Origin of the sequence: Okeania sp. SIO2B3 (assembly GCF_010672525.1) — a bacterium.
Taxonomy (GTDB): domain Bacteria; phylum Cyanobacteriota; class Cyanobacteriia; order Cyanobacteriales; family Microcoleaceae; genus Okeania.
The window spans coordinates 248,672-479,357 of the sequence record NZ_JAAHGH010000005.1; the positions used below are offsets into that span (position 1 = coordinate 248,672).

The window sequence follows — 230,686 nt, forward strand, 5'->3', positions numbered from 1 at the left end:
TGGGGCAATGAATTAAAATAGTAATCTATTTACTTAGGATAAAATGAGTGTATCTTGTATATTTCATATCAGTTATTAGTACCTATGCAATCAGGAGACTTGACCTGGGCGAATATTCTCTTTTTTTGATCCCCTTAACAGGGGAGCCGCATACCCACAATTTCTCGGTAAAAATACTTTTTTCCTATTCCCTGTTCCCTATTCCCTCCATACCTAAAGCGGAAATTAATTGGCGTACTGCTACATCTTATGATGCGACTAAAACTATTATTAAAGCTGTAGATGAAATGATGGGGAATTATTCTCGTAAACAGTTACAAAGAATCTTATCTAATCCCAATTTTTCCCTAGAAGGAGTAACTGGAAAAATTAGATTTAGGGAGTCAGGCGATTGGCAGTTTTTCGAGAAGGATAAACCACTGTTAGTTCAAGTAAAATCTAATGCTAAATCTGGAAAATATGAATTTGTAATTCTGGGGCAATGAATTAAAATAGTAATTTATTTGCTTAGGATAAAATAGGTGTATCTTGTATCTGTAAAAAAACTTTATTCTCTACTCCCTATTCCCTATTCCTTAAAACCGATAATTTTTTTGGCTTTATTTAAAATAGATATTTACCCGATAAAATGACTCAACAAAATATTTGGCATAAATTTATTCACCGAGCCAAGCTACCCTTAGAATTGGCAGGATTATTCATTGCAGCTATTCTCCTATTCCAGGATGTAGGAGACTTAATAATTCCCTTTCTAACTCAAGATGTTCCAAAAATTAATAATAGTATTGGAGAAAAAACCATGTTTCCTTCTGGGGAAATATCCGCAGAAAAAGAATTAGGAATGAGAGAGATAAAAGAGAAAAGATTTAACAGTGCTATTTCCTATTTCCGCAAATCTCTTAATTTCAAAAAAAATGACCCAGAGACAGTAATTTTTTTGAATAATTCCATCGCTCAAGCAAAAAAAGTCAATCAAAACAGAAAAATATTAGAAATAGCAGTTAGTATTCCTGCTCATGGAGAAGCTAATGTTGCAGCAGAAATTTTACGGGGAGTTGCTCAAGCTCAAAGTGAATTTAATTGTGGTTTAGCTGAAATTTCCCTAGCTATCAAAGATACTCAACATCAATTAAATTGCCAAGGTAGTCTCAATGGTAAATTTTTACAAGTCACAATTGTTGACGATAAAAATGAGCCAGAAACTGCTAAAAAAGTTGCTAAATATTTAGTCAAACAAAAAGATATTATCGCCATTATTGGTCACTACTCTAGTCCAATGACTCTCAGTGCGGGAGAAATTTATAACAAAAATAAATTAGTCGCAATTTCTCCTACTAGCACCTCAACTATCTTATCGAATTTTAGTAAGTTTGTATTTAAGATTTCTCCTAGCGATAAACTAGCCGCTCAAGCTTTATTTGAGTATTTCGAGGAACTTGGAAAATCTCAAAAAGTAGCAGTAGCTTATGTAAAAAATAATGAATATAGTGAATCTCTGAAGCAAGAATTTGAGACATTCCTACTACCGAAAAAATTTGTGCATCAATGTTACTTGAATGATGGAAATTTTAGCACTCAAGATTGTATTGAACAGGCAAAAAATCAAGGCGCTGAAGTAATGTTATTAGTTCCGACAACTAAAACTCTGACTAATGCCATTGGAGTAATTGATAATGCTAAAGGATTAAAATTACTAGGGGGAGATTCTGTTTATAATTATCGAGTTGTAAATGATGCTGGAGAAGAAGCAAATCAGAATAATTTGACAGTTGCTATTCCTTGGCATCGTCACCCTAACTCTCAATTTAATCAAACAGCTCAAAAGTTTTGGAATGCTGAAATTAATTGGCGTACTGCTACTTCTTATGATGCAGCAAAAACTATTATTAAAGCTCTCGATAAAAGTAATGGTAATTATTCCCGTAAAAAATTACAAAGAATTTTATCTAGTGGTGATTTTGATGTAGAAGGAGTAACAGGAAAAATTAGATTTGGGGAGTTAGGCGATCGCCAGTTTCTCGATATAGGTAAATCAGTATTAGTTCAAGTAAAACCTAATGCTAAATCTGGGAAATATGAATTTATTATCTTGGAGGAGGAGAGTAGAGGGATGGGGAGATGGGGAGATGGGGAGATGGGGAGATTCGTAAGTAGCACAATTTTTGTCTTTCATATTACTTCTTTCTTCTCAATTCTTACTTTTAACTTTTGACTCTTAACTTATAACTTCCTTCCTTCTCAATTCTTACTTTTAACTTTTGACTCTTGACTTATAACTTCCTTCCTTCTCAATTCTTACTTTTAACTTTTGACTCTTGACTTATAACTTCCTTCCTTCTCAATTCTTACTTTTAACTTTTGACTTTTGACTTATAACTCTTGACTTATAACTTCCTTCCCTCTTCCTTCTTCCTTCTTCCCTCTTACTTCTTACTTATAAATTAATTAAAATAGGATGCAACTATGAGTATTATAAAGATTAAACTTCTTGAAACTGAAGCCCCTGGATTTCATGTAACTCTCACTGCCAACGATGGTAAATTTGATTCTATTGATGGTTTTTTACCAGCTTTACCACCAGAATTAGAATCATCATTGAGTAATTGGCAGTTAGCTTATCACCAATTAGAAAAAGTTCGTAAAATTTCTACTAGAATTAGTCCCAAAAAAACTATTTCTTTCTCCAGTTCAGAACAAAGAAAACTGGTAAAAACTCAGATTAATAAATGGCTAGATTCTGACGATAGTCGATGGCGACCAATCCGAGAAGAATTAATTTCTGTATTTAGTTCATTGCAAAATTCTGAGTCAGAAATTCGTGTATTTCTAGATGCAAAAAATCCTAAACTACGACGACTACCTTGGCAAGAATGGGGTTTATTAGCATCTCGGTTTCCTCAAGCAGAAATTGCTATGAGAGTCAGAGGAAAAGGTGCATTAAAACCTGCTCCTAATCATGGCAAACTCAGAGTGCTTTTAGTCGTAGGAAAAAGTGCCGGGATTAATACTGATTTAGATGTAGAAATAGTGCAAAAACTACAAGAAAAAGGAGCAGAAATTATCTGCTTAAAACAGCCCAGTAGAGAAAAATTTGCCAATACTCTCAGAGAAGAATCAGGTTATCATATCTTTATTTTTTCTGGTCATAGTCGCAGTGAAGAAGATGGTACAATTGGCTGGATTTCTCTCAACGACAGTGACGAATTAAGTATTGACGAATTCAAGAATTCTCTCAGATATGTAATAGATAAAGGATTACAATTAGCAATATTTAATTCCTGTGATGGTTTAGGATTAGCTAGTCAATTAGCTCAGTTAAGTTTGCCTCGTAGTATTGTCATGCGAGAACCCATATCTGATGAAGTAGCAGTCAAATTTTTAGAATATTTCTTTGAGGAATTTACTAAAAATAAATCCTTATTTAGTTCTGTTCATACTGCTAGAGAACGTCTCGAATATTTTGAATCTGATTATCCAGGGGCAATGTGGTTACCAACAATATGTATTCGAGAGTCAGCATTAGATAAACCTTTAACTTGGCAACAAATTACTGGCAACTTAATCGAGACTCCCCAAACTTCATTACGGAATAAAAGAATTTTCTTATTATTAGGAACTATAAGTTTATTGATTATTGGTGGGGTAATTTTCTCGCTGATTAGTGGAGAAAAAACACCTGAACAAGATTTCGTAAATTCTCCCTGTCCGCAACAACCCATCCAAAATAAACCCCCCACAGAAAATCAAATCAAATCTGTCAGATGTTTTGCTTATATTCCTGATGTTCCTGATGGTAAATGGCTACATGGATCTAGTACAACTTGGGCGCCAATTCGCAGTAAAATTAATCCAAAAATTCAAGCAATCTTTCCAGAATTTCAGTTAAATTACAGACAACATCCGAGTTTACCTCCTGGTTCAGGAACTGGAATTAAAATGCTATTAGAAGGTCAAATTTCTTTTGCTGAATCTTCACGACCTTTGACAGATACTGAATTGCAAATCGCCAGAAATAGAGGTTTTCAACTAAAGCAAATTCCTGTTGCTATGGATGGCATTGCTATAGTAGTTCATCCCGAACTTGATATTGAAGGTTTAACCTTAAAACAACTCCAAGAAATCTATACTGGTAAGATTAAAAACTGGAGCGAAGTAGGAGGACCTAATATTGAAATTATTCTCTATACTCGTCCTTTGAATAGTGGTACAACTCCTTTCTTTCAAGAAAACATTTTAGGTAACAAAGAATTTAGTGAAAATGTAGCTTTGGTTCCCACTACTACTCAAGCTTTACGAGAGGTAACTGCAAATAAAGGAGGAATTTATTTTGCCACAGCTTCAGAAATTATTCCTCAGTGTGGCGTGAAACCTTTATCAATTGCCTATCGATCGGGAGGTACTTTTGTTCCTCCTTATAAAGGTGAATTTGTGCCACCAGAAAATTGTCCTGAACAGCGTAACCAACCAAATTTAGAAACATTTGAAAATGGAACATATCCGATTTCGAGACGGTTATTTGTGATTGTGAAAAAAGATGGTTCTTTTGATGAAAAAGCTGGAGAAGCTTATGGAAATTTACTGTTGACAGATGAAGGGCAAAAATTAATTGAAGAAGCTGGATATAGTCCAATTCGTTAATGTTTTAAAGAAGGAAGAAGGAAGAAGGAAAAAGCAGATAGTCCAGTAGGGTGCGTTAATGAAATGTAACGCACCATCTATGGACAAAAAGAAACCAAACCATTCTTAACCCATCAGGTGCGGTGCGTTACGCTAGCGCTAACACACCCTACCAATAGCTCAACGGACATGGTAATAAATTTAATTCCTAGAATTTTGCATAAATTTTTCGGTTGTGCCTGATAAATTAGTAAATCTTCATTTGGGAACCTTCTCTATCTATAGATATATGGTTGCCCAATTCAGGTATCGCAGGAGAAATTAGATGGAAATAGTTAAGCAGACTGAAAAAGAACTGGTTTTTCAAAATCGATTATCTTATGGTTGTGCCTTTTTATTCGCTTTTCCCTGGGTAGGAATATCGTTGCTTTTCAGTTTAGTAAAATTATCAGATATGGAAGTAATTAAAGTTTCGTGTCAACGAGTCGAACCAACTCAAGTTAATTGTCAGGTCAATAACTCAGAGTATTTAGGTTTAATCCCATATTCTTCTACTTCCTTGACTCGGGTAACAGAAGCCAAATTGAATTCGCGGAAGAGTCAGGCTAGTGATGGTTACACTTCTTTTAATCATTTTGTGACCTTAGTAACTAAAACAGGAAAAGAAGTTGTCAGTTGGCAGAGTATTTCATCTGTCAATGATGTTAGGGGTTACCCTCAAGAAATGATTGATATGGCGACAAAAATTAACACATTTATCAATAATTCAACTGAGCCATCTCTGCTTATTCAGTACGATCTACGTTGGAAAAAGGAAAACCTGATACCTTTAGCTATCGGCATTACTTTTCTTGGAATAGGAGTTTTACTTCTGTATACACTTTTGTATCTAAAAGTCATTACACTTAACAAAAGTGAACGACTATTAACCTACAAAATCTATTCTTTATTGGGTATCAAAACCAAACATTATTCCTTTGCCCAAATCAAAGAGTTAATTCTAGACAGTTATACAGATAGCGATGGAGATAAATCCTGTAGCTTAGAGTTAGTATTACCAGCAGAAAATCAAAATCATCAGTTTAAAATTCCTTTAATATTATATGATTCTGACATTGAAAAAGTTAAAAAATTAGCTAATGTTGTTGCTAATTTTATCGATAAGCCCTATCAATATTTGTCAAATAAGTAATCATTTTTTTTGAATGCTTTGGGTTAGTTTAGTAGAATGGAAATGTCTATACATTTAAAATTTTAAGTTTTGTAAACCATACTGGTAATATCTGTAAAATTGCCATGTTTTGTTGATGAATAATACAGTAAGGCGCTTTGATTTCTGACAATTTATTCCTAGCTAGATCGAATTTTGCATAAATTTCTCCTATGTGCCTGATAAATTAGTAAATCTTCATTTGGAGACCTTCTCTATCTGTAGATATATGGTTGCCCAATTCAGGTATCACAGGAGAAATTATATGGAAGTAGTTCAGGAGACTGAAAAAGAAATTATTTTTCAAGATAGATCATCTTTTGGTTGTGTCTTTTTGTTCTTAGTTTTTCCCTTTGTACTAAGATCGTTGGGTTTGAGTTTATTAATTTTATCGGAGATGGGAGTAATTAAGGTTTCGTGTCAACGGGTCGAACCAACTCAAGTTAATTGTCAGGTCAATAGCTCAAAGTATTTAGGTTTAATCCAAGGTTCTTCTAATTCCTTGACTCGGGTAACAGAAGCCAAATTTAATTCCCAAAATGATAGTTATGGCAGTAATTATTTTGTGACATTGGTAACTCAAACAGGAAAAGAAGTTGTCAGTTGGCAGGGTAATTCATATACCAATGGTGTTAAGGGTTACCCTCAAGAAATGAATGAAATGGTGGAAAAAATTAACACATTTATCAAGAATTCAACTGAACCATCTCTGCTTATTCAGTACGATATACGTTGGAAATGGAAAAACCTGATGTCTTTAGCTCTCAACATTACCTTTATTGGAATAGCAGTTTTACTTCTAGGTAAACCTTATTATCTAAAAATCATTACACTTAACAAAAGTGAAGGACAATTAACCTACAAAATCTCTTCTTTATTGGGATTGTATACTAAAACCAAACACTATTCTTTTGCCCAAATCAAAGAATTAATTCTAGACAGTGACACAAATAGCGATGGAGATAAATTCTATAGCTTAGAGTTAGTATTACCTGCAGAAAATCAAAATAATCAGTTAAAAGTCCCTTTAAGAAAATATTATGACATTGAAAGAAGTAAAAAAGCAGCCACAATATTATCTGATTTTATCGAGATACCCTATCAAGACTTGTCAAATGAATAATCATTTTTTTTGAATGCTTTGGGTGAGTTGAGTAGAATAGAAATGTCTATACATTTAAAATATTAAGTTTTGTAAACAATGTCGATAATATCTGTAAAATTGCCATGTTTTGTTGATGAATAATAGAGTAAGACGCTTTGAGTTCTTACTATTTATTCCTAGCTAGATCGAATTTTGCATAATTTTCCAGAAACTAGCTGATTAATAAGTATAAAGAAAAATAGACACTTAATATATGACGTCAATTATTAGAGTGCCTATCGAAAATTATATCAATCTCAAATAGGTGAAATATGATGATGAAAATAGGCGAAATTCTAATCCGCAGACAATTAATTTCTGAAGTTCAATTAAATCAAGTAATAGATATTCAGACTTCATGTCATCAAAAAATTGGTGAGCTTTTATTATTTCAAGGTTGGATTAGAGAAGATGATTTAGAAGCAGCTTTAAGAGAACAATATTGGCGAGAAAATGGTTATTGGATAATTGATTAAGGAAGAAGGAAGAAGGAAGAAGGAAGAAGGAACTTATAAGTCAAAAGTTAAAAGTCAAAAGTCAAAAGTAAGAAGGAAGTTATCAGTCAAAAGTAAGAAGGAAGGAGGAAGAAGGAAGAAAGCATTTACAGGACTTACGCAAATTGACCTGTAGGGGCGAATGGCATTCGCCCTTGCTATATGTAGAGTCCCTTTTTTTATAGAGGCAAAAACAGATTATTCATAAAGGCATTCTACAGGATGCCTATTTTTTTTGCATAAAAAGGGAGAAAAAGACTGATTAATAAATATAGTTCAATTACTATCACAGAAAAATGAAAATCAACTGGCAAAAAATCAGTCTAATTCCCAGCTTAGGACTTCTGTTTTTGGGAGCTTGTACTCCAGCTAATAATTCCTCAAATACTTCAGGGTTGGAAGTCAAATTTTTAGTTGGCAGTGCTTTAGAAAAATTCTGTAACCAAGCTGCAACTGAACTAAACCAACAACAACCAAAACTCGATAATGGTAAATCTTTTTACCTAAAATGCGAAGCGAAAGGTAGTGGAGATGTAGTCAAAGATATTGTTTCTTTATCCCAAAAACTCAAAAATGGAACCATCCAACCAGACTCCCCAAAATTTCCCACCCTAATTTCCGTAGATGGAGAAATTTATCATTCCCAACTCTTGTACCAAATTAATCAAATTTATCCCGGACAAAATTATATTCCTCAAATCACTGACGCACCTTTGTTGGCAAATAGTCCCATGGTATTCATGGCATCACAAGAAATAGCAGCAGGACTACGAAAACAACCAGATATATATCGCTCCCTGGTCAGTGCTAAAACTCACCAAGACCTAGACCCTAATAGTCCCCAACTGCCAATACATTATGTTCACACTGCTCCCACTCGTTCCAATTCTGGTCTGCAAACCTTGGTAGCTCAGTTTGCCTCTGTTGCCAATAAACGCCCCGAACAACTCACTGCTGCTGACGTACAACAATATCAACCCCAAGTCCAAAAAATTCAGAGCAAAGTCACTCGCTACGGGGTTTCCACCAGTTCTCTAGCTGAAGATATGGTGAAAAATGGTCCGTTTTGGGCATCCATCGCTTCTGTTTATGAGTCTTCCGTAATTGAGGCAAATACTGCTAATACTCAAACTCGCTATGAGGCAATTTATCCCAGTTCTACTTTTACTTCTAATATGAGGGCAATTTTACCAACTGCACCCTGGGTGAGCGAGGATGAACAAGAGGCAGCAGAAAAAGTCATTGAATATTTGCGATCGCCAGTCGCCCAACAAATTCTTACAGAGTTAGGTCTCAGACCAGGGATACCGGGAGTGTCTTTGGGAGCAAAATTTTCTTCCCAATACGGAGTAGACCCCAATGCTAAATATGATTCTCTGCGGACTCCCCAACCAGAAGTAGTGAATGCCATGATTAAATCTTGGCAAGAATTTGCGAAGAAACCATCTCAGGTGGTTTTGGTAGTTGACTCTTCTGGGTCTATGAGCGGTGAAAAGTTACCTGCTGTTCAGAATACTTTGCGCTACTATCTTGAGGGTTTAGGACCAAAAGAAAAAATTGCTCTGATTGATTTTGACACTGAAATTAAAGCTCCGGTTTGGGTTGATGGTACTACTGAAGGTCGCGCTCGCGGTATGCAGTTTATTAGTAGTTTGAAAGCGGATGGTGGTACAAAACTTTATGATGCTGCTTTGAATGCCAGAAATTTATTACAAAAAAATCTCAGTTCTGATGCTATTAATGCTGTAGTTCTTTTAACTGATGGGGAAGACTCTGGTTCTCAAACTTCTCTCAAACAACTGAGCAATAATCTGAAAAACAGTGGATTTGATTCTGACAAAAGGATTGCTTTTTTTACTATTGGTTATGGGAAAAAGGGAGAATTTGATGCTGGAGTCTTGAAACAAATTGCTAGTTTAAATGGTGGTTATTATCGTCAGGGAGACCCAGAAAGTATTGTTAATTTAATGTCCGATCTACAAACAGAATTTTAACTCACATTCGGCACCACAAAATGTAGAAACCGAAGAAGGAGTCAGGAGACAGGAGACAGGAGACAGAATTTTAGAAGAAAATCATAGCTACCTTCAACAATTAATAATTAATAATTAATAATTAATTATGACCTCTTCTTTTCAAGAATAGGATTGATTCAAAGGAAAATTTTTCTTTATTATTTCCTTCAAAGGGGAGCCTTTCCACCAAAATTTTTCGGTAATTGAGTAAGCGTTCGAGCAAGTATTTATGCTTCATTCTTTACTCGGAATTTGATGAGCGAAAAAAGTAATGCAGATGATTTTCATAGTACAAATGCCTGCCAAGCTACGATTTTTTTATACTAATTTTAATCATAAAAATTGAAGTGCGGAATGTGGGTTTTAATTTTTATCTAGAGGTAAATATGAAATTAGTGAATCCGTTTGATTATCCTATATCTATATTAATAGGTGGATTTTTGTTAATAACTGGTGTCCGGTTTGTGAAGTTGCCAAATTTTGTAATTTTACCTGCTACGGCAGTTGTTTCTGTGGCAAGTGCTACAGTGTTGAAATCTCAAGAACCCGATGCTGAAAAGTTGGCAAAAAAACAGTTAGAACAAGAATTAGAAGTTATTTCTGGACTGGCAAAAAATTTGGCAGAAAAAGCTGAAGTTTTGCGACAAGAAGCTAATCAATTGTTAGGTGGTGAAGCCTTTCAAATGGAATTATTAGTAACAGTTCAATCAGTTTGCGATCGCGCTATTGAACTACCACATAAAATTACAGAAATGTCTCAAAATTTACCGAAGAATGAGGCATTATTATCTGTGGAGGATTTGGAAAGACAATTATTAGAAGTTAAGAGTAAGCAAAGGTCTAATTCTGATATTACTCAACAGCATTTAAAACAATTAGCTGCGAGTTTAGAGCGAAATATTCAGTTAGCAAAAGCTGGAAAAGATACTCGACAAGCAAAAATTCTTAGTCTACATACCATGGTTCAAGATTCGGCAGGATTATTGCAAGAACTAGAGAATAAATTGCGGAATGCTAACTTAAATGATTTGGCAGAAATTCAAGAATTACGCAGTTTAAGTGATGAGTTAAATAGCTATCAAAATAATATGAAAATATTCCTTTGATAAGAAGGAAGAAGGAAGAAAGAAGAAGGAAGAAGGAAGAAGGAAGAAGGAAGAAGACCTTTATTGATCTAGGATAGAAGATTATACCATGTCCGGATAATTAGCGATCAAAAAACTTATTCTCTTGCTTAAACAGTAAATCTTTCTATTTTCCCTACTCCCCTACTCCCCCGCTCCTTAAAAAAGACTTTTTCAGCAAACCCTAAGTACATTGATTTGATTGTGTCCCTAAAAAGAATTAAGTTTGCATAAATAGTTAAATTCTTTCTGATATTTTTATAAGTACCAGAAAGAAAATTATGAAAAATAAACTTGATTCTCTTTTGTTGGTAGTACTTTTCACAACAACTATGACTTTTTTACGAGAGGAGAAAATACTAATAAATAAGTTAAACGATAGTTTTTCTCAAGCTGAAATAGCTATTATTCAACAACAAAAAAATCATCAAGAGGATGAACAACCACCTGTTCCAGATAAAGATGCTGGCAGTCGTTAAAGTTAATCAGCAGAAGTAAGAAGTAAGAAGGAAGAAAGAAGAAGGAGAAAGAAAGAAAAAGGAGAAATAAGTCTTTAGTTATCTAGGATAAAAGGTTGATGATTGATATTCCGTTGTTTTAGATATTTCATAAGTCAAGAATTGCCATATATAGATGACAACTAGGAGTTAACGATGCCATAAGTAGCAAATAAAATATGATGAATTTTCTAACAATATGTACTTGACCCACCAATAAAATCCCAGAGAATAAAATTTGCTAAAAACAATAGTATTTTGACAGTAAAAAAACAGCAATATTAGAGAGCGGGTTTTGTTAACGAAGTCAGAAGTCAGAAGTTAACCCACCCCTCGCCCCTCCCCCTCCCAGGAGGGGAAGTAAAGGATTTGGGTGCATCTCATAGCAAAAATACTTTTTTCCTATATATTCCCTGTTGCCTGTTGCCTGTTGCCTGTTGCCTAAAAGCAATAAATTTTTGGCTTTATTCAAAATTGAGATGCACCCAAGGATTTGAGCTTCTCTCCAAAAATATTGTGCCTTAAAAGGCAGGGTTTTAGACCCATGTTATTTTGATAAATCATCGCCCTGACTTCAAAGCTTTTGGTTAAACCCGCACCTACAAAATTTTAACGTTTAATTAGACTTAACTATTAACTGAATTGACACTAGGAGAAGATTCAACCATGACAATTACAAATCAAAAATCTATCAAAAATAATCGCATTTTATCTGGAATACTTACTTGCATAGCTGTAGCTTTAGCTTATGCACCAATTCCAGGATTAAATCAAAAAATCATAGTAGTTAGTGGCACAGAATTTGCCGAACCACTCCAACAAATAGAAACTCAATTTGAGCAAAAATATCCCCACATAAACTTAGAATTAAAATTTCAAGGTTCCCAGGATATTATCAACAATTACATAGACCAAAAAAACGACTTTAATCCTACAGTTTTAATCCCAACAAATGCAGCACTATTAGATGAATTAAACCAACGCTGGCAAAGTCAAAATAATACCCAAGCATTCTATCAACAACCAACAGCGATCGCCAAAACTTTCCTAGTAGGAATTGCTTGGCCTGAACGTGGAAAAATCTTATTTCCCAATGGCAAATTTTCCTGGCAACAATTAGAAAAAGCAATGGCAGCAGGTAGCTGGCAAAAAATAGGCGGTCAACAACAATGGGGTAGTTTTGATTTCGTCACCACCGACCCCACTCGTTCCAATAGTGGGCAAATAACCATGAATTTGTGGGCAAAGTCAAAAGGCAACAACAACTTGAATACACCCGCCGTTGAATCATTATTTAGTACAGTCAAACGGTCAGTTTATTTGCCTCCCCGTTCCACCGATATCTTGTTACAAGAATTTATTGCTCGCGGACCTAATGATGCGGATGTAGCAACAGTTTACGAAAGCATCGCCCTCTATCGTTGGCAACAGTCAGGTGCAGCTCAAAATAAACCTTATCAAGTTTATTATCTCAACCCCACCGTAGAAACTGTAGCGACAGCAGCGGTCGTGCGTCGGGATGTAAATGGGGCAACTGCTAATGCTGCTGGTAAATTTATAGATTTCTTGACGCAACCAGAACAACAAAAAGTATTTGTGCAGTATGGTTTCCGTCCCACCCACGGCAATATCGATCTGCTATCTGTTGCCAATAGTCCTTGGAATCAGAATATTCCTGGTGCTCAAGTTAACCCGCAAATTTCCACTTTACCAGCACCACAACCATCAGTTTTGGGAGAAATTCAAAAGTTGTGGCAAAGGGTGCAGTAAATAATGAATAATTAATAATGAATAATAGACTTGTCGCTTTATAACTATAAAAAACTGGTAAACCCTTATCATGTAAGGATTTTAGCCAGTCTCATATAAAAACGTCTGGAATTATTACTGTGTCTTAATTTGAGCGATTTTTTTCTATCTATTTAGCGACAACTCTAATAGATAATTACCTCTGATCAAAATCGAGAAAATTTTGACAGTGGTGCTTGTGATGGAACATTTTTTTAGACCCAGTTAATTTGATATAACTTTACGACCGCTAATCAAGTGGACCTAATATTGGTGATTTATTCTCATCTGCATATCTTAAATATCACTGAGAAATACATTATATTAACACCGCTAAAAGATGTTAATTTCAGGGGGATTTAATATAACTTTACGACCGCTAATCAAGTGGACCTGATATTGGTGATTTATTCTCATCTGCATATCTTAAATATCACTGAGAAATACATTATATTAACACCGCTAAAAAATGTTAATTTCAGGTCTTGTTGAACTGAATATTATCAATTTAATTAATAGCAAAAACGAGTTGTTATTTGACATAGAGTGATGATAAATCAAATACGAGGAAATGTTTTTCCCACTATTTATTCACAAGAGTACCCATTCTCTTACGTCTGTTGCCGACGAGGGGTTGCACCGCTATTTCCTGCTATGTATTTAAACAACTTAGTCCATTTCGTAAATTTCAGTATATTTAACTAGCTATCAGCTTTTTGAGCTTGGATTAAAATCCCCTTTTAAACTTTAGAAAAATAATCTTGCTGACTGCTGAGTGCTAACTGCTGAGTGCTAACCACTTTTTTAATCTAGAATATTTTTTTTCTATAGCCTAAAATAGAATTACAGACAAAAAAATAAATCTCATATAAATATACATTGCGTAAGGATACTTAAGGAAAATGTTTTTTCTAGGAATTGGATTCTTAATTCTAGGTCTAATATTAGCAATAGTAAGTGGAATATGGGGCTTAGTTCAAGCTTTTAGTGAAGGCACATTATGGGGTGTTTCTTATTTATTTATTCCTTTTGCTTTTGTCATTTTTTATCTAACAAATTGGAGTCAGAGAAAAATCAGAAAAAATTTTATCTTGATGATAATTGGTTTGATTTTTTCTCTTGTAGGGACTGGAACATTAGGAAATCATATAACTAATAATTTTGTGGTTAATTCTGCCAATATTCCCGAAAATCCAACTATTACTACTAACTCCGAAAATACTTCAACAAAGATAGAAACAACCGAAGTTATTTCTGACCCATTTAGAGAAGGAATAAATGCAGCAACAAAAGCAGCCGAACTTGCCCAAACAGCTAATACTCAAACACAGTGGAATGAAGTAGCAATGACTTGGCATAACGCTTTAGTTTTAATGAAAGAAGTTCCTGAATCTCATACTCAATATGAGGTTGCCCAAAACAGAATTGATTTATATCGAAATAATCGAGAAATTGCTAAGAAAAAGGCTAACTATTAACGAAGTCAGAAGTCAGAATTCAGAAGTTAGAAGTTATTTTTGGAGAGTTGTTAAAAATCCCCGTTATCAAAATATTTCACCCTAAAAGGAAGAATTTCAGACTCAATTACTTTGTTGAAGAAGGAAGAAGAAAGAAGGAAGAAAAAATGGATGGGGATAGTCTTCGACAAGCCACTTCGTGTCTACAAACCCTAACCAATTGTCAACATCGTGTAGACGGTGAGGTATTAAACCCAAAATAAAAAGATAAATTAGGAAAAATCAGGAAATGCGTAAATCTAAATTAATCTTAGCAACAATTGTCTCATTATTTTTGGTTAATGAAGTTAGTATTAATCCTCATAGTAATGACATCAGCACATTAATTAATACAGAGACCTCCATTGCTTACGCAGGAAGAAGAGGAGGAGGAGGACGAAGAAGTAGAAGTAGAAGTAGCTCTGGAAGTTCGAGTAGAAGCAGAAGTAGTTCCCCCAGTCGCAGTAAACCAGTCCGTTCTCAGTCTCAACCTCGTAACTCAAAACCCAAACCTACCATAAATAATATAGTCTCACCGACCAATAACACTCGCCCCACGACAAAACCAGTCCCCACTTCCGGTAGTAACTCTCAGCGCAGTGGTTCATTTTCTCAACCTAGCAACAATACCAAACCAAACAATAATACTCGCCCCACTACCAATAACATCAACACTGGTGGACGGACTCGCAGTGGTTCATTTGCTCCAACTACAAAAAAACGTTACTCTGTGGAACCTGCTACCGGACGACGTTATTATACCCGTCCAGGAACTCAAGAACGTTATTATCAGGAAGCAGGTACAGGGAGATTTTATTATGTAGAACCAGCAACCCAACAACGTTACTACATGAATGTTGATAATGGGGAACGTTATTTTATTGATAGTAGCACTAGACGATATTATTACGAGCAACCTGGTACAAATCGATTTTATTATGTGCATCCAACTACGAGGGTGCGCTACTACTACCAACCTACTGTCCGCGAACGAGTTGTTTACAGCTACTACGATGGACCCGGAACAGTTTTAACAATGTATCTCACTATACTTTTAATTGGAATTTTACTGGTATGTATTTTTTATGCTTTAATTATGGCGATCGCTCCTGCTTTTGGCGGTCGTCGAGAAGTATTGGTAGCTGAGGAAGATGAATATATAGAAGTTATTGAGGAGTCACCAGGATATGTGGAAGTTATTGAAGAAATAGTGCCAGTGGCAACTGTACCAGAAGATTTGGTTAATGATATCGTCACTGTGAGTAAGTTACAAGTGGCAATGGTTGCACCAGCAAATAATATTCAATCTGACTTAGCGAGAATGAGTGAGGAGATTGATCTTGATACTCCAGAAGGTCGAGTAGAGTTATTATTGATGTCGGCGATCGTCCTGCTGCAAACGGAGGAATATTGGACTGATGTTGTTGCTAATTCGGAAACCGTGGAGAGTAGACAGGAAGCTGAAAGAATTTTTGAGCAGTTTTCTTTTGCTGAGAGGTGTAAGTTTGAAGTTAATACTGTTGATGATAATGTGGAAGTCGATAGTCATATTCTTGTGACTTTATTGTTGGGAACGGAGGATGATTATCCTTTATTTAGTGAAGTTAATGATAGAGAAAGTTTCAAGCAAACTTTGAAAGAGTTAGGCAAAGTTACCCCTGATTATTTATTAGTATTTGAGTTACTTTGGACTCCAACAGCTTAACGAAGTCAGAAGTCAGAAGTCAGAAATCAGAAATCAGAAGTGATTTTTTTAAACGGGGATTTGATATTATTCTGGTTTTTTGACAAACTCTAGACAGATTGCTATGTTAGAGAAAATACTATTGAATTCAAGGTGTATTTTTATATTCTTTCTGGTAAGGAAATACAACAGATGCTTATTGCTTTTCGGAGGTTGACTCATCCCCTCAGATTTTTATTACTGTTGCTGATATTATTAATTACAAGTTGTCAGCAAAAACCTACGGAAGTTAAAGTTTTACAAAATATTGTTTATGGAAATTATAATTATCAAAATCAGGAAAAAGCACTACTTTTAGATTTATATTTACCGGAAACAAAACCAGAGAAACCTTTACCTCTGTTAATCTACATTCATGGTGGTGGTTGGTTACAAGGAACTAAAGAATATTGCCCCGGAAAAATTGTGGTACAGAGAAATTATGCCATGGCTTGTATTAGCTATAGATTTAGTAATGAAGCACTATTTCCTGCCCAAATTCATGATGTCAAAAAAGCAGTTCGTTGGCTACGAAAAAATGCAGATAAGTACGATATAAACCCTGATAATGTTGGTGCTTGGGGACCTTCTGCTGGGGGACATTTAAGTGCTTTATTAGGAACATCAGCAGGAGTAAAAGAATTGGAAGGAACAAATAATCCAGAAATATCTAGTGCCGTACAAGCAGTTTGTGCATGGTATCCACTTACAGATTTTACGAAAGTACCTCCCGCTTTTGAAGAACCTATTACTCCTGCTGTTGAAGAAAAGTATAAAGATAAAGAATGGTATGGTTATACTTTAGTAACTAATAAGTTATTGGGAGGACCTGTCTCGCAAAAATTAGAATTAGCAGCACTTACTAACCCCATTAATTATATTGATGCTCAAGATCCACCTTTTCTAATTATGCACGGAGAAAAAGATAATGTTGTACCAATGAGTCAAAGTGTTTTATTAGCAGATGCTCTATCAGAAAAAGGTGTAGAAGTTCAGTTAGAAAAAAAACCTGATTGGGGACATTATCATGGTAGAGGTGAAGCTTTTGACCCTGCTTTAATAGATATGGCAATGGTTTTTTTTGATAAACATTTGAAATAATGGTGTTGGTGAAGCGCGTGTATGATATTAATTTTAATTACCGAAAAATTGTGGTTTAAAGCCTCCCCCTTTTAAGGGGATAATAAATAAAAATTTTCATAATTAGTCAATCCTATCCGTTTTCAAGGAGAGGTAATAATTAATAATTAATAATTAATTATTAATTGTTGAATTAGGAGTCAGGAGTCAGGAGGGAATAAAGAAGAATAAAGAGGAATAGAAGGAGAAAGTTTTTCGGGGAGTGTAAAGGTCATAGAGTTCTATCGCGCTCTGATCAGGACATGATATCATACCTCAAATTACCAACGCCGAAATAATAAATAGCGTAAGCATTTCCTGCGGAATGCTGCCCAAATAGCTATGAGATGTCAGATCGGGCACAACAAGACTCTCTCCTTAAGGACAGTGTTTAAATTTAAATAGACTTTAAGGGCAAGGGAGCCAACTTTTCTAGTAAGATAATTAATAAAGCTTTTATTGTAAACTATAAAGTAATAGCTGTTAACGCAGTTCCTCCGGAGGAGGCTAGCTGAAGGGCGCAGTTCCTCCAATAGGAGGCTAGCTGACGGCTGTTTGCGCAGCAGTCCGTAGGAAATGCTTACTAAATAACTGATGAACTTAAATTCTCAAACTCAAACCCGCAAAGCAGACCATCTCAGAATTTGTCTGGAATCAGATGTCCAATTTAACAACATTACTAATGGTTTAGACCGTTACTATTTTACCCATTGTTGTTTACCAGAACTAAATCGCAACGAAATAACTACAAACACTACATTTCTGGGAAAACAATTAGGTGCGCCATTGTTGATATCTTCGATGACAGGTGGCACTGAACAAGCAAAAATGATTAATTATCGGTTAGCCAAAGTTGCTCAAAAATATAAAATAGCAATGGGAGTAGGTTCACAACGAGTGGCGGTAGAAAATTCCCAAGTGGCGGATACTTTTGCTGTGCGCTCGCTCGCTCCGGATATTCTCCTATTTGCTAATTTAGGGGCAGTTCAACTAAATTATGACTATGGCATAGAGCAGTGCCAACAAGCGATCGACATCTTACAAGCAGATGCTCTGATTCTTCATCTTAATCCTTTGCAAGAGTGTATTCAAACTGAAGGCGATACAAATTTTCGCGGATTATTTGACAAAATCTCAAAATTATGCTACTCATTACCAGTGCCAGTAATTGCCAAAGAGGTAGGTAATGGCATTTCCGGAACAATGGCTCAAAAATTAATAGATGGTGGAGTAGCAGCAATTGACGTAGCTGGAGCTGGGGGGACTTCTTGGGCAAAAATTGAAGGGGAACGAGCAACAGATATACGTCAGCGTAGGTTAGGAGAAACTTTTGGCAACTGGGGTATACCAACAGCAAAATGTATTACTGACATCCGGGCCTTCAACTCAGACATTCCGCTAATTGCTTCTGGAGGTTTGCGGAATGGTGTAGATGTGGCAAAAGCGATCGCTCTGGGTGCAGACCTCAGTGGGCTAGCTTGGCCATTCCTTCAAGCTGCGGCTGAATCAGAAGAATCTCTAAATACATTAGTAGATATTTTAATAGCGGAAATTACAACAGTCCTCTTTTGCACGGGTAATGCTAATTTATCTGAACTGAAAAAATCTGGCAGTCTAGAAAAGAGGGAGTAGGGAGTAGGGAGTAGGGAGTAGGCGGAAAAAATTAATGATTTATGTATGATAATTAGTTTTACCAAAAAATGAAGTCCAAAGCCTTCCCTTTTAAGGGGATGAAAAAATATTCAATTCAGTATTTTCAAGCCTCCCACTTTAGTGGTCGGTACTGATAACTGAAGGGCGCAGTTCCTCCGGAGGAGGCTAACTGAAGGGCGCAGTTCCGACCATAGGAGGCTAACTGATAGCGTAGCTCCGACCACAGGAGGCTAACTGAAATGACAGGACTTACGCAAAGGCACTACATATAGTAGATAAAAACTATAGCACTATGGTATATATGGCGTTTTTGTCGGAAAAATGCGTAAGTTCTGTTTGATTTTTTATTAGATGAAAACGCTATAATTACCAAAAAAGAATTTAGTCCTCATTCTGAGGAATTGAGAATAGAATTTAGTACTATTGGTTTATGAATAAAAGGGTTTAAAGCTCTCATAAAATCTGATTTTTGGTGGTTTTTGATTAGTGGCGGTTCAGCAATGCTCTACTAATTATTCTGCCTCCTGACTCCTGAGTCCTGACTCCTTCTCCAAAAATTTATTTCCTCTATAAACTACTCCCACTGGAAACATGAAAGACTTCTTCAAATATACTTTTGCCAGCCTGATTGGCAGTTTACTGGGAATTGCTCTAATTGTCGGCTTAGGATTTGGCGGACTAATATTTCTTGTTGGCTCCATCGCGAGTAAGGCCAAAGACATCGGCCCACAAGTTAAAGATAAATCGATCCTAGTTTTCGACCTCGCTACGAATATTACAGACACCAGACCCATCTCCACTACCGGGGAAGCACTCCAAGAAGCTCTATCTGGGGACCAACCTGCAACTATTACTCTCCGAAAAGCAATTAATGCTCTTGATACTGCTGCCCAAGATGAAAAAATTATCGGTCTTTACATTAAAGGAAGCAATACACCAGGAAGAACAGGACTGGCAAACCTACAAGAAATACGTCAGGCACTTCAACGGTTCGGAGAAACAGGCAAAAAAATCATTGCCTACGATGTTAACTGGACAGAGCGAGAATATTATCTAGGTTCCGTAGCAGATGAAATTGTGATTAACCCTCTTGGTGTCATAGAATTCAATGGCTTAAGTTTACAGACTATGTTCTTAAGTGGAGCGTTTGATAAATTTGGTATTGGAGTCCAAGTAACGAGAGTTGGTAAATATAAGTCCGCAGTTGAACCTTTTATCCGAGAAACAATGAGTCCGGAAAACAGGGAGCAAAATCTCCAATTGTTAGGGGACATTTGGGGTAAATACCTGCAAACAATTGCTCCGAGTCGGGGGTTAACAATACAGCAGTTACAGGCGATCGCTAATGAGCAGGGTATTTTGATGGCGGATGCTGCGGTAGATAGTAAATTAGTAGACCGAGTTGATTATTATGATGAAGTGCTAAGTGAACTCAAAGAGTTAACGGGCAAAGAAGAAGATGACAAAACTTTCACACAAATTAGTCTCAATAACTATACAAGAGTGCCAGAAGTTGCAGAAGTTGCCAGTGGAGATGTTAATAGTAAAAATAAAATTGCTGTAGTTTACGCTGAGGGAGAAATAGTTAATGGTACGGGTACTCCCAGACAAATAGGAGGCGATCGCCTAGCTAAAGAATTGCGACGACTACGATTTGATGACAAAGTTAAGGCTGTAGTTTTGCGAGTTAATAGTCCTGGTGGAAGTGCTTCAGCATCGGAAGTTATTGGGCGAGAAGTGAAGCTGATAGGCGAGCAAAAACCTATAATTGTGTCTATGGGCAATATAGCTGCTTCTGGTGGATATTGGATTTCCATGAATGCGGACAAAATATTTGCTGAACCTACTACTATTACAGGTTCCATTGGAGTTTTTGGTGTTTTGTTCAATATTCAAGAGCTGGGCAATGAAAATGGCATTACTTGGGATACAGTGAAAATTGGTCAATTTGCCGATCTCAATAATAATTCTCGTCCTAAAACTGAGGAGGAGTTAGCCTTAATTCAAAATATGGTGGATTCAATTTATGAGCGTTTTATTACAGATGTAGCAACTGCTCGTAATTTACCAAAGGAGAAAGTAGCTGAAATTGCTCAAGGTAGAGTTTGGTCTGGTGTTAATGCTCAAAAATTAGGTTTGGTAGATGAGATTACTGGAATAGAGGGTGCGATTAAGTTTGCTGCAGAAACAGCGGAATTGGGAGATAGTTGGAAAGTTGAAGAATATCCTCAGTCTCGTAGTTTGGAGCAAAGAATTTTCCGCAGTCTTTCTGGTGTGGAAGCTGAAATATCTACTTCTCCGATAGACCCACTGACAGCAGAATTTCAAAAGTTGCAGCAGGAGTTAGCTAGTTTGAGAGCGATGAACGATCCTTATGGAATTTATACTCGTTTGCCTTTTAATCTCAGAATTGATTGAAGAAGGAAGAAGGAAGAAGGAAGAAGGAAGAAGGAAGAAGAGAAAATTGTTTGGGGTGAGAATCCCAAAATTATTTGATAAGTAGCACAATTTTCATATTACTTCCTACTTTTGACTTTTGAATTATAACTTTCTTTGACTTTTGATTTATAACTTCCTTAATTTCAATGCCAGAAAATCTTAATATCAGAACAGCAAACCTATCAGAATATCATATAATTGCCGAGCATCTGTACAAAATGTGGCAAGCTCTTGGCGTACCTATTGATTCTATTGAATCTAACTGGTTAGAAATTACAAAAGAATATATTGATAATGCTAGAGAAAAACTATTTTATCAAGGTTTTATTGCTGAAGTAGATAATAAAATAGTTGGTTCAGTTAGCTGTCAAATATTTTCTGGTTTATATCCAAATATTCTCAAGGCAGAATATCGAAAATATGGTTATATTTGGGGTGTTTATGTTGAAGCAAATTATCGCCGTCAAGGAATTGCTAAAAAGTTGATGGAAGAAGCGATCGCTTACCTTAAATCTCTTAGTTGTACTAAGGCTATTCTTCATGCTTCGCCTCAAGGCAAACCTCTATATTCTCATCTTGGCTTTGATAAAAGTAATGAAATGCGGTTAGACTTGTCTTAGAATAATTTTTTCTTCTTCCCGATCTTTTATTTTGTGGCTTTAAGAGGTTGTCTGATAAGTCCCATTTACTACATCTAAGCCCCCGTTGGTCCCCCAATTTTGGGGGACTTTTAGAAGCAAATTGGCTCTTATTCCCCCCAAAGTTGGGGGGCTCGGGGGGCAAAATTCAGTATCAAAAAACTTTTCAGATATCCTCTAATACCATGTTCGGATAATTAACCATAAAAAACCTTCTCCCTTTAAACCTTTCTTTTCCTTCTTCCTTCTTCCCTCTTCCTTCTTCCTTCTTTAAAATGTCAAAAAAACAAAAGTTTCCTCATCTTGTTGGTTCAAAATGGACGGCCAATCAAAAAACTTGGGGATGGCGACATTTCCAAGTAGTAAATCGTAAAAATCAAGGTCAATGGGTATTTGCTGAAATGGTAGCTTCCTGTGACTCTAGTGTGAGATTTTGGTTAAATGCTAAACAACTAAAAGACCGTTCTCTTTGGAAACCTGGATGGCAATCCACACAAGAATTAGAAGCCATTGAATAATTAATAATTACCTCTCCTTGAAATTCGTATTACTTCTTACTTTTGACTTTTGACTTTTGAATTATAAAGGAGAGGGTTTCAACCTTAATTATTTGGTAAGTAGCACAATTTTTGTATTTCATATTACTTCTTACTTCTTACTTCTTACTTTTGACTTTTGACTTTTGACTTATAAAAGAGAGGCTTTCAAACTTAATTATTCGATAAAAATGGATTATGAACATCTCAAAAAAGCAATTCAATTATTAACAAATGCCACCCAAAAATTAGAAGATATTGTCAGTGAAAAATCGACAAATCAAGCTAATCATCAAACAGTTGAATTTGCTCAAGAAACTATCAAAAAAGCTATGGCAGAAATCTCTGCTGCGATTAATCCTCCGATAATAAATCATATTCCAGATGAATTTTTAGCCAAAGCAAAAAGTTTAGGTATTCCCTTAGATGATGTTGAGGTTATAGTCGCTATTTCTGAACATCATCCTAGTCAGTTATTAGGTGTATTAGCAGAAATTGAAAATCGAGCTGAAAATATCAGACGTAGGCGAGAATATTTTCTCCTACGATTACCAGAAATGCCAATAGAAAAATTAGGTTCTCGACTACCAATTATCAAAGCTAGCGATATGAATTGGCCGGAAGAACCGATTTCTCAAGAATATCGAGAGGCAATTAAAGCTAAATACAAAATTGATCGACTGATGAAAAAACGACCTTATTCTAGAGCTACAATTTTTGAAAAAATTAAACAAGCAGAGGCAATTTTTGCTGAATCTCAAGAACAGGAAAATGAGTCTGATTTAGATGAAGAAATCCCGTTTTAATTTTTATATTATCCCATAAAAAAGAGAATTTAAATGAATTTAAATAGTTAAAATACTTCATTGAAAGAGTTAACTAAAAGTTCTTAATCATTACAGATTATTAGGCGATCGCTAAAAATTGACAGTGATAATAAGCTCTGGGGAGAATATCTTCAAAAGCATCAAGCATAGTCATATAAATCAGTACAAATCACAAGTTAATTACACATTTTATAAGAATGGAAGAGAATTCAAAAAAACTCTGTGTGGTAATTGATACTAATACATGGATACAAGATTCTAATATTTTACTAAAAACGCCTTTAGGAGGAGCATTACTTTATTGTATAAAACAAAATAATGGCTATCTTGGATTACCAGAAGTTATAGAAAATGAAGTCTTAAAACATACAATTAAATATGGATGTGAAGCTGTTGAAAAAATTAACTCTAACTTTAAAAAAATTGAAATTATCATGGGAAAACGCTCTAATTACCAAGTACCAGACGAAAATCAAATTAAAGATGCTATAGAAAGCAGAATGAAAGAAATTGAGCCGTGGATTAAAAGAGTACCGTTTACTTTTGAACACGCTAAGTCAGCACTTCAGCGCGTAGATGAAGGAACACCACTTAATGGAGAAAAAAATCAACAATTTAAAGATTCTGCTATTTGGGAAGCAATTCTTTCTCTACTAAAATAAAATTACGAAGTTCATTTTGTAACTCAAGATCAAGGTTTTTTTGAGGACAAAAATTGTAATCGCCTGGCTAAAAATCTCTGCCAAGAATGCAAAAATTTAGGTCAAGAGTTGTTTACATATAAAGATTTAAAATCATGCTTAGAGATGCTTAAGTCTGACGTGCCAGAATTGGATAAAACAAGTATTATCCTGGGAATAGATGCAGAAATTATTTCTCGTTTGGATCGAGATTTCGTTTCTGAGATAGGTTTTGAAATAGTAGAATTATCTCAATATTTATCTTCATTTTCAGCATTTATTACAGAGGCTAGAAATAAACTAGCTATAGAGTTTGAGTTAAAGTATCATTTCTCAGATTTTCAAAGTATAAAAGAAAATGAAAGACAGAATTCTATATTGATAGTTGAAGGAGAATGTATGTATGACTATACCGAGCAAAATTTTAGCGATATTAGTCTCAGAAGAGAAACAGCAAATTGGTTAGAAGCAGATGGTTCACTAGGTAGAAGGGGTGATGTTTATCTTAGTGTATCTGCTTGCCTTTTAGGAAATGAGGAAGTTCAATATAAATTCCGGGAACCACTTTAAGCAATAAATTAAACTGAGAATAAAGGTTGAAAACACAAATTTTTCGACAATAAAAGTTAACTAAAGTAGTAATATCATGTCCGGATAATTAGTGATAAAAAAACTTTCTCCTTTTCCTCCTCTTTATTCTTTCTTCCCTCCTAACTCCTGACTTCCCCTCCTGGGAGGGGTTAGGGGTGGGTTGACTCCTGACTCCTCCATCATTTATTTATAACTGTTTAACCAGACATGATATTAAACCTGAATATCCCACAAGCTTTCCTGATACTTCTTAACATCCTCAATAAAACGCTGAGGATAGACATTGCGAAATTTATGATGGTCTTGAGGAATAGTCTCGATCATAAAGTCAATCATTCCTTGAGGGTCGAGTTGCAAATCTTCTCCTGCAAATAGTTGCTGTGTATCGCGAACTGGCTTCTCTGGAGTGAAGTTTCGGTCGGGGTCGTACCACTGGTCGAGGGTGTCGTACATACGATCGTTAAAGCCTGTACGGAATGGGCCCGGGTTAATAGTTGCAATCTGTACTCCAGTACCTTCCATTTCCTCACGCATCAACTGCACAATGGCTTCGAGGGCGTGTTTGGACGCGCAATAGGGTGCGAGAAACGGGAAGGTGGAAAACCCCGCAATTGAAGAAGTAAAGATAATCTTTCCCTTGCCTTTTTTGACAAAATGACGGGCGAACGGCTGGATAAATTCTAGGGTGCAGAAGACATTCACCTCAAATACACGACGTACTCGATCGACAGGAATTTCAGCGATGGGACCCGTTTCACCAGTAGCTGCGTTGGGAGCTAAAATGTCAATCTCGTCGCCATATTTCTCAAACACAAATTCGCGTTCCTCTTTATTCAGCAGATCCATCTTAGCGACTTCAATTTCCACACCTTCTTGCTCTGCTGCTGCCTTGAGTTCAGTAACTTGAGGCCAATTTTCACAGGTAGCAATTACCTTATGACCTTTTTTTGCTAACCCCAGCACCGTACCTTTACCGAATCCCGAACCTGCACCTGTCATTAAAATTGTCTTACTCATAAAAAATCTCCTTTTTTGGAAAAAATACTTTGATTTATGAAACAAACTTAGATGATTTGATGGCTTTTATAGACGATCGGTTCGCCATCCAAAATGTCCTTGAATTTTTCAACCGCTGAAGTAAGATGGGATGTTTTCCAATGTGCAGATTCAACATCCGTATCTTGCCATTCTTCAAAAGATAGTATGGTGTTAGGGTCTTTTTGGTCGCGATAAAATCCATATTGCAACGCTCCTGCTTCCTGACGAGTCTCTCTTGCTAGTTCTTCTAGAACCGCAACTAGCTCGTCAAACTTTCCCTTTTGAGCTTTCAATACGGCAACAGTGTATAGTTTTTCGCTCATGGTCTTTATTTTTTGTCTCTAATTTTCTATTGGTCACTATCATTGAAGTTGATGTATCAGTTATCTTTAACAGGACTTACGCAAAGGAACTATTTATAGATTATAATAACTATTGGACAATAGTTGTGAGCGCTATATATAGCGTATCTGCGTAAGTCCTATTTAAATCTGGCTGCATTGGCAGCTTGAGCAGTGTCAACATCACCCCGACCAAAAAACGCAGGTACGGGTTTGGGTTTTTCCAAAGCTCTTTGGGTAGCAGGTCGTTCGTCAATACGGTCAAACCAAGCTTGAAGATTGTTCAGTCCGTCTACAGAAACCTTTGCCCAGTAGTAGGATCTCGCCCAAGGATAGGTCGCAATATCGGCGATCGTAAATTCATCTCCCACCAAGAAGGTTTTACCCTCAAGCTGTTTATCCAATACTTCCAGTAACCTGCGCGACTCCTTTACATATCGCTCGATCGCAAACTCATCTCGATGTCCCTGAGGTTCGGCAATTCTTTGAAAGTACATCGCCTGTCCCATCATTGGTCCGATACCACCCATTTGAAACATTAACCATTGGAGTGTTTGAGAGCGAGCTTTTTCATTCTGAGGGAGAAACTTTTGATATTTTTCCGCCAAATACCAGAGAATTGCACCCGACTCAAAAACAGCAAAATCGTCATTACTCCGGTCTACGATCGTTGGAATACGTCCGTTTGGGTTGAGCTTCATGTACCAATCTGACTTTTGTTCCTTTTTAGAAAAGTCAATATAGGTCATGTCATACTCAACTTCGGCTTCTTCAAGAAAAATTACTGGCTTCCATCCGTTCATAGTAGAAGCTGTATAAAGATGAATATCTGGTTGTTTGGTCACAATATTTTCTCGGTTATTCTAAATTAATAGTGCTGCTACGTGGAAGTCAAAATTCAAAATTCAAAAGTATTGATTTGTAATTGTTTTAGGATTTTGTAACTGGTCAGTTATCAAAATAATATGGGTAGGACGTACGCAGATACGCCATATATAGCGCTCAAAACTGTTGTCCAATAGTTACTAGACTCTATAAATAGTGCCTTTGCGTAAGTCCTGATGGGTATAAAACCACGCCTTTTAAGGCAAAATATTTTTGGAGCAGAGCTCAAACCCCCGTTACAAAAATAACTAGGACTTACGCAGATACGCTATATATAGTACTCATAACTATTGTCCAATAGTTACTGGACTCTATACACAGTGTCTTTGTGTAAGTCCTGATAACTTCTGACTTCTGACTTCTGACTTCTAACTTCGTTATTTCCGCCATCCTGCAATAGTGTTTTTCGAGGATAAATCAAACATTAGCCAGCATTACTGACTATAGATGCTACTTGTTGAGCGTCTGCGTTTCTAAAAGGATTAAAATCGAGAAAAACTTTAGTTAAATGAAGAATGTACCGCTCTTTATCGGACTCAAATTGAGGATTTTTAACAATGTTGTGGCAAGAAAAATGTGGTAACTCCTCTAAACCACAATATTCCTGAGATTTACGCATTGGTAGCAATATTTCTTCTGCCGATCGCCCTTCAAAAAAACTATTTGGATTCTTATTATTGAAGACTTCAACAGGTGCATTCCAGGTAGTAGAGAGCATAAACTTTTTACCTTTCATAAGTCCACCCGAACCATATTCACCACCACTAAAGGCAAAAAACTCACCATAAGCATAAACATTATCTAGGTATCGTTTTAAGGTTGATGGCATCATGAACCAGTAAACTGGGTATTGAAAGATTACTGCGTCAGCTTGTTTGAATTTAGCGATTTCTTCTGGAATTTTGTAGCCATCTTCAACAATAGTAGTCAAAATTTTATAACCATTGCTTAAAGTTTCTACTGCAGTCTCAAAAAGACTTTGATTGTAGCTACCTTTAGCAAATTCGTTAGTTTCTTTGCCTAAAATTAAAAGCAGAGTGTTCATTAGTTGTCTTGATTGATTTGATCTTTGTCACTGCCATAATTGAAAGATACAAAATTAAGTTACTATAGTCAACCAGTATACTTTTAGTAACCAGGTGGGAAATGAGTTCTAAAATTGAAATTGAAACCGACGATCTAGGTCGCAAGCGGGCAATTGAACCTTGTCTTGAACCTTGTCCAATTGAACGCGGAATGAGGCTTATAGGTGGAAAATGGAAAGGATCTATTCTTTGGCATCTCAAGGATAAACCAGTGCGTTTTGGAGATTTAGCTCGTCAACTGGGCGGAGCAAGCAAAAAGATGGTAACTCAAAGGCTAAGAGAGATGGAGAATGATGGTTTGGTTAAGCGTGAGGTAATTAGTACAAGACCTTTTGCTGTAACCTACGAAATTACTGATTTTGGGAAAACAACACTTTCTTTTTTAGAAGAGTTGAAACAATGGGCAGAGAAACAAAATATCTAGGGTTTGTGCTCAAAAGTCTTTTAGTAGGGGTAGGAGACAGGAGGCAGGAGACAACCCACCCCTCGCCCCTCCCTGGAGGGAAAGACAGGAGAAATGGCTTGGGAGCGAGGAGGTAGGAGTAAGAATTGTAAGAATGATTTTTCTACCCAACTATGCGCCTAAAATATTAACTTTTTGAGCATGAAGAGCTGAAAACCATGTACTGCAATTAGACCACAAAAAGGCTAAAACCTTTATCTGTAAAGACTTTTAGATTTAATTAGCAAGCCCTAGTTAATCAGCAAGTCTTAACTATTTATGGGTATATTCTCTATTATTATTTATATAGAATCCGGTTATATAGTATATATTTATAACTATACTTCAAGTCTTCAATCTCCCCTACTCCCCTACTCCCCCCAACTATATAATAAGTGTTCAACCAGATTTGATATTAGAGGTGTAAGGAGTTGATTTTTCATACTCGACATTTCTCTGCCCAACTATTATTTATGGGCAAGTTGGTTAAAAATGCCTCGTACTTGTAGTGGCCAGTTATACTTGAAATGCTTGTTTAATACTGTTAGCTAAATTTAATTTATTTTGTTGTTCATAAAGTTCAATAGCTTGACCATAAGCTGACTCCATTGCCTGTAAGTTTTGAATCTCTCCATGATGATTTTTAATATTTAACAACACCCACCCTAAATTATGATAAGCTTCTGCATAATTTGGATTTATTTTAATTGCTTTTTCTAGGAAGGATTGAGCGAGTAACCATTGTTGTTGACGACCAAGGAAAGTGCCTAAACGATATAGAGCAATTTCATTTTGATGATTATGACTGAAATTTTTATATATTTGAATGGCAGCTTGATAGTTTCCCTGATGTTCATAAGCGATGCCTAAATTTAAAAATATCCAAGATTTAACATCAGTTAAATTGGTAGCTTTTTCTAGAGAAATAATAGCCTCTTGCCATTGATTTTTGCAGCCTAATTTCCAACCTTTGCATCCCCAGACAAAACTACTGTTAGGCAATTTAGTAATAAATTCTTCAATACATTCTTCAATACATTTATCTATATCTGGAGTAGTTTCACCTAGTAATTCTTGGTCTATAGCAAAAATCAAAGAAGGGTATAACCAAGAAAGCAATTTTTGGCGATCTCTACTATTATATTTTTGGGAATTTTTTATTGCTGGACGAATAGTACCGATTGCTTCTATCCACTGTTTTTGATTGACTAAAATCCAACCTTTTAATCCTAATGCAAAAGCAGAATTACTATCTATTTTCAAGGCACAATTGCATACTATTAATGCTTCTTTCCATCTAGATAATTTTGCTAAACTCCAAGCATAGTTAGCCTGTATCCAAGATTCTTCCGGAGATAAATTTACAGCTTTTTCTAACTGTTGAAGTGCCTGCAGCCAATTTTCTTGACGACAACTAATTAATCCCAAAACTCCATAACCTCTACCATCATTGGGATTAATTTTAATAGCTTGATTAGCAGCCAAAATAGCTTGGCGGTCGTCAATATAAACTAATAGCATTGCCAGTTCTACAGCAGCAATACCATTATCGGGTTCTTGTAACAAACATTGTTGATAAGCTGTGACTGCTTCTGGCAAATTTCCTTGTTTTAAAATCTGTCTAGCTTGTCTTAATTGTTGAGAAATAAACTTACCTTTAAGTGCATCAATTAATTCCTCAGCACTTTGAAAACGTTCCTCTATTTCCATCTTCATTCCTGTTAAGATAATTTGTTCTATTTGAGGAGGAATTGATGGTTCTGTTTGGCGTGGATAAATCAAAGTTTCTGAACTTAATCTACCAGGTGATGCTACTGGAACTTTCCCTGTTAAAGCATGATAAATTGAAGCACAAACAGCATATAAATCTGTACTAGGATTGGGTTTACTGAAGTTAGTATATTGTTCTATTGGTGCATATCCAGGCGTCAGCATGGAGGTCATTTTATTAGTGAGACCTGCCAAAAATTCTCTGGCGGAACCAAAATCAATGAGGATAGCTTTATCTAGGGAGTTAATAATAATATTATCTGGTTTAATATCGCGATGTAGGAAGTTATTGGCATGAACCAATTGTAAAGCTTCGGTTATTTGAATAAAATATTTTTTGACAATATTTTCTGGCAGTTTACCTTTTTCTTGCAAAATTTTAGACAGGGGTTTACCTCTGACAAACTCCATTACTAAATAAGCTGTATTGTGAGCTTCAAACCAATTAATGACTCTGACAATATTGGGATGGATACATTTTTGTAAATATTCTGCTTCTATCTTAAATTTTTGGATTTGTTCCTGCTTAATTTTGGCAGTAATAGAGGGAGGCCAAATAATATTTATGCCATGTCTCAGAAATTTATCTGGGCAGAGTTCTTTAATAGCAACATCGGTAAGATTTTCTAAATCAGTTGCTTTGTAAGTAATGCCAAAACCACCCTCACCTAATGTTTTTTCTATTCTATATTTACCTTGCTGGAGTAAAGTGCCACTAGGAAGTTGATATCCTACGGAATTTATATTCGTTAAAGGGGAACCACAAGCGCGACAGGTAATGGCAGTATCAGAATTTTCTGCGCCACAAACTGGGCAGTTTATAGACATTTTTTTATCTTTGATTTTACTGAAGTAAGGAAGGTTTTAACAATTAATAATTAATTATTAATTATTGTTGAAAGTTGATAGGATTGACGCAAAAGGGAAAAGTTTTTTGATACTGAATTTTGCCCCCCGAGCAAGCCAAATTTGGGGGGAACAAGAGTCAATTTGCTTGCTCTAGTCCGCCTTTATTAATCCCCCTCCCGTCCCCCTTTCTAAGGGGGAAGCCAGATGTTGCTTCGCTTTTTGTTAAATGGGGGATGCGCGGGGGCTTGGATATGGCCATTCGCCCCTACTGATTCCTGATTTCTAAATTAAATTAAATAATCAGAAATAATAACCGAATTTTACCTATAGCAATTTCATCTCCTGAGTTTAAAATTTCTGGTTTATTCATCCTGTATCCAAACCTAGTTTTACCTGTAGGTTTAATATAAATACCATGAGTAGAACCCATGTCTTTAATCTGCCATTGATTATTTTCAAAATAGATTTCTGCATGGGTAGAAGAAACTGTTTCATCTCCATAAAATCCATCTAAATCAATTTCTACAGGACCAATATTAGTGTCAAATTTACCAATCAGAGCATTGTTACTATCGATAATAAATTCTGGTACGGGCGAACCTACTTGTTTCGGAATAAGTTTAGCAATTGTTCCAGTAATCAGAGTAGGATTAGCAGAATTTGTAGGTAAAATATTTGCTTTTTCACCAGTTTCTAGAGTTGGAGGTGAGCTAGTTTGAATATTTGTATGAACTGGTGCAGTTACAGGATTATTGTTAATATTTTGATTAATATTTTGATTAATACTTTGATGAAAATTTACTGGTTGTTCATCTGTTTGTAAAACAGTTTGTGTTTCTCCCTCTTGAATACCTTTTTCTGCAGCCTCAAACAAAGTAATTGATGGTTGTATTTCTGAGCCACAAACTTCACAAAATTGATTTTTGTCTGAATTTCTATCGTAGAAACATACATTACAATTAATAGTCATAATCCTCTGTTTTAACTTTTTTTCTGCAACATAATTTTTAACTTGATGTTTTTTTAGAGTAACAATCTTGAACTAACTACCTTCTTCCTTTTTGCTTCTTCATTATTTCTTATATCATGTCTCTTTGAATAACCACTTCGGAAAAATTTAGGGAGTAGGGAGTAGGGAAGCAGGGGAAATTCGTTTGCTCCGCATTCCGCACCGAAAAAATATTCTCTCTCAAAAGAAGAACATTTTTATTATGGCTAATTAATGAGACTTGATATTACTTTAGAGAGTGCTTGTCAAATAAATATTAGCTCGTGTAACACCATCCCACAGCAAGCGGTGCGTGACAGTAAAATCGAGGATTACTCCAGAAGTGGTAAGGGTATTGTCACCTCATAATTAATAATTAATAGTTAATAATTAATAATTAGAAAATTCTGGTTTGAAGCCTCCCCTTTTAAGGGGATAAAATCAAAAATTTTCCTTTTAGTCAATCACCTTCTTTCAAGAAGGGGTAATTATTAATTATTCATTGTTCATTGTTCATTGCTGAAACACCCTACTTAATCTACCTTCTTCCTTCTTCCTTCTTGATCCTTCCTTCTTTCTTACTTTAAGAAAAATCTAGGGGAGGTAAGGCACCTATTTGTGGTTCTACATCAGATAAATCTGGATAAATAAGTTGGGGAATTTCTTGATTTCCTGATTCTTTGAGACTGTTAATATTCCGATGATTAATTTGAGGTAAATCTAGAACAACATTACTATCTCTATATCCTTCTTTGATATCTTGAATCCATGTTTTGATAATTATTTGTAAGTACATATCATTAATATGACAGCTACCTTGACTTTGTAGTTCATTTCTAATTTTATTGCAGACTATTGGGGTAAAAAAACTGGCAGGCTGATTTTCATAATATTCTTCTAAGTCTAGAATATATCTAGATATTTGATTAGTATTTTTGTTTGTGAGAGTCAAAGAATATTCTACCATAATAATTCTAACTAATTCGTAAGCATTTCCTACGGAATGCTTATAGCTGAATGCTTACACTAATTTAGACTAACTGTATCTATATTCCATTTTTTATCTGTAGAATTCCAAACTAAAAATAACTCCAGAGATTGAGCAATACTTTCTCCCGATTTTTTTGTATATTTTACCAGAGCATTTACTGTAGCAGTGTCTGTACTTGTGCTGACCTGCTTAATATCTTGAATAGCAATATTACTAATTCCTGTCCACCAATCATAATAGGAATTATAACCATCTGGATGTAGTTGTTGATTATCTTGAAAACTTGTTGATAGTTGATTCCAAGCTTGCTCATATTTACCTTGATTAAGATTAGAATAATAATTTTTTACTGCTGCTTCACTAGAGGTTTTAGAAGTAGATTCTTGAGGTGTCGTTTCTGATTTTGGCGTTGATGAAGTTTCGTCTATATTAACTGTAGAAGGTTCTGGTGTCGCTAAATCTCCTAAACTCATTTCTAGCTTGAATTCTGTAGATTTACTAGGACTTGAAACTTGCACAATATATTCTCCTGTTAGAGGTAGATCGATAGACATTTGTTCTCCAGAAATTGGTGAATCCCTCTGTTCAGCGATGATTAATTCTCGACGCTGTAATAGTTTAGTATCTGGGGCAAATATCCAAATACAAACATTACTGGTAATTCTATAGTTAAAATCTTTACCTGTTCGGGCATAAAATTTATAGCCAAGCTGTTTTTCAGAGTTAACAGTATCGGATATAGCGATAATATTTTCAGTTAAAGATAAAGATTTAGTGTCTGTTTTATCCAGACGAATTATTGGTTTTTGTGGGCATTCTACAAAGGTAGGAGTGGGTGATGTGGTAGGCAAGTTTAATTGATTTTCAGTAGTAGATAAGTCACTGCATCCACAGACGATTATAACCGTCAAATATAGTATTGATTTTTTCATATAATTTTTTGGGCATAGATTGGTAAAAAATTCAGATTTGCTGTTTTGATTTAATAGGCTTAATTAGCAGTACATGATTAATTTTGATTGGCTTACTTTATCTCAGTTAAAACATAAATTATCTAACTATTTTAGCTTTAGTTCTGCTAGATTAATTGAAACATAAATCTGGTAGATTGTAATAATTTTTGTTACCAGACACGGTAGTGGGAGCATCTTGCTCCCATGGAGCGCCGTTGTTAATCTACATATCCGGACTTACGCACGAAGCACGAAAAAGTAGCGTTTGAGATTGCTTCCCTATGGGTCGCAATGACGGAAATACCTTGTACTGCGTAATATCATGTCCGGTAGCATCGGTATTGTAAGCGTGAAGGTAAGGAAGACCGAAGTTGGAAGAAGGAAGAAGCTTTAAGAGAAGGAAAAACCTTATATGTATGGCGCTAGATATTTCCCCAACTTTATACACGCTCCAATACCAACGGACATGATATAAGTCCTATAAAATTGGTTGGCATTTGTAGACACGGGTAGTCCTGCTCGCGTAATGCTAAATGCTAGTGCCACTACGCGGAAGTCAAAATTCAAAATTCAAAAGTATTGACTGGTAAGGCTTTTAGGATTTTGTAACTGGTTAGTTATTTCTGCCATCCTGCACTAGATGGGGATGAACAACGCCACTTTATAGGAGCAAAATACGAGTAAGGAAGCAAGATGCTCCCACTGTTTTTGTCCTTGACCAAAATAATTACAATAGACCACCATGACAATGCACCAGCATCTAGACAAGTCACTTGTCGAAGACTATCTCCATCCACTTTTCCCTTTTTCTTTCTTCCTTCTGCTATAAGATATAGCAGTAGCCATTACTATATTTGATTTATGGAATAGCTCAAACAACGGAATCATAACTTACGCAGAGACTCTACATATAGTGCGAATGCCATTCGCCCCTACAGGTCAACTTGTGTAAGTCCTGGGAATATTAATAATGAATCTTCTATCCTAGATAATTAAAACCTTCTTCCTCCTTCTTGCTTCTTCCTTATTTGACTTATGGAATATCTAAAACAACGGAATGTCAATAATCAACCTTCTTCCTTCTTCCCTCTTCCTTCTTCCTTCAACTATGTATCAAAACTTCAGAAATATGGGTTTAGATTAATTCTGGCACTGTGCATCTGTTTACTATCAATATTTCTATTTTCTCCCGTCCTAGCAGAAGATGCAACAAACGTAAAAGCTCCGGTAGTATTAGATGGTCGAGAGCTTATAGAAGTTGGCCCTTTGGAAAAAGTGACTGCCCAAGAGAGAGCCGCATTAATCACATCAACTCTAAAATCAGCCTTAGCTGAGAGTATTCAACGAGGAACACCACCACAGATAAAAGTAGTTCGCTCTAATCAAGAAGTGGTATTAAACATCGATAGTCGCCCCTTAGTGCAGGTGACAGAAGCGGATGTCCTCAACTTCATGTACTCAGAAATTCAAGTGCAAATGTGGCAGGAAAAACTCCAGCAGGGTTTAAATCAAAGTTGGCAGGAACGCACCCCTGCTTATACCCGTTGGGCAGTCAAAAAGCTGATAATTGCCTTTCTGATTACTCTATTACTTCAGGGGGGACTCGTATTACTATTTCGTTACATTCAACGCCAGAAACTACAAAATCCTCACAGACGCTGGCACTCCTTACAACTATTAGGTTTAAGATTATTACAAGTGGGAGTATGGGCAACATTTATCAAGTATGGTATTCAACTATTTCCCATAACTAGAGCTTGGTTTTATGAAGCTGTCAAACTTCTAGACACTACATTTAATTCTAGAATGTTTAAACTGGGAGAAGAAAGCATTTCCCTTAGCCAAATATTAGCGATCGCTCTAACCATAGTCGCACTTTGGGTAGTGGTAAGTTGGTTTGTGAGTATCCTCAAATCTCGCTTCCTACCCCTCACAGAAGCTGAACGCAGTCACCAAGACACAATTGCATTTTTTGTCCAATACGGACTGCTTTCTATCGGAGCGGTCTTAATTCTCAATGCTGGAGGGGTAGACTTTCAGTCTCTAGCTATTTTGCTTGGAGCGCTCGGAGTAGGAATTGGTTTTGGATTACAAAATATTGTCAAAGACTTTATCTGTGGGTTAATTTTAATTGTTGCTCGTCCGGTCAAAGTTGGAGAATTAGTTCAAGTAGGAGAATTTCAAGGCTTAGTCCAACGCATCGGTGCCAGAACTACTGACATTTCTAATATCGAACGCTACATTATTACCATTCCCAACTCTCGGTTTATTGAAGGGGAAGTCCTCAACTGGAACCGTAGTGGTATAACTAGGGTGAAAGCTTATGTGAAAGTTCCTTATGGAACAGATATTGATTTTGTCTACAAAGTTTTGCTTGCTTCAGCTCAAGTAGAACATCCAGATATTCTCCGTCATCCACCTCCCAAAGTGAAATTTCGGGAATATGCAGAGGATGGGTTACAGTTTCGGGTAGTGGCTTTTATCCGCGATCCTCTCAAGCAACCGAAGGTGAGAACCCACCTCTATAACCAGATAGAAAGATATTTGCGAAAGTATGGGGTAGAAGTACCTCGCCCTCAACAAGACTTACATCTGACAGACCTCGATCCAGAAATTTACGCTTGGGTGCGGTCACAAACTCCTGTAGAATATCGACTTCAAACTCAAGAAACTCCACTCATCGAACCACCTGCTATCAAAGAAGAGTACGACTGGGAGGCGATCGCCACTGCCATGCGTGGAGCTAACGGAGTTTCTATCAAAGACCGCAAATTTCAATTTAAGAAATTTCAAAATGTCTTTTTTGGGTCGGATGCGGTAGAGTGGTTAATGATTCACGAACGAGCTACTCGGGAAGAAGCTATTTTAATGGGTCAATTAATGTTAGAAAAGGGCATAATTCATCATGTTTTAGACGAACATAATTTTAAAGATGAGCCTTTGTTTTATCGCTTTTATGACGATGAAATTGAAAGTAATCTTAGCACTAATTCTCAGATGAAAGAGAATAGTCAACGGGAAACCGATCCAGATGCTAGAGCAATTGATTTAGCACAAAATAATTCTGATGAATAGCACAATTGTAGGCACGGGTTTAGCCGAAAACCTTGATATTTCCTATGTAGGGTTTGGGTATGGAAAGTCTTTTTGCTCTTTCTAGGAGACAGGATACAGAATAAATGGGAATGAGCGAGGAGGTAAAATTCAACAATGAATAATGAATAATGAATAATGAATAATTACCTCTCCTTGAAAAGAAGAGGATTGACTAATAATGAAAAATTTTCTTCTCTTGGTCGATTGGATATGGCTCCGAGACCTCGCCATCCCATCCTAACGGACTGCTCCGCAAACGACCGCTTATTATCCCCTTAAAAGGGGAGGCTTTAAACCACAATTTTTCGGTAAGAATTGTAAGAATGATTTTTCTGCCCAACTATGCGCCTAAAATACTAACTTTTTGAGCGTTTTAGACGTGATACCATGCACTTTTTAAAGGCCCCAAAAAGGCACTTGTCTTTATAGATCAATGCTTTTAGATTTAATCAGCAAGCCCTATGTAGTCCTAAAAACCTGCCCTCTAAATAGGGTTTGCTGAAAAAGTCTTTTTAAGGAGTAGGGGAGTAGGGGAGTAGGGGAGAAGTAAAGATCAGAATAATTAACAATAACTAGCGTGCTAATTATCAAAAAAGTTATTCAGTCTCTGTTAATTATAGCAATTTGAAAAAAGAATTTTATATCATGTCCGCTGGTATCGTTTGTGTAAACCCAAAGGTGAATATCTACAGGAAATTTAAGTTTTTTTCTTGCTCTTAAGTATTCCTGACTGTTCCCTGTTCCCAGCTCCGATGTTCTCTATCCTTGCTATACAATACCGATGCTACCGGACATGATATTACGAATAGTTTAGTCAACTAAAGTAGTTTAAGTCAGATACAAATTTACGCTTAATAGATTTTTTCATGGCAAAAAATGATAATAAAAGCTACTTATACTGACTACTGACTATTGATTATTGACTACTATAAATAGTCTAAATTTTTGTAGCAAAAATTTATAAAATTGGTATTACTTAATAATTTAATTACAACTGAAGTATAGCATTCTTTTTTCAAATTGGCATTAGGAGAAACGAGGAATTAATTAGGAGATAGTCGGAACAATTTTCAGAGGAATTGTTATGCTATAATTCTGCCTTTTATGCTGATTTTTTGAACGTTTTCAACGTGAGACCAGGCATTTTTCTACTCTTTAAAGGCACTTGCCTTTATCTGTAAATGCTTTGAGATTTGATCTGTAAACCCTAAATAATTTCTTTAAGTTTTTGTACTATATTTTTAACTACTTGTTTCTTTCGATTCATTTGTTTGACTTTTTCATAAGTTTTATTGAATGTTTGAATACAGAGATTCAACCGTTGATTAAATTCATCTATACTCATTTTTTCTACATATTCAAATAATTCATTGCTATCTCTAAACTCGGTATAGTCTAAAAAACTATTTTTTTCAAAATCTTCATAAATCGTGCTATTTTTTCCCCCATAATAAATAGGAAGACAGCCACTGATGATAGCATCCCAGATTTTTTCTGTACAGTAGTAGTCAGCAATAGTATTTTCAAAACAGAGATTAAAATGATATTTTTGCAATATCTCTATTTTTCTTTCTTGCCATCTTCCTGAACGAGAATTTTCTATAACAATATTTTCTTGCCATCCTTTGCCATAAATATCAATTTTATCTAACTGATAACCCTGTAAAGCAATTTTTTTTCTTAACTCATATAAATCTAATTCCCGTCCATTACAAATCAAGGATGTATTCCAATTACAATTTTTGATTAAAGCTGCAATCTTTTTATGTTTTTCCCTACCAAACTTTTCAACTTGATAATCTGGTATTTTACATATATTTTCTCGCCAAAAAAAGTAATAATTATTCAAATAAATATCCCCCGTGTAAATGTTCATTATATGTACATCTACTCCTTTCCAGGATACTTTGTGATTAAAATGAGTATCAAACCTTGGTTCGTGAGTCCAAACTAGGTATTTTTTAGACGAACCATACTGAAGAATCAAAGGTTTTAATTTTTGAAAAAATCTAGCTACAAATACATCACAATCTTCTGCTTGATCGCTAAACACAATTTCATCGCCAGCAAATTTTTCAACTTGCCGAATAAAAGGAGTATACTCCATATTATCTACTTTAAAAATTTCGATCATTTCTCTTTTTTTTACCTGCAATTTTAATCTGGACGCGCTAGTATGGTGAGCAAATATTGAGTTATATAGAATCCGGTTGAATAGCGTGCAAAAAAACTATCCTGTCTATACAGGGCAAATCTTTCCCTACTCCCTATTACCGAAAAATTGTGGTTTAAAGCCTCCCCTTTTAAGGGGATAATACAGCAGTTTTCATTTGGGTAAACCACAGTAGGGGCGAATGGCATTTGCTAACGCAAAGCTCCGAATGGCGCCCTTACAGGGTTTTGGTTGTAGCGATGTGGTTTATCAATCTGAAAAGCGCTGTAAATAAAAATTTTCATGATTAGTCAATCCTCTTCTTTTCAAGAAGAGGTAATTATTAATTATTAATTATTCATTATTCATTATTCATTATTGAACTACTCTCTCTTTCTCATAAAAATCCTTTTATATTCTGAACTCCTGACTCCTGAGGACTCCGTCGCTATTTATATGCTAAAGTAAGCTATGTCTATCAACCGTATAGCTTGCAGGATTAATCAAACAACCAATGGCAACTGAAACTATCGTTTTATTATCAAAAAGAGAAATAGAAAAAATGCGTCGGGCAGGACGCTTGGCAGCAGAACTACTACATCATCTTGAACCTTTTGTCAAGCCTGGGGTAAGCACTCTGGAATTAGATGAAGAAGCAGAACGTTGGACGCAAGCTCATGGCGCTCGTAGCGCTCCCCTTGGTTATCATGGTTTTCCTAAGTCTATCTGTACAAGTATTAATGAGGTAGTTTGTCACGGTATTCCTAACAAAAAACAAATTTTAAAAGAGGGAGATATTATTAACATTGATGTGACTCCAATTCTTGATGGTTATCATGGGGATACTTCTAAAACTTTTTTCGTAGGTGAACCTTCTCCATTGGCTAAAAAATTAGTTGAAGTTACAGAAAAATCTATGTATTTAGGCATTGCTGAAGTTAAACCTGGAAATAAAATTGGGGATATTGGAGCTGCTATTCAAGAATATGCTGAAGCAGAAGGTTTTTCTGTAGTTAGAGATTTTGTTGGTCATGGTGTGAGTAATATTTTCCACACTGCACCACAAATTCCTCATTATGGTACTAGAGGAAAAGGGACAAAGTTGCGGACTGGAATGGTATTTACTATTGAACCTATGATTAATGAAGGTACCTGGGAAGCAAAGGTACTTAAGGATGGTTGGACTGCTATTACTAAGGATGGTAAATTATCTGCACAATTTGAGCATACTGTTGCTGTTACTGAAACAGGGGTAGAAATATTAACTCAATATGAAGGCTAAGTTCAACAATTAATAATTAATAATTAATAATTAATAATTAATAATTAATTATTACCTCTCCTTGAAAATGAAGAGGATTGACTAATTATGAAAATTTTTTCTTGTTTCTCCACAGCGAGTGAGAGGCTTTAAACCTTAATTATTCGGTAAATAAGAATTATTATACCATTTTGAAAAAAAAATGTTACGCATAATAAGTATGAGAAAAAGACAAATGTAGGAGGTCTCCCTTTGACAAAAAATAGAATTTATTAGCTCAAAATTGGTATTGAAACTATTCCCATACGACTTCTGAGGACTGAGGACTGACTCCTAAGAAATAGCCTAACTATTTGTAGCAAACATTTATCAAATTGGTATTAGACCTCTGGTTAAAAAGACATAGACTTTTTGCACACATTAGGGAACAGGGAAAAGGGAACAAGGAATAGATTTTCACGGCCAAAGATTACGAAAAATAATTTTTCAGTGACTTTTACAACTCTAGCTTATCTTAAATAAAGAGCAAGTTTATTTTCTGGAGATGTCTATGAGATAAAAATTTTTCTGAACGGTTAATAACAGTTGAAGAATATTTTAGGCGTTTCCTGCGGACTGCTGCGCAAACAGCTATTAGCGGTCAATTTTGCTAATTTTTTTAATGAATGTGCTTATTTCTTAAACTTCTATACCCAGTCAAGTAAATTAGTAATCCTAAAATTTTAAAAGCGCTTAAATGTGAGTAAGTAAAAGATAATATTCAAGCATCTTACTTGACCAAGAGAAAAGAAAATTAAGTATTTCAAGCCTCCTGCTTTCCTAGGTCATGCTGCGCAAACAGTCGGAGGTACTGTTAACTATTAACTGATAACTGAAATGACCATAAACTAATGGCTGAATGCTTAAAATAATAGTTTTCATCGCCCTCATACTGTAGGTGGAAAATCTGATAATTGGTTTATTTCAGAAAGAATAATTTCTGGTTTATCTCTATACATATGTAGTTGCCCAGTAATATAAACATATCCTCTACCTAAACCAAAGTAACGATTTTTTAATAGTTGTAATAAAGGCTTCATTTCTTCAGTATTAGTATTTGGAATCCATAATTTTAAACGGTGGTCTTTAGTTCCATCATAAATTAAAGCACCATTATCTAACCACTTAGAAACTCCTCCTTGTAAATCATAGAAAACTGTTACATATTCTTCCGCTCTTGCTGCTGCTAAAATCTTGGGAAAATCTAATCTCACTTCTAGAACTCCAGAAGCTATTCCATAGGTACGATAATTATCTACAATAGAAGCTCTTAATGACCACCAAGGTACTAGCAAATTATAATTTCTTTTACGTTTACCTCGATTTACTTGAGGGTTCCAAACACCAAGATTATTAGCTTGAGCTTCTATTTCTGCAGCTATCATTTCTTGATGATAAAGTCTAGAATTTCCATATTTAATAAAATAAGGACTCCAGCCTTCTCTAATTAGTTTAATATTAAAATTTTCTCCATTTTTTTTTACATAAGCTATTAAGCGACCTTGATGGTCGCGATATTTTTCTAAACAATTTTCTACAGGGTCGTCTGTATCAAATTCAAGATCGACTTGGGCAAGTTCACCGTCAGGTAATATGAAATATTTTATTGCCATTTCTGATGCAGCTTTACCCATGTCTGTAACTGGTTTGGAATATTCAGAATAGCTTTCTTCAGCATCAACATAATCCATTCTGATAAATTCTCGTTTATCATTTAATAAAACTTTGATTGTGTCACCATCAACTACTTTTGTAACTTGAAGATTTTGAATTGTTGTGCCTTTTTTTTTATTAGTTAAAATTTGAGATTTCATCATCAGCGATCGATATTATTTTTTTGATTAACTAAAATAACATAAAATTGTACATTGAATCTGTAAAAAAGTAAATGTATAAGTTGATATTGATAGAAATAAGGAAGAAGGAAGAAGGAAGAAGGAAGAGGGAGGAGGGAGGAAGGAAGAGGGAAGAAGGAAAAAATATTGAAAAAGAAATACAAATGATCAATATAGCTGTCTAAAATGAATTTGATCAACTCTTTTTCAGGATATATTTCGAGACGCTTAACTTATGCTATAATTTTTCAGCAGTTACCAATAATAAATATCTAGAATAAATTTATTAAGTAAAAGTAAGATAAAAGATAAAAATGAGGAAGGCAGGAATGATTTTAAGCTTGTTATACAATCACATAAATCTCTGCCTTAGTCTACCAAAATTAAATAACTAATTGCTGTCCTCAAATACATTTTAGAGCTATTTTATAGACTCAAAGCTCTCCTGCACCAATACGATTTCGTAAATTAATTAATTGTTCAATAGTTGTTTGAATAGAATGAAGAGCTGTGGCATCTTCTGATGCTTGCTTTGCTATATCTAATAAATAAATTGCTTCTGACAGCTGACAATAAACTTCTTTGTTTCTAGTATTGATTTGGCTGAAGTTGAGATGATGCATAATTCAATACCCCTAATGGTCTACAATTTCATCATCTCCTAACTCCTGAAAAACCACATCCTTCAGCTGGTTCATCCTATTGGGTGATTATTATTTTGGATTAATATTCAATATCGATCTACAGATAGCTATACTAAAATATTTGATATTTTCTTAACCTTGCCAATAGTCGTTAGGATCGAGAATGTTAACAGAAATACATCATTGGAGAAAAATAAATGGATCTAGTCAAACTCCAAAATTCATTGGACAATATCTCGTTTGCCATCTTGTTTGCCACAATGCTAATTTATTGGGTTGGTGCCACTTTTCCTAGTATCCCCTATCTCTCGGTCTTGGGTTCTACCGGAATGGCGGTCTCTAATCTTTGCATTGCAACGCTATTGGGGGCACGTTGGCTAGAAGCTGGCTATTTCCCCATTAGCAACTTGTATGAATCTCTATTTTTCCTGGCTTGGGGACTTACTACTATTCACCTCATAGCTGAAAATATGAGTGGAAGTCGCCTGGTGGGAGTTTTTACATCTCCCTTGGCAATGGGTATTACTGCTTTTGCTGCCTTAACTTTGCCCTCGGGTATGCAGTTATCAGAACCTCTTGTGCCTGCTCTAAAATCTAATTGGTTGATGATGCACGTCAGTGTCATGATGTTAAGTTATGCAACTTTGATGGTGGGGTCTTTACTGGCGATCGCTTTTCTTATTGTTACCAGTGGCCAAAAAGTAGAACTTAGTGGCAGTTCCTTTGGCACTCGTTCTGGAAGAAATAATTATTCTGTGAAGCTCTCAAAAAATTTGCAACTTCAAACAGAGGGAGCTAGTCTGAACGAAATTGAGGAAAACTATCAATCTTCTCCTCTATCTATAACAAATGGCCACAGTCAAACTGCCGTCTTAGAAATGGCCAGACCTACTCAAGCAGTGGAGACAGAAGTAACTCTTTCTCCTCAACGTTTGAGTATTGCTCAAACTTTAGATAACATTAGTTATCGTATTATTGGCTTAGGATTTCCTTTGCTGACTATTGGGATTATTGCTGGAGCAGTTTGGGCTAATGAAGCTTGGGGTTCCTATTGGAGTTGGGACCCGAAGGAAACTTGGGCCTTAATTACTTGGTTGGTATTTGCTGCCTATCTCCACGCCCGTATTACTAAAGGATGGCAAGGACGACGACCTGCTATTTTGGCTGCTACTGGATTTTTTGTAGTCTGGGTATGTTATTTAGGGGTCAATCTTTTGGGTAAAGGTTTACACTCCTATGGATGGTTTTTTTAGTTAAGTTTTAATGGCGTACAACATGAATTTTAAAAAAGCGGTCAGCAGTCAGCAGTAAACGTTTAGAAGGGGACTTTTACCCCTCCGCGCACCTTCCGGTTTATATAAACCGGGGGTTTAAACCAGAGCTACTAAAAGCTGTTAACGCATTTCCTCCGAAGGAGACTAGCTGTTTGCGGAGCATTCCGTCAGGAAATGCTAAAAGCTAAAAGCTAGTTAAGCATAGAAATTAATTCTTGTTGTGGGTTAATTATATTAATTATCAAGGTAAGATTAGCAAACAAAAAATCTGAGTGGTAATGGGGATAAATCTAGGTTCAACAATTAATAATTAATAATTCATAATTCATAATTACCTCTCCTTGAAAAGAAGAGGTAAGACTCAAAGGAAAATTTTTTCTTCTCTTGGTCGATTGGATCTGGCGAGGTTTCTTCGCCATCCCATCCTACGGAATGCTCCGCAAACGACCGCTATTTCTCCTTTAAAGGAGAGGCTTTAAACCTTAATTATTCGGTAATTAAATATGGAAACTGAAGTGACTTTACTAAATAATGATGATGTTTTGTCTACAAGTGCTAGTCTTTTAATGTTTCAATGTACATTTCAAGTCAGTGAATATATAACGATGATTTTAGCTAGGTTGGAGTCGGAAAATTTATTTGAAGAAGGGCTAGAATGTCAATTATTAAGACCTGGTGATTATTGGAGAAAAGGAAAAGTAAAATTTCGTTTAGAATTTTTCACAGAAACTGAAAAAGAGTTATCTGAAGCTGTCGTTCCTACTTCTCAACCCTCAGCTTACCCCATATTAACTTCTGATGAACAGCCACAGAATGTAGGAATGTGGAGTTAATATTAAAGTAATTTTTTCAACAATTAATAATAGACATAGGCTGGAAAAAGGTATAAATTTTTTTCTGGGGTAGGGAACAGGGAATAGGCAAGATACTTTGAGAAATAAAGATACGAAAAATGATTTATTTTGTGAGTTTTAAAACTCTATTTATTTACTATCAATTGGTTAAATAAAATTCTTGTTTATTTTCTACCAGATATCTAATTAATTATTAATTAGACAAAGGCAAAAGGTAACAGGGAGCAGAAAACAAATATTTTGTAGTTTAATACCAAATTCATCAGAAGTTGCATAGAAAAATATATCGAGGTTGACTGTAGATCGAGATAGATAAGTTATTGAAGAAGGAAGAAGGAAAAAATAATTCTGTGCCACCTCACATAAAATTGGTATAACACCTAGCACCTAAAACTTAACACTTATGACATTAGAGGTAAGCATTTCCTGCGGAATGCTGCGCAAACAGCTATGAACTCTGAGTTCTCAGCTCTTATGAGAGGGTTTTAATGAATATAGACTGTTTCAGTCAGCTTTTATAGCAAGTATAAATTCTGACTAAATTAGTAAAGCTTTGATCTAAAATTAAAAGCAATAGCTGAAGTTCGCAGTTCCGACCTAGGAGGCTGGCTTATAGCTGACGGCTGAATGCTTACCATTAGAGATATTTTAGCAATGGAAAATGAACAAAATTTTCAAGAAAAACGTTGCTCAGAACTTTTACTATATCTGGCTTTAAATATAGAAGACTTCCAAATATTACCCAAAATCAAATTAGAAACAGACCTGCCTCAGACAATTATAGATGGGATAAGAAAGTATTTTTTTACTTATCAATCTGCCTGTGAATATGCTAACCAGATATTCCTAGAAATTTACCAATCTGGTGCAATAAAAAAATACTGTAAACAAAGCAAAATAGGCAAAAAATTACCAACCGCTTTTTATATTCATATCTCTGCTTTAGCACAACTTCATCCTTTACTACAACTCTACGAAAATTTAGCTCATCGTTTATATTTCAAAGCAACTTCTCAGCAGAAAGCTGATGCAAAAACGACCACATTAATTAAGTTTAACTTTGATAAACCCACAATTTCTTATCTCCACTATCCAGACTTCGACACCGACCCTCATCCAGCTTTAAAAACTAGCATTTCCATCAACATGAATAGTGGAAAAGTTGAGTATAGAAACTACCAAAATAGTAAAAACCCCCCTGTGCTGCATCGCAAAGAAACCTTTGTGAATACTGACTATCCCCACTACAAAAAATTTGCTAAACTGACCAGTGCTGAAGTGAAATTAGGACTGTTAGATAATACTCGTTTAATTGGCACTCGCCAAGGATGGTTCACACACCTAAAAAATCATGGAATTGAAATTAAAGACCATCATGTAATTCAACATACTATTGAAATACCAATTCCCAAAATAGAACGCCACAAAGCAGCGATGGTTCGTAAAAAAATTTCTAAACCAGTACGTTTGGGTTTAGAAGCAAATCTCTTTACAGAAGGTACAACCTTTTTTGATTATGGTTGTGGTCACGGTGGGGATATTCAACATATTGCTCAAAAAGGTTATCAAAGTGCAGGATGGGACCCCTATTATTCGCCCAATAATAGTTGTATTGCTGCTGATGTTGTCAATCTTGGTTATGTAATTAATGTAATTGAATCTTTAGCAGAACGTAGGGAAGCTTTGATTAAAGCTTGGGGATTGACTAAACAGGTTTTAATTGTTTCCGCTATGGTATTAATTAATGACCAGAAAACCAAGAATAAACTTGCTTATGGAGATGGCATAATTACATCTCGTAATACTTTTCAGAAATATTATGAACAAGAAGAATTAAAATCTTATATTGACCAAGTTTTAAATGTAGATTCTATCCCTATAGATTTGGGTATTTTCTTGGTATTTAAAGATGAAAAACAGGGGCAAAACTTCCGAGCATCTCGATTAAAAACTCGTTTATCTACACCTAGAATTAACTGCAAAAATCAGAAATTTGTAGATTATGAAGAACAACTTATTCCTTTGATGAACTTTATGAGCGATCGCGGTCGTCTTCCGGTCAGAGGAGAAATTGCTGAAGAGGCAGATTTAATTGCAGAATTTGGTAGTTTTCGTCGTGCATTTCGAGTAATTTTGCAAGCTACAGATTCTGTAGAATGGGACCAGATAACTGATAAACGTCGCCAAGATTTGTTAGTATATTTAGCTTTAACTAAATTTGGAAATCGTCCTAAGTTTTCCCAATTAGCAGAAGTAGTCAGAAATGATATTAAAGCTTTATTTGGTAGTTACACTCAAGGCTGTACATTAGCGGATTTAATGTTATTTAGTTTGGGCAATTCTGAACTTATTAGTAAATGTTGTAAAAATAGTTCTATTGGTTATAAATTTTCTAACTCTCTGTTAGTTCATGTTTCTGCTGTAGCAAAACTCGATCCGTTATTACGGCTTTATGAAGGTTGTGCTAACCGTACAATTGGTAGATTAAATGAGGCAACTATCATTAAATTTCATACAAAATTACCGATAATATCCTATTTGTTTTATCCCGACTTTGATACAGAAGCTCACCCAATGTTGCATAAAAGTATGCACATTGATTTACGAGATTTAAGTGTCAGTTATCAGAGCTATACAAATGAATATAATCCGCCAATTTTACACAGAAAAGATGCTTTAGTAACACCAGATTATCCAGACTATGAAAAATTTGCCAAACTAACACAGCAAGAAGAAGATAGAGGACTATTAAATAATTTTAAAAATATTCAAAACCGAATTGGTTGGCTCAAATGTTTAGAAGAAAATTGTACAGAAATAAAAGGTCATCGTGTTTATTGGCAAACTAATGTTGACCCTTATCGCTTAAAAATATTAAAATCTGCTTATGCTACTAGGAAACGAGAAAGAAAAAAACAACTAAATCAGGAATAAATCAGCTATTGATTGAAGATGTTCTAGGTGTTGTTGAATTTAATCTTAATTCTTTAGGAGTCAACCCACCCCTAACCGCTCCCAGGAGTGGAGTCAGGAGGGCAGAAATAAGAAGAAAGAGTAGTAAAAGAGAAAGTTTTTTGTTCATACTCTTTCCGGAGATGATATCATAACAATTTTATAAATGTTTGCTACAATATAGGTAGGGTACTTCTTAGGAGTCAGGAGTCAGAATGAATAGATTTAATAACAGTTTTTAGGTCGTAAATTCTCTTTTTTGTCAAAGGGACATTTCCTGCAAAATCTTTTTATTGCACTTATTATATCATGTCCGTTGGTATCGGAGCGTGTATAAAGTTGGGGAAATATCTAGCGCCATTAATGGTTTTTCCTTCTCTTAAAGCTTCTTCCTTCTTCCAACTTCGGTCTTCCTTACCTTCACGCTTACAATACCGATGCTACCGGACATGATATTATTCGTAAAATTCTTTTTTCAAATTGGTATCATACCTCAAGTCACCAACGCGAGATGTTCTATAGTGTTTCTCAAGTTCTTGAGGTACAGTTTTTTTCTTCTTTTCTATTTGCTGTTTCCCGAATTACTACTTCTTACTCCCTCTTCCCTATTCTCTATTCCCTAAAACAAACGAATGCGCGTACCTCACGCTTCTTGGGAATTGCTATATAGTTTACATCACTTTTGAGGAAGCGTGAGGTCCAGTTATCAGACTATTTATTCTTATGTTCCCTGTTCCCAGATCCGGTGTTCCCTAGAGCAATAAAACTTTGTACCTCATCAACTTAATAACTGCTGTAAAATAGTCAAGAATAAGTCAACTATCATCATAAATCAATGAATAAATTATTTGAAAAAATAAATACCCAAGTAACGATTTTAGGAAGTCTTATTGCTATCCTTTGGATTGTACAAATTATTAATTATGAACTTTTAGCAGGAACATTGAACTATTATGGTGGAATTCATCCTCAAAGTTCTACAGGACTTACGAGTATTTTTTTTGCTCCATTTTTGCATGGCAGTTATGGTCACTTAGCAGCTAATATTCCCCCATTAATTATTCTCGGTTGGTTAATCATGTTACGGGGAGTTCGTGATTTTTTCTTTGTGAGTATCGTTACTATAATAGTTAGTGGTTTAGGTATTTGGTATTTCGGTGCCCCTAATTCTATTCATATTGGTGCAAGTGGATTAATTTTTGGTTATTTTGGGTTTTTGCTACTCCGAAGTTTATTTGACTTCAGTGTTTTATCAGTAATATTCGCCTTAACTGCTGGTTTTCTTTACAGTGGTTTAATCTGGGGTATTTTGCCTTCCGATCCTAATGTCTCTTGGGAAGCACACTTATTTGGTTTTCTGGGTGGGATATTAGCAGCTCAACTTTTGGGTAAACGTAAAAAAAATAGTTAAAGTAGAATTGAGCTGATAGCTGACAGCTAATAGCTGTTTGCGCAGCAGTCCGCAGGAAATGCTTACAAAAATATTAGCGATGCAACTGACAGTTCTGGTTTTTTTTCATCACTAATTATCCAGACATGACAGTTTTTTCCACTCCCCTACTCCCCTACTCCCTTACCGAATAATTAAGATAACAATCCTCTCCTTTAAAGGAGAAACAAGCGGTCGATCTTCGCAGCTTCCCGAAGGGTGGGATGCTGAGGAAACCTAACTATATCCAATCGACCAAGAGAAGAAAAAATTTTCCCTACCACGTTAATCCTATCCGTTTTCAAGGAGAGGTAATTGTTAATTATTAATTATTAATTATTAATTATTAATTGTTGAATCCCCTACTTTTACTCCACAGACCTAATCCTAACACAAAAAATAACCCGCTAATTACAGCAGGTTCTGGTGTTCCTGCATAATCTTTAACTTTATCTATGAGGTTACAGTCGATAGTAGAATTTTGAGAATCTTCAGATGTTTGAGTTAAAAATTGCGATAAACTAGAACTCCCAGAAGAATTACTATTGGTAGCTAAATTACGATTATTATCGTCATAATTTATGACAAAAGCTTCTACAGGAAGCTTGGAAGAAAATCCTAAACTCATAATTAAGCTAACCACAACTACTTGTAAAAATTGATTAATTTTCATTTATTGATACTCCAAAGAAAGTCAAAAATCGTAGGGGCGAATGCCATTTGCCCTCAAAGTCAAAAGTAAGAAAAAGATGAAATTGCTGGTAAAAATTCCCAAATCCAATTGCTAACTAACCACAACATATAACCCAAAACCAACACAGTATAAATAATACTAAGAGGAGCATAAATAGCTAAAATGGCTTGGTCAGATGTTTTTTCAGGCGAAGGTTGACGGCGCAATAAATCGAAATAAAATTCAAGCGATCGCCTCCTCAAATTATTAATTCCTGTCATGGCTACCAACAAGTAATAACCATCAAAAGCATTTAATGGATTGAGATTTAATACCACTGTTACCAGAGCAGCACTCATCAATAAATAACTATTTTGCTGCATCAAACTCTGGGGAGGAGAAGCTAATAATAACCACAAAGCTAACGCCCAAATAACTATTTGAACTATTACCCCCGCAGCTACAACTAAAACTCTTTGTTTCCGTTTAACCAAAGAATATTGGTCGGAAGTATTGGTGTACATTCCCGGCATAAAACACATAAATAATAAACCAATTTCCGGTACAACACCCCCGAAATGTTTCAGAGTAAAAGCATGACCTAATTCATGGAGAAAAATTACTAACATAGTGGCAAAGCCTAACTTTAATAAATTAGTAGGAGCTGTAGTAAAATCTCCCCAAACTTGTTGATGAGCAGAAACAATATCTGTGGCATAAGCTAACCACAAAAAAACTGTTTGACCGAGGAAAAAACAGAGGAAAAAACCAAAAGCTCTAGTCCAAATCCAACGAAGTTTTTCTATATTTTCTGTTAACCATTCATCAGGCTTGAACAGAGGTATTTTGAAAAATAATATTTGCGCCAAAGAGAAATTTTTCGGCGGTGGTTCCGTACCTGACAACATACCTGTTGCTGCCAATTTTTGCAATAGTTGTTGAATATCTTGGATAGTTAAATCGTATTTATTAGCAATGGCAGGTATTGGTCTTTTTCCTAAAAGATAAATGACATTTTTATCAATATTATCTACTTGGAGAAAAGTCGGATATTCAGGATTGCGTAATATCCAATAACCATCTGGATGTTGAATCCAATGCACCTCTGATTTTAGTTGCATAAATAAATTTATTAAATCGAGAAAATACTTGCTCTTCAGCAGTTTTGTACAGTAAAAAACCGTGAAGATACTGATGTATTTGTGAACAATTAATTAGTGAACAAGCGTAGGTTTGGTTGAGGAAAGTAACCCAACAACAATCAATTCCAGTAGGGTGCTTTATACAGCTTAGATTTTAGCTGTAAAAGATATTTAAAAATCCGTCCTAACACCCCATTTTAATTGTGTCAATCTATTAGAGTTTAGAGGTTGTTCATAGATAGATATAAAATTTTTTGTCTATTATGGCATAGTTTTTTGTGCTTGTTGTCGATTTTCGACAAAACCTCAAAAATTTATCTGTCGAATTTAATCTGGTCTAACTGAAATAGTTTGCAATATATGACTTTCAGCAGTAATTTTTTTTTTAATTCAATCAATATTGTCGATTTTCGACAACTTTTTTTCTGACCTATGTTATGTTTAGTTATTAAGTAATTAGTAATTTTAGTTATTAGCTGTTTTTCTAGTTAAGAGCTTTTCTGTGGAATGTTTTGCTAGCCCCAAAGGTTTACAAAATCTGCAATCTCAACTAGCAGGAATTGAGCAAAACATCGGCAACATTGAGTCTGATATTACTGCCAATGAGCAAAAAGTAGAACAGCTAGATGCCCAACTACTGAAAGAAAACTCAGATAAAATATATCTCCAAGAGACTTTAGCAGAAATAGACCAACGTATTGTGGATAAAGAGTTAGAAATCTCAGACAAATATGAAGAAATTCAACTGACGGAAAAATACGCCCGCCATGTTAACGCCGAAGTCGATCGCCTAGAAAACCGCCTCGACTTAATTAACCGAGCAGATGCTCTCGAAACTGAATATCAAAACCAACAAGATAACTGGCAAAATGCCTTAGATAACCAAATAGCATCTACCGAAGAATTGTTGGCAACTCGCACAGCAGGAGAAAACCAACGGGAACAATTACTATCGTTGCAATCTCAGCTAGCAGATACTCAAACTCAACTTGCCACAGCTCAACAGCAACAAGCGCAACTCACAACCGAGGTAGAAACCGCCCAAGAAGACTTACAGTTTACTCAACTGCAACTAGGCAACCAGCAAATACAGTTACAAAGCTTACAAAGTCAAGACCAACCATTGCGCAGCGCCGAAGCTTATTACTACAACCAAGCTCAACAACATCGGCAGCAGATTTGGTATTCCAATGGTAGCCAGTTTGTGTATAATGCCGAACAAGCAGCAGCATATCGCGCTAACATGGAGCAAGCAGCGCGGATGGCACAGCAGCGCAACGACCTCTGGCCACAGATAGAGGAAACGGAGAATAGAATTGAGGAGCTGAACGAGGCGATCGCTACTCAAACAGCAAATATTGCTAGTAAGCAACAGGAGTTGGCAGAAGTCACTCCAGAGGTGGCTAACTTAACTGCCAAGGCAGCAGAAATCGAAATTCAAATCCCCCCTCTAGTTGCTGCTCTAGAACCTCTGCAACAGGCAGAAAACGCCAAATTAGCAGACTTCCAAAATGCTGTTGAGCAAACAGAAACCGCATCCGTAGAATTAGCTCAAACCACCAAAGAGCAGGCAACCGCCTTGAATCATCTGATTAGCTTTGGCGTTTTAGGTACCGAATCTGATGTCGATTTCTTCCCTACTCAAGTGGAGGCAAAAGTTAATGAATTTATTCAACAGTTGCAAAACCGCAGTAATGACTTAGGCTCCCAAGCTGATACTCTAGGAAATTTGATAGCAGACTGGCAAAGCGAGTTAGATAATACCACAGATACAGTCAGTCGTCAAGCGTTAACCGATTTGATTACCAAAACTATTGGCCAACAGAATCATCTATTGCAACGTCAACAGGAAAATCAGGAAATAGTAACGGCATTGAGCGATCGCCTGACGGCAGCTACAGCATCTCTAGAAAATCTCCGACAACAGCAGGAGTTGGAAATTCGGGAACAACTCAATAGTAATGATGAACGGTTAGAGGCGCTTAACCGTCAATTGGAAACTGAGACGGCAGCAGAAAAAGCGGTTAATGAGGATACGGTGTTAGCTTATGCTCAACTCAATGACCAAGTGCGGGCAGATTTGACGGCAAGTGCGACTCAGTGGGTGAGTCAATTGCAAGAAGGGCATCAGCAAACTAAGGAAATTGGGGAAGGTCAGCAAAATTTGTCTCAGTCTGTTGATGAGTTGATTGAGTATATAGAGGATAATTTGGCTGATGTTGATGGGGAGCGCGACCGGAATTTGGCAGATTTGCGAGATGCCATTACGACCTTGGGTGTTGTTGCGCCCCGTCGGGATGAGTTTGCAGTAGGGGAAACTCACCTGAAGCAAGAGATTGAGAAGCTGAAACAGTTGATAGAAAACGATGCCAAGTTGTGGGAGGAAATTGCTCCCATTGCCCAACGTTTTGGGGTTGAGTCTCAAGAATTGGCAGAATATCAGCAGCAGTATGAAGCTAAAAAACAACAGGATGAGGCAACAGCGCAACAGTACGAACAACAGCGACAGCAACATCAGAATAATGCCAACCATTGGCAATCTCAGATTCAGACCTGGGGTGTGGTAGGGCATCGGCGTCAGAACCGGAAGACTGTACCAGTTTACGGGTGGATTCATAATCCTACTGCTGAGGCCAACTATAATAATGAACTAGGCGCCGCCGAAGAAGCAGCTCAAAACCGTGATGCTGCTTTGAAATTACCCACAGCTCTAGCATACCGCGAGGAATTTGTCAATAATGCTACCAACAATGGTACAGCTATCGAACTATTGCAAGCTGAAACCGAAGAGAAAAGTAACGAATACAGCTCCCTACTAGCACAAGTGAAGGCAGAAGAAGCACAAAACAACGCTCAAGCTTCTGCTGCTATAGCTCAAGCTGACTGGTACGAACAACGAGCAGCAGAACACTGGGAACGCAGTCGTAAAAATGGTCCGACTTGGACTGAGACTCGCGTAACTTGGAAACGTAAGTGGTATGGTAAGAAGAAAAAGCATTGGGTAACTATCACCCACGTCGATCATCACTGGATAGTCTGGGATACCTACACCAAATATGCTGAACAACTGCGACAACAAGCGGTAAGTCAGTTAATAGAGACCGACAACCAATCCCAACAACAGGAGCGCTTACAACCTCTAGCAGAACAGTGGGCAAATGCTCGTAACGCTGCTAGTGCTGCGGAAACTCCTATCGATAGCAGCCGTAATTTAGCGGACTCACTCGCAGCTACCAGGGAACAAATTCCGGTGGCAGAAGAACAATTGCAAGAACTAGAGGAACTGTTGCCAGATATAAAAGAAATGTTGGCAGAAGCTCAGAAAGAAGCTGACGAATACAATGCCAAAGTATTAGCTGAGTGGCAAGAACATGACGAAAACGCGACGGAATATATCAATACCATTGAAGATATATTAGAACGTCGTGGCGACCTCAATAAACAATCCCAGGAATTGCAAAATAAACTTGCCGATACGGAAAAATGGGTGGAACAACAAACCGTCGCCTTGGATACCGAAACCGAGCAAGTCGATAATTTGCGTCAACAGTTGATAGCTGATGGGGAGGCGTTGGCAGAAAAAATTGCCGTGGCAACGGGTAGCGAATTAACGGAGTTGCAGACAAAACAAGCACAACTCCAGGAAGCTTTGGGACTCATTGAAAATAAAGCAGTGGTATTGCGACAACAGCAAACAGCTTTCAGCCAAAAACGCACCTTGCTGACCGCAGAAAACGAAGTAATTCTGGCAGAACAACGACTATTAGATGCCTACCTGACAACTCCGGAGAGCAACTTTGAGGCATTGCAGCAACAGCTAGCAGATGCTCGTGCTGCCTTAGCGGAAGCCCAACGTTTAGCAGAACAAGCGGAAGCCAGCAGTCAGGCATTAACCGCTCCGTTACAGGAACTCCAAGCAGACCTCCTGGCACAAAACGACGAACATTTGCAAGCTGCTAAGGCACGACAGCAGATACTCAAGGATTTGTTGGAGGCAACAGAACTGAATGCCAACTACACTTTGGAAGCTGCCCAGAAACAGCAAGAAGTGAACGATTTAGAATTCCAAATATTGCAACGGTTGCAGTCAGCCACTATTGCGGGTAACGAAGAAGCCCAACATTTATTAGATGTAGCCACTCAAAACGATATGGCAACGGCGGCAGAAATCTATTACCGGGATTACACCGACTTAGCTGGTGATAAGCGCAGTAGTTCTGCCGGAGGGGTGGGAACAGCTGAAGACCGGATATTAGCGGATAAGTATTATCAGGAGATGCAAAACCATCGCCAGTTGCAGCGACTAGCTCAAGAGCAAGCAGACCATTTCGGAGAGATTCGCCAAACTGCTGAAGCACAATTAGAGGTATTGCAACAGCAACAGGAAGCTGCTGCCCAGACGTTGCAAGAGGTTAACGACCAGATTAATGAAACCCAGGAACAACAGGAAGCCAAGGAGCAGGAGTTGGCTGTTGCTCAGGCTCGTTTAGATGGTATTTCTCGGATACGGGAGCAAACAGAACAAACTTTTGTGCAGTTGGTGAGTTTGGAACGGTTGAATCTGGCTCAAGCACAGTTGGAGCAGGAGATTGCGTTGCAGCGGCAGTCAGATATTGATGAGGAAGTGGCGCAGCGCTTGGAACGAGAGGAGATTGAGTTGGAGCGTCAGCGTTTAGAGGCGCGGGCGAAGTTGGAGCAGTTGGAGCAGTTGCAAGCTGAGGAAGAGTTGCGGCAAGCGGTGAATGAGGTGCGGGCCGATGTTGGTTTGGATGCTGTGGCGGGTGGTAGTAATTCGGCTCAGTTGCAGTCGGATATGGCGGCGTTGTTGGGGCAGTTGCAGAATTTGGAGCAGCAACAGCCGGATTTACCTGATGATGTGAAGGCTTTGTTGGCTGATGCGAGGGGCGATATTAATCTGGCGTTGCAAGGGGAAGAAGCTGAGAATATTCAGGAGAATTTGCTGAAGACTGCGGCTGGGTTAGTGGGGCAGATTCAGAATTATCAGACTGAAATTGCTAAGTTAGACTCAGAGGAACTTTGGGATAATCAGTTGTTGGCAAAAGCGGAAAATGATTTGCAAACTGCGTCTCGCGAAATGGTTGAGGAGTTGCAGCGATCGCAAGCTTTATCTGGGGAACGGGAGATTATTAATCCTCTGTACATTGAGACCTTGACCAAAGTTGCCTATGCAGAGCAGGCGGTGGATATTTCCCAAGATTTAGCCAAGCAGTCCAAAGATTTGCTCGGTCAAATCCTCGAACAACGAAAAGAAGAACGAAAAGCTCGTAAGAAGGCGTTCTGGAATGAGTTGTTAAGTACAGTAACATTGGTGGTTAGTATTGTTGCTGCGGCCCTTACACTTGGAGCAAGCCTCGCCGTTAGCGCGGCCACAATAACTTCCATGAAGTCGATCGCAGCTACCTTACGAACCATCGTTACTGTGCTGAATGTAGTACAATCTGCCTATAACGGAGATTGGTCAGGAGCTATATTTAACTCCCTAATAACAGCAGTTGGTTTCAGTAGCATACCAGGAAAGGATACGCTTATCAAAGTTACTCAGGGAGCTTATGGTGCATACCAGGCTTCTGAATCAGGTGATGATATTTTGGCATTCCTGAAAGTGGTAGGTACTATTGCAAGCGTGGCACTTCAAAACCTTGAAAACCTTGAGATTATAGGAAAAAGGGATTGGCAGTATCAGTTGCTTAACTCTTTGCAAAATGTTCCCATAATGGTTCACACTGGAATTCAAGCAATAGAGAATGATGATTGGTTATCAGCAACAAGCAACTTGTTCAACGCTTTAACTACTTTGGGTCAGAATATCGGATACACTCTAGCAGACAAATTAACAGAAAGCGTTGTTGGGTTCTTTCATGATGCAGAGCTAGTTGGCAATCTGGGTATTGCTTTAGTTGGTGTCATTGAAGAAGATAGTTTAATTGGTATCCTCTCTGGAATAAACAGTGGTTTGAATGCTGTAAACATCTATAAGCAAAAGAATGAATCTTTAGCAAAAGAGCTTGGACTAGATAGTGAACCGTTTTGGTATGAACAACTACCAAATTGTCCTAACACTCATGGGGAAGCTCAGGCACTCGCTGAGCAGAATTCCGGTTGGAAACCAGATGGAGCTACTGGACAAGTACTCCAATTTTTCCATCCAGGAGCTGCAAGTAGTTTTCGCCATGAAGCAGGCCAGCAGTGTACCTATACAACAAGTGGAAAACTTATTAAAAGTGGGCCGGGAGCAGGAACGCCAGATTACATTGCACCCAATGGTTTGTTGGGCAAAATAGGACACTTTACAGTTGATGTTTTACCATGGTTTTTCCTAAGTACGGAGATTTATAATAGTTTGCGGCCTCCTAATCAGGGAACACCGCCGATTGAAACTGAATAAAAAACAAAGCGGTCGCCTTTTTCCTCCAAAAAGAGCGATCACCTACCTAACATACCTGGTAGGGGCGAATGGCATTCGCCCGCACAGATACCAATTATTCCCTCAAAATATGGAATAAGCGATCGCTCCTTTGCCCCAAAAACTACCCCAAAACCGCGACCAACATAACAATCATTGCTTACCCAATATACCTGGTCTGGGCGAATGCCATTCGCCCCTACGGATACCAATCATTGCACAGAAATATACAATAGCGATCGCCCCTAAACCATTCCTCAAAACCAACCAACCACAAAAAAACATGACAAACACAACAACCATCGCCTAAACCTACACCCAAAGACAAGGAACCCTAGAGGACGTAGCAGCGATCGCCTGAAATGTGTAGGGGCGAATGGCATTCGCCCGCACAGATACCAATTATCCCCTCAAAATATACAAACAGCCATGGCCCCAGACCAAAAGTCAACCAACCACAAAAAAAACCATGACAAACACAACAATCATTGCCCCAATCTACACCCAAAGACAAGGAACCCTAGAGGACGTAGCAGCGATCGCCTGAAATGTGTAGGGGCGAATGGCATTCGCCCGCACAGATACCAATTATCCCCTCAAAATATACAAACAGCCATGGCCTCAGACCAAAAATCAACCAACCACAAAAAAACATGACAAACACAACAATTATTGGCCCTACCTATACCCAAAGACAAGGAACCCTAGAGGACGTAACAGCGATCGCCTGAAATGTGTAGGGGCGAATGGCATTCGCCCGCACAGATACCAATCATTCCCTCAAAATATGAAATAGGCGATCGCGACTTTCTCCCAAACCAACCCTAAAACTATGACCAACATCACAATCATTGTTTACCCAATACATCTGGTCTGGGCGAATGCCATTCGCCCCTACGGATATTATTTCCTCAAAATATGGAATCGGCGATGGCGACTGGTCCCCCAAGCCCACCCTAATACTATGAACAACATCACAATTATTTTTTACCCAATACATCTGGTCTGGGCGAATGCCATTCGCCCCTACGGATATTATTCCCTCAAAATATGGAATCGGCGATGGCGACTGGTCCCCCAAGCCCACCCTAATACTATGAACAACATCACAATTATTTTTTACCCAATACATCTGGTCTGGGCGAATGCCATTCGCCCCTACGGATATTATTTCCTCAAAATATACAAAGAGCGATCTCTCCTTTCTCCCAAACCCACTCTAAAACTATGACCAACATCACAATTATTTTTTACCCAATACATCTGGTCTGGGCGAATGCCATTCGCCCCTACGGATACCAATCGTTCCAGTCAAACAAAAATCTGATAAAATGGGAAAAAACAAGAAATATCAACCTTATGTCTTACGATCATAACAAACATCATCGGCGATCGCTTCGCCTCAGAGGTTATGACTATTCACAAGCTGGAGCCTATTTTCTCACTATTTGCACTTACAACCGTCAGACTCTATTTGGAGAAATTATTGACGGTAAAATGCAGTTAAATCAACTAGGTGAGGTAGTTGCTGAAGAATGGGAGCGATCGGCACAAATACGCCAAGAAATAGAATTAGACTATTCGGTAATTATGCCAAATCATTTACATGGCATCGCTATCATTCATAATGTAGAGTCAAATGACCGTGTAGGGGCAAACGGCCGTTCGCCCCTACGGATGAAACCTCGCTCAATATCGTCATTAATGACAGGATTCAAATCTGTTGTCACTAGACGTATTAATCGCATTCGCTATCATGGCGAACAATTAACTACATCTGCTCCGGTGTGGCAACGCAATTATTACGAGCATATTATTAGAAGTGAAACATCATTAAATCAACTCAGACAATACATAATAGAAAATCCTTTAAAATGGAAAATCGATCAATTACATCCTAATAATCCTTCAAAATGGTGATCACAATAACTACAAATATCGTCTACCAAATAACCATGTAGGGGCGAATGGCATTCGCCCCCATAGATACCAATCATTCCACAGAAATATGCAACAAGCGATCGCTCCCTCCCCCAAAACCAACCAACCACAAAAAAACCATGACAAACACAACAACCATCGCCCCAACCTACACCCAAAGACAATCAACCCTAGAGGACGTAACAGCGATCGCATGAACCATGTAGGGACGAATGGCATTCGCCCCCATAGATACCAATCATCCCACAGAAAGATGCGACAAGCGATCGCTCCTCCCCCTCCCCCCAAAACTAACCAACCCTAGACGACGTAGTAGCGTTCGCCCCCTTTCAGTTATCAGTCATCAGTTATCAGTTATCGGTATCTTTAGGTTCTGGAGGCTGGAAATACTGAAGTTTATTTTTCCATATTCCTAGAATAATTAGTTATTAACTGTTCTACCCAAACGATCGCTCTTTTATATAGCAACCTGTTGCAATCTCAATCAATTTTCTGCTATAATTCCATGAACAGTCTCAAATATTAACAGGAGATGCCGCCTTATGTCTCTAACAGTTGAAGACCTAGAAAAAATCCAAACACAACTAACAGAAGCACATTTAGACTACCGCACCGAATTAGTTGACGGTCAAATTATCATCATGGGATTATCAGACTATGTTTCCGAAGAAATTATCGCTCGAATAATCACCTTTCTCAATATGTGGGTACTCCCACGCAAATTAGGACGAGTCACAGGTTCTTCCGCAGGTTTTCGTCTCCCAGACGGCAACTTACGCGGTCCCGATGTATCCTTTGTTCCCGCTGCCAAGATGCGTCAAGCTCCCCGTGCTTTTGCTGAAATTGTTCCCGACTTAACTATCGAAGTCAGGTCAGCATTGGATAACATTAAACCTCTAGCCGAAAAACTGCAAAGATTTATCGAGTTAGGCTCTCAGGTGAGTATTTTAGTAGACCCCAAAAACTTGACTGTAACCGTATATCGCGCTACTGGGGAAGCAATAGTTTTAACCAATGAAGACACATTGACTATTCCCGAATTATTACCCGGTTGGGAACTGCCCATATCAGAAATTTGGCCGCCAGTCTTTGAGTAAAAAGGAGCGATTCCCTTCTCAAAAACCATGTAGGGGCGGATACCATTCGCCCCCATAGATACCAAGGGTTCCAAAGAAATATGGAATAGGCGACAGCTCTTTTGTGATCACTGATAACTGAAATGGAAAAGAGCGATCGCCCCACCAACAACCTTGATAAAATGCTAAAATATGTTGTAAAATATTGACAATTTGTCAACTAGAGTCAGCTAATGGAAAGCATAATCATTACTCTACCAGACTCTCAGCGAGTCTATATTGAAGAGCAAATACAACTCGGCGGTTATAGCAACGCCAGCGAGTATTTTAATAACTTAGTCCTGCAAGAGCAAAAACGCCAAGCCAAAGAACGACTGGAAACCATGTTAATAGAGGGTATAGAGTCAGGCTCCGCCGAACCAATGACCGCAAAAGACTGGGAGGAAATTCGTCGAACAGTGGGAAAACTAGAGCGCCACCCTCAACTCAAAGAAATAATTGCTAAAACTCGTTTGGGATTAGAAAATATTTACGGCGAACGATTAGAAAAGTTAGTTCTGTTTGGCTCCCAAGCAAGAGGTGATGCCAGACAAGACTCAGATATAGACCTTCTCATCGTTCTCAAAAATCCTTTTGACTACTCCCAAGAAAGCGATCGTATTAGTTATTTGATTGCTGATATCTGCTTAGAACATACCGTCGTTATTAACAGTGTATTTGCGACACTTCAAAAGTATCAAGAATATGATGGCGGTTTATTTCGCAATATTCGGCAAGAGGGAATTCCGGTATGACCCCCAAGCAGCAAAAACTACTAGAAAAAGCTGACCAAACGTTGCAAGCAGCACGAGTTTTAAAAGACCAAGGATTTTTTGATTCTGCTACTTCTCGTGGTTACTATGGGATGTTTTACATTGCAACCGCATTTTTAGAAGGAGAAAAGTTATCTTATTCTCGCCACTCTGCAATTATTGCTAGTTTTGGTCAAAATTTTGCCAGACCGAAGCGGGTGCCAATAGAATTTCATCGTTATCTAATTGACGCTCAAAACATTCGATTAAAAGCAGATTATGATGTAAATGCACAAATCACACAAACAGAAGCATCCCAGACAATAGATCGTGCTGAAGAAATGCTTAACTTTGCCTTAGCAAATATTGATTCTCTTCCTCCTTCTTCTCCATAAGCGATCGCTCCCAAAAACTCAAAACCCAAATAGAAATTTGCACAATGGATTTTTCTGCAACGTCCGTGCAGAGGGCATAACCGTATGACTCCAGAACAACAAATACTATTGTTAAAATTTACATTCCCCAATTAAACTCAAACCAACCACAAACAAAAAACCATGACAAACCCAACAACCATTGCCCAAAACTACACCCAAAGACTAGCCACCCTAGAGGACGTACCCACCATCGCCCCCCTGTGGAAAGCCCTTGTCCACAGTCGCGAACACCTAGACCCCGCCATGCAAGTCAAACCAGACTTTGACTTCACCGAATACGTCACCTTCCAAATAACCAAACCCCACTCCTACTGCTTCCTCCTGGAATACCATCAAGACAACCAAACCACCATTGTCGGTTGCCTATTCGTCTACTTCTACGACGAAAACCCACCATCATACCTGGACGAACAATACCGACCCCAACACGAACTAGAAAACCCCTTTATCCCCCGCAGAGTCGGTTCCATATTAGGAATGTACCTAGACCCAGAACACCGAGACCCCAAAGCCATTCAAATGTTAGCAAAGGCAGGGATAGACAAAGCGGAGGAAATGAAAGTAACGGACATCGACCTATTAGTATGTGCTGAACAGACCGGAATGCAGGCCCTGTTGAAAAAATGGGGATTCAAACAACAAGCGTTTCAGTTTTGCAAACATTATAACATTGATGCTCAAGAGGAATTACCAGACTTGCACCAACCTTTGCCAGAATTGGAACCTTTGGAATCTCCTCTAACCCCTCTTGGGAAGGGGGGACTGATGGATGCGGTATGAGTTAGCTGGGTACGCTTAATGGTAAATTTTCTCTCAAGTACAACTATAATCGAAGCGTTCGTTTTCTCCTCCTTAAACGGTAACAAAGACTAAGCGATCGCCAATGAAAGAGTTACCTAAAAAGTAGAGTTTTTACTAATTTATTAATGTCTTACAGCCAATTTACAATCGAACAAATCAAATCATATTTTGGCATTTCACTCTCAGAAAAAAACGGTATATTTGCCAAAATTTCAGAATCACAATACAGCCTATTTTTATCGGAAACTCTGGACTATAATATTCCATTAGCTCTGGCGATTAATTCAGAAAAGTCTCGTTCTGAATAGTAAAAGTAATATTGTTTTATCACCAGAAGGTCTACCTATTTTTCAACAAAATTCCCTCAATTAAATACATATTATAATTCAGGAGTCAGGAGTCAGAAGTTAGGAGTCAACCCACCCCTCGCCCCTCCCCCTCCCAGGAGGGGAAGTCAGGAGCCATATGAGGTAGCAAGATGCTCCCACTGCCATTTTCCTTGACCAAAATAACTACAATAGACTACCATTACAATGCACCACTACCAGAAATTTATTTGAGAAATTGAAAAAATGCAGATATCATCTCCTATCGATCAACTCACTGAAAAAGCAAAACAGGTACTCAATGAAATTACCTATCTGACCTTAGCAACAGTAGATAAATCAGGACACCCTTGGAACTCACCTGTCTATTGCGGCTTTGATGAAGATTACACATTTTATTGGTCATCATGGATAGAAAATCAGCACTCTCAAAATATTATTAATAATGGGCAGGTTTTTGCAGTTGTTTATGATTCAACAGCATTGAGTGGAGAGGGATTTGGTGTTTATTTCAAAGGTATAGCTGAAGTTATTGAAGCAGAAAACAAAATATTCAATAAAGCTATTGATAGTATCTACACGAAAAATGGTAAACCAAAAAGAGACAAAAAATATTTTCTTAACTCAGGACCACGACGTTTATTTCGGCTTATGCCAACAACTATTTGGGTTAATGTGAAAGAACCTTATGAGGATTATTTTCTTGATAAAAGAGTAGATATTACTCAAGAAATAAAACAATAAAAAAAAGCCCATGTTGCGGGTTTATTGTAAATCTTAAAAAAAGGCATTAATATGAAACTTAACTAACTATGCCAATATCTATAATTTTTTTCACCATTATGTCAGCAATTCTTAGTAGTGAAATTTACAGGAAATAATCACAATTTCTTCATCAGAAACACTATAAACTAAGCGATGTTCTTGTGTAATGCGTCTTGACCATAATCCAGATAGATCGTATTTTAATGCTTCTGGTTTTCCTAACCCAGAGAACGGATCTCGTTGAATATCTTTAATGAGATTGACGATTTTAATATAAATTTTTTTATCTTCAATACGCCCATTGATTAAAGTCATCAAAACTCCGAGTTAAAAATGCGACTTTCCTCATAATTTGCCTGGATCTACATAAATATAATTGTCAGAATTTTTTAGTAATTCTACAGCTTCTTTGAGATGCTGACGGTTTGCTTCTGTTGAAAGAAGATAGTCTGTTTCATCAGTTTCAGCAGATTCTTTAATTAATAAAATTGCTTCGACAACGGTTCCTTCTGGTAAGTCGAGGGGAGGTAAATCAAGTTGACCGTTTTTGATAGTTGTTTGATATTTTAGTGTATTCATAGAATTATGCCATTCTTGAGACTTTTTACAGCCGTTTTCATTTCAGTAGACCACAGTAGGGGCGTTTTGCTCCGCAACATATAAAGCGGAGCTTGGCGTTAGTAAATGGCCATTCGCCCCTACTTGCTATTCCAATATCTCGAAAGATTGAACTTCCAATACTGGACCAATCATTGCGATCGTCATTACATCATCTCGCACCACACCTGTAACGCTCGCCTTGAGGTCAGACTGACAAAGCTGAGTCGGAGCATCCTTCAACTCATAAGTCTCGCCAGTCTCAGTTACTAACGCCCAAGTGCCAGTACCAAAACCTTTCTTTTCCACAGTACCAGTTACCGTAATACTACTCATGCTAACCTTTCCTCCGTTCTAATTGCTAAACGTGCTAAACCTAAGCATAAAAAGGCATTCACAACTAGGAAAATTTGAGCAGCAAAACCAGAACCTAATCCCCAAACTGCGGGATCTACAACTGCACTTACAGCCAAACAACTAGCAACACCAATAGTAGTACCGATCGCTAACCACTTCCATTGCTGATTTCCTAATAACAACACAATTAATAATGCTGGAATCAAAACACTAGCAAAAATGGGATTCAAAATGCCACTACCTTGAATAGCTCCACCGACTTCAGGTAGAGAACTACCCATCACACGCATCGGCCATTGTGGTAAGTCGAAGATATAGAAACCACGGAGGAAAAATAACCCACTACTACCAGCAACTAATCCTGTATGGAGAGGGAAACTCCAACTGAAAGGGAAATAATTCCGCAAAAACCAAGCTAATATATAAGACCCCAAGACCATTGCCAACTTCGGTAACAATGCTACAGCGCCACCATCAAGCCAAAAACCAGGACTGAGATACCCATTATTATGCAACCATCGGAAGAAGTCGCGGAAAGTGATTTGACCTTTGACTGCCAACTTGACTGCTGCTGCTGCATCTAACTGACCTGCACCAAAATGATTCAGTGGGTCTTCTTTGATAACTCTGGCAGATTTTTTGAGAATGTTGGCAATCTCTTCTGGGTCTTCAATACCACTAGCTTTGATTAATGCTGCCACACCCGCAACATGGGGAGAGGCCATGCTGGTACCTTGGAAGGAAGCAAACACACTCTCGCCATTTTCTGGGTTAATGGTTTCTTGCAAAATACCACCAGCTTCATTTTTGCCAGAAGTTGAGCCACCAGGAGCAGAAATATCAATTCCTGCACCAAAGTTGGAATAGGAAGCTTTTTCTCCAGTTGGGTCAGTGGCGGAGACACCGATCACATGGGGATAACGAGCGGGATAACTTGCTGAATTTTGCCCAGCGTTGCCCGCAGCAGCAATAATGACTACGCCTTTACTATGAGCATAGTTGATAGCTTCTTTCATTATTTGGCTTTCACCACCGCCACCGAGACTCATATTGATGATGTCTGCACCGTTGTCAGCAGCAAATTTTATAGATTCGGCAATATCGGAAACTGTACCGCCACCACTAGCAGATAATACTTTTAAGGGCATGATGCTAGCTTCGTAGGCAATACCTGCTACGCCATATTCATTATTTGTGGATTGGGCAATAGTCCCTGCAACGTGACTGCCGTGACCATTATCGTCGGTGGCTAAAGTCTGGTCGTTCACAAAATCATAGCCAGGCACAAATTTCGTTTTTTGCAGGTCGGGAACTCTGGTGACTCCTGTATCAATCACCGCTACTGTTACGCCGTCGCCTTTGGTTTCATTCCATGCTTCCTCTACGTTGATGCTGCGGAGGTTCCATTGTTTACCATACATGGGGTCATTGGGACCACCGTTAGTGCCCTCAAAAATGATAGCATTAGCGCTATAAACATAGTTGGGTTCTATGTATTCAGTATATTTGTTGAGAGAGCTTTTCAGTTCTTTAAGAAGTTGGCGATCGCCCTTGACAATATACACATTATCTGATATAGAAAATTCACTATTTAGACGAGGAGTGACTTGGTATTCATCGGAGATTGTCTGAATTTCATCGACAATTTTAGTAACTCCGATATCTTCACGGAAGTCTAACACAATTGAGTCATAGACTCCTTTATTGGCCAAACCTGTAAAGTTAGATAAGGCCCAACCAAGCCCAATTAAAAATAAGCAGACAAACAGAAATTTTTTCATTTGTTGAGATATCCACTAAATTGAAGGCTTTTTTACTACTTTAGCTTAACTTGATAGGTATTAAGTGGTAGGTGGTAGGTAGTAGGTTGTAGGTCTTAGATGGTAGAAAAGTATTAGGTTTGGCTTTATAATTTGGGCTAATACCAAATTCAAAAAAGGAAATGGAAAGAGGTTTATTGTGGCTGCCCCTATTGGGTGTGTTTATCTGGTTAGCTTGGGCAGGTTGGAATGAGTATCAAAAGTTGGAAGCTTACCGCGCTTGGGCTGAGTCTTTTGAGAAAGCTAAATATGATATTTATGCGGTATTGGGTCAGAATGGTGAAAATATAACTTGGGGAAAACCAACGCGTAATGGCCCGATAAATTTGCAGACTTTTTCTTTACAGGATGTGCGATCGCTACAATTATTAGTTAATAATAAACCTATAGATATAGAGAACCCACTAAGTAAGGGTAAAGTAGTTTTGGAGTTTATTCTTTCAGAGTCTAAAAATATTCAAGTTCCTTTTACAGATATTGATTTAGCAATTAATTGGTATAAATATTTAGATTCTATTAAAAATGCAACAGGAGGAAATTAGAAAAACTGTTATATAGCAGAAGGAAGGAGAAAGAAGAAAGGAGAAAGAAGGAAGAAGGAAGAAGGAAGAAGGGAAAAGCTTGTGTTGTCTTAGTTTTAAGATTTTGATATGTCTGCGCCCTTTGCTTAGACTTCTATACCCCTAATAATTGCTTATAAAATATGACTATAATAAGGCTATTTATTCTTGGTTAGATTGAAGCAGTAGGGTTGATTTGTTTGTTATAAAATATTGATGTATTTTTTTACTTTCTATTTCCTACTTCCTAAATAAGTACTTTTTTACCAAGAGAAAGAGAGTTCTGTATTTCAAGCCTCCTTATTGCAGAGGTACTGTTAGCGTAGCTCCTCCGGAGGAGGCTAACTGATAACTGATAACTGAAATGACATTCCCTATTCCCTGAAAAAAAATGGTATTAAAATTTTTAACAACAGTTAGTAAGGCAGTGGCAGCAGCAGCTAAATTTGTCACTCCCCATACCAAAAAAGATGTCATATCTACAACTATAGTAACTACCGAAAATTCAACAGTAGCAAAGCTAGAAAAAAATATTGAACTGGAACAACTCAAACTGCAATATATCCAAAATATAGATAACTTTGATTTGCCAGAAATTAGTCAAGCAAATACCCAAGAATTACAAGCATTTATCCAACTTGCCGAAACTGCCAAACTCCAAACCAATATAGATTTTCAAAGATGGCTATTAGAACAAGAAAAAATAATTCAAATAGAAATACTCAAACAAAACTATGAACTTCAACGAGAATTAGTTACCTATCAAAGAGAAACTTCTCTACAAATTATAGAAGAACAAAAAAGATTAGAAAATTCTCCCATTTGGTTAGTTGCGACTGACATTCTCAACTCTCATCCAGGGGAAAAAATTATGCCCCTAAGAGTTTTTTTTGCTCCACCAAAACTGACATTTGATAAATTTGAAGCAGCTAATAATTCTTCTGATTTTTTTCCTGACCTAGAATTAACCTTAGCCGAAGGTTTGCGACAATTTTTCAGAAATTATACAACTCGTGGCAGAGAAATAGACTTTTTAGCAGGAGCTTGGGTAAGTAAATCTTTTCATAGTGAAGCTAGTATTAAAGCTTTATTTGCTGTATTAAAATCTCAGCCAACTTTAGTTTTAGAATCAGAAGTTAATGGCAATTATCTAAACTTTAGAATTGCTTATTGGAGTTTAGGTTGGTCGAAATATCGTTACGATCCAGTTATTTCTAAATTGCCATATCAAGATATTTTATATGAATCTGCAAAACTCCGAGCGCGTCGATGGCTGGCTATTAGAGCTAAGTTAATTGCTACTGGAGAAAAAACTAAAAAAATTGATGAACTTTATGGTGGTAATAATTTAATCAACATCAAAAAATTACAGCGGGAGCAAAAATTTAGAAAGGCAGGAATTGACATTAGTGAGTTGGATATGAACTACATTGTCAATCAAAAAGATTTTGAGGAACTAGGGAAATTTTTAAGTATTTATCATTGTATATTTGCTGGTTTAGTAGCAGATGAATATTTTTTAGTTGAATATAATATTCCTCCGATTTTGCCAGAATTATTACCCGATTTAATTAAAAATTTACCAGAATCTCCAGAAGTTGATGAGATGATGGAATCGGTAATTTTATATTATCAAAAAATTTATCAAGCTTTGGAAATTCAGCGTTCTGCTTGGATACCAGAATTGACTTTAGATTTAGCTCAAAGTTTGGCAAATTTACAAAATAAAGTTTGGGCAATTACACAAATTATAAATTCCTTAAAATATTGGTTAAAATCACGGGGTTTGTTGTCAGTTCCAGAAGAATTAATTTTGCTATTGGAAGCAATAGAATCAGTAGTCAAAGCAGAAGATTTGGAATATGTAAATAAATTAAATCAATGTTTGGCAGCTATTGGCGAAGTTAGACAACTAAATGTCATGGAAATTTGCTACAAACGAGCAGTAAATAATTTTAAACAGGAAAATTATCTAGGAGCTATTAGTGATTTTGACCAAGCAATAAAACTGAATAAAAATTGGGTTGAAGCCTATTATAATCGTGGTTTTGTTTATGCAGAAATCGGTCAAGAACAAGCAGCAATTAATGATTTTACCCAGGCTTTACAGATAAATGAAAATTGGGTAGATGCCTATAATAAACGAGGTGATGCCTTTAATCAATTAGGACAATACGAACAGGCGATCGCTGACTATCAACAAGCATTAAAACTACGGCCAGACTGTGAAGATGCTCGACGAAATTTAGGCATTGTCCAGGGAGTTGTGGCAGAAATAAAACGCCAACAACAGGAAGAAACAAAACCAGGATCACCACCTGTTCAACAAACACCAAAACAACGGAAACATAAATTAGAAAATTTTGTTGTAACTAATGAATTTCAGGCACATTCAGAAGGAGTCAGTTGTCTTGCCATCAGTCCAGACGGGCAAATATTAGCTAGTGGTAGTTATGACGATACTGTTAAGTTATGGCAGTTGAGTACCGGAGCAGAAATTTCTACTTTTACAGAACATTCTGACGATGTTGAGTCAGTGGCGTTTCACCCCGATGGCGAGATATTAGCTAGTGGCAGTTACGACTGCACTATCAAACTATGGCAGTTGAGTACAGGCAAAAAAATTCGTACTTTGCGCGGACATTCTAATGATATTGAGTCTTTAGCTTTCAGTCCCAATGGGCAGATATTAGCTACTGGTGGCGACGATAACCAAATTAAGTTGTGGCAGGTGAGTACGGGTAACGAACTTCATACTCTCACAGGGCATTCTCAGAGGGTTTGGTCTGTGGCGTTTAGTAATGATGGGCAGATGTTAGCGAGTGGGAGTGGTGACAATACTATTAAGATTTGGCATTTAGCTACAGGGCAAGAAGTTAAAACTCTCAGGGGGCATTCTGGTTATGTGAGTGCGGTTGCCTTTAGTACTGATGGTGAAATATTGGTGAGTGGCAGCGATGACAAGACTATTAAATTATGGCAGTTGAGTACGGGTTTGGAAATAGCGACCTTGACTGGGCATGACAAAAGTATTTGGTGTTTGGCAGTTACGTCAGATGATACTTTAGTCAGTGGGGGTGCAGATAATATGATTAAAATATGGCAGTTGAGTACGGGTTTGGAAATGGGTACTTTGACTGGTCATGGTTTGGGTGTTTTGGCTTTGGCAATTTCTCCTGAAGGAGATTTTTTGGTGAGTGGGGATGGTGATGGTTGTATTAGGTTTTGGGGATAAAGAGATGGGGGGATGGGGGGATGGGGAGATGGGGAGATTTCATATTGAGATGTGGATAGAATTATAAACATATTAAGTTTCCACTTCTGCATTGTAAGTATGGCGCTGAACCAAATTTCTGTTTCAATCCCTAATAGGGATTTGGATAAGTTTCCATAGCAGGGTTCTAGAACCCAGGCCATATTTAATTTTCAAGGTACATTTGCAAGGTACATTTGCGAGGTACACCTATAAATATAGCATTTCCAGCCACAGTTGCACAATAGATAACAGAACAAAAACAGCCAAAACCCTTGCCAAATAAGCATTTGCAAAATTGCGACGACCACTTCAACTACTCCACAAAGCTCAAATCCTTGCCCAAAGTTAACTTCAGCCATTTTTGTTCACCGAAAAATTTGGTTCTGAAGCCTCCTCTTTTTAAAGGATAAAAAAAAAGAAGAGTCCGTATTTTCTTGTCTCCTTATTGCAGAGGTACTGATAACTGATAACTGAAATGGCCATTCCGGAAACAATTAAGAAAAACAGGATATATTAAAAGGAGTAACAAATTAAACAAAACTCTTGACAAATCACAGTTAGTTTGATACCAAAATAACCCAGAGGATAAAATTAAATGGAATTAGGCATAAAGAACACCACACAAACATTAGAAATTGCAGACTCAAGAATCACTGAATATTTTCAACGCTCCGAAGGTCAATGGCATTCAGAAAGACGCTACTATACTTTACCGGAAGGAAATACCCAAGAAATTGTTAGTCATTTAACAATTAAATATTTAGAGCTAGGAAGTCCAGAACTTATAGAATTAGCCAAACTCCATAAATTACATAATCCTGAAACAGCCATGATTTGTGGTTCGTTAGTCAGTTGGCTTAGTCAAGATTCTGTATCAGGTAAGAAACAGTCTGAAGGCTCAACAATATTCGGAGTTCAAGGCTCTATATTGTATCGCGATCGCGGTTTTGCCACGAGTAACCCCATCATAGCTAAGTATCATCTATCTGACCCTAACACATTATGTCTCAGAACAGAGTACAATGGGTCTGTATTTGAGGAAGAAATTAAACAAATCGGCCATAAATACCGGACACGGCAAACTATTATTTCCCGTGCAGGTGAACAAAAAATGATTGGTCAATATCTAGAAAAACGTATATTAAGTAATCAGAAAAAGTGAAGCGACGGAATTTTTTAATCGGAGCTACAACGATAACTTTAGCTGAATTTTTAGCAGGATGTGAAGCTCAGGGAGATTTGAATATTCAACTGTTAAAAAGCACTATTCCTGCTCAAATGGTGTCAAAGTTTAAGAGGGAATTAACATCTGAGTCTAAATTAAACTTTAATCCTCAAGAAAATTTAACAGAATTATTTTCTCTGCTGCAAAGTTGGCAGAGGAAACTTTTATTAGAAAAGCAAAAATCATCTACAGAACAAAGAAAAAAGATAAACATTGCTAATCTTGTTACTTTAGGAGATTATTGGTTAGCAAATGCTATTAAACAAGAACTAATTCAACCTCTTAATTCTGAAGCTTTACAAAATTGGAATAAATTGCCGGAAAAATGGCAAAAGTTAGTTAAGCGTAATAATCAAGGTTATGCAGACCCCGAAGGGAAAATTTGGGCAGCACCTTATCAGTCGGGTACAACATTAATTGCTTATCGAGTTGATAAATTTAAAACTTTGGGATGGCAACCTACAGACTGGAGCGATCTATGGAGAGAGGAGTTACGCCATCGATTTTCTTTGTTAGATCAACCTAGAGAAGTTATTGGTTTAACTCTGAAAAAATTGGGTAAATCTTATAATGCTAAAAATCTGAGTAAAGTTGAAAACTTAAAATCGGAACTGGTTAAACTCAATCAACAAGTAAAATATTACGCTTCCAATAATTATTTACAATCTCTAATTATTGGAGATACTTGGTTAGCTGTTGGTTGGTCTAACGATATTTTACCGCTGATTAAAAACCGCAAAGATATTGCTGCAATAATACCTAAATCTGGAACAGCTTTATGGTCAAATGTATGGGTTAAACCTGCTGCTACTGCAGAGACTTCCTTAACAGAAAAATGGATTGATTTTTGTTGGAAACCTGAAATAGCAGAACAAATGTCTTTAATAACTCAGACTACTTCTCCAATTATACCAGGAATAAATCCAACTGAATTGACTTCAGAAATTAAAGATAATTCTTTATTATTACCTCCAGAAGATATTCTGGAAAAAAGTGATTTTCTCTATCCACTTGCAGATAGTACCATTGAACAATATAGGCAATTATGGCGAGAAATTCGTCAACCAGTAAGTAGTTCTACATAGGATTTGCTGAAAAAGTATTTTTCAGGAGTAAGAGACCCACCCCTAAACGCTCCCAGGAGTGGAAGAGAGCAGTTAAGACGAACGGAGAATAAAATTTAATTAAGAGGTAGTCGGAACAATTGTCAGAGTGATTTTTCGGCAATTATTCTGCTTTTTCTGCTAACTTTTTGAGGGTTTTGGACGTGATACCAGGCACTTTTTTTAAAAGATTTATCCATTCATGAGTTTCAATGCTGCATTAGAAGGATATCTATTTACTTCTATCAATAATTGTCTCTCTAATTCGTTCCTCACTATTAAATTGAAAGATTCGGGTAGTTACTTCCCCAATATCTGTTAATGGTTGAATAGTTGCTCCTTCTAGACGAAAATGCTCTGACTATTGCTCTCGACGCAGGTTAAAAAATCTAATTAATTCTCCTGTTCGCCAGATAATTGAACCTAAATCAGAACCTTTATTTAGGTGACAAAAAGCACAAGCATAGGCTAAATTTTCAGCTATTGTTTGTCCACCATGTTTTATACTAATAATATGCTCAATCTGACATCAAGAAGCGCGGTATTGTTATGAAATTAGACAGTATTCACAGAGGCTTAATGCCCTTTCAATTACTAAGTTTCGTAATTCAACATTAATATAAGGACGAGACATTGATATGATTATTTTTACTGTAATGTAAAGTCTTTAGGTAGATTAAATAAATTTCTACCAAATCTATAATCAATTTCTACATTACAATTTAATGGCGCATTTTCAAAGTCACAAAAATAGGCAGCAATTGGTTTTTTATTACGAGGTTCACATACTTGTAAGTTATAGCCATATTGTCTAGCTACATTGCCAAAATGGTTAATAAATTTATAACGCTCTAGGTAGCCTTTTTTATCCCAAATTAATTTTCTGACTACCAAAATTACCGAAGTATCATCGGGGTCAACAAACCAAGTATAAATAAGTTCTTCACCAAAAAAATCTTGAGTTAACCACAGACTAGGAATACTTGGTTGAGTTTGAGATAAAGGAGGTTTAGGTAGTTGAGAAATTTCATTTCTAGGACAGGTGGGAAAAATAATTTTCGGTGTGGCAGTGGCAGGAAGAAGGAAGAAGGAAGAAGGAAGAAGGAAGAAACAAGAAATAAGAAGGAAAAATTTAGTCATTATTTCAGAAGGAAGAAGGAAGAAGGAAGAAACAAGAAATAAGAAATAAGAAATAAGAAGGAAGAAGGAAAAATTTAGTCATTATTCAGAAATAAGAAGGAAGAAGGAAGAAATAAGAAGGAAGAAATAAGAAGGAAGAAGGAAGAAGGAAAAATTTAGTCATTATTCAGAAATAAGAAGGAAGAAGGAATAAGGAAGAAACAAGAAACAAGAAGGAAGAAATAAGAAGGAAGAAATAAGAAGGAAGAAGGAAGAAGGAAGAAGGAAAAATTTAGTCATTATTCAGAAATAAGAAGGAAGAAGGAAGAAGGAAGAAGGAAAAATTTAGTCATTATTCAGAAGGAAGAAGGAAGAGGGAGGAAATAAGAAGGAAGAAGGAAGAAGGAAGAAGGAAGAAGGAAAAATTTAGTCATTATTCAGAAGGAAGAAGGAAGAAGGAGGAAGTAAAAGTGTAGTTATTATTCACGAGGAAGAAGAAAGAAGGAAAAATTTAGTCATTATTAGTCATTATTTGATTTCAACATCAAGCTGAATTAAAAAAAGCAGAAGTTCCACAGATACCTGCCATATTAATTTTTTTGATACAGCACTTTCCGATGTAATAAGGTACACCTTATTTTAAGGCAGAAGTCAGAAGTAAAAAACTAAGAAGATTGAACTATACCTCATAGCAAAGGAAACCACTGTAATATCATGTCCGGATAATTAGTGATAAAAAAACTTTCTCCTTTTCCTCCTCTTTATTCTTTCTTCTTCTTTCTTCCCTCCTGACTCCTGACTTCCCCTCCTGGGAGTGGTTAGGGGTGGGTTGACTCCTGAGGACTCCGTCATTTATTGATAAGTATTCAACCGGAGATGATATAACGCATTCCTGGTAACTGAGTAACTAACCCTAATAACTCCAATTGTAATAAAGAACTAGAAACATCTGCTGGTGATAAACCTGTTGCTTGTACAACTAAATCTAAATGAGTAGCTTCAGTAGAAATATGTTGAAAAACCTTGGCTAAAATAGGTTCTAAATCTGGAATATAATCCCGATTTTTCTCCTCAAATAAAGATAATTGTTCGGGAGGTTCTACTACATCAATATCTAATGGTGGAATTGCTCCTAACATTTCTAATAACTTATCCATAGTAATCGGAATTACTTCTGCACCATGATTAATTAACTGCAAACAACCATGAGATTTTTCATCATCTAAACGAGCAGGTAAAACATAAACATCTCGACAAAATTCATTTGCCATATCTGCAGTAATTAAAGCACCCGATCTTTGGGGAGCTTCCATCACTAAAACTGCTCGACTTAATCCTGCAATAATTCTATTGCGTTGGGGAAAATGTTTAGAATTTGGTTTCGTACCTGCTGGATATTCACTCACAACTAACCCCTGTTTAATAACTTTTTCCGCCAGAGTTTTATTTTCCTTCGGGTAAACTGTATCAACCCCATTACCAAAAACAGCAATTGTTCGCCCCCCTGCTTCTAAACAAGCACTATGCGCCTCAGTATCAATTCCCATAGCTAGTCCAGAAACAATAGTGAACCCACTTTTTGCCAAAGTCGAACTTATTTTCCTAGTCCAACGACGACCATATTCAGTGGGATAGCGAGTGCCGACTATTCCTACCGTAGGAGTAATACCTAGAATTTCTTGGGAGTCAACTATGCCTCGATAATACAGCAGAGCAGGCGGTGTGGGAATTTCTTGCAAAAGGCGTGGATAGTCTGGATCTGCCGGAGTCCAGAAATCAGGATTTTTGGCCGTGTGTTCTTCTATCAGTTGTTTTGGGTCCAGACGCGATCGCTCTTCCACTACTTTCTCTATCTTCTGACGGCCAAATCCTGGCACTTGGCCTAATTCTTTGGGGCTGGCCGTCCAAGCTATTGCTAAAGTCTCGAATTGTTGTTTGAGTCGTTGTAGAGCAATTGGACCTATACCACTGATTTTGGCCCATGCCAGCCAGTAGGCACGTTCTTCTATCAATTATTTCTCCTCTTGAGAGTGGTTCATTTTAAACTTATTTTATGGGTTCCGGTTCTTCCGGCATTTATAGCAAAAGGCAGAGGGCAGAAGGCAGAAGGCAGAAGGCAGAGAGCAGAAGGCAGAAGGAAAAATCTGGCTTTGTCTAGAATCTAAAAAATATTTGATTGATTTTTTCTTCAATTCATTATTGACGTTTTGTTCAACATTGATTAAAATATAAATATACAGCAAGGAACAAGTTGCTTAGGACATAGACTGATGATGAACTTCAGATAGGGAAATGTTTTTCCCCTATTCCCTATTCCCTATTCCCTGTTCCCTCCTATAAGACACAAAAGAAAGCTTTTAAACCTAACTAATTTATCTAATTGGTGGCAGCTAATTTATAGGCTGAAACCGAGGGATTTTCTGTGGAAATTTTGTCAAATATTGGAGAAAAAAAATGACTAATAATATAGAAGTAGTATTCAGCTTTGACACAACTGGCAGTATGTATCCTTGCCTAACTCAAGTACGCCGAAAAATCCAAAATACAGTAACTCGATTAATGTCAGAAATTCCTGGTATTAGAATTGGAATTATTGCTCATGGAGATTATTGCGATCGCCACTCTACTTATGTAACAAAACGATTAGAATTATCCCAAAATATTGATGCTATTTGTAACTTTGTAGAAAGGGTAGGAAAGACAGGTGGTGGAGATGCGCCAGAATGTTATGAGTTAGTATTGCATCAAGCTCAATCTTTTGCTTGGACTCGGAAAGCTACCAAATCTTTAGTATTAATTGGAGACGATATTCCTCATCCACCTGGTCAAAATCCTCAGAAGTTAAATTGGCGAGAAGAAGTTAATAAATTATCAGATATGGGAATTACAATTTATGGGGTACAAGCCTTAAATCGTCGCCATGCCACGATGTTTTATCAAGAATTGGCAGAAAAATCGGGTGGTTTTCATATCAAGTTAGACCAATTTGCTTATATTAATGATTTATTTTTAGCAGTTTGTTATCAACAATCTTCAGATGAAGAGCTGCAAAGTTATGAACAAGAAATTTTAGATATGGGGCGAATGAATCGTGGTTTAAATCAAATTTTTAATACCATGTTAAATCGAGAAGAAACCAGTATTTATGAGTCAGCAGATTTGCGAGTTGTTACACCGGGAAGATTCCAAGTATTAGAAGTGGATGAAAATAAACCGATTAAAAATTTTGTTCTAGAAAATGGTTTAACTTTTAACAAAGGGCGTGGTTTTTATGAATTTACAAAGACCGAAACTATTCAAGGCAAAAAAGAAATTATTTTAATGGATCGAGCAACGGGAGATTTATTTGAGGGAGAAGCTGCACGGGAAATTTTAGATTTGCCTCATGGTATAACGGTGCGAATTAAACCTAATAATTTAGAGAAATATGTAGTGTTTGTTCAGAGTACATCGGTGAATCGGAAATTAATTAGTGGAACTCGTTTTTTGTATGAAGTTGAAGATTGGAGTAGGTAAGAAGGAAGAAGTAAGAGGGAAGAAGGAAGAGGGAAGAAAGAAGAAGCTATTGGTAGTGGAGTGACACGCCTAAGAGGTTGTCTGAGAAGTCCCATTTGCTACATTAAAGCCCCCTAAATACCCCAATTTTGGGTTACTTTTAGAAGGAAATTGACTCTTGTTCCCCCCAAACTTGGCTTGCTCGGGGGGCAAAATTCAGTATCAAAAAACTTTTCAGATATCCTCTTACAAATTTTCTATTGCATCAGTGAAAGCTTAATAATTAGTGATAAAAAACCTTCTCCCTTTGAGCCTTTCTTTCTATTCTGCCTTCTGCCCTCTGCCTTCCTTTTTTCAAAGTATGAGTATTCAACCAAACATGATGTTACTTCTGCTATAAAATTGGTATCTCAATAATAAACCAAAATAATCTTAACTAAAGCAGGAGTCAAAAATGCCAAAAGATTCTACAAATAAAACATTTAACAGTAAACATAATACTAACAACGACTTTGAATTTCTTTTCACTCGTTCTATAGAGTTTCGTCAAGAAACAATATATTTCATTATTGTAGACCGCTTTTTTGATGGAGACCCCAGGAATAATGAAGGTCCAAACCCTAAATTATATGACCCTAATAAAGAAAAATGGGGTTTATATTGGGGTGGAGATTTACAGGGAATAATTGATAAACTTGGCTATCTCAAAAATATGGGAATTACAGCTATTTGGATGACTCCTTTATTTGAACAAATAGAAGAAGAATTATTTGAAATGGCTCCTATTCATGGCTACTGGGCGAAAGATTTTAAACGACTAAATCCTCGTTTAGTAGACAAAGATGATGAGATTTCTTTAGTAAAAAATCAGGAAACAGTTTTCGACAAATTAGTAGCAGCAGCTCATGATTTAGGAATAAAAATAATCTTGGATATTGTGTGTAATCATAGTAGCCCAGATGCAGGTGGTAAAAAAGGTCAATTATTTGATGATGGAGTTTTAATTGCTGATTTTCATAACGATATTAACGACTGGTATCATCATTATGGCGAAGTAGAAAATTGGGATGAAAAATGGCAAGTTGAAAATAGAGAATTGGGAGGATTAGCAGATTTTAATGAAAATAATCCTGACTATAGAGATTATATTAAATCAGCAATTAAATTATGGTTAGACCGTGGAGTAGATGCTCTACGAATAGATACAATTAAACATATGCCATTATGGTTTTGGCAAGAATTTTATGCTGATATTAAAAGTCATAAACCTTCAGTATTTGTGTTTGGGGAATGGATTTTTAGCGGACCTTATGATCCTGCATCTCTGGAATTTGCCAATAAGTCTGGAATGTCAATGTTAGACTTTGGTTTTTGTGTGGCAATTCGACGCGCTTTAGGAAAATGTGAACCGGGAGGATTTCATATTATTCAAGAAGTATTAGACAAAGATAATGTTTATAATAGCGCTAGTGAGCTGGTAACTTTTGTTGATAATCACGATATTCCCAGGTTTCAAAATTTGAATCCAGACCCAGGAATTTTGAGATTAGCTATTAATTTAATTATGACTTCTCGTGGTATTCCATGTATTTATTATGGTAGTGAACAATATCTTTATAATGATACAGATGGTGGGAAAGAACCTTATAATCGCCCAATGATGGAAAAATGGAATACAGATACACCAATTTATCGGGATGTTAAATTATTATCAAAGGTACGTCGAATTAATCCTGCTGTTTCTCTGGGAAGTCAGTGGCAAAAATATCTTAGTGAGGATGTTTATTGTTATGTGCGATGTTACCGAGATTATCGTTGTTTTGTAGCAATTAATCGAGGTAATCCAGTAACAATAGAACGAGTAGAAACTGATTTGGAGGATGGAGAATATATTTGTATTTTAACGAAGCGCTTTTTTGAGGTAAAAAATGGCGAATTGCATAATTTAGAACTGGGCGTACAAGAGATGATAGTGATTAATTATTTAGGCGACCGCGTCAAGGGAAAAGTAATCGTCAGAGCGCAATTAAATGGAGTTTCAACTAATCCTGGAGAAGCAATAGTAGTAACAGGAGATTGTCCTGAATTGGGAAATTGGAATATTAGTAAAGCTTACCAATTAGAGTATATTAATTCTAATACTTGGTTTAATGAAATTCCCTTTAATGAAAGTGCAGGAAAAGTAATTGCTTATAAATATGCAATTGTTTACCGGGATGAAAATGGAAATGAAACAGAAATTCCACAGCGAGAAAATTTAGTTTCTCGACAATGGTTATTAGCGGAAGAAGGTACAGTTAAGTGGCAAGATAATTGGGCTTATTGAAGAAGGAAGAAGGAAGAGGGAAGAAGGAAGAAGTTTAATTTTTAGCTGGTGATTATTGAAGAAGGAAGAAGGAAGAGGGAAGAAGTTAAATTTAATGAAGAAATTGAAAATATGAGTGTTTTTGAATCTTAATTAAGAGGATATCTAAAAAGTTGTTTAATACTGAATTTTGCCCCCCGAGCAAGCCAATTCTGGGGGGAACAAAAATCCATTAGCTGGTAAAATCCTCCAATTTTAGGGGATGCGCGGGGGCAAAGTTGTTTAATACTGAATTTTGCCCCCCGAGCAAGCCAATTCTGGGGGGAACAAAAATCCATTAGCTGGTAAAATCCTCCAATTTTAGGGGATGCGCGGGGGCTTTGATGTAGCAAATGAGACTTCTCAGACAACCTCTAATTCAATTTTGTGGAAGTATGTTAGACAAAGTACAAGTGAGAATAAAATTTATATGATTGATAACTGATAACTGAAATGACTATCACAAATACCAAATCATTATTACCTTTACCACCAGGAAACTTTGGTCTACCTTTTGTTGGTGAAACTATCAGTTTCTTAACAGATAATACATTTGCCGAAACAAGAGAAAAAAAGTACGGAAAAATCTACAAAAGTCATATTTTTGGCAGCCCCACAGTATTTTTAGCCGGAGCAGAAGCGAATAAATTTCTGTTTTCCAATGAAAATAAATATTTTACTGCCACTTGGCCAAAAAGCACCAGGATTTTATTAGGCCCTAACTCCTTATCTGTACAACAAGGTAGCCTTCATCAACAACGGCGTAGACTATTGGCCCAAGCTTTTCAACCTAGAGCTTTGGCAAATTATGCTCCCACAATGGAAACTATAACTGCTAGCTATCTAGAGAAATGGGCAAAAATGAATACCTTAACTTGGTATCCTCAAATTCGTGACTATACCTTTGATATTGCTAGTCGTTTATTTATTGGTAGTAATGGGGGTTCCCAAACAAAATTAGCCAGTTTATTTGAAGAGTGGGTCAAAGGCTTATTTTCCATTCCTCTATCACTTCCTTGGACAAGATTTGGAAAATCACTCCGTTGCCGGCAAAAATTACTGCAACATATCGAAGAAATTGTTTTGCAACGACAGCAACAGCAAAATTTGGGCGAGGATGCCTTGGGAATACTTTTGCAAGCGCGGGATGAAGATGGAAATGCTTTACCTTTAGATGAATTGAAAGACCAAATATTATTATTGCTGTTTGCTGGTCACGAGACATTAACTTCAGCGATCGCCTCTTTCTGTCTATTAATAACTCAAAACCCCAATGTACTTACCCGCGCTCGTGAAGAACAAAAACAATTTTCTCCCACGGAACCGCTAACTACAGAAAATCTCAAACAAATGACTTATCTAGAACAAGTTCTCAAAGAAGTATTGAGATTAATTCCACCCGTGGGGGGTGGGTTCCGACAAGTAATTCAAGATTGTGAATTTGGTGGATATTCCATTCCAAAAGGTTGGTTAATTCGGTATCAAATTGGTAAGACTCAACAGGATGAAACTCTCTACCCAGAACATAACAATTTTGACCCCGACCGTTTTGCTCCAGAAAATGCTGTAGATAAACAGAAAATATTTGGTTATATTCCCTTTGGTGGTGGGATGCGAGAATGTTTGGGTAAAGAATTTGCTCGCTTAGAAATGAAGATTTTTGCCGCCAAGTTGTTACGGGGTTATGAATGGGAGCTTCTACCAGAACAAGATTTAAGTCTAGTTGCAGTACCAACACCTAACCCCCGTGACGGTTTAAAAATAAAATTCTGGCATTTAGTATAGACCAGAAAAAGATTGAAACTATAGCGCTACACATTAAGGTGTTTGACATAAATAGAAGCTGAAAACCTTTTGTATTTGCCTGTTGCCTGTTGCCTGTTGCCTTGCGTTATAGGATTTAATCTTTATGTAGTAGGGAACAGGGAACATTGGTGTCACCCTGCATCGGTGACAGACGCACCTGGTAGCGCACTCAGTGTTAGGGAACAGCGGGAAAAACTTCGGGTCATCATCAGCACAAGTCCTAACCTATCTGTCTATTACTATTAATATTAGTTTTAATCAAAAATATAAGAGCCTAAACTTCCATAGGGAAGTTTAGGCTTTTTTTGAATTCTTCCAAATACATCTATAGCACTACAAGAATTGGTTAGGACATTTTTCAATCCTGTTCGCGGAGCATTTGCGCACCGAAAACCCTTTTACAGTTCACTATTCCCTGTTCCCTATTCCCTAGCGCGTAGCGCTATACCAAAAATTGGACAAGAAGTAGATTATTTAGCTAAGACATAAGCGATCGCCTCTTCCAAATCTTCTTGAGTTAAGCTAGTTAACATAAACACTTCTTGAACAGTTTTTCCTTGTCTAGCAATAAGTTTAAAACCACCTCGAATAGGTACTGAAACCTTTAACTTCATGTGGGGAATATGACTTCTGGACCTGCTGATAACTCCAGGAGTAACAGTTTCAATACCCTGACGTTGGGTTAGTTTCTCTAAAATAGGAATTAACCCTTCAATATGGGTAGAATGATTCCAAACCAAACGACCTTGAGATTTAGATGATTTCTTCATGGCACTTTCTCCATCTTTACATCTTCAGTCTACTTAAAGGGGGAGACTAGAGGCAAAAAAAAATGGCCCGATGCTTAACGAAGTCAGAAGTCCCCAAGTCAGAAGTCAGAAGTTATTTTTGTAACGGGGATTTGAATTCCGCATGAAGATGAAGAGAGAGAAAGGAGCGATCGCAACTTGACTTAAGCAAAAAGTCAAACTCCCTGGTTAATTTCCTAATATCATGTCCGGATAATTAGTTATAAAAAAAACTTTCTCCTTCAACTCCAGTTCTTCCTCTTCCTTCTTCCCTCCTGAGGAGGTCCTTCCCCTCCACCGGAGGGGGAGGGGCGAGGGGTGGGTTTACTCCTGAGGACTCCGTAGTCACTGTTCAACCGGACATGATATAACTCATATCTACTTTGGTTTTTTGTGCTATCCCGCAATATCTTTAGCCTATTTTTTGATTTTGAACAGGTAATGAACATTTTGAATAGGTAATGAACATTTTGAACAGGTAAGTGAACGGATAAGTGAACAAAAAAGTGAGCGATCGGGCTGGAATTTTTGTGGGATTATAATGAGGAAGCCAAACTAATTTATACAAGACTTACACATTAGGTAGGAAAAACTAGGATTTTAGATTGCTTTCCGTTCCGGACTGCTCCGCAAACCCTATCGGTCGCTTCGGAGCAAAATACCTTCTACTGTGTAAGTCCTATGTATATATCAAGTTTATTTAGGCTTCACAAAATTATAAAATTACATTATCAGGATATTTACTTATGATTCAACAAATCATGTATCATAATGAAGTATTAGCAATGATTATTCCGGCTGATTTTAGAGAGCCTGGAATTCATTTTTTCACCCCAGATAGCTATTCTCAACAGCTAGCTTATATGAGACACCCTAAAGGCAAAGAAATTCAACCTCATCGTCATAATATGGTAAGGAGGGAAGTTTTTTATACTCAAGAAGTTTTACTAATCAAAGAAGGAAAATTGCTAGTAGATTTTTACAATGACCAACAAGAATATCTTGAAAGCTACATTTTGAATAGAGGAGATGTTTTGTTATTAATCAAAGGTGGACACGGTTTCAAGATGTTAGAAGAAGTAGAAATGATTGAAGTCAAACAAGGTCCTTATGTAGGAAATATTGATAAAACCCGCTTTGAACGATTTGATAGTAGTCGAGAAAAAGTTCTAGTATAATACCAAAATCAGTTCAAGAATTAAGAATTAAGAATTAAGGATTTAGAATTACCGAATAATTAATAATTAAATAATTAAACAATTCGGGTTAAAAGCGTCCCCTGGAAAGGGGAAAAAATTTATTTTTTCCTGATTTTTCAAGCCTATCCCTAAAAGGGAGAGGTAATTATTAATTATCCATTAATGAACTCTCCTTGAAAAGAAGAGGATTGGGTTAAAAGGAATTTTTTTCTTCTCTTGGTCGATTGGATATGGTTAGGAAACCCATCCATCCCACCCTTCGGGAAGCTGCGCTAACGGCCGCTTTTTTCTCCATGAATGGAGAGGCTTTATACCTTAATTTTTCGGTAATTATAGACTGATTTCCTAAATTACTTAATCCGCTTTATACAAATATTTTAAATATTTTTAATATAGTTATATTAAAGCGGATTTCGTATGAATTAAAATTGTCAGGGTAAAGAAAAATGACAGAATTTATTCCTGTGAATGAACCTCTGCTAAATGGCAAGGAAAAACAATATTTGAATGAATGTATTGATACTGGTTGGATTTCTTCTGAAGGGTCTTTTGTTAAACAATTTGAACAAGCTTTTGCTAATCGTGTGGGGAGAAAATATGGTATTGCTGTTTGTAATGGTTCAATGGCAATTGATGCAGCAATTAGCGCTTTAGATATTGGTGAAGGAGATGAGGTTATTCTACCTACTTTTACTATTATTTCTTGTGCTGCGGCAATTGTTAGAGCAGGTGCAATTCCTGTTGTAGTAGATTGTGATTCTACTACTTGGAATATTGATATTAAGCAATTGGAAGCTAAAATTACTCCGCAAACTAAAGCTATTATGGTGGTTCATATTTATGGATTACCAGTAGATATGAATCCAGTATTAGAAATAGCTGTAAAATATGGTTTAAAAATTCTTGAAGATGCAGCAGAAATGCACGGACAAACTTATTTTGGTAAACCTTGTGGTAGTTTTGGAGAATTGAGTACTTTTAGTTTTTATCCTAATAAACACGTTACGACTGGTGAAGGAGGAATGATTGTTACTGATGATGAAATACTAGCTGAAAAATGTCGGTCTTTGAGAAATCTTTGTTTTCAACCACAACAACGTTTTATCCATGAAGAATTAGGTTGGAATTTACGCATGACTAATCTACAAGCAGCATTAGGTTTGGCACAATTAGAAAGGTTAGATGAATTTATCCAGCGTAAACGAAATATGGGTAAACTTTATACTGAACTTTTAGCAGATGTTTCTGAATTAGAATTACCTCTGACAAAAACGGAATATGCTGATAATATTTACTGGGTTTATGGGGTTGTACTCAAAGATTTTGTTCCTTTTGATGCCAAAGAAGCAATGAAAAAGTTGCGCGAACAAAAAATAGGTACTCGTCCTTTTTTCTGGTGTATGCACGAACAACCAGTATTTCAAAAAATGGGATTATTTAAGCAAGAATCTTGCCCCGTAGCTGAAAATATAGCAAGACGTGGATTTTATCTTCCTAGTGGTTTGGCTTTAAATAACCAACAAATACAAACAGTTGTAAAATCATTAAAAACAATTTTTGCTTAATTATATTAATAGGTGGTAGGTGATAGGTTTTATACCAATTTCAAAAAAGAATTATACAAAATGGAAAGGCGGAGATTTATGCTTAAATTTTAACCATTCAGTCGCTAGTTATCAGCCATAAACTTTCATCATTTATTGTATTTAGACGAGGAATTAAAATTAAGATTTAGCGAAAATTAAAAGCCTGGTGCCGCTACGCGAAACTTAAAAGTCAAAAGTATTGATTTGTAATTGTTTTAGGATTTTGTAACCAGTTATTTCCACCATCCTGCACTAGGAAAAAGATTTATCATTAGCTAACTTTAGCTATTTATGTTGATTTTAATTGCTGATAACCCAGTTCCTCTCTAGGAGGCAATCTGACCACTATATAGATGTTTGCGCAGCATTCCGCAGGAAATGCTTACTTAAAATTAGCTCTCTCCAATGGTAGAAGCTACCTCTTTATATAATTTCCCCTCCCTTTTTTTCTTCTCCCTTCTCCCTTCTCCCTTCTCCCTTCTACCTTCTACCTTCTACCTTCTACCTTCTACCTTCTACCTTCTACCTTCTCCCTTCTCCCTTCTTCCTTTCTCCCTTCTCCCTTCTACCTTCTACCTTCTACCTTCTTCCTTCTTTTATAAATGGATGACAAATTTATGATAATTATCAAAGAACAATTATCTTGGCTAATAATATTAGCAGGAATTATTTATTCCTTATATTTATTTTCTCAAGTCGCTTATGGTGCATTTTTTAATGGTGATTCTGGACTTAAAGCTTTATTAGCAAAACAATTAAGTAGTGGAAAATTACGTTTTGACTTAATTCCATCTGAAGAAAAATGGGTGAAAGAACTTTGGAATCAAGGGCTTTATCCCTATGAAAAACCGTTTGTTTTTTGTTTAAATAATCGCTACTATATTTCTTTCCCTTTTACTTTTTCTTTAATTACTGCGCCTTTGTATAAACTTTTTGGTTATAGAGGTTTATATCTAATTCCTTTAGTTTCTACCTGGACTGTTTGGATAACTTTTAATTTAATTTGTCAATCTTTGAACTTTAACATTATCAATACAAATCTAGGATTAATTGGCTTAATTTTTGCTTCAAATCTAACTTTATATAGTGCGATGTATTGGGAACATACATTAGCTATTGCACTTTGTTTTGCGGGAATGAGTTTTTTCTTTCTCCCTCAAATGTCTATATTTAATGTCATCATCACTGGATGTTTAGTTGGATTATCAGTTTGGGTTAGGTCTGAGTTTTTCGCTATGGTTGGCGCTTTGACAATAGTAGTTATTTTACAAGCATTTTATCAAAATAATTTGCTAGCAGTTTTAACAAATTCCAATAATTTCAACTGGAACAATATTTATCTGAATTTGCAACTCCCAATTGTTTACTTAATCAGTATGTTTTTGGTTGTCGGTGCTTTTTTAGTAACTAACAAAATTATTTATGGATATTTTTTAGGTCTTCATTCTCTGTTAGTGCTGGAAGAATTTTCCCTATCAAGAAGAATCGAAGAATTTAAAATAATTATTCAATTTTTAACTAAGTATTTAATAGAATATTTCTCTCTAAGCATTTTTCCTATCTTTTACATTCTGTTATTTGGCATAGAAAAATCTCCGGATTTATTGAATATTAATTTAATGATTGCTGCCCTTGTGTCAATAGGCATAATAATCACAGGATTTCAATTCATCAAAGGAGGTATAAGAGAACTAAAAAATCAAATAAAACGATGGTTTATTCCTTTGATAGCAACAATTTTATGGTTTTATTTCATGGGTAAAACAAGTGTAGAAGTGAATAATCAGATAACAATTATTTATTTGATATGTTTATTTTTTGTGGTAGGAGTATCTCTTTTAGTTGATATTGCACCTGATGAATTTACAGTTGGAGGAAAACAATGGGGACCAAGATATTTATTAATCCTTCTCCCCCTTATTTCTTTGATGATGATTGAACAATTACAATATTTTCAAAATTTATCATCAACCATATTCTATTATGTTGCTTTATTTACTGTTGTGACTTTTGTGGCTTTAGGTATATATAAAAACCTATATTTAGGAACAAAATACATAAATAAAAACAGTAAAGATATTGAGCCTACAATTCAATTTTTAGCTAAAAATACTGACCCTGTGGTTGCTGTTTCTCATCAACACGCAGCCCAAGCATTAGAATTTTCTTTACCATCAAAAACTTTATTATTTCGTGCTGAAGAAAGCAAGGATTTATTAAATTTAGCTCAAGCATTGTTACAGAAAAGCTTAGATAAATTCACTTACATTTGTTATCCCCATCGTGTCTGTCGTCCATTAACAGAAGCCACTGAAAAACTTCAATTTAGTCAAAATAATCAATTATTTCAGGTGAAGTTAAATAATTTAGGAACCCATGGTAAATATCCTATTTATCAAGGAGAAATTGTTGAAATAAGTTAATATAGCAATTCTCATATTGGTGAGGTACAAAATTCGTTTGTTTTAGGAAGTATTCAATAATGGATAATGGATCATGGATAATTGATAATTGATAATTGATAATTACCTTTCCCTAAAAGGAAAAGGATTGAATAAAAGGAAAATTAATTCATTTAAAGGAGAGGCTTGAAACCTTAATCATTCGGTAATTCGATAAACATTTGAGAAACTATATATACATTTTTTGGGAAATAGTAAATATGAAGTTTAAAGGGAACATAAAATAGGGGAAATATGGAAAGATATCTGTAGGGGCGAATGGCATTCGCCCTCCCTATATGTAGAGCCTCCCCTTCATTAATTGATAATTGATAATTGATAATTACCTTTCCCTAAAAGGAAAAGGATTGAATAAAAGGAAAATTAATTCATTGTTTCTCCTTTAAAAGAGAGGCTTGAAACCTTAATTATTCGGTAATTCTATAAATATTTGAGAAACTCTATATACATTTTTTGGGAAATAGTAAATATGAAGTTTAAAGAGAACATAAAACAGGAGAAATAGGGAAATAAATCTGTAGGGGCGAATGGCATTCGCCCTCCCTATATGTAGAGCCTCCCCTTCATTAATTGATAATGGATAATTACCTCTGGTTAAAACCCTTCTTGATTGAATATAAGGAAATATTATTTCTTCTCTTGGTCGATTGGATATGGTTAGGGAACCCATCCATCCCACCCTTCGGGAAGCTCCGCTTTTCATGTTGTGTAGCAAAACGACCGCTTTTTTTCCCTTAAAAGGGTCGGCTTTAAATCAGAATTATTTAATTATTAATTATTAATTATTAATTATTCGGTAAGTCCTGTCTATATTCGCAATTAAAATGCGCAACAACTCAAAGCAATTAAGTTTGTCAAAATAGTAAAAAAATCAAAAAAAATTATGTCTAATCAATTAGTTTGCACTGTTTTACCTACTTTCAATGAAAAAGATAATATTCGTCCTTTAATTGAAGGTTTAATAGCCAGCGTACCTCATCCTTATTTAATTTTAGTTGTAGATGATAATTCTCCAGATGGTACTTGGAAAATAGTAGAAGAAATTGCCGATAATTACTCTCTTTCTCCTCAAGACGACAGTTTTAAATCTGGTGTAGAATTAATTAAACGTATTGATGAAAAAGGTTTAACTTCAGCAATTCAAAGAGGAATAAATGAGGCGATCGCTACTTATGATGCTAAGATTATTACTTGGATGGATTGTGATTTATCTATGCCACCAGAAGATGTACCTAAATTAGTCAAAGTAATTAGAGAAGGGGATGCAGATGTGGCAGTAGGTTCTCGTTGGGTAAAGGATGGAAAAGATATTGCTCATGGTATGATGGCTCGTATCTTAAGCTGGATTATTAATAATTATGCAATGTTATTTCTGGGTAATCAAGTACATGATTATACCAGTGGTTTTATTGCAGCACGAAGTGAGGTATTAAAAAAAATTCCTTTAAAAGGTGATTATGGAGAATATTGTATTGATTTATTATGTCGTGCTTTCCGTTTAGGTTATCATTTAGTAGAAGTACCTTATGTTTGTGTACCTCGCACTACAGGAGAAAGTAAAACAGGGATTAATTTGTTAGATTATTTAGATAAAGGACGTGATTATGTAACAACAGTTTGGCGACTTTGGCGACAAAAAAATTGATGGGGAGATGGGGAGATGGGGAGATGGGGAGATGGAGGGATTTTTATATTAGACATCTCCAAAAATCAAAAAGACAATCAATACTTATCCAGAAATTATCAATTATTCCCCTCCTGGAAGGGGGAGGGGCGAGGGGTGGGTTCCCTGTTCCCTGTTCCCTGTTCCCTGTTCCCTCTTTTCTGGAGATGTCTATTTGCACAATTAAATATATTTCATATTAATATTTTCTAACGACAAAGAATTAGCCCTGCTCTTTCATATAGAATCAGGTTATAGTATATGTTGATAATTCTATAATTACTTCAATATTTAATCTCCCCCACTCCCAACTATACAATAACTATTAACTGATAACTGAAATGACCAAACCCAAATTTTTTTCTCTTTTAAAATTAGATGAAATTATCGGTTTAGATTTACGCTCCCTTGCCATATTTCGGATTGGTTTAGCGTTAATGACTCTTACGGATATAATTATTCGTGCTCAAGCTTTAAATGCTCATTATACTGATAGTGGAATTTTACCACGTTCTGTTCTAATTGATATGCTCAATCCTTGGTATTGGTCAATTAATTTAATTAGTGGTCATCCCTTCATACAAGGATTAATATTTGCCGTAGCTATATTCTTTGCTTTAGCTATGTTATTGGGTTATCGTACCAGACTAGCAACTATTGCTACTTGGGCATTAATAATCTCTCTAAATAATCGTAATCCCGCATTAATTTTTGCGGCAGATCATGTGTTGCGGGCAATGCTTTTTTGGTCAATGTTTTTACCATTAGGTGCTTGTTATTCAATAGATAGTGCCCTTAATTCTTCCAGTAATTCTTTACCTAAAAAAGTATGTAGTGGAGCAACTTTAGCTTTTTTAATTCAACTTTGTTATATCTATATTTGGTCAGCAGCTTTTAAAACCAAAAGTGACATTTGGTGGCCTGATGGAGACGCTGTTTATTACTCATTAAGTTTTGACCAATATTCCACAGCATTTGGTCAATTTTTATTGAGTTTTCCTCAAGAAATTTTAAAATTACTGACTATTTCTGCACTTATTTTTGAGTGGATTGGTCCGTTAATCATATTTATCCCTGTTCGGAATGCTTTATTTCGTTGTATAGCAATTGTTTCTTTTGTCTTATTACATATTGGTTTTGAACTATGTTTTCACATCGGCATTTTAAGTTATCTATGTATCTGTATGTGGTTAGCATTAATACCTAGTGTAATTTGGGATAAAGCCGAACAAAAAATAGAAAATCAACAACGTCAAGGATTAACTATCTATTACGATGCTGATTGTGGTTTTTGTAAAAAGGTAGTTTATTTATTGCGTACCTTCTTAATTTTGCCGAAAACCCCTGTATTAAAGGCACAAGATTATCCATCTATTTATGAAGATATGTTAGCCGAAAATTCTTGGGTAGTAGAAGATTGGCAAAAAAATCGTTACTTCAAATGGGAAGGAATAATTTATGTAGTGAGTTTATCTCCTTTATTTAGTTTTCTTGTACCTATCTTAAAATGGCAACCTTTAAAATCTTTAGGTACTAAAATTTATGAAACAATTGCTTCTAATCGTAAATTTGCAGGCAAGTTTACTGCACCTTTAAAATTTCGACCAATTGAAGTTTGCCCTTCCTTAATTTTCAACTTTATTACTGTTACTTTACTTCTACTTACTACGATGTGGAATTTTAGAAGTTTTGTCAAACAAACCTATGCTTGGCGTCAAGAACAGAAAAATGATTGGATTACAGCTAGTCATAAACTACTAAATAGACGAACTCTTCAATATATTCATCCTATTGGTTACATGACTCGTTTAGATCAAACATGGAGTATTTTTGCTCCGGCACCCCCCAGAGATGATGGTTGGCACGTTATTGAAGGTAAATTAAAAGATGGAAGTACAGTTAATGTTTTAGCAGAAGAACAACCAATTAGTTGGGATAAACCAAATATTAAACAGCGTCAAGAATTTTATGAAACAATTCAATGGCGAGTTTATTTGATAACTCTTAATCGTGCAATTGGCAAAAAATTATATCCTCATTATGCAGCTTATCTTTGTCGTCAATGGAATTCTACTCATCAAGGTAAAAAACAATTAGATGGTTTAATTATTTACTATATGGATGAAAGAACTGTACCTCCTAATGAAATACAAACAGTTGAAAAAACAGTTCATTATGAAAAATCTTGTTCAGATAAGAGCGAATAGTTAATACCAGTAGCAGATGTTCAAATAGATTTGAATTATCCTCGTAGTCAAGATTTCCGAATGTGGCAATTATGTAATGAATATTGTCGCTAAATTTCTAATTATTTGGAAATGGCAGTATTAGATTATTAAGGTCATTTCAGTTATCAGTTATCAGTAACTCCAGCTGAAGTTATACCAAGGAGCGATCGCAACTTTACTTGACCAAAAAGTCAAACTCCCTGTTTACTTTCTTGCGGAATGCTGGGCAAACAAGGAAGCATTATTAGGACTTACGCAGATACGCTATATATAGTACTTGTAACTATTGTCCAATAGTTACTGGACTCTATAGATAGTGTCTTTGCGTAAGTCCTGATTATATTTGGACAAGTTGTTTACTCTTGACTAGAATTTAGATTTACACTTGGACCTTGACTGGGACTAACTCATATCTACTTGATGCAGGTTTTCCGTGTTATCCCCTAATGTTTTTGGCCTATTTTTTGATTTTGAACAGGTAATGAACATTTTGAACAGGTAAGTGAACACTTTTAATCAGTAAATGAACGGATAGGTGAACAAAAAGGTGAACGATCGAGCTGGGATTTTTGTGTGATTATAATTAGTAAGCCAAACAAATTTATACAAGACTTACCCATGAGGTAGGAAAAACTAGGATTTTAGATTACTTTCCGTTCCGGACTGCTCCGCAAACCCTGTCGGTAGCTTCGGACGAAAATACGTTGTACTGACTAAGTTCTATGTATATATAAAGTTTATTGAGGCTTCACAAAATTCTGAAATTACATTCTAAGGAATAAAATGAAAAATTCTGCCTTAAAAACACTAACAAGCGCTTCAATATTATCAATAGCTGTTGCTGGAATTAGTCTTCCTGCTTGGAGTTTTCAACTTAAAATTCAACCTCCAGAGGAGTTAGAGCTTGATGGAATGGATATTTTGGAAGGTCAGTTCAATTTAACAGGTGCTACTGGGTATTCATTTGATAATCCCGATGGTATGGAATTTCCCGACCTACCTGTAGTACATGACGCAACTATTGGGGATAATTCTGCTCATCTTCTCTTGGATGATGTACCAGATGACATTGAGGTACTTAAGCTAAGTGGTTTTTTCAATGCCACTAACCCCGATAAACCAAACGCTCACTTCAATATAATTGTTGCTGGTATCGAACCAGGTGGTCCTGGGGAGTTCACCTTTTTCTTGCCAACCAGCACTGACATAGCAGCTAACGTGATTATTGATGTTGCAGATACTAAAGCTTTAGCAGATAACAAAAATTACTTTGTTGATGGTGGTGGTTTTGACTGGATGCCTGAAGTTATCACTAATGACCTCCCTCAAGCTGGTGAAGGAGTTACAATAGGTGATTGGTTTATAGGTATAGGGTCAAACCAAACTCTCCTTGACCCCACGATGGGTTTCAATGTACCCAATGCTATGTTTCAACCTCATGGTACTCAAACAACTATACCTGAACCCAGTTCCACTATTGGTTTATTAGCTTTGACTACTTTAGGTTTGGGTTCAGCATTGAAACGCAAAATCAAAAAGTAGAAACCAACTAACAATACAACTATTAATGTCTAGTTTCTTTTGAATCTAAATTTCAATAGCAAATCTAACCAATTAAATTACAAAACATTCCATCCTAAAAATCAGATAAACCCCTTAGTCAATTGACTAGAGGGGCTTTTTTCATCATGGTTGTGCATTGTCATTATTTTTGTTACCAGAACAGTGGGAGCATCTTGCTCCCGTACCAGACATTCCTTGCTGTTGTATACCATTACTATGCAATACTACTTAAATTAAAATTATCATCTAAGTCAAATTAATCACTAAGTCATCAAACACTTCAGAAAATTTACTGAAAAATTTCCTGTGATAAAATTGATCTTATATCTTTATTTTCCGGATAAGTCTATTGAAACAACGGACTAATAGAAATAAAAAATCAACAGAACAGTTTGCAATGAACAGAGCTAAACTTTTAACAACTCTAGTAGCAACTACTACTATCTTATTTGCCGCAACAGGAAACGCTCAAGCTATTACTTTCTCTGGAAAATCATCTGGATCTTGGGGTTTACCCGTTGTATCTACTGGTACAGAATATCTCTCAGATGAAAACGGTGGGACAAATAACAGATTAACTTGGGGAATTCCTGCCACTACATCGTTCACAAATTATGTTCAGTATGATGGCTTAAGTTTCAGCACGGATGTAAATACTTTATTTGCTGTTGGTGATTTAACCTATCGTAATGGCGCTACTTACTATGGTTTTAATGGAGACTTTCCTCTAGAGGTTGAACTGTCTTTTACTAATCCTTTCAACAACGCAGAAAACTTCAACTACACCTTCAATATTTTCAATACTCCTAACATTTACAACGACCCAGTTTTAGATGGAGATATACTTCTTTTTACTGCTAATGGTCTAACAAATGATTCTTTTAACTTTGCTGGAGTAGATTACACCTTGAAATTAGCTGGTTTTTCTAGTGACGGTGGTAATACTTTTCTCAGTGAGTTTAACTCTCCAGAACATTCAGTAGCAAATGCAATATTATATGCTGAGATTATTAAGGTTGATGTTCCCGAACCCACAGCAATAATTGCTCTGGGTTTATTTGGTATTTACTTAACAGGTTCATTAAATATCTCTAGAAAAGGGAGGAGGGTTCAATAATTAATAATTAATAATTAATAATTAATAATTACCTCTCCTTTAAAACGGATAGGATTGACTCAAAGGAAAATTTTTCTTTATTATCTCCTAAAAAGGGGAGACTTTAAACCACAATTATTCGGTAAGTATTATTGCAATGGAGTAGCACACCTAAAACTGTGTAATAGATTGTTGCTTCTAGGTGTCTCGATCTCTCCCACTCCCCCACTCCCCCGCTCCCCCGCTCCCCTACTTCCCCTCCTGGGAGGGGCGAGGGGTGGGTTAACTTCTGACTTCTGACTTCTGACTTCTGACTTCGTTAACGCTTCACCAACTTCTTACTTACCTTCCGCAACCGCACCGACTCAGGAGTAATTTCCACCAACTCATCTGGTCCGATATATTCCAAAGCTCGCTCCAAACTCATATCCACAGGCGTTTGTAACTGCACCAATTCATCCCCAGTTGCAGAACGATGGTTAGTCAACTGCTTAGTTTTACACACATTCAAATCCAAATCTTGAGGACGGTTATGCTCTCCTACAACCATACCCTTATAAACCTTCGTACCAGGAGTAATAAAAAATACTCCACGGTCTTCAGCATTTTTCAACGCATAAAAAGTCGCCACACCTTCCTCAAATACTATAATCACTCCATTACGTCGCGCCTCAATTTCACCAATAAACGGACGATAATCTAAGAAACTGTGGTTCATAATACCTTCCCCACGAGTCAGACGCATAAACTCACCCCGGAAACCAATCAAACCACGAGCAGGAACAGAAAAATCTAACTGAGTCCGACCATTTGTACCCACCTGCATATTCTGCATTTCACCTTTGCGCTGACCTATTCTTTCAATGCAACCACCAACAGCATCTTCAGGAACATCCATTACTAAAAGTTCAAATGGTTCGCATGGTTGACCATTGACTTCCCGGTAAATAACTTGAGGTTGGGAAACTTGAAACTCATAACCTTCTCGACGCATAGTTTCAATCAAAATACCTAAGTGCAGTTCCCCACGACCAGAAACAGAAAATTTCTCTGGAGAGTCAGTTTCCTCTACTCGCAATGCAACATTAGTTTCTAACTCTCGCATCAAGCGATCGCGTACTTGCCGAGAAGTTACAAATTTTCCTTCTTTACCAGCAAATGGAGAGTCATTTACAGAGAAAGTCATTTGGAGAGTAGGTTCATCTACTTTAATTAAAGGTAGTGCTTGAGGTTCGTTAGGACAAGTAATAGTTTCACCAATATTAGCATCACTAAATCCAGCAACTGCCACAAGATTACCAGCAGCAGCTTCTGCAATGTCAATGCGTGCCAGACCTTCAAACCCCATTAGTTTAGAAATTTTTGATTTGACAACAGTCCCATCTTCCTTAACAATTGCTGCTTGTTGCCCAGACCTAATCACACCATTGTGAATCCTACCTACAACTATTCTGCCCAAATATTCTGAATAGTCGAGAGTTGTCACCTGTAACTGTAGAGGTTTTTCAGGGTCTCCCACTGGTGGTGGAACGTGATCTAAAATAGCATCGAAGAGACACTGCATATCTGTTGACTCTACATCAAGTTCTTTTTTGGCGTAACCTGCCAAACCAGAGGCAAACAGATAGGGAAAATCACATTGGTCATCATCTGCTCCCAGTTCTATAAATAGGTCTAGAACTTTATCCACGGCAGCGTGGGGGTCAGCTCGGGGACGGTCAATTTTGTTAACAATAACTATTGGCCGTAATCCTTTTTCCAGAGCTTTTTTAAGGACGAAGCGAGTTTGAGGCATGGGGCCTTCATTAGCATCAACAATTAGTAAACAACCGTCCACCATACCCAGTACTCGTTCTACTTCTCCTCCAAAGTCAGCGTGACCGGGGGTATCGACAATATTGATGAGAGTATCCTTGTATCTTACGGCAGTATTTTTGGAAAGAATTGTAATCCCACGTTCCCTTTCCAAGTCGTTGGAGTCCATTACACAATCAGGAACCTCTTCCCCTTCGCGGAAGATACCGGATTGTTTGAGGAGTGAGTCAACTAGGGTTGTTTTGCCATGGTCAACGTGGGCGATGATGGCTACGTTGCGAATAGGAAGAGACATAAGAAGTTTTTATTACAACTATTAGTGTTAAGTTTATTTAACTATTGTACCTGACATCAGACAAAGATGGGTGTGGGAGGTTTTTTCCTCGTTTCAGATTCTCAGTGGTTAGGTCTTATATTTAAGTGTAATGTTGAAATTATTTTCAAGCCTCACTATTATTATATTTGGTAATCATTTCATCCACGTTGATACTCACTTATTTTCATTGGTTAGTATTTTCAGATTAAGCATAAACTTTAGTTCACAAATAAAAAGTGATCTAATTTACTTTTGATAGCTTCTCTGAGTTTATGAGTTATTTTTCTACCTGTTATAGATAAAAATCTACATTCAATTTAAATAACAATTTAGTTGATTTATTCATTTCTTAAGCTCGTATTTTTTGCCAAAAAATCAGATTTTTAATTAAAGATTTATTTAAGGTTTTCTATGATTTACTCCACACAAAAAATATGTTATAATTAACTTACTACACAATTACTTTTATTTGTTTGAGTGCTATCTATGGCTTTACCACCATCATTAGAACGTATTGTTAACAAATTCAAACGGGCATCTTCTAATAAGTTGCGCTATGAACAACTGCTTTGGTACGCCAAAAAATTACCTGATTTTCCAGAAGCTGAAAAGATACCAGAAAACAAGGTTTATGGTTGTCAATCTCAGGTATATATTACTGCCAACTTAAATGATGGTAAGGTTTGGTATCAAGGAGATTCTGATGCTCAGTTAGTAAAGGGATTAGTGGCTTTATTAATTGAGGGAATTAATGGATTAACTCCTCAAGAAATAAATCAAATAACTCCAGATTTTATTCAAGAAACAGGTTTAAAAGCAAGCTTGACTCCTTCTCGTGCTAATGGTTTTTACAATATTTTTCAACTGATGAAAAGTCAAGCTAATGCTTATGCAAAATAACCTAGTGCGGCTACACGGAAGTTAAAAGTCATGCATTTAAAAGTCAAAAGTATTGATGGGTAAGGCTTTGAGGATTTTGTAACTGGTTAGTTATTTCTGCCATCCTGCACTGGTTAAAGATCGTTTAATCTATATGATTGAAACAAAAAAATAATTGACTTTTTTTAAAAAATATGGTAAATAAAAATCCACATTCCGCACCACAAAATGTAGTATAATAGAAGAAGGAGTTAGAACTCAGAACTCAGGAGTCAGAATTTAGGAGAAAATCATAGCTGCCGTGATTGAGTAAACAATCAAGCAAGTATTTATGCTTAATTGTTTACTCGGAATTTGATGAACGAAAAAAGTAATTGAGATGATTTACATAGTATAAATACTTATACTGTAATTATTGCTCTGCTGATTAAATCTCAAAGCACTGCTAAATAAAGGTAAGTACCTTTTTGGGGCCTTGAAAAAGTGCCTGGTTTCCAGTCTAAAACGCTCAAAAAGGAGCCTATTTTAGGCGCATAGTTGAGTAGAAAAATCCCAAATTGACAATTGTTACTCCTACCTCCTCGCTCCCGACCCTTTTCTCCTGTTTTCCCCTCCTGGGAGGGGTTAGGGGTGGGTTGTCTCTTGTCTCCTGTCTCCTACCCCTACTAAAAGACTTTTTCAGCAAACCCTAATTAGTTGATGTATGATGAGGACTCCCGATTATAATCGCGCTTATTTAACGACTAGATGAACGGCCATTTGCTGGTGCAGAAGCTCTCTGCTAATGCCCCTACTACCTAAGTACTTCTTCAATGATGTCCACAAGTTCAAAATAAGCATTTTGACTCAGACACTATAAAATTAGTCTTTTTTTAAAAAAACCTAGACAATTCTATTTTAACAAGTTTAGAATAAAGTAGTTTGATGAATTGTCTAAATTGGTTTTCAAAAAAAGTTATACTGTAGATAATTGTTGGAGGAAACATAAAAAATATGGATATGGAAGCCCTGAGAGAACGTGCGAGGCTTACCCGTGCAGAAGTAGCAGATCGGCTAGGCATCAGCGAAACCAGTGTTCGTAACTGGGAAACGGGGCGTACTGAACCAACAATGACTCCCCAAAAGTACCTAGAAATTCTGGATATATTAAAATGTACTCCAGAAGAATTAGCAGTAGCTAGTGACAAGTCTATTAGTCAACGCCACAAGCGCAAACCAGGTAGACCGAGAAAAACAATCGAAAATAATGACAATAATAATGGAGTAAGTGAGATAAAAAGTACAGAATCAGCAACTGGCCATTAAACAGATGTTGACATCCTCTCCGGCCTAAAGGCGCGGAGATTCCCTACTGAGCCGTAGGGACTTAAATATGATGAAGCAGAAATTTGAAGATGAGTAAATGTCACATTGTGATAATTTAGATCAATTTTATGGAGTAGTCATAAAAATAGTAAGCCTGGTGCAGCACTATCAAAGATGACAAAAACTCAATCAACAAAGCTCTAATTATTGATGATTTCAGTGTAAGTGCAGGAGTGAAAATTTTGAATAAGCTCGGTCTATTTAAGAAAAAATCTCCAGATGAACCAAAATTGCTAGTCGATGACATTCCCGAAGCTGTAAGAGATGAAGACAAAAGTCCAAAACAGCAACCTATTCAGTCTCAGAAAAAATGGCAGATTTGGAAATTATTAGGTGTAGGAGCGATCGCTCTGATAATTAGTATTGGCCTGCACTTCCAACTTAATCAAACTCAAGACAAAGCTTTTGTTAGCCAAATCAAACAAAATTTAGGTATAAAATTAGTTGAACCATCTCCAACTCCTACAGTAGTAACCCCCTCACCATCTCCGACTCCTTCTATTGAGCAGAAAGAAAATATTCTTGGACATTTGCCATATCAGGAAGCAACTTGGCAGGAATTAACACCAGTTTTTGGCAATCAAAATATCAGACTCCGCTCAAATGCAGCAGAAAGATTTAATGCCATGACAGATGCAGCTTGGGCCGCAAATATTAATTTGGTTCCTATTTCCGGGTTCAGAACTTTGGCAGATCAAGAGTATTTGTTTTTTGAGCTAAAGGCAAAGCGAGGACAAGCAACATATCAACGAGCTGAAGTTAGTGCGCCTCCCGGTTATAGCGAACATCATACAGGCTATGCCATTGATATTGGAGATGCTAGAGTACCAGATAGTTATCTCAAAGTTAGTTTTGAAAATACAAAAGCTTTCCAATGGTTGCAAGAAAATGCAGGTAACTATGGTTTTGAGTTATCGTTTCCGAGAGATAATCCTCAAGGTATTAGTTATGAACCCTGGCATTGGCGCTTTGTAGGCGATGGTCATAGTTCACAAACTTTTGAACAAGCTAGGTCACTTGAAGAAGAGCAACAAACTGAAAATTAGATATCTACTATTATACACTATATTTTCCTTGCTATATGAGACAAACTTCCCTGAATATTATTGCGATTAGTATTTTTATACTGACAATGTCTGCTTTACTCGGACCAATTTTTAATATATCCCCAGTAATACCCGCGGTCGCTACTTTTTCTGTGATGGTACTAGCTGCTATAGATACATTGGGATGGCAAGGTCAGGGAAGTATGATTATTGTAGACTTAGTGGAAGGTACATCCTCAGAAAGACGCGAACGGGTTATTCGTCACGAAGCTGGACATTTTTTGGTGGCTTATTTATTAGAAATTCCTGTTAGTGGGTATGCTCTCAGTGCATGGGAAGCATTTCGGCAAGGTCAGTCTGCTCAGGGTGGGGTTAGGTTTGATGACCAAAAGTTGGCTGCTCAGTTACAGAAAGGAATGATTTCTGAACAAACTATTGACCAATATTGTACTGTCTGGATGGCAGGTATTGCTGCAGAAGATTTAGTTTATGGTAATACTGAGGGTGGAGCAGAAGACCGGGCAAAAATTACAGTAATCTTAACACAATTAAAGCGCTCTACAGAATCTAAACTCAAACAAAGTTGGGCCTCCTTACAAGCACGTACTTTAATAGAAAATCATCAATCTGCTTATCAAGCATTAGTGACTGCGATGACACAGAGAGCTTCTGTATCTGAATGTTATCAAACAATTGAGGAAAATATTTCTGGCGATCGGGGATGATAATACCTTGAATTAATCCATCGGCATTTTCTCTAAGTTTTCTATCTAATTTTTCAATTCTTAATATCGCAGAAGCAGAGGGCTTAATTTTATTTGATAATGCTTTATTAAGAGCATCTCTAGTTAATAAAATTTCCATAACTTCCTGCTTTGACAGGGAAATATTAGAAGCTTTTAATTTTTCTAACGACTGTTCTAAAGTGTTTTGATAATGTTTTAAAAGAGTAACTTTCATCGCCTAACATTTCCCCCGAATATTAGCAAAGGTAAGGCAGAAGGCAGAAGTCAGAAGTAAACCCACCCCTAACCCCTCCCCTCCTGGGAGGGGAAGTAGGGGATTTGAGCAAACCTCCAAAAAGATTTCGCCTTAAAAAGCGGGGTGGCGCGACCCAATTATTTTGATAATTGATTTGATTTTTTGGCTTTGGTGATTTGAGATATGATATCCTGCTCGGATAAGAGCGCAAACAAAAAACTTTCTCTCTCTACTACTCTTTCTTCCCTCCTGAATTCCCCTCCTGGGAGGGGTTAGGGGTGGGTTAACTCCTGACTCCTGACTCCTATCTATTAAGTTTCCACCATAAACTCTTCTGGATCTACTCCCCAATTTACCCAAGTAATACCCCCCCTCGCTGTACTAATATCTGGTGGCACTCTTGTGGCATGAATATAATTTGTACTAGGGCAAGTCATTTTTAATAGATAAATGGGTTCAACATCAATATCATTATCTATTCTTAACAGAGTATATTCTCGCCAACTATCTAATTCTACTGCTTGCAGTTCCTGACAAATTCTACTGTAACCTATTCCTTGAATTAATACTCGTCGTAGTTCGGCATTTTTTTCTTCCAGTAACCACCGTACTTGCCATCGTTCGGGATATAATAATCCATATTTTTCTGGCAGCTTTACCCCATGATAAGCATAGATCCGATAACCATCAATAAACCTAATTGCCGACCCACCTTCAGCATGAAAACGATTTTGTTCGTCCAGAGATAACTTGATCGGGCGATCGCATACTAAACAAGTATTCTCTAGTGGCAACACAAACCCACATTCTTTGAACAACCCTTGAAGTGCCTGCCATTTTTTTTCGTTGTAACTACACTCAAGTACAGAGATACAGAAGTCGAGCATTTCAATAGAACTTGCCATCAAATTTTGGCTAATATTTGAGACTAACCCTATTGCATCCCCTATTTGTTGCAGGGGTTGCTTAATCTGTTCTTCCCACTCTCGTACTAGGGGTTGACTAGATAGATGTTGCCATATATTAACTTCTATCTGTTGTGATAGGGGTTGTCCAACTTGTTGCCAAATTAAATCTCCGAATCGAATTAAAGGATCTCCTCCAGGAAACTCTATTAGTTGTTGTCGCAACTGTTTTTGCTGCTGTTCCCAAATTTGCCTGATAATGCCACCTTGCCAGTGTACCCACAACTCACCTAATAATTCTGCGTGTTCAGCTAAAGCATCTTGCCAGATAAACATTAGCTGTAGTAATTCTTCATTGGGCAAATCATTTTCCAGTTTCAGCCATAGTTGCTGATCAATTTGACTTTCTATTTCTTCTGAGAGTTGAACTTGTAAGGAAGTTAGTAAGGGAGTGCCCAACATTTGCACTAAACGTTGAGGCGATCGCGATCCTATTATCTCTTTCATCGCATCTGGACTACTGATAAATAGAATCTCTGGGTCTGGTTTTCCCATCGCAGAATAAGCTGCGTTTACTGCATTTGTTGCCCTTTGCCTATCTATTGGGTAAGTTGACACCATATTCTTGTGCCACTTTTCCCGATACATTGGTATTAATGATTTTTGTTCTGTTGTTAGGTTTTCAATTTTAGTCTGCCACATAGTGCCATCCAAGAGGTTCATATTCTCGCTGAATGCGTACCATCCAATTTCCTTGAGGAATTTCGATTGACTTATGTTCCTCGTGGGTTAAAGTTACCTTTTCTGAAACAACTTTCAGGTACAGAGTGCCATCTTTTTCGCATAGCTCTGCATTTCCACGAGTAATACGATGAGAGTGTCCAGTAACTTCTCCCTCTGCTAAAGTCAGGTGAGATAGTTTTTTACCTGAAGTTAGCTTAACTGGTTGTAATATTACATCACCTTGTCGAATTGGCCGCATCGTTATTTTTCCCTAGCTTTAATAGTAACTACACAAAAAATATTTATTACACCCTGTAAATTCCATGATACATCATGCCACATTTGTCAATCAACTTTAATATTAAGTAGGTAGTTGTTAAAATTTATCCTTAGAGAAGGGGGGTTGGCACAGAGCAGAAAGCAGAAAGAAAGAGGCTTATGAGCTACTTTGATTTTTGTTAAATACTTTGTTTTTTTGTACTTATTTACTTTATCTATATAATTTATATGTTGATATATTTTCTAAAAGTAATGATATACATTGATTTAGTTATCTTTATATTTAATAAAGAATTTCCGTAATTTGATTTGTTGCTTTACTAAAGCAAAATTTTGATAAATTAAGTCTATATAGCTTCTTTATATTATTTTTATATTTTTTACAATTGTTTAATTTTTTTGACTTATAGCAAAGGAAGAATTTCTTATATCATGTCTCTTTAAATACCCACAAATAACATTGATGAGGAAGACCTTGCATCCTTGCTCGCCCTGTATCTTTTGTAAGATAGCTAATTAGACTGTAATTGTGCATTCAAAGTTTTCACAACTCGATCACGTGTTTCCTCCAGATGTGCTATAGTATAACGATCCATTTTTTTACCTCGCTTTTTAATTATCTTCTCCAAATCTTCATCAAGTTGTCGCAATTGATACCAAGCTAAACTTCGAGCATCTTCAGGCACAGTACGATTACGCAATACCATTGAAATTAGCAGATTTAAATGTTCCCGTTGCAGGGAGCGACGCATACTAGAAATCTTAACTTCTCCACCACTAGACTCTAAAACTTCCGTCCAGATACTATTTTGCAGAGTCTCGAAAAGTTCTGGTAGTTTCAAAGCATTATCTGGGGTTGTCTTCAACTCCAAATCTCGTAGACGAATCAAACGAATATTAGAAAGGAGCGATCGTAAAACTATCCTTTGCAGAAACAAAATATTATCTTGAATGGGATAATCTAAAGGAAACACTAAAACAGAACTTCCCCAATGTCGCCAACGTGATGGTGCTAACTTATTAAGTAAATTTGGTGCAAACTGAAACGCATCTCCAGCAAAAACATATTTATCTAGTATTTCTAATGCTTGGCGTTGTTGCTCTACAGGTATAGGTTCAAATGGTAATCGTCCATTAGTATTTTTCGTACTCTCCCGATTAAATGACTGACCGCCTACATATAAAGTAGCATCCATTATTTGCCGCATATAATAGAAGTATACCGTATCAAACATTACCCTGATTTCGCTGTAACTTTCATCACTTTGAGGAACGCGTTTTTCTAAACTTTCCCAAATATTCCGGGCGTTATCCAGTTGCCACTGAGAATAAATCAATATATCGTTACTAAGGTCAAACCTATTTGCTGCTGGATCGAGAATATCATAAGAATCTTCATCTGTAGCATAAGATAATTCTGGTTGAGACGCTCTTCTAGCAATCTCTTGTAAGAATCCTTTTTCACTTATATAGCTAGTCGTGCCACTGGGTTTATAACCGTATTCAATTGCCCAATCATCATAAGGACCAACTACAGTGGGAAAATAGTCTCCTTGTATTTTTCCTTGTGGAGCTATATTAACTGGTACATAATCCATTACAGATGCTACTAACCCTTTTGTTTGAGTAATAGTTGTATCGTTTAACTGTTCTGGTTCGAGCATTGTACTACCGTGGAAATTATGTCTCAGGCCAAGAGTATGTCCAACTTCGTGAGCAGTGAGATGTTTCAAGAACTGATTTACATATTTCTCCATTTCTCTGCTTTGGGGTCTAATGTTTTGCAAAGCATCCATTGCTACTGCTCCTATTGCCAACTGTTGAGATGACTCCCAACCAAAACAAATATGTTCTGATGAGTGAGAGTTTGATAATGACGACTTCCGAGAAGATTGATATTTTGCTTGTAGAGATTGAGGAATAATAGATTCTATACTGTTGTTTGAAGTATTAGTTTCTGTCTCACTTTCTAAATTTCCTAAATAGCGAGAATACATATTTAATACACAGGGATTGTAACTTTTTCCATCCTTGGTTTGAAAAGCTTGAGCAAGAGATTGATTTTGTAAAATTATGCTGCCTATTTCGCCATATTTAATATCCCTAATAATACCTGCATTGAGAATAATATCTGCATCTAAAATTTGCCCTGTTAAAGGATTTACACGGGAAGGACCTATCCCTCGAAACCAAGATTCAAAAGTAGTAGACCAACGAATTGTATTGTAACGAATATCAGCCGGGTCCCAAGTAGCATCATCAGGCATTTGTTTGGCTTGAATAGCATTAATAAATCCTGCTTTTTCAAAAGCTTTATTCCACATTAAAATTCCTTCTCGAATGGCATCGCGATATTCGATTGGTACTGTATTTTCTATCCAGAAAGTTATCGGTTCTAGGGGTGGAGATAAAGGAGCACTAGGAATTTGTTTTTCTAAATGCCATCTATTAATGTAACGAACATAAGGTTCTCTACGATTATTGTCAGAAACATCTTTATAAGCACTAATAAAATAACCTACTCTTTCATCTGCTAATCGAGGAATATAACCATTATTTCTTGGCAATTCAGAAAAACTGTAGCGAACTTTGAGGTTAAAAGCACGGCTATCTGGCACAGATTCTAAATATTCTGTATTATCTTCGTTTAAGATACCATAAACTGACTCTAGTTCTATGTTTAAAGGAAATGTTTTAGCATCACTAATATAAGACTTTGTTCGATCTATTGAGTAATCATCAGGCAAAGCTCCTTCTAATGATGGTAAATTCATTTCTCCTATTAATAAATTATCTAAGTCAATCAACAATGTTTTTCTTTGAGGATGAGTTGCTTCAATGGTCAGAGAATATAAAACTGAGTCACTAAAAGAACGTTTAATAGAACGAGCTTGAGGGTCTAATTCATTAGTCCTGAAATTGAGATTTGGCACCACAAATTGAATCCGTTCTTGATGTTGGCGCAATTGAAAGATAAAGTCACCCATTGGTAAGCCACTAATTAAACCTGCCTCGCCAATACCTGATTCTAAAGTTATGACAGAAAGGAAGTTTTTATTAAGTTGTTCTGGTTGAACTTCCATTAATGTTTTACCTGTTTCTTCATCCCTATAAATGGTAAACATCCCTTCTCGTTTCTCCAACCCATCAATTAATTTTTCATAAGAATCATCTATTTCTGTGGCACTAATAATTTGTTGTGGGTTTGCTGAAATATTGGTTGTTGAAGCTCTAGTTGTAGGAATGATAAATATAACCAGTAGAAATGATAAACAAAATAATAGTAATATGCTCGTAATTTGAATGATTTTTTGCGAAATTATTTTGCCTATATAGTTTTTCTGTTTATGGGTTTTATTTTGATCTATAATCCGCATAATTAATTAAAGAATAAGGAAGAAGTATAGTACGATGAGCAAATATTCAATTATAGCAATCTTATTCGAGTTGTGAGATATTGCAGATTTTAGGGAATAGACAATGAGAAACATCGAATCAATAACAATAACCGCGAATGATTTAGGATTGCTATATTTATAACTAATAGTACTAATAGTAAATTTTGTAATTTTTGTCCACCTTACCTAGTATGATGAATTTAAGCTCCTTTTTTCTCTATGATAATCGGAAAATTTATAGACTGCCATATAGTATAGTGGGGCTTACACAACTTTTAGAGCTTTAATATAGCCCAAACTCTCTTTATGATATAGTATCTGGATAATTATTTATCGTACGATCGGCGGAGTCAGAAGTCAGTAGGAAGAAAGTGGGAATTATCTGGGGATATTCCAGCATTTTATGTCTGCATTAATCTGCATTAAGATGATAAATAAAAGTGGATTACTTCTCCAAATACTAGGATGAACTCGTTCAACAATTAATAATTAATAATTAATAATTACCTCTCCTTTAAAACGGATAGGATTGACTAATAATGAAAATTTTTCTTTCTCCTACCTTCTGCCTTTAAGCCAAAAATTTCTGTATTCTATGTTAATGAAAACCACTGTAAGTTTGACACCCCACTACAACCAACCACCCCAAGGACTAACCTCAAGTACACCTGCTGGAGTCATTACCACCCGGAATAGTGCAAAAGATTGTTTCTGTGTTACAATTTTAGAATTAGCATTACTTAAGAGCTTGGGTAAAGGCGTTTGCTCTGTATAATCTTGAGCAAATTGATTTATAGATTCAAAACTAACTATTGCTCCATCCTCATTTACTCTCACCCGAAATACTAAATCTTCATACCAAGTAGGAGTATGTTGCCAACTTTGGTCAATTTTGTCATACAGCTTTTGGTTTAACTTCTCTAACTGAGCTATATCAGTAATCTCTGAAACAACAACTATCTCTGCTTCTTTCTTCACAACAGATGCTTGAGTTGCATTCTCTAACTCGTGATGACTCAAACCAGATACAGACCACAATTTAATAGTCCCATCAGCACTACCACTAGCTAAAGTTTGACTATCAGGATTAAACTGTAAAGACCAAACCGCTTGAGAATGACCAGTTAAGGTTTCCAGTAATTCTTCTGTATTCACCTGCCACAGATGAATATCTCTATCGTAACTACCACTTGCAAGAGTTTGGCTATCAGAGCTAAAAGCAACAGACAAAACTGCTTGAGAATGCCCCTCAAAAATGCTTTGTAGCTGACCAGTATCTACTTGCCATAACTTAACAGTTCGGTCTTGACTGCCACTTGCCAAAAATTTACCATCAGGACTAAAAGCGATCGCCCAAACTGTATTTTGATGTGCTGCTAATGAATGGAGTTGCTTACCTGTATTCAACTGCCAAGTCTTGATTTGACCATTCTGAAAACCACTGGCAAGTATCTCTCCATCAGAACTAAAAGTTAGAGAAGTTATAGGAGCTGAATGTTGAAAGCTACCCTCAATAGAACCAGTTTTGAGATTCCATAGCTTAATCATGCCATTATAACTACCACTGGCAAGTATTTTTCCATCAGCACTAATAGCTATAGCTTTCACATCATCGATATGACCTGCAATAGTTCGGATAAGAGTGCCATTTGTAAGGTCCCAAAGTTTAATGCGGTTATCCCAACTACCACTAGCAAGAATTTTGCCATCTGGACTAATAGCAATAGATTCAATAGCGTCAGCATGAGCATTGATGGTATGAAGTAACTGATTATTGTTTAAATCCCAAATTTTGATGACACCACCATAACCACCACTAGCTAAAGTTTGACCATCAGGAGTAATAGCAACTGTATAAACCCATCCCAGATTTTGGGCAATAGTTTTCTCAGAACGGTTTTTTGTTTGTGTTTGTTGAAGCAAATTGTTAGTTGAAATTAGTCGGGAATGCCATAACCCTAAACCACTAATTCCTGTGACAATAGTTAATGCTATTACTGTAGAATATTTCCGCAAAAAAGGTCTGTGAAGTATATATTTTAATCCTATCATTGTTCAGTTTTCCTCTCAAAAATATGAAAATAAGTTAATTCTTAAAAAGCTTTTTTTGACAGAATGCTCCGCAAACATATACCATTATTCATGCACTACCTTTTTAGGCTGAAGTGCTAATAGCTGATAGCTGAATGCTTACTTAATTTTTGACAGTTTATTTTGATGTTCTCTCATTTTTCTCACAAGAAACAAAACTGTTATAGTTGTAATTCCCACAATTCCCAATGGAGTAAGATAACTCCAATGACCCCACATTTTGTCGATGACGTGCCAGACTAAGAGAAACATTGCTAAATAAGTTAGTTCATGTAGTTTCTTCCAATTTCTCTTCAACTTTTTCACGCTCCAATCATTAGAAGTAATTGTTAGTAGGGTGAAAATAATAAAAGTTACAACTCCTTGTACATATATCCAATAAGTTTGAAGAGCGAAAAAATCAAAGTTTCTCTTACGAACTAATAAAACTCCGTGACCAAGAGCAAATAAAAAGGCAACTATACCAATTTGACGGCGATACTTCAGCAACAATTTGGGAATTTCAGTTTTTTTGGTTCTGGGGAAAACAATTCTCAAAGTTGTTGGTAGTAAAGTGATGATGTAGGAAATTAATGCGAAGAAACCTAAGTAATTAGCAAGTGGTGATGTATCTAGCATAATTAATAATTGATAATTGATAATGAGAATTTATGGCCTCTTCTTTGAAACAGGAATAAACCAAAATTTTTATTATTGTTAATTCTCTAAATTTTCAGAAGAGGCAAAAGAAAGTCAGAAGTTAGAAGTCAGAAATTAGAACTGATGACTGAGTTCAACCAAGCTCAATAAAATCATTAGCACCAATGGAACTTTCGGCAACTCCCTGTAAAGTAATTGAAAGTTGGTCAACACTAATACGAGTGTCATTACCGATCTGAGAAATACTCAATTGCTCAAAACTCAGACCATCCTCTAAACCTATGGCATCTATTCCATCTTCAAAATCAACAATAATATCGTTTCCATGACCCAACGCAAAATCAAAGCGATCGCCACCAGGTCCCCCAATTAAAACGTCATCACCCCGATGGCCGCCAATAATATCGATACCTGCACCACCATCAACTATATCGTTACCCTTACCCCCATAAAGCAAGTCGTTACCATCCCCACCAGGAATGAGATCGTCTTGACGATGACCAGATATGAAATTATTGTCAGGAGTGCCTATTAATTCATCGCTCTCATCTGTACCGAAAGTCTCACTAGGAGAAATAAGAGACCGAGTAGCTGACCACACACTCTCCCCTACTTCTCTTCCTAAGGAGCGACCATTGATATCTCCATCATCAAAATGAATACCTCCAAAAATACGAGAAATACCAGCTTCGTCAGCAGCGTCGCTAAAAGTTGCCCACTCTAGAGTTATAGGTTCTTGTGGAGTCACACCAGGTTCAAAACGAGACTCACCTTCTGCAAAACTGACTGAAGCACCAAAATCATCACTACCAGAAAACCGTTGCAAAATTTCCGCACCCGCAGCACTAAAAGTACTGTGTCCAGATACATATTCTGCAAAAGGAGGAGAGGGGTCGCCACCAGGGGTTTGAAAGGTGAGAAAATCAGTTGCCAAAATAGTTTGAGTCCCTTCTCCCGGACCTGCCCAAGCATCTATGGCAAAACCACCAAGTTCTGGATTAAATTCTCCTATTAAACCTAGTTCTCCTAACTCCCGTATTGTGCGCACAGGTCGAGCATAATCATAAAAAGTTTTAGCGTCCCAAGCAGCAACACCAGCATCAAATACTGCGTTACCCATGTTAAAGAACAGTTTGGCATCTTGGTCTAAAGTATGATTATCCCTGGCAGAAACAAATTGTCCGAAAGTCATCCAAGTTCCGGGTGGAAAGGATGTACCACCTCCATCTTCCCAAAATTCGGCGACTAATTTTTGTTCGTCTGTGAGGTTAGCACTGAGATCGACAACTCTTTGTGCTTGTTGAATAAACCCAGGGTTGATAATTGTACCAACAATATCGGGAGTAATATTCACCACAGACTGGTCTGCTAGAGTAATTGTACGTGCTTCTAAGTCTACTTCACCATCTACTAACAAAAATGGTTCTGGTGCTTCTGGTCTTATTTCTTCCAGGGATGTGAGACTAAAGGGTTTAACGTTTCCCCACTGAGGTGTTAAGAATCTTTGTATTCTTTGTTCTTCCCCGGGTAAAGCATCAATAGGCACTCGTTCGGGAGTCCAAAGCTCAATGTTAGTAGTTTCTCCAGGGAGATTAGTGGGTTGATAACCGCTAATGTCAGAATAGGGAGTACCGTCACCATTGGGGTCATTTCCTAGTTGGTTGGAGCCATCATTACGACGGAATGTTAATAGTGCTTCGGCGGAGACATTACCAATACCAGCAGCAGTAGTAGTATCTGTGGTGGTATTGTTGGGGTCGAAACCCAATTGCGCCATTACGTCATTGAAAATTTCTACTTGAGTGGGAAAGAGTTCAGTTAGTACCCGATACGCAGAAAAACTCATAGCTTCAGTTTTGTTAGCATCGGTGTTTTCTGACTGGGGACGTTGGAGGTTGTCTCCTAGCTGAGTTGATGTAGCTAATGAGTCGTAAGCACTCCAAGCATCATAAGTAGCTGTGTGTAGGATACTGTAAGCACGGGAGGCAACAGTCGGACCGGGGGCGGTATTGATGACTGCTTTTTGTACTGCTCTATCCCAGAGTACGGAAATGCTTGGTGAAGCATCTTCTACTGTGACAAGTTGAGTTTCAGGATCTACGGTCAGGTTGATGTTGTCAGCATTGTTGGAAATTTGCTGAATTTGTCTGTTAGAGTTATCCATATTTTTTTCCTTGGTGTAAAGAATTAATTTTGATGATTCGGTGAAGTGATACCGTTTCACGGAAGTCAGAATTCATATATAATCGGGTTGAACAGTTGTCATTGCGACAGTATTCTGCAGGAAGGTAATCTCCTAAACCTCTGAGATTACTTCCTTCCACTCTGTTCCAGTCGCAATGACTTGGGTTTCTTTACAAACGCTCTATACTGTTAATTAGCCAGCAACTTGTATGTTTATCCCAAATCAAGTTAAACCTGAGAATTTGCTCTATCTCTCTATTGGATGACATCAAGTACCTTAATCTGACGTCTACGGTAGAATAATAAGAATTTGCAGATATCCTATAGGTATTCAGCACGTCTACTCTTTTTACTTGTTTGTCCCACCAGTGCTTATAGGAGCTATATCCTGTGCTATTTTCCTGAAAATGGGAAGATAAAGATCTCCAACTTGTTTGGTAATTGCTGCTGTTGATATTGCTATAGTAATCTGAAACTGCTTGTTCCGCAGGAGGTCTGTAAATGATGTGAGGTTTAGGTTCAACATTTCTTGGTTGCGGACATTCGTCAAATAATACGCAATCAAGAATTTTTTCCAAAGGATACTCTAAAAGAAATGCTGCTTCACATGAAGATAGGCTAGAACCTAAGATACAGAGACTGAGGAATAAAGTGATTCTCGAAGCTATTGTCATAATGTTTATCCTCTGTAAACATAGCTTTTATCTATTTTGTGGTTAGAGCTTTGTGCATTTAGGAAGGTACTGTTGCTATCAGTTTAATTTTGTCCTCCGATAATATAAGGAAGATGTTAATCATTCGTCCTAACGCGGCCGTATGTATCAACTTAGTCATCCTTAATTTAACTTTGCTGTTTATACTATATATAATATATGCAAGAAATGTCAAGACCCTGTATATTTTTTTTTAAAAGGCTAAAACCTTTATTTAACAAGCTTTATAGCTTTAGTTCAGTTTTATATATGATTAGTATCTGCAGCTAAAACCACAAAAATATATATACAGTATAGTTGTTTTTGATATATATAACATCATATATATAGTTAGCCTTATGAGTTATTTCCTCAACTGAGCCGACTCAGTCATATTTCACGAAACGGGTTACTACTGCCCTAAAATGTCCACAGCTAAAACTATAAAATTATATATATGGATATGGTTGGCCTATGGCATTTGATATCCCGTGTATAGATTGTAGAAATCCATAGCTCAAATTAAGTTCATGTTCCAGTACAATATATATACTTAAAAGAAGCTAAGTATATCGGAAGGAAAATATATTGATGTCTCAATTACCCCAAGAATTTCTCAAGCAATTAACGACTGAAGCTACTAAGGTTAAGCTGTCTGAGGAAGAACACAGAACATTGATCGTCGCTCTTGAGGGTCTGTCAATTAAAGAAATAGCTGAGAGAGAAGATATTTCTGAGGTCGCTATCCAAAAAAGACTAGGAAAAATTTACAAAAAATTTGGCATTACTAGCACTGGCCCGGGAAAGTTGATGGAGCTGAAATATTTACTTGAGTCAAAATATCAATCTCAAACCGGAGTCAAGCAGGAGTTTAAAACTGAAGATAAGTATTATTCTTTGGAAGAAGCACCACGACCAACTAATTTTTATGGGCGAGAAGAACAACTTAAGAAACTTGAAAAATGGATAATTAAGGATAAGTGTCAACTTTTGGCAATTTTAGGAAAAGGTGGTATTGGTAAAACAGCCTTATCAGTTCAACTAATTGAAAGAATTAAAAATAATTTTGATTATGTTATCTGGCGATCGCTCCGTAATGCACCAGATTTTATTAAGATTGTAGGGGATTTAATTGATATTTTGTCTGGGAAATCTACTACTTATTCAAAAGGAGAAAATGAATCTACTACTCAGTTAGAACCAGAAAAACGAGAAAAAATAGAAAATGAGATGATTTCGACATTAATGAAGTATTTGAGAGAGCGTCGTTGTTTGATTATTTTCGATAATCTAGAGACAATTTTAAAGGTTAATGAGTTTGTCGGACATTATCAAGATAAATATAAAGGATATGGCAGACTTTTAATAGGTTTAGGAGAGCAAAAACATCAAAGCTGCATATTAATTACAAGTCGAGAAAAACCGAGAGAAATTGCTCTTTTAGCACAAGAAGAAATAGAAGATGAAGAAATAGAAGATGAAGAAATACAACCTGTTCGTTCCTTACAATTAGGAGGACTCAGGGAGCCAGCAAAAAAAATTCTCGAAGCTAAGAAATTATCTGGAGAAGATATGTGGAAACCTTTGATTAAACTTTATGAAGGTAATCCTCTCGGTTTGAAATTAATTTCAACTACTATTCAACAGCTTTACGGAGGAGATGTGAGTGAATTTTTAAATCAAACATTAACTTATGTGGTTAGGGGATTTGGAGATATGATCAAAGAACAGTTTAAACGCATGACACCTTTAGAAAAAGAAATTGTCTATTGGCTAGCTCTTGAATCTCGTTTATCTATAGAAAATTTGAAAAAAAAATTTATCTCACCTCCTCGACAAATAGGTGATATTTTGAATGCTTTACAATCATTAAATGACCGATATATGATTGAGAAAGAAGGAGCTGATTGGAACTTACAGGATACTATTCGGGAATGCGTACTTCATCAATTTGTCAAGCAAATTTGTCAGGAAATTATAGACTACGAGACAATGGAAAATATTAAGCTTATTAGAAGTCACAAGTTTACATATAGCAATAATACTAAGAAGAATGAGATTAACTCTCCTTTAAAATTAATTGAAAATAAGTTATACAGTCTGGAATATTTTAGAAGTCCCAAAGAGGTAATTGAAAGACTACAAGAAATTCAGAAAATTCTAGAAGGAAAATCCCAACTAGAAATAGGATATGCGGATGAAAATGTTCGGGAACTTTTAGAGGAATTTCAGCGGAAATAACGAAGATATCTGTTTGGCTTAACTAGCAATATTTTTATTCCTCTGAAGCATTCCAAATTTTAAGAAATTCAGATTGAACTTCTGAAGGTAATTCGTTAATTCCTCTTTGTAAAATTCCGAGTGCCTCCTTATGCTTGGGGAATTTTTCAGGATTATAGTAGTGACAAACATTAGTCAGAAATAAATCTCGTTTCTGAATTTCGAAGATATCCCATTTTGTTTGAAAATCAGCCCAAAGAGGACGATTTTTTGATATTTTTTCTTCTAAAAAATTCAGAGCTTTTGTTTGATTTTCCTGATTTTTTGAAAAGGGGTTCTGATATAAATTGCAGACAAAAACAATATCAATATCTGATAGTTCTAGTTCTGATATATGGGAGGTTTGTTGTCCACAGTTCGCTCCTGTTCCTGGATTATATGTTGGAGGTTGTATATCATTTTTGGTTTTAACTGAATCAGTTGTAAAACAAACAATATTAATTATTTCTGGATCGTTAGGGTCAGCCTTTGTTGATATAAAAGTTGCTCCAACAAAAGCTTTGAGATTAGAATTTTCTTTAGGAGTAGCAAAATGAATAGCATAAAAATATTTTTTATCAGGGCTTATGCCAATATCAAAATTATCAAAATTATAATTTTTGGAGTTAATTTGAAATTCTTTAGGATCTATTTTACTTGTGGAGTCAAGAAAAACTTCATCGCAGTCCGGCGGATAGTGATGTAGACAGGAATTTTTTTCATGTCCATGATGTGTATCATCCTCTACTGCTTTTTTTTGAGCTTTAGACATAGAATACATATCATATATTACTTCTTTTTCTTGAGGTTTAAGGGATGAAGATTGAATCGGTATTGGATCTGGAGAAGGGGATCTTTGAGGTGAGGGGGTTGGTGTTGGAGTTGGAGGAATTGAATTGTTATTTGCCTGATATGAATTTTTATTTGCCTTTGCCAGCCTAATCATTGTTTTGATATTGCTGAGATTAGGCTTAATTGCAATACCAACACTCAATCCTGTATATTTATTTCTATCAATTACAATACCTTCGCTGTTTAGTTCTCGGCGACTGCCAATATGAATTCCAACCAGACAGCCTTCTTTATTTAAAATGGGACCACCACTTATTCCTTTTAAGGAGGTGTTAATCGTATCTTTATAAGTGTAAGTGAAAGTAGAATCGGCGTTTGAAGTAGTAGAAATAATGCGCCCGGGAATCCCATAAAAACTAGGAATATTATCACCTTGAATATTTTGAATATAAGGATATCCAGAAACATAAATATCAGAACCTCCCTTAACATCATCACAATCTACTTTAGCAGTGTCATAATCCTCTTTAGTCGTAAATTTTAAGACAGCTAAATCACGATTATCATGTTCTTTCAACACTTCAAGATGTTCTTTCAACACTTCAACTGGATACTGTTGATTAGAAAATTTTACTCCTAGTTTATCTGAATCTAGATCGCTGCGGATAACGTGAAATGCCGTTAAAACATAATAAGTATTTCCTTCTTTTTTATAGATTACTCCTGAACCTAAAGGTTCATAAGTAACTAAGCTTTCAATCAAAACAGTAATTTTTTCAGCTTCTTGATACATTTCTTCATAAGTTTCCAGAACAGTTAATTCCGAAACAATTTCAGGCTGAATTGTTCCTATATTTGCTGTAAGAATAACAGTAGTTAATAAACTGTATAAAAATTTCATTTTCTCTATCTCCAAGATTTGACTAAATAGTTTTTTCCTAGTGGGACTTAGACAACACAGAAGTAGAAAATAGGCTCAAACATAGACAGGTAAAAGTTTTTACATCAAAAAGGCATAATATCATGTCCAGTTGAATAGTTATAAATAAAGACGGAGAAGTCAGGAGTCAGGAGTCAGAAGCGAAGAGAAGAGAGTTTGAATGTATCAGGAGGAGAAAGTTTTTTCGATCGCTAATTATCCGGACATAATATAAATCCTTAATTACCAAGGCTTTTAGACATTTTTAGGCCATCGATGTAATTCTGTTGTCTAGACTAACTTTTAGGTATTTTTTCTCCCAGAAAATGTCTAAGTACCATAGTTCTCTCAATTCTCCCCTTAACTTCAAAAGTTAAAGGCTCTTTAAATTTGGAATAAAACCACTCAACTTAATACTATTGTGATAAAATCTATAACTAACTTTTCTCCAAAATCCTGTGTAGCAACAACCTGTGTGCCACAAGCAAAATTGTATCTTGTAAATCATACTTTTGTATATATACTATAGTGTCGTATATAAGATATACTAGAGAAAACTTTCATTGTTTCTTTTTTCTATTTTGCAAATCTACTATCAGGATCTCCATAGCTAAAGCTAGGAGTTTCCAAACTACTGGAGGTTTTAGATGAAGTATAAATTCTTAAAAAGCATAATTGTAGGGATTTTTGGTGCGTTAAACTTGGCAATATTCCCTCTAATTGTTCGGGCTGAGAAAACGCAAATAAAGGTTAGCTGTAACAAAAACTTATCAACAGAAATTTCTGTTTCTACTGACAAGTATTATCTAAGGTTTGGTGAAATTTTTGCCAATGACCCATACAGAGCAAAGCAACTGTGTGAAGATGTTGCTCAGAAATTACAGAGTTATGGTGATGGGCTTATCAAGCTAAAAATAGATCGAGGAAAACAAAATGATCAGGTTATAGTTTGTTTAACACCAGAAGAAAATTCTTGTACCACTAACAGTGAAGTATTATTCGTACTTGAACCAGGAGAAAGTGAAGAAATTTTAAATGGTTTATTAGCTGAGAAGATTGACCCTATTGATCGACATCGTAATGGCTTATCAACTTTTCCCACTGTTGATCTAAACTTTTTGCAAAGAACAATACAAAGACTTCCATTTTAATTTTATTGGCCTATTTTAGTAATTTTGTCAATAAATCTCAATTTTAATAAGGATTGCTTGTTTGAATCTTTAGGGACGTTGTGTGCAGCGTCCCTAAATTGTTATTAATATTACCTAAATATAAATCTTGACTAAAAATCAAGTATATCTTGCTCTACATTTCTTTGCAATTTTTTTAACTCTTCACAAGTTTTATCGCTTGTATTTTTTAATTTACAATCATCAACTGCTTCTGTCAGAGTTCCAATAGCGAAATCTTTATAAGTTTTATAAGTTTCAAAGTTATCTTTTTGTTCTGGGTCACTTCTTGCTATTTTTGCCAGACAAATCCAAGCTCTACCCTTAATTTCTAAATTTACTGCTAAATATTGTATATCTTCGCAATCTTCTGATGCTCCTTTAAAATTTTTATTTTCTAATTCAAGATAAACTCTAGCTCTGCCTAGTAAAGTTACTGCTTTTAAAGGATCGTAGTTTTCATTTATTAGCTTCAAGGCATCGCTGTAAAATTTTTGTGAGTTATCAAAACTAAGATTTGCTTGTTGTTTGTCACTCATTTTTTTGTGAACTGTACCTTCTCTAAAATAAACTTCTCCTAAGCTTTTATTATAATCTGTTTCTAAATAACTGTTATAATCTGAAAGCTGTTTGTTCTCCTGAATCTTTTGCAAACTTTTACTAAAAAATTCCAATGCTAGTTTATATTTATTAAGAGCTGTTTGATTATTGCCCTCAGTTTCTTCCTGATATCCCCATTTTTTGAATGTTTGACCCCTATTATTTAAAGCTTCTGCGTAGCTCTGACGAATTTCTCCTTTGTATTTTTCATTATTAGAATTTTCCTTCTCAACTTTTTCGTATTCTTTTATAGCAATTTTGTGATAATCATTGGCTGTGTCATATTTCCCTTGTTCCTGATGATAAACTGCTATACAGTTATAAGTTTCTGCATACAATAATAAAAAAATTTTTTTTTCTTTTGCTAGCTCTTTTGCTAGCGCTTTTGCATTATTGCATGATTCTAGATATTCTTGATCGAGCTTACCTAACTTACTAAGTGTATAAGCCTTATCTATCAAATACTTAGGATTTTTTGGATTACTGTCTATGAGCTGCTGATACAACTTATAAGCTTCTTCGAGCTTTTCTGTTGCTTTTTCTGGTTGACCAATACTGATCAATTCATCTGCTTCTTTTCTTAGTTTGAATGCTATATTGCGCTTTTTATTTGAGCTGTCATCAATAAAGATAGCCCAACTAAGAAGCATAATACAAACTATCGCCCCAAATGTAATTGCTACCATCCAAACATTCCACTTAATTGATGGTTGAATTTTAAAAATTTTTTTTCTCTCTAACTTTCCTAAATCGTTGAGAACTTCTTGTGCAGATTTATAGCGCCTTTGTACAGGATCAAAAGCTACCATCTTATCCAAAATTCTGACTAATCTATTATCAACTTGAATATTATTACTCCAGTTATATTTCCCAGTTTTTTTATCCCGCAGACCTAACTGATATGGTTCTTTTCCTATTAATGCTTGAATGGCAGTTATTCCCAGAGAATAAATATCACTATTATATTCAATTTGTTCATTTCCCTGAGATTGTTCAGGTGACATATAATATCTAGTTTTTAATGATTGTGTAGAGGTACTTGACTGATTGAAATTTTCGGAAAAACTCACCGCTTTTTTTACTGAACCAAAGTCAATCAAGACAAACTTTCCATCAGAAAAACGTTGCATAATATTAGAAGGTTTAATATCGCAGTGAATGACATGGTTTTTATGAATAAAAATTAATATTTCTAGCAATTGCTTTAAAAATTCAATAACTTGATTTTGGTTCCAACTTTTTTCCCTCAACAACTCTTGACGAATATCTTCACCTTCTATATATTCTTGAACTAAATAAAAAGCTGACTGGTCGGAAATATTGTGTTCTCCTGATTCTTCAAAAGAATCCACCAATTTAGGAATCCTGTTGTGTGAACCTAAAAGCGTTAAAGCTGCTACTTCGTATTTAAATTTTTCTCTTGCTTTGCTTCTATTTAAATTATTATTGTTTTCAAGTTTCAGTTGTTTAATTACACAATGATAGGTTTTACCTTCTTCTATACATTCTGCTAGATAAGTATTACCAAATTTCCCGCTACCTAAATAACTCTTAATTTTGTAAGTGTAGGTATTATTGTTAAGAGTTAAAGCTGGTAAATCGTTCAGAACATCCCTCGCAAATTTGTAGCGCTCCTTTGGGTCAAAAGATACCATTTTCATTAGAATTTGAGATACCTTTTCATCAACTTCGGATAGTAAATCTTGCCATTTTACTTTTGCAATCTCATCAGTATCATAACAATGAGATAGAGGATATTTTCCGATTAAACCTTCAATTGCTACTAAACCAACAGAATATATATCACTACAAGGACTTGGTTGTCCTTTCTGTTGTTCGGGAGCCATATAAGAAGGAGTACCACGATATGTAGCAGTCTGATGTTTCTGAAGGTCATTAGAACTTATTAATTTTACTAAGCCAAAATCTATCAGATATACTCTTCTATCCTGCCTACGTCTAATTAAATTTCCCGGCTTAATATCACGATGAATTAAAATTTTTCCAGATATACTTTGGGTTTGCAAATGGAATAATATTTCCAAAACATCTATCAGAAACAAAATAACTTGGATTTTATCCCATTTTATTTCATTTTTCTTATTATTTTCAAATTCTTTTTTCAGATTATTACCCTCAATATATTCCTGAACTAAGAACCTACTTTCTTCTTGATGATATGGTAAATTAAAAGTAAAAAAATCAATCATTTTTGGCACTCGCTCGTGATCGATTTTTTTCAAAGTCTTAGATTCCTTGTCAAAGTCCTGTATTGCTCTATTCCCACGAGTAGATTTTTCGCTAAAATTTTCTAATTTCTTAACTGCACATTTAGAGTTATTATGAGATAAATCTTTTGCTAAGTAAGTACTACCAAAACCACCTTTACCGAGAAGTTTCACAATACGGTATTTACCCTTTTCACCAGTTATTATTTGACCTATGAGAGGATCTTTTGGAAATTGTTCGTTACCCTGATTCATATTAGTATAGGAAAATATATTTGCTAAGTCTAAGTAGAGGACAAAAGCTTAAATTCTATAATAGGAAAAGGTTTCATAGAACTTAAATCATAATATCCATGAAACCTGATATGAATGAAGTTAGTTGACTACAAAAAACTTTAAAAAACCACGGGTGTTGAATTTTTGGTTTTATAGCATAAGAGAAGAAGCAAAGACTGAAAAATATGACGTTTTCTGAATTTTAAGTTTTTGATATGTCTGCGCCTTTTCCTTCGACTGCTATAGTAAGCATATTTTTCAACAACACTATTAGGGAGAACCCCCCCACATTCATGTAAAGTCTCTACAAAATTATTATAAATTTAATTCTTATAAAATTCCAGCTAAAACCTAAAACCTAAATTTTAAGCTTCTGATATGAAATACAAAAAATTATGCTACTTACGAATCTTTTCATCTCCCCACACTTCCCCCACTCCCCTACTTCCCCACTCCCCCACTCTCAACCCAAGGAATAATATTATCCTCAGCTAACTTTTGAGAAACAGCGATCGCTCCATAAAGATTCAAATGACTAGGGTCAGAAAATTTATCATAAGCATCTGGCCATGCAGTACCTAAATCTCGGAATAAAAAGTTTGAATATTCTAGAGGTAACTGCTGCATATATTCTTGAAATTTTTGTTCATAGTTAGTTCGCGCCTCATCTAAATATGCTGTAGTTAAAGGCATATTTACAAATACAAAATTAATTCCTATTGCCTGAGTATATTGTAGTAAGTTTTTAAGTGCGGTTATCTGTTTTCCTGGCAACTGGAAGTTAGCATAATCTGCATCATATTTACCTGAAACTTTAGCATAGTTCTGATAGTAATTTTCTGGCTCAAACTTAATCGAAATTGGTAGGAAACCGTTAGATTGAAATTCGTCTAATTTATCAATATTTTCCTCTTCTACTGTTACGTTTTCTCCCTCTTTTTGCTGCCAAAAATTCCAGTTTTCTTGGGGATTATTTATGATTGAACTTATTAAACTTTTGAGGCGATCGCGCTGTTGATAAGTAAGCGATATTTCCTCAATTTTTTCCTGTAATTCTTTGAATATTTGTTTGTATTTTTTAATGCCAAAATTCACAGAAGTTTCTGATGTATTTGTCTCAATAGTAAATGTGCCAGCATCTACTTCCTGATAGCCTTCAGAACTCGCAATAATATCAAAAGTTCGATCCTCTCTGCCACTATTAAGAGCACGGACTCCATCAGCAAATATAATTAATGGTGGCAGTTGTTCTGCTGGTAAAACCTGACGCACAATTAAATCTACTACCTGAGCTGTTGCCCCATTTATGCCAAAATTATAAACTCTTAAATCTGGATATCCTGCTGTTGCCAAACTTTCCTCAAGTACTGTAGGATTAACTCCTCTTAATGCTCTAGAACTACCAACTATTAAAATATCTGGTGGTTTTTTTTCTACTTGTAAATATTGTTGATAACGAACTAACTGTTCATCTAATTGCGGACTATTAAAACTAGGATAAGTAGAAAATTCAGGAGCTTCCACAGAATCTTCATTCACTTCTGTAGGAGTTTGACAATTCGGACCCTGACAAGTATTTCCAGATAGGGAAATATCTGGAAGTTGCTCTAAGACTTCACCTAATTTTATATCTGTTTGAACTGTCAACAAAATACCCATAAAAGCACAGGCAAAAGCAGTCACCCATTTACCAGAATTAAAAGTATTATATGTTAATGAATTACCCATTTGTGTAGAGTATTCTTCATTAGGAATGAACAAACGAGAAGTAATAAGTAACTGTTGAAGAGCTGTAATAACTGTGTAATTATTATGAGGAATTAACAGCTTTGAGTCAAATTTTTCAGTTTTCTGCGGCGTTAACTTGAGAAAAACACGATCCGCTCTTTTTCCTAATAACAAATCCATATCTGCAGAAGCAGCAAACTCCGGAGGTTGTTCCGAATACTGACGACTTCTGGTAGTAAAATTAATACCATAGCGCCACAAAGGCAATTTTTGACCAGCACGACGTCCATACACCCTCACCCCACTAATTCCTGGAACTTGAAGTTGACGCAAAAACTGAGCGATAGGTGGTCCTACTTGAGATTGAGAAGGACAAGTAGGAGCTTCACTCATAACGTGCAATAATTCATGCTTAGGTAATATAAGTACCCGGATACCACCTGTTTGTAATTTTTGATCGAGGTCTGGATTAAGGAATTTGTTTAACAGAAAACTAATAGCATCATAGTTTCCCTGACTTGCCAAAACTTTAGCACTTGCTGCCATCTCTGGATTTTCCGATGCTGGTAAATTCAACCAGTCGATCCAAAGAGGTGACTCTGACTTTTGTTTCGGTTCATTAATAATACAACCATAGATAGTAGCAGCTTGGATACCTCTAGGTAGAATAGTAGATAATGTAGAGGCGATCGCTTCTTTTGTCTTCTTTTTATCTGGAGCTTCTTGGTTTGAATTATTAGTATTAGTACAGAATAAATGTAATGTAGATTCTTTGAGAGTAGCTCGAATCTTGATTCCAAGAGTAGCAAATTGTTGTTGTAGCAAACGTTCAATTGCTGCCACATCTCCCCAACTTGCCCATTCTTGTAGCATCAGATCGGGTGGAGTTAGGTCCACCCGCAACATCCAGTCCGGTGCCGTTTCACCCTGAACAAGTAGAGAAATTAAAGCTTCATGGAAATCTTTGAGTTTTAACTCTCGGAGCTTTTGGGCGATCGGTTCTGCCAATAGAGATGGAGCTGGACTATAAGCTGCTTCACAGGATACCCATAAAATTTTCTGGGTTTTCAATTCAGGACTTTTGGCAGAATCTTCTAATTGTTGGGTAGTTTCTGTTAATTTTTCCTTAAGTTGTCTTTCTCGAATACTGACATTTACAGAAACCCCTAACTCACCTAAAACTTCACTAAGATAACTAGCAATTGCATCTGGATGGCCATATTTTGCTAATCTTTGATAGGAAACCGTAAGGGGAGAATCAATTAAATACCGATCTAATTCTTCTGTTGTATTCTCTGACTCTGCTTCTAATTCATTAGGCTGTTTTGATTCTGTAACAGAAGAGTTTTCTGAGTGGAATTTTGGTGATGAAACCAGTTCTGAATTGTCTAATGTGTCATTTGTCAATACAGATGCCTTGTGGGGAGTTGAAATTAATTCAGAGGCATTGTGATTAATATCTAGTTTCGGAGATTGTCCAACAGTGACTTTTGTCAGATGTTCTTCCGGTAAAGTTTGACTATCATTTTGATTTTGTGGGTGTTTTGCAGGAACAACATAATTAGACCTCAAAAGAGCATTAACTTCTGAACCAGAGGAAGGAGAAGGAGTATTTACCTGTTGGGTCTTAGTTGCTACCTTATTACCATCAAGTTTGACTGTCCAGTCAGGTCTCCTGCGACCTAAAGTTCGGCCACATAGAAACATCTGGTAAATTCGAGGTTGATTAGGAGGCAGTAAAGATTCTAGATCGACCTGACCCAGTGCCTGGGAAAACTGGGCTAGTGCAAAGTTCATTTCTGGACATTTTTCAGCTTCACAGAGAATATGTAAATGATTGCCACGCAATCTTACCTGTACTTGCACTTCTGGAAGTCCCAAAGCTTCCTGTGCCCAATCTCCTAAAGGAGATCGATTTTCCGTCAATATAGTTTTATTCCCTTTCATCTTCTCCTTTTTGTGGGAGACTCCCTTGCTCGGCTTAACTATTCGTTAGTGACATTTTGGACTGTAGCGTATAAACATATATAAAGGAAAGCCTATTGCTAAAATTACCACAATATAGTTGAAAATTATGGGTATATTCGTATATTATTATACTATATGATTATCTTACCAGAAAGTTAGAGATTATTTGTCAAATAAATATTAGACCGCGTAGGGTGCCAAGCGTGTTAAGTAGCGCACGCCTCCCATTAAGCTATATTAAATTCTACCGTACACACTTACTGAGGTAACATCAATGCAATCCTTTCGAGAAAATTCCTCTGAAAATCCTACACTAAAAACCCCCAGTTGGAAAATTTCCTCAGATATTTTACTTAGCTTGGCCACTGGTCCTGTTTTATTAGGCTTATTGGGTAATAAAGCCATTAATGAACTATTACCAGAAATTGGCCTATATAGCGAGGAAATATTCCGGGGCGATCGCCTACCAATGCTTAATTTTCCCCAAAATTCATCAGATTCCTAATTTTATTTGACTCTTTATAGTTTCCAAAGATTCCTAAGATTTTTTAAACTTAAGATTAAGGGTGCAACAACTGCCATCCTTTTCAATAGGTTAGCTCAAAGCCTCTACTACTATGTGATTAATTAACAAAAAACATTGCTGAAAGCCTAGCTCTCAAAGGGCTACTTTACTCCCAGGCGTATGATACAGTAATGTTAGTTGAAATATGCGACCCCCTGTTACATTAGGCAAAGTGTTCCGAAAAGGTCAAAATATGCGAACCTACGGTAACGTAAAGATTTTCATTTTAAAACAGCCAATGAATTGTTATCAAAATCCGAAGTTATCGCCCATGTAGACGCGGAGCGGCGCGCCGGAGGCAAACTTAAATATTAAAGGGCAAGCATTGACCAGTTTGAGTAAATCAATTAACAATGCTGGATGGGGACAATTCCTAACTATTTTAACTGTCAAAGCCGAAAATGCTGGAGGTGAAGACTATAGCAGTAAACCCCAAAAATACCAGCCAAGATTGCTCAAACTGTGGGAAAAAAGTCGATAAAGAATTAAACATACGAACTCATTGTTACCCACATTGCTGTGTTGTAATAGACCGCGACTTGTTTGCGTTTGCGCAGCATCCCGTAGGGAAGCATGACAAACGGAAATGCAGCGATAAATATAAAAAATAGGGCGGGCCCATACGTCCTTAAAGCACGCGCTTGCCCGATGCAATGGCAGGGCTACGAAACGAGAGAGCTTACACAATGCGCGCCAGCGAGCGTGTGGGAGTATGTCACAAGTATTTTAACACTAGACCTATGACTAAATGTAAGCTACTCAATAGCCTACAAAAATTGTGGCAGATAAGAGCTAGGCAGTTTAACCTGTGGATGAAAAATGACTCACGAAATTTATAGAGAAAGATTAATCACTCTCGCTTCCTTGTGATAGAGAGAAGCAAAAAGTTATTTATTGTTAAAAGAAAGGGTGGAAAAAGAGGTACTTAATGAGGAATATATATATTAAAAATAGTTTAAAAATCCCCTATTAGCGACAGCTATTTTGAGGAGTTGATACTACTAAATCCCATTGAAAGAGTGTAAAAGTATCAAAAAATACATTTATTTTGATATCAGCAGCTACTAAGGAATAGGTAATATGAGTTCACTACTACAGTCAGAACAGACAACACTAAAACAAGGGGTTAAAAATGCCCCGACTAAAACTTCAGGTCTGTTTCTGAGTAATCGAATTAAAATAATTGAAAATTTGTGGGAATTAGTTCTAGAGCAAGAGTGTGGCCAAGAATTGGTAAGTATACTCCAGAAAATGCGCTCGGTTAATTCTCCAGAAGGACAAGCTTTTAACTTTCTAGATTCAGAAATTGTACAACTTATTGAACAGTTAGAACTCAAAGATGCAATTAGGGCAGCTCGAGCTTTTGCTATATATTTTCAGCTAATCAATATTGTTGAACAACATTATGAACAAAAAATTCAACAGTTAGCCTATTCTAATAACAAAGGTCTGGGACAACTAATCTTTAAAGACGATGAAGCTAAGGATGGTGAAGCTTGTTCATTGCGAGTTGGAAGTATTCCAGTATGGAGCGATAACAGAAGTAAACCTGAAGGAGAGGGGACATTTCATTATCTATTTCCCCTATTGCGGACTCTGAACGTACCATCTCAATTAATTCAACGATTAATTGATAACTTAGATATCCGTCTAGTGTTTACAGCACATCCTACAGAAATTGTACGTCATACAATTAGAACAAAACAGCGACGCATTGCCAAAATTTTCCAACAGCTCGATCTAGTAGAAGAAAGTTTGTCAGAATTTTCTGTAGATGGAGCACAGGAAAATTCTGTGGTTTCATCCTGGGAAACAGAATCTCTCAAGGAACAGTTAACAGAAGAAATTCGTTTGTGGTGGCGTACAGACGAACTACACCAATTTAAACCTACTGTACTTGATGAAGTAGAAACGACTCTTCATTACTTTGAAGAAGTGTTGTTTGAAGCTACTCCCAAACTATACCAAAGGTTTAAGCAAGCTCTGCATAATTCTTTCCCTTACTTAAAACCACCTACTTTCAATTTCTGTAAGTTTGGGTCTTGGGTGGGAGCTGACCGCGATGGTAATCCTTTTTGTACACCAGAGGTGACTTGGCAAACAGCTTGCTATCAACGTAAGATAGCGTTAGATAAGTATATTGATATTGTCGATTCCCTGATCGAACTTTTAAGTTTGTCGTTGCATTGGAGTGATGTTTTACCAGAACTGCTGGACTCCTTAGACCGCGACCAATTGCAAATGCCCGAAGTATATGACCAGTGGGCAATTCGCTATCGGCGAGAACCCTATCGGTTGAAGTTGTCTTATGTGAGAAAGCGTTTGGAAAATACTCGCGATCGCAACTGGCGCTTGTATAATGGTGATTCCCTCCAAAGACAAATGGAAGTTCTCTCCCAACGTCGAGAAACAGCAGCAGTTTATCGTTCTGGTGCGGAATTTCTAGAAGAGTTACAACTAATTCAACGTAACTTGATCGAAACTGGTTTAAGCTGTAGTGACTTGGAAAATCTCATTTGTCAGGTTGAAATTTTTGGCTTCAATTTAGCACGACTAGATATCCGCCAGGAATCTTCCGTCCATGAGGCTGTGATTAATGAAGTTACTGAATACTTACAAATTCTGCCTAAACCCTATATTGAAATGTCAGAAGCAGAGCGTACTGAGTGGCTATCAACAGAATTGCCTACTCGTCGCCCACTAATTCCTGCAGAACTACCTTTTTCTGAGAGAACTTGCGAAATCATTAACACTTTCCGAATGTTGCGACAGCTACAGGTAGAATTTGGCCCAGAAATTTGCCAAACTTACATTATTAGTATGAGTCGTGATGTCAGCGATATGTTGGAAGTATTGTTGCTAGCACAAGAAGCAGGACTTTATGACCCGGCAACTGGTGCAAGTGAGATTCAGGTGGTGCCTCTATTTGAGACGGTGGAAGACTTGAGAAACGCTCCCAGGGTAATGCACGATTTATTTGAATTGCCTTTGTATCGGGCAGCACTTGCTGGTGGATATAATCAATTACAAGAACCAGCAGACTCTCAAATGCAATCTGAGTTAAAGACTCTTTATTTGCAAGAAGTGATGCTTGGTTACTCAGATAGTAATAAAGATTCTGGGTTCCTCAGTAGTAACTGGGAAATTCATAAAGCTCAAAAAGCTTTACATAAAATTGGTGAGGAATATGGTATCGCATTGCGGATATTTCATGGACGCGGTGGTTCGGTAGGACGTGGTGGTGGTCCTGCTTATAAAGCGATTTTGGCTCAACCTGGTAAGAGCATTAGTGGGCGGATTAAGATTACTGAACAAGGTGAGGTGCTGGCGTCTAAATATTCTCTACCTCAGTTGGCAATGTATAACTTAGAAAATGTTACTACTGCAGTTATTCAAGCTAGTTTACTACATACAGGGTTTGATGAAATTGAAACCTGGAATGACATTATGGAAGAGTTGGCAGTGCGATCGCGTACTCATTACCGACATCTGATTTATGAACAAGAGGACTTGGTAGAATTTTTCTATCAAGTTACCCCGATCCAAGAAATTAGTCAGCTACAAATTAGTTCTCGTCCAGCTCGGAGGAAAAATGATAAAAAGAAGACAATTTCTGGTTTACGGGCAATTCCTTGGGTGTTTAGCTGGACTCAAAGTCGCTTCTTACTGCCTGCTTGGTATGGAGTAGGAACTGCTTTACAAGAATTTGTGCAAAAGCAACCAGAAGAACACCTGAAACTTTTCCAGTACTTTTATCTGAAATGGCCATTTTTTACTACAGCAATCTCAAAAGTAGAGATGACTCTAGCGAAGGTAGATTTACAAATGGCTCATTATTATGTCCGAGAATTATCTAATCCAGAAGACCGGGAAAGATTTGAGGCGTTGTTTGAGCAAATTTCTACTGAATATAAGCTAACGCGGGATTTAGTTTTACAAATTTCTGGCCATCAACGACCTTTAGATGGAGAGCCAGATTTGCAGCGTTCTGTGCAGTTGCGGAATGCTAATATTGTTCCTCTAGGTATGTTGCAGGTAGCTTTGTTGAAACGCTTGCGTCAGCATGATACAGGTACGCCAGGAGTAATTCACTCTCGCTATAGTAAGGGTGAGTTGTTACAAGGTGCTTTGTTGACTCTTAATGGTATTGCTGCGGGAATGCGGAATACAGGTTGAGAAAGAGTGTGGGGAATAGGAGAGTAGGAGAGTAGGGGAGTAGGGGAGTGGGGGAGTAGGGAACAAAAGCAGTCGAAGGAAAGAGCGCGGACATATCAAAAGCTTAATTTTCCTTCTTTCTTCTTCCTTCTTCCTTCTGCTATAGCTTAGTTAAATTAGACTTTCTGAGCAATCTGAAGTGCAGATAAGTAGGAAAGGTTAATGATATTGCCATAATATTTTTTTAAAGTTGTACTCAAATTTTCAAATAAAGTATTACGTTGCTTTGCATCCATTGCTATATAAGGTGATAAGGTGCTTAAAAGTGCTAGATAATCATCAATATCATAAGTTACTTCACATATTAATTCTTCGGAAACTAAGTTTTGAAACTTACCAGAGTCAATAACCGCATTCCCTATACTACTAATATTTTTTCGATGAGTTGCGATCGCTTCATACCCTTTTAAATCAGATGTACAGCTCTGATAAACTGAATCTAATAATTCCTGATAAATATCTTGACTTGGTTGGGGTGGAGTATTCCAAAGTAAAACTAAAAAGCCATTGGTTTTTAAAACGTCAGCAGTTTTAGCATAACGAAATTCAGACGATACCCAGTGAAAAGAAGTAGCAGCAAGCACTACATCAAACTGATTCTTTTCTAATTCCCACTCTTCAAAAGTAGTATTGATGGTTTTCACTCTTTGATAGTGAGCACAATTTTTCACAGCTATTTTATAAGATTCTGAATTTGGTTCTACGCATACCATAGAAAAACCAAGATCGGCAAAGCTAGTTGTTGCTGTTCCTGTAGCACATCCTATTTCTAAAATCTTAGTATTAGAAGAAAGTTGGGCTATTTCTACGACACGGTTGACTAATGATTGGGGATAACGAGGTCTAGTTCTATCGTAAGCATCTGCTATTTGGCCATACCAATTGGATTTCTGTTCCAGGTTAAAGTCTTGATACCAGTTATTTTTTGGTGAGGAATCAGACATAATTGTTTTAAATATTAATATTTTTATTTTAGATTAGCCTTATAATAATCGGTAAAATGTCAAGATTGTGTAAAAGTTTGGCTAATATATATTAGTGAAACATCTTGCTTTATAAAAACTTTATCTACACCCCAAATCCCTTTAGTCAAATATTAACAATGATAAAAACTTTGTTGTCTTAGTTGTCCTAATTCCATACAAAAAAACCCAGCCAGTTTTGGCCAGGAATTATTAATCAGGGTGTATCTTATGAAATTATATTTTTACATACATTGCGACAAAATCAAGAAAATTTGTTAAATAAAAAAACCTCCACCAATTACGGTGGAGGCTATCTATCAGGGTGCATCTACCATTTCTTTTTCCCATATTCTTATCCTTAATCCGGGAATTATCAATTTGATTTTCTGTTGTTTTTGTGCAAAAAAAACCTCCACCAATTACAGCGGAGGTTATCCATCAGGGTGCATCTACCATTTCTTTTTCCATATTCCTCATACTTAATCCGGGAATTCTCAATTTAATTTGAGAGTGTTTTACTGTCAAAAAAAAACCTCCACCAATTATGGCGGAGGTTGTCTATCAGGGTGCATCTACCATTTCTTTTTCCATATTCCTCATACTTAATCCGGGAATTCTCAATTTAATTTTCTACTGTTTTTGTGCAAAAAAAACCTCCACCAATTACAGCGGAGGTTATCTATCAGGGTGCATCTACCATTTCTTTTTCCCATATTCCTATACTTAATCCGGGAATTCTCAATTTAATTTTCTGTTGTTTTTGTTCCAAAAAAAACCTCCACCAATTACAGCGGAGGTTATCTTATCAGGGTGCATCTACCATTTCTTTTTCCCATCTTCCGATACTTAATCCGGGAATTATTAATTTGATTTTCTACTGTTTTTGTGCAAAAAAAAACCTCCACCAATTATGGCGGAGGTTATCTATCAGGGTGCATCTACCATTTCTTTTTCCATATTCCTCATACTTAATCCGGGAATTATCAATTTAATTTTCTGTTGTTTTTGTGCCAAAAAAAAACCTCCACCAATTAAGGCGGAGGCTATCCATCAGGGTGCATCTACCATTTCTTTTTCCCATCTTCTTATCCTTAATCCGGGAATTATAAATTTAATTTGAGAGTGTTTTAGTGCCAAAAAAAAACCTCCACCAATTAAGGCGGAGGCTATCCATCAGGGTGCATCTACCATTTCTTTTTCCCATCTTCCTATACTTAATCCGGGAATTATAAATTTGATTTTCTGTGGTTTTACTGTCAAAAAAAAACCTCCACCAATTACGGCGGAGGCTATCCATCAGGGTGCATCTACCATTTCTTTTTCCCATCTTCCGATACTTAATCCGGGAATTATAAATTTGATTTTCTGTGGTTTTACTGTCAAAAAAAAACCTCCACCAATTAAGGCGGAGGCTATCCATCAGGGTGCATCTACCATTTCTTTCTCAAGGTCATTGAAGCATTCTGGAAAATTCTGAAAAATTTTTTATATAGCACTACGCAAATAGTCAGCGGACATTTATAAATGCTCAAAGTTAGTTAGGAATTACTTCTGACTTCTGGCTTATGACTTTTGACTTGCGCGTAGCGCTATATTTCTCGATAGTTCTATTGATGTCGATGGACCATGGTTGCATTGGCCTGGTCTGTGGGTACTACCAATAGTTCGCTGATATTGACATGGGGCGATCGCGTAACGCAGAAAAATACCAAATCTGCTATATCATCTCCCGTTAATGGTGTCAAGTCTTTGTAAACATTTTTAGCTTTTTCTGTGTCCCCATGGAATCGGACATCGCTAAATTCTGTCTCTACTAAACCTGGTTGAATTTCGGTTACTCGCACGGGAGTTCCTAGTAAATCCTGTTTTAACCCCTCAGAAATTGCTCTAACAGCAGCTTTAGATGCACAATAAACATTACCTCCGGGATAAGCAGCACGACCAGCAATAGAACCAATATTAACCACATGACCTTGACTACGATTAACCATTCCTGGCACTACATAGCGAGTCATGTATAGTAATCCTTTAACATTAGTATCAATCATTTCTTCCCAATCGTTGAAGTCCCCAACATGGAGTTTATCTAAACCACGACTTAAACCAGCATTATTAATTAAAATATCAATATTTTTCCAAGGGTCAGGCAAAGAATTTATTGCTGATTCTACTGCTAGGCGATCGCGTACATCTAGCTTTAATAAATAAGTTTTACACTGGAATTTTTTAGTTAATTCATCAGCAAGTTTTTCTAGTTTTTCTTGGCGACGAGCAGCCAAAATTAGATTTGCACCTGCTTGAGCAAATACATTGGCACAAGACTCTCCAATACCACTACTAGCACCTGTAATTAAGACTATTTTATCCTCAACAGAAATCATATTTACTATTCTATAAATTTATCAATTTGATTTAATTATTTACACTATTAGGCTAATAGCTGATAGCTGAATGCTTACATTAGACATCTCCTCCAAAAGAGGGGATAGGGGATAGGGGATAGGGAATAGAGGGAAATAATTGATAATTTCTGTACGATAATTGATTTTATTTTTGATTTAACGAAGCTCAAATCCCCTACTTCCCCTCCCCTCCACCGGAGGGGTTAGGGGTGGGTTAACTTCTGACTTCGTTAATATTTCTTCCCTCCTGAGGACTGAGGACTGACTCCTTAGAACTTATCCAAAACTCTTAAACGATGGGTACTAATAGTAATACCTCCTTTTCGCATCAAAACTGCTGATAACCATCGATCTTGATAATTTTCTGTAGCCTCACCAATTTTAAAAATCCCCCCAGAAGGCAATAGTTCTAATTTAAAATTAGCAGACTCAAGATTATAAGAATTTTCATTAATTGGTTCTTCCCAAGCAGCTCCTAACATAATTTGTTCGCCCAAAGGTTCTGCAACAATCACATCAAAATTATACTTTTCACCTACTTCTACTTCTTCTGGTAAATTGATATTAATAGTAGGTGGATTTTTGCCTGATGTAAGTTGATTACGCTCGGCTAAAATTTCTTGTTCAACAATTTTTTTATCTTCATAACGCTGTTTAGAAGTAATAGTAGACTTTAATTTTATATTTCTATTGTTCATTTGCTGAATACCAGTAATGTAGGTAACAGTTTCAGCCACAATTGCATCGCCATCTGTTTCCCAGGATTTTACTTCCGTACGATATTTAACTGATTGATAAAGTTGCCAGAATTTAGATAAAGCTTCTGACAAATTTTCCCGATTTAAACCATCAGAGTTCGTAAAGTCATTACTATAGAAATCCATTACATCATCTAAGTCTTGACGACTGGCAGCTCGATCGATTTTTTTCAAAAGTTCGGTCAGTTCATCAGGGGTTTTATCTCGGTCTTCAGCTAAAGTCAAATTAGGAGATAAAACTATTCCAGAAGAAACAGTTAAACCCAGTAAGAAAGAACTCAATAATGTTGTTAATAATTTCTGAAATTTAATCAAAAATTTGCTTTGGGAGCGACATAAGATTTGAGAAATAATCATTTTTAACTTATAAAAGTTGTTAGTTAAAGATTTGTTGGTTGCCAGAACCGAATTCTATGGCCATAAGTTTTATTTTTGCCGAATGTTACCACTTTAAGGACTGATTATGAAATATTAGACCTTCTGCAAAACTGAAAGTTAGATAAATTACAATACACAAATTATCAATTTTTATTACTGTGGCCTTTTGATTTAAGATTTTTGACTTATTTCATTGTTATACCAGGGAGAAAGAAACCTTGACCAATACACCAATTAAATTGTTAATCGCGGCAAGTGGCACTGGCGGACATTTATTTCCAGCGATCGCCACTGCTAACCAATTAAAGGATTATCAGATCGAATGGTTAGGAGTACCTAATCGTCTAGAAACTAAGTTGGTCCCATCCCAGTATCCTCTCCATACTATATCAGTTGAAGGTTTTCAGCAGAAATTGGGCCTGGGGACTATAAAAATTTTGAGTGGACTTATTGGCTCTATTCTACAGGTAAGACATATACTTAAACAGGGAAACTTTCAAGGATTGTTTACTACTGGCGGTTATATTGCTGCTCCGGCCATTCTTGCTGCTCGTTCCCTGGGTTTACCAGTTATTCTCCATGAGTCTAATGTTTTACCTGGGAAGGTGACACGCTGGTTTAGTCGTTTATGTAATGTAGTGGCAGTGGGTTTTGAGGAAGGGGCAAAATATCTTCCTAATGGCAAGACAGTTTATGTAGGTACTCCTGTCAGAGAGCAATTTTTGTCCCCACAAGTGTTAGATATACCTATTCCAGATAATGTCCCTGTGATTGCAGTTGTTGGGGGTTCTCAAGGAGCAGTTTCTGTTAACCAATTAGTGAGAGAATGTGTTCCTACATGGGTTGATGCTGGTGCTTGGATTATTCACCAAACTGGGGAAAATGACCGAGATGCTTTTAGTGTAGAATATCCCCAATATTTTCCCATGACATTTTATAATAATATGGCTGGTTTATTTCAGCGGGCAAATTTAGTGATTAGTAGAGCAGGAGCAGGTACTTTAACAGAGTTAGCAGTTACTCATACACCATCTATTTTAATTCCTTATCCTTATGCTGCTGATAATCATCAAGTTTATAATGCTAATGTATTTGTAAATCAGGAAGCAGCAATAGTTTTTACTCAATCAGAATTAACTTCAGATAAACTTCAAACAGTAGTTTTGGAGTTATTAAATTCACCAGAAAAACTGGAAAAAATGAATCATGGTTCGGAAAAATTAGCAGTAAATGATAGTGCTAAAAGATTAGCAAATTTAGTCGATCAATTATTAAGATGTTAAAGTTATCAAAAAAATTCAGATAAAATTGCTGTAGGAATAGAGAATTTAGCAGGAATAGAAAGTACCAATAAGTTAACAAATTTAGTGCTTCAAGAATTTAGAATTACCTCTTCTTAATAAATAAGAGGATTGGTTAAAAGGATTTCTTTTCTTCTCTTGGTCGATGGTCGGCCTGCGAGGAGAACTCGTCATCCCTCGACCGCTTTTTTCTCCATGAATGGAGAGGCTTTATACCTGAATTTTTCGGTAAAATCTTCCACAGTAAATTAGTCTATAATTAAAGGTTCATTGAGGTTTTCAAGGATAGCTATGTGGTATGAATATTTATGGCTAAAGTTGAGAAAAGTAGCAAGAAGTGAACGAAAATATCGCTCTCTAGCAACAAAGAATCGTTTGATTTTTCCACTAAGGAGAAAAACAGCTCAAAGACAAATTATTCAAATATTAATAATTGCTTTTTTGCTACCTTTATTATTTTTTATAGTACCAGCTTGGGGGCAATCTACTTCTACTAACAAGAATTTCAAAACAGCTCCAGTAGAGCTTAATGGTCAAGCCTTATTTCAAGTAGCAGGTAATGATCAGACAAATTTGACGGCTGCTAAACGGGCTGAAATCATCAGTTCAAAATTAGAAGATATCTTAAACTCAGGTGAATCTATAGAAGTAGACATAGACAAGCAAAATAAAGAAACAATTCTGCGTGTTAATAGTAACTATCTTCTTACAGTAACTGCAATAGATGTCAAAGGAAGAATGAAGATAGAAGAGCAAGCAGTAATCTGGAAATATAAAATTGAAGAAGCTTTGGAATTAGCTCAAATAGAAAGTCAGCCACGTTATATTTTCAAAGTATTAATCATCAGTATTATTCTAATTTTAACTGCTTTTGCTCTAGAGTTTTCTTATCGTTTTTTTGAATTCAAAATCAGCAATTTATTTGAAGAAAGATATCCTCAATTTGTCAATTATTTACCTACAATTTTGCCATTAACAGGAATTGCTGTTAGAGTCATAGTCTGGATAGTAGTTGTCTTCTATATAACCGATTTAATACCATTAATTCGAGACTATCGTAATCAAGTATTAAATATTTTAATCGAGAGTTTTACTTCTCCTATTTTTACTCTAGGCAGCAAAGGTTTTTCCATTTTAGACATAATGTTTTTAGTCGGATTAACCATCGCAATGTGGAAAGGAGTAGGATATTTTATTAAAATCTTCAGAGCTAAAATTATTGGATTAACAGGAGCAGAGCAGAGCGTTCAAGATACAGTTAGTTTCTTAGTTCAGTATGGCTTGATTTTCTTAGGTCTACTCATTATTCTGCAACTTTGGGGTGTAGATGTTAGTTCTTTAGCAATTATTGCTAGTGTTCTTGGTGTAGGTATCGGTTTTGGTCTACAGAATATTGCTAACAATTTTATGAGTGGCATTATTCTAATTTTTGAGCGACCTATTCAAGTAGGTGATTTTATTGAAGTAGGTGATTTAGAAGGTACTGTTAAGCGGATTGGTTTACGCAGCACTTACATTACTACTTTAGATAAAATTTCTTTAATTGTTCCTAACTCTCGTTTTCTAGAAAATGAAGTTTTAAACTGGAGTCATAACAACCCAGTTTCTCGGATAAAAATTCCCATAGGAGTTGCTTATGGTTCTGAAATTAAGTTAGTTAGAAAAGCTATTTTAGAAGTAGCTAAAAGTCATCCAAAAGTATTATTAAATCCATCACCAGATGTTTGGTTTCAAGAATTTGGTGATAGTTCTCTAAACTTTTATTTGCTTGTTCACATTAAAGAACCTAAGCAAAAAAGTAAGCTCAAGAGCGAACTAAATTATCGTATTGAAGCAAGTCTAAGAAAATATGGAATAGAAGTTCCTTTTCCTCAGCGAGATTTACATTTAAAATCCCCAGAAATAGAGCAAATGATTCAGACTTGGATGCAGAAAAATACTCCCCAACCTGTAGAACTTTATTATCCTGATAGTTTTGTACACAAACTGGAAAGCAAAATTTCTGATTTAGAGCTAGATGAAGAGGAGCATTTAACTGTATCAACCATAGATAATATCAACAGTGAAATTCTTAATAATAATATAGATATAGATACCTTGATTAAGGAAATGCGTGGTTCTCATGGAGTAGCAATAAAAGACCGCCGACATCGGTGGGGTATTTACCAAAAATGTTTTGTTGGTTCTGAGGCAGTAAAATGGTTAATGAAAACTCAAAATTTGAATTTACAAGAAGCAATTTCTATTGGTCAATTATTAATTGATCGTGGGTTAATTCATCATGTCTTAGATAGACATGGTTTTAAAAATGAATATCTTTTTTATAGTTTTTATGAAGAAGAATAGCAGGGTTTAACAATTAATAATGAATAATGAATAATGAATAATTAAAGAAGGCAGAAGGAAAAATCTAGTGTTGTGTGAGTTTTAAACTTTTGGGTGGTGGTGCTTTGTCCGGCAATGTTTGTTACCAGAGACGGCAGTGGGAGCATCTTGCTCCCGTGCCTAGTATTCCTTTTGCTCCCGTGCCTAATATTTCTTTTGCTTCCGTACCTGATATTCCTTTTTACTGTATACGTATTTTTTTACTGTATACCATGACTACCAAAAAAAGAGGATGTATAGCAATGAACGCTCAGGTATTTACAATGTCCAGCTCAAAGTGCAGCCTAGAAAAGGTATACAAAAAATAATGTGTAAATATGCCAGCGCACATTGCTATATTTACAGCAGCTTCCGAAGTTATCAAAATAACATGGATCTAAGACCCCACCTTTCAAGGCGTAATATTTTTGAAGCCTTGCTCAAATCCCTTATTTCCACTCCTGGGAGGGGTTAGGGGTGGCTTAACTTCTGACTTCTGACTTCTAACTTCTGACTTCTTGAAGAGGTATACTAATCGCGGGCAAGATGCCCGCACTACAAACGTTAAATTGTTAATATCTGTACCTCTTATGCAAGGAATTTGCTCCCCTACTTCCCCGCTCCTCTACTCTAATGAACTACACCAGAGTGACCTTCTATATTTCCTACTGGTTCAAATATTCCACCCAGATACTTTGCTAAAAATTCCTCGGCGATCGCGTAAAAATGTAAACGATTTTCTGGACGAGCAAAACCATGTCCTTCATCTGTATATAGTACATATTCGATCGGTTTACCCGCATCTTCCATTGCCTTAACAATTTGCGTACTTTCTGACTCTTTCACCCGTGGGTCATTTGCCCCTTGACCTATTAACAGAGGTTTCTCAATTTTATCTACAAAAAATAGAGGCGATCGCGACTGCAAAAATTCTGCTTCAGTTTCTAAATTTCCCACACGATGGAAAAATACTTTCTTCAAAGGTTCCCAATAAGGAGGAATAGTTTGCATTAAAGTGATCAAGTTACTCGGTCCGACAATATCCACGCCAGCAGCAAACACTTCCGGGGTGAAAGTCAACCCTGCCAAAGTTGCATAACCACCATAAGAGCCACCCATGATAGCAACTTTATCCTTGTCAGCAATACCCTTTTCAACTAACCAGTTAACTCCATCAATTAGATCGTCGTGCATTTTCGCTCCCCATTCCCGGTTACCAGCATTGAGAAAATCTTTACCATAACCAGTCGAACCCCGGAAATTAATCTGTAAGACGACATAACCTCGGTTAGCTAACCACTGAGTTTGCGATCTATAACCCCAGGTATCTCGCGCCCATGGTCCCCCATGAACTAAAAGCACTGCTGGTGCTGGTGTTGGAATACCTACAGGTTTAGTCAGATAACCATGAATAGTTAGACCATCTCTAGCAGTGTACGAAATAGGTTCCATTGATGCCAACTGTACACCTTCGAGTTGCGGTTGGTTGCTAAAGAGGAAAGTTATAGTTTTAGCAGTGCGGTCGTAAGTATGATAATAAACAGGTCCGTCATCAGTAAAATAAGCTACCAACCAATTTTTGTCTTCTAGGGTACGACTAACGATGCGAAACTCACCTTTGTGCGCTTGCTTGAGAAATTCAAAATCTGCAGCAATGCTATCATCTAGAATTTGCCATTCTAATTTATCTTTGTAGAAACCCACTGCTTCAATAGCACGAGTAATAGGATGAGTTAAAGTGCCACTAATGTCATATTGAGAGTCTTCAGCAATTACTTTTTCTTCGCGAGTAGCAAGATCGACGGCAAGTAAACGTATGGCATTAGCATCATGGTTAGCTGATATATATAGAATTTTGCCATCATTGGAGAAGAAACTCGGGCCTCCTTCTTCATCTGGCCCCCAGTGACGCATAGTTTTCCAAGATTTTTCTGTGGTGTCGCGATACAGTAAATCCGAACCTCCATCCTCTGTAATGGTTGCTGCAGCCAGGATTTTAAATTTGGCATCAGCAGTCCAAGCAACAATATTACCTGGGTTATGGGTGTCAAATTCTACTGCACCATTATTGAGGTTGATACGGTAAACATCGAAGTTTTGAGGATTTTTCAGGTTCAGACCCACCAATATTTGGTCGGGGAAATTACGATCTAAATCTATTATTTGTGCTTTGACTCCCTGGAATGGGGTGAGGTCGCGCACCATATTTGATTGAATATTGACTTGATAGAGATGATAGTTTTCATCTCCATCAGCATCTTGAAGATATATTAGTTGGTCTTCGTTGTAAGTCCAGAAATACATCCGAATGCCTCTTTTTTTGTCAGCGGTGAGTTGGCGGTCGTCTTCTTTGCCTATTGTTCGTACCCATATTTGCAAGACATTTTTCTCATCTGGAGCAATGTATGCAAGATATTTGCCATCGGGGGAAAGTTTGGGACTGGTACGTTCGGGGTTGCCAAACAAAATTTCACGGGGAATAAGGGGAGGGAGTTTGGTTGTAATTTTTTCTGCAGTTGTTGTAGTCATATTTTGGTTGAATATTTGATTTACTGAAGTTGCATAGTAGGCAACAGGGAACAGATTGAAAAACATTTCTCTGTCTAAAGATCGGCGTTGCTGATTCTGGGTATGATGCAAGCCCCCCTAACCCCCCAATTTTGGGGGGAATAAAACTCTAAAAGTCCCCCTTGGAATCCCCCTCCCGTCCCCTTGGAATCCCCCTCCCGTCCCCCTTGGGAAGGGGGAAGCCAGAAGATGCTTCGCTTTTGAACGATGGGGGATGCGCGGGGGCGTGGACCAGAACCAAACAATCGCGCATTCATACTTCAATTCAGCAACGCCCAAAGATTATTATCAGTCTCTGTCCTAACTGCTCTAGCTATTGCTATACATTTTTTATTGTATAGCTTACTTTACAATTCGTAATATTCGGATAAAATATATTATGTAGTGTAAACCCTCCTTGACTATTTATGTTACTGCAAGCTAATCAACGCATGAAGTTAGACGACTCTGACGATCGCCTGTTTTATTCTTACCCTAGGTTTGTTACTCATGTAGATGAAGGGTTTATTGACCAGTTGACAAATTTATATCGCGATCGCCTGAAACCAAACACTCGAATTTTAGATATGATGAGTAGTTGGGTTTCTCACTTACCACAGGATATAGAATTTGCTCATGTTGAAGGCCATGGTATGAATGAGGAGGAGTTGGCTAAAAATCGTCAATTAAATCATTACTTTGTTCAAGATTTAAACAAGGATTTAAAACTACCTTTTCCTGACAAAGATTTTGATGCTGTTGTTAATTGTGTTTCTATTCAATATTTGCAATATCCTGATGCTATATTTTATGAGATTTATCGAATTTTGAAACCAGGTGGCATAGCAATTATTAGCTTTTCTAATCGAATGTTTTATCAGAAGGCTATTAGTGCTTGGCGAGATGGTTCGGAAACTTCAAGAGTAGAGTTAGTCAAGCGTTATTTTGACAGTGTAAAAAGTGCGAATGAAGTTCCAGGTTTTAGTCAAGTAGAAGTAATTTCTCAAAAGTCAAATGTACCTAGTTTTTTGCAGATGTTAGGTTTTGGAGGAGGCGATCCTTTTTATGCTGTAATTGCCTACCGTCAAGTTTAATATTAGGTGGTAATTTTTAGGGGGTTATTTAGTAAGTTAAATAAGTATTTTTCATAGGTAAAAATCAATTTTTTGTACTTATATTGTCTTTACTATCTAACTCCTACCCTCTAATATTTTTTCTTTTCTTGCCAACAAAATATTAAACTCAGAAATCATTTTACTTATATAAGGGCGATCATAACCATTGATATAGTAAAGATAAACTTCCTTTGGGTCATCAAAGTAATAGCGAAATGGTATTTCATGTCTCGTGAATCCGAATTTATTAACATATAGTTTTCCTGGAGTTGGCCAAAAGCCAGTTCCCCAAGCATAACCTCCCTTTTCTAATAAACTTTCGTAAGTTAGTCTAAACAATAATAAAATCACTATTGAAAATCTGTACTTTTTCCCAACTGCTAACCTCGTTATTTCTACTGCCAGCTCGTCTTTCTGAATAAAATCTAACAGTGAGTTATAGTGTTCTAGTTCAAACTTTCCATTCAATCTCTTGCAAATTCTCAAACACCCCACCAAGGTATTTTCTTCAAAAACACCCAATCTAGTAGCGACAGCATCGTAGTCATCCCATAAAACTTTTCCTTGTGGTAGGTCTTTGATATGCAAACCACTTGGATTATCTGGTTTAATTTCCCATTTTTGTTCTTTAACTAGAACTTCATAAGTTAGTTTTTTAGCTTCAATTATTTCTTGTTCATCAGTTAAAATTCTAGCTTCCATTATTGAATTATTATTCAGCTTTTTACCTAATATTTATGGATATATACTAGAGAAAAATTCCCCCATTCGGGATTATCTAATGAGGGAGTAGTAGTAGGATTAATTTCTTAAATTAGTAAGGACCAAAAAATAAATTTCCGGGGGCATCGGGGTCATCGCTCTGATGAAATTGCTGTACCAATACTACAAATTCGTCTTTAGTTATACCGCCGTCACCATTTAGATCTAACTTAGGAAAAACTTCTACAGCTAACTCTTCAGGAATTCGCCAGCTTTGGAAAAAAGTTCTGTATTCTTCCACACTAATCACCCCATTTCCATTAAGATCCAATAACTCAAAAATCTGATTTGCTAGGTCAATAACTGTTTGGTACATATCTGAGTTATTGATGCGACGCTCGCCATGTTCGAGCCATTCTGCTAACTCGACTTTACCATTATTATTTTTATCCGCATCTTTTCGCAAATGTTCCCAGTCTTCCATAAACTTTCCATGGAGTCGATCATATTCAGGTGTTCCTTGAGTTAAATTACGAGCTTTAGCAACATTCTGGAATATTGCCTCAAAATCCTCTTTTTCTACTACACCATTTCCATTGGCATCATAGACTTGAAACAGGCGTATCCATTTTTTTGTTTGTAATTCGGTGAGCATATTTTTGTTTCTTATGGCAAGAATAAACTATACGCCAATTATTTTATGTAGACAATGATTAAAATGTCAAGAAATAAATTTCTGGCATCCACAATCTCATTTTTTTTCAGTTTTTTTTAATATCTATAGCAATCCTATTTTATTCGTGTCAAAAATCTTACTGTTTTTTAGGGAATAGGGAACAGGGAACAGTGAACAGGTAAGAGTTTCAGTTTTTTTATCTAATTTTTGATTTGTCGCAACCAATTTAGGATTGCTATATATTAATAAATAATACCAATTCTCTATGAAGCTGCGCTTAATAAAAGATGACAACTATCAGTAAAGTTCTAGCCTGGGTCAGAATGTTAAGAATTATTAAGCGCATTGTTACAGAGAAATGGTATAAGAAGTATATATGAACGGATGCTATACATAATATAAAGTGACAATTTCTAATTTATCTACCGATATCTAACAAAATAAGTCTATTGAATGCTGGTTTATAGCACTACGCAAATAGCTTAGGACATTTATAAATGCTCAAACTCAGTCAGATATTACTCTTAACTTTTAACTTTTAATTTTTAACTTTTGACTTTTGTACTTACACGTAGCGCTATATGTGTGCCAAATTTAATTCTGGTACTTTTATAGTGTGATAAATACGGAAACAAAAATTTGAGTTTGAAGAATTAATTAGGAAAGACAATACACCACTAAAACAAATAAAGAAAGAGAAAAATATGAATATCAAAGCTATTGCTCTGGCATCTGTTATTGGTTTATCTACTCCTGCGATCGCAGATATTACCTTAAATTCTCATAGTGTTTCTGCAATGCCTACCGATTTTGTCCGTCCAACTGGAGCTTTCATGGATAATAGCGAAAATTGGGTTGTTTGGCTGAAATTAGATGAGTTCGGAAACTATACCTATGAAGCTCTAGATCGAAAAACTGGCGGTTCTCTAACTTTGAAAAATGCTTCTATTAGAGGGAACAGGAAACGTTATACTTATATCTTTAGAAACGGAAGTCACAAATATATTATTGCTCACCGACCTAAAGACCCGTCAATTATCCGCCTGACTGTTGTCAACCCACAAGGATATGTAATATTAAACCGCCTGATGGAAAAGGTTGGTAATGATTGGGATGTCTAAAAATATTGGTAGGGACAGGAGCCAGAATCCAGAAGTCAGGAGGAATGGGAATTATAATTAATTTTCCTATTAGACATCTGGTAAAAATCAAAAATAAAATCAGTTCTTATCCATAAATTATCAATTATTCCTCCCTGTTCCCTGTTCCCTGTTCCCTCTTTTGGTGGAGATGTCTATTTAGTAATAAGCAAAAAATAAGTTTCCAGGAGCATCAGGGTCATCGCTACGATAAAATTGCCGCACTAATTTTAAGAATTCTTTTTTAGTTATACTGCCATCACCATCTAGATCTAACTTGGGAAAAATTTCTATAGCTAAACCTGGAGGAATTCGCCAGCTCCAATAAAAAGTTTTGTACTCTTCCACCCCAATAACCCCATTTCCATCAATATCCAATAACTCGAAAACCCGATCTGCTAGGTCAACAACTATTTGGTATATATTTGGACTATTGATCCGACGTTGATTATATTTGAGCCATTCTGCTAGCTCAATTTTACCGTTTCCATTTTTATCCGCATCCTTTTGCAAATATTCCCACTCTTCCATAAACTTTCCATAGAGTTGTTGGTATTGTGGCATTTCCTGAGTTAAATTACGCGCTCTAGCAAGATTATGAAATATTGCTTCAAAATCGTCTTTTTCTACTGCACCATTTCGATCTGCATCATAAACTTGAAACAAGCGCGTCCACTTTCTTTTTTGCAGTGTGGTAGTATAGAAAGCAAAAAGTGAGTTTCCGGGAGCATTAGGTTCATCACTACGATGAAATTCCCGTACTAATTTCAAGAATTCCTTTTTAGTTATACTGCCATCACCATTTAGGTCTAACTTGGGAAAAATTTCTATAGCTAAATCTGGAGGAATTCGCCAGCTCCAATAAAAAGTTTTGTACTCTTTCACACCAATAACCCCATTTCCATCGATATCCAATAACTCGAAAACCCGATCTGCTAAGTCAACAAGTATCTGGTATATATTTGGATCATTGATACGACGCTCGGCGTGTTGGAGCCATTCTGCTAGCTCAATTTTACCGTTTCCATTTTTATCGGCATCCTTTTGCAAATATTCCCAATCTTCCATAAACTTTGAATAGAGTTGCTGATATTGTGGCATTTCCTCAGTTAAATTACGCGCTCTAGTAAGATTATGAAATATTGCTTCAAAATCGTCTTTTTCTACTGTACCATTTCGATCGGCATCATAGACTTGAAACAAGCGCGTCCATTTTCTTTTTTGCAGTGTGGTAAGCATAATTTCTGTTTCCTCCAGTGAAAGTAGATTAAATTTTTTCTACTTCTGAATAATAATTCTATATTTGATTACTATCTCCCTACCTCCCCATTACTAAAGATATATAGCAAACTTTTTGAGATTTGATATTACTATGAGGTTCATTGTTACATAAATAAGTATCATAAAATGTTTAAAAAGTCAATCAAATAAAGGCAACAAATGTGCTATAAAAAGAAAAGGGAGTTATTTTAAATCCCTAACTGTAAAAAAAATAATTTGACTAATACCATCCATAATTAATTATAGTGATTTCCCAAGAAAATACATTTAACATACAAGAATTAGAAACTATTGTCAGCAAAGACAATATTAGTTTGTGGCAAGATATAGACCAAACAAAAAAACAACAAATCTTACAGGCGATCGCTCCCGACACTACCATCAACTGCATCGTCTATCCAGAGACTCAAGTACAACTCTCTACGATAGTTACTTGTTGTGCTAAAAATAATTGGGCAATATTACCTTGTGGTAGCGGTAGCAAAATTCATTGGGGAGGGTTAATGAAAGTAGACCCAACTACTCACAAACAAGGAATAATAGTTGTTAGTAGCGATCGCCTCAACCACCTCATCGAACACGCTGTTGGTGACTTAACTGTTACTGTGGAACCTGGGATGAAATATGCAGAATTACAGGAAACTTTAGCAAAAACAGGTCAATTTCTCGCTATCGACCCTGCTTATCCAGAAACTGCTACTATTGGCGGTATCATTGCCACTGCTGATACAGGTTCCCTTCGTCAACGCTACCGGGGTGTACGAGATATGCTACTGGGTATAAGTTTTGTGCGCTCGGATGGAAAAATTGCTAAAGCGGGAGGAAGGGTAGTTAAAAATGTGGCAGGTTACGATCTAATGAAATTATTTACAGGTTCTTATGGCACATTAGGTATCATTAGTCAAGTTACTCTGAGAGTTTATCCTCTACAACAAGCATCCGGTACTGTTGTTTTAGTAGGAGAAAAAAATAACATTGCCAAAGCAACTCAAACTTTATTATCTTCAGCATTAACACCTGTTGCTATTGACTTACTTTCTACTAATTTAGTTGAACAATTAGACTTAGGTAAAGGTGTGGGATTAATGGTTAGATTTCAAAGCATAATAGAGAGTGTTGAAGAGCAATCTAATCAATTATTAAAAGTGGGAGATAGCTTAGGTTTAAATTCCACCCGTTACCATGATTATGAAGCAGAATTATGGCAAAAATTAAAACAACAAATCTGGCATTCTCAGCAAAATACAGAAATAATTTGTAAAATAGGAGTTATTCCTACGGAAGCTGTAGAAACTTTAGAGCGAACAGCACTAGAAACAGGTTTCGGATTAATTCATGCAGGTAGTGGTTTGGGAGAATTAAAATTTAATTCTGTTACTCCTGAAACTCTTCTTAAATTACGGCGTTGGTGTGAATCTAAAGGTGGATTTCTCACAGTTTTAGCAGCACCATTAGAGACAAAAGAAAAACTAGATGTTTGGGGTTATCATCAGAATGGTCTTGAGATAATGCGCCGAATTAAACAACAATTTGACCCACAAAATATTCTTAATCCTCATTCTTTTGTTGGTGGGATTTAAAAGGCAATAAAGGTTAATTAGTTGCCAGTTAATAAGAATCAGTAGTTGACTGACACAGCCAATATTAGTGCCAAATTTTTAGGATGCATTAGACAGACTGTTAAATGCCTTTCACAATCTGTCGTAACGCACCATTTCTAGACATAACTATATTTTATTCAAATAAATATATAATTATATCTAACTTTGTCTAATTATTTCAAGACTGCTAATAGCCCAACTCTTTACCTAATTACTGTGGTGGAATATTCTTCCATGAAAGTGTAAATGGCATGGGATATCCTGGGGCAATTGGGTAGAGATCGTTACAGACCTGGCCCTGAGATTTATATAGTGGATTAAAAGTGTATGTCGCTGTTGCTGCTAGATTTAGTTGTGCTGATACCTCCGTATCAGGAATGTCCATATTGTAAAAGATTTTTGGGGGTGGATAAATCTGTGGGACAGGGGTACCAGGAGGGAGAGCAATCTTAATTTCTGCCAAGTCATATCCTGGCAGAGGTACTTCCTGACAGTCCCCAGGATATACTGTGGTGTAACAAGTAGGTGCTGAAGACTTATCGCATGCTGCTGGTTGTGCACTAGCATTAGATACATTCGTGGCCAATGCTACCGTCAAGGCTATGAGCAGACAAGCAACGATTTTCAGAGCTTTTTTCATTACTTTCTTGATCCTTGTTTATTTTTTTTGTCAAGCTTGTTCCATCCTTAAGACGAACTTACTCGGCTTTTTCTGACAACTTTCCTATAAGTTTTTCAGTACTTGAATAATATATCTAAACTTTTGTCGAAGACAATAGGCAATAGGCAACAAATAAAAGACAACAGGAAATATAAAATCTCAATGATTTTTAGCTTAGACCTCTCCAAAAATACCGATTTGAAAACGGTTGTTTATTTTCTATGCAATTCAATAGCCAATTAAAAAATGAGAAATCTTCTGGCTCTAATATCATGTCCGGTTGAATAGTTACACTTTGGAGGAGGTAAGGCAGAAGGCAGGAGGCAGGAGGCAGAAGCGGTCAGACCCCCGATCGTATCTTTGTCGGCGATTCAGTTTTTTTGCCAAGAGTCAGGAGATAGAGGGAAGGTATAAGGGAAAAAGGTTAAAAAATACTCCCCATCTCCCCATCTTCTCATCAATCTTTGGTAGGAAACATTAACGTATTTCATATAAGATCGGGTTCTATCTAACTTGAAAATCATTAGCTACTAAATCTGGACTGCCGTCTAATGTAGCAAATTGAGCGCCACTACCAAAACCATCTGCAGTGCCGTTAGTATTATAATACAACGCTCCACTAGCAGAGTTGTAAACAATTTCAGCCTCAGTAGTTGCAGCATCACCTTCACTAGAAACAATCGCAAAATCATCTTCAGATAAACCAATACCAGGAGAACTATCTAGAGCACTAAAGGTTCTCAAGTCTAGTAAAATGATATCTTGCCCACTATTAAAATCATTAATTTGGTCTATACCTATATCTTGAGAATCAAACTCTTCGTTGGTGTTAAAGATAAATCGGTCTATGCTAGCTCCACCATTTAATTCATCGTTTCCAGGGCCACCATTGAGGCGATCGCGACCTTGACCACCATTGAGAGTATCATTACCGCCTCCACCAATCAATATATCGAACCCAAGGCGACCTTCTAAAACATCATTACCATCCTGGCCGAATAGACTATCGTTTCCATTAGCACCAATTAGATTATCGTTACCATCACCACCAACAATTTCATCGTTGCCTCTTCGCCCGTTTAATAAATCATCTCCGGCAAAACCAACAATTTCATCGTTACCAGTACCTCCAAAAATATTGTTGTCACGGTTATCCCCATTAAAAACCACATCCTCTTGAGGAATTACAGTATCCAAATCTTCTAAAATAACTTGTCCGCGCAATTCACCACTCGGATTATTTTCTGTGTGCACATTAAGATAAACTTCTCCTGACTCTACTGCTGCAACTTCAGTTTCATCCAGAGTAAAACTACCAGAGAAGAAACCTTCACCAACACCATCAGTTTCAACCACAGTCAAGTTGCGTAAAATATCACCATTCTCACCAAGTCCACCCAAATGAAGGTGAACTGAACTTTGAGGGTTTCCCTCTGAGTCCTCGGAGGGTCCGACATTCAACAAATCACTTGATACAACGGCAAAACCACCGGATATATTGAGAGTATTGCCAGAGAGAGCCGCATAAAAAGATCCTGAACCGTCGCTAGGCGCGACTGGATCGACTTGTTGAACAGTTGATATCGGTAAAAATGTTACTAGATCGTCTCCTGTTGGGTTTGTTTCGTTGAGCAGAACCTGAGTGCGTAATTCTCCACTCTGATTATTGTCTGTATGCAGGTTGATGTACAAATTCCCTGACTCAGCAGCTACTACTTCATCGGGACTTAAAGTAAAATTACCAAAAAATCCACCTGACCCATCACCATTATCAATTACATCGAAGTTACGAATAATTCCACCATTAGAATTAGCTAATCCCTGATGCAGATGAATGGCGCTCTGAGAATTTCCTTGTGAGTCTGTATTGCCAACTGGAAATAAATCGCTTGATAAGTCTGAAAAAGTTCCTTGTATTAATAAGTTATCACCAATTAAAATTGCATCTACTATTCCTTCTGCGGGGGTATCTGCTACTGGTGGTACCTCAAAAGCTTCTGACATGGGCAACCCTAGACTTACTGCTACTTCTAGATCGTCTAAAAAAATTACCTGTCCTCGTAGCTCTCCACTTTGATTATTATCTGTGTGCAGATTTATATACAACTCGTTTGCTTCTGCTGCTTCTGTTTCTGCATCTGTGAGAGTAAAAGCGCCATTAAATGTACCGGAACTATTACCATTATCAATTACATCTAAGTTGCGGATAATACCTCCATTCTGACCGGCTTCAGCCTGATGAACATGAATTGGGCTTTGAGGGTTTCCCTCTGAGTCTACTGCTCCTACAGGAAATAAAGGACTTGATAATCCGCTAAAACCTCCCTCTATGAGTAATGTATTCCCTGGTAAAAAAGCATTGAAATTTCCTGAAGCTGGACCATCTGCTATTGGGGGAACTTCTTGTTCTTCTGACATTGGTAAAGAAAGCCCCAAGAAGTTGTCAAATAGATAAGTAGTCATTATTAATCTCTGTCATTTTTCAGTATGGTTAATACTAAACTATGATAGTCATATTTATTTTAAATATAAAATTTTTTTGGTATATAATTCTTACTTTTTGCAAACAAATATGACGGGTTGTCATATTTTGATAACTATACTCAAAAATTACATTATTTATAGGTAAATTCTCTACAACAAGTTTGTTTTATTAAGTATTATTAAATGCTATAATCAAAATTTACCGAAAAATTGTGGTTTAAAGCCTCCCCTTTTAAGGGGATAATAAATAAAAATTTTCTTTTGAGTCAATCCTCTTCTTTTCCAGGAGAGGTAATTATTCATTATTCATTATTCATTATTCATTATTGAAAAGTGGGCTAGTAGTTGCTCTCTACTATGTAAGCATTCAGCCGTCAGCCATCAGCCATCAGCTATTGTTTTTGGTTTTAGATAAAGTTTATTAATTAACGCCAAATTAGAGCTTACTAAACTCATCTGAGTCTTATTGCTGTTTGCGTAACATCCGGCAGGGAAGCGCTGACTTCTAATAGCTGTTTGCGCAGCAGTCCGTAGGAAATGCTTACCTACTATTGATCGATTGACAAAAAGACTGATGTATAGCACGATCAATTAAAGTTAGTATCAACAAATATTTAAACATAAGATATGCAGATAAAAGACATAAACACCGAAAATGATCGAGCAATTCCTGCAAAAGAAAGCAACTTTTTACAGCAAAATCCACATTTAAAATCTTTAACAGATAACCCTAGTTTTGACTCTCAAAAACCACCATCACCCGAATTAATTGATGCTTGTGTTCATTGTGGGTTTTGTTTGTCAACCTGTCCGAGTTATAGGGTAATTGGTAAAGAAATGGATTCTCCCAGGGGCAGAATTTATGCTATGGATGCTATTAACAAAGGAGAAGCACCCCTCAATGAAACTACTTCCCAACATTTTGATACTTGCTTAGGTTGTCTTGCCTGTGTAACTACTTGCCCATCTAATGTTAAATATGACAAATTAATTGCTGCAACTCGTCCGCAAGTAGAACGAAATATTAAACGTTCATTACCTGACAAATTTATTCGCAATCTTATCTTTAATATTTTCCCATATCCTCAGAGATTACGACCATTACTTGTTCCTCTATTAGCGTATCAAAAATTAGGATTCCAGAAATTTTTTCGTGCTACTGAACTGCTGAAAAAAATATCCCCCAGATTAGCAGCAATGGAATCTATTTTACCGGAAATTACTGCTGATTCTTTCCAGGATAATTATCCTACTGTTATCCCTGCTCAAGGAGAAAAACGTTATCGAGTGGGTTTGATTTTAGGTTGTGTACAAAGAATATTTTTCTCACCAGTTAATCAGGCAACAATTCGAGTTTTAACTGCTAATGGTTGCGAAGTTGTGATTCCTAAAAGTCAAGGTTGTTGTGCTGCTTTGCCAGAACATCAAGGGCAAACAAAACAAGCTCATACTTTGGCAAAACAAATGATAGATAGTTTTGCAAATACTGGTGTTGATGCTGTTATTATTAATGCTGCAGGTTGCGGTCATACTCTGAAAGAATACGGCAATATTCTCCAAGATGATTCAGAATATTCTGACAAAGCAAAAGAGTTTTCTAGTAATGTTAAAGACGTGCAAGAATTTTTAGCAAATGTGGGAGTAACAGCTAAACTTTCTCCTTTAACTGAAGAGGAAGAATTGAGCATAGTTTATCAAGATGCTTGTCATTTATTACACGGTCAAAAAATTAGTTTGCAACCCCGAGAACTATTACAAAAAATTCCTGGAGTGAAGTTGCGCGAACCAATAGATGCTTCTTTGTGCTGTGGAAGCGCTGGAGTTTATAATATGTTGCAACCGGAAATAGCTGATGAGTTGGGGCAACAAAAAGTAGAAAATTTGTTGAATACAGGTGCAGAATTAATTGCTTCTGCTAATCCTGGATGTTCTTTGCAGATTAAAAAGCATTTAGAATTGCAGGGAAAGAAAATGATTTTAATGCATCCAATAGAATTATTAGATTATTCAATTCGAGGAGTTAAGTTATAGAAAAAGTGGAAGATTTTTCCCATTTATAAGCAATACCAAGGGCAATTGATGTTTGTGACAAATAGTATCAGCAAAGAAGAAGTAATAAACAAATTGGTATAAGTTAATTTAGACATGGAGAGCGATCGCTCTCTTTTTTTTCACACAAATCTTAACGACATGACCACCCATTGCAAAATAAACCAAAACTGTATTAGGTTCAAGAATATTGACTGATCAAGATTTTGATGAGACTATTGGCTAAAAATTATTTAGATTTTATATTCCCTGTTGCCTGTTGCCTTGGAAAAAAATTGGATATGCTGAACAGCTGATTAAACTTTCAAGCTTAAAAGTTCCTGCATCAGACTAGCAATCACTTAAATGTACAGATAAGGTAATATCTCTACAAGCAAAATTAGCATCAGCATTATGCAATTGAATAGCAAAAAGCTATTAACAAAAAAGTCTATGTTAATTCCAAAATGGAATAGATTATTTGCACTAAATGTTTCTGTAGCAAAAGAAGAAGTTAATACCTTTTGATTATTGCTAACGAATAAATTGCTCATAGAATAATTATTAGTATTACTTACCTGAGAAGCAAATCCGAATTCTACTGGGGATAGAAATCTGTTATCCAAATCAAAGTCAGCATTTGGACTTGGCGACAGGTCTAGAGTTAGTTCTGTAATTTCTGTTTCATCAGGATATTCATTAAAGTCAACCTGAAAAGAATTGTTTTGCTCCAATAAAGAATTAGTTTCAACAATTTTCTGAGCTACAGCAGCTTCTACTATTCCTGTTGATAAGGCGATAATGGCTGTTCCTACCGTAGTTAAAAATAGTTTTTTTGCAGTTATCATTCAAGTTTTCTGTTATTTCTATTTAAGGGTTTGATCGATTACTAAGTACACCTAATAAATTAAGAATTGCAAATTTATCAAAGATTTGTCTAGAGGGTTGATGTCGTCTTTACCAAATCTTGATAATTTAAAACTGAATAAATACTGCTATAAAAAGCTGTACAGACCCTGCTGTAGGTATTACAACAATTTGTTGATTATTTCTAATATATGAAGATTTTGTAAAGTATTAATAGTTGAAAAAGAAATTTGTTACTTATACAATGCCTTTAAATTGTAGTTAATTAATGTGACTTCTTATAACCTCAACCTATCTCAATCATTAGTGATTTCTATATTACTCAATCTAACAATAAACTCTCAGGACCACCAGAAGGTTCATCCCTAATCATATTCTCCAACTCAAACGTATACAGTTTATAAATATCATCAACAACATCATTAGGGTCATCAAACACATCTTCACTTGCGTCAAATTCTACTTGACCACTACTACTAGCAACTTCTAGATTTTGAATGTATGTGATACCAGCTTTTATCACTTCAGCTCTAGGTAACTCTCGTCTGAAAGCCAAATCAAAATTAAACTCTTTAAGCAAATTCTCAAAATAATTAACATTTTGCCCACTGCTATACCGCTTTTGCAACTTATTAAAATCAAGACTCTCACCACCTGAAATATTATCCGAATCAGAACTAGAATCAGATTCACCTCCTGCCTCAATACTCCCGCCACATAAAGGTTTGCTCTGACTACCTAATCCATGACTGCCAACTACACGACCATTACTATCAAATACAGGTCCCCCACTCATACCAGCAGCAGTTTTATCAGTGTAAAAAATACTATAACCCAGATGCTCGGGATTGGGGTTAATCTTTCCCCTCACTAAACCCCAAGCTAAACGACGTTGTCTGCGAGCTACTCTGTTACGACATCTTCCTGTCTGCGGGTCTTGCTCTTTTTCTGGGTCAGGCCAACCGGAAATATATACTCTATCATTGATATTGACACTATCTGGGTCTCCTAGAGGAGCAACTGTATAACTTTTTGGGCTTTCAAAGGTGACGATCGCTAAATCTATACCTCTTATTCGATCTGTTCCAATACTGCGGTCAACTATATCTGTACCTGCAATAAAGCGATCGCGACAGCCAAATCTTACCAATACTGTTAATTTAGGATTACCTTTTAGAGGACACCCCCGATGGTCATTAACGTTTTTAACAATATGAACTTTCCCATCATAAGTTCTAATTCCATAATAAGGAGTACCCCCCAACTTCTGCCAATAATGTTTACTATCAAGGTGTTTTTGTAGAAAATTATGAGCTACAGTTAAGACATAATATTTATTTCCTGTTTTAGCAATAATTACTCCTGAACCTGGATTCCAAATCCCTGATTTTTGTAATGGGTTATTACGATTTTCTTCTAAATCTTGTCGTAATTCAGGGGTTAATGCCGGAGCTATTAATACAGTTGTTTGTCGAGCTATAGAATTAATTTCTGCTATAGAAAGTTGAGCGATCGCAGGAGTTGCTCCTAGCAAACCAAGCAATATCCCACCTAAAAAAATAGATAATTTTTCGACTTTTTTGCTGAAAAAATATACCATTTTTACTACTTGCACCTACTAAATATTTTTCTTTCATTCAATGCACTCTGATTTTCTTACGCTTAAACTTTATTAGTCTAACAATAAACCGGGTGATTTATCTTTTATAAGAGTGTCTAAATCAAAATTAAAGAGTTCATAGATATTTTCTATCGTATCATTAGGGTCTTCAAAACCGCCCTCATTTGCTTCATTTGGGTCGATAAATTCAGACTTTTTGTCTATGCCACTTTCAGGAGAAGTTGGAATATTAGGAACTTGTTTTATTTCTGATTCAATTAGGCTTTTTGAAGGAGCTTCTAATTGAAAAGATAAATTCATACCAACCTGTGTAATTAATTGTTGAGAATAATCAACATTTTGGGCACTACTATACATCCTTTTTAAGATTGAATTATTATCCTGCTCTAATAAATCTGAATTATTTTGGTTGTTATTTGAATCCTTTTCTAAGTTATTTTGAGGTTCAGATTCGTCAAATATTTCCCAATCATTTTGTGCCTGATGTTTTTGATTTTGTGGCCAAGTATTTTGAGATTTAAATGCACTATAATACTGCCAATTATTTTCTGCTTGTAATGAATCTTTTGAAGTAGAATTATTATTAGATATTGGTTGATATATTTGCCCACAAATAAGTTTATTCGCTGAACCTCGTCCGTGAATTCCAACTACTTTACCATCACTATTAAACACAGGACCACCACTCATTCCAGGACGAGTATGGTCTGTATAATATAAGCTATAGCCATTATCTTGTTCAGTAACAGCAGTAGAAGCTTGTAATTGTCCCCATGCAAGACGTCTTTGCCTTCGAGGTGCAGGATCTTTACAAATTATTTTTCCTTCCGCATCTAGTTGTGGAGTTCCATCAGGTTTCAGTTTCGGTTCTGCTTCAATTTTCGGCCAACCAGAAATATAAACTTTATCTCCCTCTTTTAATTGACTAGCATTTCCTAAGGAAGCAACAGGATAATTCTTTTCACTTTCAAAACTAACTATTGCTAAGTCATAACCATTTATTTTTTGACTTTCAAAACAACCAAATCTTACCAAAGCAGCTTCTAAGTTTTGATTTTTTATTCTTCTGAAAAAGTCACCATTACATTTCTTACCATCATTTATTTCTGTAACCTGATGAACTTCTCGTTTGTCTCTGTCGCTTGTTACTATACCATAATCTGTATCTTCAGCTATCTGTTTTTGACTAAAGTTATGAGTTACTGTCAATACATAATATTTTGTATCTTCTTTTGCAATAATTACCCCAGAACCTACCGTCCATTTTTTTACAGGTTTTCTATCTAACAAATCATCGATTTCTTCTTTCGTTAATTTAGGAGCAATTAGAACAGTAGTTTGTTTAGCTATAGAATTAATTTCTTCTACTGTTAATTTTCTAGGAACTGCATCTACCCCACTACCAAGACTGACAATAAATCCAGTCATAGAGGCAGTAAATATATGTCTTATTTTAATCATATTTTTTTACACCTATTCAAAAAAAATTGTGCCATTTCAGTTATCAGTTATCAATACTTCTGCAATAAGGAAGCTTGACATCAGGAATATTCTCTTTTCTCTTGATTTCATAGAAATGGCTAGGAAACCTCGCCATCTCTCGACCGATTTTTATCCCTTTAAAAGGGAAAGCTTTAGACCACAATTTTTCGGTAAATATTTTTTTCTTATTCTCTATCCAACCTCCCCATCTTTCCTACTTCAAAATTATTAATATTCGTCTTGACTATCTCTGCAAAATCATCCCGTTGATTCAACTTAGCAATAGGAATTGCCCAGCTAGCACTAAGCAATTCATCAAGTAGCTCTTGTGATGGTTGACTACCATCAGAAAATCGATAAGCATCAAAGCCACCAAAAGCATATTTTGCTCGACCAATAATTCCAACTAACTCACCATTTTTATTCAAAACTGGCCCCCCACTCATCCCAATTTCAATCTCATTACTCATGCCAATTTTATAACCTCTCTCCAAGGATAAATTAAGTAGATGAATAACCTTACCCTTAGTCAAATTATATGGTTTAATTCCTAAATCTACAGTAGTAACTAAATTTACTTCCTTCCTTTCATAGTTAGGAAATCCAGCCACATAAACTTGTTCTCCTAAACTTAAGTTAAAATTAGCATTGACAACAGCAACTTTATACTCATTATTTGTGGAAAATTTAACTATTGCCAAATCCAAATCTTTAAAATTAAATCTAGTATCTTTGTGAGCAGAATATTCCTTTCCATCTACAGTTAAAACTGCCAATTTATTTTCTTGATTTGAATCAAGTACATGAGCGCAAGTTAGAACAAAATACTCAGTTCCTTTCCGAGAAATAATCACTCCCGAACCAGCAATATTTTCTCCTAATAATCTAACAGTCACAGGTCTAGAGATCGCCTCTACAGTAGGATTATTCTTAATAGTAGAAACAGAAGCTGCCTGAATTAGCGGAAGATTAACTCCTTCAGGGGTTGATGCTACCTGAGAAAGACAAAGTTCCAAAAAAGTTGGAATAATTGCCATTAAACTTATCAATTGTTTCATTTGAGTTAAAGGGAGTTTCTTTGTCCCTAAAATTTTTGTTTAACAATTATCATTTCAAACCTTAAAACTCCCGATTTTCCATTTTTTTTTGTTCTTCTATAACTTGATCAATCAACTTTTCCATATCCACCTCTAGCATTTTTTCCTGATTCACTGATGATGCTTTCAACCCATCAATAACTGACAATTTTTCTACCCATTCAAGGCTTTGATTTTCCACATTTTCAGCATCGCTACTTTCAATTATTAACGCAGCACTAGCATTACCTTTGAGAGAACTTACTAAATTCATCAGAATTTTACCGTTCGTACCTCTATTATTACTTCTCAGAGTCCACAATAAATTACTAGAATTACAACTTCCTGCTTGAGCAGCACAAACTACGGCCGCACCATTAACAACTCCTTCACTTAAAGGAGGCATATTTGGTTTTCCTCCCCTCAGAAAATGCTGATTAAATCTATCTGTAACTGCCTGGCAACGAACTTCTGGAGTATACTTGTCACCAAATTCTACCGAACCTGTCTGTGTCCATTGAATTAGAGGTCTTTTAGTCGCTTCCTTCCAGGATGTAACTATTTCACCCTGACGACTACGACGTGCTTGATATACAACTAGCGCAGTTTGATTTTCTGGCGTACAATCAAATTCATATTTGTATGCGTAACGGCGACTGTAACGTATCTTTTTAGGGTTGACTGAACGAGTGGGACTATTATCTGCCTCATCATTAGATGTACTAAGTTGAGCAACTGTAGTATTTAAGTTTGTGAGTTGGGCAAAACTGGACTGTACTTTGATCAATAGGAGTTGAGTAGCGATCGCTACTGCACAAACCATAGGTAATATTTTTTGGTGTTCCATAATGAATATTTCCTAGCATATAGTTCAGCAAAAACTTTAAGTTTGCTGTTTTTTCATCCTTCCTTTCTCTTTTCTATTCTTCAGGAAGTTCGTTTTCCTCATCAAATTTTTTGCTTTCTTGTTCAATAATGGCATCAATTATATTTTCCATGTTAACTTCTGAAGGTACTTCTTCTATTTTTTCATCATCTTGACTTTCCATAATTATGCTACTACTCGCTTCACCTCGAAGTGCGCTCAGTAGTTATCTAATAATTTGACCATTGGAATTTTGCTTGTCATTTTTTAGAGCCCACAGAACATTATTTTGATTACAACCTCCCATTTGCCTAAGCGCTGGGCAAGGGATAGGAGTAAGAATTTAGGGATTAACAGAGGATATTGTTTGGAGCAATATCCCACAAACTAAATATAGCAAATACCTAACTAAATTTTTCTGATATTAATTTTTATGGAAAACTGATTACACTTTCAATTTCCAGATGACAGTTGTTTAACATCCAGTCCACTTATATCAAATCTGTTGGCTTCGGAGTAATATAATTTCGTCGATCGTCATACAATATGGTAGGGGCGAATGGCCATTTGCCCCTACCAATGTTATAGAAATATAGATTGTGACATCTCCCACACGCTCGCTGACACTATAGTGTGGGCTTCTCGTTTCGTAGTCCCGGTATCCCGTCGGACAAGCGCGTGCTTTAAGGATGTCTGGGCCTTACCGCCCTATTTTTGATATTTATCGCCGCATTTCTTACGGAATGCTTCCCTACGGGATGCTGCGCAAATAGCAAACAAGTCGTAGTCTATTACAATACAGCAATGCGGACAAGAATGAGTTCGTATGTTTAATTCTTTAGGGACTTTTTCCCCACAATTTGAGCAGTCTTGGCTAGTATTTTTGGGGTTCACTGCTATGGTTTTCCCCTCCAGCATTTTCCTCCTGCGGAGGAGCTGCGCTAACAGCTTTGACAGTTAAAATAGTTAGAAATTGGCCCCCCGCGTCGTTAATTGATTTACTCAAACGGGTTTTTGCCAGTCCTTCGGATTTGATATTAACCATGAAAAATATTAAAAAATATGGATTATTTCTACTATTTTGCAGGATATATGTTATATATGAAAATTCTGAATAAATATGTAATCTAATTTTGATTATTGTTTAAATTATTTAGTCAAAAAAAGCAAAAAACTTGATAGTCTCCATAATGCTGTAAGTCTTATGCACAGAAGAATATAGCTTTTTTAATCAGTAAATTACTTTTGATAAAGTGTAAACAAATGTTACAATATTGGAGTTAAAACGGTTTAACCGCTTGACATTCCCTAAAAGAGTAGTTAATGTAATATACATACCCGGGTAAACAAGTTGACTGTCATATGCAAGACAAGCAAAAAGTAACATTATACATCAAACCAGAACTGCATCGCAAGCTCAAAATCAGGGCAGCAGTTGACTCGGAACCAATGTCATCAATAGCAGAAAGAGCTATCCTTTTCTATCTGGAACACCCAGAGGTGGTTGATGAAACAAGTTCAATGTATGGACAAACCCACCGGGTATACACTTGTCCAGAGTGTACGAGTTCAGTTGTAATGCGAGAAGGAGAACTGGCCTCCCTAAACAATCAGCCAAGTGTATTGGCAGACCAAAATATTCCAGTTAAGGAAACCCCAGAAACAGAAAAATCCAAAGCTCAACCGGGAGAGCAAGAGTTAGTTCCCTGCTGATGAATGTAGAAACGACTACATCTGAAAGACTAATTTGAATGCTAGTTTAAACCTAGCTATGGCGGTCAGTAAGAGCTACGCTCCGCGTTCCGCGAACGACCGTGACAGCTTGTGGACTGGGGAGTGCCGACACTTCCAGGTTGAAGCAGGAATAGAACAGATAACTGTAAATTTTACAGATTATTGTAAGCTTCTAAGAACGGTAGCAAGCATAAACTCAATTAAGCCGTAATCAACTGTACCGTTTCTATACGATCGAGGACTATGAAAGAAGAAATTAACATTCTCATCCAAGCTCAATATCCTCTGATCTACCTCGTGACATCCGAGGAAGAACGGTCAGAGCAGGCAATTGCAGCTATAGCTCAACTTAAGCCCCAGTCTCAGAAAAGAGTATTTCTTTGGACAGTAACTCACGGAATAGTGGAGTACGGTCAAAGCAAAAACACCACTCAGCATAATACAGTCTCACCAGAGGCAGCTATAGAGTGGGTAATCAGGCAGCGAGATACTAGCAATAACGCTGGAATATACATATTCAAAGATCTACATCCATTTATTGACTCACCGCCAGTTACTAGGTGGTTAAGAGATGCGATCGCTAGTTTCAAGGGCACAAATAAAACAATTATATTGATGTCCCCAGTACAGAATGTTCCGATAGAACTAGAAAAGGAGGTAGTTGTACTTGACTTTCCACTACCAGATATGAAGGAGTTGAATAAAGTCCTGTCACAACATCTAGGGAAGCGTAACATTTCCACAGAGACAAGGGAAAAGCTCCTCAAAGCAGCTTTAGGTCTTACAAAAGATGAGGCTGAAAAGGTATATCGCAAAGCTCAAGTAACAGCAGGACGTCTAACTGAACAAGAGGTTGAGATTGTACTGTCTGAGAAAAAGCAGCTAATCAAGCGTAACGGCATATTAGAGTACATCGAAGAGGATGAAACTATTAATGCTGTAGGTGGGCTAGAGGAACTTAAACACTGGTTAAGACAACGTTCTGATGCTTTCACAGAGAGAGCTAGAGAATATGGCCTACCTCAGCCAAAAGGTATGTTAATCCTGGGAATACCTGGATGTGGGAAATCTTTAATAGCAAAGACTACATCTCGCCTGTGGGGTTTACCGTTATTGCGCTTGGATATGGGACGGGTCTACGATGGTTCAATGGTAGGACGTTCTGAAGCTAATTTACGAAATGCTCTAAAAACAGCCGAGTCAATATCACCAGCCATACTATTTATAGATGAATTGGATAAAGCTTTTGCTGGTAGTACTGGTTCCGCAGACTCTGATGGAGGTACTTCAAGTAGAATATTCGGTTCATTCCTGACTTGGATGCAAGAAAAAACTTCCCCAGTATTTGTGATGGCAACTGCCAACCGAGTAGAACGTTTACCGGGAGAGTTTTTGCGTAAAGGTAGATTTGACGAAATTTTCTTTGTAGATTTACCAAACAAACAGGAACGTCAAGATATCTTCAAGATTCACCTAGCAAAAAGACGTCGAGAAATTGAACGCTTCGATCTCGATCAATTATCTAATGTTTCCGAAGGCTTTTCAGGTGCAGAAATAGAGCAAGCCATAGTCGCTGCTATGTATGAGGCATTTGCTCAAGATAGAGAATTTACACAGCTAGATATTATTGCCGCGATTAAATCTACACTACCGTTGTCGAAAACCATGACAGAGCAGGTGACTGCACTACGAGATTGGGCAAGACAACGTGCGCGGCCTGCTGCATCTTCAGTCGCCGAGTATCAAAGACTGGAGTTCTAAAAGCTTTCTCCTGGTACAAACAGGAGTAAAGGCTAGTAATGGATAAAGTTACTAGCAGTGCCTAAAAAAAACCACCTTGACTCGATATCAACTTAACGATTCTGAGCAGTGGTAACTTTTCATAAAAACCGTTGTTGTTTCTGTTTTCAGTTTTAAAATTAGGAGGAAACTCGAATGTCTCACTTCAGCACACTGCGTACCAAGATCACTGATTCTGAAATTTTAAAAGCTTCTCTGCGTGACTTGGGCATCACAGTTAAAACTAACGCTGATGTTCGTGGCTACAATGGCCAACGTGTACGTTCAGATATCGTTGCTGTTCTCGAAGGTGAATATGATTTAGGTTGGTCTTCCAACAGTGATGGTTCTTTTGACCTGATCGCTGACCTCTGGGGTGTTGCTAAAAAGCACAATCAAACTGAGTTGATCAACTCCATCAATCAGAAGTATGCCGTTAATAAGACTTTAGCCGCTGTTAAGCAACGCGGTCTGCAAAACGCTAATGTCAAGTTGGTTGTGCAGAAGTAATTTATTTGCGCGTTCCCAAGTTTGCGGGTTAACCAAGATCGGGTTAGCCCGTTTTTTTAGTTATTTCGGCAGAAGGAAGAAGGAAGAAGAAAAAATATTGCTTTGTCTGAGTGTTAAGCTTTTGAACTGTCCTAACTTTTCCTTCTACTGCTATATTAATTAAATTAAGTTTGCAACAAACAAAGAATAATGATAAAATAGTAATCTTTTGATCTAATCAAACTTACTAGAGAAAGTTAAGAATAAAAACATAATGTTGCTTAACTCAAAAACTCCAGTATGATAGCTGTAGAGTATTGACTTAATCAAATAATAACGACATAATACATGAAAAAGCATACTATTGGCCAGACTGCGCTCATGCATATATGAAATCTATTTATTGGTATTGTCAAAACCTATGAGCCAATTGAAGCAACTACCAAGAAAATAACTATTAGTAGAAAAGCTGACGATTGGTACTTAAGCTGTAGTTTTGAATTTACACCTACTTCAACGCCTAAGAATGCTGAAGTTGTAGGTGTTGACTTGAGGATAAAAACATTAGCAACTCTAAGTACAGGGAAAGTATTTGAAAGTGTAAAATCTTACCGCTCCTTTGAAGCTAAACTTTCCAGACTACAATACCTGAACCGCAATAAAATCATTGGTTCAGCTAACTGGAGGGGGGCGCAACTTCAGCTAGCTAAGTTGCATAGACAAATAGCTAACATCCGCAAAGATGCACTTCATAAACTGACAAAATACGCAAGCCTTGAACCACGGCAGTGTAGTAATTGAATATTTGAATGTTAGTGGAGAATGTTAACTAACCATAACCCACGCCCATCCCCTCCCGGGAGGGGAGCTAGAGGGGTAGGTGCAGGCCAAGGATTTTATGAGTTTCGGAGACAGCTTGAGTATAAGTGCCAATGGTACGGTTGTGCCGCTCTGAATAGTAGATAGATTTTTTCCATCATCAAAGACTTGTTCTAACTGCGGTCACGTTCAAGATATGCCAGTAAATCTAAGAACTTATGATTGCCCAGAATGTGGCTTATCAATAGATAGAGATTTAAACGCAAGTATTAATTTGAGGGATGCGGCCAGCTCGACTGTCAATGCCTGTGGATGAGTAACTGCCGACGGTCTCAGTGGAAGCAGGAATTAAACATCTAATTCGTCACTGTTTGTGACGTTTTGTATCAGTTTTATAGAGCAGCAGTTTAATAACATCAAGATACGACAAAGATAACTAATTTTCATGCAGACAGAAGCTTTCAGTGAGCTTTTTCCTCTGTTTAAGGGAGCAAACCCAGAAACCTTGGAATGGCTACTCTCAGTTGCAGTAAAACACGAATATCCCTCAGATAGAGTAGTTTTAATGGAAGATGCTTGGGGTAATGCAGTTTACTTCGTGGTATCCGGTTGGGTCAAAGTCAGACGCAGATTGTCCTCTGACAACTCAGTGACACTGGCTATTCTAGGGAGAGGAGATTTTTTTGGAGAAATGGCTATTCTAGATGAGTCACCACGCTCAAATGATGTCGTTGCCTTATCACCAGTACGTTTGATTAGTATTTCAGCCCAAAGATTTATTCAAACTCTCTTCAAAGACCCTCAGCTACATCATCGAATGCTTCAACTTATGGTCAAGCGTCTCAGGCAAACAAACATTCGTTATCAACTGCGTCATAGACCCCCTGCCGTAAAACTAGCTAATACATTAGTTGAATTAGCAGAAAATTACGGTCAGACTACAGAAAAAAACTGTGAAATATTTAATGTTCCTGACCAAGATTTAGCTGATGTCACAGATATAAAAATCGAAGAAACTAGCAAAATCATGGAAAAACTACAGACGAAGGGGTGGATTAATAGAGATACAGAATATCAAGTAATTCAATTACTTAATCTCAAACATTTAATGCATTTAGCAAGTCAATAGACTAGATTAATAATAATGTTTCAAACATTAAAATTTTAATCGAAAGTTTTGTCTGAAAAATAATATTAATTAATATGTGATGAACTAAGAGAAAATATATATACTAAAATCAAATGGAAATAGTTCATATTAAAAATAAATAACCATGACTGAAGCTAGAACAGTATCCCTCAGTCCCACAATTAAAAAATCAGCAATTCAATATCAAGTATTTATGCCTCATCCAGAATCTCATCTGTTTGAGGTTAGTTTGCGTGTCAAACTTGAACAACTATCTCCTTCACTACAAAAAGATCGAAAACTGGATTTAAAGATGCCTGTATGGACACCAGGTTCTTACTTAGTTAGAGAATATGCTAAACATTTGCAAGATTTTTGTGCTTATAGTGAAAATGAATGTTCTTTACATTGGAAAAAGCTGAGTAAAAATCATTGGCAAATAGAAACTTCAGGAACTTCTGAAGTAATAGTACAGTACAGGATATTTGCAAATGAATTAACAGTACGCACTAATCATTTAGACTCTACACATGGTTATTTTAATGGTGCAGCTTTGTTTTTTGAGATTCCTGGAGCTGAGAAAAATTCGATTTGGATAAAAATTATTCCACCTAAACCTGATTGGAAAGTAGCGACTTCTTTACCAGAAATTCCAGGTTCTGATAATACATTTGAGGCAGTAGATTTTGATACTTTAGTAGATAGTCCTTTTGAAATAGGTACTCATCAATTATATCAATTTGAAGTACAAGGAAAAGCACATCAGTTAGCTATTTGGGGAACAGGTAATGCGGAACCAGAAAAGTTAATTCCAGATATTAAAAAAATTATTGATGTGGAAGGAAAGTTTTTTGGTGGTTTACCTTATGAAAAATATCTATTTTTATTGCATATATCTGGACAGGGGTTTGGTGGTTTAGAGCATAAGTTTAGCTGTACTTTAAATTATCCTAGATTCAGTTTTAGGAGTAAGGAAAAACGTGACCGCTTCATGCAATTAGTTGCCCATGAATTTTTTCACTTATGGAATGTTAAGCGTATTCGACCTAAAGCTCTAGAAGTATTTAATTATGAGCAGGAAAATTATACTCCTTCTCTATGGTTTTGTGAGGGTACAACTAGCTATTATGATTTATTAATTCCTTTGAGAGCTGGTGTTTATGATGCTCAAACTTTCTTACAAGGATTAGGAAAAGAAATTACACTTTTCCTAACAACAATAGGACGAAAGGTACAGCCTCTAAGTGAGTCTAGTTGGGATGCTTGGATTAAACTTTATCGTCGGGATGCTAATAGCAATAATTGCCAGATTTCCTATTACTTAAAAGGAGCGATGGTATCTTTATTGCTCGATTTGTTAATTAGGGAAAAACATGAAAATAAATCTTCACTGGATGATGTAATGCGCCAAATGTGGGAGCAGTTTGGTAAACCAGAAATAGGCTTTACTCCCGAACAACTGAAAAGTGTAATTGAAGAGGTAGCAGGAGTAAATTTGGATGATTTCTTTGAGAGGTATATTCATGGTGTAGATGAGTTGCCTTTTGATGAGTATCTCAAGCCTTTTGGATTACAACTTCAGAGAGAAGACAATAAATGGCCTAATTTAGGTATGAATGTCACCACTAAAAATGGCAAAGAAATAATTAAATTTGTCGAAGCCCAAGGGCCAGCACAGTTAGCGGGATTGGATGCGGGTGATGAGTTATTGGCAATAGATGGTTTTCGGGTAAGTGCTGATAAATTGAGCGATCGCCTCAAAGATTATCAACCAGGAGATTCGATTGAAGTTACGGTTTTTCATCAGGATCGACTTCTGACCCATAAGGTAACTTTAGCAGCTCCTAGTCCTAGTCATTACCAAGTAGTACCATTTAGCAGCACCACACTCAAACAATTAGAAAATTTTGCAGGATGGTTAGGGACGTCATTGGATTCTATTTAATAGAGCAGGCAACAGGCAACAGGCAACAGGCAACAGGCAATAGTGGAAAAAGTCTATATTGTAGGGGCGTTTTGCTCCGCAACATGTAAAGCGCCAGCTTTGCGTTAGCAAATGGCCATTCGCCCTTACAGACAGATTGTGTAATGCTTAACGGAATTGACAGCGTATTTCATATTAGTGAGGTATATCAGTCGCGGGCAAGATACCCGCACTGGAAACACTTTACCATTCTTATGTGTACCTCATTTACCTTTAATCTGCTGTATATTACTCCGAAGCTAACAGATTTGATATAACAATCTAGTTGGAAAACTCATTATTGAAGGCTACACAATGGTAACTTAATCATTCATGTGATGCACCATCTGTACGGGTGAAGGGCCGTTCACCTAAATATAGTGGTTGTGCGTAAGTCCTGAACACAATATTTTGAGAGTAGCTTCCATAATATCTGTAGTTTGACCTGAAACTGTGTATACTAAAGCTTCGCGATAAACCCGTTGTGCTCCATGATTTTTGTGATTAGCTGCGCCACTAGAAACAGTAACAGCAGCAGCAGTACAACGCTGGGCTAAATTAATAGCTGTTGCTCTGAGGTGGAGTTTTTCGGCAAAATCAGTATCAGGATTTTTATTGGCTTCTTCTATGTCATTTCGACATTGATAGACCTGATTTTGTAAGGAAGAAATTGCATCTGGAATAAAAGGAAGAGGTTTAGTTTTTGATGTTGCTTTCATAATATCTATGCCTGCTAAAGCACATCCTAAAGCAAAAGCACTAAAAGCGAGAACTTTTTGTCGATCGCTATTGTGAATCCAATTTACAGGTTTGATAGAAACTATCTGCTCATCAGGTAGAAACCAATTTTTTACTGTAGCACTAACAGTATTAGTTGAAGTCATAGCGCATAAAGGCATTATTTCTGAGAAAGTAATACTACCATTTAATTTAGTGGTTTCAATCAAAGGAAGAATGCCAAAAACTGCTCTGCCATCAGGTAATTTTGCTGCAAGAATAAATTCCTGAAATATACTCCACCCAGTTATCCAAGGAACAATTCCTTCTATATAGTATCCACCTCTAGTTGGAGAAGCTTTTACAGGTGGTTCTCCAGAACGTCTGAGTTGAGAAAAGCCTATTCCTAACAAGATTTTGCCGTGACTTAAATGAGGTAAATATTGTTGTTGTAATTGAGTGTTTTGACTTGATGCTAACATTGCTGCTGCACTTTGATGTTGAGTTTGGAGAAAAGCTAATGCACCAGAATATCTTGCTATGAGTAATTGATAGTTAAAAAATTCTTGTTGATTTAATTCTAGACCACCCCACTTTTGCGGAATTTTTAATGCTAATAATCCCGATTTTCCTAGAGTCATTAAAGCTGTTTTTAATGTTTCTTGATCCCTATCTATTTCATTAGCTAGGGGAGCTATAATTTTTTGTAAAATTGAAGTTTCTATTTGCTCTATATTTAGGATAGTTTCCGAGTTTTTCGGTGGGGATGATATGGTCATTTCAGTTATCAGTTAACAGTTAACAGTTATCAGTACTTTCTGCAATAAGAAGGTTTGAATATACAGGATTTTACTTCTCTTGGTCGATTTGATATGGAGAGGAAACCTCCCTATCCCACCCTACGGGAAGCTACGCTAACGACCGCTTTTTATTCCCTGAATAAGGGGAAGGCTTGAAACTTTTTTTGGTCATAGACAAATTATCAGTAGATTTTTATGTATTATATCAGAATTAATTTTATTGGTTAATTTTAACAAAATAATTACGGTTGAAAAATCATATTTATCGACTTAATAAATTATTTATTATGAACAACAAGGAGAAACAGTTACCCCTCGAAGAAATCAAAAATTTTCCTCTGATATCATGTCCGGTAGCATCGGTATTGTATAGCAAAGGTAAGGAAGAAGGGAGAGGGAAGAGGGAAGAGAAAAGAGGGAAGAAGACTATTGAGCAAGAAAAACCTAAATTTCCTGTAGATATTCACTCTTAGGTTTACACGGGACTATACCAACGGACATGATATGAATAGCGATCGCTATCTGAAGTATTCGAGTACTTCAGTTTAACAAATTCATAGCTCAATTCAGCAACGCCCAAATTTCTATAACCCTAACCCTTCCAAAAAATTTCTCAGTAACAACTTTCCAGAATTAGTTAAAATACTTTCTGGATGAAATTGTACACCCTGAATATGAGGATAATTTTTATGTCTAACACCCATAATAGTTCCATCCTCAACCCATCCCGTAATTTCCAATACTTCAGGACAACTTTCTTTATCTATCACTAAACTATGATATCTTGTAGCAATTATGGGATTATCTAACCCTTCAAAAATACCTACTCCGTGATGATAAATTTCAGAAGTTTTACCGTGCATTAATTCTGGGGCAGCAACAATTTTTCCTCCAAATACTTGACCAATACTTTGATGACCAAGACACACCCCGAATATAGGTAAACTTGCTCCTAATTCTTTAATTAATGCTTGAGAAATTCCGGCATCTTCAGGGCGACCAGGACCTGGAGAAATAACCACTCCATCAGGTTTCAAATCATTAATTTCTGCCAAAGAAATTTGATCATTACGGTAAACTTTAATATTAGCTGCAACTGCTAATTCTGCACCCAATTCACCTAAATATTGTACTAAGTTGTAGGTAAAACTATCGTAATTATCTATAACTATAATCAAAGCTTTTTACTCCTTCATTCCCTGGATATATTAAATCTCTCAATCAATGAGCGATCGCTCATTTTTATGATTAGTTATTTTGACAAAGAATTTCTCAAGTATAAGATTCAGAAGACTAAAGTTATACTACTGAGCTAAAGATCAAGATTGCAACTAAAGCACAAAAAAACACTATTGTATTATTACAATTCTAGCTTTATTAAACTTATGCAAGAAGTATTTATCAGTCAACTTCCAAAATACTTTGATTATAGTTAGAGGTCTACTCCATTGACATCCTCCCCGGCCTTTAGGCGCGGGGGTTCCTACCTAGCCGTAGCTCTTTAGCGAGTTGACGTCTCACAGGCTGCTGCACCCACCCCTCTTGCTCCCCTCCCGGGAGCGGATGGGGGTGGGTTACGCTTGCCTCCACGTCCGCGCACGAGTCTCGGAATGCCCTCCCGCGACAAGAGCAAAAATTCTTATGGGTATAAATTTTGTGCTTTCAAGGAGCGAACTGCTCATTGACCTGAAAGCCTCCCAAGTTCAGCTCTCAACTTAAGGAGTTTCGACAAACATCTTCTTTTAATCAGTATTTATGAGACAAGGCGGGTTTATAAACCAATTTTAATATAACATAAAAAGTCATAATATGAAAAGTCGCCCGCTTATGGGCGAGGCTTTAAACCCAATTTTATGGTAAAAATTGTTTTTACTGTGAAAAGTCAGATACTTTGATAATGGCAAAAACTTATATAGTAATACCATTTTCAAAAAATATTGCTACATTGGCTATTCAAGATGTTATACCAATTTGAAAAAAGAATGTTACGAATAATAAGTGCAATAAAAATATTTGGCAGGGAATGTCCCTTTGACAAGAAAGATAATTTATGACCTAAAAACTGTTATTGAAGCAATTCCCATACGACTCCTGACTCCTGAATTCCCCTCCCCTCCTGGGAGGGGTTAGGGGTGGGTTGGTCGGGGGAGGGGCGAGGGGTGGGTTGACTACTAAGAAATAGCCTAACTATTTGTAGCAAATATTTATCAAATTGGTATTAGGTGTTAGGTGGTAGGTGGTAGGTATAATCAATAAAAAGTGAAGATTTTTCAATTCCGTTAAGCATCTATATTTTACTGTAACAATCTTTCTTGAATTTGGTATAATTTCATTTGAGTTGGGTAAAGAACCCCCTTTTAGACAACAGGCAATAGGCAAAAAGGTTTACCGGACTTTTTACTGTTAATAAATAACCAACTCTTGTTTGAAATTTCATTAAATCTCAACTTAAAATCTCAAACCTTGCACCCCATTTAATCAATCAAAGTGATAATTTCTAGCTACTAAAAGTACCAATAACCAGACTTAATAATGGAGGTAAAATCAGATAACTTGCGATAAGTAATGCGACAATAGCTGAAATTAAAACAGCACCCGCAGCACAATCTTTAGCAATTTTAGCTAACTCATGGTAACTCTTTTTAACTGTTAAATCTACCACAGATTCAATAGCAGTATTCAGTAATTCCATAGCCATAACTAATCCAATAGTTAATACAATAACTGCTGTTTCTATTGGTTTTAACTCTAATAAAATACTCAAACTAACAGCAACAATACCAATGAAAGTATGAATCCGAAAATTACGTTGAGTCTGGAAAGCATAAGACAATCCTGCCCAAGCATATTTGAAGCTAATTAAAAGACTATTTGCTACTTGCCAAGATAATTCTCTATTAGGTTTAACTGTACTTTTAGAACCCTTTATTTTGGGAGCAGAAGAATTTTTCGATTTGTGTATAAAAGTGGCTTCATTGTAAGATATTGATGACTCGTTCAGTTTCATAATTTATCCACCTCAGTTCAATTTAATAAATAAGGGCCAGATAATCAAAGACTTTCTCGACTAATAGTCTATCTAAAAAGTTCAAAAGTTACCCTAAGTCTTGTCAATTTTCTAGAATGATTTGTTTCTCAATAGTAATTCCCACAGCATTAAGCAAAAATAATTGCTGTTTGATCATTTGTTGCCAACTCTGTTCGTCAAGATGATCCCATCCAAGTAGGTGTAGAAAACCATGGGCCGCTAGCCAAGCTAATTCAGTTGTTAATGAATGTTCCCGTTGTCTAGCTTGCCGAAGGGCCGTCTCAACGGAAATTACTATATCACCCAGATATAGTTGTAAATCAGAATCTATGACTTCTGGAATTGGAACATTTACTTCCAGAGCAGCAAAGGCTAAAACATCTGTTGGTTGATTCTGATAACGATACTGATGATTAAGGATTTGAATTTCGCCATCCCCGGTCAGACGTAGACTAAGTTCGTAATTTTCAGCAAGTGGAATATCTGGTTGTAGAACTTCTAGCCATTTCCGAAACCAATATGCCCAATTTTCAGAAGATATGGGATAAAGTTTGTCCTTATCAAAATAATTGGGTCTAAAACCCCCCCTTGATTGGCGAAATGTTTTTGGAGGGGGGTTTAAATCCTCCTGACAAAAACAACTTCTGACTTCGTTAACATCCTGGACTTTTAACTTTTCTACTTCTGAGGTCGAGGATGACCAGAAATAATCCTGAATACTCACTTCTAGATACAACCGTCAAATCCTCCTTTCCGCTCAAAAATGTGATTTAAGTTATCGTGTTAGATAAGCAAGGCCAACTAAGATACCTACAAGTCCAATGGTTGTCAGGGCAAAATGTTTGAGTGATTGACCTCCTTTTCTCACCATATTCCTCATGGCCAGTTTGACATAACTGGGTTTTGGTTCAGTTGTGGAAGTATTAGTTTCTTTCTGTGTCTGTGTTTGTCTGGAGTCTGGAGTTGATGAAGATAAATTACTCATAAAAATCAATATATTTCAATATATTTACAGTTTTCTAGTAGTTGTTGTTTCTCTCAAGCTGAGTTTTAAATTTTTGATAAAGTCGATACTACTATAACAATAATATTACTTCTTGTGCCTATACATCGACTCTTGATTATTTGTTAATCAAATTTTCTGCCTTATAGCTTAAATGTGTTGATGAAAAAGTTACTCTTGATCATAATTGACAAATAGATCGAGTCAAAAATTAGATTTTTTTCAGGAACAGTGAATAAAGGACATATAGATGAAATAGTTCTGCTGTGAATAATAATTATTAATTATTGGATTACTGGTAGTTTAGAAGTTTCTTGTATCGAGTCAAAAATATCCGATCGTTGGGTTAATTTAGAAATTCATCTATTTGAGAGGAGAAAATTAGGCGATCGCCATTCAACTTTATCGCAGTTGCTAATTATTTAATCGCTGTTCCTCTATAGGTTTAAGATCGAAAAAAGTGTCAAAAATTTTCTCTCCTGTCTGATTAATTCTAGTTTGTAAATTATCTAGAAACTCGTGTAAACCAGTTTGAATTATTTCCTCTATTGTTAAATAGTCTAACTCAGAACATAAACGACCCAATACTTTTTCTACTGGATGTTTTTTCATACCTTGAGTTACTCCAATAATTTGATAGAGCGATCGCTCTGTTGCACTTAAACAATATTGAATTGAGCGGGGAAATTCTCGGTCTAATATTAAAAATTCTACTATTCCATTGGGGGTAATTCTATGTTGTTGACGTTTACGATACATTTCATAAGCACTTGCTGACTTTAATAATGCCATCCATTGCACTTCATCTAGTGGAGTTCCAATATCTTTAATTGAAGGTAAAAGAATATAGTATTTAACATCAAGAATTCGGCTAGTTTTATCAGAACGTTCTAGAAATCGCCCCATTCTGCCAAAATGCCATGCTTCATTGTGACTCATAGTAGCATCCATGATGCCTGAAAATAAATGTCCGCCCATTTTTACCTTCTCAAAAAATTCTGGTAATTCAGAAGTTTTTAAACCACTATTAGCAACATCTTTTACCATTAAATAAAATGAGTTAACTTGCTCCCACATTTCTGAGGAAATAATTTCCCGAATGGAACGAGCATTTTCTCTAGCTAGACGTAGACATGAAATAATAGAGTTAGGGTAGTCACGGTCAAAAGTAAGAAATTGGATTACATTTGCTTCTGTTACTTCACCATAGCGTTGTTGAAATAAAGGTAAATCTCCAGTAGTAATAACTATAGGTTGCCACTGTTGAATTACACCAGGAGAATCTAATAGTAGATTGAGATTTACATCAACAAATCGGGCAACATTTTCTGCCCTTTCAACATAACGATTTAGCCAGTAAATTGAATTTGCAACGCGACTTAACATAATTAATAAGGAAGAATAAAGAAGAAAGAAGGAAGAAGGAAGAAGGCAGAAGGCAGAAGGCAGAAGGAAAAATTAATTAATCAATACCCATAAATAAACCTTTTAGTTCCTATCTTAATTTTCCTAATTTTCTACATTTTGTACAAGTAAAATTTTCTGTTAATGCCAGAAGGAAGAAGGCAGAAGGAAGGAGGAAAAATTAATTAATCAAAACCCAGAAATAAATCTTTTAATTGCCATCTTAGTTTTCCTAATTTTCGACATTTTTTACAAGTAAAATTTGCTGTTAAAGCCAGAAGTAAGAAGGAAGAGGGAAAATTAATTAATCAAAACCCACAAAGAAATCTTTGAATTGCCATCTTAATTTTCCTGATTTTCGACATTTTTCACAAGTAAAATTTGCTGTTAAAGCCAGAAGTAATAAGGAAGAGGAAAAATTAATTAATCAAAACCCACAAAGAAATCTTTGAATTACCATCTTAGATTTTCCTGATTTTCGACATTTTTCACAAGTAAAATTTGCTGTTAAAGCCAGAAGTAATAAGGAAGAGGAAAAATTAATTAATCAAAACCCACAAAGAAATCTTTGAATTGCCATCTTAGATTTTCCTGATTTTCGACATTTTTCACAAGTAAAATTTGCTGTTAAAGCCAGAAGTAATAAGGAAGAGGAAAAATTAATTAATCAAAACCCACAAAGAAATCTTTGAATTGCCATCTTAATTTTCCTGATTTTCGACATTTTTCACAAGTAAAATTTGCTGTTAAAGCCAGAAGTAAGAAGGAAGAGGAAAAATTAATTAATCAAAACCCAGAAAGAAATCTTTGAATTGCCATCTTAATTTTCCTGATTTTCGACATTTTTCACAAGTAAAATTTGCTGTTAAAGCCAGAAGTAAGAAGGAAGAGGAAAAATTAATTAATCAAAACCCACAAATAAATCTTTGAATTGCCATCTTAATTTTCCTGATTTTCGACATTTTTCACAAGTATAGGAGTCGAAGAAAAGGTTAGGACAGTTCAAAAGCTTAAAGCTTAGACAACGTAAGATTTTTCCTTCTTCCTTCTTCCTTCTTCCTTCTTCCTTCTTTCTTCTGCTATAAAATTTTCTGTGAAAAATCCCTCTATTAGATGATACATTTATTCTGATAAAACCCAAGTATCTTTACTACCTCCACCTTGGGAAGAATTAACAACTAAAGAACCTTTTTTCATTGCCACTCTAGTCAGACCACCAGGGTGAACATAAATTTCTTTACCATATAAAATATAAGGTCGTAAATCAACATGACAACCTTCAAATTTATTGTCTATTATAGTTGGGACTCTAGATAAAGATAGAGTTGGTTGAGCAATATAATTCCGTGGATTAGCTTTAATTTTTTCTGCAAATTCTGCTCTTTCTTCAACAGTTGATTGAGTTCCTACTAACATCCCATAACCACCAGCTTCATTTGCAGATTTCACCACAAGTTTATCCAGGTTTACTAACACATGGTCTAACTGTGTTTTTTCCCAACATAAATAAGTAGGAACATTAGGTAAAATTTGCTCTTCATCAAGATAATAACGAATCATTTCCGGCACATAAGCATAAATAACTTTATCATCCGCTACACCAGTTCCCAAAGCATTAGCAAGGGCAACATTGCCATTACGGTAAACTTCCATTAATCCAGGTATTCCTAACAAAGATTCAGGATTAAAAGCTAAGGGATCGATAAAATTATCATCCATACGTCTATAAATAACATCAACTCGCTGCAAACCTTTAGTAGTTCGCATTTGTACATATCCATCTACAACTACTAAATCTCTACCTTCAACCAATTCAACTCCCATTTGTCTAGCTAAAAATGAATGTTCAAAATAGGCCGAATTATAAACACCAGGAGTCAAAACCACAACAGTAGGATTTGATAAATAAGAAGGTGCTAAATTTAGTAGAGTTTCTAATAAATAACCGGGATAATTATCAACAGGTCTAACTCCTAAAGTCGCAAAAATTTGGGGAAATGTACTTTTCATTACCCGTCGATTTTCTAAAACATAAGATACACCAGAAGGGCAGCGTAAATTATCTTCCAATACATACCATTCACCATTTTTATCCCTAACTAAATCTGTCCCTGTAATATGACACCAAATTCCTGACGGTGGTTTTAAACCTATACAAGGTTTGAGAAATCCAAAAGCAGAATTAATTAACTCTCTAGGAATAATTCCATCTTGAAGAATTTTTTGTTCTCCATAAATATCTGCAATAAATAAATTTAGAGCATGAATTCTTTGCTTCAAACCTGTTTCTAAAAAATTCCATTCAGACACAGAAATTATACGCGGTACAACATCAAAAGGAAAAATACGTTCTGTACCTTGACTATCACCATAAACATTAAAAGTTGCTCCAAGTTTTACCATAGCGACTTGTGCAGCTTTTTGTCGCATCAATAGTTCACCTACAGAAAGAGAATTAATTCTTTCTATCAATAATTGAGCTTCTGGACGAGGTTGATTTTTACTGATGAAAAGTTCATCGTAAAATTCCCCCGGTGTATAAGAATCAAATTGCACTATTTTTATTTATAATTTATCAATTACTTAATGATGGTTAAATTTTAATTATTATATAAGTAAGTGTAAAATTTACATAATTGATTAACAATTATTATAAGTAAAATTGTTATCATATATACAATTAAATTAAGTGCAAATAATGATTGACTAAAAATTATGGCTTACAAATGCAATCTTAGTAATGGCCAACAAGTTTATATTGAAAATCAGGGAATGCAAACTGTGGTCACTGTTTATAGTGGTAGTCCTGGTCAACAACAACAAGCAAGTACAGGGTTTCAAACAGGTAAATGGACTGTAGTGCCCACTTTATTTAAGACTGCTAGTGGAGTAATTTTGCGAATAGAGTCGGAACAGGGACAATCTTTTGTTCAGTTGCAGGCCGGTGGAATAAGTACCATAAATGGGACGCCTACTTTGAGTGATGCCGAAGTCTTATCCCTTCAAAAAGTAGAGGCAACACCCAGCACAAGTATGCCACCAATGGAACCGATGAAACCAATGGAACCGATGAAAATGGGCGATATGGAAATGAAGATGAACCCAATGCAGATGCGGATGGGTAATATGTCGATGGAAATGGGGTCAAGTTCCCCTGCAACTTCTGGGAAGCGTTTTTGTCCCCAATGTGGTGCTCCTGTACAAACAGGCGATCGCTTTTGTTCTAGTTGTGGTTATCAGTTGTAATTTTAGTCTTGAAGTTTGATTGGATAAGATATATTAAGTTTCCAGGGACTCTTTTTTTTGCTCTCTAAAAGTATTAGTAGACAGGGTGAGGAAATAGAACCTAGTTTACTCATGATTATAGATAATTCAATAGTTGTATCATATTCGGTCAAAACTTATTTAGGCGCGTAGTTCCCTTAAACGTGCCTACAAGCAAAGACTTTTTTATAATTAATTATTTCAATTATGATATTACTTATATTAACCAAGGGCGAAGGATATTTTCTATCAAGAATAGACGATTTTGATGATAATTGCTTTTGTCAAAACTTATTTATATAATTGAGCAATAAAATAAATCATTATTATTGCTTTTTTTCTTACTTCTTTCTTTCCTAAACTATTTATAAGACTCTTTTTTATAAAATTATATATAATGAAAAATAATCAGGAAAATACACAATGAAAATTGATATTGATATAATGACTCGCTATTTACATAGAATGCGAAATCAACCAGGATGGGCTTCTTTAAACGAAGTCGCGACATCTATGAATATGGATAGAGCTACATCTAGACGCTACACGAAAACAGCAGAAGAATGGGAATTAATTGAGCGTCAACATTTAGAAAATCAGCCTACTCAAATTCAAGCAACTCAGAAATTAATAAAATTAGAACCTGGAGAAGTCCGAAAAATTGTACAGGCAAATTGCCAAGATTTTTAGTTTTCTGGAAGAAGGAAGAAGGAAGAAGAAAGAAGGAAGAAGGAAGAAGGAAGAAGGAAGAAGAAAGAAAGTGTTTAGTTATCTGGGAGAGAAGGAAAAATCTGGTTTTGTATGAGTTTTATAGAGGTTTTCAAATAGATAGACTACAGTGGTCAAAGGATTCTTTTACTGCCTACTGTCTATTTCCTACTTCCTAACTTCAAATAATTTTGTAGTCTACTTAAATAAAAAGCGCTGTAAGCTTTTGATATTTCCTAACAGTAATTTTGCTTCGGCAAACTATAAATTGTTTAAGGCTATATTACGACCGATAGGAAAGCAATCTAAAATCCTAGTTTTTCCTACCTCATGCTTCAACAATTAATAATTAATAATTAATAATTAACAATTACCGAAAAATTGTGGGTATGCGCCGACCCTTTTAAGGGGATAAAAAAAGAACATATTCCACATTTGAAGCCTCCTTATTGCAGAGGTACTGATAACTGTTAACGCAGTTCCTCCGACAGGAGGCTAACTGATAACGCAGTTCCTCCGGAGGAGGCTAACTGATAACTGAAATTACCTCTGCTTGAAAAGAATCATAATTTGCTAAAGATTTAGCAGAGGCAGGATATAAATCAAGAGAGGATATAGTGAATTTAGTACGAGAAGTGAGACAGGAAATTTCACAAGAACGTCACTAACGTTATTAAATTTGATAATACTTTGAAATTCAAAAAATGACTGTTTCTCCTAGTCGTATATTTTTTGATACTAATGTTTATATTATTGGTTTCGCTGCTCCAGAAAGTAATTAGTTTAGATGTCTTCAATGGGCTAGTTTAGGCATGAAACAATCTTCATTAATTGAAGTTGTAATTTCAGCAAATATTGCTTGAATAAATTTTGCGAGTGGCGAAACTTCTGCGAAATAAAGATTGGGGTGGAGAAATAGTCGATAAAATTTGGCAAGATTTTCAAGTTTTTTATGTTCTAGTGGATGAAGATGAACTAGAAATAATTGAAAATTCAGGTAATATTCCTAGAGAGGATGCAGGAGTTTATTTAACTGCTAAAACAGGTAAATCTCAATGTTTTGTGTCGGCAAACTATAAATTAGTTAAGGCTATTGTAGAAGAAACTGGAGAGTTTGAGTGTCTAACTCCTGAAGCTTTTGTTAATAAGTATGTTTAATATCATGTTCTGTAGAACAGTTATAATCATGCTCGTAGTTGGACTTTAGTCCTAATATAAATGTTGTCAGAGGCTCAAGCCCTACCACTACAAACCATGTACTTTATAATATTAGTTATTCCCATACAACTTTTCTTTACCACCTAACGAATATTGCCAAATTACAACTACTGCCCAATGAATAATTACCATAACCCACAAACAACCAGTTAATTGATAAGCTACTGTACATACTAATCCTAAAATTCCTGTCAATTTCAAAAAAATCGGTTTCATAAAAGTTGGGTTTCCCTGGGGATGAAAAGTTAGAGCATTAATTGGATGATAAATAATAAACAAAAATAAACTTAATGCTGCCCAAAAACACCAAATAATAGTTGAAACCTTCTCGGTGGGATGAGGCAATAAGAAAACTCGAAATATTAACTCTTCCACAAAAGCTGGAGTAAAAAACGCCACTACCAAACCCTGAAATAATTCTTTGAGGTTGCCAAAACCTCGACTTACTCGTAAAAATCTAGAATTAAAGCCTAACGGTAAAGCGATCGCTCCATAAACCAATAACGTCATCCCAACAACAAACCAATCTTGACCTTTCATCAGACGAGAAGCAGATATCAAACGCTCAATCAATTTTGAAATTAGAGGAAACTGCCCAAACGCAACAGTCGGTGCCACTGGTTCAATATCTGGGTCATATCCTCCCACCTGGTTAGTGCGGAGAAACCATAATTCTGCACCACTTTCTAGGAAAATAGTGCTAACTTCATCGTGAGCGCGACGAGGCATCATCGATCGCCAACTCAAAATACTGTTAACAATACTAATCTCATTCACAAACCCATTTCTCGCATTTATCCCTGCCAAATATTCAGCATTTTTCTGCCAGTCTGGGCGCACAACACCCCTCGGAACTAAAGCCTTTTCCAGTTTTTTCCCCAAAGACACAAGTTGTTGAAACCTTAATGTTTGCGGGTCGTCGGGATGAGATGTTAGCCAGGTTTGAATTTCTGGTGTAGAATAAAATTTATTCTCAATACTTCTAATGGCAATAAAAAGTGCTTGACTAGAATCTTGAACACAAGAAGTTGCCGGACTCACTCTTGCTACCCCCGTTCCATCCCCCGTGCGGTAACGAGCTGTCATTATTTGTAACTGATACATTAATTCCCGCAAGGGTGAGAGGATGACACCACCAAAATCATAATCTTTAAGTGCGTCTAATTTGACAACTATATCCGAGACTGGGCGAGTACCTAACCATCCTTTTTCCAAATTTCCCATATAATTTTCCCAACTATGGGTACCGGAAATTATGCCGTTGGAGTTTTGGGCGTAAATTTGTTGGTATTTGATGTCAAATTGTAATTCGTTGGTAAAAGTATCTCGCACTACTTGAGCTAAACCGTAAGAAAAATGTCCGGTAACTGTTCCTACGAATACGGGTTCGCTTTTTTCTCCACCAATACCTCCGAATAGATGAATGACTAAAGCATAATCTCCTTCTTTTAGAAGAGAGTGGGGAGTAGGTAGGGACGTTGCATGCAACGTCCGTACAGAGTGGGGAGGAGAAAGTTTATCCACTTTACTTCCTTCTTCCTCAATAACTAATACACTTTGAATACTACCTTTACGACTTTCAGTATTTTGCCAATTTTGGCGGCCTATATATTTGATACCTGCTGTTTTTCCCTGGATAGTTTGTTCCGGTTGTAATTGAAAGAGCGATCGCGGCTTTATTGCTTGAACTGTAAATATTCCTTCTCTGTCTTTTGCTCCATAAATATACCAACCTGCTTTCCCTGCTGGAGAGTCTGTTATTCCTTGGGGTGTTGATTGAAATAAGTTATTAGGTAGGAGTGGTTGTTGAGGAATGCGGATAATTTCTGTTGCACCGTCGAATTTTTGGGTAGTGGGGTTGTAGTGACGTACTTGGAAAAGTTCGCTGGTGCATGGTTGGTTTCCAGGACAATTTTCTGGAGTGGCGTTTGTGGTTGCCGTGCCCAGGATATCAACTAATGCGTAATAACGTCCGGTAATTTGCATGGGTTCCAGAATAGTTTCCAGAATAGGGGAACCTCCTTCGTTGGTTGTAATTTTGACATTTTCCAGACCAACTATCATATCGTCGTTAGGTCTAGCTCCGGCGAGAGATGTTAACGGACCGACTTTAGTTAAACCATTGAGGCGAGTAGGTAAGACGCTGCCATTGTTACTCCTGTTTTTAGCTGCTTGAGAAAATTGAATATCTTTCGTAACAGTTTCGACAAATGTTTGTGTTAATGGTTGTTGACTCCATTGCAAAGGCAGTATTTCCCCCTCTAAATTTTTAGCTGTTTCTGGAGCGTTATAGATTTCTATCCATACCCAGTCTTGTTGGTTACTTGGTGGTGGGGTGTCAGGTTTTGGCAGAATGAGTCGCCCTACCCAGGTTGCAGTTGGGCGGTAGAGTTGGTTGTTAATAGTTTGTTGGAGTGGGTAATAACTGGGTTGGTTGAATGGTATTTGACTGGTAATGTCGTACTTTGATGGTTTTTTTGTTTGGGCGAAGGTGGGGGAAAGTAAGCAGAAGGTGAGGGAAATTAGAAAAACTATAACGATCCAGTTTCGGGTTAGGGAGAGGTAAGACTTTGAGGGTTTGTTAAAAATAATAGTAGGCCAATTAATCATTATTTTGAAATACTGCGACTATTATGATGTTAATTGATCTAAATACTTGTGTAGTAATTATGGGCAATAATATTAGACATCTCCAGAAAAGAGGCAACAGGCAACAGGCAACAGGCAACAGGGATAGAGAATTGATAATTTATGGATAAGAATTGATTTGATTTTTGATTATTGGAGATGTCTATTAGACAGAGGCTAAAATGCTTACTATAATTCTTAGGACTTACGCAATACAACGTCTTTTCGTCATTGCGACTGATAGGGAAGCAATCTCAAATCCTAGTTTTTCGTACCTCATGCGTCAGTCCTGATTCTTACTTTTGACTTTTGACTTTTGACTTTTAAATTCCGTTGACTTACTTTTGATTTTTGACTTTTGAATTATTAATTTGAATTCCGTGAAACGGTATGACAAGATTTATCCATGACCAATTCGCTAAAGATTATTTAGAAGAATTATTATCCCAACTAGGAGAATGTCAAATTCCTCTAGAAATTCGCAGTGAAGTTAGACAAGTAGATGTATTTTTTGTACCATCAACTCAACCAAAAACTTCACCATAAGCATTAGGTTTATTAGGAAAATTAGCTACAACAATTTGTTTATTTGAACCCTTTAGAAATCCTGTAACAATTGATGAAATTCGGAGTTGTTTACTTAAATTATTAGAGGTAAATACAGATTTTATCCGTCGAGCAAATCGGGAAAATACCCGTCTGAATGAAAATAATTATCCGAAATTATGGATATTAACACCTACGGCATCAAAGACAATATTAGAGGGTTTTGGTACTAAAAGTGATGATGAAAATTGGAGTCCAGGAATTTATTTATTACCTGAATATTTCAGAACAGGATTAGTAGTAATTCATCAATTGCCAAAGACATTAGACACTTTATGGTTAAGAATTTTGGGCAGAGGTAGAGTACAGCAAGAGGCAATTGACGAATTAGAAGCATTGCCACCAGATAATCAATTTCGGTTAAATGCTTTGTTGTCATTATCATCTTTGCGTAGTAACTTAGAAGTAAGTTCAGAATTAGAAGAACAAGATAGGGAGTTAATTATGCGTTTATCACCACTATTATTAGAACAATTAGAAACTGCTAAACGAGTAGAGCGTACTGCGGTTATCGAAAATTTGTTGAGATTAAGGTTTAATTCTTTAGATGAATAACTCAGAGGAATTATTCAACCAATGTCGTCATTATCTCCAGAGGAATTTCTTCCTTTTAACTGTAAATCATTGGTTAAAAAAGCCTCAAATTTTGATTGAATAGCAACAGCAATTTGTAAAGAATCAGTTAATGATAAATTATACTTTGCTCTTAATTTGCGCCGCCAACTTGCCGATGTCTTCATCAATGAGTATAAAGTTAATATTTTCTCCATAAACAATTAAATCAATAAAATCCTGAGCAAGTGCTATTAACCCTAATTTGTAAGGATGTACTAAACACTCAGACAAAGTGATTGTAGAAGTAACTCCCAAAAGTAAACCTTCATCTATTCCATCAAAAATAGCTTCAGTTAGTTGATAATAATTGGGGTGATTTTCTACATAGTAAATAATTGGCGCAGTATCTAAAAATAGTTGCCTAACCCCTTGAATGACATTATTAATTTTCATAATTATTGCGGATAATTTTTTCACGGTTTTCTGTGGCTTCTTGACGAGTTCGAGAAACCCATTCTTGAGCATCTTCTCCTACTAATGGATAAGTTGCTTTTCCTTGAATGTCACGCCATTTACGCCGAGTTTTAGGGGTTGAATCATCATTTATTTGAAGATTATTTGATAAATAACGCATTAATTGAAGTTTTTCTTCAATGTTTAACTCTTCTGATTTACTGATTAACTCATTTAATAATTCTTGAGACATAATGAATGATACCTCCTTTCAATTTTTAATCTAAATGTTAATCCATAAACTAACAATTTCACCCACTACCACTGTACCAATCTTAACTATAATAATCAACGAGTTTTTTTCACCTTAGATGAAGAATGCCAAGCTTGATAAAATTCTGGGTAGGGGAGAGTTTGGGCACAATTCCAGATTACTTTGTAGCATTCCTTGGAGCGATCGCTACTATCTCTGTCACCTTTTGCTGATAAGTAGCCTTTTAAGGATGTGACGACTTCTGCCATCTTCTCTTCTGCTAAGATTTTCCCTAAAGTTTCTGCTGCTTGCCTACGAATCTCTGCATCAGAAGTAGACCCCAAAAACTGCACTAAAGCATTAATCGCATATTCATTGCTGGGGTCAATTTGCCCTAAGCTTGATGCTGCTTGCATACAAGTCTGAGCGTCGGAGGTAGACTCCAACAATTGCACTAAAGCGTTAATCGCATTCTCATTACCTGTACCAATTTGCCCTAAGCTTGATGCTGCTTGCATACGAGTCTGAGCGTCGGAGGTAGACTTCAACAATTGCACTAAAGCATTAATCACATATTCATTACCTGTACCAATTTGCCCTAAGCTTGATGCTGCTTGCATACGAGTCTGAGCGTCGGAGGTAGACTCCAACAATTGCACTAAAGCATTAATCACATATTCATTGCTGGGGTCAATTTGACCTAAGCTTGATACTGCTTGCCTGCGAGTCTGAGCGTCAGAAGTAGACTCCAACAATTGCACCAAAGCATTAATCGCTTTCTCATTGCCCGTGCCAATTTGCCCTAAGCTTGATGCTGCTTGCCTGCGAATGTTATTAGAATCAGTAGACTCCAACAATTGTACTAAACCATTAATCGCTTTCTCGTTACCCATGCCAGCTTTCCCTAAGTTTTCTGCTATTAACAAGCGCATATGATCATCAGAAGCAGACCTCAACAATTGCAGGGAAATATCAATCAAACCCTCATAAGGACTCCAAAAAAATGCTGGACTAATTAATGCTGGATTAACTGCGGAGTAAGATTTTGATGACTTTTTCTGGAGATATTTATTGACATTTTGGGTACTTAGTAAAACAGCCTGAGTTTCTGTTTTAATTTCATTATTACCCCAATCAACTACTTTCTTGACTATTTGATCACTTTGGCTGCATTTGCGAAATTCAGCAATTCCATCAGCAGCAAGAAAATAAGCCATATTTTCATAAAAACCTCTATCTACTGTCCTTATCAAAAAGTTGCGACACCCATCCTTAAAGTTAGTTAAAGCTATAATAAATCCCTCTTTCTCTTCCTTCTTAATATCCTCTCGCCCCAACCACAACAAAATCACCTGCTTCCACTGCGGCTCAAAAATTCGGTAACGTTTACCCTTCACAGGTTTATTTTTGTGGGTGCGAGGCAAGAAAAAATCCCAATCATCGATCGCCAAAGCAGCAAAATATTCCTCAAACGTGAGATGAAAAAAAGCATACACTTTTTCAGTGGGCGACTCTACTGCCACCCCCACATTATTCAGCCAGCCAATTTGCAACGCCAGATAAAACAGAGAATTTTCATCATCAGCATTTCCCAATATCTTCTCAATAAAATCTTTGCGCAACGGGGAGCGATCGCCACTAGAATCAATATCCTCTTTCGCCAACCTACCCAACGCCAAATTTAATTCCCGTCGCTTACTTTTCTCAATTGGAAAGCGATCGCTCTTCGAGCAATAAAACTGTTCCACCAACTGACCATACAATTTCGCCTTCGTCTGCTGCTGAAAATTTAGGATTTTTTCTATTTCTTCTGAAACCTCATTGATTTTAGGATGAGGATTAGCTTTTGTTGCTGCTGCTAATTCCTCCATTGTCTGAGCTACATCAGGATTAGTTGCTGCCCCCAGCATTTCCAAAATGGCCTGACAATAATCCAAAGGTTGCTCGGAAACTTGTTCAATAGCCGTCACAGTATCGGGAGATTCTTGTTTCAAATATTTCATCAACTTAGCACTTTTATCCCAGACCACCTGCCCAATATTTTCTCCTGTTTTTTCCAAAGCTTTTGTCCCCAATACAGCAGCTAGCGCCATTACAATAGTAATAGGTTCCATAATTTTCAGCTTCCTAAAATTAGACTCAGATTAAGTTAATTACTTAGATAATATTCTAAACTATTCCAATGTAGGTTGGGTAGAACGAAGTGTTAGCGGAGCTTATCCGTAGGATAAACCCAACAAAGTTTTATTATTATATTATGTCCGGATAATTAGTAATAAAAACACTTCTTTCTCCTGGTACATTACTTACCCTCCTGGGAGGAGTTAGGAGTGGGTTGACTCCTCCTTAATTATTTATAAATTTTCAACCGGACATGATATTAGACATCTCCAGATTTGATTTTTGGAGAGGTCTATTGTTGGGTTTCGTTCCTCAACCCAACCTACTAGATTCTGTTAATTACCTCACTTTTGAAGAAAGCGATCGCTCTAGAAAAGTTAAGGAAAATATCTGTAATTTTTTTTTTCGGTGAAGTATGCTAATGAAAGAGACTATACCATCATTAACTTTAATACCCAATCGATAATTTCCTACTCTAATCCGATAGTATTCTGCCTCACCTTTTAACTTTTTTATATTTCTAATTTTCGTTAGAGGATATCTGACAAAGTTGTTTAATACTGAATTTTGCCCCCCTAGCCCCCCATAATTGGGGGGAACAAGAATCCATTAGCTGGTAAAATTCCCCCAAAATTGGGGGATTTAGGGGGCTTTTTCTAAACTCAACATTCATAGCTTTTTCTTGAGAATTTTGAAGATTTGTTCCCGACTAACTATTTCAGTATTTTCACCTTCTTGAATAGTTTTTTCCATTAAAATATCTTCTAATAAATCTGCTAAAAATTCATAAAATCACTCTTGTTTTTCTTGCAGTAACTCCATAATTGCTACTTTCAACAATTCTTTCAATTTTGTTTCATATATAGTAATTTAAGCCATATTTTTTTTGATAATTATTTACAGTAATTATAACAATAATAGCAATTATAGCAGATTTAATGATAATATATAAGCAATTAATTTAACTAAAAGAAATTATGATCGCTCAACCCCAAGATTATCAAAAAATGACCCCTGAAGAGTACCTAGAATGGGAAGCTAAACAAGAATTTCGCCATGAATATATAGATGGAAAAATTTTACCTATGACAAGAGAAACTATTCCTTATAATGATATTGTTCTCAATTTATGTAGTACTTTATATCCCTCTGTTCATCAAAAAAGTTGTCGAATTAATCTGTTAGAGGTGAAAGTTAAGGATGGTAAAAATAGTCGTTATTTTTATCAAAATAATATGGGTCTAAAACCCCGCCTTTTAAGGCGTAATATTTTTGGAGAGTTGCTCAAATCCCCGTTACAAAAATAACTTCTGACTTCTGACTTCTGACTTCGTTAACCCGATCTAGTTATTACTTGCAATGCTGACGATTTAAAATCTCATGACTTTATCGAACATCCTACAGTAATTATTGAAATTCTTTCCCCCAGTACGGAAAAATATGATCGCGGCGATAAGTTTAAATATTATCGTCAAATTCCCAGTTTGCAAGAATATGTTTTAGTAGACTCAAAATCAATATCTGTATCAATATCTGTAGAAATTTATCAACGTAGCGAGGGAAAAATTTGGCATTATTCTGCATATACAGAAGGAGAGTCAATTACATTATCCAGTATTGAATTTACTTCTGCTATTGAAGTTTTATACGAAGGAGTTAACTTTGAAACTGATACTACCGAGCAACAATAGGTGGTGGTGCAGAATAATGCTAGATACAGTGTGGAGAGTGTGGGGACCCACCCCTAACCCCTCCCAGGAGGGGAAGAAATTAAAAAATATATATCTTCACTATTACGCGAGCAGGACAACCCAACAATAAACATGGTGCTGCATTATCATGGTAGTGCATTTTGACAACTTCTCAGCTTCAGCACTTTTATTCAGATTAAGTTAACCTTAAATAATATCCTAAAACACCTCTATTAATCGGGGCAAAATTAAAAAGCCAACCTAGTGCAGAATGGCGGAAATAACTGGTTACAAAATCCAAAAACAATTACAAATCAATACTTTTGAGGGCGTTAGCGGAGCTTGGCGCTAGCCAATGCCATTCGCCCCTACGACTTTTGACTTCTGCATAGCGACACTAGCTTTCAATTCTTAATTGTAGACTCGACCTTAAATCTGAACTATATGGAGCGCAGTATCTCAAAATCTTTATTCTTCCTACAAAGACTGGAACCCAAAATTTCAGTCATGGACCGCTACATCATTACAGAATTAATTGGGCCATTTCTCTTTGGTGTAGGATTATTTTCATCTATCGGGGTAACAGTAGGGGCAATGTTTGAGTTAGTCCGAAAAGTTACAGAATCTGGACTACCTATTTCTATTGCTCTTCAGGTATTTCTATTAAAAATGCCAGAATTTATTGGTTTGGCATTCCCGATGGCAATGGTGCTATCTACTCTCATGGTTTACAGTCAGATGTCTAGCAATAGTGAGATAGTTGCTCTCCGTAGTTGTGGCATTAGCGTCTATCGAATGGTGGTACCTGTGGTCATAGTCAGTCTGACGGTAACTGGTTTAACTTTTGCCCTAAATGAGGTAATTGTACCTAATGCTAATTATCAAGCATCTCTGACTTTAGAAAGAACTCTAGACCGAGAAGATCCTCCTTTTCGGGAAGAAAATATTTTCTATCCAGAATTTGGCAAAGTTGAGCGGCCAGACGGAAGCAAGGAAGATACCTTGACTCGTTTATTCTATGCCGAAAAGTTTGATGGTAAGTATATGAAGGGAGTAACTATTATAGATCGTTCCCAATATGGGGTTGACCAAATTGTGTCTTCTGAGTCAGCAACTTGGAATCCAGCAGAAAATATTTGGGACTTATTTAATGGGACTATTTATATTGTATCTCCAGATGGTTCCTACCGTAATATTGTTAAGTTTGACCATCAAGAATTAAAACTTTCTACGGCGCCTTTAGATTTAGCAGGTAAGAGACGTACTTATCAACAGATGAATATTCCTCAATCTTATGAATATTTGGAGTTAATGCGACTGAGTGGAAATCATCGGAAAATTGTTAAAACTCAGGTCAGAATTCAACAAAAATTTGCTGTACCTTTTGTGTGTTTGGTTCTGGGTTTAGTAGGAGCAGCTTTAGGAATTAGACCTCAAAGAAATGCCAATAGAGGTACTAGCTTTGGTATTAGTGTGATAATTATTTTCGGCTACTATTTACTTTCTTTTCTGACAGGAGCAATGGGGCAAAAAGAGGTTTTGACTCCTTTTTTGGCTGGATGGCTACCCAATTTTCTAGGTTTTGGAGTGGCTGTATTATTGTTAGTAAGAGCCTCTCGTTAATGAATTCAGAAGTCAGAATTCAGAAGTCAGAAGTTGTTTTTGTAACAGGAATTTCTTAAGTATGAATTCAGAACTTAGAAGTTCAATTATTACTTGATTTTTATTATTTTGCTCAAACCAGAAAAAAAAACAAAAAATTTAACTAATAACTGATTAAAAGGTAGGGTTTTAGACTAAACTATGTTGATAGTTAAAAGTAGGGTATGCAAATCTTGAGCAATTAAAGATTAAGGGTAATTCAAGTAACATTTACCTATCTTGTTATTCTTTGGTACGATTTTTTTTCATGTCATTTATTTATTGATAGAAGTAGCACTGAAAGACTCTGCTCTGAAGACTATGATTTATATGAAACTAGGTTAATCTAAAATATTGTAGCTTTTTGCTAAGACCTGCAAAATATAGGTGGGTCTGGTAATATGTGAAGATTCACTGCCCCTCCCCAAGAATTTAATTTTCCTTTATTACAACCACCTGTTACTCCTTTTGCTTCTAATGCTAAAGTATGGGTTCCTTTTGTAATAAAACCTAGATCCTTTTTTACAGATTTATAATTATCTATCTGATATTCTTCACGTCCTTTGAGTCTGTTATCAACATAGAAATAGATTATAATCGGACCACAATGACCAGGAGGGACGATATATTCAGCGTATAATATTCCATCTTCCTTTACTTCTATTTGTTCTTCGCGACGAGGTGTACAAAGTTGACCATTGCTTGTACATTCTATTCTTTTATTCCCTAATTCCTGAAGCAATTTTATCTCTTTAGTAGCATTTGATTGACTACAGTATTGACCAATTGCTGCTATTAATGCAGCTATTATTACTGCAGTATTATTTCTTCAAGATTTCATTAATGAAGTCAAAAGTAATAACTTACAATAAATTGGAAAAAATGATTCAGACTAAACAACGATTGGCAATCATATTATGTCTTATAACGTCGCTAATCTATAATCAAATATGACAAATCCTTTAATATCCAAATTAAGAATTAGTAGATTTTTATCGATTTTACATAAAAATTTGATAAATCGAAGCTGGATATTTTGGTTTGGTTTAAGTTTAGCTATTGTCTTAATTTATGGTTTTGAATCTCTAAAAGTATCCTTCCAAAGTGAATATTTTATCCAAGATGATGCACGACAACATATATTTTGGATGCGTCGTTTTTAGATGCAGAATTATTTCCTCAAGATTTCATTAATGAAGTCAAAAGTAATAACTTACAATAAATTGGAAAAAATGATTCAGACTAAACAACGATTGGCAATCATATTATGTCTTATAACGTCGCTAATCTATAATCAAATATGTCAAATCCTTTAATATCCAAATTAAGAATTAGTAGATTTTTATCGATTTTACATAAAAATTTGATAAATCGAAGCTGGATATTTTGGTTTGGTTTAAGTTTAGCTATTGTCTTAATTTATGGTTTTGAATCTCTCAAAGTATCCTTCCAAAGTGAATATTTTATCCAAGATGATGCACGACAACATATATTTTGGATGCGTCGTTTTTAGATGCAGAATTATTTCCTCAAGATTTCATTGCTGACTATTTTCAATCAGTAGCTCCATAATGAAGTTAAAAGTCAAAAGTCATGCATTCAAAAGTAATAACTTACAATAAATTAGAAAAATGATTCAGACTAAATAATGATTGGCAGTCATATCATTTCTGACAACATCGCTCATCTATAATCAAATATGACAAATCCTTTAATATCCAGATTAAGAATTAGTAGATTTTTATCAATATTACATAAAAATTTGATAAATCGAAGCTGGATATTCTGGTTTGGTTTAAGTTTAGCTATTGTCTTAATTTATGGTTTTGAATCTCTCAAAGTATCCTTCCAAAGTGAATATTTTATCCAAGATGATGCACGACAACATATATTTTGGATGCGTCGTTTTTTAGATGCAGAATTATTTCCTCAAGATTTCGTTGCTGACTATTTTCAATCAGTAGCTCCATCATGAAGTTAAAAGTCAAAAGTCATGTATTCAAAAGTAATAACTTACAATAAATTGGAAAAAATGATTCAGACTAAATAATGATTGGCAGTCATATCATTTCTGACAACATCGCTCATCTATAATCAAATATGACAAATCCTTTAATCTCCAAATTAAGAATTAGTAGATTTTTCTCAATCTTACATCAAAATTTGATAAATCGAAGCTGGATATTCTGGTTTGGTTTAAGTGTAGCTATTATCTTAATTTATGGTATTGAATCTCTCAAAATATCCTTCCAAAGTGAATATTTAATCCAAGATGATGCTCGACAACATATATTTTGGATGCGTCGTTTTTTAGATGCAGAATTATTCCCTCAAGATTTCATCGCTGACTATTTTCAATCAGTAGCTCCGTGGGGATATAAAACTTTTTATTTACTCATCACATCTTTCGGTATCGACCCCATTTTTTTAGGTAAATTATTACCAATATTTCTCGGATTAATTTCGACAATTTACTGTTTTGGAATAAGTTTACAAATTCTACCTATTCCTGCCGCAGGTTTTTTTAGTTCATTGATTTTCAATCAAACTTTATGGATGGAAGATGACTTAGTTTCTGCTACTCCCAGAGCATTTTTCTATCCACTTTTTTTAGCATTCTTATATTACTTACTCCGAAATTATTTCTTTCCCGTTTTAGTAGCGATCGCTATCCAAGCAGTTTTTTATCCTCACACTGTTTTACTATCAGTAACTATCTTAACTATCAGACTATTTTCCTACGATAAAAAACGGTTAAAATTTACCTCAGTCCGATTAAATTATTGGCTATGGTTAGGAGCAATCATAACTGCTGCAATTATACTTCTACCATACAAGTTTTCTGCTACAGAATTCGGGTCAATTATTACTGCTGCGGAAGCTAAATTACAACCAATTTTTAATTATGTTGATGGTAAATATGGCAGAGCATTCTTTTTTCACGAAAATCCTTTGATTTTTTGGCTAATAGGACCGAGGAGCGGCATATTATTTTTAGGATTTTTACCTCCACTAGCGATCGCCTCATTATTTTTACCTTTTATACTCGGAAAAAGTCAAAAATTTCCTCTGGCAAAACAGGTTTCTTTGAAAGTAGAAATATTAGTTCAAATTTTACTAGCATCTATGGGGTTATTTTTCCTAGCTCATGCTGTTTTGTTTCAGCTTCATTTTCCCAACAGATATATTTATCATAGTATGCGAGCAATGATACCAATAGCTGCTGGTATTGCTTTAACAATATGGTTGGATAGTTATTTGAATCAAGTTATTTCTCAGCTAGAAAATGGCTTAAATTTTCCACAAAGAATATATTTAGGCTGCACTATTTTATTATTAGCGATATTAAGTATTATTCCTTTCTCCCAAGACCTAACTATAGATAACCAATTCTACGTTAAAGGCAAAGAAATAGAATTATATGAATATTTACTCGCACAACCGAAAGATACATTAATTGCCTCCATATCTAAAGAATCAGATAATCTTCCTACTTTTGCCCAACGTTCTACCTTAGTCGCTCAGGAATATAGTTTGCCTTACCATACAGAATATTATGCTCAATTTAGTCAAAGAGCAAAAGATTTAATTCAGGCTCAATATACTTCTAACCCAGAAGAGGTTAATAATTTTATTCAGAAGTATGGAATAGATTTTTGGTTACTCGATCTAACAGCTTATAATCCTAGATATGTAGCCGATAAAGAACTAATTCGTCAGTATGATTTAGCAGAGACAATTATTTATCAACTAGAGCAAAATATGATTCCTGCCTTATCCGTTACAATTGAAAATTGTACTGTTTTAACAAGTAAGAGAATAGTATTATTACCAACATCATGTATTAAAAATGAATTGATTAAATTCACTCAAATTTCAGGAGAGGCAATTATTAATAATGAATAATGAATAATGAATAATGAATAATGAATAATTAGAGTTTGCTGATTAAATCTCAAAGCGTTGATGTATAAATGCTTTAGCATTTTTTAGTTAAAAAAAGTCCAAGCTTTTAGGTCGTAATGGTTCAAAAAAGAGCGTATTTTAGGCGCATAGTTGCGCAGAAAAATCAAGGGACTATTCTTCCTACTAACTCCTCTATAATTCCCATTTCTCCCCTCCTGGGAGGGGTTAGGGGTGGGTTTTCTCCTGTCTCCTGTCTCCTGTCTCCTGTCTCCTGTCTCCTGACTCCTGACTCCTACCCTCACCCATAAGACTTTTTCAGCAAACCCTAATTAATTATTCATTATTGAACAACATCATGTATTCAAAATGAGTTGATGAAACTTACTCAAATTAAGTAAGCAGTCAGCTATTAGCGATCTAATCTAAAAGCATTGACATATACAGACAAGTGCCTTTTTGGGGTAGAAAAAAGTGCCTGGTTTTCAGCTCTTTATGCTCAAAAAGGAGCGTATTTTAGGCCATAGTGGGGAAGAACAATCTTGGGACAATTCTTACTCTTACCTCCTCACTCCCAAGCCATTTCTCCCCTCCTGGGAGGGGTTAGGGGTGGGTTGTTTCCTGTCTCCTGTCTCCTGTCTCCTGTCTCCTGTCTCCTGTCTCCTGTCTCCTGTCTCCTGTCTCCTACCCCTACTAAAAGACTTTTGAGCGCAAACCCTAATTAAAAGGATTATCCCAACGTTCGCCATATCCACGATTTAAATTATTATTACTTCTAGAAAAAGGGTCATTTGAAGGATTTGATGGTACGTTTTGGTTTACCTGACTAGGATTAACTCCATAGTTATATTGCTGTTGCTGATTTTGCGGAGATCCTTGATTACTATAATAGTTAGGAACTCTTCCATTGTTAACTCCATTTATTCCATTTTGATTATTAGCTAAATTATTAGGCACTTTTGGCAATGGGGGTAAATTTGGATTAGTAGGTTGCCCTTGAAGAGAATAGTTATACCCTGATAAATTGCTTGGGTTATTGTTTTGATTTGCCGTACCCGATCTATCTGTATAATAAGGTTTTGGTTGATTAATATTTATCGGTGGTAAAGGTGAATTCAAATTATTGTTTTGTGGAGATTGATAACTGTTGGATGTTGAAATTCCAGGAAGAGGAGAAGGTCTAATATCTCTAGGTTTTATCTCAGTGGGAGAGAGGTTAAAATTATTTTTTTGAGACTGAGAATTTGAGGAAGTTTGAGATTGATTTTTAGAGCGCTGGTAATCATCCAAAGCATTCTGTAGGGGATTTGCAGGTTTTTCCTTTTTTTCTTCCTGATTGTTTTGGTCTAATACATTGAGACTGCGTAACAGAGGAGAGGTTAATAATTCAGAACTGTCTAATTGATTTTGATTAGGAATATTAGGAATTGTTGTTTTAGCTTGAGGGTTCGTTAAATTTGCTTGAGATTTTGTAGCTTTTTTTTGTGGAGCAGATTCATTTTTATTTTCTTCTTTTAGCTCATTTGGTAAATTTTTCAGAGGAACTACTAAGGGATTAAATTGAGACTTTTCAGAATCTTTTAAATCTTCTGTTAACACCGAAGAACTGTCAATATCGCTCATGATAGAAATTTCTTCAGGAGATAAATTTTCGGTGATAGTATTTTCACTTGTTACTGAATCATTATCATCTTCAAGGGCTAACCATTCTGGATGGACTGTTAATTCCCAAGCAAATAATAGCACTAAAGAAGCGACACCAATTGGCCCCCAAACCAAGGGTTTCGTCAGATGACGAAATCTGGCTCGAAAGTAGCGTATGGAATTAGGTAATTTTTTGGGATTAGACATAGGTTTTGTTTTTTTATTAATGGTTTTTTCTCTGGCATTAATCTCGTTATAACTAGAAAATTTTATTTATGAGACGTACACTAGAATTTTTTCAGATATTAGGAAATTTTTTAGGCCAATATAATATGTTGGAGCCAATAATAACTTTTGTTTATTGTCTAGTAATCGAACTAAAAATCTGGAAAAGGTTCATCAAGGGAGCAACATTAACCAAGTCATAAGTCAGAACTCAGAAGTTAGAAGTTATTTTTGTAACGGGGATTTGAGCTTCGCTCCAAAAATATTTCGCCTTCACAGGTAGGGTTTTAAACCTAATTATTTTGATAAACAGACATACTATAATTTATTGCTCAATAACTTTTTTCCCACTGTTAATTACTAAACTTCTACCACCTAAATTTTCTGATCGTAAATACCTTAAGCAAATACTAATATTATTTGAAGTAACGAGATAAACTGACTTCTAAATCAAAATCGCTGTAGCATGAATTTGATGCCCAAATTTATCAAAAAATTATTATATTTTTGGGTAAGTATATTTTAGCACAACACAAATAAACGTCAAATGAACAAACAGGTTAAATTACTACAAAGTAAAGAAGAGTTAATCGAGCAAGCTTTAGAAATTTGCTTGGCTAAAATGCAAGAGGCCATTTCACAACGAGGCCAATGTACTATAGCTTTAGCAGGTGGTAATACTCCAAAACCCCTTTATGAGTCCATAGCAACTCAAAATCTACCTTGGGATAAAATTCATGTCTTCTGGGGCGATGAACGCTATGTAGATCCTGACCACTCAGATAGTAACCAAAAAATGGCTAGGCAAGCTTGGTTAGACCGAGTGCCCATACCACCGACAAATATTCATCCTATGCCTACAGGAGCTGGAGACCCTGAAGCTGATGCCTCAAGCCATGATGCTCATTTGCGAGAATTTTTTCAGGTCTCACCAGGAGATTTTCCTAGTTTTGATTTGATTTTACTGGGAATGGGTGGTGATGCCCATACAGCTTCCTTATTTCCCCATACAGATGCTTTGCAAATCAGCGATCGCCTCATTACTGTAGGGAATAAAGATGGCCAACCGCGATTAACTTTTACAGCTCCACTAATTAATCAAGCTCATTGTGTCATATTTCTAGTTGCTGGTGCAGATAAACAAGCTGCATTGGATCGAGTATTTGCAGAAAATGAGGATGAAATGAAATATCCTAGTCGCCTGATTCAACCGAAAGGGGAACTACATTGGTTGCTAACTGGTGTTAATATTTGAGCAGTAATATAACCTCAAAAATATTTGTAAGAACAAAATTGTTGGATTTTAGATGAGGTAAACAACCACTATATTCGCCTTGAGGATTGTGGTAATCCTGTTCGGAGAATTAGTATTTTATTGAAGATGTAGGTTGTAGCTGTTAGGTGTTAGGCTGAGGGAAGGAAAGTAATAGAATACTTCATCTTTTTCTACTACAAACCTACTATCTAAAGCCTAATACTTAGTAATTGTTTTGATTATATAAATATCAAGAAATATAATTACTTGTCCCCAAAGAATATATTTTTGGTCAGCGAAGAAAAGACCTAAATTCCTTTGGTAAGAGCTAGGGGAGTAGTCAAATTAGCTATACTAATGAATTAGGATTACTATAGAATCTGAAAGTTAAATATAATTATGATTCTTATGTCGGTGTTTCGATCGTCTTGCCGATAACGAGGAGTAGATCAATGATTGTCTGTCCGAATTGCAATCATCAGAATCCTGATGGAGCAACACAATGCGAAGCTTGCTATACTCCCTTACCTGTAACTATGAATTGTCCTAGCTGTGGGTCAACAGTTCAAGTTGATGCGGCCTTTTGTGGTCAATGTGGCTTTGATTTGAAAGCTAGTACTGGTATAGAGGAAGGTCAAGTTTTATCTCAAACCGATCCAGCAGTGATGCCAACTATAGTATCACCAGTATCTGGTACGGATGCAGGTATGCCTTCAGAAGATATACCTGAATTATATTCACCAGATCCATTAGTGACTCCAGAACCTATAGTAGTGTCTGGTACACCAAATTTAGAAAAATCTAGCAACATTAATAATCCAGTTCCTACTGAGGAACCCCTACAAACTATTAATGCTATTAGTACTCCTGTAGTAACTTCTCCATCTCCTACGGTCGGAACTCCAATTCCGGCCAAGACCCAGTTACAAAAACAGTCTGCCAAGTTACTTCATATTAGAACAGATACAGATATTGAATTACCAGTTAATTTATCTGTAATTCACATAGGTAAGCCTAACGACCGAGTACCACCAGATATTGATGTTTCTGGATTTCCTGATTCAGAGGTAGTTTCTCGTAGTCATGCTGATATTAGAATAGAGGGAGATAGTTATTATATTGAGGATATAGGTAGTTCTAATGGTACTTATGTCAATAATACTTCTTTGGCAAGAGGAAATCGACATAAATTGAGACCAGGCGATCGGATATCTTTGGGCAAAGGAGACTTAGTTTCGTTCCTATTTCAAATTTCTTAGCTCAATTTTTAGATTTTAGGGTCATTAAAATCGTCAGCTTAAGGTCTTCCTAAATATAGGAAGACACGAAGCTAAGTAACTTAAAATTTTAATTATCAAAAATTGTTTAATATCTTCTATAAAGGTGTTCTACTAAAATATTCAATAGCAAAAGTAGTTAGGCTAAAACCGCTACATCCACTTCAGTATATGCTAGGCCAATTTTAGACTTTGGGAACTATACATATCATTAAAATTTGGCGTTATTTCAGATAATAATGTAGTTCTTTATATTTCGATAATTTGTCGTTATCATATTTAATTAAGACATAATCATTATAATTGGGAAATTATTAATTGATGTATCAATTTGTTATATAAGTTAATTAATAGATCTATCAAGTAGGTTAGTTGAGTAAGCTGCTCGAGCATGAATTTTACTTGCTCCAAAGCAAAAACTGATATGTTTATATTATAGTAGTTGAAGTCAAGGTGAGGACTGTCCAAAAGTTTAAAACTCAGACAAGTAAGACTTTTTCTTATTTATTCTTCCTTCTTCCTTCTCCTATACAAACAATTAGAAATATCTAGTATTAAACAAAAACAAAACTATAGGCAACTAAATGATTTAGACTAACTATATTTATATCTTGAATATCAACAAAAACAATTCTTTGGGAATCAAGAAATATGAATAGGTTTATGAATAAATTATCTGAAATTTTGTGATAAATCTTTCTAGCTAATTTTACTTAATTTATTATTATTTATTTGAGTAATAAATTCAGATTACAGCAGTTTCGGAGTTAGTGAGGTACAAAATTTTAGGACTTTAGGCAACAGCTCCGAAAGGCAACAGCTCCGAAAGGCAAAAGAGAATTAATAAACTGTACCTCACCCTTCCTAAAAAGTGCTGTAAGTTTTATTTACTAGCCAATAAAGTTTGGGAATCTTGCTTTTATTCCCTCGTACTATAGATACAAAAATACCTTGAAATGTTGAATATATTTTTAATCAAAAATTTAACTAATTCAGATAAGGTAGCTGTCAGATTGGCGACGTACAGAAATTATTTTTGTCAGGGGGATTTTGAGCAAAACTCCAAAAATATTTCGCCTTAAAATACAGAGTTTTAGACCCAATTATTTTGAGTAGTAATTTTCTTTGAGTAACATAAAATTTGTTTGATTTATGTTAGTTCTAATTTATAGCAAGAATGTCGTGCAAAGGGCTGTAATTTTATTGCTTCGATGTTTCACATTCCGTATTCCCTGTTGCTTAAAAGTATCGGATATATCACAACTCAAATAATATTACTATAGTAATTAATTGATATTTAATTTATATTTACGACCAAAAATAATGTGATTTATTTCTTAACTTCCTTCTTAAATTGTTCAATAAATTTATCAAAATTATGTTTTAGGAGTAAAATTTATGAATAAAATACCAGAAGTAATGAAACATAGTCAACTGTTGAAGAGGTTGGTCCTTGACAAAAAAACAGTTGAAGACCAGGGTCGAATAGAACAATTGTGCCTTAATACTCAATCTCATCAAGTCATAGGTTTTATATGTAAGTCTGGTATTTTTGGTAAGCAGAAAAAAGTTTTTGCTTGGAAACAAATTGAGACCATTGGCACTGATGCTACTCTAGTTAATGGAGACTCAGCACAAGAAAGTTTAGATAAATTCAATAATACTGTAAATATAATTGGAAATGAAGTATGGACTAATACAGGAGATAAGGTAGGCTTAATTGTAGAATACCTTCTCAACATTAAAACAGGTGCAGTAGTTAATTATTTGTTTAAATCTAATGGGTGGCGAGGTGTTTTGAATAATATTTATTTATTGCCACCAGAAGCAGTTTCCAGTGCAGGGAATAAACGGGTAATAGTAGTCAATAGTTTTATAGAAAATCCTCAATGTTATACTGAAGGAGTTACTCAAAAAATAGGTCTGGTTCAAGATTTTTTACAAGAAGATTTAGTGAAAACTAAAGAGCATATTAATATCGCAAAATGTGAAGCAAAAAAATTACTTGTAGGTTTTCAAGCAACTGCTAAAGTTGTGAAAGAACAAGCTCAAGAAAAAGCACAAGTTGTTACAGAGCAAGCTAAACAAAAAGTAGAGGAATTTCAAAGTAAATCTACAGAAAAAAAGTCCAGAAAAAGTAAGCAAACTGCAAATGATTTTTCTACCAAAATTCAAGAAGTGACAGCAGAAGCTAAAGAAAAAATTGATGGGGTAAAGTCACAATGGGGACAAAACTCTAATATTTCAAAAGATGATCGAGAAAAAAGTACAGATGATTTACAAATACACCCTTGAAGAAGGCAGAAGGCAGAAGGCAGAAGGCAGAAGGAAAAATTGCTTATGTATAGTTAACGACCGGACACTCTGTGTCTACAAACCCCAAATAATTTTCAGCACCCTCATTGACACTGTGGTTTATTCATCCCGCCACAGAAAAGATAATTTTAATATAGTCAAATAAATTATTATAAGTGATTACTTTAGCTTTATTACATCCAACTCAATTAGTTCCAATTCAACATTGGAGCTTTGAATCAAAATCATTAATTCACATAGGTAGAGCAAGTGATAATGATGTAATAATTTATAGTGCAGTAGTTTCTCGCCATCATGCAGAATTATGGCAAAATTCATCTGGTTGGATGATGATTAATTTTGGTGCTAATGGTACTTATGTAGATGATGAGCCAATTATTCAGACATCAGTGATAGATAATATGATTATTCGATTGGGCATTTCAGGGCCAAAGTTACAAATTAATACTAAGGAATTAGCTTCTAAGTTTGCAAAGCAAATAGATGGGTTATCTAGGAAAGAAATAGATACAGTTAATGTTTTTGATAAGAATGAATTTACAGATGAGGATTTTACACAAACAGATTTTAATTAAGTAAGGGTAAGGAAGAAGGAAGAAGGAAGAAGGAAGAAGGAAGAGGGAAGAGGGAAGAAGGCTTAAGAGCAAGAAAAAACTTAATTTTTCTGTAGATATTCACCCATGAATTTACACAAAGGATACCAGTGGACATGATATAATTTGTCGTTATAGAAGTTAATTACATAGTTGTGCAGAAAATACCTAAAATTTAGTTCAGAGTTTATTTGTTAATTTGATTGATTATAGTATCCACTAATTATTTTTTTCTTCTTCTTGGTGCAATAGTATGTCGGTCTACCTGATATTTTTTAGCAGCCATAGACATATTAAACTCTAAATTTTCCCATTTTTCTAACTTAATTTTTTTTCCTCTAGGTTGCAGTGGTTTAATATTTAAAACATGAATAATTTCTTGAGCTACTGCTTTTGCTAATAGGGGTGGAACTGAATTTCCAACTTGTCTAAAACCATGCCATTTTGTGACATGAAATCTAAACCAATCAGGGTATGAATGTAATCTTGCTGCTTCCCTAACCGTGATACATCTGGGTGTAAATGGGTGTATTGGTCTTGGAGAAGTATATGCACCTTTACTACTTGGTGTTCCTGCTCTGAGTGTGTTACAAATACCATCAGGGTTAAGTCTATAAAAATGGCTTACTGATTCAGTTTTTCCCGGTGCTGTAGCATTAAATCTTTCTCTTGATTTTTCTGTATGTTTTGTGCGTAAACTAGAGGTTAATATTGTTCGATCGTATTCTCGTTTATAAGAATAATCATTATCAAAACGTTCAAGATTACGCAATTTTCTAGCATATTTGCTTGGTTTACCATAATCATTTTCTACTTTTATCCAATCTCTTTCTAATAATTCTGGATAATTTTCTACTTCCGGTAAATCTCCTATTGCATCCGTAACAGTTATCAAGTTTTCTGATTTTTTATCGGTAGAAATATTTGTAATTGCCAGAGGATAATTTGGCAGTATTAAACCTTTTTGACATCCTATTAAAAATAATCTTTCCCTATTTTGCGGTACGCCATAATTGACAGCATTTAAAATTTGGTAAGGTTGCTGAATTTGATAACCATTTTTATCGAATTTATCAATGACTTCCTCAAGAAAAAATTTGTGTTTTCCTACAGTTAATCCCTTGACATTTTCTATGACAAAATATTTAGGTTTTAACTCTAAAACTAATCGAATGAAGTGAGTTATAAGTGTATTGCGTGGGTCATCTAAGGTGCGTTTTCCTATCAGAGAAAAACCTTGACAGGGAGGACCACCAAAAATTACATCAATTTCTTTATTTTTAATATTTGATAACTGTCTAATCTCATCTCCAGTAATATCAACTATACTACGACATAATATTGGCCAAAAAGGAAAATTGAATTGATGAGTGGCACAGTGAATGGGGTCTAATTCTACAGAAACAAGTATATCAAATCCTGCTTGTTCAAAGCCTAGAGTCATACCTCCTGCACCTGCAAATAAATCTATACCTATTGGTCGTCGCATATTACATCTCTACATTTATTTATATATATAGCAGTAGGTTCTTTGGTTAGGACAATAAATTTTAGTGAAAAGGGAATAGGAAATAAAGGAATGTCCGCACCCTATTTCCGTAGTGCTATATCTTTAGTTTTGGGAATAGATTGAAGATAATAGGTCAAATTAGAAATGCTTTTAGACTATCAGAATTATGGCAGAAGTGACATTTAAGAATAAAGAACCTATCCTACTACTTTTATCAAGCTTATTTAAGTAAAATGTGTTTTAAAAGCTTGATTTTTAGTTTTGAAATCTCAAAATATTTACGGTTTTTAGCAAAAATATTATTACTGGGATACCTACTAAATAATGGCTAAATCCTGTATTTTGGGGTTGGTTTTTCCAACAATCATCAAACTTTTGACACCGCTTTTGAGGCGCAAGGAGGCATTGCAGCAGGAGTTGTTTCTTTGATATTCAGAGAGCTTCGACGTAAAATCCTTGACTTACAAGCATTATAGTCTAATTTGGCTTATTAAGTTGTGTAAGCCTCATTAGGAGATTTTTTTCTGTTGTTTCCATAGTCTATCGGAGAATAATTTGATTAAACTGGCTAATATAATAACAATTATTCTATATCTAAACCCAAAATTCTATGACTGAGGAAAAGCAAGCAATATTAACAGCAAATCAAGCCTTTTATCGAGCTTTTGAAAAACGGGACATCGAAACTATCAGTTCTATTTTGTCCAAGGGTATTGGCACAGTTTGTATTCATCCAGGTCGTACTGCCATTCATGGTTTTGAAAATATTCGGAATTCCTGGGATTTAATATTTAAAAATACTAATTATATTGAAATCGATCTTGATATTGTGACAACAGAAATTAATGGAGATATTGGTTATGTTGTTTTAATCGAAAATTTGATGCAAGTTATTGGAGGTAGGAGAACTAAAGCTAAGTGTATCGCAACAAATATTTTTGAGCGGATGGGTGGAAATTGGTATATGATTCATCATCATGGTAGTCCATTGATAAACTAGGGTATTTCTTAGGAGTCAGGAGTCAGGAGTCAGGAGTCAGGAGGGAAGAAAGAAGAAAGAAGGAAGAAATAAGAAGTAAGAAGGAAGAAGGAAGAAGTAAGAAGGAAGAAGGAAAAATCTGGCACTGTCTGAGCTTGAAGCTTTTGATTTGTCCGTTCCTTTTCTTTCCATTGCTATAATTTTTCAAGAGCAGATATTGCCTCTATTTAATATCAATTTCATAAAATCAGGACTTACGCATAAGGTAGGAAAAATGCGGAGCAAAACGCCCCTACTACTGACTACTGACTACTGACTCCTGACTCCTTATCTAATTTTCTTCCACAATATTGAGGTCTTTGTTGTAATTGAATATCTAATAAATCAGCCACATTACACTTTAATCTACCTGCTGTTTGTTTATCTGGTTCTATATAGCCAAAACCACTACTAAAAAACTTTTGTTGATAAGAATAAATTGCTTCTATCCATTGTTTTTGTGCTTCTAAATATTTCTCTGGTTCTGCCAAAAGTTCATCTTCTATTGCCCCAGCATACTGAAGTTTTATATCATTTTCTATAATTTTCTTAATTGCTTGAATAATCTTTAAGTGTGCGTCTTCTGCTGTAATTACTGTTGAATTTTGAGATAATATTTCTGTCTCTAGTTCCCGGACAATTTCTCTAATCACGCTGCTAGTCGTGGAAAAATTGTCTAGTGCTTTTTCCATTTTTACTGAGGAAATTACACTAACATTTTTTGTTGAACTATCAGTTAATTGTTCTTCTGGAAAAGGGGAAGGTACATTTTTTTTCGGTTCAGCAATAGTACGAGTATCAAACTTATTTGCCTGATATCCTAAAACAAAAGATAGACCATGAGAAAGCATTAATAAAAATGTTACTGCTACTGGTACGCCATACTTTTTGATAGAAATAATTATTCGGTCAGAAACAGTTAATTCTTGCCGAACATTTAACCCAAAAATTCTGATTTCATAGATTGACTTTAACCTCGGAAATGCTGATGTAAATATTAATTTTGGGACTTTTCCATTACTTAGTTGATGAAAATAGGCTGCTAACTCATAATCAGGTAGTTGAGAAAATAACTCCGCAAAAGGTTGATAATAATTGCAGCGATCACGACGATATTTTAAGTGGGAAATGAGTTTTTGCCAAATAGTATTTCCATAAATTAGTTGCTCTATTTCTTGGTCAATTTTTGTGTTTAATAAATTGTTCTCCAAATATTCTAAATATTCTAAATCGTGGCGAACTTGTTGTGTAATTGTACTAGAATATGTTGACCATAAACTACCTTTAGTTTTTAATAGCCAACAGAAAGCAGGAACAGATATTTTTCCTCCTAATATTTGAGATAAGGTGTCATTCATTCCTGCTGCAATTAATGGGTCGAATGATTTTTGATAATTTTTCAGTTGAGATTGTAATTTGAGAGATATTTTTTGTTTCTCATCTTCTTTTTTTCCGTCTCCAGTAATATTTAACCAATTTAGATATTCTGGTAAAGTTTCAGGAATAAAAATTGCTCTTAAAGTTAATAACCTAACCATTTGAGCATTAGCATTTCCTTGTTTTACAGCATTACTCGCCCCCAGATTATCAAACAGGTTGTTTAAATATTTTGATGTAATTTGACCATTCTGTAATTTTAAAATTAAATTTTCTACCCATTCTTGTTTGATTTGAGAACCACTAATTAATCCTTTAATTGCTGTTTCTATAGCTGCTTCATCTATATTTGTTGATATATTTTCCCTGGATTTTTTCATCATCTTTGTCTGTGTTTGTGACAGATTTGCTTCTACTTCAGTATTAGCAGGATGAATAATGATAAATTGTTCTGGTCGTTCAATTGCTTCGACATTATAAGCCCATGATATAGGTAGATCGTTGGCTTTAATCTCAGCCATTTTATTAAGAATTTGTAAGTCAGATAATTCAGTAGGAATTATTACAGGTACAACTTGACTACTCAGCCAGTTTTGCCATTCTGTGGGTAAATTTATTTCTAATTTTTTAGTAATTTTATGTTGATTTGGTTTCCCAATTTCTTTAGTTTCAGATGGATTAAATATCGGATTAACACCTTGTTGTTGTTGAGTATTTATCCAGTCTAATATTTGCCAAATATTATCTTTACCAGTGCAGAGAAAATAACGATAAAAAGAAGTAGAACGCCCATACTCATCTTGCCCAGTAGTTACTACAGCAACTACTGAATAATCTGGTTCTTCATTACTTATACTCAACACCACTCGCCCGACAAAAGTAGGTTCTTGACTATTACGGTCTTTGGCTACTTCAAAGCCTTTATTAGCAATTGCTCTTCCTACAGAATGGGGAACTTGGGGCAAGGTTAAGTTCATATATTCCCCTACTTTAAATCCCCGAGAAATCCATTTACCATCGGGTAATATTTCGGGAATTATACCTGTGCTGAACTCGTGAATTTCAATAGTTTCCATTTGCTGATTTGAGGAAGGTTTTAGGTTTTAGGTCTTATATAATGTACGGTTGAATAGTTATAATTAAAGCTCGTAGTAGGGCTTTAGTCCTAATACCAATTTGAAAAAAGAATTTTACGAATAATAAGTATGACTAAAAGACTTTACAGGAAACCTATATTTGACAAAGCGGTGCGACCCCGCGACGACGCCAGTCGCAAGCGGTCGGACCCCGCGACGACGCCAGTCGCAAGCGGTCGGACCCCGCGACGACGCCAGTCGCAAGGGAACGCCGACCAAGAGAGGGAACGCCGACCAAGAGAGGGAACGCCGACCAAGAGAGGGAACGTGCACCAAGAGAAAAAGAGAATTTCTGGTCTAAAAACTGGCATTGAAGCTATTCACTCTGGCTTCTGAGTTCTCACTCCTTACTTCTAAGAAATACCCTAGCTATTTGTAGCAAACATTTATCAATTATAAGATAGATATTTCAGTTGCTCAAGCCCTACTACGAACAAAAAATTTTCTTCTTTTCCTCCTCTTTCTTCTTCCTTCTTCCTTCTTCCTTCTTCTTTTTTCCCTCCTGACTCAGTCCTCCTGACTCCTGACTCCTTAATCATTATCTAATTGTGAATTACGCTTGCCTGTACAAATCCAATAAATAGGAGAAACTAAGCCAAAAGGTCGCCATTTTTTCGAGTCTTCTAATACTGATGCTACCCCACCACGACCCCGATAAATTTGCTGAGAATTTGGCTTATAATATTTATTTCCTGTCACACCAAAAGCAGAAGTTGTAAAATATTCCACATTACCCATTCCCAAATTTTGCCAAGATTCTAATCTTTTAAAAATAGTAGGAAACCGTGCCTCTGCTAAAAATTTTGGTCTATTTCTATTTACCCATAAATCAGCTAATTCACACTTAGTTAAAACCAAAGCAATACGCCGTTTTTCACTAAACAAATCCCGACCTGCTAATGCTACTAAAAGTCGATCCACTCCTCTGGCATATTCTAAATCTTTACGATGAGTTGTACCGTCAATCATTAACATAATTCCCGTAGCTGGAAAACAATCATTTAAGTAGTCTCGAAGTAATTGAGAATCTGTTTGCTGAAGTACATCGCTAAAAAATTCTCCAGAGTAATCTTTGCAACTAATATCTAGATTTAAAACAGTATTCGACCGCCTCAAATTATCTTCTGGTTTGAGAATAATTCTTAAACTATAATCCTTAATTTCTAACACATCATTAGCTAGACGAGTTTGTTCAATTTGTAACCCTGACTCTATCAAATTTTGTGCCTGCTTAATCAAATCTTCTCCATCTTTATTTGCTGGAGTAACTAATTCAACAGGACTAGAAAAATCAGCATTTGGCCACCTAGCCAAAGCTGCCATATAAGTTGTTTTACCAGCAGCGCGATCGCCTATTACTCGTAAAATGCCAGAGCAATTTTCCTCTTTTAAATTCTCATTAATTCTGGTCTTTAATAGGGAGTTAAACATTCTTTTTACCGAAAAATTGTGGTTTGAAATAGCAGTCAGCGGTCAGCGGTCAGCTATTCCTACGGAATGCTGCGCAAACAGCTTCTCAAGGTGTATAATGGGGGATACTCAAGAGAAGCTGCTCCGCGTCTACAAACCCCCATAAAAGGAGATAATAAATAAAAATTTTCCTTTGAGTCAATCCTATCCATTTTAAAAGAGAGGTAATAATTAATTATTAATTATTAATTATTAATTGTTGAATCCTACCTCATCTAAATTCCCATTTCTCCTGTCTCCTGTCTCCTACCCTCACCCATAAGACTTTTTCAGCAAACCCTAATTATTAATTGTTTTACCTTGACTTAACCAATACAGGGGTGAAACTATGCCATAAGGTTTCCATTTCAAAGGTTCCCGTAAAATTGAGTGGGGACTTCCTAATTCATCAGTACGATTTGGGCGTGGGTCATTTCGTTGTAGAACGCCAAAAGTAGATATAGCATAAAACCGTAAATTTTGTTGAGAAATACGCTTTTGTAAAATACTGGTTGTTCTTGGTAAATGCACTTTAAATATGTCTAATTCTGGGTCAAGACGACCAGGCCAAATTTCCCCTCTTTCACATTTACTCATTGCTATAGCGAGACGTAAATCTTGGGAGCGATCGCGCTCATCTATTAAATTAATAAATCTCTCCATTACATTACTATAAAATAAGTCGTTTCCTGGCTCCCATTTATGGAGTAAAATTAGACAACCGACATTATCTTTGATTAGACATTCATCTAGAAATTCTTGATGTAAAGGATTAGAAATACCTGTTTGTAATTCATTAAAAATTTCCCCTGGATAATCTCGCACTACTAAATTAATTTCTTCTGGTTTTTGTTGCCACCAACGCTTGATTTCTATGTAGAAAGAATACAAAGGTAAATCATAGAAACTTTTGATTTTTATTCCATCAATAATAGTAGGTTCTAAAGAAGCACCATTCAGAATAATTGTTTCAGCCTTATTCGCTAAATTTTGAGCATCATTAGTAATGGCTGTAATTTGAAAATTTGGGTGACTTTTTTCCGGCCAATAAGCCAATCCAGCTAGATAAGTAGTCTTGCCCGCACCCGTAGGTCCAATAATACAAATATTCCCCATTTTTTTGATTAAATCTCTCTATTACTATTGATTAATTGTAAGCATTTCCTGCGGAATGCTTACTTTACTATTAATTAATTTAACTTGCTTATTTGACAAAAAATATGTAAGCATTCAGCATTCAGCATTCAGCATTTCCGTTTGTCATGCTGCGCAAACAGATACATGAACATATTCAAGAAATTACTAAGGTTAGCTGAAGACATTTTTTTTTATAAGTTTTAATTCTCCTTGGAGACTAATTCCTATTTTGAGCTGATAATGAGCTAACAACTTATAGCTGATAGCTGTTAACGCAGTTCCTCTGAAAGAGGCTAGCTGATGGCTGAATGCTTACAAAAATATCAAACTCAAGGACAAAACTTTAACTCTTGCCTTCTTGTTTCTTCCTTGTTTTTATAACGGGAGCAAGATGCTCCCACTGGCTATACTTTTTTCTTCTTTCTTCTTCCTTTGATTAATTTAACTTGCTTATTTGACCAAAGGAAATATCTAACTCAATGACAAAACTTTAACTCTTGCCTTCTTGTTTCTTCCTTGTTTTTATAACGGGAGCAAGATGCTCCCACTAGCTATACTTTTTGCTTCCTTCTTCCTTCTATACTTATTGCTGATTTATTCTTCCTTTGATTAATTTAACTTGCTTGTTTGACAAAAGGAAATATTGAACTTAAGGATAAAACTTTGACTCTTGCCTTCTTGTTTCTTTCTTATTTTTAGAATGGGAGTAAGATGCTCCCACTGGCTATACTTATTGCTGATTTATTCTTCCTTTGATTAATTTAACTTGCTTGTTTGACAAAAGGAAATATCTAACTCAATGCAATGACAAAACTTTAACTCTTGCCTTCTTGTTTCTTTCTTTTTCCTTCTTCCTTGTTTGATAACGGGAGCAAGATACTCCCACTGGCTATACTTTGTTGCTTCTTTCTTCCCTCTTCCCTCTTCCTTCTTCCTTCTTTTAAGCTAAATAACTAGCTAAATAAATCCAAGGTAATTCTAATAAACTACGGTGATAAATACTGGTAATAAAACACCGAACAGACAAACCTGAACGACTGCTATTTATTTGTTCCAACTGTGTTTTTAGTGGTAAAAAATAACTATTAACCACATAATTATGACGTTGTAGCCAATTCATAGTAGAACCATGAGGTAAATAAGCCAATTTAGAAATTTCTTGCTCAAGATTACAATCAATTAAATCAGCTTGATTCAGACATATTACAATACGTCGAGCTTGAGGACAATCATAAAGAAAAAAGTCAGTCCAACGATTAAATCTATTGCACCATTGTTGCTGAGTAATATAATTTTCCTGCTCAATGTGAGGCTGCAAAATTTCTCGATAGGGAGGAACAATTAAAAAAATCCCTTCACTTTTACCCACTGTTTCTTTAAAATCTTGCCATTCATTAATATGCTCAGATTGCCATGACCTACGAAATAATTCCCCAGGAGAATCTATCCAATCTACAATAATTTTGCTAATACCAGTAGAAAGTCTAACTTTCACATTCAAAGAACGCTTTTCAATACTTTGAGTAGGCTTAGCAGTGCCATCTAAATTAAGTAAATTTGCCTGGAGATTTTGATAATTTTGATTGGCCAAAGAAACCTGGACATAATTTCCTTGGGGATTGGCCAATTCTAATGCTAAATGAGTTTTGCCGACGGCGCGATCGCCTATATAAACTACTCCCATTTTAGAGTTAAGAGGTTTAAAGATAATGTATGAATTCCGGTAGTTTGGGCATTATAAATAGGAGTCAGGAGTCAGGAGTCAGGAGGGAAGAAAAAGAGGAATAGAAGGAGAAAGTTTTTTGTTTAGCTGGCGCACAACGCACGTTAACGCTACGCAACAAAGCCGCGCAGCATTCTGCACCGAAAACGCGGAGCACGGAACGGAGTTCTATTGCGCTCTTATCCGGACATGATATCATACCTCAAATCACCAACGCCCTAAATCCTTGGTTATATGAGCAAGGTTTTTAATTTTCTCTCATATCAAATTTTTTTGGGAAGATAAAAAAAAGATTAATTTGTTCTCCTTCATTATTATTTTTCTTAAGCAATAATTGTAATTAGAAATAAACTCATACCTACCACAAAAGCTATGTAAGTATTTAAGCGGACATGATATAACAGTCGAAGGAAAGGGTGCGGACAAATCAAAAGCTTAAAACTCAGACAAAGCAATATTTTTCCTTCTTCCTTCTTCCTTCTTCCCTCTTCCTTCTTCCTTCTGCTATATAACAATTTTTGCCCAACCTTGAAACCCACCCCGACACTTTTTCATATTTGTAAAATTACTCGTGCCAAGTTGAAATAAATCAAAACACCGAGAACATCCACAGCAGTAGTAATAAAAGGTGCTGACATTAATGCCGGATCTAACCCAAATGAACGAAACAGGAATGGCAAAGACGAACCAGCAACAGAAGCCAAAATTGAGATTGCCAGCAAACTTATACCCACCGTTACTGACACTTCTAAATTACCCTTGACAATAAATACCAAAGCCCAAATTGTTGCTAACAAACCGAGAACACTCCCAAGTATTGCACCAGCAGCAGCTTCACGCAGAATCACTTTCAACGGCCCAATTTTCCATATTTCATCGGTATTCATACCCCTAATCACAACAGTGGAAGATTGCGCCCCCACATTCCCTCCAGTACCAGTCAACAATGGAATAAACGCTGCTAAAGCAACTACTTTTTGCAGAATATCTTCTTGTGCTGTAATAATTCCACCCGTCACACTATTTGTCAGCAGTAACACAAATAACCAAACTACTCTTCTGCGAGCAGCAGTAAATAGATTTACCTGGAAATAGTTATCACCTTCAGACTGCACCCCACCTAGAGCATAAATATCTTCGGTGGTTTCCTGTTCCAAAATATCGAGAACATCATCAATGGTAATGATACCCACCAGTCGTTGTTCGCTATCTACTACTGGTATTGCCAGAAAGTCGTAACGCTGAATAATACGAGCAACTTCTTCTTGGTCAGTACCAGTTTGCACGCAGACAAAATCACGACTCATAATTTCGCTGATAGTTTGGTTTAGTTGAGAAGTGACTAAATCTCGCAACGACAGAATACCTGTGAGATGACGGTTAGTGTCAGTCACATATAGAGAATAAACTGTCTCAGTAACGTGAGCTAATGAGCGAATACGTTCTAAACTTTGAGAAACTGTATATTCCTCTTTGAGGGAGATGTATTCCGGAGTCATTATCCGTCCTGCGGTTCCGGAGTTGTAACCCAGAAGTTGCGCTGTAGCTTGGCGTTCAGCAGGGCTAAGTTGACCTAATAAACGCCTGACAACAGCTGCGGGTAATTCTTCAAAGAGTTTAGCACGGTCGTCAGGTGACATTTTATCAACAATATCTATAACTTCTTGGCGTTTGAACTTTTCGCACAAAGACTGTTGTACGCTGGAGTCTAATTGCTCATAGACTTCGATCGCTTCACGTTTAGAAAGTAAGCGAAATGCTATGACTTGCATTGTTTCTGGTAAACCTTCGATCGCTTCGGCAATATCAGCCGGTTGTACAGGAACTAACATCGCTTTAGCTCCAGATAAGTTATCTTGTTCTAACAGAGCTTGAAGTTGCGATCGAACTAACTCCCGTAATTCTTGACGAGAAATAGTAGCTATGGAAGGGGATGAATAGTTATTATCTTCAGTCAAAGCTAACCCTCCTAATATATAGATTGCTGAATCTAGTTTAGAGGCTAAATGAACTTTTTGCTCGTTATCAAGTAATCAATTCATAATTTATAGGGTGAGCAGTCCCCCACCTCACATCAGTAATATTTTAATAACCGGAGTCTGGCGGTAAATTTGGTTGTTGTGATGCTTGCACTGCTAACTTATCACATCGCTCATTTTCTCTATTACCAGAATGACCGCGCACCCAAGAAAATTCCACTTGATGTTTGTTACATAAATCTAATAATTTTTCCCATAGATCCGGATTCATTGCTTTATCTTTTTTATTCCGTTTCCAGTCATTAGCTCGCCAGCGTTTTGCCCAACCTTTAGTAATGGCATCAACTATATATTTAGAATCAGTATAAAGAGTAACATTACAAGCAGATTCTAGAGTTTGAAGTCCTAGTATTGCTGCCATTAATTCCATGCGGTTATTAGTAGTTAACTTATAACCACCAGATAATTCTTGGCGCTGTCGATCGGTAATAATCACAACACCATACCCACCAGGTCCAGGATTGCCACTACAAGCACCATCAGTATAGATAGTAACTTCTGGAATTTTTTCTGTCATTTTGATTCCTTTTTATCAAGTAATATCTTATTAATAATTATACAGTGGAATGGTAATCATACACATTAACATCCTATTCTTAAATAGCTACCAAATAAAATTCAAACTGCCTCACGTAATTCACTAAGATCCGATCCACAAATTGCCTGTAAATTACGAGTAATTTTCTCAATTTCCCAATCCCACCATTTAATTTCTAGCAACTCTTTAATAATAGCTTCTTCAAATCTTTTACGAATTTCTTTAGCAGGATTTCCACCAACAATACTGTATGATTCAACATTTTTTGTCACTACAGAATTTGTCGCTATAATTGCCCCATCTCCTACTTGAATACCAGGCATAATTATCGCTCCATAACCAATCCAAACATCATTACCAATCACTGTATTTCCTTTGTCTGGCCACAAGTCCGGCATTGCTTTTTCCCAACCTTCTCCAAACACAGGAAAAGGATAATTTGTAAACCAATCAGTACGATGATTTCCTCCATTCATAATAAACTTGACATCAGAGGCAATAGAGCAAAATTTACCAATAATTAATTTATCTCCAATAAAATCAAAATGATAGAGAACATTACGCTCAAAATTCTCTGGATTATCAAAATCGTCGTAGTAAGTATAGTCTCCGACAATGATGTTGGGATTTTTAATAATGTTCTTTAAATAGACTAATCGAGTTTGATGAGGTATTGGATATTTAAGGTTAGGGTCAGGACCGTTACTCATATTTTTTGATATAGCACTACGCGAGGGAATAGGGAACAGGGAACAGGGAACAGGGAGTGGGAAACACTGAAGCAATAAAATTCTCACATCTAATACCAATTTTCCTGCAAAATCTTTTTATTGCACTTATTATTCGTAACATTCTTTTTTCACGCTTGGTATAATATCATGTCCGTTGGTATAGTCCCGTGTAAAAGTTGGGGAAATATCTACCGCCATATAAGTAAAATTTTTCCTTTTCTTAAGGCTTCTTCCTTCTTCCTTCTTCCTTACCTTCTCTATACAAGACCGATGCTACCGGACATGATATAATTCCTGATTGCTATAGTATGAAAAAAAAAGAGTAGTTCATCAGTGGAACTACTCTTGTCTAAACTATAGCAGCTTTCGTTAACATAGAACACAACTATTTCTGTGACTTATTAAACTTTAGATATATCTATAATTTTACTATAGTCAACATGAGTGAAAACCGCTATAATTATTTTCACTATGTTTCAAAGATGGTAGGTGGAACTGCCATTAGTACTCTTGACTTATAGAATATCTAAAACAACAGAAAATAAATAATCAACCTTCTATTCTAGATAACTAAACGCCTTCTTCCTTCTTCCTTCTTCCTTCTTCCTTCTGCCTTAATAATTTACTTCAAAACATACTTACTTAATACAGCATAGACTTCGTTAATATTCACCGAACGATTAAATTCATGACTAATTGGTTCTGATTCACTACCTACCCAAATATTTAACTCTGCATCTAAGTCAAAATGCCCTGCACTTTCTTTAGAAAACTTGGTAATTTTTGAATAAGGAATAGAGAGAAACTCAATTTTATGTCCTGTCACTCCTTGTTTATCTACCAAAATTAAACGCTTATTAGTAAACACAAACATATCGCGAATAATTTGGTAAGCTTTTTCAATTTGTTCTCCATCTACTAAAATATCGTTGAATAACTTATCTAGTTTTTTGGAATCAATATTAACTTCGGCAGCATTTCCGAGTAGACCACTAATTAAACCCATATTTTACTCCTTTTAAATAATTTTCAGCACTTATCTTTGAGCCAGTAAACTTAAGTAAGGGAATTGATACTCAAGACTGAAAGGTGATAGCTTGTTAATATTCAGGACTTACGCAAATTGGCGTTTAAAGCACCATCTGTAGGGGCGCAATTCGGAGCTTTGCGGAACGCAAATGCCATTCGCACTAGCTATCTGTAGAGTCCCTGCGTAAGTCCTGATATTATAATTAACGATCAAATCATTATAAATCTCCATAAATTACATCAACCTTTTCTGAAATCCTTGTCGGGACGTTCCATGGAATGTCCCTATATTATTTTTCGGAAATATCTATTAGCAGAAGAATGATCTTCTTTTTTATCTTAACAAAATCTGGAGTGAAGCGATCGCCATGGTTCTGATGAGAGTTTTTTGACTCAAGTAGATTGATCGCTTCTAACTAACTTAAGTTACTACAGAAGTTAAATTAATTGCCTCACACTACACTATTTCACTTCTACCACATCATTACAGCAGTTTCACCACTTAAAGCAGAAAAATACAAACGAACTCTGAGAATATAAGTACGACCTGCTTCATAAAACCGATATAAAACGTCATAGTTAGTGACATTTTAATGTTTACTTCCTGCTTCCACCGGAACTGTCGGCAGCACTCCGTCCACAGGCATCAACGGTCAAGCCGACCGCATTTCTTAAATTAATTGAGGCATTTAAGTCTCGGTCTATTGATAGACCGCATTCTGGGCAGTCATAAGTTCTGATATTCACTCGTCATATCCTGTACATGACCACAACTAGAGCAAGTTTTAGATGATGGAAAAAATCTGTCTACTACTACTAATTCACTTCCGTACCATTGGCACTTGTATTTAAGCTGTCTGCGAAACTCATAAAACCACTATCTGCTAACTGACTTAGCTAGCCTATGGTTGGCTAGCATTCCAGACACATTGTCATACTTCAATGACAACACTGCCGTGGTTCAAAGCTTGCGTAAGTTGTCAGTTGATCAAGTGCATCTTTGCGGATATTAGCTACTCGTCTATGCTGCTTGGCTAACTTGATTACAGCTTTGTACCAATTATTTGAATACTTGACTTTTCTACTAATTTGACGTTGCAACTTAGTCAGTTTTTTCTCAGCTTTTCTATATGGTTTGATACTAGGAAACACCTTGCCATCACTTAAAGTAGCTAAGGTTTTTACACCTAAATCTACACCGATAACATCAGTTTTTTTGGGTATGGTGTGAGGATGAAATTCAAAGCTAAAGCTAATATGCCAATCTCCTGCTTGCCTGCTAATAGTTATTTTTTTTACTGTTGCCTCAATAGGTTCATAAGTTTTGACAATACCAATAAAAGGTAACTTGTGACTCCATCCGTTTAGTTCTATTGGTTTTCCACAATTATCTATTGTGAATGAATCAGACTTACCTTTCTTCTTAAATCTTGGATATTTACCTAACCCTTGTTTGCGCAGCATTCCGCAGGAAAAAAACCTCTTAAATGCTTCACCCAAGTTAATAAAAGCATATTGATAAACTTTAGATGACAAGTTTTTCATCCAAGGATAAAGTGGTTTTGTATGATTGGTAAAAACCTTTCTCAGCTTACGGACGTTTGGCTTATAACCATCCTGATAAGCAGCATTCCACAGACTTAAACCCCAGTTATAACACCAGCGTGAATAGCCAGCGTGTTGAGCCATCAGAGTCTTCTGTTTATTATTAAGTTTCAGCTTTGTTCTAATGGATTTCATCTATGAATGAGTGCAGCCTGTCTAAAAGTATGCTTAGATACGTATTATATCGTTATTCTCTGATTAAGTCAATGCTCTCAACAGTTTGTGAGTAATCAAAGCATTGTATTCAGTACCACTATCATCATCTCCATTCAAATACCTTGGATCACCATTCTCTTACTCAAATAAAACCATTACAGTATCTGCTTTACCAAAAGTCTGAAAATTGTAATCTCGCGAAACTTCTGGCTCCACAATAAAATTAACCTGTTCTCCAGGAGATAAAATTAGTGGCACTCAAACAAAAGGTTTGAGTGCAATATAATCGTTTATTCCCAACACAGGATAAAACTTTTGCATCCAGTCCTTATCCTTTTTTGACAAACCAGGTTCTGGAAAAATTCCTTGCTGGTTATAGGGTGCAGGACTATCGAGCAATTCTGCTTGGAACTGATAGTGCATAATTGAGTTTGGGTCCCAGTCAGACCCTGCAATTTCATTTGCTGGTATTTTACCGAAAAATTGGGTTTAAAGCCTCGCCCTTGTAGGGCGACTTTTTATTTTTATGTTAAGTCAATTGAATATATGCTATAGTGTTATTAGTTGCCGGGGGGCACGCCTCCTCCGGAGGAGCTACGTTTTGTCTCGGCTAAAGTCAGGCTTTAAATATATACCTCACCTGACTTTTGACTGTAGAAAAAAGAAAAACCTCACCAAATTTCCCAATATACTGCTCTACATATATAGATGTATAGAGAGTGCTGAGAATTTGTGATTAATTTTCTTCGATAGAGCTGAATATATCTCATTCTCACTCAAATTTTTTCTGGTTAAAAGTTGAGTTATCTCAGAATTTGAATGGCTGTGATTTATTGGTTTTCTCTGGATTACTTTCTGGGGATAATTGATTTTTTGTCTCGGCTAAAGTCAGGCTTTAAATATATACCTCACCTGACTTTTGACTGTAGAAAAAAGAAAAACCTCACCAAATTTCCCAATATACTGCTCTACATATATAGATGTATAGAGAGTGCTGAAAATTTGTGATTAATTTTCTTCGATAGAGCTGAATATATCTCATTCCCACTCAATTTTTTCTGGTTAAAAGTTGAGTGATCTCAGAATTTGAATGGTTGTGAGTTGTTGATTTTCTCTCGATTAATTTCTGAGGGTAATTGATTTTTTTACCTTGGTGAGAGTTAGGGTTTAAATATATATTTCATCTGACTATTCAATGTAGAAAAAAGAAAAATCTCGCCAATTTTTCCAATATATATATAGATGTATAGAGAGTACTTAGATTTGGTAGTGAATTTTCTTTAGTGGAGTTAAAAGTATCTCATTCCCACTCAATTTTTTCTGGTTAAAAGTTGAGTTATCTCAGAATTTGAATGGCTGTGAGTTGTTGGTTTTCTCTAGATTACTTTCTGGGGGTAATTGATTTTTTTATCCCTCGATGAGAGTCATGGATTAAATGTATATATCTGACTGAAACTCTCCTCATCATATCTGTGAATATCACTGTTTTTGACTTTAGAAAAATCTCGAAAAATTCAAAAATATACTGTTATCTATTATAGATAGATAGATGTATGGGAGATGGTTGGGCTTTGTTGTTGATTTTCTATAGATAAATTTCGGAGGGTAACTTATTTTTTTGTCTCAGTAAGAGTCATAGATAAAATATATAGCAGTCCCCATTACTGTATTAGATATATCAAAAGCTAAAAACTCAGACAATGCCAGATTTTTCTTCCTTCTTACTTCTTCCTTCTTCCTTCTTCCTTCTTACTTCTTATTGAAAAGTTTTTGAGAAATGGTATTATTTTGAGCAGCTTAAATTAAAGAATATGACTCAGACTAGATTTAATTGTTCAGAAAATTCCATTCACCAAGAACTTCTAAAATTTATACCTGCTGATGCTAAAGTTATTATCGAATTTGGCTGTGGTAATGGCACAATAGCTTCTCAATATAAACAGATTAATCCTCACTGTTATTATATTGGCATTGAATCTAATCCAGACTTTGCTAAAAATTCTGTCTTACAAGTAGATAAAATTTTAGTAGGAAATTTACAACAAAATATTTCTACTCTAAATATCCAACCAGAAACAGTAGACTGTCTGATTTATGGTTTAGATTTAATGGCGAGCGCTGACCCTACTACAGTTTTGAAATATCATCAAACTTGGTTAAAAAATGATGGTCAAGTTTTGGCTATTGTACAAAATGTACAGCATTGGCGCAGAATTTTTAATTTGCTTAAAGGTGGTTGGGAAAATTCGGAAATAATTCGTCATTGGTTTACTCTGGAAAGTCTCAAGTCATGTTTCGCTAACGCAGGTTTACAAGTATATGAAATACAAACTCGTGGTGAAAAAGGAGAGGAGTTTAAACAGTTTCTCCAAGTAACTGAAGTTCTGGTTAATGCTTTGGGTTTGGACTCAAAAAAGTTCGCTACTCAGACGGCTGCTGAATATTTCATTGCACGCGCCACTAAATCTCCTGTTTCTCCCCGGAGATTATTAATTCAAACGATAATTATGGACCCGAAAGTTTGTGGTACTGTCAGAGTTTTGGAACCAGACCGCTTTAGCGCTACTATTCCTGGGGTGAGAACTTTTTCTACTGCGAAAACTGCTGACTTAAATATAGGGTTGCCTCAAGAAGAAAAGGTGTTTATTTGGCAACGCACAATTTTAAATTATCCGTCTGACTTTCATAAACTTAAGTCCTTGCTGAAAAAGGGTTATTTGATTGTGGCTGAAATTGATGATAATCCGTTACGTCGTCCTGAATATGCTGAAAATAATTATCTTAGCTATCGTGGCTGTCACTGTGTACAAACTTCTACCCCATCCCTAGCTAATTTTTTACGTCAATATAACCCCAACGTTGTAGTTTTTCACAATCAACTGGCTAGAATAGTACCCCTATATGAGCGCACACTTTCCCATAATAAATATCTTACCATATTTTTCGGAGCTGTCAACAGGGAAGCAGACTGGAAAGAAATTATGCCGATAATCAATCAAGTATTGTCAGATTATCAAGATAAAATTAGCTTCAAAGTCATCCACGATAAGTTATTTTTTGAAAGTTTAAATACAGCCAATAAAGAATTTTATCCATTTTGTAGTTATGATAAATATCTAGAAATTCTTGGTAGTTGTGACCTTAGTTTATTACCTTTAAATGACAACCCAATTAATCAAATGAAATCCGACTTAAAATTTGTTGAATCTGCAGGTTATGGAGTAGCTGTACTAGCTAGTCCAATAGTTTATCAAGATTCAATTATTGATGATAAAACAGGTTTAATTTATCATTCTGTTTCAGATTTTGCTAGAAAATTTCGACAACTAATAACTGATGAAAATATCAGAAAAACAATAGCAATTAACGCTTATAATTGGGTTAAAAATAATCGTTTACTTTCTCAAAATTATCGTCAGCGCCGTGATTGGTATCTGCAAATGCGAGATGAATTACCACGTTTAAATGAAGAGTTAAAAAATCGCGTTCCAGAATTATTTGATTATTAAAAACTTGAAGTATCCTTTTTGAAGGAGCCAGGAGACAGAAGACAGTAAACAGAATAAAGAATCGAAAGTAAGTACAGTTTCTATTTCTAACTAATTAGGGTTTGCGCTTCACTAGTCTAATGGTGATGATAGGCAACAGGCAACAGCTCCGAAAGGCAACAGTTTAGACTATCTGCTACGGCCAAATTTTCGGCATTGTCAGGGGAAAAATATTAGCATTTTGAGACAAATTGAGCCAAAAACCTTGGACTTTTTCATAAATATTTAACCCTGGAAGTCTTGACAGGTATTGATTACAATTTTATTCAGCAAACCCTAATTAGACATCCCCTCCAAAATAGGGAATAGGTTATAAGGAGAAATAATTGATAATTTATGAATATGAATTGATTTGATTTTTGATTTTTACCGAATAATGAATAATTAATAATTAAATAATTCGTAAGCATTTCCTGCGGAATGCTGCGCAAACAGCTATTAGCAGTCAGCTCTCAGCAATAAGAGTCTGCTTTTAAGGACATAGTTTAAATGAATATAGACTTTAACGACTTTTGTAGTAAGATTAATTCTAGCTCAATTAATACAGCTTTAAAGCCACATCAAAAGCAATAGCTGATAGCTGATAACTGATAGCTGACGGCTGTTTGCGCAGCATTCCGTAGGAAATGCTTACAATAATTCGCGCCTTGAAGCCGACCCTTTTAAAGGGAAAAAAAGCGGTCGTTTGCTTCGCAACGCTGACGCGAAACGCGACAGCGGAACGGAGTTCTCTCTTCGTAGCTTCCCGCAGGGTGGGATGGCTCCGAAACCTGCGCCATATCCAATCGACCAAGAAAAGAAATAATATTTCCTTATATTCAATTCCGTAACGGTTAAAACCTGAGGTAATTATCAATTATCCATTAATGAACAGATGTCTATTAGAACTCTCTAGAAAATAGGGAATAGGGAGTAGGAAGTAGGGGGAAATAATTTTTGATTTATCTACGATAATTGATTTTATTTCTGATTATTGGAGATGTTTATTAAATACCATAAAATATAAGATTTAGTTGAGATATTATATCAAGCCTATCAAGTCCGGTAGCATCGGTATTGTAAAGTCAGGGTAAAGAAGAAGGAAGAAGGTTTAAAAGTTGCAAAAAACTTAAATTTCCTGTATATGTTCACCCTGGTATTTACACAAACTATAAAGTGCGGACATGATATTAAACCTATAGCAATCCGCGCATTGGTTGTGACAATTTTTATAATAGTTAATTTGAACTGAAAACCTTGAAAATTCTGTACATAGTCAATCCGACGGCTCCCCTATCACCAAAATATTAAAAGTTAAATAGGATTGCTATATTTATACTCCTACAGATAAGCAAACTAAATTAATTTATGCTATAGAATTAAATACAGCAATTGTCACAAGTATAATTGTCTAAATTATGTTAGTTATCAAAAAAACTAACATATTTTATTAGTCTATGGTTTCCTAAAAAAATTAAATTATTAAAAATATAATATTCTAGAATTATTTAACAGACAAAAAAATTGACCTATGATTTTTGAATAAGTAGTTGAGCTGCTAAAAAAGTTAGTATTAGTAGATTTTCCGGCAGTCCTGCAACCGTAATGGTATTGATTGAACTTGAGACAAATTACCTAATGATGTAAGCTGTTATTACCTCAGATCCAATTATAAAGAAAGAGGATGTATTTCGGTTTCTTTCCTACTCCCTACTCACAGTTTTTTTCACTCCAGGTCTCCCCTACTCCCCTACTTCCCTACTCCCCTACTCCCTACTCCCTACTCCCTACTCTCTGTTTCTTAATCTATAGCGCTACAAAAATTGGTTAGGACATTTTTCAATCCTAAAACCCTTTTACAGTTTGCTATTCCCTATTCCCTATTCCCTAGCGCTACGCGCTATAAATAAAAATGCGAATATTATTTACAATTGCTCATTTTTTTAACCCTGAAGGTAGCGGAAAACATGGTTCTTTACGCAAAGACCCGCAAACACGACGCATAGCATTAACAACCTGTTTAACTGCATTGCGTGCCTTATATGCTAAATCTCAGTACATAATTGATATTAGTAGATATCAAGCAACTCCAGCCAATCAAAATCATGGCCATGATATTGATATTATTGTTTGTACGACTAAAGGTTTTCATTTATTATCTCAAATTCCTTTGTCCTCAGATTTTCTGATGCACCACAGCACTAACGTAGAACCTATGTTACTAGGTTTTGAATGTCAGGCAGTAATGAAATCATGTCTTGGGAAATATGATTATTATTGTTACTTAGAAGATGATTTAATACTGCACGATCCATGGCTATTTGTGAAATTAAATTGGTTTAATCACCACACAGGAAATGGTAATTTACTTCAACCAAATCGTTATGAAATTTCTCCTTTAGGAGCTGTTCCCAAAGCTTATATAGATGGAGATTTAAAACCAGAAATAACAGCTAAATTTCAAAATATTCGAGAGCAATATCAGCTTAAAGGAAAAATTATGGAAAAAGTTATTGCCTTTAATAGAACTCTTAATCCTCACTCTGGTTGCTATTTTTTGAATGCCGAACAGATGAAAAAATGGGCTAGTAAACCTTATTTTTTAGACCGAGATACCAGCTTTATTGGTCCGTTAGAAAGTGCTGCTACATTAGGAATTATGCGGACTTTTAAAATTTATAAACCTGCTGCTGCTGATGCAAGTTTTCTAGAAATTCAGCATTTTGGCACTACATTTTTGAGTTTAATTGATAACCAAATAACATTGCTTCAAGAACAAGCTCCGGTTAACGAAAAAACTCAGATTAAAGGTACAAATCAAGTAGAAAAAGAAGTCAAAACAGAAACTATAGCAGGGAACAAGGAACAGCGGTGCGACCCCGCGTCGGCGACAGACGCAAGCGGTCAGACCCCGGCGAGGTTTCGGAGCCATGGGAATGCTGACCAAGAGAGGGAACACGCACCAACAGAGGCAACAGGGAATAGTGGCAAAAGCTTTTATCTGTCTTAGGTTCATCATCAACATAATACCAAGCGTGAAAAAAGAATGCTACAAAAAGGTAGACCCTGATCAGATATGCTTAAAAATAGCTAGTCTAGTTCATTTTAGATAGTTATTTATATCGTTTTCCCATTTTTTAAAATATTTATCCCTTCTTCCTTATTCCCTCTTCCTTCTTTCGTACGGACTATGCAACGTCCCTACCATTTGTAACAAACATTTATCACGCTTGGTATAAGTCAAACACCAACTCGTTCCTTGCTATAATCCAAAAAAAAATGAGGAGTGATTAAAAATAAATCACAACCTCTTGACATCCTCCCGACGTTGAGCTTATGCGACAACGCGGGATTCCCTAAAATCACTTATAGGGACTTTCTGCTTCCTCTTGACAGAGGAGCTGCGCTAACATAGCACCTGCCTCCGAGGTCTTTCCCTCTTTTTGGTCTTACGGTCGCTCCACAGACTGACACTGCTAGCCCAGCAGCCTTAGTTTAGCTAATATAGCACACTACTGGAAAAACCGCAACATTTATTAGTTTTCATCCCGACGCTCCCCTTTTGTTCCCCCCGATGATGCGGGGGGCGAGGGGGAATGGAGAGCGCGGGTCTTCAAGCAACGTTGAGATAATTTTGCTTAATATACTAATAGATAATATTAGATAATAAAGATGTCAGCTTGAAGTAGGTTAGGAGTACCATTGAGACGAGCAATAGTAACAATAGGATTACTATCATCATTTTCTAGATTACCGTTAGGATCGTACTTTAACAGACCTGAACCAGCTAGTTCCGGATCATCTGATGTGTCATTTGGATCAGTTTGTGGGTTTCGTTCATAGATAATAGTAGGACCGCTAGTTCGAGCAAAGCTATCTTCATAGTTATCACCTACACCAACGGCAACAAAATCATTAATGCCAATAATTTGGTTTTTGCTGGAATTTTCCAAACTAAATCCATTCAAGTCTAGAAGTATCCGGTCATCAGAAGGATCGAAATCTACGATAACACTATTGTCAGTGACATTCTCCTCAACGTCAAAATAAGCAAAGCTATCGTTACCTTGACCACCAATTAAGGAGTCTCCTGTACCATCAAGGCCAGCTGCAATATAGTCGTCACCAGCACCACCAAGAATAGTATCAGTTCCTCCACGGCCAAATATAACATCATCCCCTGCACCAGCACTAATACTATCTCCTAATGAGTCATCTGCAGTACCACCCACAATGGAATCATCACCTGCTCCAGTAATTAAGATATCAGCTCCATCTCCACCACTTAAAGTATTACTACCTTGAGTATCTTCTATTAAGAATGGTGCTGTACCTCCACCCTGAAATGCTATGATTGTATCGTTACCTTGTGTATTCCCAATTAACTGATCGTTTGTTCCACCAAACTGAATAAAGTCATTGCCTGTACCACCATCAAAGAAGTTTGCCACACCAGGGTTGGTACTACCCAAAAGGATATCATTACCTGAACTACCAATCAGAGTAACTTCAATACTACCACCACCCGAAGCATCGGTACTGATACTTGTAGCATCTATGGTATCGTTACCCTCGCCCCCATCCACACGACTAAAGATACCACTGAGACAATCATTTCCCAGACCGCCAATCATAGTATCTGACAAAAAGCCTGATGCTATAGTATCATCACCGGCACCACCATCTAATCTGTTTTGGCCAGAAAAACCGGGAATGGTAACCTCTATACCATTAGTACTAAATTTATCGTCGTTTTCTTCAAGCAAACCAGTGATAATGAAGTCATTACCTCCACCACCAACCAAGGTATCTCTGGAAGCTTGACCTCTGATAGTATCGTTGCCAGCTCCACCATCTAAAGAATTTCTACCATCACCAAAAGACCCTACAGCACCTTGGATAAAGTCACTACCTTCACCACCTAGTAGAGTAGACCTCTCTATTGCAGTTAAAGCTATAGCTGTGCTACTAATAGGAGTTCCTACAGTTTCCTGATTTAGCTGAACTATTGTGTCATTGCCATTATCTCCACTTATACGGACTTGGCTACCCAAAGAATATAATGAGTCATTATCTTTACCACCGTAGATAGTATCGCGATCGCCAAAAGCAACAACTAAATCTTCTTGTCGGTTTGCAGAAATAAAGCTTTGGCCTTGACCTGTGTCACCTGTAAATGTAGGTAAGGTGTCAAAATCAAGTGCCTCTACTACTTCCGGAGTAAAAACACTAATAGTGTCATTGTCCCTGCCACCATAAAGACTATCTCTTGTGCCTATCAGTAGGATATCATTACCTTGATTGGCAGAGTACCAGTTATCTCCAATCAGACCACGGAGAAAGTCATCTCCCTGACCTCCATAAAGGCTAGTACGGGAAACAGCGACTAAGGTATCATTGTCTGCATCTCCAAATCCAAAACCAGCTGCAGCTTGGAATTCCAGGGAGTCACTCCCCGCCCCACCTTCGAGAGTATCAGGTTGACCAGAGTTGTTAACACCAGAAGGACCCCTGGATACCAGTACATCGTTTCCTGCTCCACCTCTAGCTAGACTGCCACCCAAGGTAGAAGTAAATAGAGTGTCGTCTCCACCAATACCATTAATTGTATCAGGCGCTATATTTCCAGAATCCTCCTGATCGAAGCGATCGTCTCCATCAGTTAGTGTTACCATACCGTTTCACTCCTCTACATCGTTTATATCTAAGAATATGGACAATTGTTTGGTTTGACTAAACTACTAACAAACACCAGTAATTTTATATTCGGCTGTAGTTTAACCTGTTTATCTGGAATAAGTCTAGCCTTTTAACTACAAAAATTATCAGCCAAAATTTGGCCTGCTATGTGCCTGTGGGTTTACCATTATTGACTTTTAAGTACAATCTAGTATTTATACTAAGGCAGCATATTTTTAATGATTGATTATAGTCTTAACATTACCGGAGGACGTGGATAGTTGATTTTAGGTTCCCATTATAGTATGGTTATGGTTAATTTTTATACATATCTAGAGTTTAGATGAGGCTAGAGGTTGTTTTTTTTCCATACCTACATCTTTGATTTGTAAGGTGCGGTTAGCAACTTGATGAATTAGTTCTAAATGTTTTACTAATAAGTTGGAAAGAGCGTATCGCTCTAAAACTGTTTGTCGGGCCTTGGCACGTATTTCTGCCATACGAGTTGGGTGATCCAACACTTCATCGATGCGGTCAGCTATTTGTTTGGGGGAGAAGAAGTCTACTAATAGGCCATTTTCACCATCTTGAATAACTTCCCTCACAGGAGGTGTATCTGAGCCTACAATTAAACAACCAGTGGATAGAGACTCAATCATAGACCATGACAAAACAAAGGGTCTGGTCAAGTATACATGAACATCGGATGCTTGAATAACTTTTAAGTATAAACCATAGGGCAATGAACCAACGAAGTGAACTCGTGATAAGTCCAAGGGTATTTTTTCTAACATTTCTTGTTTGTAAGTTTTACCATTGGGTAAAGATTTACCGTAGCAAACTCTTTCAGAACCAACTATTACTACATGGCAGTTTGGCCTTCTTTCTTGGAGATAGGCGATCGCTTCTATAAATTCTGGGAAACCCCGATAGGGTTCCATTCCTCGTGCTACATAGGTAACAAGTTCATCAACGCCAGATAGGTCTAAGTTAGGCAGTACTAATTTTGCCCCTGGGTTGGGTTTGAAATAGTCTGCATCTACTCCATCGTGGAGTACTGATAGTTTGCTTTGGAGTTCTGTGGGAAATTGCGACCGCTGCCAATATGTGGGGGATAATCCCCAATCACAGGTGTACAAGTCTATTAGTATGGGAGCATTTTTTACTCTTATTCTGGCCATATCATCTACTGTTAATGGTTCTGCGGGGTCGAAGTCCGCATCAGAGCCATGGGAATGATAGAACCATTCAAAGTAGCAAAGAAGTGGGGTGTTAGGAAATGCTTCTTTGACAAATAAGGTTGGTCCCCAGCCAGAATGGCCACAAATGACATCTGGCACAAACCCCTGTGCTTTGAGTTGTTCTGCGGTTCTAAATACGGCTTGTCCATAAATTACTGCACTTTCTAGGGGACGAACGTAGTGATGGGTTTCTGGACGTGGTTCGCGACTTGGTTTGAATAATGCTTTGTGAACTCCTGGTATTTTCCACTCTGGGCGCTCGTTTTTTGTGCCAAATACAACTTGATTATTAGGATTTGCTCCTAAAGCGGTAATAATATGACGATATTGGGCAGGAAAGTTTGGGTGTAGGAATAGATATTTCATAAGTTCTAATTTGTATTATTTATGATGATTTTTTAATGTTGAAATGTAAGCATTCAGCTATTAGCAGTCAGCTATCAGCAATTAGTAATGAATAATTACTTCTCGGGTTTAGTCAGGGGACTTTGGCAGTAACTTTTTATTCTTTCTCAATTTCAAAGGTTGCTTTTACCTTCCCTAAAATTAATAGCTGAAGTCCGCAGTTCCGACCTAGGAGGCTAGCTAATAGCTGACGGTTGTTTGCGCAGCATTCCGGAGGAAATGCTTACGTTTAAATAGGGTTTGCTGATTAAACTCAAAGCATTGACTGATATTAGCTAAAGCTTTTTTCTGGTGGAAAAAAGTGCCTGGTATTAGGTCAAAAAATCTCAAAAAGTTAGCATAAAAGGCAGAATAATTCCAGAAAAATCACTCTGACAAATATTATATTCGACTACCTCCTAATTAAATTAAATTCTCTGTTCCTCCTAACTACTCCCCCACTCCCCTACTCCTTAAAGAGACTTTTGAGCGCAAACCCTAAATAATATCTGGCGCCTGGCATATCCAAATACAATCTCTGGGAACTGAATCAGTATCTTGATGAATAATTTTGTATTTGAGATGGGATAGAAATTTCTCCATTATTGTATTAGTCATTACTGAATGAGCGGTTCCGTTTCGTTTTCCCATAAGATTGTTATCCCAATCTTTGAGAAATCTTTGCCAACCTAAATCGCTGAGGGTATTTGTGTGGTGAAATATGCAAATTTTTTCTCCTCGTAATTTTGCGGGTATTTTGGTTAGGTAGTTAAAAATATCTCTGGGTTCTAAATGCACCATTGTGTCGTAACAAAAACAAACATCTGCTGTTTTTGAGTCAATTTCGTTTAATGTTATTCCATCAAGTTTTACATATTTTACTCTAGTTTCGCCGAGTCGATTTTTAGTGGCATTTAACATTGATTTGGAGATATCAGCACATATTAATTTTTGACAATGTTTGAGCAATAATTCTGCTGTACGTCCTCCACCAATACCTATTTCTAGTACTGTATGTTTTTCATTGATATATGGTGCTATAAATTTTTTTTCGATTAATTTTTCATATTCTGCTAATGAGTTGGCTGCTCCTGCTGCTTTGCCTATCCATTCGTCGCCTATATGAGTTAATTCGGGATGATATTCTGACCATTTTTTTGCATATTCTTCCCAAGCATTTTCATAATCAATAGTCATTTTTTTTGTTTATTTTTTTTTGTTTATTTGTGAGTTTTTTTAGTTATAGTCATTCTGAATAAGACTGAAACACTTTTTCTGCTGAAACTCTTTCAAGGTAAGAAACCATTGTCTCAATTTTAACTGGAATGACTATAAAAGAGCCATCCTATTTTAATCAGGGTTGTTTTATTATAAACTGTACAGTTTTATGTTTTGACAAAACCACGTTATTTCAAGGTTTATAAATTTTATCTTTCACTGTCTTAAAATCAATAAATTCATTGCCAAAATCTATAATTAAATTACCCTGTATTTTAGTTTTGAAAAAAATTTATTTGAATTTAGGGAATAGGGAATAGGGATAAAATTTTCAGAGTTTTTCTATCTCCTGAGATTTTTGACAAATCATTTGGAATTACTATATTAATCAATATACTCAATTAAATGTCAAGTATACTGTTTTGTGATTGTTTTAAAATAGTAATTTTTTCTACTTTATAGCAGAAGGAAGAAGCAAGAAGGAAAAATATTACGTTGTCTGAGTTTTAAGATTTTGATCTGTCTTTGCCGTTTCTTGAGACTGCTATATTTATGAATTTAATAATATTTATTATTCGTAAAATTATTTTTTAAAATTGGCATAACTTCCCCTTCATAATACTTGTTAACGCAATTTTGAACGATAAAACTAACTAATTCAAGACTAGGTATTTACTATTTTTATCTTTAATTATTTACAGTAAAGAGCTTTAAAAGTAAAAATTGAAGAAACAAAAAAAGCTGATAACTAATATCTAAGTGCTAATTACTATTATTCCCAGTTTAAATAAATATTGAGAAATTCGGCTAGCTTTTGATTATCAGATTGGAAATATTTAATTAAATGCTGATATATTTCATCATTAGGTTGTGAGTAATTACCAGAATTATATTGAAGATATTCTTCTGAGAAATGTGCAGGTAGTTCTAAAAATTGAAATACTTTGTTCATAGTTTCTTGAGGGTGACTAAATAAGTCTTCACTTTTGAGGATGAGAAATTGTTCTTTGGGAAAAATATTCATCCAATTTTGTAGTTGTTCAATATATTTGCCTCTTGCTAGATATGTATAATGTTGATGGTTAAAACTGTAATATGTTCCTGTTTGAATAATTTTTTCAACTTCTCCTTTTAGACGAGTTTGTTCGGCAGCGATCGCTTCTTTCAAAGTTAGTTTTTCAGTTCCTAATCTAACTTCGTGATAATAATGAGAAATTGCTCTTTCTGCTGGGTTTCTCAACAATATAATTAATTTCATCTGAGGATATATATCAAAAATTCGTTGGGGTACGAGAGGATGAAATAAATAGTAAGGGCTTGATTCTCCTGTAATTATTCCTGACTCTAATTGGGGAAATTGCGATTGATACCATTTTAAATCCCGATCGAAATTTAAGTCAAAGTAATGAATTTCATGTTGTAAGGATGCTGCAATTAAAGGATGTTGTACTAAATAGTTATATAAGGAATTAGTACCACATTTCTGAGCGCCAATTATCAGAAAATGTGGGTTTTGATAGTTGATTGAATGGTCGATATTTTTGTGGAATTTGATACCAATATATTCATTGAGTTTCTGGTTATAGGTTTGAAAGTATTCTGTTAATTGCTGGTATGTTTCAGAGTTAATGTCTGGTTCTTTTTCTTGATTAGAATCGATATGATCATCTATTAATTCTGGCTTCAAATCGAGAAACTTAAATACTTTGTTCATAGTTTCCTGGGGATGATTAAACAAGTCTTCACTTTGCAGAATTAAAAATTGTTCTTTTGGGAAAAATTTCATCCAATTTTGCAGTTGCTCGACGTATTTACCACGAGATAAATATGTGTAATGTTGATGGTTAAAACTGTAATATGTTTCTGTTTCTATAATTTTCTCAATTTCTCCTTTTAAACGATTAGATTCTGCAGCGATCGCTTCTGATAAACTTAAAGATTCATAACCTAATTTCACTTCATGGTAGTAGTGATTGATTGCTCTATCTATAGGATTTCTTAGTATGACAATTAACTTGATATTAGGATATAAATTGTAAACTCTTTGGGGAACAAGAGGATGAAATAAATAGTAAGAGCTTGATTCTCCTGTAATTAAATCACTTTCCTCTCCCACTACAAATTGATTTTGATACCAGTTTATTCCTTGATAAAAATTTAGATCAAAAAAATGTAATGATGGTTCTTTAGGTGCTGCTATTTGAGAATGTTTAAAAAGATATTTATGTAAGTAATTTACACCACATTGCTGCGCTCCAATTATCAAAAATTCCGGTTTTGGGGATTGTTTTTTTAAGGTTTTATGTCGGAGAATACATAAGCAAAAATCACTTTTTAAGCCTCCTGGAATTTCCATTAAAATTTTCTCAAATTCCAGCAATAATTTGATTATTGTTTCTCCTTTGGGGTCTTCCGTAATAAATTGATTACTATCTAGTAGTTGATATAGTTCGTGAATTAATCCACCGCCATAGTGATTCAACACTTCTATACGAAAGTAGTATTTGATAAATGCCAATATCAATTTTGAACGTACTGCTTCAGATGGGTCTACTGTAAATACTTTTTCAATACTTGGGCTTTTATATTTTGAGATTTTGACAGATTTTAGACTATCATCGAAGCAATTATATATACGATTAATAATATCTAATTGTTGTTGTTCATAAATATTGAAGCAATCACCAATATACTCATTTAAAATCACATAACCTTGAGGCTTTAAGCTATTTTTAATTGTGGATAAACAGTGTTCTAATTCTTTCACATGATGCAAAGAACCAAAACAGGTTATTAGGTCATATTTTTTGTTAAGAGTAAAAGTATTAAAATTATCTTGGTAGAAATTAATCTTAACTCCGGCTTTTTCTGCATCTATTCTAGCAATTTCTAATGCAGATTTAGAAAAATCAAAGGCATCAATATTCTTTGCTAAACCTAACTTTGCTATTAGTATTTCGTGATTACCAACGCCACAACCAATAGACAATAAATTATCAAATTTTCTGCCAGCAAAAAAGTCTTCTATTAACCAAGCTAGCCAATATTTTTCTGTTTCTCCACCAGATATTCTTTTATTAATAGCTTTTTCAATAATCAAATTAGATACCCACTGATTACTATTTACTAAAGCTGCTTTTGGATTTGTTTGCCAATATTTTTGGGCTTGATTATTATGCTGATGATTGAAATTATTTTCTGACATATAAAAATTTTATTTGAATTGTGAAATATTATATAGCAGGGAACAGGGAATAGGGAATAGGGAATAGGGAATAGGGAATAGGGAATAGGGAGCAGTAGGAAAAATATTTTCCCTTCTTTGCTTCATCATCAGTCTATGTCCTAACTAACTTGTTCTTTGCTATATCTAAGCTTTTAGGGAACAGGTAATATCAAGGGTGTTAACGAAGTCAGAAGTCCCCAAGTCATAAGTCAGAAGTTATTTTTGTAACGGGGATGCGTGAGCAACTCTCCAAAAATATTTCATCTTAAAAGACGGGGTTGTACGACCCAATTATTTTGATAAATTTTTGCTACAAGTACCCACGACTGCTGCTAGTAGTCAGTAGTCAGTATAAATAGTTTTAATCTCGTTTATTACCAAAAAAAATTTATCTTTTTCATCAAATAGACATCCGGTATAAAATCTTTTGGCTAATGCTTATTATTCGTAATATTCTTTTTTTTAAGTTGATATTATACATTTAAAGAACAATCAAATTTTCATATAGCAATTCCTAAGAAGCGTGAGGTCATTTCAATTATCAGTATCTCTACAATAAGGAGGCTTTAAATTTGAAATATTTTCTTTTTTTATTCCCTTAAAAGGCGATCCATTACCCACATTTTTCTTAATATAAAACTTGACAAAATAGACAAGTCATGGATGAGTCTTGGTTCGGCTTTTTCGGGAGAAAAAAGGTATGAAAAAGTACATTTTTTTGACAACTTCAGTAGTTTTATTTAGCTACTATGATTATTTCTCCTTTCTCTCCTGCTCCCTGCTCCCCTGCTCCCCACAAGGGTTTCAAGACTTATGGGTAAGATATCACTTAAAAGGGGAGGCGCATACCCATAATTTTTCGGTAAAAGATTTCTTTGTTTTAGGGAATAGGGAGTATAAAATAAGAAAAAAAATTGTATCTCATTCATTAATTGATAATTGATAATTACCTCGGGTTTTAACCGTTACGGAATTGAATATAAGGAAATATTATTTTTTCTCTTGGTCGATGGTCGGACAGCTCCGAGACCTCGCCATCCCTAGACCGCTTTTTTTCCCGATCAAGGGGAGGCTTCAAGGCGCGAATTATTTAATTATTAATTATTTAAGTATTAATTATTCGGTAACTTGAGAAACGCTATATCTAATTCACAATTTTGAGAAGCTTCTATATTTAGGGATTTTCAACAATACATTTTTCTGTATTTTTTTTACCCTCAAAAAATATTCCTGCTGCTAAAATTTCTCTACCTTTTTCTCCTAATACCATATCTAAATTATCACCTTCTTGTACTAAAAAAGCGTGCCAATCTTCTAAACGTTCTTGCCATTCTTGTTGTTGAATATAAGGCCAGACAGTTTGAATCAACATCATCATACTATAGGATGGATAATGATGGGGAAAAATACCACTATTGATTTCTTCAAAGTCTGAAAAAATTTGCCGTAAACCATGAATTGTCATATTAAAATAATGGCTGGGGTCAGCGTGAAGTGGTTGTAAAAATGCAGTATCAATAAATATTAAACCTCCTGGTTTTAAGATGCGATAAAGTTCTTTTGCGGTAAAAAATGGATTAGGTAAATGTTCAAAAACTGCATGACTAATGATGCCATCAAAGCAGTTATCTGGAAATGGTAATTTTAATGTAGAGCAGACGACATCTGTATATTGATATTGCTGTACATCTAAGTAACAAATATTTGGCTTTAGATATTCTTTTTGAGTGTTACCTGCGCCAAAATCTAAAACTATTCCATTTTCTCCAATTTTATTTAATACTGTTAAAATTCCTTCTGAGTAGGGATGGGTAGTTTCTGTTTCTGTGAGTTTAATAAATGGTAAATCTCCTGGTTGCAAAATATGAGGAGTATTTCTTCTTATCCATATAGGGCAATTTTGTTTATTACATGGTGCAGCTATGTTTCCACATTGGGGGCAAATTAATAGTTTTTGTAGATTGAAAGTTTTCTGTCGTTGAGGTTGGTTAGGGATATTTCCAATAATCTTAAATTTATTTTGAAATAATAATATTTTTTCTCTTCCATCGGCAAATATTTCTATTTTTATATCTGTCTCTGGTTTAATATTTTTTGGCAGTAAAAGCTCGCCCCCAAAACCACTATGACTAGCATATTTTTTTTCTGGAAAAGCAGCAGCTACATCTGGTCGATATCCACCATGTAAAAGAGAGGCATAAGGTTTTCCATTGAGATGCAGACTTAATTGAATATTGAGATTATTTTCAGAAATGTACCAACCAGAAAATTTAGTTAAGTAATCTATTTC

Annotated in this window: 183 protein-coding genes and 3 pseudogenes (1 of these 186 only partly in view); 101 read left to right on the forward strand and 85 right to left on the reverse strand. The window is 36.0% G+C overall.

Features of this window, described 5'->3' with window-relative positions; genetic code table 11:
- Nucleotides 1-287: 287 nt before the first annotated feature.
- The 22 genes from F6K15_RS06670 to F6K15_RS06775 all read left to right on the forward strand — a co-directional run bounded on the left by F6K15_RS06670 (nucleotide 288) and on the right by F6K15_RS06775 (nucleotide 24,570).
- Nucleotides 288-485, forward strand: a complete 198-nt coding sequence (locus F6K15_RS06670; protein ID WP_293058664.1) for a hypothetical protein — start codon at nucleotides 288-290, stop codon at nucleotides 483-485.
- A gap of 143 nt (nucleotides 486-628) precedes the next feature.
- Complete coding sequence (locus F6K15_RS06675) at nucleotides 629-2,212, forward strand: ABC transporter substrate-binding protein (protein ID WP_293058667.1); 1,584 nt, start codon at nucleotides 629-631, stop codon at nucleotides 2,210-2,212.
- Between the two features lie 251 nt (nucleotides 2,213-2,463).
- Nucleotides 2,464-4,638, forward strand: coding sequence for a substrate-binding domain-containing protein (locus F6K15_RS06680; protein ID WP_293058670.1), 2,175 nt, complete (start codon nucleotides 2,464-2,466; stop codon nucleotides 4,636-4,638).
- 304 nt (nucleotides 4,639-4,942) lie between these two features.
- Nucleotides 4,943-5,809 carry a hypothetical protein gene (locus F6K15_RS06685; protein WP_293058673.1) on the forward strand — a complete coding sequence of 289 codons (867 nt, stop codon included), beginning with the start codon at nucleotides 4,943-4,945 and terminating at the stop codon, nucleotides 5,807-5,809.
- A 283-nt stretch (nucleotides 5,810-6,092) separates the two neighbouring features.
- A complete protein-coding gene (locus F6K15_RS06690) occupies nucleotides 6,093-6,950 on the forward strand; it encodes a hypothetical protein (protein ID WP_293058675.1) in 858 nt (285 codons plus the stop codon).
- A gap of 293 nt (nucleotides 6,951-7,243) precedes the next feature.
- Complete coding sequence (locus F6K15_RS06695) at nucleotides 7,244-7,447, forward strand: hypothetical protein (protein ID WP_293058677.1); 204 nt, start codon at nucleotides 7,244-7,246, stop codon at nucleotides 7,445-7,447.
- Nucleotides 7,440-7,601: a hypothetical protein gene (locus F6K15_RS06700; RefSeq protein WP_293058679.1), complete on the forward strand. Its 162-nt coding sequence runs from the start codon at nucleotides 7,440-7,442 to the stop codon at nucleotides 7,599-7,601. Before F6K15_RS06695 ends, F6K15_RS06700 begins: the two co-directional genes overlap by 8 nt.
- A gap of 160 nt (nucleotides 7,602-7,761) precedes the next feature.
- On the forward strand, nucleotides 7,762-9,459 hold the full coding sequence (locus F6K15_RS06705; RefSeq protein ID WP_293058681.1) for an extracellular solute-binding protein: 1,698 nt from the start codon (nucleotides 7,762-7,764) through the stop codon (nucleotides 9,457-9,459).
- Between the two features lie 407 nt (nucleotides 9,460-9,866).
- A complete protein-coding gene (locus tag F6K15_RS06710; RefSeq protein ID WP_293058684.1) occupies nucleotides 9,867-10,586 on the forward strand; it encodes a hypothetical protein in 720 nt (239 codons plus the stop codon).
- 299 nt (nucleotides 10,587-10,885) lie between these two features.
- Nucleotides 10,886-11,083, forward strand: coding sequence for a hypothetical protein (locus tag F6K15_RS06715; protein WP_293058687.1), 198 nt, complete (start codon nucleotides 10,886-10,888; stop codon nucleotides 11,081-11,083).
- 660 nt (nucleotides 11,084-11,743) lie between these two features.
- Complete coding sequence (locus tag F6K15_RS06720; protein ID WP_293058689.1) at nucleotides 11,744-12,871, forward strand: substrate-binding domain-containing protein; 1,128 nt, start codon at nucleotides 11,744-11,746, stop codon at nucleotides 12,869-12,871.
- 920 nt (nucleotides 12,872-13,791) lie between these two features.
- Nucleotides 13,792-14,367, forward strand: a complete 576-nt coding sequence (locus F6K15_RS06725) for a hypothetical protein (RefSeq protein WP_293058692.1) — start codon at nucleotides 13,792-13,794, stop codon at nucleotides 14,365-14,367.
- 47 nt (nucleotides 14,368-14,414) lie between these two features.
- A complete protein-coding gene (locus F6K15_RS06730; RefSeq protein WP_293058694.1) occupies nucleotides 14,415-14,609 on the forward strand; it encodes a hypothetical protein in 195 nt (64 codons plus the stop codon).
- A gap of 26 nt (nucleotides 14,610-14,635) precedes the next feature.
- Nucleotides 14,636-16,090 (forward strand): DUF1517 domain-containing protein, encoded by a 1,455-nt coding sequence (locus F6K15_RS06735; RefSeq protein WP_293058696.1) that lies wholly within the window; start codon nucleotides 14,636-14,638, stop codon nucleotides 16,088-16,090.
- A 171-nt stretch (nucleotides 16,091-16,261) separates the two neighbouring features.
- Complete coding sequence (locus F6K15_RS06740; RefSeq protein ID WP_293058698.1) at nucleotides 16,262-17,209, forward strand: alpha/beta hydrolase; 948 nt, start codon at nucleotides 16,262-16,264, stop codon at nucleotides 17,207-17,209.
- Nucleotides 17,210-17,821: 612 nt separating this feature from the next.
- Nucleotides 17,822-18,859, forward strand: coding sequence for a type 2 isopentenyl-diphosphate Delta-isomerase (gene fni / locus F6K15_RS06745; protein WP_293058701.1), 1,038 nt, complete (start codon nucleotides 17,822-17,824; stop codon nucleotides 18,857-18,859).
- 612 nt (nucleotides 18,860-19,471) lie between these two features.
- A complete protein-coding gene (gene sppA, locus F6K15_RS06750; RefSeq protein ID WP_293058704.1) occupies nucleotides 19,472-21,298 on the forward strand; it encodes a signal peptide peptidase SppA in 1,827 nt (608 codons plus the stop codon).
- 167 nt (nucleotides 21,299-21,465) lie between these two features.
- Nucleotides 21,466-21,939 (forward strand): GNAT family N-acetyltransferase, encoded by a 474-nt coding sequence (locus tag F6K15_RS06755; RefSeq protein WP_293058707.1) that lies wholly within the window; start codon nucleotides 21,466-21,468, stop codon nucleotides 21,937-21,939.
- Between the two features lie 293 nt (nucleotides 21,940-22,232).
- Nucleotides 22,233-22,475 carry a TIGR02450 family Trp-rich protein gene (locus tag F6K15_RS06760; protein WP_202222197.1) on the forward strand — a complete coding sequence of 81 codons (243 nt, stop codon included), beginning with the start codon at nucleotides 22,233-22,235 and terminating at the stop codon, nucleotides 22,473-22,475.
- A 209-nt stretch (nucleotides 22,476-22,684) separates the two neighbouring features.
- Nucleotides 22,685-23,299, forward strand: coding sequence for a hypothetical protein (locus F6K15_RS06765; RefSeq protein WP_293058716.1), 615 nt, complete (start codon nucleotides 22,685-22,687; stop codon nucleotides 23,297-23,299).
- A 218-nt stretch (nucleotides 23,300-23,517) separates the two neighbouring features.
- A complete protein-coding gene (locus tag F6K15_RS06770; protein ID WP_293058719.1) occupies nucleotides 23,518-23,982 on the forward strand; it encodes a PIN domain-containing protein in 465 nt (154 codons plus the stop codon).
- Nucleotides 23,983-24,126: 144 nt separating this feature from the next.
- Entirely contained in the window at nucleotides 24,127-24,570 is a 444-nt protein-coding gene (locus F6K15_RS06775; protein WP_293058721.1) for a hypothetical protein, read from the forward strand.
- A 234-nt stretch (nucleotides 24,571-24,804) separates the two neighbouring features.
- On the opposite strand, the gene F6K15_RS06780 is transcribed toward F6K15_RS06775, so the two are convergent.
- The 4 genes from F6K15_RS06780 to F6K15_RS06795 all read right to left on the reverse strand — a co-directional run bounded on the left by F6K15_RS06780 (nucleotide 24,805) and on the right by F6K15_RS06795 (nucleotide 27,900).
- The gene (locus tag F6K15_RS06780; protein ID WP_293058724.1) at nucleotides 24,805-25,608 is read right to left on the reverse strand and encodes an SDR family oxidoreductase; all 804 of its coding nucleotides are present in this window, start codon (nucleotides 25,606-25,608) and stop codon (nucleotides 24,805-24,807) included.
- Between the two features lie 47 nt (nucleotides 25,609-25,655).
- Nucleotides 25,656-25,952 (reverse strand): putative quinol monooxygenase, encoded by a 297-nt coding sequence (locus F6K15_RS06785; protein ID WP_293058727.1) that lies wholly within the window; start codon nucleotides 25,950-25,952, stop codon nucleotides 25,656-25,658.
- Between the two features lie 158 nt (nucleotides 25,953-26,110).
- On the reverse strand, nucleotides 26,111-26,815 hold the full coding sequence (locus F6K15_RS06790) for a glutathione S-transferase family protein (RefSeq protein WP_293058730.1): 705 nt from the start codon (nucleotides 26,813-26,815) through the stop codon (nucleotides 26,111-26,113).
- 464 nt (nucleotides 26,816-27,279) lie between these two features.
- On the reverse strand, nucleotides 27,280-27,900 hold the full coding sequence (locus tag F6K15_RS06795) for an NAD(P)H-dependent oxidoreductase (RefSeq protein WP_293058733.1): 621 nt from the start codon (nucleotides 27,898-27,900) through the stop codon (nucleotides 27,280-27,282).
- 101 nt (nucleotides 27,901-28,001) lie between these two features.
- Between F6K15_RS06795 and F6K15_RS06800 the strand changes: the two genes are divergently transcribed.
- Nucleotides 28,002-28,364 carry a helix-turn-helix domain-containing protein gene (locus F6K15_RS06800; RefSeq protein ID WP_293058736.1) on the forward strand — a complete coding sequence of 121 codons (363 nt, stop codon included), beginning with the start codon at nucleotides 28,002-28,004 and terminating at the stop codon, nucleotides 28,362-28,364.
- A 534-nt stretch (nucleotides 28,365-28,898) separates the two neighbouring features.
- Here F6K15_RS06800 and F6K15_RS06805 read toward each other — a convergent pair.
- The 4 genes from F6K15_RS06805 to F6K15_RS06820 form a co-directional block, all read right to left on the reverse strand.
- Nucleotides 28,899-30,980: a tetratricopeptide repeat protein gene (locus F6K15_RS06805; RefSeq protein WP_293058739.1), complete on the reverse strand. Its 2,082-nt coding sequence runs from the start codon at nucleotides 30,978-30,980 to the stop codon at nucleotides 28,899-28,901.
- Between the two features lie 313 nt (nucleotides 30,981-31,293).
- Entirely contained in the window at nucleotides 31,294-31,971 is a 678-nt protein-coding gene (locus F6K15_RS06810; protein WP_293058741.1) for an FHA domain-containing protein, read from the reverse strand.
- A gap of 601 nt (nucleotides 31,972-32,572) precedes the next feature.
- Nucleotides 32,573-32,956 carry a hypothetical protein gene (locus F6K15_RS06815; protein ID WP_293058744.1) on the reverse strand — a complete coding sequence of 128 codons (384 nt, stop codon included), beginning with the start codon at nucleotides 32,954-32,956 and terminating at the stop codon, nucleotides 32,573-32,575.
- Between the two features lie 59 nt (nucleotides 32,957-33,015).
- A complete protein-coding gene (locus F6K15_RS06820; RefSeq protein ID WP_293058746.1) occupies nucleotides 33,016-33,912 on the reverse strand; it encodes a hypothetical protein in 897 nt (298 codons plus the stop codon).
- Nucleotides 33,913-34,968: 1,056 nt separating this feature from the next.
- On the opposite strand from F6K15_RS06820, the gene F6K15_RS06825 reads away from it, so the two are divergent.
- Complete coding sequence (locus tag F6K15_RS06825) at nucleotides 34,969-37,008, forward strand: mechanosensitive ion channel domain-containing protein (RefSeq protein ID WP_293058748.1); 2,040 nt, start codon at nucleotides 34,969-34,971, stop codon at nucleotides 37,006-37,008.
- Between the two features lie 1,228 nt (nucleotides 37,009-38,236).
- On the opposite strand, the gene F6K15_RS06830 is transcribed toward F6K15_RS06825, so the two are convergent.
- Nucleotides 38,237-39,163 (reverse strand): glycosyltransferase family 10 domain-containing protein, encoded by a 927-nt coding sequence (locus F6K15_RS06830; protein WP_293058751.1) that lies wholly within the window; start codon nucleotides 39,161-39,163, stop codon nucleotides 38,237-38,239.
- Nucleotides 39,164-39,695: 532 nt separating this feature from the next.
- Here F6K15_RS06830 and map point away from each other — a divergent pair.
- Nucleotides 39,696-40,463 (forward strand): type I methionyl aminopeptidase, encoded by a 768-nt coding sequence (gene map, locus F6K15_RS06835; RefSeq protein WP_293058754.1) that lies wholly within the window; start codon nucleotides 39,696-39,698, stop codon nucleotides 40,461-40,463.
- 905 nt (nucleotides 40,464-41,368) lie between these two features.
- Here the strand turns inward: map and F6K15_RS06840 are convergent.
- Complete coding sequence (locus F6K15_RS06840) at nucleotides 41,369-42,298, reverse strand: thermonuclease family protein (RefSeq protein WP_293058757.1); 930 nt, start codon at nucleotides 42,296-42,298, stop codon at nucleotides 41,369-41,371.
- A gap of 71 nt (nucleotides 42,299-42,369) precedes the next feature.
- On the opposite strand from F6K15_RS06840, the gene F6K15_RS06845 reads away from it, so the two are divergent.
- On the forward strand, nucleotides 42,370-42,501 hold the full coding sequence (locus F6K15_RS06845) for a hypothetical protein (RefSeq protein WP_293058759.1): 132 nt from the start codon (nucleotides 42,370-42,372) through the stop codon (nucleotides 42,499-42,501).
- A 249-nt stretch (nucleotides 42,502-42,750) separates the two neighbouring features.
- On the opposite strand, the gene F6K15_RS06850 is transcribed toward F6K15_RS06845, so the two are convergent.
- Complete coding sequence (locus F6K15_RS06850; protein ID WP_293058762.1) at nucleotides 42,751-42,939, reverse strand: hypothetical protein; 189 nt, start codon at nucleotides 42,937-42,939, stop codon at nucleotides 42,751-42,753.
- Nucleotides 42,940-43,157: 218 nt separating this feature from the next.
- Here F6K15_RS06850 and ccsB point away from each other — a divergent pair, with 218 nt between their 5' ends.
- The 4 genes from ccsB (at nucleotide 43,158) to F6K15_RS06870 (ending at nucleotide 49,451) form a co-directional block, all read left to right on the forward strand.
- On the forward strand, nucleotides 43,158-44,213 hold the full coding sequence (ccsB, locus tag F6K15_RS06855; RefSeq protein ID WP_293058764.1) for a c-type cytochrome biogenesis protein CcsB: 1,056 nt from the start codon (nucleotides 43,158-43,160) through the stop codon (nucleotides 44,211-44,213).
- A gap of 524 nt (nucleotides 44,214-44,737) precedes the next feature.
- Entirely contained in the window at nucleotides 44,738-45,067 is a 330-nt protein-coding gene (locus F6K15_RS06860) for a KGK domain-containing protein (protein ID WP_293058766.1), read from the forward strand.
- Between the two features lie 648 nt (nucleotides 45,068-45,715).
- A complete protein-coding gene (locus tag F6K15_RS06865; protein WP_293058768.1) occupies nucleotides 45,716-48,022 on the forward strand; it encodes a DNA phosphorothioation-associated putative methyltransferase in 2,307 nt (768 codons plus the stop codon).
- A gap of 853 nt (nucleotides 48,023-48,875) precedes the next feature.
- Nucleotides 48,876-49,451, forward strand: coding sequence for a rhomboid family intramembrane serine protease (locus tag F6K15_RS06870; RefSeq protein WP_293058771.1), 576 nt, complete (start codon nucleotides 48,876-48,878; stop codon nucleotides 49,449-49,451).
- 364 nt (nucleotides 49,452-49,815) lie between these two features.
- Here the strand turns inward: F6K15_RS06870 and F6K15_RS06875 are convergent, their stop codons facing one another.
- Nucleotides 49,816-50,142 (reverse strand): PEP-CTERM sorting domain-containing protein, encoded by a 327-nt coding sequence (locus F6K15_RS06875; RefSeq protein ID WP_293058773.1) that lies wholly within the window; start codon nucleotides 50,140-50,142, stop codon nucleotides 49,816-49,818.
- Nucleotides 50,143-50,201: 59 nt separating this feature from the next.
- Complete coding sequence (locus F6K15_RS06880) at nucleotides 50,202-51,263, reverse strand: M50 family metallopeptidase (RefSeq protein ID WP_293058775.1); 1,062 nt, start codon at nucleotides 51,261-51,263, stop codon at nucleotides 50,202-50,204.
- A gap of 523 nt (nucleotides 51,264-51,786) precedes the next feature.
- Here F6K15_RS06880 and F6K15_RS06885 point away from each other — a divergent pair.
- Nucleotides 51,787-57,690 carry a hypothetical protein gene (locus F6K15_RS06885; protein WP_293058777.1) on the forward strand — a complete coding sequence of 1,968 codons (5,904 nt, stop codon included), beginning with the start codon at nucleotides 51,787-51,789 and terminating at the stop codon, nucleotides 57,688-57,690.
- A 38-nt stretch (nucleotides 57,691-57,728) separates the two neighbouring features.
- Here the strand turns inward: F6K15_RS06885 and F6K15_RS06890 are convergent, their stop codons facing one another.
- Together F6K15_RS06890 and F6K15_RS06895 are read right to left on the reverse strand one after the other, a co-directional pair.
- A complete protein-coding gene (locus F6K15_RS06890; protein WP_293058779.1) occupies nucleotides 57,729-57,920 on the reverse strand; it encodes a hypothetical protein in 192 nt (63 codons plus the stop codon).
- Nucleotides 57,908-58,030 (reverse strand): hypothetical protein, encoded by a 123-nt coding sequence (locus F6K15_RS06895; protein WP_293058782.1) that lies wholly within the window; start codon nucleotides 58,028-58,030, stop codon nucleotides 57,908-57,910. The genes F6K15_RS06890 and F6K15_RS06895 overlap by 13 nt, the downstream gene beginning before the upstream one ends.
- Nucleotides 58,031-58,084: 54 nt before the next feature.
- Here F6K15_RS06895 and F6K15_RS06900 point away from each other — a divergent pair, with 54 nt between their 5' ends.
- Together F6K15_RS06900 and F6K15_RS06905 are read left to right on the forward strand one after the other, a co-directional pair.
- On the forward strand, nucleotides 58,085-58,255 hold the full coding sequence (locus F6K15_RS06900) for a hypothetical protein (RefSeq protein WP_293058785.1): 171 nt from the start codon (nucleotides 58,085-58,087) through the stop codon (nucleotides 58,253-58,255).
- A gap of 1 nt (nucleotide 58,256) precedes the next feature.
- Nucleotides 58,257-58,439, forward strand: coding sequence for a hypothetical protein (locus F6K15_RS06905; protein ID WP_293058787.1), 183 nt, complete (start codon nucleotides 58,257-58,259; stop codon nucleotides 58,437-58,439).
- Between the two features lie 41 nt (nucleotides 58,440-58,480).
- Here F6K15_RS06905 and F6K15_RS06910 read toward each other — a convergent pair whose 3' ends face one another.
- Nucleotides 58,481-58,840 (reverse strand): hypothetical protein, encoded by a 360-nt coding sequence (locus F6K15_RS06910; protein ID WP_293058789.1) that lies wholly within the window; start codon nucleotides 58,838-58,840, stop codon nucleotides 58,481-58,483.
- Between the two features lie 95 nt (nucleotides 58,841-58,935).
- Between F6K15_RS06910 and F6K15_RS06915 the strand changes: the two genes are divergently transcribed.
- Nucleotides 58,936-59,628, forward strand: coding sequence for a transposase (locus F6K15_RS06915; RefSeq protein WP_293058791.1), 693 nt, complete (start codon nucleotides 58,936-58,938; stop codon nucleotides 59,626-59,628).
- A 9-nt stretch (nucleotides 59,629-59,637) separates the two neighbouring features.
- Here the strand turns inward: F6K15_RS06915 and F6K15_RS06920 are convergent, their stop codons facing one another.
- Nucleotides 59,638-59,937: a hypothetical protein gene (locus F6K15_RS06920; RefSeq protein ID WP_293058794.1), complete on the reverse strand. Its 300-nt coding sequence runs from the start codon at nucleotides 59,935-59,937 to the stop codon at nucleotides 59,638-59,640.
- A gap of 254 nt (nucleotides 59,938-60,191) precedes the next feature.
- On the opposite strand from F6K15_RS06920, the gene F6K15_RS06925 reads away from it, so the two are divergent.
- From F6K15_RS06925 to F6K15_RS06950, 6 genes are all read left to right on the forward strand, one after another.
- Complete coding sequence (locus F6K15_RS06925) at nucleotides 60,192-60,746, forward strand: Uma2 family endonuclease (RefSeq protein ID WP_293058796.1); 555 nt, start codon at nucleotides 60,192-60,194, stop codon at nucleotides 60,744-60,746.
- 212 nt (nucleotides 60,747-60,958) lie between these two features.
- The gene (locus tag F6K15_RS06930; protein ID WP_293058799.1) at nucleotides 60,959-61,519 is read left to right on the forward strand and encodes a nucleotidyltransferase domain-containing protein; all 561 of its coding nucleotides are present in this window, start codon (nucleotides 60,959-60,961) and stop codon (nucleotides 61,517-61,519) included.
- Entirely contained in the window at nucleotides 61,516-61,911 is a 396-nt protein-coding gene (locus F6K15_RS06935; protein ID WP_293058802.1) for a HEPN domain-containing protein, read from the forward strand. Before F6K15_RS06930 ends, F6K15_RS06935 begins: the two co-directional genes overlap by 4 nt.
- A gap of 162 nt (nucleotides 61,912-62,073) precedes the next feature.
- Complete coding sequence (locus tag F6K15_RS06940) at nucleotides 62,074-62,733, forward strand: GNAT family N-acetyltransferase (RefSeq protein WP_293058804.1); 660 nt, start codon at nucleotides 62,074-62,076, stop codon at nucleotides 62,731-62,733.
- A 146-nt stretch (nucleotides 62,734-62,879) separates the two neighbouring features.
- Nucleotides 62,880-63,062, forward strand: a complete 183-nt coding sequence (locus tag F6K15_RS06945; protein ID WP_293058806.1) for a hypothetical protein — start codon at nucleotides 62,880-62,882, stop codon at nucleotides 63,060-63,062.
- 264 nt (nucleotides 63,063-63,326) lie between these two features.
- Entirely contained in the window at nucleotides 63,327-63,824 is a 498-nt protein-coding gene (locus tag F6K15_RS06950) for a pyridoxamine 5'-phosphate oxidase family protein (protein WP_293058807.1), read from the forward strand.
- Between the two features lie 111 nt (nucleotides 63,825-63,935).
- On the opposite strand, the gene F6K15_RS06955 is transcribed toward F6K15_RS06950, so the two are convergent.
- The 4 genes from F6K15_RS06955 to F6K15_RS06970 form a co-directional block, all read right to left on the reverse strand.
- Nucleotides 63,936-64,160 (reverse strand): Txe/YoeB family addiction module toxin, encoded by a 225-nt coding sequence (locus F6K15_RS06955; RefSeq protein WP_293058810.1) that lies wholly within the window; start codon nucleotides 64,158-64,160, stop codon nucleotides 63,936-63,938.
- Between the two features lie 30 nt (nucleotides 64,161-64,190).
- Nucleotides 64,191-64,424, reverse strand: a complete 234-nt coding sequence (locus F6K15_RS06960; RefSeq protein ID WP_293058813.1) for a hypothetical protein — start codon at nucleotides 64,422-64,424, stop codon at nucleotides 64,191-64,193.
- 126 nt (nucleotides 64,425-64,550) lie between these two features.
- The gene (locus F6K15_RS06965; protein ID WP_293058816.1) at nucleotides 64,551-64,778 is read right to left on the reverse strand and encodes a hypothetical protein; all 228 of its coding nucleotides are present in this window, start codon (nucleotides 64,776-64,778) and stop codon (nucleotides 64,551-64,553) included.
- The gene (locus tag F6K15_RS06970) at nucleotides 64,775-66,580 is read right to left on the reverse strand and encodes a S8 family peptidase (RefSeq protein ID WP_293058819.1); all 1,806 of its coding nucleotides are present in this window, start codon (nucleotides 66,578-66,580) and stop codon (nucleotides 64,775-64,777) included. Before F6K15_RS06970 ends, F6K15_RS06965 begins: the two co-directional genes overlap by 4 nt.
- A gap of 161 nt (nucleotides 66,581-66,741) precedes the next feature.
- Between F6K15_RS06970 and F6K15_RS06975 the strand changes: the two genes are divergently transcribed.
- The 4 genes from F6K15_RS06975 to F6K15_RS06990 all read left to right on the forward strand — a co-directional run bounded on the left by F6K15_RS06975 (nucleotide 66,742) and on the right by F6K15_RS06990 (nucleotide 72,745).
- Complete coding sequence (locus F6K15_RS06975; RefSeq protein ID WP_293058822.1) at nucleotides 66,742-67,161, forward strand: hypothetical protein; 420 nt, start codon at nucleotides 66,742-66,744, stop codon at nucleotides 67,159-67,161.
- Nucleotides 67,162-67,570: 409 nt separating this feature from the next.
- Complete coding sequence (locus F6K15_RS06980) at nucleotides 67,571-70,414, forward strand: tetratricopeptide repeat protein (protein ID WP_293058825.1); 2,844 nt, start codon at nucleotides 67,571-67,573, stop codon at nucleotides 70,412-70,414.
- Nucleotides 70,415-71,030: 616 nt separating this feature from the next.
- On the forward strand, nucleotides 71,031-71,597 hold the full coding sequence (locus tag F6K15_RS06985; protein ID WP_293058828.1) for a phycobiliprotein lyase: 567 nt from the start codon (nucleotides 71,031-71,033) through the stop codon (nucleotides 71,595-71,597).
- On the forward strand, nucleotides 71,594-72,745 hold the full coding sequence (locus tag F6K15_RS06990; protein WP_293058831.1) for an extracellular solute-binding protein: 1,152 nt from the start codon (nucleotides 71,594-71,596) through the stop codon (nucleotides 72,743-72,745). Before F6K15_RS06985 ends, F6K15_RS06990 begins: the two co-directional genes overlap by 4 nt.
- A 379-nt stretch (nucleotides 72,746-73,124) precedes the next feature.
- Here the strand turns inward: F6K15_RS06990 and F6K15_RS06995 are convergent, their stop codons facing one another.
- The 3 genes from F6K15_RS06995 to dprA form a co-directional block, all read right to left on the reverse strand.
- Entirely contained in the window at nucleotides 73,125-73,286 is a 162-nt protein-coding gene (locus F6K15_RS06995) for an HNH endonuclease signature motif containing protein (RefSeq protein WP_363267492.1), read from the reverse strand.
- Between the two features lie 125 nt (nucleotides 73,287-73,411).
- Nucleotides 73,412-73,903, reverse strand: a complete 492-nt coding sequence (locus tag F6K15_RS07000) for a hypothetical protein (protein ID WP_293058834.1) — start codon at nucleotides 73,901-73,903, stop codon at nucleotides 73,412-73,414.
- Between the two features lie 845 nt (nucleotides 73,904-74,748).
- Nucleotides 74,749-75,894, reverse strand: a complete 1,146-nt coding sequence (gene dprA, locus F6K15_RS07005; protein ID WP_293058837.1) for a DNA-processing protein DprA — start codon at nucleotides 75,892-75,894, stop codon at nucleotides 74,749-74,751.
- A gap of 442 nt (nucleotides 75,895-76,336) precedes the next feature.
- Between dprA and F6K15_RS07010 the strand changes: the two genes are divergently transcribed.
- The 3 genes from F6K15_RS07010 (at nucleotide 76,337) to F6K15_RS07020 (ending at nucleotide 81,506) form a co-directional block, all read left to right on the forward strand.
- Complete coding sequence (locus F6K15_RS07010; protein ID WP_293058840.1) at nucleotides 76,337-77,398, forward strand: vWA domain-containing protein; 1,062 nt, start codon at nucleotides 76,337-76,339, stop codon at nucleotides 77,396-77,398.
- 433 nt (nucleotides 77,399-77,831) lie between these two features.
- Nucleotides 77,832-79,703 (forward strand): alpha-amylase family glycosyl hydrolase, encoded by a 1,872-nt coding sequence (locus tag F6K15_RS07015; RefSeq protein ID WP_293058843.1) that lies wholly within the window; start codon nucleotides 77,832-77,834, stop codon nucleotides 79,701-79,703.
- A 471-nt stretch (nucleotides 79,704-80,174) separates the two neighbouring features.
- Complete coding sequence (locus F6K15_RS07020; RefSeq protein WP_293058846.1) at nucleotides 80,175-81,506, forward strand: cytochrome P450; 1,332 nt, start codon at nucleotides 80,175-80,177, stop codon at nucleotides 81,504-81,506.
- A gap of 491 nt (nucleotides 81,507-81,997) precedes the next feature.
- Here the strand turns inward: F6K15_RS07020 and F6K15_RS07025 are convergent, their stop codons facing one another.
- The gene (locus F6K15_RS07025) at nucleotides 81,998-82,297 is read right to left on the reverse strand and encodes a DUF2103 domain-containing protein (RefSeq protein ID WP_293058849.1); all 300 of its coding nucleotides are present in this window, start codon (nucleotides 82,295-82,297) and stop codon (nucleotides 81,998-82,000) included.
- Nucleotides 82,298-83,061: 764 nt separating this feature from the next.
- Here F6K15_RS07025 and F6K15_RS07030 point away from each other — a divergent pair.
- From F6K15_RS07030 to F6K15_RS07060, 7 genes are all read left to right on the forward strand, one after another.
- Nucleotides 83,062-83,493: a hypothetical protein gene (locus tag F6K15_RS07030; RefSeq protein WP_293058852.1), complete on the forward strand. Its 432-nt coding sequence runs from the start codon at nucleotides 83,062-83,064 to the stop codon at nucleotides 83,491-83,493.
- A 467-nt stretch (nucleotides 83,494-83,960) separates the two neighbouring features.
- On the forward strand, nucleotides 83,961-85,079 hold the full coding sequence (locus F6K15_RS07035) for a DegT/DnrJ/EryC1/StrS aminotransferase family protein (RefSeq protein ID WP_293058855.1): 1,119 nt from the start codon (nucleotides 83,961-83,963) through the stop codon (nucleotides 85,077-85,079).
- A gap of 638 nt (nucleotides 85,080-85,717) precedes the next feature.
- A complete protein-coding gene (locus F6K15_RS07040; RefSeq protein ID WP_293058857.1) occupies nucleotides 85,718-87,523 on the forward strand; it encodes an LA_3751/LA_3752 family putative glycosyltransferase in 1,806 nt (601 codons plus the stop codon).
- A 922-nt stretch (nucleotides 87,524-88,445) separates the two neighbouring features.
- Nucleotides 88,446-89,207 carry a polyprenol monophosphomannose synthase gene (locus F6K15_RS07045; RefSeq protein WP_293058861.1) on the forward strand — a complete coding sequence of 254 codons (762 nt, stop codon included), beginning with the start codon at nucleotides 88,446-88,448 and terminating at the stop codon, nucleotides 89,205-89,207.
- A gap of 359 nt (nucleotides 89,208-89,566) precedes the next feature.
- The gene (locus F6K15_RS07050) at nucleotides 89,567-91,432 is read left to right on the forward strand and encodes a hypothetical protein (protein ID WP_293058864.1); all 1,866 of its coding nucleotides are present in this window, start codon (nucleotides 89,567-89,569) and stop codon (nucleotides 91,430-91,432) included.
- Nucleotides 91,433-92,236: 804 nt separating this feature from the next.
- The gene (locus F6K15_RS07055) at nucleotides 92,237-92,995 is read left to right on the forward strand and encodes a PEP-CTERM sorting domain-containing protein (RefSeq protein ID WP_293058867.1); all 759 of its coding nucleotides are present in this window, start codon (nucleotides 92,237-92,239) and stop codon (nucleotides 92,993-92,995) included.
- A gap of 418 nt (nucleotides 92,996-93,413) precedes the next feature.
- Nucleotides 93,414-94,133: a choice-of-anchor K domain-containing protein gene (locus F6K15_RS07060; RefSeq protein ID WP_293058870.1), complete on the forward strand. Its 720-nt coding sequence runs from the start codon at nucleotides 93,414-93,416 to the stop codon at nucleotides 94,131-94,133.
- 298 nt (nucleotides 94,134-94,431) lie between these two features.
- Here F6K15_RS07060 and typA read toward each other — a convergent pair whose 3' ends face one another.
- Entirely contained in the window at nucleotides 94,432-96,222 is a 1,791-nt protein-coding gene (typA, locus tag F6K15_RS07065) for a translational GTPase TypA (protein ID WP_293058873.1), read from the reverse strand.
- A 507-nt stretch (nucleotides 96,223-96,729) separates the two neighbouring features.
- On the opposite strand from typA, the gene F6K15_RS07070 reads away from it, so the two are divergent.
- From F6K15_RS07070 to F6K15_RS07085, 4 genes are all read left to right on the forward strand, one after another.
- Complete coding sequence (locus tag F6K15_RS07070) at nucleotides 96,730-97,143, forward strand: SufE family protein (RefSeq protein WP_293058876.1); 414 nt, start codon at nucleotides 96,730-96,732, stop codon at nucleotides 97,141-97,143.
- Nucleotides 97,144-98,115: 972 nt separating this feature from the next.
- Entirely contained in the window at nucleotides 98,116-98,427 is a 312-nt protein-coding gene (locus tag F6K15_RS07075; protein ID WP_293058879.1) for a DNA-binding transcriptional regulator, read from the forward strand.
- A gap of 233 nt (nucleotides 98,428-98,660) precedes the next feature.
- On the forward strand, nucleotides 98,661-99,533 hold the full coding sequence (locus tag F6K15_RS07080; RefSeq protein WP_293058882.1) for a D-alanyl-D-alanine carboxypeptidase family protein: 873 nt from the start codon (nucleotides 98,661-98,663) through the stop codon (nucleotides 99,531-99,533).
- 35 nt (nucleotides 99,534-99,568) lie between these two features.
- Complete coding sequence (locus tag F6K15_RS07085; protein WP_293058885.1) at nucleotides 99,569-100,258, forward strand: ATP-dependent Zn protease; 690 nt, start codon at nucleotides 99,569-99,571, stop codon at nucleotides 100,256-100,258.
- Nucleotides 100,259-100,825: 567 nt separating this feature from the next.
- Here F6K15_RS07085 and F6K15_RS07090 read toward each other — a convergent pair.
- From F6K15_RS07090 to F6K15_RS07120, 7 genes are all read right to left on the reverse strand, one after another.
- Nucleotides 100,826-102,121 carry a DUF6745 domain-containing protein gene (locus F6K15_RS07090; protein ID WP_293058888.1) on the reverse strand — a complete coding sequence of 432 codons (1,296 nt, stop codon included), beginning with the start codon at nucleotides 102,119-102,121 and terminating at the stop codon, nucleotides 100,826-100,828.
- The gene (locus F6K15_RS07095) at nucleotides 102,108-102,401 is read right to left on the reverse strand and encodes a hypothetical protein (RefSeq protein WP_293058891.1); all 294 of its coding nucleotides are present in this window, start codon (nucleotides 102,399-102,401) and stop codon (nucleotides 102,108-102,110) included. Before F6K15_RS07095 ends, F6K15_RS07090 begins: the two co-directional genes overlap by 14 nt.
- Nucleotides 102,402-102,933: 532 nt before the next feature.
- A complete protein-coding gene (locus F6K15_RS07100) occupies nucleotides 102,934-105,798 on the reverse strand; it encodes a zinc-dependent metalloprotease (RefSeq protein WP_293058894.1) in 2,865 nt (954 codons plus the stop codon).
- 651 nt (nucleotides 105,799-106,449) lie between these two features.
- Nucleotides 106,450-107,871 carry a WD40 repeat domain-containing protein gene (locus F6K15_RS07105; protein ID WP_293058897.1) on the reverse strand — a complete coding sequence of 474 codons (1,422 nt, stop codon included), beginning with the start codon at nucleotides 107,869-107,871 and terminating at the stop codon, nucleotides 106,450-106,452.
- Nucleotides 107,872-108,009: 138 nt separating this feature from the next.
- On the reverse strand, nucleotides 108,010-108,528 hold the full coding sequence (locus tag F6K15_RS07110; protein ID WP_293058900.1) for a ferric reductase-like transmembrane domain-containing protein: 519 nt from the start codon (nucleotides 108,526-108,528) through the stop codon (nucleotides 108,010-108,012).
- A 154-nt stretch (nucleotides 108,529-108,682) separates the two neighbouring features.
- Nucleotides 108,683-110,713 (reverse strand): DUF6851 domain-containing protein, encoded by a 2,031-nt coding sequence (locus F6K15_RS07115; RefSeq protein WP_293058902.1) that lies wholly within the window; start codon nucleotides 110,711-110,713, stop codon nucleotides 108,683-108,685.
- A 190-nt stretch (nucleotides 110,714-110,903) separates the two neighbouring features.
- Nucleotides 110,904-111,407: a hypothetical protein gene (locus tag F6K15_RS07120; protein ID WP_293058905.1), complete on the reverse strand. Its 504-nt coding sequence runs from the start codon at nucleotides 111,405-111,407 to the stop codon at nucleotides 110,904-110,906.
- Nucleotides 111,408-112,016: 609 nt separating this feature from the next.
- Here F6K15_RS07120 and F6K15_RS07125 point away from each other — a divergent pair.
- Nucleotides 112,017-113,666 carry an NB-ARC domain-containing protein gene (locus F6K15_RS07125; RefSeq protein ID WP_293058908.1) on the forward strand — a complete coding sequence of 550 codons (1,650 nt, stop codon included), beginning with the start codon at nucleotides 112,017-112,019 and terminating at the stop codon, nucleotides 113,664-113,666.
- Between the two features lie 34 nt (nucleotides 113,667-113,700).
- Here F6K15_RS07125 and F6K15_RS07130 read toward each other — a convergent pair whose 3' ends face one another.
- On the reverse strand, nucleotides 113,701-115,377 hold the full coding sequence (locus F6K15_RS07130; RefSeq protein WP_293058911.1) for a serine protease: 1,677 nt from the start codon (nucleotides 115,375-115,377) through the stop codon (nucleotides 113,701-113,703).
- 665 nt (nucleotides 115,378-116,042) lie between these two features.
- Here F6K15_RS07130 and F6K15_RS07135 point away from each other — a divergent pair.
- The gene (locus tag F6K15_RS07135) at nucleotides 116,043-116,546 is read left to right on the forward strand and encodes a COP23 domain-containing protein (protein ID WP_293058914.1); all 504 of its coding nucleotides are present in this window, start codon (nucleotides 116,043-116,045) and stop codon (nucleotides 116,544-116,546) included.
- Between the two features lie 131 nt (nucleotides 116,547-116,677).
- On the opposite strand, the gene F6K15_RS07140 is transcribed toward F6K15_RS07135, so the two are convergent.
- Complete coding sequence (locus F6K15_RS07140; RefSeq protein ID WP_293058917.1) at nucleotides 116,678-119,647, reverse strand: protein kinase; 2,970 nt, start codon at nucleotides 119,645-119,647, stop codon at nucleotides 116,678-116,680.
- Nucleotides 119,648-120,109: 462 nt separating this feature from the next.
- Nucleotides 120,110-123,322, reverse strand: coding sequence for a DUF1574 family protein (locus F6K15_RS07145; RefSeq protein WP_293058920.1), 3,213 nt, complete (start codon nucleotides 123,320-123,322; stop codon nucleotides 120,110-120,112).
- A 316-nt stretch (nucleotides 123,323-123,638) separates the two neighbouring features.
- On the opposite strand from F6K15_RS07145, the gene F6K15_RS07150 reads away from it, so the two are divergent.
- The 4 genes from F6K15_RS07150 to ppc all read left to right on the forward strand — a co-directional run bounded on the left by F6K15_RS07150 (nucleotide 123,639) and on the right by ppc (nucleotide 128,105).
- Nucleotides 123,639-123,869, forward strand: a complete 231-nt coding sequence (locus F6K15_RS07150; protein ID WP_293058923.1) for a hypothetical protein — start codon at nucleotides 123,639-123,641, stop codon at nucleotides 123,867-123,869.
- Between the two features lie 394 nt (nucleotides 123,870-124,263).
- Complete coding sequence (locus F6K15_RS38175) at nucleotides 124,264-124,410, forward strand: hypothetical protein (protein ID WP_363267496.1); 147 nt, start codon at nucleotides 124,264-124,266, stop codon at nucleotides 124,408-124,410.
- On the forward strand, nucleotides 124,340-124,540 hold the full coding sequence (locus F6K15_RS38180; protein WP_363267494.1) for a zinc ribbon domain-containing protein: 201 nt from the start codon (nucleotides 124,340-124,342) through the stop codon (nucleotides 124,538-124,540). Before F6K15_RS38175 ends, F6K15_RS38180 begins: the two co-directional genes overlap by 71 nt.
- Nucleotides 124,541-125,009: 469 nt before the next feature.
- Entirely contained in the window at nucleotides 125,010-128,105 is a 3,096-nt protein-coding gene (ppc, locus tag F6K15_RS07160; protein ID WP_293058926.1) for a phosphoenolpyruvate carboxylase, read from the forward strand.
- 155 nt (nucleotides 128,106-128,260) lie between these two features.
- On the opposite strand, the gene F6K15_RS07165 is transcribed toward ppc, so the two are convergent.
- The 3 genes from F6K15_RS07165 to F6K15_RS07175 all read right to left on the reverse strand — a co-directional run bounded on the left by F6K15_RS07165 (nucleotide 128,261) and on the right by F6K15_RS07175 (nucleotide 132,626).
- The gene (locus F6K15_RS07165; RefSeq protein ID WP_293058929.1) at nucleotides 128,261-129,088 is read right to left on the reverse strand and encodes a class I SAM-dependent methyltransferase; all 828 of its coding nucleotides are present in this window, start codon (nucleotides 129,086-129,088) and stop codon (nucleotides 128,261-128,263) included.
- 1,628 nt (nucleotides 129,089-130,716) lie between these two features.
- Nucleotides 130,717-131,490: an SDR family oxidoreductase gene (locus F6K15_RS07170; RefSeq protein WP_293058932.1), complete on the reverse strand. Its 774-nt coding sequence runs from the start codon at nucleotides 131,488-131,490 to the stop codon at nucleotides 130,717-130,719.
- Nucleotides 131,491-131,780: 290 nt separating this feature from the next.
- Nucleotides 131,781-132,626 (reverse strand): nuclear transport factor 2 family protein, encoded by an 846-nt coding sequence (locus tag F6K15_RS07175; protein ID WP_293058935.1) that lies wholly within the window; start codon nucleotides 132,624-132,626, stop codon nucleotides 131,781-131,783.
- A gap of 239 nt (nucleotides 132,627-132,865) precedes the next feature.
- On the opposite strand from F6K15_RS07175, the gene murG reads away from it, so the two are divergent.
- On the forward strand, nucleotides 132,866-133,930 hold the full coding sequence (gene murG, locus F6K15_RS07180; protein ID WP_293058937.1) for an undecaprenyldiphospho-muramoylpentapeptide beta-N-acetylglucosaminyltransferase: 1,065 nt from the start codon (nucleotides 132,866-132,868) through the stop codon (nucleotides 133,928-133,930).
- A gap of 309 nt (nucleotides 133,931-134,239) precedes the next feature.
- A complete protein-coding gene (locus tag F6K15_RS07185; protein WP_293058940.1) occupies nucleotides 134,240-136,294 on the forward strand; it encodes a mechanosensitive ion channel domain-containing protein in 2,055 nt (684 codons plus the stop codon).
- A gap of 648 nt (nucleotides 136,295-136,942) precedes the next feature.
- On the opposite strand, the gene F6K15_RS07190 is transcribed toward F6K15_RS07185, so the two are convergent.
- A complete protein-coding gene (locus tag F6K15_RS07190) occupies nucleotides 136,943-138,841 on the reverse strand; it encodes a S9 family peptidase (RefSeq protein ID WP_293058943.1) in 1,899 nt (632 codons plus the stop codon).
- Nucleotides 138,842-139,287: 446 nt separating this feature from the next.
- On the opposite strand from F6K15_RS07190, the gene F6K15_RS07195 reads away from it, so the two are divergent.
- Entirely contained in the window at nucleotides 139,288-139,953 is a 666-nt protein-coding gene (locus tag F6K15_RS07195; RefSeq protein ID WP_293058947.1) for a class I SAM-dependent methyltransferase, read from the forward strand.
- Between the two features lie 96 nt (nucleotides 139,954-140,049).
- Here F6K15_RS07195 and F6K15_RS07200 read toward each other — a convergent pair whose 3' ends face one another.
- The gene (locus F6K15_RS07200; protein WP_293058950.1) at nucleotides 140,050-140,676 is read right to left on the reverse strand and encodes a GNAT family N-acyltransferase; all 627 of its coding nucleotides are present in this window, start codon (nucleotides 140,674-140,676) and stop codon (nucleotides 140,050-140,052) included.
- Between the two features lie 112 nt (nucleotides 140,677-140,788).
- Entirely contained in the window at nucleotides 140,789-141,331 is a 543-nt protein-coding gene (locus F6K15_RS07205; protein WP_293058953.1) for an EF-hand domain-containing protein, read from the reverse strand.
- A gap of 725 nt (nucleotides 141,332-142,056) precedes the next feature.
- Here F6K15_RS07205 and F6K15_RS07210 point away from each other — a divergent pair.
- Nucleotides 142,057-142,473, forward strand: a complete 417-nt coding sequence (locus F6K15_RS07210; protein WP_293058956.1) for a hypothetical protein — start codon at nucleotides 142,057-142,059, stop codon at nucleotides 142,471-142,473.
- A gap of 177 nt (nucleotides 142,474-142,650) precedes the next feature.
- On the opposite strand, the gene F6K15_RS07215 is transcribed toward F6K15_RS07210, so the two are convergent.
- The gene (locus F6K15_RS07215; protein ID WP_293058959.1) at nucleotides 142,651-143,730 is read right to left on the reverse strand and encodes an EF-hand domain-containing protein; all 1,080 of its coding nucleotides are present in this window, start codon (nucleotides 143,728-143,730) and stop codon (nucleotides 142,651-142,653) included.
- 281 nt (nucleotides 143,731-144,011) lie between these two features.
- Between F6K15_RS07215 and F6K15_RS07220 the strand changes: the two genes are divergently transcribed.
- Nucleotides 144,012-145,352: an FAD-binding oxidoreductase gene (locus F6K15_RS07220; RefSeq protein WP_375341050.1), complete on the forward strand. Its 1,341-nt coding sequence runs from the start codon at nucleotides 144,012-144,014 to the stop codon at nucleotides 145,350-145,352.
- A gap of 232 nt (nucleotides 145,353-145,584) precedes the next feature.
- Here F6K15_RS07220 and F6K15_RS07225 read toward each other — a convergent pair whose 3' ends face one another.
- On the reverse strand, nucleotides 145,585-146,013 hold the full coding sequence (locus F6K15_RS07225) for a hypothetical protein (RefSeq protein WP_293058965.1): 429 nt from the start codon (nucleotides 146,011-146,013) through the stop codon (nucleotides 145,585-145,587).
- Between the two features lie 525 nt (nucleotides 146,014-146,538).
- On the reverse strand, nucleotides 146,539-148,497 hold the full coding sequence (locus tag F6K15_RS07230) for a CHRD domain-containing protein (RefSeq protein WP_293058968.1): 1,959 nt from the start codon (nucleotides 148,495-148,497) through the stop codon (nucleotides 146,539-146,541).
- Between the two features lie 648 nt (nucleotides 148,498-149,145).
- Between F6K15_RS07230 and F6K15_RS07235 the strand changes: the two genes are divergently transcribed.
- Nucleotides 149,146-150,549: a (Fe-S)-binding protein gene (locus F6K15_RS07235; RefSeq protein WP_293058970.1), complete on the forward strand. Its 1,404-nt coding sequence runs from the start codon at nucleotides 149,146-149,148 to the stop codon at nucleotides 150,547-150,549.
- A 359-nt stretch (nucleotides 150,550-150,908) separates the two neighbouring features.
- Here the strand turns inward: F6K15_RS07235 and F6K15_RS07240 are convergent, their stop codons facing one another.
- The 8 genes from F6K15_RS07240 to F6K15_RS38190 form a co-directional block, all read right to left on the reverse strand.
- Nucleotides 150,909-151,394 carry a hypothetical protein gene (locus F6K15_RS07240; RefSeq protein WP_293058973.1) on the reverse strand — a complete coding sequence of 162 codons (486 nt, stop codon included), beginning with the start codon at nucleotides 151,392-151,394 and terminating at the stop codon, nucleotides 150,909-150,911.
- Nucleotides 151,395-151,735: 341 nt separating this feature from the next.
- Nucleotides 151,736-153,013: a serine protease gene (locus F6K15_RS07245; protein ID WP_293058975.1), complete on the reverse strand. Its 1,278-nt coding sequence runs from the start codon at nucleotides 153,011-153,013 to the stop codon at nucleotides 151,736-151,738.
- A gap of 72 nt (nucleotides 153,014-153,085) precedes the next feature.
- On the reverse strand, nucleotides 153,086-154,495 hold the full coding sequence (locus tag F6K15_RS07250) for a serine protease (protein ID WP_293058977.1): 1,410 nt from the start codon (nucleotides 154,493-154,495) through the stop codon (nucleotides 153,086-153,088).
- Nucleotides 154,496-154,701: 206 nt separating this feature from the next.
- Nucleotides 154,702-155,574, reverse strand: coding sequence for a serine protease (locus tag F6K15_RS07255; protein ID WP_293058979.1), 873 nt, complete (start codon nucleotides 155,572-155,574; stop codon nucleotides 154,702-154,704).
- 61 nt (nucleotides 155,575-155,635) lie between these two features.
- Nucleotides 155,636-156,439, reverse strand: a complete 804-nt coding sequence (locus F6K15_RS07260) for a COP23 domain-containing protein (protein ID WP_293058982.1) — start codon at nucleotides 156,437-156,439, stop codon at nucleotides 155,636-155,638.
- A 73-nt stretch (nucleotides 156,440-156,512) separates the two neighbouring features.
- Entirely contained in the window at nucleotides 156,513-156,641 is a 129-nt protein-coding gene (locus tag F6K15_RS07265; protein ID WP_293058985.1) for a hypothetical protein, read from the reverse strand.
- A 524-nt stretch (nucleotides 156,642-157,165) separates the two neighbouring features.
- Entirely contained in the window at nucleotides 157,166-157,375 is a 210-nt protein-coding gene (locus F6K15_RS38185; RefSeq protein WP_363267448.1) for a zinc ribbon domain-containing protein, read from the reverse strand.
- Nucleotides 157,332-157,502 (reverse strand): hypothetical protein, encoded by a 171-nt coding sequence (locus tag F6K15_RS38190; protein WP_363267498.1) that lies wholly within the window; start codon nucleotides 157,500-157,502, stop codon nucleotides 157,332-157,334. Before F6K15_RS38190 ends, F6K15_RS38185 begins: the two co-directional genes overlap by 44 nt.
- A gap of 317 nt (nucleotides 157,503-157,819) precedes the next feature.
- Between F6K15_RS38190 and F6K15_RS07275 the strand changes: the two genes are divergently transcribed.
- The 7 genes from F6K15_RS07275 to F6K15_RS07305 all read left to right on the forward strand — a co-directional run bounded on the left by F6K15_RS07275 (nucleotide 157,820) and on the right by F6K15_RS07305 (nucleotide 164,352).
- Nucleotides 157,820-158,170, forward strand: a complete 351-nt coding sequence (locus tag F6K15_RS07275; RefSeq protein ID WP_293058988.1) for a hypothetical protein — start codon at nucleotides 157,820-157,822, stop codon at nucleotides 158,168-158,170.
- Nucleotides 158,171-158,434: 264 nt separating this feature from the next.
- The gene (locus F6K15_RS07280) at nucleotides 158,435-159,952 is read left to right on the forward strand and encodes an AAA family ATPase (protein WP_293058991.1); all 1,518 of its coding nucleotides are present in this window, start codon (nucleotides 158,435-158,437) and stop codon (nucleotides 159,950-159,952) included.
- A 174-nt stretch (nucleotides 159,953-160,126) separates the two neighbouring features.
- On the forward strand, nucleotides 160,127-160,480 hold the full coding sequence (locus F6K15_RS07285) for a DUF1257 domain-containing protein (protein ID WP_202219736.1): 354 nt from the start codon (nucleotides 160,127-160,129) through the stop codon (nucleotides 160,478-160,480).
- A gap of 528 nt (nucleotides 160,481-161,008) precedes the next feature.
- Nucleotides 161,009-161,260, forward strand: coding sequence for a transposase (locus tag F6K15_RS07290; protein ID WP_293058998.1), 252 nt, complete (start codon nucleotides 161,009-161,011; stop codon nucleotides 161,258-161,260).
- A gap of 214 nt (nucleotides 161,261-161,474) precedes the next feature.
- The gene (locus F6K15_RS07295; protein ID WP_293059001.1) at nucleotides 161,475-161,594 is read left to right on the forward strand and encodes a zinc ribbon domain-containing protein; all 120 of its coding nucleotides are present in this window, start codon (nucleotides 161,475-161,477) and stop codon (nucleotides 161,592-161,594) included.
- 129 nt (nucleotides 161,595-161,723) lie between these two features.
- Entirely contained in the window at nucleotides 161,724-162,407 is a 684-nt protein-coding gene (locus F6K15_RS07300; RefSeq protein ID WP_293059004.1) for a Crp/Fnr family transcriptional regulator, read from the forward strand.
- 145 nt (nucleotides 162,408-162,552) lie between these two features.
- Nucleotides 162,553-164,352 (forward strand): M61 family metallopeptidase, encoded by a 1,800-nt coding sequence (locus F6K15_RS07305; protein ID WP_293059007.1) that lies wholly within the window; start codon nucleotides 162,553-162,555, stop codon nucleotides 164,350-164,352.
- 389 nt (nucleotides 164,353-164,741) lie between these two features.
- On the opposite strand, the gene F6K15_RS07310 is transcribed toward F6K15_RS07305, so the two are convergent.
- Nucleotides 164,742-165,866, reverse strand: coding sequence for an acyl-CoA dehydrogenase family protein (locus F6K15_RS07310; protein ID WP_293059010.1), 1,125 nt, complete (start codon nucleotides 165,864-165,866; stop codon nucleotides 164,742-164,744).
- A gap of 308 nt (nucleotides 165,867-166,174) precedes the next feature.
- On the opposite strand from F6K15_RS07310, the gene F6K15_RS07315 reads away from it, so the two are divergent.
- Nucleotides 166,175-166,360: a hypothetical protein gene (locus F6K15_RS07315; protein ID WP_293059012.1), complete on the forward strand. Its 186-nt coding sequence runs from the start codon at nucleotides 166,175-166,177 to the stop codon at nucleotides 166,358-166,360.
- Between the two features lie 111 nt (nucleotides 166,361-166,471).
- Here F6K15_RS07315 and F6K15_RS07320 read toward each other — a convergent pair whose 3' ends face one another.
- The 5 genes from F6K15_RS07320 to F6K15_RS07340 form a co-directional block, all read right to left on the reverse strand.
- Nucleotides 166,472-167,065, reverse strand: coding sequence for an aminodeoxychorismate/anthranilate synthase component II (locus F6K15_RS07320; protein WP_293059015.1), 594 nt, complete (start codon nucleotides 167,063-167,065; stop codon nucleotides 166,472-166,474).
- Between the two features lie 1,319 nt (nucleotides 167,066-168,384).
- A complete protein-coding gene (locus tag F6K15_RS07325; protein ID WP_293059018.1) occupies nucleotides 168,385-168,894 on the reverse strand; it encodes a diacylglycerol kinase family protein in 510 nt (169 codons plus the stop codon).
- Between the two features lie 103 nt (nucleotides 168,895-168,997).
- Complete coding sequence (gene ybeY / locus F6K15_RS07330) at nucleotides 168,998-169,651, reverse strand: rRNA maturation RNase YbeY (RefSeq protein ID WP_293059021.1); 654 nt, start codon at nucleotides 169,649-169,651, stop codon at nucleotides 168,998-169,000.
- A gap of 39 nt (nucleotides 169,652-169,690) precedes the next feature.
- Nucleotides 169,691-169,900, reverse strand: coding sequence for a DUF3285 domain-containing protein (locus tag F6K15_RS07335; protein WP_293059024.1), 210 nt, complete (start codon nucleotides 169,898-169,900; stop codon nucleotides 169,691-169,693).
- Nucleotides 169,901-170,332: 432 nt separating this feature from the next.
- Nucleotides 170,333-171,304: an alpha-E domain-containing protein gene (locus F6K15_RS07340; protein ID WP_293059027.1), complete on the reverse strand. Its 972-nt coding sequence runs from the start codon at nucleotides 171,302-171,304 to the stop codon at nucleotides 170,333-170,335.
- A gap of 706 nt (nucleotides 171,305-172,010) precedes the next feature.
- On the opposite strand from F6K15_RS07340, the gene F6K15_RS07345 reads away from it, so the two are divergent.
- Together F6K15_RS07345 and F6K15_RS07350 are read left to right on the forward strand one after the other, a co-directional pair.
- A complete protein-coding gene (locus F6K15_RS07345; RefSeq protein WP_293059030.1) occupies nucleotides 172,011-172,133 on the forward strand; it encodes a hypothetical protein in 123 nt (40 codons plus the stop codon).
- Nucleotides 172,130-172,252: a hypothetical protein gene (locus F6K15_RS07350; RefSeq protein ID WP_293059033.1), complete on the forward strand. Its 123-nt coding sequence runs from the start codon at nucleotides 172,130-172,132 to the stop codon at nucleotides 172,250-172,252. The genes F6K15_RS07345 and F6K15_RS07350 overlap by 4 nt, the downstream gene beginning before the upstream one ends.
- Before the next feature lie 192 nt (nucleotides 172,253-172,444).
- Here the strand turns inward: F6K15_RS07350 and F6K15_RS07355 are convergent, their stop codons facing one another.
- Nucleotides 172,445-173,878, reverse strand: coding sequence for a circularly permuted type 2 ATP-grasp protein (locus F6K15_RS07355; RefSeq protein WP_293059036.1), 1,434 nt, complete (start codon nucleotides 173,876-173,878; stop codon nucleotides 172,445-172,447).
- A 159-nt stretch (nucleotides 173,879-174,037) separates the two neighbouring features.
- On the opposite strand from F6K15_RS07355, the gene F6K15_RS07360 reads away from it, so the two are divergent.
- The 4 genes from F6K15_RS07360 to F6K15_RS07375 all read left to right on the forward strand — a co-directional run bounded on the left by F6K15_RS07360 (nucleotide 174,038) and on the right by F6K15_RS07375 (nucleotide 176,452).
- The gene (locus tag F6K15_RS07360; RefSeq protein WP_293059039.1) at nucleotides 174,038-174,568 is read left to right on the forward strand and encodes a zinc ribbon domain-containing protein; all 531 of its coding nucleotides are present in this window, start codon (nucleotides 174,038-174,040) and stop codon (nucleotides 174,566-174,568) included.
- Between the two features lie 441 nt (nucleotides 174,569-175,009).
- On the forward strand, nucleotides 175,010-175,276 hold the full coding sequence (locus F6K15_RS07365; RefSeq protein WP_293059042.1) for a transcriptional regulator: 267 nt from the start codon (nucleotides 175,010-175,012) through the stop codon (nucleotides 175,274-175,276).
- The gene (locus F6K15_RS07370) at nucleotides 175,248-175,391 is read left to right on the forward strand and encodes a hypothetical protein (RefSeq protein WP_293059045.1); all 144 of its coding nucleotides are present in this window, start codon (nucleotides 175,248-175,250) and stop codon (nucleotides 175,389-175,391) included. The genes F6K15_RS07365 and F6K15_RS07370 overlap by 29 nt, the downstream gene beginning before the upstream one ends.
- Before the next feature lie 779 nt (nucleotides 175,392-176,170).
- Nucleotides 176,171-176,452: a hypothetical protein gene (locus tag F6K15_RS07375; protein ID WP_293059048.1), complete on the forward strand. Its 282-nt coding sequence runs from the start codon at nucleotides 176,171-176,173 to the stop codon at nucleotides 176,450-176,452.
- A gap of 111 nt (nucleotides 176,453-176,563) precedes the next feature.
- Here the strand turns inward: F6K15_RS07375 and F6K15_RS07380 are convergent, their stop codons facing one another.
- A complete protein-coding gene (locus F6K15_RS07380) occupies nucleotides 176,564-179,122 on the reverse strand; it encodes a type II CAAX prenyl endopeptidase Rce1 family protein (protein ID WP_293059051.1) in 2,559 nt (852 codons plus the stop codon).
- Between the two features lie 23 nt (nucleotides 179,123-179,145).
- On the opposite strand from F6K15_RS07380, the gene F6K15_RS07385 reads away from it, so the two are divergent.
- The 3 genes from F6K15_RS07385 to F6K15_RS07395 all read left to right on the forward strand — a co-directional run bounded on the left by F6K15_RS07385 (nucleotide 179,146) and on the right by F6K15_RS07395 (nucleotide 180,301).
- Nucleotides 179,146-179,271: a hypothetical protein gene (locus F6K15_RS07385; protein ID WP_293059053.1), complete on the forward strand. Its 126-nt coding sequence runs from the start codon at nucleotides 179,146-179,148 to the stop codon at nucleotides 179,269-179,271.
- Between the two features lie 259 nt (nucleotides 179,272-179,530).
- Nucleotides 179,531-179,686, forward strand: a complete 156-nt coding sequence (locus tag F6K15_RS07390) for a hypothetical protein (protein WP_293059056.1) — start codon at nucleotides 179,531-179,533, stop codon at nucleotides 179,684-179,686.
- 312 nt (nucleotides 179,687-179,998) lie between these two features.
- A complete protein-coding gene (locus tag F6K15_RS07395; protein ID WP_293059059.1) occupies nucleotides 179,999-180,301 on the forward strand; it encodes a hypothetical protein in 303 nt (100 codons plus the stop codon).
- A gap of 14 nt (nucleotides 180,302-180,315) precedes the next feature.
- Here the strand turns inward: F6K15_RS07395 and F6K15_RS07400 are convergent, their stop codons facing one another.
- The 4 genes from F6K15_RS07400 to F6K15_RS07415 all read right to left on the reverse strand — a co-directional run bounded on the left by F6K15_RS07400 (nucleotide 180,316) and on the right by F6K15_RS07415 (nucleotide 183,121).
- A complete protein-coding gene (locus F6K15_RS07400; protein WP_293059062.1) occupies nucleotides 180,316-180,486 on the reverse strand; it encodes a hypothetical protein in 171 nt (56 codons plus the stop codon).
- On the reverse strand, nucleotides 180,440-180,754 hold the full coding sequence (locus F6K15_RS07405; RefSeq protein WP_293059065.1) for a hypothetical protein: 315 nt from the start codon (nucleotides 180,752-180,754) through the stop codon (nucleotides 180,440-180,442). The genes F6K15_RS07400 and F6K15_RS07405 overlap by 47 nt, the downstream gene beginning before the upstream one ends.
- Nucleotides 180,744-181,007, reverse strand: coding sequence for a hypothetical protein (locus tag F6K15_RS07410; protein WP_293059068.1), 264 nt, complete (start codon nucleotides 181,005-181,007; stop codon nucleotides 180,744-180,746). Before F6K15_RS07410 ends, F6K15_RS07405 begins: the two co-directional genes overlap by 11 nt.
- A 95-nt stretch (nucleotides 181,008-181,102) precedes the next feature.
- Nucleotides 181,103-183,121, reverse strand: a complete 2,019-nt coding sequence (locus F6K15_RS07415) for a HEAT repeat domain-containing protein (protein WP_293059071.1) — start codon at nucleotides 183,119-183,121, stop codon at nucleotides 181,103-181,105.
- Between the two features lie 1,014 nt (nucleotides 183,122-184,135).
- Between F6K15_RS07415 and F6K15_RS07420 the strand changes: the two are divergent.
- Nucleotides 184,136-184,819 (forward strand): annotated as a pseudogene (locus F6K15_RS07420) (Uma2 family endonuclease).
- A gap of 444 nt (nucleotides 184,820-185,263) precedes the next feature.
- Nucleotides 185,264-186,442 (forward strand): LptF/LptG family permease, encoded by a 1,179-nt coding sequence (locus tag F6K15_RS07425; protein WP_293059074.1) that lies wholly within the window; start codon nucleotides 185,264-185,266, stop codon nucleotides 186,440-186,442.
- 385 nt (nucleotides 186,443-186,827) lie between these two features.
- Here the strand turns inward: F6K15_RS07425 and F6K15_RS07430 are convergent, their stop codons facing one another.
- The gene (locus tag F6K15_RS07430; protein ID WP_293059124.1) at nucleotides 186,828-187,202 is read right to left on the reverse strand and encodes a hypothetical protein; all 375 of its coding nucleotides are present in this window, start codon (nucleotides 187,200-187,202) and stop codon (nucleotides 186,828-186,830) included.
- Nucleotides 187,203-187,410: 208 nt separating this feature from the next.
- Between F6K15_RS07430 and F6K15_RS07435 the strand changes: the two genes are divergently transcribed.
- The 4 genes from F6K15_RS07435 to F6K15_RS07450 all read left to right on the forward strand — a co-directional run bounded on the left by F6K15_RS07435 (nucleotide 187,411) and on the right by F6K15_RS07450 (nucleotide 190,366).
- Nucleotides 187,411-187,623 (forward strand): hypothetical protein, encoded by a 213-nt coding sequence (locus F6K15_RS07435; RefSeq protein ID WP_293059127.1) that lies wholly within the window; start codon nucleotides 187,411-187,413, stop codon nucleotides 187,621-187,623.
- 137 nt (nucleotides 187,624-187,760) lie between these two features.
- Nucleotides 187,761-187,973, forward strand: a complete 213-nt coding sequence (locus F6K15_RS07440; protein ID WP_375341049.1) for a hypothetical protein — start codon at nucleotides 187,761-187,763, stop codon at nucleotides 187,971-187,973.
- 186 nt (nucleotides 187,974-188,159) lie between these two features.
- Nucleotides 188,160-188,435 (forward strand): hypothetical protein, encoded by a 276-nt coding sequence (locus tag F6K15_RS07445; RefSeq protein WP_293059415.1) that lies wholly within the window; start codon nucleotides 188,160-188,162, stop codon nucleotides 188,433-188,435.
- A 125-nt stretch (nucleotides 188,436-188,560) separates the two neighbouring features.
- Nucleotides 188,561-190,366, forward strand: a complete 1,806-nt coding sequence (locus tag F6K15_RS07450) for a hypothetical protein (protein ID WP_293059130.1) — start codon at nucleotides 188,561-188,563, stop codon at nucleotides 190,364-190,366.
- A 714-nt stretch (nucleotides 190,367-191,080) separates the two neighbouring features.
- On the opposite strand, the gene F6K15_RS07455 is transcribed toward F6K15_RS07450, so the two are convergent.
- Nucleotides 191,081-192,214, reverse strand: coding sequence for a hypothetical protein (locus tag F6K15_RS07455; RefSeq protein WP_293059133.1), 1,134 nt, complete (start codon nucleotides 192,212-192,214; stop codon nucleotides 191,081-191,083).
- A 565-nt stretch (nucleotides 192,215-192,779) separates the two neighbouring features.
- Here F6K15_RS07455 and pgl point away from each other — a divergent pair.
- The 5 genes from pgl (at nucleotide 192,780) to F6K15_RS07480 (ending at nucleotide 197,655) form a co-directional block, all read left to right on the forward strand.
- Nucleotides 192,780-193,487 carry a 6-phosphogluconolactonase gene (gene pgl / locus F6K15_RS07460; protein ID WP_293059136.1) on the forward strand — a complete coding sequence of 236 codons (708 nt, stop codon included), beginning with the start codon at nucleotides 192,780-192,782 and terminating at the stop codon, nucleotides 193,485-193,487.
- A gap of 452 nt (nucleotides 193,488-193,939) precedes the next feature.
- The gene (locus tag F6K15_RS07465) at nucleotides 193,940-194,746 is read left to right on the forward strand and encodes an FHA domain-containing protein (protein ID WP_293059139.1); all 807 of its coding nucleotides are present in this window, start codon (nucleotides 193,940-193,942) and stop codon (nucleotides 194,744-194,746) included.
- Nucleotides 194,747-196,162: 1,416 nt separating this feature from the next.
- On the forward strand, nucleotides 196,163-197,059 hold the full coding sequence (locus F6K15_RS07470) for a PRC-barrel domain-containing protein (protein ID WP_293059142.1): 897 nt from the start codon (nucleotides 196,163-196,165) through the stop codon (nucleotides 197,057-197,059).
- Nucleotides 197,037-197,225 carry a hypothetical protein gene (locus tag F6K15_RS07475; protein ID WP_293059145.1) on the forward strand — a complete coding sequence of 63 codons (189 nt, stop codon included), beginning with the start codon at nucleotides 197,037-197,039 and terminating at the stop codon, nucleotides 197,223-197,225. Before F6K15_RS07470 ends, F6K15_RS07475 begins: the two co-directional genes overlap by 23 nt.
- Nucleotides 197,226-197,235: 10 nt before the next feature.
- Complete coding sequence (locus tag F6K15_RS07480) at nucleotides 197,236-197,655, forward strand: FHA domain-containing protein (protein ID WP_293059148.1); 420 nt, start codon at nucleotides 197,236-197,238, stop codon at nucleotides 197,653-197,655.
- 241 nt (nucleotides 197,656-197,896) lie between these two features.
- On the opposite strand, the gene F6K15_RS07485 is transcribed toward F6K15_RS07480, so the two are convergent.
- A complete protein-coding gene (locus tag F6K15_RS07485; protein WP_293059151.1) occupies nucleotides 197,897-199,162 on the reverse strand; it encodes a DNA cytosine methyltransferase in 1,266 nt (421 codons plus the stop codon).
- Nucleotides 199,163-199,793: 631 nt separating this feature from the next.
- Between F6K15_RS07485 and F6K15_RS07490 the strand changes: the two genes are divergently transcribed.
- Entirely contained in the window at nucleotides 199,794-200,183 is a 390-nt protein-coding gene (locus tag F6K15_RS07490) for a nuclear transport factor 2 family protein (protein ID WP_293059154.1), read from the forward strand.
- 281 nt (nucleotides 200,184-200,464) lie between these two features.
- Here the strand turns inward: F6K15_RS07490 and F6K15_RS07495 are convergent, their stop codons facing one another.
- The 12 genes and pseudogenes from F6K15_RS07495 to F6K15_RS07550 form a co-directional block, all read right to left on the reverse strand.
- Nucleotides 200,465-202,654 carry a hypothetical protein gene (locus F6K15_RS07495; RefSeq protein WP_293059157.1) on the reverse strand — a complete coding sequence of 730 codons (2,190 nt, stop codon included), beginning with the start codon at nucleotides 202,652-202,654 and terminating at the stop codon, nucleotides 200,465-200,467.
- 449 nt (nucleotides 202,655-203,103) lie between these two features.
- Complete coding sequence (locus F6K15_RS07500) at nucleotides 203,104-203,253, reverse strand: hypothetical protein (protein ID WP_293059160.1); 150 nt, start codon at nucleotides 203,251-203,253, stop codon at nucleotides 203,104-203,106.
- Nucleotides 203,246-204,145, reverse strand: a complete 900-nt coding sequence (locus tag F6K15_RS07505) for a hypothetical protein (protein WP_293059162.1) — start codon at nucleotides 204,143-204,145, stop codon at nucleotides 203,246-203,248. Before F6K15_RS07505 ends, F6K15_RS07500 begins: the two co-directional genes overlap by 8 nt.
- 318 nt (nucleotides 204,146-204,463) lie before the next feature.
- Complete coding sequence (locus tag F6K15_RS07510) at nucleotides 204,464-205,279, reverse strand: hypothetical protein (protein WP_293059165.1); 816 nt, start codon at nucleotides 205,277-205,279, stop codon at nucleotides 204,464-204,466.
- A 961-nt stretch (nucleotides 205,280-206,240) separates the two neighbouring features.
- A complete protein-coding gene (locus F6K15_RS07515) occupies nucleotides 206,241-206,984 on the reverse strand; it encodes a hypothetical protein (RefSeq protein WP_293059168.1) in 744 nt (247 codons plus the stop codon).
- A gap of 362 nt (nucleotides 206,985-207,346) precedes the next feature.
- A complete protein-coding gene (locus F6K15_RS07520) occupies nucleotides 207,347-207,562 on the reverse strand; it encodes a hypothetical protein (RefSeq protein WP_293059171.1) in 216 nt (71 codons plus the stop codon).
- Between the two features lie 12 nt (nucleotides 207,563-207,574).
- Nucleotides 207,575-208,981 carry a magnesium transporter gene (mgtE, locus tag F6K15_RS07525; RefSeq protein ID WP_293059174.1) on the reverse strand — a complete coding sequence of 469 codons (1,407 nt, stop codon included), beginning with the start codon at nucleotides 208,979-208,981 and terminating at the stop codon, nucleotides 207,575-207,577.
- 127 nt (nucleotides 208,982-209,108) lie between these two features.
- Complete coding sequence (gene rnhA, locus F6K15_RS07530) at nucleotides 209,109-209,579, reverse strand: ribonuclease HI (protein WP_293059177.1); 471 nt, start codon at nucleotides 209,577-209,579, stop codon at nucleotides 209,109-209,111.
- A 101-nt stretch (nucleotides 209,580-209,680) separates the two neighbouring features.
- Nucleotides 209,681-210,310: a CatB-related O-acetyltransferase gene (locus F6K15_RS07535; RefSeq protein ID WP_293059179.1), complete on the reverse strand. Its 630-nt coding sequence runs from the start codon at nucleotides 210,308-210,310 to the stop codon at nucleotides 209,681-209,683.
- A gap of 643 nt (nucleotides 210,311-210,953) precedes the next feature.
- Nucleotides 210,954-211,337 (reverse strand): PH domain-containing protein, encoded by a 384-nt coding sequence (locus F6K15_RS07540; RefSeq protein ID WP_293059182.1) that lies wholly within the window; start codon nucleotides 211,335-211,337, stop codon nucleotides 210,954-210,956.
- A 620-nt stretch (nucleotides 211,338-211,957) separates the two neighbouring features.
- Nucleotides 211,958-213,100 (reverse strand): annotated as a pseudogene (locus tag F6K15_RS07545) (RNA-guided endonuclease InsQ/TnpB family protein).
- 279 nt (nucleotides 213,101-213,379) lie between these two features.
- Nucleotides 213,380-213,544 carry a hypothetical protein gene (locus tag F6K15_RS07550; RefSeq protein ID WP_293059184.1) on the reverse strand — a complete coding sequence of 55 codons (165 nt, stop codon included), beginning with the start codon at nucleotides 213,542-213,544 and terminating at the stop codon, nucleotides 213,380-213,382.
- Between the two features lie 1,388 nt (nucleotides 213,545-214,932).
- On the opposite strand from F6K15_RS07550, the gene F6K15_RS07555 reads away from it, so the two are divergent.
- Both F6K15_RS07555 and F6K15_RS07560 read left to right on the forward strand, forming a co-directional pair.
- Complete coding sequence (locus F6K15_RS07555; RefSeq protein WP_293059187.1) at nucleotides 214,933-216,630, forward strand: methyltransferase domain-containing protein; 1,698 nt, start codon at nucleotides 214,933-214,935, stop codon at nucleotides 216,628-216,630.
- Between the two features lie 1,930 nt (nucleotides 216,631-218,560).
- A pseudogene (locus tag F6K15_RS07560) lies at nucleotides 218,561-219,415 on the forward strand (calcium-binding protein); the annotation flags it as partial.
- A gap of 892 nt (nucleotides 219,416-220,307) precedes the next feature.
- On the opposite strand, the gene F6K15_RS07565 reads toward F6K15_RS07560, so the two are convergent.
- From F6K15_RS07565 to F6K15_RS07585, 5 genes are all read right to left on the reverse strand, one after another.
- Complete coding sequence (locus tag F6K15_RS07565) at nucleotides 220,308-222,323, reverse strand: calcium-binding protein (protein ID WP_293059190.1); 2,016 nt, start codon at nucleotides 222,321-222,323, stop codon at nucleotides 220,308-220,310.
- Nucleotides 222,324-222,659: 336 nt separating this feature from the next.
- Nucleotides 222,660-223,934, reverse strand: coding sequence for a glycosyltransferase family 4 protein (locus F6K15_RS07570; RefSeq protein WP_293059193.1), 1,275 nt, complete (start codon nucleotides 223,932-223,934; stop codon nucleotides 222,660-222,662).
- 516 nt (nucleotides 223,935-224,450) lie between these two features.
- Nucleotides 224,451-225,149, reverse strand: coding sequence for a bifunctional 2-polyprenyl-6-hydroxyphenol methylase/3-demethylubiquinol 3-O-methyltransferase UbiG (locus F6K15_RS07575; RefSeq protein ID WP_293059196.1), 699 nt, complete (start codon nucleotides 225,147-225,149; stop codon nucleotides 224,451-224,453).
- A gap of 793 nt (nucleotides 225,150-225,942) precedes the next feature.
- Entirely contained in the window at nucleotides 225,943-228,375 is a 2,433-nt protein-coding gene (locus F6K15_RS07580) for a sulfotransferase domain-containing protein (RefSeq protein ID WP_293059199.1), read from the reverse strand.
- Between the two features lie 1,195 nt (nucleotides 228,376-229,570).
- A protein-coding gene (locus F6K15_RS07585; protein ID WP_293059202.1) for a class I SAM-dependent methyltransferase crosses the window boundary here: on the reverse strand, nucleotides 229,571-230,686 show its 3' portion. 30 nt of this gene lie beyond the right edge of the window; the window shows 1,116 of its 1,146 coding nt (coding positions 31-1,146); the start codon falls outside the window, past its right edge; it ends in the stop codon at nucleotides 229,571-229,573.

Excerpts from the sequence above, each read along its gene's own strand:
- F6K15_RS07490 (WP_293059154.1), top strand. The coding sequence starts at position 199,794 with ATGACTGAGGAAAAGCAAGCAATATTAACAGCAAATCAAGCCTTTTAT.
- F6K15_RS06860 (WP_293058766.1), top strand. The coding sequence starts at position 44,738 with ATGGAAACTGAAGTGACTTTACTAAATAATGATGATGTTTTGTCTACA.
- F6K15_RS06970 (WP_293058819.1), bottom strand. The coding sequence starts at position 66,580 with ATGAAAAAATTTCTGTTTGTCTGCTTATTTTTAATTGGGCTTGGTTGG.
- F6K15_RS06725 (WP_293058692.1), top strand. The coding sequence starts at position 13,792 with ATGTTTTTTCTAGGAATTGGATTCTTAATTCTAGGTCTAATATTAGCA.
- F6K15_RS07125 (WP_293058908.1), top strand. The coding sequence starts at position 112,017 with ATGTCTCAATTACCCCAAGAATTTCTCAAGCAATTAACGACTGAAGCT.
- F6K15_RS06960 (WP_293058813.1), bottom strand. The coding sequence starts at position 64,424 with ATGAATACACTAAAATATCAAACAACTATCAAAAACGGTCAACTTGAT.
- F6K15_RS06735 (WP_293058696.1), top strand. The coding sequence starts at position 14,636 with ATGCGTAAATCTAAATTAATCTTAGCAACAATTGTCTCATTATTTTTG.
- F6K15_RS06830 (WP_293058751.1), bottom strand. The coding sequence starts at position 39,163 with ATGATCGAAATTTTTAAAGTAGATAATATGGAGTATACTCCTTTTATT.
- F6K15_RS07315 (WP_293059012.1), top strand. The coding sequence starts at position 166,175 with ATGAACAACAAGGAGAAACAGTTACCCCTCGAAGAAATCAAAAATTTT.
- F6K15_RS07455 (WP_293059133.1), bottom strand. The coding sequence starts at position 192,214 with ATGTCTAATCCCAAAAAATTACCTAATTCCATACGCTACTTTCGAGCC.
- F6K15_RS07260 (WP_293058982.1), bottom strand. The coding sequence starts at position 156,439 with ATGGAACACCAAAAAATATTACCTATGGTTTGTGCAGTAGCGATCGCT.
- F6K15_RS07405 (WP_293059065.1), bottom strand. The coding sequence starts at position 180,754 with ATGAAAATTAATAATGTCATTCAAGGGGTTAGGCAACTATTTTTAGAT.
- F6K15_RS07305 (WP_293059007.1), top strand. The coding sequence starts at position 162,553 with ATGACTGAAGCTAGAACAGTATCCCTCAGTCCCACAATTAAAAAATCA.
- F6K15_RS06785 (WP_293058727.1), bottom strand. The coding sequence starts at position 25,952 with ATGAGCGAAAAACTATACACTGTTGCCGTATTGAAAGCTCAAAAGGGA.
- F6K15_RS06845 (WP_293058759.1), top strand. The coding sequence starts at position 42,370 with ATGTATAAGTTGATATTGATAGAAATAAGGAAGAAGGAAGAAGGAAGA.
- F6K15_RS07215 (WP_293058959.1), bottom strand. The coding sequence starts at position 143,730 with ATGCTTACCACACTGCAAAAAAGAAAATGGACGCGCTTGTTTCAAGTC.
- F6K15_RS07045 (WP_293058861.1), top strand. The coding sequence starts at position 88,446 with ATGTCTAATCAATTAGTTTGCACTGTTTTACCTACTTTCAATGAAAAA.
- F6K15_RS06670 (WP_293058664.1), top strand. The coding sequence starts at position 288 with ATGATGGGGAATTATTCTCGTAAACAGTTACAAAGAATCTTATCTAAT.
- F6K15_RS07100 (WP_293058894.1), bottom strand. The coding sequence starts at position 105,798 with ATGCGGATTATAGATCAAAATAAAACCCATAAACAGAAAAACTATATA.
- F6K15_RS06825 (WP_293058748.1), top strand. The coding sequence starts at position 34,969 with ATGGAATATCTAAAACAACGGAATGTCAATAATCAACCTTCTTCCTTC.
- F6K15_RS07515 (WP_293059168.1), bottom strand. The coding sequence starts at position 206,984 with ATGGGAGTAGTTTATATAGGCGATCGCGCCGTCGGCAAAACTCATTTA.
- F6K15_RS07410 (WP_293059068.1), bottom strand. The coding sequence starts at position 181,007 with ATGTCTCAAGAATTATTAAATGAGTTAATCAGTAAATCAGAAGAGTTA.
- F6K15_RS07475 (WP_293059145.1), top strand. The coding sequence starts at position 197,037 with ATGATTTACAAATACACCCTTGAAGAAGGCAGAAGGCAGAAGGCAGAA.
- F6K15_RS07500 (WP_293059160.1), bottom strand. The coding sequence starts at position 203,253 with ATGATTAAGGAGTCAGGAGTCAGGAGGACTGAGTCAGGAGGGAAAAAA.
- F6K15_RS07415 (WP_293059071.1), bottom strand. The coding sequence starts at position 183,121 with ATGGAACCTATTACTATTGTAATGGCGCTAGCTGCTGTATTGGGGACA.
- F6K15_RS06805 (WP_293058739.1), bottom strand. The coding sequence starts at position 30,980 with ATGTCTATAAACTGCCCAGTTTGTGGCGCAGAAAATTCTGATACTGCC.
- F6K15_RS06955 (WP_293058810.1), bottom strand. The coding sequence starts at position 64,160 with ATGACTTTAATCAATGGGCGTATTGAAGATAAAAAAATTTATATTAAA.
- F6K15_RS06930 (WP_293058799.1), top strand. The coding sequence starts at position 60,959 with ATGGAAAGCATAATCATTACTCTACCAGACTCTCAGCGAGTCTATATT.
- F6K15_RS06795 (WP_293058733.1), bottom strand. The coding sequence starts at position 27,900 with ATGAACACTCTGCTTTTAATTTTAGGCAAAGAAACTAACGAATTTGCT.
- F6K15_RS06760 (WP_202222197.1), top strand. The coding sequence starts at position 22,233 with ATGTCAAAAAAACAAAAGTTTCCTCATCTTGTTGGTTCAAAATGGACG.
- F6K15_RS07465 (WP_293059139.1), top strand. The coding sequence starts at position 193,940 with ATGATTGTCTGTCCGAATTGCAATCATCAGAATCCTGATGGAGCAACA.
- F6K15_RS07040 (WP_293058857.1), top strand. The coding sequence starts at position 85,718 with ATGATAATTATCAAAGAACAATTATCTTGGCTAATAATATTAGCAGGA.
- F6K15_RS06800 (WP_293058736.1), top strand. The coding sequence starts at position 28,002 with ATGAGTTCTAAAATTGAAATTGAAACCGACGATCTAGGTCGCAAGCGG.
- F6K15_RS06810 (WP_293058741.1), bottom strand. The coding sequence starts at position 31,971 with ATGACTATTAATTGTAATGTATGTTTCTACGATAGAAATTCAGACAAA.
- F6K15_RS07340 (WP_293059027.1), bottom strand. The coding sequence starts at position 171,304 with ATGTTAAGTCGCGTTGCAAATTCAATTTACTGGCTAAATCGTTATGTT.
- F6K15_RS06685 (WP_293058673.1), top strand. The coding sequence starts at position 4,943 with ATGGAAATAGTTAAGCAGACTGAAAAAGAACTGGTTTTTCAAAATCGA.
- F6K15_RS07570 (WP_293059193.1), bottom strand. The coding sequence starts at position 223,934 with ATGAAATATCTATTCCTACACCCAAACTTTCCTGCCCAATATCGTCAT.
- F6K15_RS07580 (WP_293059199.1), bottom strand. The coding sequence starts at position 228,375 with ATGTCAGAAAATAATTTCAATCATCAGCATAATAATCAAGCCCAAAAA.
- F6K15_RS06980 (WP_293058825.1), top strand. The coding sequence starts at position 67,571 with ATGGTATTAAAATTTTTAACAACAGTTAGTAAGGCAGTGGCAGCAGCA.
- F6K15_RS06870 (WP_293058771.1), top strand. The coding sequence starts at position 48,876 with ATGAATAAATTATTTGAAAAAATAAATACCCAAGTAACGATTTTAGGA.
- F6K15_RS07245 (WP_293058975.1), bottom strand. The coding sequence starts at position 153,013 with ATGGTATATTTTTTCAGCAAAAAAGTCGAAAAATTATCTATTTTTTTA.
- F6K15_RS07140 (WP_293058917.1), bottom strand. The coding sequence starts at position 119,647 with ATGAATCAGGGTAACGAACAATTTCCAAAAGATCCTCTCATAGGTCAA.
- F6K15_RS07085 (WP_293058885.1), top strand. The coding sequence starts at position 99,569 with ATGAGACAAACTTCCCTGAATATTATTGCGATTAGTATTTTTATACTG.
- F6K15_RS07165 (WP_293058929.1), bottom strand. The coding sequence starts at position 129,088 with ATGTCTGATTCCTCACCAAAAAATAACTGGTATCAAGACTTTAACCTG.
- F6K15_RS07150 (WP_293058923.1), top strand. The coding sequence starts at position 123,639 with ATGCAATCCTTTCGAGAAAATTCCTCTGAAAATCCTACACTAAAAACC.
- F6K15_RS06715 (WP_293058687.1), top strand. The coding sequence starts at position 10,886 with ATGAAAAATAAACTTGATTCTCTTTTGTTGGTAGTACTTTTCACAACA.
- F6K15_RS07445 (WP_293059415.1), top strand. The coding sequence starts at position 188,160 with ATGACAAATCCTTTAATATCCAGATTAAGAATTAGTAGATTTTTATCA.
- F6K15_RS07470 (WP_293059142.1), top strand. The coding sequence starts at position 196,163 with ATGAATAAAATACCAGAAGTAATGAAACATAGTCAACTGTTGAAGAGG.
- F6K15_RS06755 (WP_293058707.1), top strand. The coding sequence starts at position 21,466 with ATGCCAGAAAATCTTAATATCAGAACAGCAAACCTATCAGAATATCAT.
- typA (WP_293058873.1), bottom strand. The coding sequence starts at position 96,222 with ATGTCTCTTCCTATTCGCAACGTAGCCATCATCGCCCACGTTGACCAT.
- F6K15_RS07265 (WP_293058985.1), bottom strand. The coding sequence starts at position 156,641 with ATGGAAAGTCAAGATGATGAAAAAATAGAAGAAGTACCTTCAGAAGTT.
- F6K15_RS07335 (WP_293059024.1), bottom strand. The coding sequence starts at position 169,900 with ATGAGTAATTTATCTTCATCAACTCCAGACTCCAGACAAACACAGACA.
- F6K15_RS06975 (WP_293058822.1), top strand. The coding sequence starts at position 66,742 with ATGGAAAGAGGTTTATTGTGGCTGCCCCTATTGGGTGTGTTTATCTGG.
- F6K15_RS07325 (WP_293059018.1), bottom strand. The coding sequence starts at position 168,894 with ATGAAACTGAACGAGTCATCAATATCTTACAATGAAGCCACTTTTATA.
- F6K15_RS06680 (WP_293058670.1), top strand. The coding sequence starts at position 2,464 with ATGAGTATTATAAAGATTAAACTTCTTGAAACTGAAGCCCCTGGATTT.
- F6K15_RS07295 (WP_293059001.1), top strand. The coding sequence starts at position 161,475 with ATGCCAGTAAATCTAAGAACTTATGATTGCCCAGAATGTGGCTTATCA.
- F6K15_RS07300 (WP_293059004.1), top strand. The coding sequence starts at position 161,724 with ATGCAGACAGAAGCTTTCAGTGAGCTTTTTCCTCTGTTTAAGGGAGCA.
- F6K15_RS07565 (WP_293059190.1), bottom strand. The coding sequence starts at position 222,323 with ATGGTAACACTAACTGATGGAGACGATCGCTTCGATCAGGAGGATTCT.
- F6K15_RS06865 (WP_293058768.1), top strand. The coding sequence starts at position 45,716 with ATGCTTACCATTAGAGATATTTTAGCAATGGAAAATGAACAAAATTTT.
- ppc (WP_293058926.1), top strand. The coding sequence starts at position 125,010 with ATGAGTTCACTACTACAGTCAGAACAGACAACACTAAAACAAGGGGTT.
- F6K15_RS07535 (WP_293059179.1), bottom strand. The coding sequence starts at position 210,310 with ATGAGTAACGGTCCTGACCCTAACCTTAAATATCCAATACCTCATCAA.
- F6K15_RS07495 (WP_293059157.1), bottom strand. The coding sequence starts at position 202,654 with ATGGAAACTATTGAAATTCACGAGTTCAGCACAGGTATAATTCCCGAA.
- F6K15_RS06690 (WP_293058675.1), top strand. The coding sequence starts at position 6,093 with ATGGAAGTAGTTCAGGAGACTGAAAAAGAAATTATTTTTCAAGATAGA.
- F6K15_RS07400 (WP_293059062.1), bottom strand. The coding sequence starts at position 180,486 with ATGAAGACATCGGCAAGTTGGCGGCGCAAATTAAGAGCAAAGTATAAT.
- F6K15_RS07020 (WP_293058846.1), top strand. The coding sequence starts at position 80,175 with ATGACTATCACAAATACCAAATCATTATTACCTTTACCACCAGGAAAC.
- F6K15_RS07440 (WP_375341049.1), top strand. The coding sequence starts at position 187,761 with ATGTCAAATCCTTTAATATCCAAATTAAGAATTAGTAGATTTTTATCG.
- F6K15_RS07450 (WP_293059130.1), top strand. The coding sequence starts at position 188,561 with ATGACAAATCCTTTAATCTCCAAATTAAGAATTAGTAGATTTTTCTCA.
- F6K15_RS07175 (WP_293058935.1), bottom strand. The coding sequence starts at position 132,626 with ATGATTATTTCTCAAATCTTATGTCGCTCCCAAAGCAAATTTTTGATT.
- F6K15_RS07425 (WP_293059074.1), top strand. The coding sequence starts at position 185,264 with ATGGAGCGCAGTATCTCAAAATCTTTATTCTTCCTACAAAGACTGGAA.
- F6K15_RS06985 (WP_293058828.1), top strand. The coding sequence starts at position 71,031 with ATGGAATTAGGCATAAAGAACACCACACAAACATTAGAAATTGCAGAC.
- F6K15_RS07025 (WP_293058849.1), bottom strand. The coding sequence starts at position 82,297 with ATGAAGAAATCATCTAAATCTCAAGGTCGTTTGGTTTGGAATCATTCT.
- F6K15_RS07205 (WP_293058953.1), bottom strand. The coding sequence starts at position 141,331 with ATGCTCACCGAATTACAAACAAAAAAATGGATACGCCTGTTTCAAGTC.
- F6K15_RS07280 (WP_293058991.1), top strand. The coding sequence starts at position 158,435 with ATGAAAGAAGAAATTAACATTCTCATCCAAGCTCAATATCCTCTGATC.
- pgl (WP_293059136.1), top strand. The coding sequence starts at position 192,780 with ATGAACAAACAGGTTAAATTACTACAAAGTAAAGAAGAGTTAATCGAG.
- F6K15_RS07195 (WP_293058947.1), top strand. The coding sequence starts at position 139,288 with ATGTTACTGCAAGCTAATCAACGCATGAAGTTAGACGACTCTGACGAT.
- F6K15_RS06815 (WP_293058744.1), bottom strand. The coding sequence starts at position 32,956 with ATGGTAGAATATTCTTTGACTCTCACAAACAAAAATACTAATCAAATA.
- F6K15_RS07035 (WP_293058855.1), top strand. The coding sequence starts at position 83,961 with ATGACAGAATTTATTCCTGTGAATGAACCTCTGCTAAATGGCAAGGAA.
- F6K15_RS06945 (WP_293058806.1), top strand. The coding sequence starts at position 62,880 with ATGTCTTACAGCCAATTTACAATCGAACAAATCAAATCATATTTTGGC.
- F6K15_RS06880 (WP_293058775.1), bottom strand. The coding sequence starts at position 51,263 with ATGCAACTAAAATCAGAGGTGCATTGGATTCAACATCCAGATGGTTAT.
- F6K15_RS07550 (WP_293059184.1), bottom strand. The coding sequence starts at position 213,544 with ATGCACTATCAGTTCCAAGCAGAATTGCTCGATAGTCCTGCACCCTAT.
- F6K15_RS07210 (WP_293058956.1), top strand. The coding sequence starts at position 142,057 with ATGAATATCAAAGCTATTGCTCTGGCATCTGTTATTGGTTTATCTACT.
- F6K15_RS07055 (WP_293058867.1), top strand. The coding sequence starts at position 92,237 with ATGAAAAATTCTGCCTTAAAAACACTAACAAGCGCTTCAATATTATCA.
- F6K15_RS06740 (WP_293058698.1), top strand. The coding sequence starts at position 16,262 with ATGCTTATTGCTTTTCGGAGGTTGACTCATCCCCTCAGATTTTTATTA.
- F6K15_RS07095 (WP_293058891.1), bottom strand. The coding sequence starts at position 102,401 with ATGCGGCCAATTCGACAAGGTGATGTAATATTACAACCAGTTAAGCTA.
- F6K15_RS06675 (WP_293058667.1), top strand. The coding sequence starts at position 629 with ATGACTCAACAAAATATTTGGCATAAATTTATTCACCGAGCCAAGCTA.
- F6K15_RS07275 (WP_293058988.1), top strand. The coding sequence starts at position 157,820 with ATGCAAGACAAGCAAAAAGTAACATTATACATCAAACCAGAACTGCAT.
- F6K15_RS06770 (WP_293058719.1), top strand. The coding sequence starts at position 23,518 with ATGGAAGAGAATTCAAAAAAACTCTGTGTGGTAATTGATACTAATACA.
- F6K15_RS07505 (WP_293059162.1), bottom strand. The coding sequence starts at position 204,145 with ATGTTTAACTCCCTATTAAAGACCAGAATTAATGAGAATTTAAAAGAG.
- F6K15_RS07060 (WP_293058870.1), top strand. The coding sequence starts at position 93,414 with ATGAACAGAGCTAAACTTTTAACAACTCTAGTAGCAACTACTACTATC.
- F6K15_RS07105 (WP_293058897.1), bottom strand. The coding sequence starts at position 107,871 with ATGATAGGATTAAAATATATACTTCACAGACCTTTTTTGCGGAAATAT.
- F6K15_RS07015 (WP_293058843.1), top strand. The coding sequence starts at position 77,832 with ATGCCAAAAGATTCTACAAATAAAACATTTAACAGTAAACATAATACT.
- F6K15_RS06910 (WP_293058789.1), bottom strand. The coding sequence starts at position 58,840 with ATGTATTGGGTAAAAAATAATTGTGATGTTGTTCATAGTATTAGGGTG.
- F6K15_RS06925 (WP_293058796.1), top strand. The coding sequence starts at position 60,192 with ATGTCTCTAACAGTTGAAGACCTAGAAAAAATCCAAACACAACTAACA.
- F6K15_RS07185 (WP_293058940.1), top strand. The coding sequence starts at position 134,240 with ATGTGGTATGAATATTTATGGCTAAAGTTGAGAAAAGTAGCAAGAAGT.
- F6K15_RS07170 (WP_293058932.1), bottom strand. The coding sequence starts at position 131,490 with ATGATTTCTGTTGAGGATAAAATAGTCTTAATTACAGGTGCTAGTAGT.
- F6K15_RS07090 (WP_293058888.1), bottom strand. The coding sequence starts at position 102,121 with ATGTGGCAGACTAAAATTGAAAACCTAACAACAGAACAAAAATCATTA.
- F6K15_RS07555 (WP_293059187.1), top strand. The coding sequence starts at position 214,933 with ATGACTCAGACTAGATTTAATTGTTCAGAAAATTCCATTCACCAAGAA.
- F6K15_RS06950 (WP_293058807.1), top strand. The coding sequence starts at position 63,327 with ATGCAGATATCATCTCCTATCGATCAACTCACTGAAAAAGCAAAACAG.
- F6K15_RS06710 (WP_293058684.1), top strand. The coding sequence starts at position 9,867 with ATGAAATTAGTGAATCCGTTTGATTATCCTATATCTATATTAATAGGT.
- F6K15_RS06935 (WP_293058802.1), top strand. The coding sequence starts at position 61,516 with ATGACCCCCAAGCAGCAAAAACTACTAGAAAAAGCTGACCAAACGTTG.
- F6K15_RS07365 (WP_293059042.1), top strand. The coding sequence starts at position 175,010 with ATGAAAATTGATATTGATATAATGACTCGCTATTTACATAGAATGCGA.
- F6K15_RS38185 (WP_363267448.1), bottom strand. The coding sequence starts at position 157,375 with ATGCTGGAGGGGAAAACCATAGCAGTGAACCCCAAAAATACTAGCCAA.
- rnhA (WP_293059177.1), bottom strand. The coding sequence starts at position 209,579 with ATGACAGAAAAAATTCCAGAAGTTACTATCTATACTGATGGTGCTTGT.
- F6K15_RS07030 (WP_293058852.1), top strand. The coding sequence starts at position 83,062 with ATGATTCAACAAATCATGTATCATAATGAAGTATTAGCAATGATTATT.
- F6K15_RS07255 (WP_293058979.1), bottom strand. The coding sequence starts at position 155,574 with ATGAAACAATTGATAAGTTTAATGGCAATTATTCCAACTTTTTTGGAA.
- F6K15_RS06965 (WP_293058816.1), bottom strand. The coding sequence starts at position 64,778 with ATGAGTAGTATTACGGTAACTGGTACTGTGGAAAAGAAAGGTTTTGGT.
- F6K15_RS06850 (WP_293058762.1), bottom strand. The coding sequence starts at position 42,939 with ATGCATCATCTCAACTTCAGCCAAATCAATACTAGAAACAAAGAAGTT.
- F6K15_RS06840 (WP_293058757.1), bottom strand. The coding sequence starts at position 42,298 with ATGATGAAATCTCAAATTTTAACTAATAAAAAAAAAGGCACAACAATT.
- F6K15_RS06915 (WP_293058791.1), top strand. The coding sequence starts at position 58,936 with ATGACCAACATCACAATTATTTTTTACCCAATACATCTGGTCTGGGCG.
- F6K15_RS07135 (WP_293058914.1), top strand. The coding sequence starts at position 116,043 with ATGAAGTATAAATTCTTAAAAAGCATAATTGTAGGGATTTTTGGTGCG.
- F6K15_RS07075 (WP_293058879.1), top strand. The coding sequence starts at position 98,116 with ATGGATATGGAAGCCCTGAGAGAACGTGCGAGGCTTACCCGTGCAGAA.
- F6K15_RS07390 (WP_293059056.1), top strand. The coding sequence starts at position 179,531 with ATGACAAGATTTATCCATGACCAATTCGCTAAAGATTATTTAGAAGAA.
- F6K15_RS07120 (WP_293058905.1), bottom strand. The coding sequence starts at position 111,407 with ATGACAATAGCTTCGAGAATCACTTTATTCCTCAGTCTCTGTATCTTA.
- F6K15_RS06820 (WP_293058746.1), bottom strand. The coding sequence starts at position 33,912 with ATGAAAAAATCAATACTATATTTGACGGTTATAATCGTCTGTGGATGC.
- F6K15_RS06780 (WP_293058724.1), bottom strand. The coding sequence starts at position 25,608 with ATGAGTAAGACAATTTTAATGACAGGTGCAGGTTCGGGATTCGGTAAA.
- F6K15_RS06940 (WP_293058804.1), top strand. The coding sequence starts at position 62,074 with ATGACAAACCCAACAACCATTGCCCAAAACTACACCCAAAGACTAGCC.
- F6K15_RS07000 (WP_293058834.1), bottom strand. The coding sequence starts at position 73,903 with ATGACTAAATTTTTCCTTCTTATTTCTTGTTTCTTCCTTCTTCCTTCT.
- ccsB (WP_293058764.1), top strand. The coding sequence starts at position 43,158 with ATGGATCTAGTCAAACTCCAAAATTCATTGGACAATATCTCGTTTGCC.
- F6K15_RS06695 (WP_293058677.1), top strand. The coding sequence starts at position 7,244 with ATGATGATGAAAATAGGCGAAATTCTAATCCGCAGACAATTAATTTCT.
- F6K15_RS07235 (WP_293058970.1), top strand. The coding sequence starts at position 149,146 with ATGCAGATAAAAGACATAAACACCGAAAATGATCGAGCAATTCCTGCA.
- F6K15_RS07485 (WP_293059151.1), bottom strand. The coding sequence starts at position 199,162 with ATGCGACGACCAATAGGTATAGATTTATTTGCAGGTGCAGGAGGTATG.
- F6K15_RS07115 (WP_293058902.1), bottom strand. The coding sequence starts at position 110,713 with ATGGATAACTCTAACAGACAAATTCAGCAAATTTCCAACAATGCTGAC.
- F6K15_RS06875 (WP_293058773.1), bottom strand. The coding sequence starts at position 50,142 with ATGAAAATTAATCAATTTTTACAAGTAGTTGTGGTTAGCTTAATTATG.
- F6K15_RS07285 (WP_202219736.1), top strand. The coding sequence starts at position 160,127 with ATGTCTCACTTCAGCACACTGCGTACCAAGATCACTGATTCTGAAATT.
- F6K15_RS07225 (WP_293058965.1), bottom strand. The coding sequence starts at position 146,013 with ATGAAAAAAGCTCTGAAAATCGTTGCTTGTCTGCTCATAGCCTTGACG.
- F6K15_RS07385 (WP_293059053.1), top strand. The coding sequence starts at position 179,146 with ATGATGTTAATTGATCTAAATACTTGTGTAGTAATTATGGGCAATAAT.
- sppA (WP_293058704.1), top strand. The coding sequence starts at position 19,472 with ATGAAAGACTTCTTCAAATATACTTTTGCCAGCCTGATTGGCAGTTTA.
- F6K15_RS07240 (WP_293058973.1), bottom strand. The coding sequence starts at position 151,394 with ATGATAACTGCAAAAAAACTATTTTTAACTACGGTAGGAACAGCCATT.
- F6K15_RS06905 (WP_293058787.1), top strand. The coding sequence starts at position 58,257 with ATGTGTAGGGGCGAATGGCATTCGCCCGCACAGATACCAATTATCCCC.
- F6K15_RS07510 (WP_293059165.1), bottom strand. The coding sequence starts at position 205,279 with ATGGGGAATATTTGTATTATTGGACCTACGGGTGCGGGCAAGACTACT.
- F6K15_RS07250 (WP_293058977.1), bottom strand. The coding sequence starts at position 154,495 with ATGATTAAAATAAGACATATATTTACTGCCTCTATGACTGGATTTATT.
- F6K15_RS07540 (WP_293059182.1), bottom strand. The coding sequence starts at position 211,337 with ATGGGTTTAATTAGTGGTCTACTCGGAAATGCTGCCGAAGTTAATATT.
- F6K15_RS06775 (WP_293058721.1), top strand. The coding sequence starts at position 24,127 with ATGCTTAAGTCTGACGTGCCAGAATTGGATAAAACAAGTATTATCCTG.
- fni (WP_293058701.1), top strand. The coding sequence starts at position 17,822 with ATGAACTTAAATTCTCAAACTCAAACCCGCAAAGCAGACCATCTCAGA.
- F6K15_RS07310 (WP_293059010.1), bottom strand. The coding sequence starts at position 165,866 with ATGACCATATCATCCCCACCGAAAAACTCGGAAACTATCCTAAATATA.
- F6K15_RS07010 (WP_293058840.1), top strand. The coding sequence starts at position 76,337 with ATGACTAATAATATAGAAGTAGTATTCAGCTTTGACACAACTGGCAGT.
- F6K15_RS07230 (WP_293058968.1), bottom strand. The coding sequence starts at position 148,497 with ATGACTACTTATCTATTTGACAACTTCTTGGGGCTTTCTTTACCAATG.
- F6K15_RS07435 (WP_293059127.1), top strand. The coding sequence starts at position 187,411 with ATGACAAATCCTTTAATATCCAAATTAAGAATTAGTAGATTTTTATCG.
- F6K15_RS38190 (WP_363267498.1), bottom strand. The coding sequence starts at position 157,502 with ATGGTTAATATCAAATCCGAAGGACTGGCAAAAACCCGTTTGAGTAAA.
- F6K15_RS06705 (WP_293058681.1), top strand. The coding sequence starts at position 7,762 with ATGAAAATCAACTGGCAAAAAATCAGTCTAATTCCCAGCTTAGGACTT.
- F6K15_RS07190 (WP_293058943.1), bottom strand. The coding sequence starts at position 138,841 with ATGACTACAACAACTGCAGAAAAAATTACAACCAAACTCCCTCCCCTT.
- map (WP_293058754.1), top strand. The coding sequence starts at position 39,696 with ATGGCAACTGAAACTATCGTTTTATTATCAAAAAGAGAAATAGAAAAA.
- F6K15_RS06900 (WP_293058785.1), top strand. The coding sequence starts at position 58,085 with ATGGCATTCGCCCGCACAGATACCAATTATCCCCTCAAAATATACAAA.
- F6K15_RS07575 (WP_293059196.1), bottom strand. The coding sequence starts at position 225,149 with ATGACTATTGATTATGAAAATGCTTGGGAAGAATATGCAAAAAAATGG.
- F6K15_RS06765 (WP_293058716.1), top strand. The coding sequence starts at position 22,685 with ATGGATTATGAACATCTCAAAAAAGCAATTCAATTATTAACAAATGCC.
- F6K15_RS07130 (WP_293058911.1), bottom strand. The coding sequence starts at position 115,377 with ATGAAATTTTTATACAGTTTATTAACTACTGTTATTCTTACAGCAAAT.
- F6K15_RS07070 (WP_293058876.1), top strand. The coding sequence starts at position 96,730 with ATGGCTTTACCACCATCATTAGAACGTATTGTTAACAAATTCAAACGG.
- F6K15_RS07200 (WP_293058950.1), bottom strand. The coding sequence starts at position 140,676 with ATGGAAGCTAGAATTTTAACTGATGAACAAGAAATAATTGAAGCTAAA.
- F6K15_RS07050 (WP_293058864.1), top strand. The coding sequence starts at position 89,567 with ATGACCAAACCCAAATTTTTTTCTCTTTTAAAATTAGATGAAATTATC.
- F6K15_RS07360 (WP_293059039.1), top strand. The coding sequence starts at position 174,038 with ATGGCTTACAAATGCAATCTTAGTAATGGCCAACAAGTTTATATTGAA.
- F6K15_RS07380 (WP_293059051.1), bottom strand. The coding sequence starts at position 179,122 with ATGATTAATTGGCCTACTATTATTTTTAACAAACCCTCAAAGTCTTAC.
- F6K15_RS07110 (WP_293058900.1), bottom strand. The coding sequence starts at position 108,528 with ATGCTAGATACATCACCACTTGCTAATTACTTAGGTTTCTTCGCATTA.